Annotated in this window: 211 protein-coding genes, 8 tRNA genes and 1 riboswitch (2 of these 220 only partly in view); of the genes, 72 read left to right on the top strand and 147 right to left on the bottom strand. The window is 53.7% G+C overall.

What is annotated here, in order from left to right:
* The 15 genes from IE090_RS07690 to IE090_RS07760 all read right to left on the bottom strand — a co-directional run.
* Nucleotides 1-62, bottom strand: the 5' portion of a protein-coding gene (locus IE090_RS07690) for a substrate-binding periplasmic protein (protein ID WP_189387791.1). Its footprint begins 727 nt before the window's first position; only the first 62 of its 789 coding nucleotides appear in the window; its start codon is at nucleotides 60-62; its stop codon lies off the left edge, out of view.
* A 122-nt stretch (nucleotides 63-184) separates the two neighbouring features.
* The gene (locus IE090_RS07695; protein WP_189387792.1) at nucleotides 185-1,927 is read right to left on the bottom strand and encodes an ABC transporter transmembrane domain-containing protein; all 1,743 of its coding nucleotides are present in this window, start codon (nucleotides 1,925-1,927) and stop codon (nucleotides 185-187) included.
* Nucleotides 1,924-3,666, bottom strand: a complete 1,743-nt coding sequence (locus IE090_RS07700; protein ID WP_189387793.1) for an ABC transporter transmembrane domain-containing protein — start codon at nucleotides 3,664-3,666, stop codon at nucleotides 1,924-1,926. The genes IE090_RS07695 and IE090_RS07700 overlap by 4 nt, the downstream gene beginning before the upstream one ends.
* Nucleotides 3,667-3,855: 189 nt before the next feature.
* Entirely contained in the window at nucleotides 3,856-5,289 is a 1,434-nt protein-coding gene (locus IE090_RS07705; protein ID WP_189387794.1) for an alanine/glycine:cation symporter family protein, read from the bottom strand.
* A 413-nt stretch (nucleotides 5,290-5,702) separates the two neighbouring features.
* Nucleotides 5,703-5,954, bottom strand: coding sequence for a hypothetical protein (locus IE090_RS07710; protein ID WP_189387795.1), 252 nt, complete (start codon nucleotides 5,952-5,954; stop codon nucleotides 5,703-5,705).
* Between the two features lie 78 nt (nucleotides 5,955-6,032).
* Nucleotides 6,033-6,503 (bottom strand): DUF6586 family protein, encoded by a 471-nt coding sequence (locus tag IE090_RS07715; RefSeq protein ID WP_189387796.1) that lies wholly within the window; start codon nucleotides 6,501-6,503, stop codon nucleotides 6,033-6,035.
* 8 nt (nucleotides 6,504-6,511) lie between these two features.
* Nucleotides 6,512-7,093, bottom strand: coding sequence for a YfaZ family outer membrane protein (locus tag IE090_RS07720; RefSeq protein WP_189387797.1), 582 nt, complete (start codon nucleotides 7,091-7,093; stop codon nucleotides 6,512-6,514).
* Between the two features lie 129 nt (nucleotides 7,094-7,222).
* Entirely contained in the window at nucleotides 7,223-9,118 is a 1,896-nt protein-coding gene (gene htpG, locus IE090_RS07725; protein ID WP_189387798.1) for a molecular chaperone HtpG, read from the bottom strand.
* A 109-nt stretch (nucleotides 9,119-9,227) separates the two neighbouring features.
* Nucleotides 9,228-10,715, bottom strand: coding sequence for a thiamine phosphate synthase (locus tag IE090_RS07730; protein ID WP_189387799.1), 1,488 nt, complete (start codon nucleotides 10,713-10,715; stop codon nucleotides 9,228-9,230).
* On the bottom strand, nucleotides 10,712-11,545 hold the full coding sequence (locus tag IE090_RS07735) for a thiazole synthase (RefSeq protein ID WP_189387800.1): 834 nt from the start codon (nucleotides 11,543-11,545) through the stop codon (nucleotides 10,712-10,714). The genes IE090_RS07730 and IE090_RS07735 overlap by 4 nt, the downstream gene beginning before the upstream one ends.
* A complete protein-coding gene (thiS, locus tag IE090_RS07740) occupies nucleotides 11,517-11,720 on the bottom strand; it encodes a sulfur carrier protein ThiS (RefSeq protein ID WP_189387801.1) in 204 nt (67 codons plus the stop codon). The genes IE090_RS07735 and thiS overlap by 29 nt, the downstream gene beginning before the upstream one ends.
* A complete protein-coding gene (locus IE090_RS07745) occupies nucleotides 11,711-12,802 on the bottom strand; it encodes an NAD(P)/FAD-dependent oxidoreductase (RefSeq protein ID WP_189387802.1) in 1,092 nt (363 codons plus the stop codon). Before IE090_RS07745 ends, thiS begins: the two co-directional genes overlap by 10 nt.
* Nucleotides 12,803-12,804: 2 nt before the next feature.
* Entirely contained in the window at nucleotides 12,805-14,691 is a 1,887-nt protein-coding gene (gene thiC, locus IE090_RS07750) for a phosphomethylpyrimidine synthase ThiC (protein WP_189387803.1), read from the bottom strand.
* A 102-nt stretch (nucleotides 14,692-14,793) separates the two neighbouring features.
* Nucleotides 14,794-14,898: riboswitch (TPP riboswitch) on the bottom strand.
* 73 nt (nucleotides 14,899-14,971) lie between these two features.
* Nucleotides 14,972-15,406 (bottom strand): PaaI family thioesterase, encoded by a 435-nt coding sequence (locus IE090_RS07755; RefSeq protein ID WP_189387804.1) that lies wholly within the window; start codon nucleotides 15,404-15,406, stop codon nucleotides 14,972-14,974.
* Nucleotides 15,403-15,882 (bottom strand): PaaI family thioesterase, encoded by a 480-nt coding sequence (locus IE090_RS07760; protein ID WP_189387805.1) that lies wholly within the window; start codon nucleotides 15,880-15,882, stop codon nucleotides 15,403-15,405. Before IE090_RS07760 ends, IE090_RS07755 begins: the two co-directional genes overlap by 4 nt.
* A gap of 162 nt (nucleotides 15,883-16,044) precedes the next feature.
* Between IE090_RS07760 and IE090_RS07765 the strand changes: the two genes are divergently transcribed.
* The 6 genes from IE090_RS07765 (at nucleotide 16,045) to IE090_RS07790 (ending at nucleotide 22,569) form a co-directional block, all read left to right on the top strand.
* On the top strand, nucleotides 16,045-16,869 hold the full coding sequence (locus tag IE090_RS07765) for an acyl-CoA thioesterase (protein WP_189387806.1): 825 nt from the start codon (nucleotides 16,045-16,047) through the stop codon (nucleotides 16,867-16,869).
* Between the two features lie 139 nt (nucleotides 16,870-17,008).
* A complete protein-coding gene (locus tag IE090_RS07770; RefSeq protein WP_189387807.1) occupies nucleotides 17,009-17,383 on the top strand; it encodes a response regulator in 375 nt (124 codons plus the stop codon).
* A gap of 1 nt (nucleotide 17,384) precedes the next feature.
* Nucleotides 17,385-17,993, top strand: coding sequence for a histidine kinase (locus IE090_RS07775; protein ID WP_189387808.1), 609 nt, complete (start codon nucleotides 17,385-17,387; stop codon nucleotides 17,991-17,993).
* Nucleotides 17,994-17,996: 3 nt separating this feature from the next.
* Nucleotides 17,997-18,962, top strand: coding sequence for a GGDEF domain-containing protein (locus tag IE090_RS07780; RefSeq protein ID WP_189387809.1), 966 nt, complete (start codon nucleotides 17,997-17,999; stop codon nucleotides 18,960-18,962).
* A 21-nt stretch (nucleotides 18,963-18,983) separates the two neighbouring features.
* Nucleotides 18,984-20,045, top strand: a complete 1,062-nt coding sequence (locus IE090_RS07785) for an AraC family transcriptional regulator (RefSeq protein WP_189387810.1) — start codon at nucleotides 18,984-18,986, stop codon at nucleotides 20,043-20,045.
* Nucleotides 19,975-22,569: a hybrid sensor histidine kinase/response regulator family protein gene (locus tag IE090_RS07790; RefSeq protein ID WP_189387811.1), complete on the top strand. Its 2,595-nt coding sequence runs from the start codon at nucleotides 19,975-19,977 to the stop codon at nucleotides 22,567-22,569. The genes IE090_RS07785 and IE090_RS07790 overlap by 71 nt, the downstream gene beginning before the upstream one ends.
* A gap of 6 nt (nucleotides 22,570-22,575) precedes the next feature.
* On the opposite strand, the gene IE090_RS07795 is transcribed toward IE090_RS07790, so the two are convergent.
* A complete protein-coding gene (locus IE090_RS07795) occupies nucleotides 22,576-23,427 on the bottom strand; it encodes a prephenate dehydratase (protein ID WP_189387812.1) in 852 nt (283 codons plus the stop codon).
* Nucleotides 23,428-23,640: 213 nt separating this feature from the next.
* On the opposite strand from IE090_RS07795, the gene IE090_RS07800 reads away from it, so the two are divergent.
* Genes IE090_RS07800 through IE090_RS07810 form a run of 3 tightly spaced genes read left to right on the top strand, consistent with a single transcriptional unit; the run spans nucleotide 23,641 to nucleotide 26,610 of the window.
* On the top strand, nucleotides 23,641-24,579 hold the full coding sequence (locus IE090_RS07800; protein WP_229815570.1) for a hypothetical protein: 939 nt from the start codon (nucleotides 23,641-23,643) through the stop codon (nucleotides 24,577-24,579).
* Complete coding sequence (locus tag IE090_RS07805; RefSeq protein ID WP_189387813.1) at nucleotides 24,576-25,403, top strand: HAD-IIB family hydrolase; 828 nt, start codon at nucleotides 24,576-24,578, stop codon at nucleotides 25,401-25,403. The genes IE090_RS07800 and IE090_RS07805 overlap by 4 nt, the downstream gene beginning before the upstream one ends.
* Nucleotides 25,396-26,610, top strand: coding sequence for a glycosyltransferase family protein (locus tag IE090_RS07810; RefSeq protein ID WP_189387814.1), 1,215 nt, complete (start codon nucleotides 25,396-25,398; stop codon nucleotides 26,608-26,610). Before IE090_RS07805 ends, IE090_RS07810 begins: the two co-directional genes overlap by 8 nt.
* Before the next feature lie 53 nt (nucleotides 26,611-26,663).
* Here IE090_RS07810 and IE090_RS07815 read toward each other — a convergent pair whose 3' ends face one another.
* The 6 genes from IE090_RS07815 to zwf form a co-directional block, all read right to left on the bottom strand.
* Nucleotides 26,664-26,954: a DUF6482 family protein gene (locus tag IE090_RS07815; protein WP_189387815.1), complete on the bottom strand. Its 291-nt coding sequence runs from the start codon at nucleotides 26,952-26,954 to the stop codon at nucleotides 26,664-26,666.
* 181 nt (nucleotides 26,955-27,135) lie between these two features.
* Nucleotides 27,136-28,866 carry a sugar phosphorylase gene (locus IE090_RS07820; RefSeq protein WP_189387816.1) on the bottom strand — a complete coding sequence of 577 codons (1,731 nt, stop codon included), beginning with the start codon at nucleotides 28,864-28,866 and terminating at the stop codon, nucleotides 27,136-27,138.
* A 31-nt stretch (nucleotides 28,867-28,897) separates the two neighbouring features.
* Nucleotides 28,898-29,527, bottom strand: a complete 630-nt coding sequence (eda, locus tag IE090_RS07825) for a bifunctional 4-hydroxy-2-oxoglutarate aldolase/2-dehydro-3-deoxy-phosphogluconate aldolase (protein ID WP_229815576.1) — start codon at nucleotides 29,525-29,527, stop codon at nucleotides 28,898-28,900.
* Nucleotides 29,514-31,337 (bottom strand): phosphogluconate dehydratase, encoded by a 1,824-nt coding sequence (gene edd / locus IE090_RS07830; protein WP_189387817.1) that lies wholly within the window; start codon nucleotides 31,335-31,337, stop codon nucleotides 29,514-29,516. The genes eda and edd overlap by 14 nt, the downstream gene beginning before the upstream one ends.
* A complete protein-coding gene (pgl, locus tag IE090_RS07835; protein ID WP_189387818.1) occupies nucleotides 31,338-32,036 on the bottom strand; it encodes a 6-phosphogluconolactonase in 699 nt (232 codons plus the stop codon).
* Nucleotides 32,036-33,490, bottom strand: coding sequence for a glucose-6-phosphate dehydrogenase (gene zwf / locus IE090_RS07840; protein ID WP_189387819.1), 1,455 nt, complete (start codon nucleotides 33,488-33,490; stop codon nucleotides 32,036-32,038). Before zwf ends, pgl begins: the two co-directional genes overlap by 1 nt.
* A 207-nt stretch (nucleotides 33,491-33,697) precedes the next feature.
* On the opposite strand from zwf, the gene galU reads away from it, so the two are divergent.
* The 4 genes from galU (at nucleotide 33,698) to IE090_RS07860 (ending at nucleotide 36,152) form a co-directional block, all read left to right on the top strand.
* A complete protein-coding gene (gene galU, locus IE090_RS07845) occupies nucleotides 33,698-34,534 on the top strand; it encodes a UTP--glucose-1-phosphate uridylyltransferase GalU (protein ID WP_189387820.1) in 837 nt (278 codons plus the stop codon).
* A 1-nt stretch (nucleotide 34,535) separates the two neighbouring features.
* Complete coding sequence (locus IE090_RS07850; RefSeq protein ID WP_189387821.1) at nucleotides 34,536-35,891, top strand: phosphohexomutase domain-containing protein; 1,356 nt, start codon at nucleotides 34,536-34,538, stop codon at nucleotides 35,889-35,891.
* 99 nt (nucleotides 35,892-35,990) lie between these two features.
* Nucleotides 35,991-36,066, top strand: a tRNA-Asn gene (locus tag IE090_RS07855).
* A gap of 9 nt (nucleotides 36,067-36,075) precedes the next feature.
* Nucleotides 36,076-36,152 (top strand) — tRNA-Pro (locus IE090_RS07860).
* A gap of 135 nt (nucleotides 36,153-36,287) precedes the next feature.
* On the opposite strand, the gene bamJ is transcribed toward IE090_RS07860, so the two are convergent.
* The 9 genes from bamJ to IE090_RS07905 all read right to left on the bottom strand — a co-directional run bounded on the left by bamJ (nucleotide 36,288) and on the right by IE090_RS07905 (nucleotide 42,586).
* Nucleotides 36,288-36,998 (bottom strand): BamJ family beta-barrel-assembly machinery protein, encoded by a 711-nt coding sequence (gene bamJ, locus IE090_RS07865; RefSeq protein WP_189387822.1) that lies wholly within the window; start codon nucleotides 36,996-36,998, stop codon nucleotides 36,288-36,290.
* Between the two features lie 34 nt (nucleotides 36,999-37,032).
* Entirely contained in the window at nucleotides 37,033-37,239 is a 207-nt protein-coding gene (locus tag IE090_RS07870) for a hypothetical protein (RefSeq protein WP_189387823.1), read from the bottom strand.
* A 30-nt stretch (nucleotides 37,240-37,269) separates the two neighbouring features.
* Nucleotides 37,270-38,037 (bottom strand): TIGR04219 family outer membrane beta-barrel protein, encoded by a 768-nt coding sequence (locus IE090_RS07875; protein WP_189387824.1) that lies wholly within the window; start codon nucleotides 38,035-38,037, stop codon nucleotides 37,270-37,272.
* An 81-nt stretch (nucleotides 38,038-38,118) separates the two neighbouring features.
* Complete coding sequence (purC, locus tag IE090_RS07880; RefSeq protein ID WP_189387825.1) at nucleotides 38,119-38,829, bottom strand: phosphoribosylaminoimidazolesuccinocarboxamide synthase; 711 nt, start codon at nucleotides 38,827-38,829, stop codon at nucleotides 38,119-38,121.
* 38 nt (nucleotides 38,830-38,867) lie between these two features.
* Nucleotides 38,868-39,632 carry an MBL fold metallo-hydrolase gene (locus IE090_RS07885; RefSeq protein ID WP_189387826.1) on the bottom strand — a complete coding sequence of 255 codons (765 nt, stop codon included), beginning with the start codon at nucleotides 39,630-39,632 and terminating at the stop codon, nucleotides 38,868-38,870.
* A complete protein-coding gene (gene bamC, locus IE090_RS07890) occupies nucleotides 39,629-40,273 on the bottom strand; it encodes an NlpB/DapX family lipoprotein (protein WP_189387827.1) in 645 nt (214 codons plus the stop codon). The genes IE090_RS07885 and bamC overlap by 4 nt, the downstream gene beginning before the upstream one ends.
* 4 nt (nucleotides 40,274-40,277) lie before the next feature.
* The gene (gene dapA / locus IE090_RS07895) at nucleotides 40,278-41,153 is read right to left on the bottom strand and encodes a 4-hydroxy-tetrahydrodipicolinate synthase (protein ID WP_189387828.1); all 876 of its coding nucleotides are present in this window, start codon (nucleotides 41,151-41,153) and stop codon (nucleotides 40,278-40,280) included.
* Between the two features lie 112 nt (nucleotides 41,154-41,265).
* Entirely contained in the window at nucleotides 41,266-42,339 is a 1,074-nt protein-coding gene (locus IE090_RS07900) for an AI-2E family transporter (protein ID WP_189387829.1), read from the bottom strand.
* A gap of 4 nt (nucleotides 42,340-42,343) precedes the next feature.
* A complete protein-coding gene (locus tag IE090_RS07905) occupies nucleotides 42,344-42,586 on the bottom strand; it encodes a sulfurtransferase TusA family protein (protein WP_229815578.1) in 243 nt (80 codons plus the stop codon).
* A gap of 224 nt (nucleotides 42,587-42,810) precedes the next feature.
* Between IE090_RS07905 and IE090_RS07910 the strand changes: the two genes are divergently transcribed.
* Nucleotides 42,811-44,238: a M48 family metalloprotease gene (locus tag IE090_RS07910; RefSeq protein ID WP_189387831.1), complete on the top strand. Its 1,428-nt coding sequence runs from the start codon at nucleotides 42,811-42,813 to the stop codon at nucleotides 44,236-44,238.
* A gap of 3 nt (nucleotides 44,239-44,241) precedes the next feature.
* On the opposite strand, the gene nadA is transcribed toward IE090_RS07910, so the two are convergent.
* From nadA to ruvA, 12 genes are all read right to left on the bottom strand, one after another.
* Nucleotides 44,242-45,264: a quinolinate synthase NadA gene (gene nadA, locus IE090_RS07915; RefSeq protein WP_229815621.1), complete on the bottom strand. Its 1,023-nt coding sequence runs from the start codon at nucleotides 45,262-45,264 to the stop codon at nucleotides 44,242-44,244.
* Nucleotides 45,265-45,419: 155 nt separating this feature from the next.
* A tRNA-Lys gene (locus IE090_RS07920) sits at nucleotides 45,420-45,495 on the bottom strand.
* Nucleotides 45,496-45,567: 72 nt separating this feature from the next.
* Nucleotides 45,568-45,643 (bottom strand) — tRNA-Lys (locus IE090_RS07925).
* 291 nt (nucleotides 45,644-45,934) lie between these two features.
* Nucleotides 45,935-46,711 (bottom strand): tol-pal system protein YbgF, encoded by a 777-nt coding sequence (gene ybgF / locus IE090_RS07930; protein ID WP_189387833.1) that lies wholly within the window; start codon nucleotides 46,709-46,711, stop codon nucleotides 45,935-45,937.
* Nucleotides 46,711-47,250 (bottom strand): peptidoglycan-associated lipoprotein Pal, encoded by a 540-nt coding sequence (gene pal, locus IE090_RS07935; RefSeq protein ID WP_189387834.1) that lies wholly within the window; start codon nucleotides 47,248-47,250, stop codon nucleotides 46,711-46,713. The genes ybgF and pal overlap by 1 nt, the downstream gene beginning before the upstream one ends.
* A 30-nt stretch (nucleotides 47,251-47,280) precedes the next feature.
* Nucleotides 47,281-48,561 (bottom strand): Tol-Pal system beta propeller repeat protein TolB, encoded by a 1,281-nt coding sequence (gene tolB, locus IE090_RS07940; RefSeq protein ID WP_189387835.1) that lies wholly within the window; start codon nucleotides 48,559-48,561, stop codon nucleotides 47,281-47,283.
* Nucleotides 48,555-49,373, bottom strand: a complete 819-nt coding sequence (tolA, locus tag IE090_RS07945; RefSeq protein ID WP_189387836.1) for a cell envelope integrity protein TolA — start codon at nucleotides 49,371-49,373, stop codon at nucleotides 48,555-48,557. Before tolA ends, tolB begins: the two co-directional genes overlap by 7 nt.
* A gap of 1 nt (nucleotide 49,374) precedes the next feature.
* Nucleotides 49,375-49,821 carry a protein TolR gene (gene tolR, locus IE090_RS07950; protein ID WP_229815580.1) on the bottom strand — a complete coding sequence of 149 codons (447 nt, stop codon included), beginning with the start codon at nucleotides 49,819-49,821 and terminating at the stop codon, nucleotides 49,375-49,377.
* A complete protein-coding gene (tolQ, locus tag IE090_RS07955) occupies nucleotides 49,821-50,516 on the bottom strand; it encodes a protein TolQ (RefSeq protein WP_229815582.1) in 696 nt (231 codons plus the stop codon). The genes tolR and tolQ overlap by 1 nt, the downstream gene beginning before the upstream one ends.
* Nucleotides 50,513-50,935, bottom strand: coding sequence for a tol-pal system-associated acyl-CoA thioesterase (gene ybgC / locus IE090_RS07960; RefSeq protein ID WP_189387837.1), 423 nt, complete (start codon nucleotides 50,933-50,935; stop codon nucleotides 50,513-50,515). The genes tolQ and ybgC overlap by 4 nt, the downstream gene beginning before the upstream one ends.
* Nucleotides 50,928-51,971: a Holliday junction branch migration DNA helicase RuvB gene (ruvB, locus tag IE090_RS07965; RefSeq protein ID WP_189387838.1), complete on the bottom strand. Its 1,044-nt coding sequence runs from the start codon at nucleotides 51,969-51,971 to the stop codon at nucleotides 50,928-50,930. The genes ybgC and ruvB overlap by 8 nt, the downstream gene beginning before the upstream one ends.
* A 2-nt stretch (nucleotides 51,972-51,973) precedes the next feature.
* On the bottom strand, nucleotides 51,974-52,585 hold the full coding sequence (ruvA, locus tag IE090_RS07970; RefSeq protein ID WP_189387839.1) for a Holliday junction branch migration protein RuvA: 612 nt from the start codon (nucleotides 52,583-52,585) through the stop codon (nucleotides 51,974-51,976).
* Between the two features lie 221 nt (nucleotides 52,586-52,806).
* On the opposite strand from ruvA, the gene IE090_RS07975 reads away from it, so the two are divergent.
* From IE090_RS07975 to IE090_RS07985, 3 genes are all read left to right on the top strand, one after another.
* Nucleotides 52,807-53,823: a Fe(3+) ABC transporter substrate-binding protein gene (locus tag IE090_RS07975; protein ID WP_189387840.1), complete on the top strand. Its 1,017-nt coding sequence runs from the start codon at nucleotides 52,807-52,809 to the stop codon at nucleotides 53,821-53,823.
* Between the two features lie 89 nt (nucleotides 53,824-53,912).
* Entirely contained in the window at nucleotides 53,913-55,613 is a 1,701-nt protein-coding gene (locus tag IE090_RS07980) for an ABC transporter permease (protein ID WP_229815584.1), read from the top strand.
* Nucleotides 55,610-56,656 carry an ABC transporter ATP-binding protein gene (locus tag IE090_RS07985; RefSeq protein WP_189387841.1) on the top strand — a complete coding sequence of 349 codons (1,047 nt, stop codon included), beginning with the start codon at nucleotides 55,610-55,612 and terminating at the stop codon, nucleotides 56,654-56,656. Before IE090_RS07980 ends, IE090_RS07985 begins: the two co-directional genes overlap by 4 nt.
* Nucleotides 56,657-56,714: 58 nt before the next feature.
* Here IE090_RS07985 and IE090_RS07990 read toward each other — a convergent pair whose 3' ends face one another.
* The 3 genes from IE090_RS07990 to IE090_RS08000 all read right to left on the bottom strand — a co-directional run bounded on the left by IE090_RS07990 (nucleotide 56,715) and on the right by IE090_RS08000 (nucleotide 60,209).
* Nucleotides 56,715-58,025: a sodium ion-translocating decarboxylase subunit beta gene (locus tag IE090_RS07990; RefSeq protein WP_189387842.1), complete on the bottom strand. Its 1,311-nt coding sequence runs from the start codon at nucleotides 58,023-58,025 to the stop codon at nucleotides 56,715-56,717.
* A gap of 13 nt (nucleotides 58,026-58,038) precedes the next feature.
* Entirely contained in the window at nucleotides 58,039-59,811 is a 1,773-nt protein-coding gene (gene oadA, locus IE090_RS07995) for a sodium-extruding oxaloacetate decarboxylase subunit alpha (RefSeq protein ID WP_189387843.1), read from the bottom strand.
* A gap of 152 nt (nucleotides 59,812-59,963) precedes the next feature.
* Nucleotides 59,964-60,209 (bottom strand): OadG family protein, encoded by a 246-nt coding sequence (locus tag IE090_RS08000; RefSeq protein WP_189387844.1) that lies wholly within the window; start codon nucleotides 60,207-60,209, stop codon nucleotides 59,964-59,966.
* 339 nt (nucleotides 60,210-60,548) lie between these two features.
* Between IE090_RS08000 and IE090_RS08005 the strand changes: the two genes are divergently transcribed.
* Both IE090_RS08005 and IE090_RS08010 read left to right on the top strand, forming a co-directional pair.
* Complete coding sequence (locus IE090_RS08005) at nucleotides 60,549-61,595, top strand: tRNA dihydrouridine synthase (RefSeq protein WP_189387845.1); 1,047 nt, start codon at nucleotides 60,549-60,551, stop codon at nucleotides 61,593-61,595.
* A 133-nt stretch (nucleotides 61,596-61,728) separates the two neighbouring features.
* Nucleotides 61,729-62,442 (top strand): hypothetical protein, encoded by a 714-nt coding sequence (locus IE090_RS08010; RefSeq protein ID WP_189387846.1) that lies wholly within the window; start codon nucleotides 61,729-61,731, stop codon nucleotides 62,440-62,442.
* Here IE090_RS08010 and IE090_RS08015 read toward each other — a convergent pair.
* The 3 genes from IE090_RS08015 to IE090_RS08025 are packed head-to-tail and all read right to left on the bottom strand — an operon-like array spanning nucleotide 62,439 to nucleotide 64,968.
* Nucleotides 62,439-62,729 (bottom strand): hypothetical protein, encoded by a 291-nt coding sequence (locus IE090_RS08015; RefSeq protein ID WP_189387847.1) that lies wholly within the window; start codon nucleotides 62,727-62,729, stop codon nucleotides 62,439-62,441. The genes IE090_RS08010 and IE090_RS08015 overlap by 4 nt on opposite strands.
* Nucleotides 62,726-63,550, bottom strand: a complete 825-nt coding sequence (locus tag IE090_RS08020; RefSeq protein ID WP_189387848.1) for a DUF6502 family protein — start codon at nucleotides 63,548-63,550, stop codon at nucleotides 62,726-62,728. The genes IE090_RS08015 and IE090_RS08020 overlap by 4 nt, the downstream gene beginning before the upstream one ends.
* Nucleotides 63,551-63,606: 56 nt before the next feature.
* Entirely contained in the window at nucleotides 63,607-64,968 is a 1,362-nt protein-coding gene (locus IE090_RS08025) for a YfaP family protein (RefSeq protein ID WP_189387849.1), read from the bottom strand.
* A 200-nt stretch (nucleotides 64,969-65,168) separates the two neighbouring features.
* On the opposite strand from IE090_RS08025, the gene trhO reads away from it, so the two are divergent.
* From trhO to IE090_RS08075, 10 genes are all read left to right on the top strand, one after another.
* Nucleotides 65,169-66,176, top strand: coding sequence for an oxygen-dependent tRNA uridine(34) hydroxylase TrhO (gene trhO, locus IE090_RS08030; protein WP_189387850.1), 1,008 nt, complete (start codon nucleotides 65,169-65,171; stop codon nucleotides 66,174-66,176).
* A gap of 260 nt (nucleotides 66,177-66,436) precedes the next feature.
* Nucleotides 66,437-67,018: an electron transport complex subunit RsxA gene (gene rsxA / locus IE090_RS08035; RefSeq protein WP_189387851.1), complete on the top strand. Its 582-nt coding sequence runs from the start codon at nucleotides 66,437-66,439 to the stop codon at nucleotides 67,016-67,018.
* A complete protein-coding gene (gene rsxB / locus IE090_RS08040; RefSeq protein WP_189387852.1) occupies nucleotides 67,018-67,617 on the top strand; it encodes an electron transport complex subunit RsxB in 600 nt (199 codons plus the stop codon). The genes rsxA and rsxB overlap by 1 nt, the downstream gene beginning before the upstream one ends.
* Nucleotides 67,614-69,779, top strand: coding sequence for an electron transport complex subunit RsxC (gene rsxC, locus IE090_RS08045; RefSeq protein WP_189387853.1), 2,166 nt, complete (start codon nucleotides 67,614-67,616; stop codon nucleotides 69,777-69,779). Before rsxB ends, rsxC begins: the two co-directional genes overlap by 4 nt.
* Before the next feature lie 4 nt (nucleotides 69,780-69,783).
* Complete coding sequence (rsxD, locus tag IE090_RS08050) at nucleotides 69,784-70,827, top strand: electron transport complex subunit RsxD (RefSeq protein WP_189387854.1); 1,044 nt, start codon at nucleotides 69,784-69,786, stop codon at nucleotides 70,825-70,827.
* Nucleotide 70,828: 1 nt separating this feature from the next.
* Nucleotides 70,829-71,485 (top strand): electron transport complex subunit RsxG, encoded by a 657-nt coding sequence (gene rsxG, locus IE090_RS08055; protein WP_189387855.1) that lies wholly within the window; start codon nucleotides 70,829-70,831, stop codon nucleotides 71,483-71,485.
* Complete coding sequence (locus IE090_RS08060) at nucleotides 71,475-72,188, top strand: electron transport complex subunit E (RefSeq protein ID WP_189387856.1); 714 nt, start codon at nucleotides 71,475-71,477, stop codon at nucleotides 72,186-72,188. Before rsxG ends, IE090_RS08060 begins: the two co-directional genes overlap by 11 nt.
* A gap of 128 nt (nucleotides 72,189-72,316) precedes the next feature.
* Nucleotides 72,317-73,036, top strand: a complete 720-nt coding sequence (locus IE090_RS08065) for a pirin family protein (protein ID WP_189387857.1) — start codon at nucleotides 72,317-72,319, stop codon at nucleotides 73,034-73,036.
* Between the two features lie 101 nt (nucleotides 73,037-73,137).
* Complete coding sequence (locus IE090_RS08070) at nucleotides 73,138-73,485, top strand: hypothetical protein (RefSeq protein WP_189387858.1); 348 nt, start codon at nucleotides 73,138-73,140, stop codon at nucleotides 73,483-73,485.
* Nucleotides 73,482-74,150 carry a glutathione S-transferase gene (locus tag IE090_RS08075; protein WP_189387859.1) on the top strand — a complete coding sequence of 223 codons (669 nt, stop codon included), beginning with the start codon at nucleotides 73,482-73,484 and terminating at the stop codon, nucleotides 74,148-74,150. Before IE090_RS08070 ends, IE090_RS08075 begins: the two co-directional genes overlap by 4 nt.
* A gap of 4 nt (nucleotides 74,151-74,154) precedes the next feature.
* Here the strand turns inward: IE090_RS08075 and IE090_RS08080 are convergent, their stop codons facing one another.
* Nucleotides 74,155-75,231, bottom strand: a complete 1,077-nt coding sequence (locus IE090_RS08080; protein ID WP_189387860.1) for an AraC family transcriptional regulator ligand-binding domain-containing protein — start codon at nucleotides 75,229-75,231, stop codon at nucleotides 74,155-74,157.
* A 1-nt stretch (nucleotide 75,232) separates the two neighbouring features.
* Nucleotides 75,233-76,129: a GGDEF domain-containing protein gene (locus IE090_RS08085; RefSeq protein WP_189387861.1), complete on the bottom strand. Its 897-nt coding sequence runs from the start codon at nucleotides 76,127-76,129 to the stop codon at nucleotides 75,233-75,235.
* A gap of 295 nt (nucleotides 76,130-76,424) precedes the next feature.
* Between IE090_RS08085 and IE090_RS08090 the strand changes: the two genes are divergently transcribed.
* Both IE090_RS08090 and IE090_RS08095 read left to right on the top strand, forming a co-directional pair.
* Entirely contained in the window at nucleotides 76,425-79,217 is a 2,793-nt protein-coding gene (locus IE090_RS08090) for a TonB-dependent receptor (protein WP_189387862.1), read from the top strand.
* Nucleotides 79,218-79,260: 43 nt separating this feature from the next.
* Complete coding sequence (locus IE090_RS08095) at nucleotides 79,261-81,153, top strand: phytase (protein WP_189387863.1); 1,893 nt, start codon at nucleotides 79,261-79,263, stop codon at nucleotides 81,151-81,153.
* A 110-nt stretch (nucleotides 81,154-81,263) separates the two neighbouring features.
* On the opposite strand, the gene IE090_RS08100 is transcribed toward IE090_RS08095, so the two are convergent.
* Both IE090_RS08100 and IE090_RS08105 read right to left on the bottom strand, forming a co-directional pair.
* Entirely contained in the window at nucleotides 81,264-82,604 is a 1,341-nt protein-coding gene (locus tag IE090_RS08100) for a hypothetical protein (protein WP_189387864.1), read from the bottom strand.
* A gap of 193 nt (nucleotides 82,605-82,797) precedes the next feature.
* Nucleotides 82,798-83,613 (bottom strand): helix-turn-helix domain-containing protein, encoded by an 816-nt coding sequence (locus tag IE090_RS08105; protein ID WP_189387865.1) that lies wholly within the window; start codon nucleotides 83,611-83,613, stop codon nucleotides 82,798-82,800.
* 321 nt (nucleotides 83,614-83,934) lie between these two features.
* Between IE090_RS08105 and IE090_RS08110 the strand changes: the two genes are divergently transcribed.
* From IE090_RS08110 to IE090_RS08120, 3 genes are all read left to right on the top strand, one after another.
* Nucleotides 83,935-85,419 (top strand): alanine/glycine:cation symporter family protein, encoded by a 1,485-nt coding sequence (locus IE090_RS08110; RefSeq protein WP_189387866.1) that lies wholly within the window; start codon nucleotides 83,935-83,937, stop codon nucleotides 85,417-85,419.
* Nucleotides 85,420-85,533: 114 nt separating this feature from the next.
* Nucleotides 85,534-86,931, top strand: a complete 1,398-nt coding sequence (locus IE090_RS08115; protein WP_189387867.1) for an aspartate ammonia-lyase — start codon at nucleotides 85,534-85,536, stop codon at nucleotides 86,929-86,931.
* A 16-nt stretch (nucleotides 86,932-86,947) separates the two neighbouring features.
* Nucleotides 86,948-87,964, top strand: a complete 1,017-nt coding sequence (locus IE090_RS08120) for an asparaginase (protein ID WP_189387868.1) — start codon at nucleotides 86,948-86,950, stop codon at nucleotides 87,962-87,964.
* Nucleotides 87,965-88,005: 41 nt separating this feature from the next.
* On the opposite strand, the gene IE090_RS08125 is transcribed toward IE090_RS08120, so the two are convergent.
* From IE090_RS08125 to IE090_RS08230, 22 genes are all read right to left on the bottom strand, one after another.
* The gene (locus IE090_RS08125; RefSeq protein ID WP_189387869.1) at nucleotides 88,006-89,193 is read right to left on the bottom strand and encodes a M23 family metallopeptidase; all 1,188 of its coding nucleotides are present in this window, start codon (nucleotides 89,191-89,193) and stop codon (nucleotides 88,006-88,008) included.
* Between the two features lie 1,130 nt (nucleotides 89,194-90,323).
* The gene (locus IE090_RS08130; protein ID WP_189387870.1) at nucleotides 90,324-91,328 is read right to left on the bottom strand and encodes a transposase; all 1,005 of its coding nucleotides are present in this window, start codon (nucleotides 91,326-91,328) and stop codon (nucleotides 90,324-90,326) included.
* Nucleotides 91,329-91,481: 153 nt separating this feature from the next.
* Nucleotides 91,482-92,096, bottom strand: a complete 615-nt coding sequence (locus tag IE090_RS08135; protein ID WP_189387871.1) for a hypothetical protein — start codon at nucleotides 92,094-92,096, stop codon at nucleotides 91,482-91,484.
* Nucleotides 92,097-92,465: 369 nt separating this feature from the next.
* A tRNA-Pro gene (locus IE090_RS08140) sits at nucleotides 92,466-92,542 on the bottom strand.
* 94 nt (nucleotides 92,543-92,636) lie between these two features.
* Nucleotides 92,637-92,993 carry a MerR family transcriptional regulator gene (locus tag IE090_RS08145; protein WP_189387872.1) on the bottom strand — a complete coding sequence of 119 codons (357 nt, stop codon included), beginning with the start codon at nucleotides 92,991-92,993 and terminating at the stop codon, nucleotides 92,637-92,639.
* Complete coding sequence (gene ihfA, locus IE090_RS08150) at nucleotides 92,968-93,276, bottom strand: integration host factor subunit alpha (RefSeq protein ID WP_189387873.1); 309 nt, start codon at nucleotides 93,274-93,276, stop codon at nucleotides 92,968-92,970. Before ihfA ends, IE090_RS08145 begins: the two co-directional genes overlap by 26 nt.
* A gap of 1 nt (nucleotide 93,277) precedes the next feature.
* Nucleotides 93,278-95,653, bottom strand: a complete 2,376-nt coding sequence (gene pheT, locus IE090_RS08155; protein ID WP_189387874.1) for a phenylalanine--tRNA ligase subunit beta — start codon at nucleotides 95,651-95,653, stop codon at nucleotides 93,278-93,280.
* Between the two features lie 15 nt (nucleotides 95,654-95,668).
* Nucleotides 95,669-96,673: a phenylalanine--tRNA ligase subunit alpha gene (gene pheS, locus IE090_RS08160; protein WP_189387875.1), complete on the bottom strand. Its 1,005-nt coding sequence runs from the start codon at nucleotides 96,671-96,673 to the stop codon at nucleotides 95,669-95,671.
* A 139-nt stretch (nucleotides 96,674-96,812) separates the two neighbouring features.
* Nucleotides 96,813-97,166 (bottom strand): 50S ribosomal protein L20, encoded by a 354-nt coding sequence (gene rplT, locus IE090_RS08165; RefSeq protein WP_094060517.1) that lies wholly within the window; start codon nucleotides 97,164-97,166, stop codon nucleotides 96,813-96,815.
* 22 nt (nucleotides 97,167-97,188) lie between these two features.
* Nucleotides 97,189-97,383 (bottom strand): 50S ribosomal protein L35, encoded by a 195-nt coding sequence (rpmI, locus tag IE090_RS08170; RefSeq protein ID WP_189387876.1) that lies wholly within the window; start codon nucleotides 97,381-97,383, stop codon nucleotides 97,189-97,191.
* A 147-nt stretch (nucleotides 97,384-97,530) separates the two neighbouring features.
* Complete coding sequence (infC, locus tag IE090_RS08175) at nucleotides 97,531-98,076, bottom strand: translation initiation factor IF-3 (protein WP_189388046.1); 546 nt, start codon at nucleotides 98,074-98,076, stop codon at nucleotides 97,531-97,533.
* Complete coding sequence (gene thrS / locus IE090_RS08180; RefSeq protein ID WP_189387877.1) at nucleotides 98,073-100,004, bottom strand: threonine--tRNA ligase; 1,932 nt, start codon at nucleotides 100,002-100,004, stop codon at nucleotides 98,073-98,075. Before thrS ends, infC begins: the two co-directional genes overlap by 4 nt.
* Nucleotides 100,005-100,151: 147 nt before the next feature.
* Nucleotides 100,152-101,204 carry a protein-glutamate methylesterase/protein-glutamine glutaminase gene (locus IE090_RS08185; RefSeq protein ID WP_189387878.1) on the bottom strand — a complete coding sequence of 351 codons (1,053 nt, stop codon included), beginning with the start codon at nucleotides 101,202-101,204 and terminating at the stop codon, nucleotides 100,152-100,154.
* A gap of 1 nt (nucleotide 101,205) precedes the next feature.
* Nucleotides 101,206-101,775: a chemotaxis protein CheD gene (locus tag IE090_RS08190; RefSeq protein ID WP_189387879.1), complete on the bottom strand. Its 570-nt coding sequence runs from the start codon at nucleotides 101,773-101,775 to the stop codon at nucleotides 101,206-101,208.
* Entirely contained in the window at nucleotides 101,772-102,602 is an 831-nt protein-coding gene (locus IE090_RS08195; RefSeq protein ID WP_189387880.1) for a CheR family methyltransferase, read from the bottom strand. The genes IE090_RS08190 and IE090_RS08195 overlap by 4 nt, the downstream gene beginning before the upstream one ends.
* Nucleotides 102,599-103,111, bottom strand: coding sequence for a chemotaxis protein CheW (locus tag IE090_RS08200; protein WP_189387881.1), 513 nt, complete (start codon nucleotides 103,109-103,111; stop codon nucleotides 102,599-102,601). Before IE090_RS08200 ends, IE090_RS08195 begins: the two co-directional genes overlap by 4 nt.
* The gene (locus IE090_RS08205) at nucleotides 103,089-105,023 is read right to left on the bottom strand and encodes a methyl-accepting chemotaxis protein (protein ID WP_229815592.1); all 1,935 of its coding nucleotides are present in this window, start codon (nucleotides 105,021-105,023) and stop codon (nucleotides 103,089-103,091) included. Before IE090_RS08205 ends, IE090_RS08200 begins: the two co-directional genes overlap by 23 nt.
* Nucleotides 105,024-105,108: 85 nt before the next feature.
* Nucleotides 105,109-105,621 (bottom strand): chemotaxis protein CheW, encoded by a 513-nt coding sequence (locus IE090_RS08210; protein ID WP_189387882.1) that lies wholly within the window; start codon nucleotides 105,619-105,621, stop codon nucleotides 105,109-105,111.
* Nucleotides 105,622-105,650: 29 nt separating this feature from the next.
* Complete coding sequence (locus IE090_RS08215) at nucleotides 105,651-107,762, bottom strand: chemotaxis protein CheA (RefSeq protein WP_189387883.1); 2,112 nt, start codon at nucleotides 107,760-107,762, stop codon at nucleotides 105,651-105,653.
* Complete coding sequence (locus tag IE090_RS08220) at nucleotides 107,759-108,064, bottom strand: STAS domain-containing protein (RefSeq protein ID WP_189387884.1); 306 nt, start codon at nucleotides 108,062-108,064, stop codon at nucleotides 107,759-107,761. The genes IE090_RS08215 and IE090_RS08220 overlap by 4 nt, the downstream gene beginning before the upstream one ends.
* Nucleotides 108,065-108,071: 7 nt before the next feature.
* Nucleotides 108,072-108,440, bottom strand: a complete 369-nt coding sequence (locus IE090_RS08225; RefSeq protein ID WP_189387885.1) for a response regulator — start codon at nucleotides 108,438-108,440, stop codon at nucleotides 108,072-108,074.
* 15 nt (nucleotides 108,441-108,455) lie between these two features.
* Nucleotides 108,456-109,616: a methyl-accepting chemotaxis protein gene (locus tag IE090_RS08230; protein ID WP_189387886.1), complete on the bottom strand. Its 1,161-nt coding sequence runs from the start codon at nucleotides 109,614-109,616 to the stop codon at nucleotides 108,456-108,458.
* 663 nt (nucleotides 109,617-110,279) lie between these two features.
* Between IE090_RS08230 and IE090_RS08235 the strand changes: the two genes are divergently transcribed.
* From IE090_RS08235 to IE090_RS08245, 3 genes are read left to right on the top strand one after another with little or no spacing between them, the layout of a single operon-like run.
* Nucleotides 110,280-111,299, top strand: coding sequence for a TRAP transporter substrate-binding protein (locus tag IE090_RS08235; protein ID WP_189387887.1), 1,020 nt, complete (start codon nucleotides 110,280-110,282; stop codon nucleotides 111,297-111,299).
* A 43-nt stretch (nucleotides 111,300-111,342) separates the two neighbouring features.
* A complete protein-coding gene (locus tag IE090_RS08240; RefSeq protein WP_189387888.1) occupies nucleotides 111,343-111,903 on the top strand; it encodes a TRAP transporter small permease in 561 nt (186 codons plus the stop codon).
* 36 nt (nucleotides 111,904-111,939) lie between these two features.
* Nucleotides 111,940-113,226 carry a TRAP transporter large permease gene (locus tag IE090_RS08245; protein WP_189387889.1) on the top strand — a complete coding sequence of 429 codons (1,287 nt, stop codon included), beginning with the start codon at nucleotides 111,940-111,942 and terminating at the stop codon, nucleotides 113,224-113,226.
* Between the two features lie 16 nt (nucleotides 113,227-113,242).
* Here IE090_RS08245 and recD read toward each other — a convergent pair whose 3' ends face one another.
* The 11 genes from recD to IE090_RS08300 form a co-directional block, all read right to left on the bottom strand.
* Nucleotides 113,243-115,351, bottom strand: a complete 2,109-nt coding sequence (gene recD, locus IE090_RS08250) for an exodeoxyribonuclease V subunit alpha (protein ID WP_189387890.1) — start codon at nucleotides 115,349-115,351, stop codon at nucleotides 113,243-113,245.
* A complete protein-coding gene (recB, locus tag IE090_RS08255) occupies nucleotides 115,348-119,031 on the bottom strand; it encodes an exodeoxyribonuclease V subunit beta (RefSeq protein WP_189387891.1) in 3,684 nt (1,227 codons plus the stop codon). The genes recD and recB overlap by 4 nt, the downstream gene beginning before the upstream one ends.
* Nucleotides 119,028-122,627 carry an exodeoxyribonuclease V subunit gamma gene (gene recC / locus IE090_RS08260; RefSeq protein WP_189387892.1) on the bottom strand — a complete coding sequence of 1,200 codons (3,600 nt, stop codon included), beginning with the start codon at nucleotides 122,625-122,627 and terminating at the stop codon, nucleotides 119,028-119,030. The genes recB and recC overlap by 4 nt, the downstream gene beginning before the upstream one ends.
* Before the next feature lie 219 nt (nucleotides 122,628-122,846).
* Complete coding sequence (locus IE090_RS08265; protein ID WP_189387893.1) at nucleotides 122,847-126,083, bottom strand: type I restriction endonuclease subunit R; 3,237 nt, start codon at nucleotides 126,081-126,083, stop codon at nucleotides 122,847-122,849.
* 49 nt (nucleotides 126,084-126,132) lie between these two features.
* The gene (locus IE090_RS08270) at nucleotides 126,133-126,774 is read right to left on the bottom strand and encodes a DUF6933 domain-containing protein (RefSeq protein WP_373296413.1); all 642 of its coding nucleotides are present in this window, start codon (nucleotides 126,772-126,774) and stop codon (nucleotides 126,133-126,135) included.
* 145 nt (nucleotides 126,775-126,919) lie between these two features.
* Entirely contained in the window at nucleotides 126,920-128,893 is a 1,974-nt protein-coding gene (locus IE090_RS08275) for an RNA/DNA-binding domain-containing protein (RefSeq protein WP_189387895.1), read from the bottom strand.
* Between the two features lie 4 nt (nucleotides 128,894-128,897).
* Nucleotides 128,898-130,283 (bottom strand): restriction endonuclease subunit S, encoded by a 1,386-nt coding sequence (locus tag IE090_RS08280; protein WP_189387896.1) that lies wholly within the window; start codon nucleotides 130,281-130,283, stop codon nucleotides 128,898-128,900.
* On the bottom strand, nucleotides 130,273-131,934 hold the full coding sequence (locus tag IE090_RS08285) for a type I restriction-modification system subunit M (RefSeq protein WP_189387897.1): 1,662 nt from the start codon (nucleotides 131,932-131,934) through the stop codon (nucleotides 130,273-130,275). Before IE090_RS08285 ends, IE090_RS08280 begins: the two co-directional genes overlap by 11 nt.
* 592 nt (nucleotides 131,935-132,526) lie before the next feature.
* A tRNA-Met gene (locus tag IE090_RS08290) sits at nucleotides 132,527-132,617 on the bottom strand.
* Nucleotides 132,618-132,795: 178 nt separating this feature from the next.
* Nucleotides 132,796-132,872, bottom strand: a tRNA-Met gene (locus tag IE090_RS08295).
* 45 nt (nucleotides 132,873-132,917) lie between these two features.
* Nucleotides 132,918-132,994: transfer RNA gene (locus IE090_RS08300), tRNA-Met, on the bottom strand.
* A 298-nt stretch (nucleotides 132,995-133,292) separates the two neighbouring features.
* On the opposite strand from IE090_RS08300, the gene IE090_RS08305 reads away from it, so the two are divergent.
* Entirely contained in the window at nucleotides 133,293-134,342 is a 1,050-nt protein-coding gene (locus IE090_RS08305) for an AraC family transcriptional regulator (protein ID WP_189387898.1), read from the top strand.
* Nucleotides 134,343-134,394: 52 nt separating this feature from the next.
* On the opposite strand, the gene IE090_RS08310 is transcribed toward IE090_RS08305, so the two are convergent.
* The 6 genes from IE090_RS08310 to IE090_RS08335 form a co-directional block, all read right to left on the bottom strand.
* A complete protein-coding gene (locus tag IE090_RS08310) occupies nucleotides 134,395-134,850 on the bottom strand; it encodes a ferritin family protein (RefSeq protein ID WP_189387899.1) in 456 nt (151 codons plus the stop codon).
* Between the two features lie 48 nt (nucleotides 134,851-134,898).
* Nucleotides 134,899-135,564 carry a class I SAM-dependent methyltransferase gene (locus tag IE090_RS08315; protein ID WP_189387900.1) on the bottom strand — a complete coding sequence of 222 codons (666 nt, stop codon included), beginning with the start codon at nucleotides 135,562-135,564 and terminating at the stop codon, nucleotides 134,899-134,901.
* A complete protein-coding gene (locus tag IE090_RS08320) occupies nucleotides 135,555-136,613 on the bottom strand; it encodes a murein transglycosylase domain-containing protein (protein WP_189387901.1) in 1,059 nt (352 codons plus the stop codon). The genes IE090_RS08315 and IE090_RS08320 overlap by 10 nt, the downstream gene beginning before the upstream one ends.
* 65 nt (nucleotides 136,614-136,678) lie before the next feature.
* Entirely contained in the window at nucleotides 136,679-138,022 is a 1,344-nt protein-coding gene (locus IE090_RS08325) for a DUF1329 domain-containing protein (RefSeq protein ID WP_189387902.1), read from the bottom strand.
* A 167-nt stretch (nucleotides 138,023-138,189) separates the two neighbouring features.
* Nucleotides 138,190-138,795, bottom strand: coding sequence for a Yip1 family protein (locus IE090_RS08330; protein WP_189387903.1), 606 nt, complete (start codon nucleotides 138,793-138,795; stop codon nucleotides 138,190-138,192).
* A gap of 108 nt (nucleotides 138,796-138,903) precedes the next feature.
* Nucleotides 138,904-139,707, bottom strand: a complete 804-nt coding sequence (locus IE090_RS08335) for a TatD family hydrolase (RefSeq protein WP_189387904.1) — start codon at nucleotides 139,705-139,707, stop codon at nucleotides 138,904-138,906.
* A 101-nt stretch (nucleotides 139,708-139,808) separates the two neighbouring features.
* Here IE090_RS08335 and IE090_RS08340 point away from each other — a divergent pair, with 101 nt between their 5' ends.
* On the top strand, nucleotides 139,809-140,231 hold the full coding sequence (locus tag IE090_RS08340) for a hypothetical protein (protein WP_189387905.1): 423 nt from the start codon (nucleotides 139,809-139,811) through the stop codon (nucleotides 140,229-140,231).
* Here IE090_RS08340 and IE090_RS08345 read toward each other — a convergent pair.
* Both IE090_RS08345 and msrA read right to left on the bottom strand, forming a co-directional pair.
* The gene (locus IE090_RS08345; RefSeq protein WP_189387906.1) at nucleotides 140,206-140,943 is read right to left on the bottom strand and encodes a ParA family protein; all 738 of its coding nucleotides are present in this window, start codon (nucleotides 140,941-140,943) and stop codon (nucleotides 140,206-140,208) included. The genes IE090_RS08340 and IE090_RS08345 overlap by 26 nt on opposite strands.
* A 38-nt stretch (nucleotides 140,944-140,981) precedes the next feature.
* Nucleotides 140,982-141,605 carry a peptide-methionine (S)-S-oxide reductase MsrA gene (gene msrA, locus IE090_RS08350; protein WP_189387907.1) on the bottom strand — a complete coding sequence of 208 codons (624 nt, stop codon included), beginning with the start codon at nucleotides 141,603-141,605 and terminating at the stop codon, nucleotides 140,982-140,984.
* 35 nt (nucleotides 141,606-141,640) lie between these two features.
* Here msrA and IE090_RS08355 point away from each other — a divergent pair, with 35 nt between their 5' ends.
* Nucleotides 141,641-142,405, top strand: coding sequence for an MBL fold metallo-hydrolase (locus IE090_RS08355; RefSeq protein WP_189387908.1), 765 nt, complete (start codon nucleotides 141,641-141,643; stop codon nucleotides 142,403-142,405).
* Nucleotides 142,402-143,073 (top strand): class I SAM-dependent methyltransferase, encoded by a 672-nt coding sequence (locus IE090_RS08360; protein ID WP_189387909.1) that lies wholly within the window; start codon nucleotides 142,402-142,404, stop codon nucleotides 143,071-143,073. Before IE090_RS08355 ends, IE090_RS08360 begins: the two co-directional genes overlap by 4 nt.
* A gap of 68 nt (nucleotides 143,074-143,141) precedes the next feature.
* Here IE090_RS08360 and IE090_RS08365 read toward each other — a convergent pair whose 3' ends face one another.
* Nucleotides 143,142-144,911: an alkaline phosphatase D family protein gene (locus IE090_RS08365; RefSeq protein ID WP_189387910.1), complete on the bottom strand. Its 1,770-nt coding sequence runs from the start codon at nucleotides 144,909-144,911 to the stop codon at nucleotides 143,142-143,144.
* A gap of 241 nt (nucleotides 144,912-145,152) precedes the next feature.
* On the opposite strand from IE090_RS08365, the gene IE090_RS08370 reads away from it, so the two are divergent.
* Nucleotides 145,153-147,054 carry a ribonuclease R family protein gene (locus IE090_RS08370; RefSeq protein ID WP_189387911.1) on the top strand — a complete coding sequence of 634 codons (1,902 nt, stop codon included), beginning with the start codon at nucleotides 145,153-145,155 and terminating at the stop codon, nucleotides 147,052-147,054.
* Nucleotides 147,055-147,117: 63 nt separating this feature from the next.
* Here the strand turns inward: IE090_RS08370 and IE090_RS08375 are convergent, their stop codons facing one another.
* Nucleotides 147,118-147,573, bottom strand: a complete 456-nt coding sequence (locus IE090_RS08375) for a hypothetical protein (RefSeq protein ID WP_189387912.1) — start codon at nucleotides 147,571-147,573, stop codon at nucleotides 147,118-147,120.
* A 547-nt stretch (nucleotides 147,574-148,120) separates the two neighbouring features.
* Here IE090_RS08375 and IE090_RS08380 point away from each other — a divergent pair.
* The 3 genes from IE090_RS08380 (at nucleotide 148,121) to IE090_RS08390 (ending at nucleotide 152,053) form a co-directional block, all read left to right on the top strand.
* Nucleotides 148,121-148,357 carry a FeoA family protein gene (locus IE090_RS08380; protein ID WP_189387913.1) on the top strand — a complete coding sequence of 79 codons (237 nt, stop codon included), beginning with the start codon at nucleotides 148,121-148,123 and terminating at the stop codon, nucleotides 148,355-148,357.
* A 46-nt stretch (nucleotides 148,358-148,403) separates the two neighbouring features.
* Nucleotides 148,404-150,668 (top strand): Fe(2+) transporter permease subunit FeoB, encoded by a 2,265-nt coding sequence (gene feoB, locus IE090_RS08385; RefSeq protein ID WP_189387914.1) that lies wholly within the window; start codon nucleotides 148,404-148,406, stop codon nucleotides 150,666-150,668.
* 119 nt (nucleotides 150,669-150,787) lie between these two features.
* Nucleotides 150,788-152,053 carry an inorganic phosphate transporter gene (locus IE090_RS08390; RefSeq protein WP_189387915.1) on the top strand — a complete coding sequence of 422 codons (1,266 nt, stop codon included), beginning with the start codon at nucleotides 150,788-150,790 and terminating at the stop codon, nucleotides 152,051-152,053.
* A 43-nt stretch (nucleotides 152,054-152,096) separates the two neighbouring features.
* Here IE090_RS08390 and IE090_RS08395 read toward each other — a convergent pair whose 3' ends face one another.
* Entirely contained in the window at nucleotides 152,097-152,711 is a 615-nt protein-coding gene (locus tag IE090_RS08395; RefSeq protein WP_189387916.1) for a flavin reductase family protein, read from the bottom strand.
* 61 nt (nucleotides 152,712-152,772) lie between these two features.
* Here IE090_RS08395 and IE090_RS08400 point away from each other — a divergent pair, with 61 nt between their 5' ends.
* From IE090_RS08400 to IE090_RS08415, 4 genes are all read left to right on the top strand, one after another.
* Nucleotides 152,773-153,738: a bile acid:sodium symporter family protein gene (locus IE090_RS08400; RefSeq protein ID WP_189387917.1), complete on the top strand. Its 966-nt coding sequence runs from the start codon at nucleotides 152,773-152,775 to the stop codon at nucleotides 153,736-153,738.
* 217 nt (nucleotides 153,739-153,955) lie between these two features.
* Entirely contained in the window at nucleotides 153,956-154,165 is a 210-nt protein-coding gene (locus tag IE090_RS08405) for a cold-shock protein (RefSeq protein WP_189387918.1), read from the top strand.
* Between the two features lie 101 nt (nucleotides 154,166-154,266).
* Nucleotides 154,267-154,602: a DUF1289 domain-containing protein gene (locus tag IE090_RS08410; RefSeq protein ID WP_229815594.1), complete on the top strand. Its 336-nt coding sequence runs from the start codon at nucleotides 154,267-154,269 to the stop codon at nucleotides 154,600-154,602.
* A 77-nt stretch (nucleotides 154,603-154,679) separates the two neighbouring features.
* Nucleotides 154,680-155,507, top strand: a complete 828-nt coding sequence (locus IE090_RS08415; protein ID WP_189387919.1) for an HDOD domain-containing protein — start codon at nucleotides 154,680-154,682, stop codon at nucleotides 155,505-155,507.
* Here IE090_RS08415 and IE090_RS08420 read toward each other — a convergent pair.
* The 16 genes from IE090_RS08420 to IE090_RS08495 all read right to left on the bottom strand — a co-directional run bounded on the left by IE090_RS08420 (nucleotide 155,462) and on the right by IE090_RS08495 (nucleotide 170,053).
* Nucleotides 155,462-156,448, bottom strand: a complete 987-nt coding sequence (locus tag IE090_RS08420) for an alpha-L-glutamate ligase-like protein (protein ID WP_189387920.1) — start codon at nucleotides 156,446-156,448, stop codon at nucleotides 155,462-155,464. The two genes, IE090_RS08415 and IE090_RS08420, sit on opposite strands and share 46 nt — an antisense overlap.
* The gene (locus IE090_RS08425) at nucleotides 156,448-157,959 is read right to left on the bottom strand and encodes an inactive transglutaminase family protein (protein WP_189387921.1); all 1,512 of its coding nucleotides are present in this window, start codon (nucleotides 157,957-157,959) and stop codon (nucleotides 156,448-156,450) included. The genes IE090_RS08420 and IE090_RS08425 overlap by 1 nt, the downstream gene beginning before the upstream one ends.
* On the bottom strand, nucleotides 157,956-158,720 hold the full coding sequence (locus tag IE090_RS08430) for an ATP-dependent zinc protease family protein (RefSeq protein ID WP_189387922.1): 765 nt from the start codon (nucleotides 158,718-158,720) through the stop codon (nucleotides 157,956-157,958). The genes IE090_RS08425 and IE090_RS08430 overlap by 4 nt, the downstream gene beginning before the upstream one ends.
* A 116-nt stretch (nucleotides 158,721-158,836) precedes the next feature.
* The gene (gene bfr / locus IE090_RS08435; protein WP_189387923.1) at nucleotides 158,837-159,304 is read right to left on the bottom strand and encodes a bacterioferritin; all 468 of its coding nucleotides are present in this window, start codon (nucleotides 159,302-159,304) and stop codon (nucleotides 158,837-158,839) included.
* Nucleotides 159,305-159,306: 2 nt separating this feature from the next.
* Nucleotides 159,307-159,777, bottom strand: a complete 471-nt coding sequence (gene bfr, locus IE090_RS08440; protein WP_189387924.1) for a bacterioferritin — start codon at nucleotides 159,775-159,777, stop codon at nucleotides 159,307-159,309.
* Nucleotides 159,778-160,049: 272 nt separating this feature from the next.
* Nucleotides 160,050-160,532, bottom strand: a complete 483-nt coding sequence (locus tag IE090_RS08445) for a DUF2947 domain-containing protein (protein ID WP_189387925.1) — start codon at nucleotides 160,530-160,532, stop codon at nucleotides 160,050-160,052.
* Between the two features lie 28 nt (nucleotides 160,533-160,560).
* Entirely contained in the window at nucleotides 160,561-161,829 is a 1,269-nt protein-coding gene (locus tag IE090_RS08450; RefSeq protein WP_189387926.1) for a sensor domain-containing diguanylate cyclase, read from the bottom strand.
* Between the two features lie 37 nt (nucleotides 161,830-161,866).
* Nucleotides 161,867-163,267, bottom strand: a complete 1,401-nt coding sequence (gene thrC, locus IE090_RS08455; RefSeq protein ID WP_189388049.1) for a threonine synthase — start codon at nucleotides 163,265-163,267, stop codon at nucleotides 161,867-161,869.
* Nucleotides 163,268-163,365: 98 nt separating this feature from the next.
* Nucleotides 163,366-163,866 (bottom strand): DUF3087 family protein, encoded by a 501-nt coding sequence (locus IE090_RS08460; RefSeq protein ID WP_189387927.1) that lies wholly within the window; start codon nucleotides 163,864-163,866, stop codon nucleotides 163,366-163,368.
* Nucleotides 163,867-163,943: 77 nt separating this feature from the next.
* Nucleotides 163,944-165,230: a tetratricopeptide repeat protein gene (locus IE090_RS08465; RefSeq protein ID WP_189387928.1), complete on the bottom strand. Its 1,287-nt coding sequence runs from the start codon at nucleotides 165,228-165,230 to the stop codon at nucleotides 163,944-163,946.
* Between the two features lie 13 nt (nucleotides 165,231-165,243).
* Nucleotides 165,244-165,864, bottom strand: coding sequence for an energy transducer TonB (locus IE090_RS08470; RefSeq protein WP_189387929.1), 621 nt, complete (start codon nucleotides 165,862-165,864; stop codon nucleotides 165,244-165,246).
* 2 nt (nucleotides 165,865-165,866) lie between these two features.
* Entirely contained in the window at nucleotides 165,867-166,274 is a 408-nt protein-coding gene (locus IE090_RS08475) for an ExbD/TolR family protein (protein ID WP_189387930.1), read from the bottom strand.
* 14 nt (nucleotides 166,275-166,288) lie between these two features.
* The gene (locus IE090_RS08480) at nucleotides 166,289-166,810 is read right to left on the bottom strand and encodes a MotA/TolQ/ExbB proton channel family protein (protein WP_189387931.1); all 522 of its coding nucleotides are present in this window, start codon (nucleotides 166,808-166,810) and stop codon (nucleotides 166,289-166,291) included.
* Between the two features lie 3 nt (nucleotides 166,811-166,813).
* A complete protein-coding gene (locus IE090_RS08485; protein ID WP_189387932.1) occupies nucleotides 166,814-168,181 on the bottom strand; it encodes a MotA/TolQ/ExbB proton channel family protein in 1,368 nt (455 codons plus the stop codon).
* Complete coding sequence (locus tag IE090_RS08490; protein ID WP_189387933.1) at nucleotides 168,181-168,957, bottom strand: DUF3450 domain-containing protein; 777 nt, start codon at nucleotides 168,955-168,957, stop codon at nucleotides 168,181-168,183. The genes IE090_RS08485 and IE090_RS08490 overlap by 1 nt, the downstream gene beginning before the upstream one ends.
* 625 nt (nucleotides 168,958-169,582) lie before the next feature.
* The gene (locus IE090_RS08495) at nucleotides 169,583-170,053 is read right to left on the bottom strand and encodes a DUF2147 domain-containing protein (RefSeq protein WP_189387934.1); all 471 of its coding nucleotides are present in this window, start codon (nucleotides 170,051-170,053) and stop codon (nucleotides 169,583-169,585) included.
* Between the two features lie 256 nt (nucleotides 170,054-170,309).
* Between IE090_RS08495 and IE090_RS08500 the strand changes: the two genes are divergently transcribed.
* From IE090_RS08500 to IE090_RS08515, 4 genes are all read left to right on the top strand, one after another.
* A complete protein-coding gene (locus IE090_RS08500) occupies nucleotides 170,310-171,620 on the top strand; it encodes a DUF4397 domain-containing protein (RefSeq protein WP_189387935.1) in 1,311 nt (436 codons plus the stop codon).
* A 371-nt stretch (nucleotides 171,621-171,991) separates the two neighbouring features.
* Nucleotides 171,992-172,258 (top strand): DUF4212 domain-containing protein, encoded by a 267-nt coding sequence (locus tag IE090_RS08505; protein WP_189387936.1) that lies wholly within the window; start codon nucleotides 171,992-171,994, stop codon nucleotides 172,256-172,258.
* A gap of 14 nt (nucleotides 172,259-172,272) precedes the next feature.
* Nucleotides 172,273-174,057, top strand: a complete 1,785-nt coding sequence (locus tag IE090_RS08510) for a sodium:solute symporter family protein (RefSeq protein ID WP_189387937.1) — start codon at nucleotides 172,273-172,275, stop codon at nucleotides 174,055-174,057.
* 128 nt (nucleotides 174,058-174,185) lie between these two features.
* Complete coding sequence (locus IE090_RS08515; RefSeq protein WP_189387938.1) at nucleotides 174,186-174,941, top strand: enoyl-CoA hydratase/isomerase family protein; 756 nt, start codon at nucleotides 174,186-174,188, stop codon at nucleotides 174,939-174,941.
* A 32-nt stretch (nucleotides 174,942-174,973) separates the two neighbouring features.
* Here the strand turns inward: IE090_RS08515 and IE090_RS08520 are convergent, their stop codons facing one another.
* Entirely contained in the window at nucleotides 174,974-175,315 is a 342-nt protein-coding gene (locus IE090_RS08520; protein ID WP_189387939.1) for a TRL domain-containing protein, read from the bottom strand.
* 188 nt (nucleotides 175,316-175,503) lie between these two features.
* Here IE090_RS08520 and IE090_RS08525 point away from each other — a divergent pair, with 188 nt between their 5' ends.
* Complete coding sequence (locus tag IE090_RS08525; protein WP_189387940.1) at nucleotides 175,504-176,061, top strand: hypothetical protein; 558 nt, start codon at nucleotides 175,504-175,506, stop codon at nucleotides 176,059-176,061.
* A gap of 121 nt (nucleotides 176,062-176,182) precedes the next feature.
* The gene (locus IE090_RS08530) at nucleotides 176,183-176,950 is read left to right on the top strand and encodes a GNAT family N-acetyltransferase (RefSeq protein WP_189387941.1); all 768 of its coding nucleotides are present in this window, start codon (nucleotides 176,183-176,185) and stop codon (nucleotides 176,948-176,950) included.
* 26 nt (nucleotides 176,951-176,976) lie between these two features.
* Here IE090_RS08530 and IE090_RS08535 read toward each other — a convergent pair whose 3' ends face one another.
* From IE090_RS08535 to IE090_RS08550, 4 genes are all read right to left on the bottom strand, one after another.
* Nucleotides 176,977-178,035 carry an adenosine deaminase gene (locus IE090_RS08535; protein ID WP_189387942.1) on the bottom strand — a complete coding sequence of 353 codons (1,059 nt, stop codon included), beginning with the start codon at nucleotides 178,033-178,035 and terminating at the stop codon, nucleotides 176,977-176,979.
* Between the two features lie 386 nt (nucleotides 178,036-178,421).
* The gene (locus IE090_RS08540; RefSeq protein ID WP_189387943.1) at nucleotides 178,422-180,023 is read right to left on the bottom strand and encodes an isocitrate lyase; all 1,602 of its coding nucleotides are present in this window, start codon (nucleotides 180,021-180,023) and stop codon (nucleotides 178,422-178,424) included.
* 232 nt (nucleotides 180,024-180,255) lie between these two features.
* Entirely contained in the window at nucleotides 180,256-180,543 is a 288-nt protein-coding gene (locus IE090_RS08545) for a hypothetical protein (protein WP_189387944.1), read from the bottom strand.
* Nucleotides 180,544-180,552: 9 nt separating this feature from the next.
* Nucleotides 180,553-181,743 (bottom strand): BaiN/RdsA family NAD(P)/FAD-dependent oxidoreductase, encoded by a 1,191-nt coding sequence (locus IE090_RS08550; protein ID WP_229815597.1) that lies wholly within the window; start codon nucleotides 181,741-181,743, stop codon nucleotides 180,553-180,555.
* 122 nt (nucleotides 181,744-181,865) lie between these two features.
* Between IE090_RS08550 and IE090_RS08555 the strand changes: the two genes are divergently transcribed.
* Nucleotides 181,866-182,693, top strand: coding sequence for a lysophospholipid acyltransferase family protein (locus tag IE090_RS08555; protein WP_189387945.1), 828 nt, complete (start codon nucleotides 181,866-181,868; stop codon nucleotides 182,691-182,693).
* On the opposite strand, the gene rnhB is transcribed toward IE090_RS08555, so the two are convergent.
* From rnhB to rpsB, 15 genes are all read right to left on the bottom strand, one after another.
* Nucleotides 182,670-183,290, bottom strand: a complete 621-nt coding sequence (rnhB, locus tag IE090_RS08560; protein ID WP_189387946.1) for a ribonuclease HII — start codon at nucleotides 183,288-183,290, stop codon at nucleotides 182,670-182,672. The genes IE090_RS08555 and rnhB overlap by 24 nt on opposite strands.
* Nucleotides 183,283-184,422, bottom strand: coding sequence for a lipid-A-disaccharide synthase (lpxB, locus tag IE090_RS08565; protein WP_189387947.1), 1,140 nt, complete (start codon nucleotides 184,420-184,422; stop codon nucleotides 183,283-183,285). Before lpxB ends, rnhB begins: the two co-directional genes overlap by 8 nt.
* The gene (gene lpxA, locus IE090_RS08570; protein ID WP_189387948.1) at nucleotides 184,422-185,186 is read right to left on the bottom strand and encodes an acyl-ACP--UDP-N-acetylglucosamine O-acyltransferase; all 765 of its coding nucleotides are present in this window, start codon (nucleotides 185,184-185,186) and stop codon (nucleotides 184,422-184,424) included. Before lpxA ends, lpxB begins: the two co-directional genes overlap by 1 nt.
* Entirely contained in the window at nucleotides 185,183-185,647 is a 465-nt protein-coding gene (gene fabZ, locus IE090_RS08575) for a 3-hydroxyacyl-ACP dehydratase FabZ (protein ID WP_444542204.1), read from the bottom strand. Before fabZ ends, lpxA begins: the two co-directional genes overlap by 4 nt.
* The gene (gene lpxD, locus IE090_RS08580) at nucleotides 185,647-186,669 is read right to left on the bottom strand and encodes a UDP-3-O-(3-hydroxymyristoyl)glucosamine N-acyltransferase (RefSeq protein WP_189387949.1); all 1,023 of its coding nucleotides are present in this window, start codon (nucleotides 186,667-186,669) and stop codon (nucleotides 185,647-185,649) included. The genes fabZ and lpxD overlap by 1 nt, the downstream gene beginning before the upstream one ends.
* A 12-nt stretch (nucleotides 186,670-186,681) precedes the next feature.
* A complete protein-coding gene (locus IE090_RS08585) occupies nucleotides 186,682-187,176 on the bottom strand; it encodes an OmpH/Skp family outer membrane protein (protein ID WP_189387950.1) in 495 nt (164 codons plus the stop codon).
* 26 nt (nucleotides 187,177-187,202) lie between these two features.
* Nucleotides 187,203-189,761 (bottom strand): outer membrane protein assembly factor BamA, encoded by a 2,559-nt coding sequence (gene bamA / locus IE090_RS08590; RefSeq protein WP_189387951.1) that lies wholly within the window; start codon nucleotides 189,759-189,761, stop codon nucleotides 187,203-187,205.
* A 22-nt stretch (nucleotides 189,762-189,783) separates the two neighbouring features.
* Nucleotides 189,784-191,124, bottom strand: a complete 1,341-nt coding sequence (rseP, locus tag IE090_RS08595; protein ID WP_189387952.1) for a sigma E protease regulator RseP — start codon at nucleotides 191,122-191,124, stop codon at nucleotides 189,784-189,786.
* The gene (gene ispC, locus IE090_RS08600; protein WP_229815605.1) at nucleotides 191,124-192,305 is read right to left on the bottom strand and encodes a 1-deoxy-D-xylulose-5-phosphate reductoisomerase; all 1,182 of its coding nucleotides are present in this window, start codon (nucleotides 192,303-192,305) and stop codon (nucleotides 191,124-191,126) included. The genes rseP and ispC overlap by 1 nt, the downstream gene beginning before the upstream one ends.
* 11 nt (nucleotides 192,306-192,316) lie before the next feature.
* Complete coding sequence (locus IE090_RS08605; protein ID WP_189387954.1) at nucleotides 192,317-193,162, bottom strand: phosphatidate cytidylyltransferase; 846 nt, start codon at nucleotides 193,160-193,162, stop codon at nucleotides 192,317-192,319.
* The gene (uppS, locus tag IE090_RS08610; RefSeq protein ID WP_189387955.1) at nucleotides 193,155-193,925 is read right to left on the bottom strand and encodes a polyprenyl diphosphate synthase; all 771 of its coding nucleotides are present in this window, start codon (nucleotides 193,923-193,925) and stop codon (nucleotides 193,155-193,157) included. The genes IE090_RS08605 and uppS overlap by 8 nt, the downstream gene beginning before the upstream one ends.
* Before the next feature lie 4 nt (nucleotides 193,926-193,929).
* Nucleotides 193,930-194,487 (bottom strand): ribosome recycling factor, encoded by a 558-nt coding sequence (frr, locus tag IE090_RS08615; RefSeq protein WP_189387956.1) that lies wholly within the window; start codon nucleotides 194,485-194,487, stop codon nucleotides 193,930-193,932.
* Between the two features lie 2 nt (nucleotides 194,488-194,489).
* A complete protein-coding gene (gene pyrH / locus IE090_RS08620; RefSeq protein ID WP_229815615.1) occupies nucleotides 194,490-195,224 on the bottom strand; it encodes a UMP kinase in 735 nt (244 codons plus the stop codon).
* Nucleotides 195,225-195,319: 95 nt separating this feature from the next.
* Nucleotides 195,320-196,174: a translation elongation factor Ts gene (tsf, locus tag IE090_RS08625; protein ID WP_189387957.1), complete on the bottom strand. Its 855-nt coding sequence runs from the start codon at nucleotides 196,172-196,174 to the stop codon at nucleotides 195,320-195,322.
* Between the two features lie 76 nt (nucleotides 196,175-196,250).
* Entirely contained in the window at nucleotides 196,251-196,994 is a 744-nt protein-coding gene (gene rpsB / locus IE090_RS08630) for a 30S ribosomal protein S2 (protein WP_189387958.1), read from the bottom strand.
* Between the two features lie 267 nt (nucleotides 196,995-197,261).
* Between rpsB and map the strand changes: the two genes are divergently transcribed.
* Together map and glnD are read left to right on the top strand one after the other, a co-directional pair.
* The gene (map, locus tag IE090_RS08635; RefSeq protein WP_189387959.1) at nucleotides 197,262-198,038 is read left to right on the top strand and encodes a type I methionyl aminopeptidase; all 777 of its coding nucleotides are present in this window, start codon (nucleotides 197,262-197,264) and stop codon (nucleotides 198,036-198,038) included.
* Between the two features lie 11 nt (nucleotides 198,039-198,049).
* Nucleotides 198,050-200,743, top strand: a complete 2,694-nt coding sequence (gene glnD / locus IE090_RS08640; RefSeq protein ID WP_189387960.1) for a [protein-PII] uridylyltransferase — start codon at nucleotides 198,050-198,052, stop codon at nucleotides 200,741-200,743.
* A gap of 18 nt (nucleotides 200,744-200,761) precedes the next feature.
* Here glnD and IE090_RS08645 read toward each other — a convergent pair whose 3' ends face one another.
* Entirely contained in the window at nucleotides 200,762-202,126 is a 1,365-nt protein-coding gene (locus tag IE090_RS08645; protein WP_229815617.1) for a DEAD/DEAH box helicase, read from the bottom strand.
* A 98-nt stretch (nucleotides 202,127-202,224) separates the two neighbouring features.
* Between IE090_RS08645 and IE090_RS08650 the strand changes: the two genes are divergently transcribed.
* From IE090_RS08650 to IE090_RS08670, 5 genes are all read left to right on the top strand, one after another.
* Nucleotides 202,225-203,061 carry a M48 family metallopeptidase gene (locus IE090_RS08650; protein ID WP_189387961.1) on the top strand — a complete coding sequence of 279 codons (837 nt, stop codon included), beginning with the start codon at nucleotides 202,225-202,227 and terminating at the stop codon, nucleotides 203,059-203,061.
* A gap of 49 nt (nucleotides 203,062-203,110) precedes the next feature.
* On the top strand, nucleotides 203,111-203,917 hold the full coding sequence (locus tag IE090_RS08655) for a TatD family hydrolase (protein ID WP_189387962.1): 807 nt from the start codon (nucleotides 203,111-203,113) through the stop codon (nucleotides 203,915-203,917).
* A gap of 127 nt (nucleotides 203,918-204,044) precedes the next feature.
* A complete protein-coding gene (locus IE090_RS08660) occupies nucleotides 204,045-205,067 on the top strand; it encodes a porin (protein WP_189387963.1) in 1,023 nt (340 codons plus the stop codon).
* 226 nt (nucleotides 205,068-205,293) lie between these two features.
* Entirely contained in the window at nucleotides 205,294-205,620 is a 327-nt protein-coding gene (locus tag IE090_RS08665) for a hypothetical protein (protein WP_189387964.1), read from the top strand.
* Nucleotides 205,613-206,863, top strand: coding sequence for a cation:proton antiporter (locus IE090_RS08670; protein ID WP_189387965.1), 1,251 nt, complete (start codon nucleotides 205,613-205,615; stop codon nucleotides 206,861-206,863). The genes IE090_RS08665 and IE090_RS08670 overlap by 8 nt, the downstream gene beginning before the upstream one ends.
* On the opposite strand, the gene IE090_RS08675 is transcribed toward IE090_RS08670, so the two are convergent.
* Both IE090_RS08675 and IE090_RS08680 read right to left on the bottom strand, forming a co-directional pair.
* A complete protein-coding gene (locus IE090_RS08675; RefSeq protein ID WP_189387966.1) occupies nucleotides 206,845-207,489 on the bottom strand; it encodes a YoaK family protein in 645 nt (214 codons plus the stop codon). The two genes, IE090_RS08670 and IE090_RS08675, sit on opposite strands and share 19 nt — an antisense overlap.
* A 2-nt stretch (nucleotides 207,490-207,491) precedes the next feature.
* A complete protein-coding gene (locus IE090_RS08680) occupies nucleotides 207,492-207,986 on the bottom strand; it encodes an HPP family protein (protein WP_189387967.1) in 495 nt (164 codons plus the stop codon).
* A 93-nt stretch (nucleotides 207,987-208,079) separates the two neighbouring features.
* Between IE090_RS08680 and IE090_RS08685 the strand changes: the two genes are divergently transcribed.
* The 4 genes from IE090_RS08685 to IE090_RS08700 all read left to right on the top strand — a co-directional run bounded on the left by IE090_RS08685 (nucleotide 208,080) and on the right by IE090_RS08700 (nucleotide 211,311).
* Nucleotides 208,080-208,646, top strand: coding sequence for a TetR/AcrR family transcriptional regulator (locus IE090_RS08685; protein ID WP_189387968.1), 567 nt, complete (start codon nucleotides 208,080-208,082; stop codon nucleotides 208,644-208,646).
* A complete protein-coding gene (locus tag IE090_RS08690; RefSeq protein WP_189387969.1) occupies nucleotides 208,643-209,491 on the top strand; it encodes a hypothetical protein in 849 nt (282 codons plus the stop codon). The genes IE090_RS08685 and IE090_RS08690 overlap by 4 nt, the downstream gene beginning before the upstream one ends.
* A gap of 26 nt (nucleotides 209,492-209,517) precedes the next feature.
* Complete coding sequence (locus tag IE090_RS08695; RefSeq protein ID WP_189387970.1) at nucleotides 209,518-210,615, top strand: hypothetical protein; 1,098 nt, start codon at nucleotides 209,518-209,520, stop codon at nucleotides 210,613-210,615.
* 135 nt (nucleotides 210,616-210,750) lie between these two features.
* A complete protein-coding gene (locus IE090_RS08700; RefSeq protein ID WP_189387971.1) occupies nucleotides 210,751-211,311 on the top strand; it encodes a hypothetical protein in 561 nt (186 codons plus the stop codon).
* Here the strand turns inward: IE090_RS08700 and IE090_RS08705 are convergent.
* Nucleotides 211,308-212,228: a LysR family transcriptional regulator gene (locus IE090_RS08705; RefSeq protein ID WP_189387972.1), complete on the bottom strand. Its 921-nt coding sequence runs from the start codon at nucleotides 212,226-212,228 to the stop codon at nucleotides 211,308-211,310. The genes IE090_RS08700 and IE090_RS08705 overlap by 4 nt on opposite strands.
* Nucleotides 212,229-212,335: 107 nt before the next feature.
* On the opposite strand from IE090_RS08705, the gene IE090_RS08710 reads away from it, so the two are divergent.
* Nucleotides 212,336-212,827, top strand: coding sequence for a carboxymuconolactone decarboxylase family protein (locus IE090_RS08710; protein WP_189387973.1), 492 nt, complete (start codon nucleotides 212,336-212,338; stop codon nucleotides 212,825-212,827).
* A gap of 30 nt (nucleotides 212,828-212,857) precedes the next feature.
* On the opposite strand, the gene IE090_RS08715 is transcribed toward IE090_RS08710, so the two are convergent.
* Entirely contained in the window at nucleotides 212,858-213,529 is a 672-nt protein-coding gene (locus tag IE090_RS08715; protein WP_189387974.1) for a phosphatase PAP2 family protein, read from the bottom strand.
* Between the two features lie 158 nt (nucleotides 213,530-213,687).
* Here IE090_RS08715 and IE090_RS08720 point away from each other — a divergent pair, with 158 nt between their 5' ends.
* The gene (locus tag IE090_RS08720) at nucleotides 213,688-215,679 is read left to right on the top strand and encodes an alkyl/aryl-sulfatase (RefSeq protein ID WP_229815619.1); all 1,992 of its coding nucleotides are present in this window, start codon (nucleotides 213,688-213,690) and stop codon (nucleotides 215,677-215,679) included.
* A gap of 275 nt (nucleotides 215,680-215,954) precedes the next feature.
* On the opposite strand, the gene IE090_RS08725 is transcribed toward IE090_RS08720, so the two are convergent.
* From IE090_RS08725 to IE090_RS08740, 4 genes are all read right to left on the bottom strand, one after another.
* Nucleotides 215,955-216,983, bottom strand: coding sequence for an AraC family transcriptional regulator (locus IE090_RS08725; RefSeq protein WP_189387975.1), 1,029 nt, complete (start codon nucleotides 216,981-216,983; stop codon nucleotides 215,955-215,957).
* Nucleotides 216,970-217,860, bottom strand: coding sequence for an alpha/beta fold hydrolase (locus IE090_RS08730; RefSeq protein WP_189387976.1), 891 nt, complete (start codon nucleotides 217,858-217,860; stop codon nucleotides 216,970-216,972). The genes IE090_RS08725 and IE090_RS08730 overlap by 14 nt, the downstream gene beginning before the upstream one ends.
* 68 nt (nucleotides 217,861-217,928) lie before the next feature.
* Nucleotides 217,929-218,339 carry a YbaN family protein gene (locus tag IE090_RS08735; RefSeq protein ID WP_189387977.1) on the bottom strand — a complete coding sequence of 137 codons (411 nt, stop codon included), beginning with the start codon at nucleotides 218,337-218,339 and terminating at the stop codon, nucleotides 217,929-217,931.
* 35 nt (nucleotides 218,340-218,374) lie between these two features.
* Complete coding sequence (locus IE090_RS08740) at nucleotides 218,375-219,367, bottom strand: GlxA family transcriptional regulator (RefSeq protein WP_189387978.1); 993 nt, start codon at nucleotides 219,365-219,367, stop codon at nucleotides 218,375-218,377.
* 102 nt (nucleotides 219,368-219,469) lie between these two features.
* Between IE090_RS08740 and IE090_RS08745 the strand changes: the two genes are divergently transcribed.
* The 3 genes from IE090_RS08745 to IE090_RS08755 all read left to right on the top strand — a co-directional run bounded on the left by IE090_RS08745 (nucleotide 219,470) and on the right by IE090_RS08755 (nucleotide 225,401).
* The gene (locus tag IE090_RS08745) at nucleotides 219,470-221,242 is read left to right on the top strand and encodes an acyl-CoA dehydrogenase (protein WP_189387979.1); all 1,773 of its coding nucleotides are present in this window, start codon (nucleotides 219,470-219,472) and stop codon (nucleotides 221,240-221,242) included.
* 133 nt (nucleotides 221,243-221,375) lie between these two features.
* Nucleotides 221,376-223,205, top strand: a complete 1,830-nt coding sequence (locus tag IE090_RS08750) for a methyl-accepting chemotaxis protein (protein WP_189387980.1) — start codon at nucleotides 221,376-221,378, stop codon at nucleotides 223,203-223,205.
* 66 nt (nucleotides 223,206-223,271) lie between these two features.
* Complete coding sequence (locus IE090_RS08755) at nucleotides 223,272-225,401, top strand: methyl-accepting chemotaxis protein (RefSeq protein WP_189387981.1); 2,130 nt, start codon at nucleotides 223,272-223,274, stop codon at nucleotides 225,399-225,401.
* Here the strand turns inward: IE090_RS08755 and IE090_RS08760 are convergent.
* From IE090_RS08760 to hisS, 5 genes are all read right to left on the bottom strand, one after another.
* Nucleotides 225,398-226,219 carry an ATP-grasp domain-containing protein gene (locus IE090_RS08760; protein WP_189387982.1) on the bottom strand — a complete coding sequence of 274 codons (822 nt, stop codon included), beginning with the start codon at nucleotides 226,217-226,219 and terminating at the stop codon, nucleotides 225,398-225,400. The genes IE090_RS08755 and IE090_RS08760 overlap by 4 nt on opposite strands.
* Nucleotides 226,220-226,280: 61 nt before the next feature.
* Nucleotides 226,281-227,774 (bottom strand): ribosome biogenesis GTPase Der, encoded by a 1,494-nt coding sequence (gene der / locus IE090_RS08765; RefSeq protein WP_189387983.1) that lies wholly within the window; start codon nucleotides 227,772-227,774, stop codon nucleotides 226,281-226,283.
* Nucleotides 227,775-227,813: 39 nt separating this feature from the next.
* The gene (bamB, locus tag IE090_RS08770) at nucleotides 227,814-229,013 is read right to left on the bottom strand and encodes an outer membrane protein assembly factor BamB (protein WP_189387984.1); all 1,200 of its coding nucleotides are present in this window, start codon (nucleotides 229,011-229,013) and stop codon (nucleotides 227,814-227,816) included.
* Entirely contained in the window at nucleotides 229,013-229,675 is a 663-nt protein-coding gene (locus IE090_RS08775; RefSeq protein WP_189387985.1) for a YfgM family protein, read from the bottom strand. The genes bamB and IE090_RS08775 overlap by 1 nt, the downstream gene beginning before the upstream one ends.
* Nucleotides 229,676-229,697: 22 nt before the next feature.
* On the bottom strand, nucleotides 229,698-230,686 hold the 3' portion of the coding sequence (hisS, locus tag IE090_RS08780) for a histidine--tRNA ligase (protein WP_189387986.1). The gene runs 292 nt beyond the window's last position; the window shows 989 of its 1,281 coding nt (coding positions 293-1,281); the start codon falls outside the window, past its right edge — the gene reads right to left on this strand; its stop codon occupies nucleotides 229,698-229,700.

Here is a 230,686-nt window from a genome sequence, read left to right on the forward strand (position 1 = left end):
GAGCCATCACGCGACTGCGCCAACTGAGAGCAGAGCAATAACAGTAAGATCCAATAGCGCATAACCCACCCCGGCAACTGTGATTCAGATTCAGTATAGGTGGGAGTGTGCAAGGTAAGCCGCGGCGGACAGAAGAGTCCGCCGCCGTGCCATTCGCGTCATTCGCGCCTTTGAAAGTACCGAGCTAAGCAGAAAAAGGATCGGCGCGCTGCTGCAGCTCGTACATATGCTTATACAAGCCTTCTTGCGCCATCAGTTGCCGATGCGTGCCTTGCTGCTGTATATGCCCCTGATGCAATACCACCAAGTTATCGGCTTCCATGACGGTGCTTAGGCGGTGAGCGATGGCAATCAAGGTGACTTTGCCGCGCAGCTCCATCAGCGTTTGCTGAATCAATGCCTCGGTATGGCTGTCAATGTTGGCCGTCGCTTCATCCAAAATCAAAATATCAGGCTGACGTGCAAGGGTTCGCGCCAAACTCAACAGCTGACGCTGACCGGTGCTGAGATTACCGCCGCGCTCGGCCAAGGGCGTTTGATACCCCTCGGGCATGGCCATAATGGCCTCGTGCAAATGCGCGCGGCGCGCTGCCTGCTCAACGTCTGCGTCGGTTAAATCCAACTCCAAGCGAATGTTATCGGCAACAGTACCGGAGAAAATAAACGGATCCTGCTGCACAAAGCCGATTAACTCAGCGCGTTGCTGCTTACCCAAGGTCATTAAATCCGTATCGCCAATGCGAATATGACCATGCTGCAGCGGATAAAATCCCATCAATAACGACATCAGGGTACTTTTGCCCGAGCCAGTGTGCCCCACCAGCCCAATGAACTCGCCCGGTTGAACCTGCAGCTGAATATCCCGCAGCACATCCTGCTTGCCATCGTAACTGAAGCGCTCAATGGCAAAGTCAATGCGGCGGCTGGTCAATGGCTGACGCTCTTCTGCCAACTCAGCATAGGGCTCACGCAACAGCTCGAACACACGCGACGCCGACACCAAAGCTTGTTGCGCCATATTTAAGCGCGAGGTCATATCGACCAAGGGCTCAGTCACCTGCCCCATGTAATTAACAAAGGCATAAATCACACCGACTTCGACCGCCCCCTGAGCCGATAACTCAATGATACCAAAGCCAAACAACAAGGCTGCCAACAACAAGGTGTAAATAAAGTCGATTAAAGCGCGCAGTAAAAAGCCATCGATGGTAACGTTTTTTACCTTGGCGTCGTAATGATCCGTGCTGGTGGTTTGAAATGCACGCGCAAATGCCTGCTGCTGGTTGGTCAGCTGAATCACACTCATGCCTTGAATGCCTTCATTCAGACGGGCGTTAATATCACTCAGCAAAGAGCGCACACGCATAAAAATCGGCGTCGATAAGCGCTGATAAATCACCATAATGACAATCACCGTCGGTACTAATATGGCCCCGATCCACACCAGGCGAACGTCCAACACCGCCATAGCAATCAAAATACCGATAATGCGCACGGTGTTTTGCACAAAGGTGGAAATCACGTTCACATAAAGATCTTTGATGGCCTCAGTATCGTTGGTAATGCGGCTAATTAAGCTGCCTGTAGAGGTGCGATCGAAATACGCCATCGGCAATTTCATCACATGGGCAAACACTTGCTCGCGAATGGTTTGCACCACATTCAAGGCAATGCGATTAAAGCGCAGCGCTTGCCAATAAAACGTCGCAGCACCGATTAACTGAGCGACAATGTATACCACTGCCAAAGTAGCAATGGGCCCCACCGTCCAAATACCTGGGGTCACGTACTCGTCGATAAAAACCTTGATCAAATAAGGCCCAGCGACACTGGCGGCGGTCGCTAGTAATAGCAAGGCAAACGCCTCTAGCAATAGTGGTTTATAGGCCATGGCATAGCGCAGCAAGGCATAGAATGTTTGCTTCATCGGCCTTCCTCCACCGCCTGTTCTAATTGCTGATAGTCGTAGGTCTGGCGATACCAGCCCGCCGTCTTTAATAACTGAGGATGGGTGCCCGACTCCAGCAGTCGGCCTTTATCCAACACAATGATGTGATCTGCATTTTCCACCGCACTTAAACGGTGGCAAACAATCAAGGTGGTTTTGCCAGCACGCGCTCGAGACAAATGCGTCAGAATTTGCTGCTCAGTACGCACATCCACCGCGGATAAGGCATCGTCCAAAATGAGAATGGGAGCATCCAACAGCAGCGCCCTTGCAATGGAGATACGCTGCTTTTGCCCACCAGACAAGGTCACACCGCGCTCGCCGACTTCGGTTTGATAGCCTTTGGCAAAGCGCAGAATATCATCATGTACCTGCGCCACTTTGGCCACGGCTTCAATTTCGGCCTGCGTCGCATCCGGTTTGGCTAAGGCGATGTTTTCAGCAATGGTGGCAGAAAATAAAAACGCATTTTGCGGCACGGTGGCGATGTGAGCACGTAAATTGTGCAACGTCAGTGCTTGCACGCTATGACCACCAATACGAATGTCCACCCCTTCAGCTTCCTCACTGCGCAGCAGCAAGTTCAGCAGTGTGGTTTTACCCGCGCCAACGGGGCCAACAATGCCCAGCAGTTGACCGGCCGGTAATGCCAGATGAATGTTTTCCAGCGCCTGTGTGCCATCGGCATAGGCAAAGGCCGGCACGGATATTTCCAAACTGGGCTGTAAACGCTCAGTGACGGTACCCGTATCGGCAATTTCTGGCTGCATATTGAGCAGCTGTTCAATTCGAGCATAGGCAGCGCTGCCACGCTCAACCATATTCAACAGCCAACCAACAGCAAACATCGGCCAAATCATATAGCCCAAATACAGGGTAAACGACAGCAACTGGCCAACGGTCAGCTCACCTTGGTGAATAAACCACGCCCCACCAGCAACGCTAAGCAAAAACGAAAAACCCACGCCCAGCTGAATAACTGGATCATATTTGCTGTCGGTTTTTGCTACCGCTTGATTAGCACGATTGGCCGCGGTGGCAATCTGATTGAACTGCTGCTCCTCTACTTCTTCACGACCAAAAGCACGAGTCAGACGCAGGGCGGATATACTCTCTTGCACATCATCGTTTAAATCACTAAAGCGAGCTTGGGCATCGCGAAATGATGCGTGCAGTTCATTGCCAAAGCGCCACATAAAAAAGCCGACGATGGGCCAAGGAATCAGTGCCAATAAGGTCAACGGCCAAGAAATAAACACCGTCATCACAATCAACACAATGATGCCAGTAAAAGCACCATCAAACAGCGCCAGCACGGCTTCACCAGCGGTCATTTCCACCGCTTGAATGTCATTGGTGGAGCGCGCCATTAAATCGCCAGTTTTTAGACGCTGAAAAAAACCCGGCGCCTGGCGAGTCAAATGCTCAAATACCGACTGCCTAAGCTGATTGGCCAATTTATAACTGGCGCCAAACAAGGCAATGCGCCATACCACCCGCAGCACATACGCCACCGCGGCAGCGGCGATCATTAACCCCAAGTAGCGCCATAACAGCGCCTCGGTAAGCTGCTCGTTGCTAATCAGATCAACAATGACCCCCACCAGCCACGGCGGCACCATGGTCACTAAGCCAACGCCAATCAAGGCTGCCACGGCAATGCCATAGCGACGCCATTCTTGTCTAAAAAACCAAAAAAGCTTGAGAAAAACTGACACACCAAACTCCGTTTGCGCCATCGTCCGCGCTTAACGCACCCAATGCGATTCAATGGGCAGGTGCCTAAGCGGAATTAAAAAGGGGCAAAAGCATACTATGTCTGGCGGAGTTCGCGTAGGCGGATTGTGTCAAATTCGACTAAAGGCGGGATCAATGGCTGCAACACGCTGTTGCAGCCATAGGCTCACTTATTTCCAGGCTTCTGGATCGAGCTTATCTTTCAGTTCTGGGAACTGATGACGATCAAACTCAGGCAGCTTGCCTGCTTTGCGCTGCGACTCGTAGTCTTTCAGCAGCTTCATTGCAATCGGCATGAGCAGTAAGATGGCAATCAAGTTGATCAAGGCCATCATGCCCATCGACAGGTTGGCAAAGTTCCAGATCAAATCCAAGTCGGCCACCGCTCCGGCCATGATCATGCCCAACACCAACAGGCGGAACAGCATCAAACCCGTACGATTACCCGTGATGTATTCCAAGTTGGCTTCGCCGTAGGAGTAGTTGGCAATCAACGAAGTGAAGGCAAACAAGAAGATCGCGACGGCAATAAACACCGCGCCCCACTCACCCACACTGGCAACCAACGCCGCTTGGGTCAGCTCAATGCCTTTCAGCTCACTGCCCGGCTCCAGCATGCCAGAGACCAAAATAATGGCCGCCGTTGCCGTACAAATAACCAGCGTATCAATAAATACACCAAGCATTTGCACATAGCCTTGTGCGGCAGGGTGATTCGGCTCGGTCGTAGCGGTAGCGGCCGCGTTAGGCGCCGACCCCATGCCCGCTTCGTTTGAAAACAGACCGCGCTGAATACCATTTTTTATCGCTTCGGCCACCGCATAACCAGCCACACCACCGGCCACATTTTGCGCAGAAAATGCTTGCGAGAAAATCGCGCTAAATACAGCAGGCAGCTGATCGACGTGCATAACAACCACGACCAAAGCCACTGCTAAATACAGCAGCGCCATCACCGGCACCAGAATTTCTGCCGTGCGCGCCACGGAACGCAAACCACCGAAAATTACTGGCGCGCTAATCGCGACCAAACCAACACCCACCATCCAGGTATCAATACCAAAGGCTGTATTCAATGCGCCACTGATGGTGTTTGCTTGCGCACCGTTAAACGCCAGGCCAAAGGCAATCATCAAGCAAATGGCAAAAATGATGCCCAGCCAACGCTGCCCCAGGCCTTTTTCGATGTAATAAGCCGGGCCACCGCGGAACGTTTTATCGTGGTGTGAAACCTTGTAGGTTTGCGCCAGTGTCGATTCAACAAAACTGGTGGCCATGCCTAAAATGGCGGTCATCCACATCCAAAAAATGGCACCTGGACCGCCGATGTACAGCGCCATCGCCACGCCGGCCATGTTGCCGGTACCGACACGCGCCGCCAAACTGGTGGTGAGTGCCTGGAACGAGGTAATGCCACCATTGGCACCACCACGGCTGTTGCGCACCAAATGAAACATATGGCCAAAAGCCCGCACCTGCACGCCGCGGCTGACCAAGGTAAAGATGGCGCCAGCGCCCAACAGTAAGAAAATCAGAACATAAGACCACAGCAGGTCGTTACCTGCATTTAAAAAGGCCTCGAAATAGCCTAACAGTGTTTCCATCGCTCGCTTCACTTCTCGGTTATGTGAATGTTTTTTACCAGCAGCTGAGCTGCCGGGAAGCGTCCGTTTCAAAAAAACCAAACACACTCACAATGCAATGGGTTTGGTTTTTCTGAAGACCGCCACACAGACATTGCAAGCGAAATTTTTATCTCGCCGGTCATGTCCGAGTGGCAGGAAGGCGCGGATAATACCCAAAGGGATGGGTCGCGAATACCCGTAAATTCAGTGATTTAGGCGACTTTTTATCAGACTAACGTGGCACGCAATGTGTTTTTTCGGGCCACACCTACGTAGTTTTCATCAGCAGAAAATAGCAACCCGTTTTTTTACGCACGTAGGCGTTGCAGTTTTTCTGAGGCAAAAAAAAGCCCCGTCAAAGACGAGGCTTCAAGAAATCAACCGCACATCGATTAATGCAAATGGGTAGCCTGAGCATGCACCTCAAAATCATCACGCTCCACTTCCATACCCGACAACTCGCCGACCTTGCGCACGCCCGCTTCAATCATGGCGCGCGCCACATCCACATGATGCGCTTGCAAACTGGCTTTGGCATCATCGGAAAAATGAATACTGACCAGCGCATCGCCATCTTGCTCATCGGCACGACGCAGCGCAATGTCACCATTAGTAAGTTCGACTATCTCAAAAAAGCGTGCCATATCCGCCTCTCTACGTTGGGCGCGCGAGTTTATCACAGTCGCACCGCCTGACGCCAAGCACGCCACAACTGACAGCCGTCAAGACTCCTGACGATTTTCGCGCTGACGCTCAATCAGCTCAGCAAGCTGCTGATACCACTGCCAAACTTGGGAATCAGCCTGCGTCGATGACGTAGGCTGTAAAGCAATTATTTGAACTCCTGCTGGCTGCACTTGTGCAGGCTCGCGGCTGCGCAAGCTGTCGTCGGCTGCCGTGAGCAAGGCTGCCAGCCAGCTAAAGCTATCTTGCTCTAGCTTCGCCAGCTCCTGCATTTCACCGGTTTTTAATGATACGTTCGCCACTAGCTGTGCCAGTGAATCAACGCGCTGATGAAATTGCACCAGCTCTGCCAACTCATGCAGATAACACAGATAAGCATCACGCAAATGATAAATCGCCGACTGTTCCAACGCTTCGGTCAGCGCCTTCGGCTGTGTTTCTGCCAGCTGCTCCAACAACAAGCGTACTTGATAGAGCTTGTGATTGGTCTGGCCGATCCAGTTCGACATAGCGCCTCCTAAAAATCGAACTTAAAGCCAAAGTGAAACCCTTCGCCCAGCTCCAGTCGATCATCGACGTCTTCGATGCGAATGCCCGTGTAGCGATAGCCAACATAGGCACGCGCGGTGGGAATGATGGCGTACTGCAAGCGCACGTCCGAATCGATCATGTTTTCCGTTTCCGAAAACGACACCACCGGCGGCGCGTAATAGCCATAGGCAGCCACACTCACATCAGGCTGCGCGGGAAAGCGATAACGGAAAAAGCCACCCACGCCCAGCGCCGCACCATCGTCATCATGGCCGTCATATAAATAGGCATTCATGCCCAAGCCAATGTAGAGGTTGCTGCTGTTTTGTCGCGCATCCACGGCGTGCAACCCTAAGGTCAACATATTGCCGTCATCGGCATCGTGCTGAAATGCTGCACCAATATGTAAGCCAGAGCCCATTTGCGTCGCATCGTAGGCTAAACGCGCGGTGTGATCGGACAAACTGAGATCAAGGGAACCACCGGCCTGAGCTGCCAGCGGGCTTAAGAGCAGCAACAGCGCAGCCAAACGGCTTGAACGGGCAGGAAGAATCGAACGAAGAGTCATGAAAGGCAGGCTCCGGTTACTAATGCAATTGGCCGCATCATAACCAGAGCCCAGCGACTTTGCCATGCAAAGCCGGGGCAACGGGCACGCCTTTGTGTCAGGAAATGCCCGTCACCTATGAGGTGAAGCTTACTTCATCAGCTCCAGCAACAAAGCGTTCAGCTTGGCCACGTAGTCCGCTGGCTGTTTCAGCTGGCTGCCTTCGGCCAACTGCGCTTGCGCGTGAATGATGCGCGCCAAATCAGCGAAGCGGTCTTCGTCTTGCTCGGCGTCCAAACGCTCGATCAGCGGATGCGTTGGGTTAATTTCCAGCGCCGTTTCTGGCTCAGGTACATCCTGGCCTGCGGCTTCCAACATACGACGCAAGTGACCACCCATGTCGTATTGGCCGACCACCATGCAAGCTGGCGAGTCCGTTAAACGCGAGCTAACGCGCACGTTTTTAACCTCGCTTTCCAGCGCTTTTTGCACACGCTCGACCAAGTCTTTATGGGTTTCTTCCAGCGCTTTTTGCTGCTCTTTTTCGCCTTCATCCGCCAGTTCGTCTAAATCCAGCTCGCCTTTGGTCACATCCTGGAAGGTTTTGCCATCGTATTCATTCAGATGGCTGACCATCCACTCATCGACGCGATCGGTGAGCAACAACACTTCAATGCCTTTGGTTTTGAAGTATTCCAAGTGCGGGCTGTTAATCAGAGCTTCGTAGCTATCGCCGGTGATAAAGTAGATTTTCTTTTGCCCTTCACGCATGCGAGCAATGTAGTCATCCAGCGACACCACTTGCTTGCCGGCGTCACCTTTGGTGCTGGCAAAGCGGAACAAGGCGGCAATCTTTTCTTTGTTGGCAAAGTCTTCTGCTGGGCCTTCTTTTAATACTTCGCCAAACTGATCCCAGAACTGCTGATATTTTTCAGCGTCGTTTTTCGCCATTTTGCCGAGCGTATCCAACACCCGCTTCACCAGCGCACTGCGCATGCTTTCAACCTGGCGATCTTGCTGCAGAATTTCGCGCGAAACGTTGAGCGACAAGTCGTTGGAATCCAGCACACCTTTGACAAAGCGCAAGTACAACGGCAGGAACTGCTCGGCATCGTCCATAATAAAGACGCGCTGCACGTACAGCTTCAGGCCGCGATTGGCTTCGCGGTTCCACAAATCAAACGGCGCTTTTGAAGGAATATACAGCAAGCTGGTGTAGTCCAATTTGCCCTCTACCCGGTTGTGCATCCAGGTTAATGGCTCGTTCCAGTCATGAGAAACGTGCTTGTAAAACTCCACATAGTCTTCATCGCTCAAGTCAGACTTGCTGCGCGTCCACATGGCTTGCGCCTGGTTAACGGCTTCCGGCAGTTTTTTCTTCTCGCCTTCTTCGTCTTCGCTGTCGACTTCTTGCGGCAAATACACAGGCACCGCAATGTGATCAGAGTATTTTTTAATCAAACTGCGCAAGCGAAAGCTATCGGCGAATTCTTTTTCTTCGTCTTTGAGCTTCAGAGTAATGCGTGTACCGCGACGCTCTTTTTCGATGTCTTCCAGGGTAAACTCACCTTCACCCTGCGACTGCCAGCGCACTGCGGCTTTGTCACCGGCGCGACGGGTTTCGACCGTGACCTCATCCGCAACGATAAAGGCCGAATAAAAACCCACACCAAACTGACCGATCAGCTGTGAATCTTTTTGCTGATCACCGCTTAACTGGCTTAAAAACTCCGCCGTGCCCGACTTGGCAATGGTGCCCAAGTGGTTGACCACATCGTCACGGTTCATGCCGATGCCGTTGTCTTCGATCACCACAGTGCCGGCTTCGCTGTCAAAGTCGATGTGCACCGCCAAGTCGCTGTCGTTTTCGTACAGCGCATCGTTTTTTAACGCTTCAAAACGCAGCTTGTCGCAGGCATCGGAGGCATTGGAAATCAACTCGCGCAAGAAAATCTCCTTATTGGAGTACAGCGAGTGGATCATCAAATGCAGCAGTTGTTTGACTTCTGTTTTAAACCCCAGTGTTTCTTTGCTAGCCGCAGTCATGGGCGTCACTCTCCTCAATAAACTGACTTCACGAGTACTGACTCATAAACCAAAGTGCGGCGACCAACCACGGCCGCCCAATGCTTCTGCCAACAACAATGGGGCCGGGCTAGTGGTTTTCAAGGGCTTGTTTTATTTGCTGATGACGCGCCGCCAGCGCTTCATCTGGCATCAAGGCGGTGACAATGGCACAGGAGTCGATGCCGTGGCGCACCACCGCACCCATGTTGGCCTCGGTAATGCCACCAATGCAGGTCAGCGGCAAGTGCGGCCGCAGCGCTTGCCACCAGTTTGCCAGGCGCTGATAGCCCAGCGGCGGGTATTTCAGCTGCTTAGATAACGGCGGATGCACTGGGCCAAAGGCAATGTAGCTGGGGCGCAGTTGCCAGGCGCGCAGCACCTCCCAATCGGTGTGCGTGCTGATGCCTAGGCGCAAGCCTGCATTGGCAATGGCGGTTAAATCGGCCGTGGCCAAGTCTTCTTGGCCAAGGTGCACACCGTAGGCGCCCAGTTCAATGGCCATGCGCCAATCGTCGTTTATGTACAAGGGCACACCGGCCGCCTTGCATAAATCAATGGCGGTTTGCATGTCCAAGCGATAGTGGCTGCTGCGTTCTTTTACGCGCCACTGCAAGGTATCAACGCCCAACGCCAATAACTGTTGCAGCCAATCCAACTGATCGACCAAGGCGTACAAACCGAGCCTTTGTGCACGCGCAAACGAAGTGCCCGGCTGACGGCCCGCCAGCACCTGCGGCCATTGATCCGCAGGCTGCTGGTGCCAATCGCTGCGCTTATGAATAAACGGTTGGTGGTAACCACTGGCGCGCGCACTGGCCTCTGTCATCACACGGCTCATGTGATGGGCCGCCAACAGCAAGGCATCGTACAAACGCTCGCCCGCGGCCAATGCCGCTGCGATCAGCGCGCTGAAGTGACAACCACTGCCGTGCACGGCCCGCTCAATGCGCGGCTGCTGTAGAGTAAAGTGTGGCGCCGCTGCTGTTTCAGGCGGCTGCGCCTCCGGCCGCACATACACCCGGGTTTCGACCTCAGGGCTCTGGTCATCGCCGCCGGTCACCACCACGCACTGACACCCCAAGGCCAACACCCCCTCAGCCAACTGTGTTTCATCGCCCTGCAAACCAAGCCAAGCGGCCAGGGTCTGCAGTTCGCGCGTATTGGGGGTGATTACCTGGCAACGCGCCAACCATTGGCGCAGCTCATGAGCATCAGCGGCGGCAACTTCCAGCCCGCCGCGACTGGCCGCCAGCACCGGGTCCCAGACGATGGGCGCCGTTAAAGACTCAAGGCGTCGATTCAGCCAACCTAGCCCCTGGCGCAAGTCTGCCAGCCACCCCACCCGCACGGCGTCTGGCTCACCGTCGGTCAGCACCCCTTGCCATTGGGCATCAAGAATGTCCTGATCGACCACCTGAACCGCCAACGCGCCGTCACTGCTTTGCGCCGTGATGGCGCTGACCACGGCGGCACAATCGAGGTCAAACAAGGGCGCAATGCGGGTGTCGGCGTGCAAACCAGCGCCACCGCTGCTGTCGCTGGCGGCGATGCTCAACAAGCGTTTTCTATGCGTCATGCGTTGTGCTCCTGATGCCAAAACGGCAGCCCCACCGTGGCGGTCGAAGGCGCAGCTTGCTGCTGCGCTACCATTAGACCCGCCTGCCAGGCTTGGCGGCCACCGTTAACCGCCTGGGCAAAGGCCGCCGCCATGGCAACGGGGTCTTGCGCTTTTGCCACGGCGGTATTTAACAGCACGGCATCAAAGCCCATTTCCATCGCCGCCATCGCTTGGGACGGCTTACCCAAGCCGGCATCAATCACCAGCACAGCCTCGGGTAAGCGCTCGCGCAATTGCTGCAATTGCTGTTTATTCTGCAAGCCACGCCCAGTGCCGATGGGCGCTCCCCAAGGCATCACGGCGGCACAGCCGAGCTGATGTAGCTCGCGGCACAGCACTAAATCGTCGGTACTGTAGGGCAATACCACAAAGCCATCGTTAACTAAGCGCTCCGCCGCATTTAACAACTGCAGCGGATGTGGCTGCAGATTGTAATCATCACCGATCACCTCCAGCTTGATCCAAGCGGTGCCGAACAGCTCGCGCGCCATGTGCGCCAGCATCACGGCTTCATCGGCACTGTGGCAGCCAGCGGTGTTGGGCAGTAACTGGCAACCGGTGGCGGTTAAATGCTGCTGCAAAAACGCCCAATGATCGTTGTCCGCCAGCTGCTGCGCAGTTTGGCGGCGCAAAGACACCGTCACCATGCCAGGCGTTGCCGCCTGAATCGCATCGGCCATGATCTGTGGTGAAGGGTACAGCGAGCTGCCCAACCACAAACGGCTCGACAACCTCGTTCCGGCAATGTTTAAGCTGTCGTTATCCACCGGTAATCGCTCCCAACACATCGACTTGATCCCCGTCACTGAGCTTGGTTGCCGGCGTTTGCGACCAAGGCACAATGGTCTGATTGAGCGCCACCACGCAGCGCCCTTGCTGAGTCTGATAGCCCAGAGCCTCTAGCAATTGCGCCAGCGTCTGCACCTCCAGCTGCTGTGACTCCCCGTTCACCGTTAACTGCATAATGCCTCCTGTGAGATCTTAAGCGGCCAACCCAGACGCTCGGCCATTTCCTCGACCAACGCCGGCGCCTGCAAATAGCCGTGGCGAAACAGGCCGTTGACCCGCACCACCCGCCCCTGCTGTTCATAGCGGGCAATATGGTCGGCGAAGGCCGGGCGCACATTGCTCTCCAGTGACAAGATGCGTGCTTCGGCCAGCTTAGGGCTGAGGCTATAAACGGCGCTTAATAGCTCCAGCGCCGAGCGCACACTGACGGGGCTGGTATCGTCGGCTTCAATTTCCGTCGCCCCGAGCAAATAGCGAAAGTTGTTATTGGGGCTGGGTTTAGGTACCAGATACAGGCTGTAGCGAGGATGCAATAAGCGCACGGGCCGGCGCAGATGCACGTCCGCACTTTCCAGCCAACACACTTCACCGCGCACACCGCGTGGCCGCTCGCCAACAACATCGCGCGCGCCGCTGCCACGGCAATCAAGAATGTGCTCAGCGTCGATCACTGAACTCTGCCCTGCTTGGCAAACGTCATAGCGCTCGCCGCTGCAGCGCACGTCGCTATTAAAATGAAATACCGCACCAAAATGCTCAGCCGCTTGCTGCAACAATGGCAGCAAGGTGCGGTTATCTAGGTGCTGCTCCTCTGGCAACCAGCAAGCTTCGCTAAAGCCGGCCAGCTCAGGCTCCAGTTGCGCCAGCTGCTGACGATTCAGCCACTGTGCCTGGGGTGCCGTGATGCGATGATGCGCCAATGTGGTACGCAGCTGCGCCAGCAGTGCCTGATCCGCCGGGTGCGCTACTAGTAAGCTGCCTTCGCGCCCCAGCGCCACCGCCACGCCGGTGTCCTGCTGCAGCTGCGCCAGCAATACTGGCCACATCTGCAGCGACTGAACGCCGCGCAAGAACACCGCCTCCGCGGCTACGGCACGCTCACTGTAGGGCGCCACCATGGCAGCGGCGGTATGGGCGGCACTGGCAGGAAGGTGCCCTGCACTGCGCTCATACACCACCACCTCATGGCCGCTGCGCGCCCAACGCCAGGCCAGTAGCCGCCCCATAAGGCCGGCACCCAAAATGGCCACGTTCATGCTCAGCTCTCCGTGCTTTCTGCCGGCTGATACAACTCACTGCCGTGCTGGCGAAACTCTTCGGCCATCGTTTGCATGCCCTGCTCGGCTTCGCTGGCGGCGGCTGCGTCGCGCACTTCCTGCGAGATTTTCATCGAACAGAATTTAGGCCCGCACATGGAGCAAAAATGCGCTTGCTTGTGGCCTTCTTTGGGCAAGGTTTCATCGTGATAAGCACGGGCGGTATCCGGATCGAGGGCGAGGTTGAACTGATCTTCCCAGCGAAACTCAAAGCGCGCTTTTGACACCGCATCGTCGTGCCATTGTGCGCCAGGAATGCCCTTCGCCAGATCCGCCGCATGGGCGGCAATCTTGTAAGTGATCAAGCCTTCTTTAACGTCGTCTTTATTTGGCAGCCCTAGGTGTTCTTTGGGCGTGACATAGCACAGCATGGCGCAGCCATACCAACCCATCATGGCTGCGCCAATGCCGGAGGTGATGTGATCGTAACCAGGGGAAATGTCTGTGGTCAGCGGCCCTAAGGTATAAAACGGCGCTTCATGGCAGTGCTTCAGCTGCTCGTCCATGTTTTCTTTAATCAGGTGCATGGGCACGTGCCCTGGCCCTTCAATAAAGGTTTGCACATCGTGCTGCCAAGCAATTTTGGTCAGCTCACCTAAGGTGCGCAGCTCTGCCATTTGAGCCTCATCGTTGGCATCGGCAACCGAGCCAGGACGCAAGCCATCACCGAGGGAAAAGCAGATATCGTAGGCTTTCATAATCTCGCAAATTTCCTCAAAGTGGGTGTAGAGGAAACTTTCCTGATGATGCGCCAAGCACCATTTGGCCATAATCGAACCGCCACGACTAACAATACCGGTGACCCGTTTGGCGGTCATGGGGATAAAATGCAAGCGCACACCAGCATGAATGGTGAAATAATCCACCCCCTGCTCGGCTTGCTCGATCAAGGTGTCGCGGTACAACTCCCAAGTTAAGTCTTCGGCAATGCCACCGCATTTTTCCAGCGCTTGATACAAAGGCACGGTGCCAATGGGGACCGGCGAGTTGCGAATAATCCACTCGCGCGTTTCATGAATATTATCGCCGGTGGATAAATCCATTACTGTGTCAGCGCCCCAACGCGTCGCCCACACCATTTTCTCCACTTCTTCTTCAATCGACGAGGTCACAGCGGAGTTGCCAATGTTGGCGTTGACCTTAGTGCGAAAGTTGCGCCCTATGATCATCGGCTCACTTTCTGGGTGATTGATATTATTAGGAATCACCGCCCGACCACGGGCAATTTCGTCGCGCACAAATTCAGGCGTAACAAAGGCAGGAATCGAGGCACCAAAACTTTGGCCTGGGTGCTGAGTACGGGCATAGCGCGCCAACTGCTCTTGCTCCAGCCCCAGGTTTTCTCGAATGGCCACATACTCCATTTCCGGAGTCACTATGCCCTGGCGAGCATAATGCAGCTGCGACACATTGGCGCCGGCTTTGGCTTTGCGCGGGCGGCGCTTGTGCTGAAATTTAAGTGCTTCCAACGCAATGTTGCGATCGCGCGTTTGCGCGTAGTTCGAACTAAAGCCCGCCAACTCTTCGGTATCATCACGCTGTTCAATCCAGCTTTGACGCAGCGGTGCTAAGCCAGTGCGCACGTCGACGTTTATATTGGGGTCGGTGTAGGGGCCAGACGTGTCGTACACCAGTACTGGCTCGTTATCTTCCAGCGCGCCACTGGCTGTGCGCGTTGGCGACAGCTCGACGCGGCGCATGCCCACTTGCAAGTCATGGCGCTGGCCAGCAGCGTACACTTTTTGAGAGGCCGGAAATGGCTGAGTAGAGAGTGCATCGACGCTAATGGTGTCGTGCAGTGAGGCGTTATTTGCAGATTTTTTTGTCATTGCCATGCTCTTTCGGTTGCGAAAAACAAAAGGCAGGCAGCGTGGGAAAAACAGCAGAAAAGCAGGGTAAAAATATGCACGAACTGCGTGCAAAGAGCCACTGCGGCTGGTCTTTCTGTTCCCTACGCTGGCACTAACCAGATCAGGTTCAACGGGATCCGCTATTGCGATCTCAGCCCCTCATTCAGGGCACCCCGACAGAATCGACATCAGATTAACGTAATAAAAAATCTCTGGCTAGTGCTATTTACGGCCACTGCTCATCAAGCGATTTAACACGTTAGCGAGTGAGCAAAAAATGCGCCCGTGCCGTGGCAATGGGCGTTGTACGCTCAGCTTGCCAAGCATTAATGGCCACGTTCGCCACCCGGCTGCCTTGGCGCCACACCTGACACTCGGCAAAGGTGTCCTGATGACGTCCGGCGCGCAAATAATCGAGGGAAAAATCGATCATTTTCGGCATCGCTAGGGTTTCCATGGTCATCAATAAATGCAGCGATGCCGACAACTCCATAAAACCACCGATCACGCCGCCATGAATGGCGGGCAAAATCGGGTTGCCGATGTTGTCGTCGTTTTTCGGCAACTGAAATAATACGTCTTTGCCAAAGCGCTGAAACTGCAAGCCAATTAAACCTGCATAGGGAATTGCGGCCACCAACGGCTTAAAATCACCGTCAAGACGCGCCTGTTTTAACATCGCTTCAAAACTCATGCGTCATCTCCGTGCTCAATGCGCGCGCGAAACTCAGGCGGCGTCATGTTCTCGCCAATGCGCATAAACGTGGCGGCACAGCGGGCAATGACCTCACGTTCATCCCCATGTCTTTGCACCACCTCGCATTCGGTAAACACCACACTGGAAGCAACGCGCGTTACGCGGGCTTCGGCCAGCAGATCAATGTCGGGAGTCGCGGCTTTCATGTAATCCATGCGCAAATCCAACGTTGGACACAGCTCAAAACCGGGCAAGGTGGCAAACACAGCAGTACCGCAAGCGGTATCCATTAAGGTGGTCAAGCTGCCACCGTGCACCACGCCGGTGGCAGGGTTGCCTACGATTTGCTCACGATAAGGCAGGCGCATCACCAATAACTGTTCGTCCGCTTGCTCCACGCTAAGCCCCAATACCTGACAGTGGCGTAACGTCGCCACAAAGCGCTGGGCTCGGGTTAACAATGACAGAGACATAAACTCTCCGAAAAATAGGGCGTTATACCGTAAAAATAGACAGATGCAACGGTCTGTCTGGACTGGGTGCGATGGCTGCAACAGTCCATTGCCAACGAAGCGCCGGCCGTCGACGTATGATGGCACGGTGTTGAACAATGTGACTCATTGATAGGAGATTCCATGACCACTTTGCATCCGCCCCAGCCACTGTCTTTTTATCTAGCACAGGCCAGTGAGTGCGACGAGCTCAGCATTGATGCCAGCTGGGGCCAAGGCCGAACCACCTTTGGCGGTATGTCGGCAGCGCTGTTGCTACAGCGCGTCTTATCAGAGGCCAGCGAAGCCGGCCCACTGCGCGCCTTGGCGGTACAGTTTTGCGGCCCCTTGCAGTGCAATCAGACCTGTCGCGTTGATGTGCGCGACTTACGCCAGGGTCGCAGCGTCAGCCACTGGGAAGCCGAGCTGTACCAAGATGGCGAAGTCACCACTCGTTTAAATGCCTGTTTTGGCCAAGAACGTCCTTCAGACATCAATGTCAGGGCACCCGCGCTGGAGTGCGGCGAACCCGGTGCCGGGCAAGCCATGCCCTACATCCAAGGTCTGACGCCTGAGTTTGTGCAACACATCGACTTCACTTACGTCGACGGCGGTTTTCCGTTCAGCAACAGCCCTCACAACCATTTACGCGGCTGGATGCGGCTAAAAGACAGCCCATCGGCGTTAACCACGCCACAACTGGTGGCGCTGATCGATGCCTGGCCACCGGCTCTGCTGCAAAAGCTAAAGCAACCTGCGCCGTGCGCCAGCGTCAGCTGGAACCTAGAGATCATTCAGCCTTTAGAAACCCTACCCACCATTGCCGGTGATGAATGGCTGTATTACGACGTCGACATTCGACAGGCTCACCATGGCTATGGCCATACCGAAGCGCGCATTGCTCGCAGTGACGGCACCTTGCTCGCCCTCAGCCGCCAGCTGGTGGCCGTCTACGATGTGCGAGACTAAAGCTAGAACCCAACTAGCTCCGAAAACCAACAACGCCTAAGTGGCCAACCGGCCACTTTTCTTCTGCCTGCGGGTTGCCGAATCGAGCCTCAACATCTACACCTGTAACAGGCAATTTGTAGTGTGACCTGTTCTAGTTATGGCTACCAACGTATTGATTTGTGACGATTCCAGCTTTGCGCGCAAGCAAATGAAACGCGCCTTGCCCGAAGGCTGGGATGTAGAAGTGCACTTCGCCGGCGACGGTGTTGAAGGCGTAGAAGCCATTCGTGCAGGCAAAGGCGAAGTGGTGTTCCTCGACCTGACCATGCCCAACCTCGATGGCTACGGCGTGTTAGAAGCCATTCGCCGTGAGGACTTACCCGCCATGGTCATTGTCGTCTCTGGTGACATCCAACCCGATGCCCAAGAACGGGTACGCAAGCTAGGCGCCATGGCCTTTATCAAAAAACCCATCGATCAGGAAAAAGCCCGCGCCGTCCTGACGGAATACGGCATTTTGACCGGAGCCTAGTATGACTGATATCAACATCACGGAAGACCAGCGTGATTGCTATCAGGAGCTGAGCAATGTTGCCATGGGCCAGGCCGCCGACCGCCTCGCTCGGCTGCTGGACGCCTACGTTGTTCTGCCGATTCCGAAGGTCAATATGATCGAATCGAGCGAACTGGACATGGCCATTCAAGACGCTGAAAAAGACACAGCGGTGTCGGCGGTTTGTCAGGGGTTTATCGGCTCAGGCATTGCTGGCGAAGCATTATTACTGTTCAAAGACACCAGTTTTCAAGATCTCGCCGCGTTAATGAATTACCAAGGGCCGCTGAATCGCTACGGCGAGTTAGAGCTTTTGATGGACGTAAGCTCCGTCTTAATTGGTGCCTGCGTGCACGGCATTGGTGAACAGTTAGAAATTCACTTCAATCAAGGCCACCCAGTGGTATTGGGCCAACACTGCATGGCAGAAGACATTTTACGCAGCGGTAACCATCAGTGGACCAAAACCCTAGCCATCGAAATTCATTACACCCTTGAACACGTTAATATCGACTGCGACTTGCTATTACTGTTCACCGAAGACTCGGTGGTAAAACTGAATAAAGTCATTGATTACCTGCTGGATTAATCCATGAAAGATCCGAATATAGAGTTTGGCGACATCCACTGGTTAATGGACATTCTGCAAAACATTGATGTCGGCTTGGTGGTGCTTGATCGTGACTATCGCATCCAGTTGTGGAATGGCTTTATGGAAAGTCACAGTGGTATCAGCCCGCAAAATGCCAAAGAGCAGGTGTTGTTTGATTTGTTCGATGAAATCCCACGCGACTGGTTTATGCAAAAAGCCGAGCCCGTATTTCAATTAAAAACTCGCACCTTTACCATTTGGGAACAACGTCCCTACCTGTTTAAGTTTAAAAATTATCGCCCCATTACCGGCCGCGCCGCCATTATGTATCAGAACACCAGCATGATTCCGCTGGAGTCGATCGACCGCAGCGTCGATCACATCTGCCTGATCATTTATGATGTCACCGATATCGCCGTTAACCGCAACGATGTCATCAGTGCCAACCAATCCTTGCGAGAACTGCATCAGTACGACCACCTCACCGAGCTTTACAACCGCCCACATTGGGAACCGAAATTTGCCGATGAGTTTCGTCGTAGCCAGCGTAACGGTCGCGCTTCGGCGTTGGTGCTCATTGATGTCGATGATTTTCGCTTGGTCAATGCCAATTACGGCCACCAAGCAGGCGATGAAGTATTACGCACCCTGGCTGGTGCCTTGCGGCAAACCCTGCGGCAAACGGATCATGCCTGTCGCTTTACCGGCGAAACCTTCGCCGTTATGCTGGTCGATACCGATGCACAGCAAGCTGTGCACTTCGCCGAACGCATCCGCAAAGATGTCGAAACCATGTCTATTATTGCTCCCGGCCATGAATTATCCGTTACCGTCAGTATTGGTGTTGCCGCTAGTCAGCCTGCCTTTGACTCACCGGCACAATGGCAGCAAGCGGCTTCCAAAGCGCTTAATCATGCCAAAGAAGGCGGGCGTAACCGTACCACCCTCTACCAACACCACAGCTAACTTAAGCAGCGGGTCCTGGCGGTGATTCCACGCGAGTTTGTGGATGCGCCGTTGCGCGCCTTAGAACGTCGCGGTGTTGATATCAAGCGTTTGTGGCGTGAAGCAGGGTTGCCCGAAGCCTTGCTCTACGATCACCAGCACAGCCTCAACAGCCAGCAATATACGCGTTTAATGGGTACCTTATGGCGCGGCGCCGATGATGAATTTATGGGGTTGGCCGAAGCGCGCAGCCGCTTTGGTACGTTCAGCATGATGTGCAAAGCCATCATCAGTTGCTCAACGCTGGAGCATGCTCTGCATCGAGCACAACGGTTTTATGCGCTGTTTGATGGCGCTCCCACCCTTCGATTAGAAAAAGGGCGACGACTGAGCAAACTGATCATTGAGCATGATCTCAGCTACGACCCTGACCACTTTCTAAGTGAATCCCTGTTGGCCATTTGGCATCGCTTTCCAAGTTGGTTGGTCGATCAAGGCATTCCTTTGCTCAACGTGGGCTGCAGCTACCCACCGCCACCCCATGCCGCACTGTACCAGTCGTTGTTTGCAACGCCAGTCAGCTTTAATCAAGCCAATACCTTTTTACAGATTCCCAGCCGAGTCTTGGCGCTGCCCATTGCGCAAACACCGACATCATTGCAGGCATTTTTACACCACTCACCGGCCGATATTCTTGCTCGCCCTAATCCTCATCAAAGTACCACGGGCAAATTACGGCGCCTATTCCGCCAGCATCCCGTCGATGCACTTCCCAGCCTGACCGAAGTTGCCCGAACGCTACGAGTGTCCGGTGCTACACTGCGAAGACGCTTGCACGATGAGCAAACGTCTTATCAGCAGTTGAAGGATGAACGCCGACTGGAAGAAGCCTGTGTCATGTTACGCCACCCAGACATCAGCATTCATACCATCGCCGAGTGCTTGGGTTACACCGAGGCCAGCACCTTTCATCGGGCATTTCGTAAATGGCAGGGGATGACGCCGGGTGATTATCGGCAACAAACACTGGATCATGCTGCTGACCTGGCTGCTGCTGTTGCCCTCCCTCGGCATCGCCCAGCCACAAGTGAGCATCAGCCGTGAGCTATCCGGCCAAAGCCTAATGCCCTATGCCGGCTATTGGCAGGCAAGCACCGACACGGAGTCACTTGCTGTTCCGCTCGATGTGCCTTGGCAGCCGCTCAAAGCGACTACCGCCAACTTTGGCACACATCATGGTGCGCTCTGGTTTCGCATAAACATACGCGCCGAGCAGCCCCTTTCTGACTGGCAACTGGTTATAGACAACCCCATTTTGGACCAAGTGGACGTGTATCTGGTAAGGCAGGAGCAACTACTAGGGCATTGGCAACTGGGCGATAAACAGGTGTTTGCAAAGCGTCCGGTAGCTAGCCATTGGTTTCAACTGCCCATGCGAGTATCGCGTCCCGGTGCCTACCAAATCTTCATACGGGTGAAAACCCAAGGCTCACTGCAGCTGTCGGCAGCACTGTGGCATGAAAATGACTTGCAGGAGGAGCAGGCTAACACCTACCTGCTGACCGGTGCTTATGCGGGGTTTATCGTCGCCATCTTGCTCTACAACTGGTTTATTTACATTGCTAATCGCGAACGCTACACCCTGTATTACATCGGCTTTATCGCCAGCTATTTGCTGTTTTACCTGGCCATAGAGGGGTTTGGCTTTCAGTTTTTATGGCCAGAGTCAGTTTGGTGGCAGCAGCGCGCCACTTTAGTAGGCATGGCGGCTGGGGCCTTGTTCAGTTGTTTGTTCGCCAACCATTTTCTTGGTTTAAAACGCCATTATCGCCGCAGCCTTTACCGGTTGAACCAACTCGCCAAATACGGCTCTTGGCTGGCATTAATCGCTACCCTAGTTCTGCCGTTTGCACTGGCATTGCAACTGACCATGGTCGCAGTGGTAATAATCGCCCTGAGCGCCGCGGTGAATGGCATACGCGCCAGCCTCGACAAACGTCGCTCCGCGATCATGTACTCTGCGGGCTGGCTGCTGCTGTTTTTTGGCGTCATCGTCCATATTATTGCGCGCCAGGGCTGGCTACCTATGTATCCTTGGGTCGCCAACACTTCGCATCTTGGCTTCATACTGCTGGTTATCGTACATGGCGTTGCCATCGCCATGCGCTTTCACCAACAGCGACGGGAATATTTGGCCACTCAGCAGCGTCTATTGCAAAGCCAGCGAGAAGCCTTAAGGACACGCTTCCAAGCCCAAGAGGCTGAGATAAAACGCCAGCAAAGCGAAGCCGAGCAGCAAGCACAAAGCCAATTTCTGGCCATGATGTCGCATGAAATACGAACGCCACTGAACGGCGTTCTCGGCATGACAGAGCTGCTTCAGGACACTCCACTCAACGCTGAGCAGCAGCGGCTGACCGACACCATCAGCCGCTCCGGCAGCTCCTTGATGACCACGCTGAATGATGTTTTGGATATTTCGAAAATCCGCTCCGGCAAATTGGAGATCAATAAAGACAGCACCAACCTAGATGCGTTGATCAGCGACTGTTTGATGCTCTACCAACACAGTGCGGCTGAAAAAGGGCTAACGCTGACGGGCCGCTTTGAGCTCCCCCTGTGGCAATACTGCCATACCGACTCCTCGCGCCTTCGCCAAATCATCAGCAACCTGGTGAGCAATGCCGTTAAGTTTACCCACCAAGGCCATATAGAGGTGCGCGTTTCATACCCCCATGGCGGTTTGCAAATCGACGTCGAAGACAGCGGCATAGGCATTGATCCTAGCTATCAGAGTCAACTGTTCGATCACTTCAGCCAGGCTGATCGCTCCACCTCACGTCACTATGGCGGCAGCGGCCTAGGGCTCAGCATTTGCCAACAACTGGCGCAGCTGCTGGGTGGCAACATCACGGTCCGCAGTCAACCCAATCAAGGCTCTTGCTTTACTCTTCAGCTGGCCAACGTTGAAGCGACGGATGCGTTCGATGGCTCAGGCCTAGCAGGCACAGCAGTCGCTCTTGAGCTGCCGCACCAGCACCCCCTCAAGGCACTGTGCGAGCACGCCATCAGCTGCGGCTCGCTCACCCCATCAGAACAAGCCGAGCTGCGCATTGCTGGCGCAGATGCCGGGCTGCGTATCTTTGCACAGCAATCGATCGCCCTCACGCCACCGATCACCACCTTGCAATTATTGCGTGCTTGTCAGCAAGCCCAACAAACCGCCCCCTCTACCATCATCGCACCAGCGTCACCGCAACCGCAGCAGCAACAGTGCATCTGGGTGGCCGAGGACAACGCCGTAAACCAAACCGTCGTCGCCGGCATGTTGCGTCATTTAGGCTACCCCTATCGACTGTTCGACAACGGCCAGAAGCTACTCGATGCCCTCACCGAAGTGTCAAAACCAGCACTGATTTTGATGGATTGTGAAATGCCAGAGCTGGATGGCTTCGATGCAACCCTGGCAATACGCCAGCATCACCCCACCTTGCCCATCATTGCGCTCAGCGCACACGCCTTGCCCGAGTTCCGCCAGCGCGCTTACCAAAGCGGTATGAATGACTTTGTGACTAAGCCAATTAAGCGCCAGCAGCTTGCCGACGCTTTGGCTCAATGGCTTAAGTAACCAACATCAAACGAAATCAGCGCGATGGCGATAATGATGTGCCGGATAAGTGCCCAATAGGCGCAACTCACGGGCGAAGTAACGCAACTCTTCTAACGCATGTTGCATGGCGGGCTGCTGCGGGTGACCGTACATATCGACATGAAAGTGACTGGCCTCCATGGTGCCACCGTCCATATAGCTTTCGAGCTTAATCAAATTCACGCCGTTAGTGGCAAAACCACCCAGCGCCTTGTATAAGGCGGCCGGTATATTGCGCACCGTAAACAGTAAACTGGTGATGTAATGCTCATCCGCTTGGTATTGCTGATGCTCCTGCTCGCGCGCAAACACTAAAAAACGCGTGGTATTGCCACTGACGTCCTGAAAGTTCTGCCTCAGCACCGCCAAATCATAAAGCTCTGCGGCAAGGCTGGAAGCGATGGCACCTTGACCCGCTTGTGGTTGCTCGCTCAATTGCCTTGCCGCCACTGCGGTATCGACGGCAGCACGGGGGCGTATGCCCAAGTTGCGCAAGCGCTGCTGACATTGCGCCAGAGCCTGAGGATGTGACGCCACTTCTTTAATATCAGCCAACTCAGTGCCTTTGGGCGCCAGCAAGCAGTGGTTCACCGGCTCAAAGTGCTCGCCAATGATCGACAATGAGGTATTAGGTAACAGGCGATAGATTTCCTCCACTCGACCGGCGGTGGAGTTCTCTAGCGGAATCATGGCGCGGTCAGCTTTGCCCTCTTCTACCATCACCAGAGCACTGTGAAAGTCATCGCAGGCCAACGCTTCTGCATTCGGAAACACTTGTAAGCAAGCCAAATGCGAGTAGGCCCCTCGAGTCCCCTGATAGGCCACGGTATTGACCATATTTCTCTCCTAACGCCTTTAATGCACCTTAATGGCGCATCGAGCTCTAAAAACAGCACCGATACGGTGAGTCCACACCGGTATACGGGCCACTATGGTGCAGTCGCGCAAGAACTTAAGCCGCTCACGCTGCATCCAAGCGCATTCTACAACAGCTGGCACAATGCCTGCTTTGTCTGTTGTTACCATCACAATATCAACTCAGGGTACCCTATGACGCCATTCAGCTGGCCGCCTGCAAACCAAGCCACTGTGGATGCGCTGCAACAGCATAACCAAGTGCTGCAGGTACCTGACCAATGGCGGCAACAGCTGACCAAGGTTTGGTTACCGCTGGCTAGCTGGTTGGCAGATTGGGTCGTCAGTGTTAGTGGGCCTCCCGTCATCGGTATTCATGGTGGCCAGGGGTCGGGTAAATCGACCCTTAGTCACGCCTTGGCAGATTGGTATCAGGCCAGCTTTGGCTGGAACGTGGTTGTTATCTCCATCGACGATTTGTATCTCAGCCACGCTGACCGGCAGCAGCTCGCGACAGAAGTTCACCCTTTATTGCAAACGCGAGGCGTGCCCGGAACTCACGATCACCAGCGAGGGCAACAGCTATTGCAGCAGTTACGCGCCCTGAAATCAGGTCAAACACTAAGCTGCCCCGCCTTCGACAAGGCCAGCGATGATCGCCTGCCTGTGTCAGCCTGGCATCAAGTCACTGGGCCTGTTGATGCGGTTCTATTTGAGGGCTGGTGCGTCGGTTGCCCACCACAGTCGCCTGATCAGCTCACTGTGCCAGTCAACACTCTAGAGCAACAGGAAGACCCAGACGGTCAGTGGCGGCATTGGGTCAACCAACAACTCGCAGACCACTACCAGAGCTGGTTCGCCCAACTCGATCACTTGATCATGCTGAAAGTGCCGGACATGGGCGCCGTGCAGCGCTGGCGCAGTCAGCAGGAGCGAGAAAACTTACGGCAAGCACAAAAAGATCGCCCCGACCGCTCACTGAATGAGCCAGCCTTGCTACGCTTTATACAGCATTACCAACGGCTGACCGAACATGCGTTACACACCATTCCAGCTGTAGCAGATTGGGTGCTGGAATTGGATGCGCAACACCAAGTCAGTCGAGTGCAGTTTCACCACAAGGAGACGCTATGACCCATTCTTGGATCGTCATGACTGACCTTGACGGCACCCTGCTAGACCACCAAACCTACAGCTTTGATGCCGCCATAACCGCGCTTAAAGCGCTGCAGCGCGCGCACATTCCCTGCTTACTTAATACCAGTAAGACCTTTGCAGAAACCATACAAGTGCGCGCTGACATCGGTCTCAATACCGGTTTTGCCTGTGAAAACGGCGCTGCCTTATTCATACCCAAAGCCGGTGGCAGCGGCTTTAGCAGCACCGACTACAACGCCGAAATACTCGGTTGTCATTACCCTAAACTGCTTAAAGTGTTGCACCAGCTGCGCCAGCAAGGCTTTTTATTCCGTGGTTTTAACGACATGACGGCCCTAGAAGTCAGTGCCCTGACGGGCCTTGATAGCGAGTCCGCCAGCCTAGCCAAGCAACGTCATGGCAGCGAGCCCATCGTTTGGCAAGACGCTGAAGACAAACTACCTGCTTTTCGCCAAGCCTTGGCCCAGCAACAATTACGGCTGGTTCGCGGCGGTCGCTTTTGGCACGTTTTAGGCGCTAACGATAAAGCCGATGCGCTGCACTTTTTCACCAATTATTACCAGCAGCTGTGGCAGCAGCCGGTTAAGGTGCTGGCACTGGGTGACGGTGACAATGACGCCTCAATGCTGGCAGCGGCAGACCTTGCCGTAGTGGTTCCAAACCCAGAGCAAACCTTGCTGCTAACGGATGACCATGTTCGCTACGCCATCACGCCGGGTCCCAAGGGCTGGAGCTTAGCGGTATTGGAATGGTTGCAAACTATTGAACCAAGCCTAAATCAAGGAGAGCAGCGTGGCTGACTTTTATCAAAACGGCATTATCACCAACCTGCACAACTTGGTTGATCGGCCAACCGAAGAACTGGAGCGTGAACTGACCAGTTTTGCCCGCTTGCGGCCGATGTCGTTAGTACTGCCGTCTTTATATTCAGAGCTGCAGGGGCCGGCTCTGAGCCACATCATTTCTGAAATTGCTCAAGTCCCTTACCTTAACGAAATCGTTATTGGCTTAGACCGAGCCAATGAGCAACAGCATCATCATGCTCACGAATTTTTTGCCGACCTTCCTCAACACCATCGTATTTTATGGAACGACGGTCCACGCTTGCGCAAAATTGACGACTTACTGGAGCAAAAAGGCTTGGCCCCTAAAGAAATGGGCAAAGGGCGTAACGTCTGGTATTGCTATGGCTATGTGCTGGCGTCAGGCCGCGCCGAGGCCGTTGCACTGCACGATTGCGACATTCTGACCTACGACCGCAGCTTGCTGGCACGATTGATTTATCCGGTAGCGAACCCCAGTTTTAATTATGAGTTTGCCAAAGGCTACTACGCCCGCATTGCCGATCAAAAAATGAATGGCCGCGTCAGTCGCTTACTGGTCACACCGCTACTGCGAGCGCTGAAGAAAACCTTTGGCGCACTGGATTTTCTGGAATATTTGGACAGTTTTCGCTACCCGTTATCGGGCGAGTTTTCGATGCGTGCCGATGTGTTAAATGACATTCGCATTCCCAGTGACTGGGGACTAGAAATTGGCGTTTTATCTGAAATGAAGCGCAACTACTCCACCAACCGCTTATGTCAGGTGGACATTGCCGACTGCTACGACCACAAACACCAGCCGCTGTCTGCGGATGATCAAGCACGCGGCCTGTCAAAAATGAGCACGGATATTTGCAAAGCCATTTTCCGCAAACTGGCAACTCAAGGCGAAGTACTCACTACCGAAGCCTTTCGCACCATTAAAGCCACCTATTACCGTATCGCCCTCGACTTTATCGAAACCTACTACAACGATGCCCGTATGAATGGTTTAGTATTGGATCGTCACAGCGAAGAAAAAGCGGTGGAACTATTCGCTGAAAACATCATGCACGCCGGTGAGAGTTTTTTAGCCAACCCGATGGAAACGCCCTTTATTCCCAGCTGGAACCGCGTTATCAGCGCCATTCCAGATATTCTTGACCGCCTTTATGAAGCGGTAGAAATCGACAACGCTCGCTGATACAAACACAAAAAAGGGGCCGTAGCCCCTTTGCAACAATATCCACCATCAAATCAGTGAAAGCGCACGGGTAGCCAATCGCAGTGTGGTTCAGAGTCGATGGTATTGATCATTTCGTCACAGGGCATAGGCTGCAGCATGTATCCTTGCTTTACGCCAACACTGGCGAGGGTTTCTGAACACTCCGCTAAGCTGCGAAACCGCATTGGCCGGTCTCTTTCCATCAATAGCGACTCCTGCCCGTCATGAACGACCTGGACCAGATACAGGTCACCCTCGTTGGTTAAAACATGCACTTCTGGCTTCCCCTGATGGGCCTGCTTTTTTAATTCATTCAGTGTCATGGCTTTGCTCCTTAGTCAACGCTCGTGAACTTGAACCCTGCACTGGCATGCAAACAACCTACTGCATTTCACGATCGCATGCGCGAGGTCGAATCTAACTAGCGTTAGACAAAAGTGCATGATTCACGACACCGACTTTAGCAGCCATTGCAACATCAACCATTGAATAGCTTGAAACGTTCTATGAGCCGGCTATTGATAACCAGACCACCTGATAAGGCGCCAACTCCAATTGCTCCTGCAGCGGTTCAGCCTCGGGTTGTATCAAATCACGACATCCTCGCGGTAAGAAGCCCAGCACCGCCAGCGGTAGCTTTAACATGCGTTCGGTAACATTGGCGATGGAAAATAAGGTCTGTTCACTGTGGCTGCGCTGTAAGATAAACACATCGGAGTTAATGCGAATCACTTTCTGACGGGCGTTAGGGTGAAACGCTGGCTGACGGCGGCGCACAGCGATTAATCGGCGCAGCTCGTTAAACACTTCTGCTTGAGGTGTGACCGGATTATTAAGTAAGCAACTTAGCTCATCCAACTGCCATAGCTTGCGGTTAATTGAGCGGGTACGCCCAGTTTGCTCAACATGCTCCAAATCGTTGGGCGTGGCCGTCAGGCTATGAATGTAAACCGCCGGTATGCCCTGCATGGCCAGCATAATGCTTTGCGCACACAAAAAACGCTGCACCTGATGGTGATCCACTCCGCGACGCGTCCCCATACAGGCATCAAACAACGAAATATTGATTTCATAGGGGCTTTCGCTGCCATCGGAATTGGCTTTGGTGCTGACAAAACCGCCAAAGCGGTGCATGCAATCGATTAAATCCTGCACCTCACGCTCGGGCAAAATACCCTCCACCGGGCGCACGCCTATGCCATCATGACTGGCGGTGAAATTGAGATAGGTACAGCCCTCAGGCAAGGGCGGAATATCCGCCGCCCACTGGCTTAGAAAATCCGCATTACCGCGATTCAAGGCATGCAAAACCAACGGCGGCAAACCAAATTGATACACCATATGCGCTTCATCGGACTGACCAAAATAGCTCAGATTTTCTGCCACCGGCACATTGGTTTCGGTAATCAGCACCACGTCTGGTGCGCATACATCGACAATGTCGCGCAACAGTTTGACCACTTGGTGGGTCTGCGGTAAGTGCAAACAGCAAGTACCCAACTGCTTCCATAAAAAGGCGATGGCATCTAGGCGAATAAAGCGGGCACCCTGCTCGATGTAAAATAAAAAGATCTGTATAAATTCCAACAACACCTTCGGGTTGGCGAAATTTAAATCAATTTGATCTTCACTGAACGTCGCCCAAACATGCCGTCGCCCACGATGGGTATACACTGGGGTCAATAGCGGCGTATTGCGTGGCCGCGTCACTGCCGATACATCCTGCTGCGGGTCGACTTCTATAAAATATTCGGTAAAGGGCTCGCGGTTACTGATAAAGTCGATAAACCACAGGTTTTCACGCGAGCAATGATTGATCACTAGGTCGAACATCAAGTCGAAATCCTGATGTAGGACGTGAATGTCCGGCCATTCGCCCCAGTCTGGATTCACTTGGCGATAGTCGATCACGGAAAAACCGTCATCCGAACTGTAGGGAAAAAACGGCAGAATATGCACCGCGCTGACGGTATCCCGTAAGTGCTGACGTAAAAACTGTGCCAATGTTTGCAGCGGTACTTCATTCTCATGTTGCAGGCTATTGCCATACGTAATGAGAATCACGTCACTTTCATCCCAGCGTTGCGAGCGCGGTCGCTTAACTCGACGCTGCTCTGCAAAGGTATGCATCAAGCGCACGATTTGTGCGGCTAACTCGCTGCAATCGGTATCGCTGTAAATCTTTTCAAGGCGCGCTTGAATGCGCGCCACGGCTGGCGCTGAGAGTTCTGGCATGGCGTGTCCTTTTTTATGACCAGCTCACCGCTCAACAAGCGATGGCAAGAGACGTCAGCGCTTGCCAGTTTTGTGCCGACACCGCTGTTTTGGGCGTCAGCCAACTGCCGCCCACCGCAAAAACATTGCTCAACGCCAAATAATCTCGGTAGTTATCAGCGCCAATGCCACCGGTGGGACAAAACACCACATCACCAAAAGGCCCGGCCAGTGCTTTTAACATGGCACTGCCACCCGCAGCGCTGGCGGGAAAGAACTTCTGATAGCGAAAGCCGGCTTCGCGTGCGCGCATGACTTCTGAGGGCGTCGCTACCCCCGGCAAATACGGCCCACCCCAGTTTTGCGCACAGGCCAGCAAATCGCTGCTGCATCCTGGGCTGACAGCAAACTCGGCGCCCTGCTTTAGTGCATCTTCCAGCTGATATGCACTGGTGACGGTGCCAACGCCGACAATGGCATCCGGCACTGCCTGCTTGATTTCAGCGATGGCTTGCAGGCCCGCACCCGTGCGCAGCGTCACCTCCAGCAAGCGCACCCCGCCAGCGACCAGCGCCTGCGCCAGGGGAACGGCATCATCCAGCTGATCGATGACAATGACGGGCACAATGGGCTTAGCCCGCTCCATCCAGAGATCCCACATACTGCGTTCATGATTCATCATATTCCTCCCAGGCAATGCTAATAGCGCCTTCATTGGCAGCGGTGGTGCGCGCACGAAACAGAGCAAACAGTTCACGTCCGGCGCCCTGCTGGCGGATCAATGGCGCTGCTGGAAGCTCTCGTTGCTCGAAATCCGCCGCCAGCACGGTAAGCTCGCCATGATGTGCATCCAACCGAATGACATCACCGTCACGAATACGCGCAATCGCACCACCATTGATGCCTTCGGGCGCCAAATGAATCGCCGCCGGCACCTTGCCGGAAGCGCCTGACAAGCGCCCGTCTGTCACCAAAGCCACTTTGTGACCCGCCTGCTGTAAATTGCTCAGCGCCGGGGTTAATTGGTGCAGCTCGGGCATGCCATTGGCCCTTGGCCCTTGATAGCGCACCACCACGACCACATCCTGATTCAACTCACCGGCCTGATAGGCCGCCAGCACCTGAGCTTGATCGTCAAAGACACGCGCCGGCGCTTCGATGTGCCAGCGATCTTCTGGCACGGCGGAGATTTTTATAATGGACTCGCCCAAATTGCCGCGCAGCCATTTCATGCCGCCTTCGCGCATAAACGGCGCATGTACCGGCGCTTGCACGGTTAAATCCAGACTCTCGCTGACCGCCGGGCGCCAAGCGAGCTGACCATCTTGCATAAATGGCTCACGAAAATAGGGTTCAAGCCCGCTGCCCAATATGGTGTTCACATCCGTGTGCAACAGACCCGCTTCTGCCAGCTCACGCATCAATAACGGCATACCGCCGCTGGCCTGAAACGCGTTGATGTCGGCATCGCCATTGGGGTAAATGCGCGTCAGCAAAGGCACGACATTGGATAAATCGGCAAGGTCCTGCCAAGTGAGTTGCACCCCCGCCATTCGCGCAATGGCCAACAAGTGAATGCTGTGATTGGTCGAGCCACCAGTGGCCAATAATCCGACCATGGCATTGACCAAGCTGCGCTCATCGATGATTTGGCTGATCGGTAAGTAGTCACCGCCCAGGGCGGTATGCTCAGTCACACACTGCGCAGCCGCCTTGGTTAAATGCGGCCGCAACGGATCTGTCGGGTTAATAAACGATGAACCTGGCAATTGCAGGCCCATGATTTCTACCAGCATTTGGTTGGAGTTGGCGGTGCCATAAAAGGTGCAGGTACCGGGTGAATGGTAGGAGCGCATTTCACTGTCCAACAAGGCCTGTTCATCCACCTCTCCGGCGGCGTATTGCTGCCTGACTTTGGCTTTTTCCGCATTACTGATGCCCGTTGGCATTGGTCCGGCGGGCACAAACACCGCCGGTAAATGACCAAAGCGCAAAGCCGCCATCAGCAAACCCGGCACGATTTTGTCGCAAATGCCCAGCAGCAGCACGCCATCAAACACCTGATGCGACAGCGCCACCGCCGTACTTAAAGCGATGGTATCGCGACTGAACAAGGACAGCTCCATGCCCACCTGGCCTTGCGTCACGCCATCACACATGGCTGGCACCCCGCCTGCCATTTGGCCAACATGGCCGCAAGCAGCTAACGCCTGTTTCAGCTGTTGGGGGTAATCGACGTAAGGGGCATGGGCGGACAATACATCGTTGTAGGCACTGACGATGGCGATGTTGGCGGCCTGATGACTGGCTTTTAATATCAATTTGTCATCGTCGCTGGCGGCGGCATAGTCATGGGCCAGATTGGTGCAACTGAGCTGATGACGCAGCGGCCCTTGCTGCGCCGCTGCTTGCATGTGTTGCAAATAACGTTGGCGACTTTTTTGACTGCGCTGGCGAATGCGTTCGGTTACTTGCTCGACCACACTGTGCATTTAGCTGCTCCGATAAAGACTGAGGGGAACTTGGGATTGATATAGCAAAGCACGCACAGGCATGGCTTCGATGTCCTGCTGCTGACCTGGCTCGCACGCCTGCTCAAAAGTGTGATTCTTATCGTCACCTTCAAAGTGCAAATACAGATGCTGACAACGTGCCAGCAAAGACCAAGTCAGGCTCATGCGAGCAGGCTTTTGATCCATCACGGGGCAACACCAAGCGCCGCCCTGCTCATCGAGCAAGCTCGGCAAGGCCGGTGAGCCTGGAAACCAGGACGCGGTATGGCCATCCGCCCCCATGCCGAGCACGGCCAAATCCAGCTGATCAACCAGCTCGTGCAAGCGGTTTTCACAGGCCATAAAGCCATCTTCAGGATCGTTAGCGCCGTTGTACAAAGGCAGAAAAAAGGCATCGCTGGCCGGCCCTTGCAATAGATGCTGCTGAATCAGGCGAGCATTGCTGTCGCTGTGCTGTGCATCGACCCAACGCTCATCGACTTGCGTCAGCGTGACTTTATTCCACGCCAACGACTGTTGCGCCAGCTGTTGAAAAAACAGCACGGGAGTTTGACCGCCACTGACGGCCAAACTGGCATGGCCGCGCTCATCAATGCATTGTTGTAAGCGCCGAGCCACACCGCGTGCTAGCTGGCGCGCCAGATCTTCGGGGTTATCAAAGCGATTATCTGTGATCATCAGCTGCTCTCATCCCACAAGCGTCCATCTTTGGCCAACAGCAAGGTGGCTGCTGCCGGCCCCCAACTGCCCGAGGTGTAAGGCTCGGGGCGTTGTTCTAACTCATCCCAGCCGCGCAGAATCGGATCGATCCAATGCCAGGCTTCCATCAACTCATCGTGGCGCAAAAACAACGTGGCGTTGCCGCTGAGCACATCAAACAATAAGCGCTCATAGGCTTCTGGCACTCGCGTTTGCTTTAAATTGGCCGGGTTAAGGCTGAGGTTCATCGGCCGTACATTCATCCCCGGGCCCACTTTTTTCTCGCACAACATCAACCGAATGCCTTCATCGGGCTGCAGCCTAAAGACCAATTTATTAGCCATGGTATTTTTGTGTTGCAGAGGGAAAATCGAGTGCGGGATTTCTTTAAAATGCACCACAATTTCGCACGCACGCTCGGCCAGTCGCTTACCGGTGCGCAAATAAAAAGGCACGCCCGCCCAGCGCCAGTTATCGATGTGCACCTTGGCGGCAACGAAGGTTTCGGTATGACTTTTCGCATCGATGCCCGGCTCTTCACGATAACCGGGCACGGGTTTCCCTTCCGACACACCAGCGTCGTATTGGCCACGCACCACGTGCTCACTGATGGAGCTGCCCAAGACCGGCCGCAACGCTCTCAGCACTTTTACCTTTTCGTCACGAATGGCGTCGGGCTCCAGCCGTGCCGGCGGTTCCATGGCCGTGATGCACAATAGTTGCAGCAAATGATTTTGAAACATATCGCGAGTGGCGCCGACGTGATCATAAAACCCCGCCCGGCTTTCTACCCCCAGCGATTCCGTAATGCTGATCTGAATATGATCGATGTATTTATGATTCCACTGGTGCTCAAACAGTGAGTTAGCAAAGCGCAACACCATCAGGTTTTGCACCGTTTCTTTGCCCAAATAATGATCGATACGATAAATCTGCGACTCTTCGAAGTAGGACTCAACCGCTTGGTTGATCTGCTGCGCTGATGCCAAATCGTGGCCAATGGGCTTTTCCAGCACCACTTTGCTGTCGGGGTCGATCAGGTCGGCCTGATGCAAGCCTTCACAAATGGGGGTGAATAAATCTGAGCCCGTCGCCAAGTAAAACACCCGGTTATTGCCGCCGCTTAGCTCAGCTGCCATAGCCCGATAGCCATCCAAGTCGGCGGCATCCATGGTGTGCAGGTGCACCCGCTGGCAAAACGCCTGCCAGCGCTCAGCTTCAAAAACAGTGCTAGACAGATGTGGCTGGACTTGCTGGCGCAGCCACTGGGCTAAGGCATCAGCGTCCATTTGCTGGCGCGACACCAACACGATGTGACCCGCAGGCAAGCGTTGATCCAGATCGAGCATATACAGAGCTGGCAGTAGCTTGCGGCGGGCCAGGTCGCCCAAACCGCCGAACAACACCAGATCAAACGGCGATGATATCTGCATGACCTCTCCTTTAGTTGCCCAACTCTCCTGCAGGCTTGATGACGTAATACGTTTGCAAACCTGCAGCATCAGTGCCAAATCACCCTGAGTGGCACCATCCTTGCTCCCACCAACAACATTACACGAGGTTACAGCCTGACGCACAGTGTCGATAAATCTGACATAATCTCGGCCCGGTTTTTCCCATTTATACAAGGACTGAACTGTATGATTCATAAGTGCCTGTTTCCGGTGGCCGGCTATGGCACCCGCTTTTTGCCCGCAACCAAAGCCATGCCGAAGGAAATGCTGCCCATTGTTAACAAACCGCTGGTGCAATACGGTGTGGAAGAAGCACATGAGGCGGGCTTGCACACCATCGGCTTTGTCACCGGCCGCGGCAAACGCGCCATTGCTGACCACTTTGACATCAGCTACGAGCTGGAGCATCAGATTGCCGGTTCAGGCAAAGAAGAGTTGCTGTCATCGATCCGTACTTTGATTGACGAAAACGATTTTTCGTTTACCCGCCAAAATCATATGATGGGCCTTGGCCATGCGGTACTCTCTGGCCGCAATTTAATGGGGGATGAACCCTTCGCCATGGTATTGGCTGATGACCTGTGCGTCCCTGAGCCAGGTGATGAGGGTGTACTGGCGCAAATGGTAAAACTCTTCCAACAGTTTCGTTGCTCAATTGTTGCCATTCAGGAAGTGCCCGAAGACGAAGTGCATAAATACGGTGTGATCGCCGGTGAGCCCATGAAAGAAGGCCTGTACCGCGTCACCGACATGGTGGAAAAACCCAAAAAAGAAGATGCACCCAGCAATTTGGCCATCATCGGCCGGTACATCTTAACGCCAGATATTTTTGACAAAATCGAAGCCACGGAGCCGGGTAAAAACGGCGAAGTACAAATTACCGACGCCCTATTAAAGCAAGCCAACGAAGGCTGCGTATTGGCCTATAAATTCCGTGGCAAACGCTTCGACTGCGGCAGCATCGACGGCTTTGTCGAAGCCACTAACCATGTTTACCAAAACGTATTTAAGCAAGGGGAGTAACATGGGCGAATATCTCGCGGCATTCAAAGCCTACGACGTGCGTGGTCGCATACCAGATGAACTGAACGAAGACATCGCCTATGCGATTGGCCGGGCTTATGCCGATTTCCTGCAGCCCAAGCAGGTCGTGGTGGGCTATGACATTCGCCTCACCAGCCAAACCCTGAGCCAAGCATTAGCGAAAGGGTTACAAGAAGGCGGTGCCGACGTGATTGATATCGGTCAGTGCGGCACCGAAGAGGTCTACTTCGCCACCTCGCACTTGCAAGTAGACGGCGGTATTTGTGTGACCGCCAGTCACAACCCGAAAGACTACAACGGCATGAAGTTCGTGCGCGAGCAGTCGAAACCCATCAGTGGCGACACTGGCCTTAAAGACATCGAACGCATCGCCAGTGAACGCAGCTGGCGCGACAGCACACGCGTGGGCAGCTACCAACAGCAGGACACTCGCCCTGCTTACATCAACCACTTGTTAGGCTACGTCGATCGCAATCAATTGAAGCCCCTTAAAATTGTCTGCAACGCGGGCAATGGTGGTGCCGGAGCCGTGATTGACGCCATCGAATCGCAGCTGCCGTTCGAGTGGATCAAGGTGCATCATGACGCCGATGGCGACTTCCCCAACGGGGTTCCAAACCCATTGCTCGAAGAAAACCGCGCCCCCACCATCAACGCCATTCAAGCCCACGAGGCCGATCTCGGCATTGCTTGGGACGGCGACTTTGACCGCTGCTTTTTCTTTGACAGTGAAGGCCATTTTATTGAGGGCTATTACATCGTTGGCTTGCTGGCTGAAGCCTTCCTCAATAAGCACCCAGGTGCCAACGTGGTGCACGACCCTAGATTGGTCTGGAACACAGTCGAACTGGTGGAATCCATGGGCGGCCAAGCCATTCAAAGCAAAACTGGCCATGCCTTTATCAAAGAGCGTATGCGCAAAGAAGACGCGGTGTATGGCGGTGAAATGAGCGCCCACCATTACTTCCGTGACTTCGCTTATTGTGACAGCGGCATGATTCCCTGGTTGTTGGTCGCTGAGCTGATTTCTATCAGTGGCAAGAGCTTGGCACAGTTGGTGGCTGAACGTGCCGCACGCTTCCCCTGCAGCGGTGAAATCAACTCACGCCTGCAAGATGCGCGAGCAACGCTGAGCAAGGTGGAGCAGCATTTTGCCGGCCAGGCCCTCAGTGTTGACCACACAGATGGCTTAAGCATGAGCTTTAGCGACTGGCGCTTTAACCTGCGAGCATCGAACACCGAGCCGGTGGTGCGCCTAAACGTTGAAAGCCGTGGCGACGAGGCGTTGATGCAAGAAAAAACCCAGTATTTACTGGCCTTGATGCAAGACAGCTAGCGCAGAGGCGTAGCTGTTTGTTTTCTCTCACTTTTTTTAAAAAAAGTGTTGACGCAAAGACAACTGGGGCGTAACATACGCCCCGTTGTTGAGAGACATTCCCCGATAGCTCAGTCGGTAGAGCAGTAGACTGTTAATCTATTGGTCGCTGGTTCAAGTCCAGCTCGGGGAGCCACTCAACCTTCGGGGTATAGCGCAGTCTGGTAGCGCGCCTGGTTTGGGACCAGGATGTCGGGAGTTCGAATCTCTCTACCCCGACCACTTCTTTTAAGACCTCCTCCTTTATTTAAATTTATTTTATTCTCTGCTTGCGATAGCGCTGTTTTTTCTATTTTTGCGCCATAAAAAAGCGCCCGTTGCAAGCAACGAACGCCTAGAGTCTCACACTGCTTGTGCTTAGCCTTGCTCTTCGTCTGCCACGATTTCCAGCAGCTCCACTTCAAACACCAGCGCTGAGTTAGCCGGAATTTGCGGGCTTGGGCTACGCGCGCCGTAAGCCAGATCGGCCGGCACATAGAACTTCCACTTGTCACCTGGCGACATTAGCTGCAGACCTTCTGTCCAGCCTTTGATGACCATATTAAGCGGGAACTGAGCAGGCTCGCCGCGATCAACCGAGCTGTCAAACACAGTGCCGTCGGTCAGCGTGCCATGGTAATGTACTTTTACCGTGTCGGTTGCTGCTGGCATGGCACCGTCGCCACCGTCGGTCAGAATTTCATATTGCAAGCCAGACTCCAGCACCACGACTTCGTCACGCTTGGCATTTTCAGCTAAAAATTCTTCGCTTTTCTTCGCCATTTCATCATTAAGCGCTTCTTGCTTACGCACATGCTCTTCGCGCATCTTAGCGAAGGCCGCTTCGATGGTTTCTTCATCAATGCGCGCTTCCGTTTCGCTCATGGCGTCACGCAAACCGGCCACCAAAGCGTCGGTGTTCAATTCCAGTTTTTCACCGGCCAACTGACGACCAAACTGCAAGCCAACACCGTAGCTGGCCTGATCAACGTGATTTTCCAGTTTTACTTCTGCCGCCTTCTCTTGACCACAGCCGGCCAGCAATGCAGCGCCCAGCAAGACAGCCGGTGCAGTTTTCTTAAACATCATGGTATTTCCTTGCTTGTTATAAATTAAAGGGGGTTCAGCACGCGTAATTACCTGCTGCGGCTCGCCGTTCACACTCGCGCCGAATATTTTTGCACACTTGAATTTCGGCAGTGGATGGATTTGCCATCATTTTGCAGCGGTAATCTCGCTGGCGCAGCTCTTTATCAGCAATATCAGCAAACTGACCATTACCGCACCCCACCAGACCCAAGACCACGAATAACAGCAAATATTTCATCACACGCCCAATCCATGTCGCAAAAAACAGCGGTTAAAAACCCACCGCAAAGGAGGCACCCACATACACACCCGAGACGTTTACATCGGCTTCAATATCCACATCATCTGGGTCGGTTTGCAGCGCCAAGCGGCGATAACCAGCCTCTAAACCAACATCCACCACAGGGACGGGCAAATCATAGCCCAGACCATAACTGATATCGGTCAACTGGTTATCACCTAAGCCAACATAACGCATATCAGCACCGGCATACAGGCCGAATGGCGTGTTGACTTTTACAGCCCCATAAGCCAATGGCAAGGTCAGATCTAAATCCACCTCTTCACTGACACTGTTGCCCTCATAACTGCCTTTCACCACAGCACTGCCGTCGAACTGTCGGGCAGTAGCACCCAAATAAATATCGACATAAGGCAACGGCAGCGGCAAGCCCCAATACAGAGTTAAATCCTGATGGCCCAGATCAAAATCCGTTTGTGTATCGCCTGTATACGACTGACCTGCAAACTCAGTATTTAAGCGACCATCACCGGAGATCTCCAGCGCCGTCCGTTTAAGTTCAACGTGAGGCAACACAGGCACTGGGTGTTCGAAAAACAACGTGATTTGATTACCGGTATTGTCTTCTAAATCCAGGCCTTCGCTTTCAACCGAAACATCGCGATCCAAATCACCTTTGGCGCCAGCATTCCAAACGCTGGCCTTGGCACCGACAGTAAACAGCAAATCGGCCTGTGTTGGCGCCGCGACAGACAAAGCCAATGCCGCCGCTGAAATCCAGGATAATGTACGTTGCATGTTGCCTTCCTGTTCCTTAATTACGGAAAACACCTTCTCACACAAAAACGCCGGCAAGTGCCGGCGTCATGGATAGGCGATTTAGAATGTTACGCCAATTCGGCGACCGACTTCCATATAGGATTCGACGACACCGCCCAACCCTTGGCGGAAACGGTCTTTATCCAGTTTTTCGCGGGTATCCGCATCCCACAAACGGCAGCCATCGGGAGAGAATTCATCGCCCAATACCACTTCACCACGGAATAAACCAAACTCCAATTTGTAATCAACCAGCAGCATGCCGCCTTGCTCGAACAAGTCTTTTAACACACTGTTCACTTGAAAGGTTAATTCCTTCATGCGCTCTATATGTGCCTCTTCCGCCCAACCAAACGAGCGCGCGTGAAACTCGTTGACCATCGGGTCGCCAAGCTCGTCATTTTTCAAAAACAACTCAAACGTCGGTGGCATTAACTCGATGCCTTCTTCGACCCCCAAGCGGCGGCACAGGCTGCCTGCAGCAACATTACGCACCACGCATTCTAATGGAATCATGTCTAGGCGCTTTACCAAAGACTCGGTGTCCGACAACAAGCGCTCAAAATGCGTAGGAATGCCGGCATCAGCCAATGCCTGCATGACAAAAGCATTGAACTTGTTGTTTACCAGCCCTTTTTGATCCAGCTGCTCGACCTTTTTACCGTCAAAGGCTGACGTATCGTTGCGAAATTCCAGCACCATCAAATCGCTGTCGTCAGTGGTATACACCGACTTAGCTTTGCCAGAGTACAACAGTTCACGCTTTTCCATGGGGTTCTCCAAAGATAACTTTTGTTCGTAGGCCCAGCTCAGTTCAATTGCTGCCAAGGAGACACTTCGTCCTGGCGCAATAACTGTACGTCTTCGGGCTGACAAGCCATGGCCGGCGCTAACGCCTGACGCACCAATTGCTCGTCGTTGTTTTTTTCACTGATATGACCCGCAGTCACTGACTGCAGCCCCGACCAGCGCACGCGCTGCAGCAACTCAGCACATTGTTGATTGCTTAAGTGACCGAACTGCCCAGCGACGCGTGCTCGCAACGCCGGCGGATACGGCCCGCGCTGCAACATCTGCGGATCATGATTGGCCTCTACCTGCAGACCGTGACAGCGGCGATACCGATGCACCACATGCGGGGTCAAACTTCCTAGGTCAGACAATACGCCAAGACAATGATCACGCCGGCCACGCACGACAAATTGCAGCGGCTCTTGCGCATCGTGCGGCACCACCACTGGCATCACCTGCATACCAGCGATCGTCACGCTCTCATCACCGCGAATACAACGCCACAAGGCATGCTGCTGCCACTGCATTTTACGGGCCGTGCCGTGGGAGCTGTAAAACGGAATGTCCAACGCCTCGCACAGCGACTGCACCCCCTTGGCGTGATCGCTGTGCTCATGAGTCACCAGCACACCTTGCAACTGCTCAACTGGCAGCTCAGCTTGCTGCAAACGCTGCAAAATATTTTTACGGCTAAAACCGCAATCGATAAGCAATGCGTGCTGCTGTTCTACCACCAGCGTGGCATTGCCTCGACTGCCACTGCCTAACGAGCAATACCTCACGATTCCAGCTGACGCAGTATCTCAGTCAGCACAGACTCGGTCAGATCGGCCTCAGCCAAAGCGTCGCTTTCCGTTAACAAGGAAAGATAAACGCCACTGTGCGCACGGTTCATTTTTAGCCAGTACACCTGCGGCTCTGGCTCGTCTGGGCCAAACAGCGATGCCCAAAAGCCCTGCTCTTGCGCATCAGCCGGCGGTACGATTTCCAGAAAATAAGTGCCGGTACTGCGGTTTAAGTCGAGCAGCTTTAAGTCGCTCGCGGCCAGCGCCTCGGTCACTTCTGCCCAAGATTGGGCGTAACCGATATCAAGCCGCAAAATCAGCGTGCCAGCCCCGTCGCGATCCAAGCGCGGATTCACATCCGCTGCCTGATATTGTGCCAAGCTGGCGCTGTCGTTGGTTGACTCTTCCAGCAAAGGAGCCGGCCTTGGCACCTCAAAGCTGGTGGGTCTTTCGGGCTTAACTGGCAATGCGGGAATCGAATAGGCCGGTTGGGTCGCTAAGGGCGCCATACCCTCCGGCACTTGAGTATCAGCAATGGGCTCGGCAGTTAAATAGCCCTCACTGCGGTCATTCACAACGCTGCCCAGCAAGCTGCAACCACCGAGTAAAAAAACGGGAAGAATAAGCGCTAATCGCATGATATTAGAGCAACCCTAGGTTGGCCAACGCCAGTTCTAACTTGGGCTGATAACGTTCGTCCAGCTCCACTAACGGCAAACGAATGCCAGAAGGCATTTTGCCCATGCGCGCCAATGCCCACTTCACCGGCACCGGATTGGCTTCCACAAACAAGGCTCGATGCAGCGGCATCAGGCGGTCGTTCAGCTCTTTCGCCTCATCGGCCTTGCCATCCAGTGCCAGCATACAGAGCTGGTGCATCATTTTAGGGGCGACGTTGGCCGTTACTGAGATATTGCCCTGACCGCCCAACAGAATCAGCTCGTAAGCGTTGGCATCTTCACCGGAGTAAATCGCCATGCGATCGCCCACACGCTCAATCAGCTCGCGCGCGCGCTGCAAATCACCGGTTGCGTCTTTAATGCCAACGATTTGCTCAACATCCGCCAGCGCCGCCACGGTATCAACCGCCACATCACTGGCGGTGCGGCCAGGTACGTTGTACAAAATTTGTGGGATATCTGCCGCCGCCGCGATGGCTTCGTGATGGCGGATAATGCCGCGCTGCGGTGGGCGGTTGTAATAGGGTGACACCAGCAAACAGGCATCGGCCCCGGCGCGTTTGGCTTCTTGTGTCAGTTCAATGGCTTCACTGGTGGAGTTAGAACCAGTACCGGCGATCACCGGACGACGGCCCGCGACCTTTTTAACAACGCGCTCCACCACATCACAGTGCTCTTGGGTGTGCAGAGTGGTGGATTCACCCGTGGTACCCACGGCCACAATGGCATCGGTCCCCTGGCTAACGTGAAATTCCACCAACTGGTCGAGGCTCTCCCAATCCACCTGGCCATCCGGGTGCATCGGGGTAACCAGCGCAACAATACTGCCGGTAATCATTTAACTGCTACTCCTGAAAAGACGGTCGTGGCGGAAAAGGCCGACATTGCCACGACAGAATAAAGGCGCAAGTCTACTGGTGCGGCGAAACGCTGACAAGAGACGCCAACGGCTACTCCTTGCCTTCAGACAAGTCCTGATGCTGCTCTGGCCAAGCCTGAACCACAGCATTAAAAAGCGTGGCCAACGGAATAGCGAAAAACACCCCCCAAAAGCCCCATAAACCGCCAAACACCAACACCGCCAAGATAATGGCCACCGGATGCAGGTTTACCACCTCAGAAAACAGCAGCGGCACGAGCACATTGCCATCTAGAGCTTGAATAATGCCGTAAATCACCATCAGCCACAGAAAATCGTTACCCAACCCAAACTGGATGTAGCCAACCAAGGCGATCGGTACCGTCACCACCGCAGCCCCAATGTAAGGTACCAGCACCGAAAAGCCGACAGCAATGGCCAACAGCGCGGCATAATTGAGCCCCAACCAAACAAAGGCGGCATAGGTCACCGCCCCCACGATGACAATTTCTACCGCTTTGCCGCGCACGTAATTGGCAATTTGCTCATCCATTTCATGCCAAACGCGATCCAGAAGCGAACGCCGATTAGGCAAAAAAGAGGTAAACCAGCGTACGATTTGCTCAGAGTCTTTTAATAAAAAGAACACCAAAATGGGCACCAACACGCAGTAAATCAACACCGCCATCACGCCCGTGATACCAGAGATAGAGAAGCTCACCGCCAACTGCCCCAACTGTGCCAGTTCATCACCGATCTGCTTACTCCATTGGCGAACCTGCTCTTCCGTTACCAACTCAGGGAAGCGCTCAGGCAAGTGCAGCAGCAACGTTTGCCCCTCTTTGGCCATACGCGGCAACTCATAAAAAAACTGCGACGTTTGCTGCCACACTGCTGGCAGTAAGAAAAATAAAATCCCAACCAGCGAGCCAACAAACAGCGAAAATACCAGCACCGTTGCCAGCAAATGACTCATGCCCCAACGCTTACACACTTTCATGGTGCCTTGTAGTAAGTAGGCAATCACCAAAGCAGTTAAAAACGGTGCCAACACCTGCCCAAAAGACACCACGACGACCAGCAAGGCGGCGATCAGTAGCAGCAGCAGCAGCGCTTCTTCATTGGAAAAATAACGATCTATCCAGCTCCGTACGACATTGAACATGACGCTACGCTCCCTTGCGAATCCAGTAGTGGTAAACACCATCGCGCTGCTCCGCCGCCAGCAGGGTATGTGCCGTCAAATCAGCAAAGGTGTGTAAGTCCTGCCAAGAACCTGAATCGGTCGCAGACACCCAGAGCACTTGCCCTTCGGCCAATGACTTCAACGCCAACTTGGCCTTTAACAAGGGCATGGGACAGGCCAAACCATCGGCCTGCAAACGCTGATCGTAAGGTAGCTCGTTCGACACGGATAACACCTTCTGCGAAACTGATTAATTGGGTCGGCCAGCCGTAGAAGGCCAACCGAGCGCTTATTATACGGATGCCGACCGCTCAGGCTATCGACAGTCACCGCCAGCCCAGCTCCAGCACCTGGCAGGGATATTTAACCGGCCACTGCGGTCAGATTGCCGCGGCATTGCCTTAACGCGGCACTGACCATGAATGAATAAACACACCACAGGATATCATTTTGTTGCGCCACACTTTTCTGACCGGGCTGATCTGGCTGACTGCAACCACCGGCGTCGCTCAGACTGCCAGCAATGAACTGCCTGAACTGGGTGACGGCACTTCGGGCATTGTGTCGCTGCAACAGGAGCACCAAATGGGGCGGACTTGGTTACGTCAACTGCGACGCGAAGCCCCCTTGATCGAATCGCCACTGGCCAAGCAATACATCGAAAACTTGGTCTACCAACTGGTGCCCTTCAGCGAAGTACGCCAAACCGACTTAGAGTTCGTCGTGGTTGACCAGCCACAGCTTAACGCCTTTGCCGTGCCCGGTGGCATCATTGGCATCAACTATGGATTACTCCTGCACACCCGCGACGAAGACGAACTGGCCGCGGTTTTAGCGCACGAGCTGGCACACCTCAGCCAGCGCCACTTCGCCCGGCGCATCGAGCAATCGCAAAAGCAGCAACCCATCGCCATTGCCACGTTACTCGCCAGTATTTTGCTGATTGCCAGCAACAACCCAGATGCAGGCTTTGCTGGTTTAATGTCGACCCAAGCCGCCAGCATTCAAGAACAGTTGGCCTACAGCCGAGAGTGGGAGCGCGAGGCCGATCGCTTAGGGATGCGCACCTTAGCAGCCGCCGGCCTGGATCCACACGCCATGCCCAGCATGTTTGAGCAAATGCAGCGCGCCAGCCGATTCAGTCAAAGGCCACCGGAGTTTTTATTAACCCACCCGGTAACCCAGTTCCGTATTGCCGACGCCGCCGGCCGTGCCGACAACTACCCCAAAAGACCGCGCACCACTCGCTTCGATTTTTTGCTGCTGAAAGCTGACGCAGAATGGCGCTATTACCGCGGCAACGACAAGATCAGCGCTCTGCGCAGTGAGCTTGAGCAAAGCAAAGGCCAAGACTGGCATGCCGCCCTAACGGTAAAGCTGGCACACACTCAACACCAACAAGGCCACAGCGACGCCGCACTGAGCACACTGCAAACCCTGCCCCAAAGCCGTCGCCAGCATGCAGCGGTGCTGGCCTTAGAAGCCGAGTTAATCGACGTTGAAACAGCGCTACCCAAACTGCGACAAGCACTCACCATAGAGCCCGATAGCCGAGTCCTGCTCACCGCTTTAGCGCAGCAGCAAATGCGTGCCGGCCAACACGCACAAGCGCTGCAGAGCTGGCGCCAGCAAACCGAGCGCTGGCCCAGCGACCCAGAGGTTTGGCGCGGCCTGCAGCAAGCGGCAGGGAATGCCGGCGAGAAGATTACCGCCCACTATGCCGGTGCTGAAAGGTTATTTTTACGCGGGGATCAAGCGCGTGCTTTGCGACAAATGGAACTGGCCATCAGCGCCGCACGCAAGGAGGGGGATTTCCAGCGCCAGGCAGCGCTGGAAAGTCGCATGAAGCGCATGGCTGCAGCGGCCACACGCTTATAATCACTAACGGGCCTTGAAGGTCAGCATACGGCCCAGACTGACTTCTGCCTGCTGGCGAATCTCTTCGTCCACTAGGATTTCTGGGCGGCCATCGCGCAAGGCATCGCGAATGTTCTGCAAGGCATTCATGCCCATCCACGGGCAATGAGCACAGCTGCGACAAGTCGCGCCATTGCCCGCCGTTGGCGCCTCGATCAAAGTCTTATCGGGGGCTGCTTGCTGCATTTTGTAGAAAATGGCCTTGTCCGTCGCCACGATCAAGGTATCGGTCTCTAAACGCTCGGCTGCGGCAATCAACTGGCTGGTCGAGCCGACCACATCGGCCATTTCCACCACCGCCTGCGGACTCTCTGGGTGCACCAAAATAGCGGCATGGGGATGCACTTTTTTCAGATCTTCCAGCGCCTTCGCTTTAAATTCGTCATGAACAATGCATTCACTGTCCCACAGAATCATGTCTGCGCCGGTTTCTCGCTGGATGTAATTGCCCAAATGGCGATCGGGTGCCCAAATCAGCTGTTTGCCTTCGGCTTTTAAATAGCGCACTACGTCCAATGCGATGCTCGATGTCACTACCCAATCGGCTCGCGCTTTGACCGCTGCCGAGGTGTTGGCATAGACCACCACTTCGCGCTCAGGGTGCTGATCGCAAAAGGCCGAGAACTCATCAATCGGGCAACCTAAGTCCAGTGAGCACGTCGCCTCTAATGTGGGCATCAAAATACGCTTTTCTGGGCTCAGAATTTTGGCCGTCTCGCCCATAAAGCGCACACCGGCCACCAGCAGCGTGCTGGCTTTGTGATCGCGCCCAAAACGCGCCATCTCCAGCGAGTCAGACACACAACCGCCACTGCGCTCAGCCAGTGCCTGGATCTCCGGCGCGGTGTAATAGTGCGCCACGATGGCGGCATCTTGCGCCACCAATAAGTCACAGATTTCTTGCTCTAATGCCTGCTGCTCTTCAGCACTCAAAGCTGGGGCCGGGCTAGACCAAAAATCACGAATGATTTCGCGCGAACGATCCATTTCAGAAATGGTGGATGACATAAACTACAACGCCTCTCACATCAGCTGGCGGCATTCTAACACAGCCCCACGTGGAGCGAGGCCAGCATAAAACCCTGAACGTCAGGCACAAAAAAAGGGGAGAAAGTTTCCTTTCTCCCCTTTTTGGGAATAAGTGGTGGGTCGTGCTGGATTCGAACCAGCGACCAATTGGTTAAAAGCCAACTGCTCTACCAACTGAGCTAACGACCCTTAGTTGCTGTGCATTTTAACTTTCGTTTCTAAAAAGTCAAGCTTTTTCAACAACTTACCTCTGGTAGTTGGTGGTGGGTCGTGCTGGATTCGAACCAGCGACCAATTGGTTAAAAGCCAACTGCTCTACCAACTGAGCTAACGACCCCCAGAGGAGGTGCGTATAATACTGATAATTTTCTGGTGCACAACCCCTTTGATGAAAAAAGTTTAAATTTTTTATGCACTTACAGCTGCAGCACGGTTTAACCAGCACAAACTGCCGCGTGCTTGCGGGAAGAGAAACAGAGAAACAGAGAAACAGAGAAACAGAGAAACAGAGAAACAGAGAAACAGAGAAACAGAGAAACAGAGAAACAGAGAAACAGAGAAACAGAGAAACAGAGAAACAGAGAAACAGAGAACACTAATGCCAGCGCTTGCCGCTGGCATACATAACTTACAGCGTTTGCAGGTAAGAGCGTGCCAGCTGCACCGTGGCTTCCGCTTTGCCTGAATACGTACGAATGACCTTTTCCAACCACTGACGTGCTTCGTCCGTACGGCCAAGCTTGTGCAGGGTTACGGCATACTTATAGCTCGCATCCGCCGCCTTGCTGTGCTCAGGAAACTGATCAATGACGACTTTAAAGCGCTCCAGCGCCTTGGACTGCTGCCCTTCTACCAACGCCACCTCGCCGGACCAATACCAGGCATTGGCAATCAACTCATCTTGCGGGTACAGGCGAATAAAATCAGCAAAGGCTTGCTGCGCCTGCTCAAACTCTTTATTACGCACCAGCATCATGGCTTTTTTGTAGCTCTGCTCGGCACTTAACTGCGGCGCTTTGGAGCCATCGACCTCGGGGGGAGCAACGGTGGTGTTTGTGACCGATGCCGGCGTCTGCTGCATCAGCAAGGAGACACGGCGGTCCAAATCCAGATAGCGCTGCTGACCAGATTGCTGCAGCGAACTGATTTGTCGCTCTTGCGTTTCTACCTGACTGCGCAAATAGGCAATTTCTTGCTGCATCTGCTCCACTTGCATGATCAGCTCAGTCAGCAAATCCGCCTGATTGCCAGCCACCGGTGCACTTTGAGGCACCGGCGCAGGCTGAGACGATGCCGGCTTAGCGACCGGCGCCGTCGGTATCTGCTCACCAACGGAAACCCATTCATCTGCCAACACAGGGGCACTGGCAACCAAAGTGGACAGCAGCAGATACTTCATCGTCATTAGCGTTGATATTTCACTTCAACGCGACGGTTTTTAGCGTAGCTAGCTTCATTGCTACCCATCACCGCTGGACGCTCTTCACCAAAGCTAACCACTTCCAACTGGTTGGCAGCGGCGCCATTGGCCATCAGGAAACGACGCACTGTCATAGCACGACGCTCACCCAGAGCCAGGTTGTACTCGACGGTACCGCGCTCATCGGCATGGCCTTCCAGTACAACGCGAGTTGCCGGGTTGTTTTTCAGATACGCCGCGTGCGCCATCAAAGAAGGCTTGCCGTCGGCTTTTAACGTGCTCTGATCGAAGTCGAAGTAGAATACAGTTTGCTCGCGCAGTGCAGCGGCTTCTGCTTCAGCTTCCATGTCTTTGCCGCTTACTGTGTTGTTATCAACCGCAGTGGTGCCGTCTGTCTGACTCTCTGTTGCTACAGGATCTGAGCTGCCGCTGCCTTCGCTTACTTCGCCCGTGCTGGAGCAAGCTGAAATCAGAAGGGCGCCCAGGGTCAGTCCTAACGCCTTGTAAAGTGCAGTTTTTTGCATAACCGTCTTCCCAGTTAAGGTTAGTGTGTTTTATTTAAAAATGGGTGACCAAGCAGGTTCCCTGACGTCGCCGAACTTCGACGGTAGGCGAAATTTCACCTCACCATCGACCGATACCGCCGCAAGAATACTGCGATCCGCTTCACTTGCGGCATAAACTACCATACTTCCGTTAGGCGCAACACTAGGCGATTCGTCCAGCTCAGTCTCTGATGTCAGAATATGAACTAGGCCACTTTCTACGTCCTGCGCAGCAATGTGAAACCGGCCATTTGACTGATGAACATACACCATTTTACGCCCATCTGCCGTGATTCGTGCCCGCGCATTGTAGTTGCCTTCAAAGGTGACTCGCTCAACCTCTTTGTCGACTGTGTCGATTTTATATATTTGCGGCCCCCCCGCACGGCTGGAAGTAAAGAGAATATCGCGACCGTTAGGCATCCACTGTGGCTCGGTATCAATGCTGTAATGACGCGTTAGGCGGGTTAAATTCCGACTTTCTAAATCGAGTACATACACATCTGGGTTGCCGAGCTGCGAGCGCACAAACGCCAGTTTTTTACCATCCGGTGAAAACGCCGGCGCACTGTTCGAGCCTTTAAATGCCGCGACTTTTTCACGACGACCACTGCTTAAATGCTGAAAATAAATTTCACTGCGGCCATTTTCGAAGGATACATAGGCAACGGTTTGACCATCAGGCGACCAAGCAGGTGAGATAATCGGATGCTTGGAGCTGTAAATCACTTGCTCGCGCGCGCCGTCGGCGTCGGCATAATTTAAGTTAAAGCGAGTACGCTCGCGGTTGGTGGTGACATATACCAACTTGGTGGAGAACACACCCGGCACACCGGTGAGCCGCTCGAATATAAAGTCACTGATGTAATGTGCCATGTCACGTAATTGGCCCGGCTGGCCGCGCACCTGATGACGTAGCAGCTCAATGCGCGAATGCACATCCAACACCTGAAACTCCGCCATGTACTCAGCGCCATTCGGCCAAATGCGGCCGATCACCACATAGTCCTGCTGCAGGGCGCTCCAGTCAGCGTAATTGACCTGCTCCAGGGTATGCGGCTGTGAAATCATGCCCACGGCCGGCAAGGTACGAAAATAGCCACTGTGCTCTAAATCACTGGTAATGATGGCCGACACATCCTCAGGCAAACGCCCCTCGCCCTGCCAGGCAAAAGGCACCACGGCAATCGGCATCGCCGACTGCTTGCCTTGAGTAATCTCGATCACCAAATCGGCTCGTACCACGCTGCTGATCAGCAACAAAGCGAGGCAAAACACACGTACTACCACATTGCATTCTCCGGTCGAAAGTTCATGGTCAGCGTCCGAAATTGACGCTCAAATAGCTGTATATCGTCGGGCACTGGCAAAGGTGAGGCGCGACGCACCGCCTGCTCAACGGAACGATCCAACGCCTGATTACCACTGCTGCGCACCACTTGTACCTGCACCACCTCGCCCGTGGGCACTAGGATTAGACGCACACTCACCTGCTGGCTTTTCTCTACCGCCGGCGGGTAGCGCCACAGCGATTCAATGCGCGAGCGAATCATATCAATATGGGTTGCCGCCGTGCGCGCAGCCGCCTCCGCCGCGGCTTCTGCGTCCAACTGGCGCTGCAGCTCCTGCTCACGCTGACGCTGCTCTAACAGGGCCTGTTCTTCTGCCAACTGCTGTTCGCGACGTTGCTGTTCGGCTTTGCGCTGCTTTTCTAGCTCACGCTGACGCTGCTGCTGAGCTTCGCGCTCACGCTTAGCCGCCAGTGCCTGCTCACGTTGTTGCGCGGCCTTTTTTTCACGCTCGCGCTGGGCTTTAAGCTCCGCTTGACGCTTTTGCTCTGCCAGTCGCTGGCGCTTCTGTTGCGCTGCTTTGGCGGCTTGCTGGCGCTGGCGCTCAGCACGCTGTTTTGCTGCCTGCGCTTGTTCGCGGCGCTGTTTTACCGCTTTGTTTTCTTCTTGAATGACATTGGCCACCATGTGGCGCGGTACCGGCTCAGGCTTGCGCACTTCACCGTGATCCCACTGTATAACGAACACCAGCGCCACCAACGCATGCAGACCAAGCGCCAAGAACACAGGCAAGCCATAACCATCAGGGCGCATATCAGTTCGCCTGCGGGTCCGGTGCTTCGGTCACCAAACCAATGTTATTGATCTCAACCGCTTGCAAGGCCCCCATGAGTGCCACCACACGGCCGTAGGGCACACGATCATCGCCGCGTACCATGACTCTCGTGTCCGGCGTTTGCGCCACCACCTTGCCGGCGTAATCCTGCACCTTGGCCAGCGACATGGCTTGCGGCTCGTCCTCTTCACGCTCGATGTAATACTGGCCTTGCTGATCGACCGCAATGATCAAGGTGTTGTCATCTGGGTCAATCTCCGTCGGTTTAGCATCGACATCGGGCAGGTCTACCGGCACGGTTTGCACCAGCATGGGCGCTGTCACCATAAAGATAATCAGCAATACCAACATGACGTCGATGTAGGGCACGACGTTGATCTCAGACACTGGCCGGCGCTTGGCGGCATAGGCTGACATCGGTTCCATTAGATGCCCTTCCCGCTGTGCTGTGCTTTTTGGGCCTGGCGGTACAGCAAGGAAGAAAACTCATCCGCAAAGGTAAACATGGCCGTCGACAGGCGATCGACACGATTGGCGTAGCGGTTATAAAAGATCACCGCGGGAATGGCGGCCAACAAGCCCATGGCGGTGGCAATCAAGGCCTCGGCAATGCCGGGCGCAACGGTGGCGATGGTGGCTTGCTTCACCGCTGCCAGCCCCTGGAACGCGTGCATGATGCCCCACACGGTACCAAACAAGCCGATATAGGGGCTGGTCGAGCCGACGGTCGCCAAAAACGGCAAGTGGTTTTCTAAGCGATCGGTTTCACGGGTAATGGTAATGCGCATGGCACGCTGCACGCCGGCCATCAGTGCGTCTGGGTCGGTGGTGTGATGCTGGCGTAACTTACTGAACTCTTTCAGGCCCGCCATAAACACGTTTTCGGTCGGCGAATGCTGTGGCTGCTGCTGGCACTCACGATACAACTCATTAAGGTCAATGCCAGACCAGAAGCGATCTTCAAACTTATTCATCGTGCTGCGTGCATTGCGCAGCAAGCGACTGCGCTGAAAGATAATCACCCAGCTGACCACCGAGGCCGCCAACAGCATTAACATCACCAACTGCACCACAATACTGGCCTGAGCAATCAGGTGCATGATCGACATGGATTCGTTCACATCGTCTCCTTAGAGGTCAAAAACTGGCTGGCCTGATCTGCCAAAGCCATACGAATGGGGTTAGGAAAGCTGCGTGGACGACCGGCAGCATTAACGCAAGCAATGCGCACTTGGCCACGACACAACACCTCACCTGCCAGCATTACTTGCTGATGGATGACCATGCTGGCACGCCCACAGCGCTCTAGCGCCACACTGACGCTCAGTTCATCGTCCAAGCGCGCACTGCGCTGATAATCGAGCTGCAGCGACTGCACCACAAACAAGCAATCTTGCTGGCGCAATGATTCTTGCTCAAAGCCCAGCTGGCGCAGCCACTCGGTGCGCGCTCGCTCCATAAACTTTAAATAGTTGGCGTAATAGACAATGCCGCCTGCATCCGTGTCTTCGATGTAGACCCGCAGTGGCCACTCAAACATCGCCGCCACTTCCCAAGCCGTCTGGATTTAACCGCGCCGGCACATCCAGGCCAAAATGCAAATAAGCCAATCGCGTCGCTACGCGCCCTCTGGGCGTGCGGGCAATGTAGCCCTGCTGCATCAAATAGGGTTCTAACACGTCTTCGATGGTGTCGCGCTCTTCACCAATCGAGGCGGCCAAGGAATCCACCCCCACTGGGCCACCGTCGTACTTTTCCATCAAGGTCAGCAATAAACGCCGGTCCATATGATCAAAGCCCTGGGCATCGACGTTGAGCATGTCCAGCGCCGCATCGGCGCAGGCTTTATTCACCTGACCGTCGGCTTTGACCTGGGCGTAATCGCGCACGCGGCGCAGCAAGCGGTTGGCGATACGCGGCGTGCCGCGAGAACGGCGCGCAATTTCCGCCGCGCCGTCGTCGTCCACGTCGACCTCCATCAGGCGACCAGAACGTCGAACGATGTGCGCCAAATCCGGTATCGAATAAAACTCCAGCCGCTGCACAATGCCGAAGCGATCACGCAAGGGGGACGTTAATAAGCCAGCGCGAGTGGTAGCGCCGACCAAGGTAAAGGGGGGCAAATCGATTTTAATCGAGCGCGCCGCCGGTCCCTCGCCCACCATAATGTCGAGCTGATAATCCTCCATCGCCGGGTAAAGCACTTCCTCTACCGCCGGGTTTAAACGATGGATTTCATCGATAAACAGCACATCGCCTTCTTCCAAACTGGTGAGCATGGCGGCCAAATCGCCGGCTTTTTCCAGCACCGGTCCAGACGTCGATTTAAGCGACACATTCATTTCAGCGGCGATGATATTGGCCAGCGTGGTTTTGCCCAAGCCAGGTGGACCAAACACCAGAGTGTGATCCAGCGCTTCGGCGCGCGATTTGGCAGCGCCAATAAAGATTTCCATTTGCTCACGCACCACCGGCTGGCCGACGTACTCTTGTAACGAGGTCGGTCGAATGGCGCGATCGTGACGCTCTTCCATCGGCATCGGTTGAGCGGTGACAAAGCGGTCGTTTTCAATCATGGCTAACGTCCGCTCAAGGTATTGCGCAGCGCCTGACGAATTAAGTCTTCAGCACTGAGACCATCGGCAGCCACTTTATTCAGCATTTTGGCAGCATCCTGCGGCTTATAGCCCAGCGCGACCAAGGCGGTTTCTGCCTCGGCCAACACTTGATCCTGAGCCACTTGCTCGGCATGGTCTGCCGCGGCCCACAGCGGCGCTGGCGCCTGCCACTCTTTTAAGCGATCGCGCATTTCGACAATTAAGCGCTCTGCGGTTTTTTTGCCCACACCCGGCAATTTGGTGAGCGCTGCCACATCTTCTTGATGCACGCACTGGGCGAAAGCATTGACGTCCATGCCCGACAAAATGGCCAATGCCAGTTTAGGGCCGACGCCGCTTACTTTGATGAGGGTGCGAAATAAGGTGCGCTGCTCACGGTCGCTGAAGCCAAACAGCTGCTGCGCGTCTTCACGCACCGCCAAGTGCGTATGCAGCACGGCAGGCTCGCCCACTTTGCCCAGCGCCACAAAAGTCGACAGCGGCGCTTGAATTTCATAGCCCACGCCATGCACATCCAGCAGCAGCTCTGGCGCTTGTTTTTCGATGATAATTCCTTGAAGGCGGCCAATCATGGCGAATGCAGTTCCGACGGTGATTACACAAGCGGCTAAGACTAACAGCATGGCGGTGGCGGCTCAATTGAGCGCCGACAATCCTGCGCAGTGCTTATACACTCCATGACGAAAACCGCGGCGCAGGCGCCGTGCTGGCGCTTGATGACTGACCAGTGTTGCGGTAAAGTTGCGCCGCTTTATCGAGAACCATTCTCAATTTCAATTTGGAGCCCGTTGCTATGAAGTGGACTGCGTTACCCGTGCTGGCCATCAGCACTGTTTTGTCCTGGTCTGCCAACGCTGCCGATCAGGAGCTGAATCTGTACTCTGCCCGCAAAGCAGAGCTGATCGAGCCGTTGCTGGAAAAATTCACCGCCCAAAGCGGCATTAAGGTTAACTTGGTGACGGGCAAAGATGACGCACTATTGCAGCGACTGAAATCAGAAGGCGAGCTAAGCCCGGCTGACATGCTGATCACCGCCGATGCCGCTCGCCTGCAACGCGCCAAAGAAGCGGGCCTGTTTCAAGCCATTGACAGCGACACCCTAAAACAACGCATCCCAACGTATCTGCGCGACGATGAACAGCAGTGGTTTGGTCTGTCGCAGCGCGCACGCGTGATCTTCTACAACCCCGAAACAGTCAAGCCAGAGCAGCTGTCAACTTACGAAGCACTGGCCGACGACGCTTGGAAAGGCCGAGTTTGCATTCGCTCATCCAGCAATGTCTACAACCAGTCGCTGGTAGCAGCGATGATTGACGACCTGGGCGCCGAGCGCACACAACAGTGGGCCAATGACTTTGTCGACTCCTTTGCCCGCCCACCGGCCGGTGGCGATACCGATCAGATTCGTGCGCTGGCAGCGGGTCAGTGTGATGTAGCGGTCGCTAATACCTATTACTATGGCCGTATGCTGAAGTCAGACGGTGAAGACAAACAGCTGGCAGAAAAAGTCGCGCTGTTCTGGCCCAACCAAGAAGGCCGCGGCACCCACGTTAACGTTTCTGGCGCGGGCGTTACTACCTCGGCCAAGAACAAGGAAGCCGCCATCAAACTGCTGGAGTTTATGGTGTCTGACGCTGCGCAAAAATGGTACGCCGAGGTCAACAATGAGTTCCCAGTGGTAAAAGGTGTTGAGCTGGACCCAGTCGTCGCCGCCTGGGGCGAGTTCAAAGCCGATGACGTGCCACTGAGCACCTTGGGTGAAAACAACCGTCAGGCGGTCAAACTGATGGACCGTGCCGGCTGGCGCTAAAGCGGTTACACTGTCGCCGCAAGATTCACACAACCGGCCTCAGGGCCGGTTTGTGCTTTCAGCCACTGGCAGTCAAAGACCTAACAAACTTGAACAACGCTGACTCCTCATCCATCGCTAGCACGCCATTGCTACCAGCCCGTCCTCGCCGCCAGGGCGATGTCGGCGTGGCTCTGATTACCGGCCTGGTCGCCCTTATATTGGCGGTGCCCGTTTTATCGGTGCTGTGGCATGCCTTGTTTGCCAACAGCAATAGCTGGCAACATTTATACGACACCGTATTGTTCGAATACGTTTGGCAATCCTTCTGGCTGTGTTTTTGGGTTGCCGGCGGTGTTTTGCTGCTGGGCATCAGTTGCGCCTGGCTGACCACCCGCTTTGCCTTTCCCGCCAGCCGCTTTCTCAGCTGGGCACTGTTATTGCCGCTGGCCTTTCCGGCCTACATCATCGCCTACGCCTATACCGACTTGCTGGACTTTGCAGGACCTGTGCAAACCGGTTTGCGTGAGCTTACTGGCTGGGGCTATCGCGATTATTGGTTTCCGCCCATTCGCAGCCTGGGCGGCGCCGCCCTGATGCTCACGCTGGTGCTCTACCCTTACGTTTTTATGCTCAGTCGCGCCTCGTTTATGACGCAATCCGGCCTTACTGCCGATGCCGCGCGCTCACTCGGTGCCTCGCGTTGGCGGGTGTTCTGGCGCATAGATTTGCCGCTGGCGCGGCCAGCCATCGTCGCTGGCACCAGCTTGGCGCTGATGGAAACCCTGGCCGATTATGGCACCGTGAGTTACTTCGGCGTCAGCAGCTTTAGTGCCGGTATCTTTCGTACTTGGCATGGCCTGGGCGACATGAACGGCGCCATGCAACTCGCTGCCCTGCTGCTCAGTGTGGTCATTGTTTTGCTGACACTGGAGCGCTATTCGCGCCGGCGCCAGCGCGTTGCGCAACTCGGCGGTCGCCCGGCGGCAACACCACCGCAACTGCAAGGCCTGCGCGCCTGGCTCGCCACGCTGTGGTGTGCCCTGCCGTTGCTGCTGGGCTTTATCGTACCTGTATTGATGATTCTCTCTTGGCTGTGGCAGCGTCCACCTAGCTTAGATGCAGATTTTCTAGAGCTGATGCGCAACAGCCTGCTGCTGGCCATCAGTGCCGCACTGCTGACGCTCAGCTTGGCCATTTTGCTGGCCTGGCTGCGGCGTTTTTATCCGCGCCCTTGGGTCAAGCCTGCCGTAGCCAGCGCAGGCCTTGGCTATGCCGTGCCCGGTACTGTGATCGCGATTGGCATCTTGGTGCCGCTAGCCGCCCTTGACCGTCAACTCAACGCTTGGCTACTGGCCACATTTGATTGGCGCCCCGGGCTGATTTTCTCCGGCACTGTGTTTGCCCTGCTGTTTGCCTATGCCGTGCGCTTTATGGCGGTGGCACTCAACAGCGTGCAAGCCGGTATGGGGCAAATCTCGCCAAGCCTAGATCAATCAGCACGCAGCCTAGGGCATGGCCGCTGGTCGGTGATGCATCGCATTCACCTGCCCATGCTGCGCACCAGCTTGCTGACGGCCTTGCTGCTGGTGTTTGTTGATGTGTTAAAAGAGCTGCCGGCGACGCTGATTTTGCGACCGTTCAACTTTGATACCTTGGCCGTTAAAGCCCACGAACTGGCTGCAGATGAACGCCTGTTAGACGCAGGCCCAGTCGCCTTGACCATTGTTCTGGTAGGGCTATTGCCGGTCATATTGCTAAGCCGCAACCTCAAACAACCACCACAGGAGCCTAGCCAGCCACCGTCATGAGCACCCTCACCCTTGAGCAAGTTAGCCTTGGCTACGGCCAGCGCACTGTTGTTAATCAGGTATCACTGCAGCTGCAGCCAGGTGAGATTGGCTGCCTGCTGGGCCCATCCGGTTGTGGCAAGTCCACGTTATTACGCGCCATTTGCGGCTTTGAGCCACTGCAACAAGGGCGTATTTACCTCGATGGCGCACTGGTTTCTAGCCCAGAAAAACGCATGCCACCCGAGCAGCGTCCGGTTGTGATGGTGTTTCAGGAGCTGGCCCTGTTCCCACACATGAGCATTGCCGACAATTTGGCGTTTGGCTTACAGCACCTGAGCACGGGCGAGCGTCAGCAGCGCGTTGAACAGCTGTTAGATTTAATTGCCCTCCCTGGCTTAGGGGGGCGTTATCCGCATGAGCTATCTGGCGGCCAGCAACAACGCGTGGCGGTCGCACGCGCCATTGCCCCCAAGCCACAACTGCTGCTGCTGGACGAGCCCTTTTCTAGCCTGGATGCCGAATTACGTGAAGATTTGGCCGAGCAAGTGCGGGATATTCTAAACGCCGAAGGCATCAGCGCCTTAATGGTGACCCATGATCAGCTGGAAGCCTTTGCCATTGCCGATCGCGTGGCGGTGATGAACGACGGCGTGCTACAACAATTCGACTGCGCTTTTAAGCTCTATCACGAGCCTGCCACCCGTTTTGTCGCCAGCTTTATCGGCCAAAGCACGTTATTACCAGCAACCGTGATGGATGAGCGCCATGTTGACTGCTCCCTGGGCAGCCTGGTGTCCGATCAGAATTTGCCGTTCAAGCAAGGCCAGCAAGTCGATTTAATGTTGCGACCAGACGACGTTTTGCATAATGACGATTCACTGCAACGGGCGACCATTGTGCGCAAGCGCTTTCGCGGCTCACACTTCCTCTACACCGTTGAGCTGGCCGATGGCCAACGGGTCTACTGTCATGCGTCCTCGCACCACAACCACGCGCTAGGCGAGACCATTGGCATCGAACCGCATATTGATCATTTGGTGTTGTTTGCCCACACGGGTTAACAAACCTACAAATACAAAAAAGCCGCCCGTAGGCGGCTTCATATACAGCAAGCGTCGACTAGCTAAAGAAGCTGATCATCACACCGGCAGCCACTGCTGAACCAATCACACCGGCCACGTTCGGGCCCATGGCATGCATCAGCAGGAAGTTCTGCGAATTGGCCTCTAGACCGACCTTATTCGATACCCGCGCAGCCATCGGCACGGCCGATACACCTGCAGAGCCAATCAGAGGGTTGATTGGTTCTTTGCTGAGCTTGTTCATGACCTTGGCCATGATCACACCCGCCGCAGTACCGACACAGAACGCCACCAGACCCAACACAATGATCGCCAAGGTACTGCCATTTAAGAAGGCATCTGAGCTCATTTTGTAGCCCACCGACAGCCCCAAGAAAATGGTCACGATGTTGATCAAAGCATTTTGTGCCGTGTCGCTCAAACGCTCGACCACACCGGATTCTTTCATCAGGTTGCCAAAGCAGAACATGCCCAGCAGCGGCGCCGCGGAAGGCAGCAACAGGGCCACCAGCACCAATACCGCAATCGGAAAGACGATCTTCTCGCCTTTGCTCACAGTACGCAGCTGATGCATGGCGATTTTACGCTCCTGCTCAGAGGTCAGCGCTTTCATGATGGGCGGCTGAATCAGTGGTACCAACGCCATGTAGGAATACGCCGCCACCGCAATCGCACCCAGCAGCTCAGGCGCCAACTTAGAGGCAATAAAGATCGACGTTGGGCCATCGGCACCGCCAATGATGCCAATCGCTGCCGCCTGCTGGACGGTAAAGTCCATCAAACCGGCGTCCGTTAGCAGCACCGCACCCGCCACGGTACCAAAAATACCGAACTGCGCCGCAGCACCTAATAGCAAGGTTTTTGGGTTCGCCAACAAAGGACCAAAGTCGGTCATGGCACCGACGCCCATAAAGATCAGCAAGGGTGCCACACCACTGGCAATGGTCATGCTGTAAAAGACATACAACATGCCACTGTCAAAGCCGGTAGCCGCGCCCAGCGCGACTGCCTTTTTATACAGCATGCCTTGCACTTCATAAGCTTCGCGGTAAGCCGCCAGCACTTCTTGCATGCCGGCATTGGCGGCCAAGCCAAACAGCTCACTGAACTGCGCCAACACACCGGCATCACCTGAGCGAATCGCAGCTTCGGCAGCAGACCAGCCCATGCCGGCACCCGGGATGTTCACCATCAAAGTACCGACGGCAATCGGCAGCAGCAACAAGGGCTCAAAGCCCTTTTTGATGGCCAGGTACAACATACCAAACGCCACCAGCATCATCATGGCCTGACCGGGCTCGATATGAGCGATGCCCGTGTCATTCCAGAGGTTGATTAAGCTTTGCATGCATCAGCCTCCTTTAAGCCAGCGTGTACAGCGTATCGCCGACTTTAACAGCAGTGCCTTCCGCTGCCGAAACACTGCCGATGGTGCCTGCACGTGGCGCCCGCACTTCGGTTTCCATTTTCATGGCTTCCAAAATCAGTACCACATCGCCTTCAGCAACTTGCTGACCTGGCTGTACCAACACCTTCCAGACGTTGCCGGCCAGAGGTGCCGGTACAGGGTCACCGCCACCCACGGCTGCCGGAGCCGCCGCCGCAGAGGCCGAGCCGCCGCCTAGGTTCATCGGCGCACCGTTAACCGGGGCCAACTCTTTTACATCGCCGCCGTCATCGACTTTAACGACATACTCGTTGCCATCAACGGTAACGGTGAAGGTGTCTTCGTCGGCGCCTTTCGGTGCTGGTTCAAAGGCATCCGGGTTACCACGATTTTCCAAGAATTTGGGCGCGATCTGCGGGAACAGCGCAAAGGTTAAGGCATCGTCAATTTTATCTGCCGCCAGCTTGAAGCCTTTGTCCGCGGCCAGTTTTTCAACATCGGCGACGAGTTTATCCAACTCATTTTCCAAAAGATCGGCCGGGCGACAGGTAATGGCTTCTTTGCCATCCAATACGCGCTGCTGCAGCTCTTGGTTGTAAGGTGCCGGCGCAGCGCCGTACTCGCCTTTTAAAATGCCCTGAGTTTCTTTTGAAATCGACTTGTAGCGCTCGCCCGTCAATACGTTCAATACCGCTTGGGTGCCGACGATTTGCGACGTTGGCGTGACCAGAGGGATGTAGCCCAGATCTTCACGCACACGCGGAATTTCTTGCAGCACTTCGTCGAACTTATCGGAAGCGCCCTGCTCTCGCAGCTGGTTTTCCATGTTGGTCAGCATGCCGCCCGGCACCTGTGCCACCAAAATACGGCTGTCGGTGCCGCGCAATGCGCCTTCGAACTTGGCGTATTTTTTTCGCACGTCACGGAAATACGCAGCGATTTCTTCCAGCAGCAATAAATCGATGCCGGTATCGCGCTCAGTGCCTGCCAGCGACGCAACAATGGATTCTGTCGCGGTGTGGCCGTAGGTCATGGACATCGATGAAATGGCGGTATCCACACGATCAATGCCAGCCTCAATGGCTTTTAAATTGGTCATGTCCGACAAACCGGAGGTGGCGTGCGCGTGCAACTGCACTTCTAAATCGGTTTGTGCTTTTAACTTGCTGACCAGCTCAAAGGCGTCGTAAGGGGTTAATACGCCGGCCATGTCTTTAATGGCAATGGAATCGGCACCCATGTCTTCGATTTGCTTGGCCAGTGTGACCCAAGAATCCATGGTGTGAACCGGTGAGGTGGTGTAAGACAGCGTGCCCTGCGCATGCTTACCCTGTTTTTTCACCGCTTTCAGCGCGGTTTCTAAATTGCGCGGATCGTTCATGGCGTCAAATACGCGGAACACATCCACGCCATTGGTGGCAGCGCGCTCAACGAATTTTTCCACCACATCATCACCGTAGTGACGATAGCCCAGCAAATTTTGGCCACGCAACAGCATTTGTTGCTGAGTATTAGGCATGGCCTTTTTAAATTCTCGAATGCGATCCCAGGGGTCTTCGCCCAAGTAGCGGATACAGGAGTCAAACGTGGCGCCGCCCCAAGATTCAATGGACCAGTAGCCCACTTGATCCAACTTTGCAGCAATGGGGAGCATGTCGTCGAGGCGCATGCGCGTGGCCAGGATGGACTGGTGCGCGTCGCGCAGCACGACGTCGGTAATACCTAGAGGTTTTTTAGAATCGGTCATGGGTGATGGCCTTTTCTCTTCCGTTTAATTATTGGTAGGGGCGATGCGTTTCTGAAGCGGCTCGATGGTAACGATACAGTTGGCCGCAGGCGGATGCCTTGATCAAAGACGACTGCAGAAACAAGCCCTGACGTTTGTTATCCCACTCGCGGCTACTTTTGGCGTGCGCGATGCTCTTTAACCGCTGCTGATAATACTTTCAGCAATTGCGGGTCCACACCCGGTGCTGAAGCAGCAGGTGCCGGAGCAGCCACCACCTCGGGTTCTGGTGCGAGTTTGTTGACCAGTTTGGACATGAAGGTGGTCACGAACACCAGCATCGTCAAAAAGACGAACACCACGCCCATGCCAAACACCATCAGTTCCAGACCTTGCGACACGAGACTAGGCTCAGTCATGCAGGCACTCCTTTTTTGGCTGTATCTGGGCTCACCGCCACGACGTTATCGCTGCACAGATTTGGCCCATGCGCGCACTGTCAGCAGGCAGTAAGCGCGGTTAGATTACTTAAAAGCCACAACCTAAGCAATAAGACCAGCTCTGTTGATTAGTCGGGTTTATCAGAGCAAACCACTGATTAAAAACAACATCCATCGGCGCTAGGCGTTGTCAGCACTGAGGTGCATCATATCGCTTTGCGACCAAGGCTAGCGTAAATACACGTACGAGCTTCCCTCAAGCTGGTACAAAAAACGGCCCGTCGCTATACTTCGCGCCCCTTGTTCTGGCCGACTTCTATGCCTTGTCACGACACCTTCACAGGCACCTTGCCCTTCGATCGACAGCACTCTTCGCCCTACATTGCGCTGGCACCGATGGAAGGATTAATGGATTTCAACTTACGCGCCTTACTGACGGCCCAAGGTGGCATCGATCACTGCGTGACCGAGTTCATTCGCATTACCGATCAACGGCTGCCCGAGCGCGTATTTAAGCGCTTTTGCCCTGAGCTATTAACGGGCGGCAAAACCGCCAGCGGCACGCCTGTTCACGTACAATTATTGGGCTCCGACCCAGAGATGATGGCCGCCAATGCCCACAAAGCAGCCTCACTGGGCGCGCCCGCCATCGACCTAAACTTTGGTTGCCCAGCCAAAACCGTCAACAAAAGCCAAGGTGGCGCTGTTTTACTGCAATGGCCAGAGCGCATTCATGCCATTACCCGCGCGGTGAGACAAGCGGTGCCTGCGCACATTCCCGTCAGTGCCAAAATGCGCTTAGGTTTTACCGATAAAGCCCTGGCATTAGAAAATGCCGACGCTTTGGCCAGCGCCGGCATTCAATGGCTGACCGTGCATGCACGCACCAAAACAGAAGGCTACAAGCCGCCGGCCCATTGGCAATGGATTGATAAAATTCGCCAACACATCACGGTGCCGGTTTTGGCCAACGGCGAAGTTTGGAACGAAGAAGACGCTCGCCAATGCTTAACGCAAAGCGGCTGTAGTTTGCTGATGATTGGTCGCGGCTTAGTCGCAACACCTGACCTTGGCCAGCGCATAAAAGACGCCAATTATCAGGGCCAGAGTTGGCAGCACCGTTTGCAGTTGTTACTGCTATTGGCAGAGCGACTCGAAGATTTAAACGACAAAGCACTCACAGATCGCCTGAAGCAGTGGCTGCATTATTTTTCGATGCAATCCGATGCCATCGCCACCGTCTTTCAAAGCGTTAAACGTGAAAAAGGCAAAGCTGAATTTTTTGCTGCATTGGAAAACGCCATTAGCGCAACCGCCCAGCGCAACGATTTACAAAGCTACAACTACCAACACAGTGGTTTTTAGCCGCGACTTGCATAGCACTCTGCGCACTGATGAGTACCTCCTCTTTGCAGGGTATAAATTGCAAACATAAACCGTTATAACTTGCTGCCATCCGTTATCGGCACCTTAACCACAATGGAACTGTCAAGCAGATATGTTACCCATTACACCAAACGCCGAGCGTAGGCCGCGTCATATTTACTGGCAGGTACGCAAGGTAAAATGGCTGTTGATTGCCATGGCTTTTTGCTGCTCCCCCTCTTTAGCGGCAACCCTGAGCATTGGCGCACACACAGGCCAAAGTGGCGATGTCAGCGATGACCAATGGCGACAAGTGAGCTTGGCGGCACAGCAGCACTGGCACCACTGGCAACTCAAGATCAGCACAGGTTGGCTACAGCGCCACGGAGCCGACCAGCAACCTTCTGGCCAGGCCGATACCTGGCTGACTGCACGCTATTGGCATAAAGCCACTTGGATGGGACAGCACTGGCAAAGCCAAATGCGCTACAAAGTGGCCACCGCCGATGACAGCAAAGCCCTTGGCAGTGGTGCCAATGAGCAAGAGCTGCGCCTTCGCGCCATGAAACCCATGGGAGATATGTGGCTGTGGTATCAAGCGGGCTATCGCTGGCGCCAATCCAGCCAACGCTATGCTATGCAAGATGGCGCACTGTGGGGCGCTGGTTTATATAAAGCGCCGATCAGTCTCAGCTATGGCGGCCGCCAAGCCAGCCAGTCGGGTAGCGACAGCCGCCACCATCTGACGTTGGCGTGGCAATTCAAGCAATCGCAGTGGCGCTGGACCCCCTATGCCCGCATTGGCAACGCCGATAGCGCTGCCGTCGGGATGACGCTTAGTTTTTAATTACGCTCGTCGCTGGGTACGTCGGGCACTGCTGGCAGATCAACATCGACACCGTCGCCACTCTCATTCATACCGGCGTCTATGTCGGGCATCTCCAGAATGTCCAAATGCTCGGGCATCTCTGGTAGTTCAGGAATGTCTGGTTCTTCCAGCAACTCAGTATGCTCGGGTAGCGGTTGTTTAAGCCCGGTTCCGCCGATGCCTTCTCCCTCTCGGTCGCTGGTTTCTGCCCAGCATGGCTGCACGGATAGCCATGCCAGCACCACTCCTATCAGCCATGATTTCATGATGGCTCGCTCCTGGATTTATTCGCCTCTGCTACCCCGTCGGCAAAAAATACGCCGGCATTAAGGCGCTGATCACCCGGTTGCTCTTGCTTCAGGCGCAGGGCTTCTTGATTGATATGTTTGAGTAACTCGCCCGCCTGCTGGCGGTAGAGCTGGTGTAACTCGTCAACCGCTTGCGCCGACAAACCGGCATAACACACACTGCGCTCAATACGCGGCTGCGCTGCTGTCAAATTGTCACTGGCGACCTGTAAATGGTCTGCCACATTGCGGCCAAGATAAAACAACAGCTCCGGTTCGCCACTGCGAGGGACAAAGGCTTCTTGCTGCAAACACAGCAAACCGTCATCGTCTTGCTTGACGACACCCAAAGCCAGCCATTCATCCAACACCGCACGTGGCCGAATGTCACCGTGCACCACCTGCTGCACCAACTGCTCAAAGCTCGGTGCATGGCCTTCGCTACGCAGCGGCAGACGCACTGGACGGCCCTTGCTTTGATAGCCGGGCGCACTGAGCCAATAAGCGACCATTTGTCCGCCCATCGAGACGGAGACCGGCGCGCCTTCCAAGCTTGCATCCTGCTCTCTGAACTTACGCACATCTTTGCGATGCACCCCCGTCAACAGGCTGATGCGACTGTCGGTTTGGGCTTTATCAGGCAGGGTAAACTCTTGCTCAGCCACCTCGACGTAAGTCTGTTTCAGCAGTGGCAGCAAAGCTTGATAGGTTACTTGATAACGCAGCAGTAAGCGCACCAGCGGTCTTAGAATGCGCCGAATGGCATTAACTGCGTGCGAGTGAGAAACAAGTTGGCTCATACCGACAGTATGAGCCTTGTGGGAAAATTTTCCACCTCCCTTACGGGAGACTTGTATTACTGCAGGAAGCTACATTGATCAGGAATGCTGCTTTGCTCCAAGCTCTCGTACTGGTAGGTGAAGTCTACGTCGGTACCTTCAGAGCTTTCGATGGTAGCGTTCACAAAGGCGTTACTGACCTGCAGCTGACCGTCAACCACACGGAAACCGGTAGGGAAGTAACCATTCGTTCGCACATTAAAGCGGCTACAGCTGCTGACTTCGATCAAACGCAAACGGTCCTCTGCAATATCGAATAGCGTCGCACCGCCCTCGCCTGCAGACCAAACTCCTTGCCATTGATCCAACCTGATGGGCTCTGCCAACAGTGGGTTCATATCGGAGGATGAAATGGTAACGACATCTTGGTCTGGATTATCACTGACATTGGCACGTGCTTCGAAGGAACCAGAATAGGTCGTAACATTACTACCCACCGCAACCACCACGTCATAATCGGCATCGGCAGAGCCGCTAAAGTAGTCTACGACGATTTTGTATTCACCCTCTGGCACCCGGAAGGCGTAAGTAATATTTTCTGGGCCATAACCCTGAATATTGTCATAGTCTAGCCACCCTAGTGATTCTTCAGAAATTTGATCGCCAAAGTAGATTTTCTCGCCACTGGGCTCAATAACCCACAGATCCAGATCGACCTCGCTATTCCAAGTCAGAGAGACTTGCACAGGACTGGTTGCTACCGCTTCCACGACTAAATCCAGAAGCTGCAAGCCAAGCCAGTTGTCCGGATTGCTAATATCAATATCATCAAGACCCACCACCTCGGCTACCGTATCGTTTACCAGCAAAGGGTAAATACGAATGGCCAAGTCCGGAATGCTGGATGGCAGCTGAAACTCTGTGGTCGACCAGCCTGCCACTTGCACCTGAGTTTCTGCCGCAGCCGCAGCAATTTGCACCCGCTGCGTGGTTGGCAACTGTTTATGCGAGCTGGCAAACGGCGCCACTTTAGTGGTGACAACCGGAGACTTCAGCGCTTGCGCCGTCGTTTGCTGTCCTGCTGCCACAAAATACTGCGAGCTGTTGCCAAACTTGATTAGATAACCACCCACTTTCTTGCCGGAAGGAACAGAGTCTTCAGGCACAGACAGTGAAATTCTGTTGCGTGAGTTAGCAGTCACAATCGCTCGCTCACTGCCCGTCACAGACAGGGTTGGCAGATCAGTAGGAATCGACGCATCCGCGACATTGACTGACTGAGCGTCTGGCATGGTGACGGCTTGATCCAGGTTAGCGGTCGTCAAAACCTCAACCTGAGGGGCATCATTATCATCACTGCCGGAATCAGAGTCTGAGCCGCAAGCGACCAGTAGAGCAGAGCTGATGGCAGCCGCCAGCAGCGTTTTGTATGCATGCATAGAGTCACTCTCCATGTTGTGAGTTAAAAATCCCAAAGCGACTAAACATTACTGTCCTCGCGCGCGCCTAGCAAGGCACAAGTGTCATTACAACAGTGTGTTTTGTGCCGCAGACATGATTTTTGTTAGAATCCGCCGCCGCGTTTTTGCGCCTTAAACTCAGCACCGGATTTACGCTCCGGCCAGCACAGGAAAATCACATGTCTAACACCACTCAAGCGCCGTTTGTCGTTTGCGCTATGTACAAGTTTGTCACCCTGGAAAACTTCGAAGCGCTGCGCCAGCCGTTGCTGGATGTCATGCTCGCCAACGAGGTCAAGGGCACCTTGCTGTTGGCGCAAGAAGGCATCAACGGCACCGTCGCCGGCAGCCGCGCGGGCATCGACGCGCTATTGAATCATTTGCGCCAAGATGAGCGCTTAAAGGACATCGATTACAAAGAGTCCTTTGATGATGAACAGCCCTTTTACCGCACCAAGGTTAAGCTGAAAAAAGAAATCGTGACCATGGGTGTCGAAGGCATTGACCCTAAGCGCGTGGTGGGCACCTACGTTAAACCGCAAGATTGGAACGCTCTGATCTCCGACCCAGATGTGGTGCTGATCGATACGCGCAACGATTACGAAGTGGGCATCGGCACCTTTAAAGGCGCCATCGATCCGAACACCAAAACGTTTCGCGAGTTTCCGCAGTACGTGCAAGAGAATCTCGACCCTAGCCAGCACAAAAAAGTCGCGATGTTTTGCACCGGTGGCATTCGCTGCGAAAAATCCACCGCGTATTTAAAAGAGCAAGGGTTTGATGAGGTCTACCACCTGGAAGGCGGCATTTTAAAATACCTTGAAGAAGTGCCAGCGGATGAATCCCTGTGGCAGGGCGAATGCTTTGTATTCGACAACCGCGTCACAGTGAACCACCAACTGGAAAAAGGCGAATACGATCAATGCCACGCCTGCCGCCGTCCGATCACCGAGAAAGACAAACAGTCTGAGCACTATGTGCCCGGCGTCAGCTGTCACCATTGCATCGATGAGTACAGCGAAGAGCAGCGCGAGCGCTTTCGCCAGCGCGAACTGCAAATGCAGCTGGCTCGCCAGCGTGGCGAAGAACATTTGGGCACCGACTTAAGCAAGGTCATTGAAAAACGTCGCCAAGAAAAACTGGCACAGAAACAAGCCCAGCGTCAGCTCAGCGACGGCGGCGAATAAACCGCCCTGCGGGCGCTTACGCAGCGCCCATTCATTCCTTGCTGGTTATGTTGATCTTAATCAGCATGAAATAAGCCGGTAGCGCTACACTGTGGCGGGTGCTGGCCATGTGCATGGATAGATGCAGCCACCACAGACATTATTCCAAAAAGGCATTAAAAGCTTGCCTAGCCATGTTGTCTGACATAATCAAACTTTGGGATAATGCGCATCCTTTTTTCTGGCCGTCGAGGTCATAGCGTTTCGGGGCAGCTCAGACCATGACAGAGTATTTGCTCATACTCATCAGCACCATTTTGGTAAACAATTTTGTATTGGTTCAGTTTCTGGGCCTGTGCCCCTTTATGGGCGTTTCCAACAAGCTGGAAACCGCCATCGGCATGGGTGCCGCCACCACCTTTGTGCTGACGCTGGCGTCCGTCTGCAGCTACCTGGTGCACAACTATTTGTTGATTCCGCTGGAGCTGGAATACCTCAAAACCATCAGTTTCATCATGGTGATCGCCGTGGTGGTCGGCTTTACCGAAATGGCCATTCGCAAATCCAGCCCCTTGCTGTATCGAGTGCTGGGGATTTTCTTGCCGCTGATCACCACCAACTGTGCGGTATTGGGCGTGGCGCTGTTAAACACCAAGCGCGAACACGGTTTTGTCGAGTCTATTTTGTATGGCTTTGGCGCTGCCGTCGGCTTTTCGCTGGTGATGGTGTTGTTTGCCGCCATGCGTGAGCGCATCGCCGTGGCCGATGTACCCAAGCCATTTCAAGGCTCAGCGGTGGCCATGATTACCGCCGGGCTGATGTCTCTAGCCTTTATGGGCTTTACCGGATTGGTCAGCATCTGATGTCGACGTTAACTACCATTCTCATTGCTGTTGCCGTACTGGTGGTGTTAGCCACTGTGTTTGGTGCCGTGCTCGGCTTTGCCTCCGTGCGCTTTAAGGTCGAGGGCAACCCCATCGTCGAGCAAATCAACGACATATTGCCGCAAACCCAATGCGGCCAATGTGGCTACCCGGGCTGCAAACCCTACGCAGAAGCCATCGCCGACGGCGATAAAATCAACAAATGTCCACCTGGCGGTGAAAGCACCATTCAATCGCTGGCGGATTTGCTCGGCGTTGAGCCCGAACCCTTGGATGCCGAGCATGGCGCGGAAAAAGACGTGCCCACCGTCGCTTACATTCGCGAAGACGAGTGCATTGGCTGCACCAAGTGCATTCAGGCCTGCCCCGTCGATGCCATTTTGGGCGCCGCCAAGCAAATGCACACCGTCATTGCGGAAGAATGCACCGGCTGCGACTTATGCGTTGAACCCTGCCCAGTGGACTGCATCGATATGATCCCCGTCGGCCAAGACATCAGCAGCTGGTACTGGCAAGCGCCCACCAGCGGTGTTGAGCTCATAGCCAGCGACCGTCGCTCTGTTGGAGGTCCGGCATGACCCACAAGATTCATCTTTACGACTTTCATGGCGGCATTCACCCGCCTGAAAACAAGCATCAGTCGACGCAACGCAGCATTCGCAACGCCGGTTTGCCGGCGCAGCTGATTTTGCCGCTGCATCAACACATAGGTGCCGCGGCGCTCGCCGAGGTGCAGGTGGGTGAGCGGGTGTTAAAAGGCCAGCGCCTTGCCCATGCCGATGGCAAAATCAGCGTGCCCCTGCACGCGCCGACGTCCGGCACCATCAGTGCCATTGAAGAACGCCCAGTGCCCCATGCGTCGGGCTTAACTGAGCTGTGCATCGTATTGACGCCCGACGGCGAGGATCAATGGGGCGAGCACCCCAGCCTGCTGCAGCAGCTCAAGGTCAGCGACTTCAGTGATATCGAGCCTAAGCAACTGGTGGACTTTATTAGCGACATGGGCATCGCCGGCATGGGCGGCGCTGGCTTCCCCACCGCTGCCAAGCTGCAAACACGGCAATACCCGATTCACACCCTGATTTTGAACGGCGCTGAATGCGAACCTTACATTACCGCCGACGATATGCTGATGCGCGAGCGCGCCTCCGAAGTGGTCATGGGCGCACAAATCCTGCAGCACATACTCGGCAGTCAGCGCTGCTTAATTGGCATTGAGGACAACAAACCCGAGGCCATTGAGGCATTAAAAACCGCCTTAGCAGAGCATAACCAGCAGCACCTCATGGATCTGGTGGTGGTGCCAACCAAATACCCGTCCGGCGGTGAAAAACAGCTGATCCAACTGCTGACCGGGGAAGAAGTGCCGGCCGGCGGCATACCTGCACAAATCGGCGTGGTGTGCCAAAACGTCGGCACGGCCAGCGCCATTTATCGCGCGGTTTACCAAGGTGAGCCACTGATCAGCCGCATCACCACGGTCACCGGCGACGCCTGCGCCGAACCTGGCAACTGGGACACCTTGATCGGCACGCCCGTCAGCCACTTGCTGCAACTCAGCGGCTATCAGCCACAGGCGCGCGAGCGGGTCATCATGGGCGGGCCCATGATGGGCTTTGCCCTACCGCACACCGATCTGCCGGTGGTCAAAACCAGCAACTGCTTATTGGCGCCGACCGAGCAAGAGCTGCCACCGAATGACATTGCCATGGCCTGCATTCGCTGTGGCATGTGCGCCGAGGCATGCCCAGCCGAGCTGCTGCCACAGCAACTGTATTGGTTCAGTAAGGCCGAGGAGTTCAACAAGGCCGAACAGCACAACTTGTTCGACTGCATCGAATGCGGCGCCTGCTCCTACGTATGCCCCAGCCATATTCCACTGGTGCAGTACTATCGCTTTGCCAAAGGCGCCATTCGTGAAGAACGCGCGGCCCAGGCCAAGTCCGAGCGTGCCAAAGAGCGCTTTGAAAGTCGCTTGGCCCGCCAGGAGCGCGAGCAAGCCGAAAAAGAAGCCAAGCGCAAAGCGCGCGCGGAAGCGGCGGCCAAAGCCAAGCAAGCCGCCGCCGAACAGCCGCCCGCAGCAGCAGCTGACACTCCCTCAGAGCTGGATAAGCTAAACAAAAAACTCGATGCCGCCAAAGCCGCCGTGGCCAAAACTCAAGAAAAGCTCGACGCCGCGCGCGCCGATGACAGCCAAGCGGAAAAAGTGCCCGCCTTGGAGGCCGCGCTAGAGAAAACCCAGGCAAAAATCAAAGACATCGCCAAAGACATCGCCGCCGCGAAAAAGGCCGCGGCCTCAACCACCGGCGCGGCGGACAAAGGCGACCCTAATAGCCCAGAGCGTCTACAGCGCAAATGGGAAACCGCACAAACCCGTCTAGCCACCGCCCAGCAGCGCTTGGCCGATGCTCAGGAGCAAGGTTTAGACACAGTGGCCGCCTTGCAAGCCGGGGTAGATAAGCAGCAACAGCGTGTGATCGAGGCCAAGGCCGCCTATGAGGCATCACTCAAAGGCACATCGCCCGCGGCTGCCACCGAGGCTGCAGCAACGGTCGATCAAGACGCACTAAAGAAGAAAATCCTCGCCCAACAAGACCGCTTAGCCAAAGCCCAGGAGCGTTTGCAAATGGCCGAGGCCGATGGCCTAGACACAGTGCCAGCCCTCAGCAAAGCGGTGAGCAAACAGCAGGATAAACTGACCCAATTGCAGCAACAGCTGCAGCAAGCCGAAGGAGCCTGATGCCGTGTTGACCTTGTCATCTCCCCATACTCACGGCAGTAACAGCACCTCTAAGGTGATGCTGACGGTCATTTTGGCCACCCTGCCTGGCCTTTTAGTCACCACCCTGCTGTTTGGTTATGGCACTTTTATTAACGTGCTGCTGGCAGTGGCGACGGCCATGGCGACCGAAGCGCTGGTATTAAAACTGCGTCAGCGACCGTTGGGCTTTTTCCTCAAGGACAATACCGCCGCCCTGACCGGCGTATTGCTGGGTCTGGCTTTGCCGCCCTTAGCGCCTTGGTGGATTACCGTGCTCGCAACCAGCTTTGCCATTGTATTTGCCAAGCAATTGTATGGCGGCATCGGCAACAACCCGTTTAATCCAGCCATGGTGGGCTATGCCTTGGTGTTGGTGTCGTTTCCATTGCACATGACCACCACCTGGGCGGTGCCGATGGCCGTCGATAATAGCGCCGTGCCTGGCTTGCTGGACTCCGTCGCCGTGATTTTTGCCGGTGCCAGCCCAGATGCCTTTAGCGGGGCCACGCCGTTGGATGCCTACAAACACATGATCGACAGCCAGACCTCCAGCGAAGTGTTAAAAAACCCGATCTTTAGCGGCTGGCTGAACGGTGGCTGGGAATGGGTCAACCTGGCGTATTTGGCCGGTGGCCTAGTGCTGCTGTGGCGCAAAATCATTAGCTGGCACATTCCCGTGGCCATGCTGGTTGGCTTATCCCTGTGTTCGCTGCTGTTTGGCTGGGATGAAGACATGTATGCACCGCTGTCATTGCAGCTGCTCAGTGGTGCCACCATGCTGGGCGCTTTCTTTATTGCCACCGACCCGGTCTCTGCCGCCACCACACCGCGCGGCAAGCTGATTTATGGCGCTGGCATTGGCATCTTGTTGTATGTCATTCGCGCCCATGGCGCTTATCCGGATGCCGTCGCCTTTGCTGTGCTGCTGATGAATTTTGCCGCGCCCTTTATTGATGCCTACACCCAGCCGCGCACTTACGGCCATAAAGCAGCGCGCCGCGGTCTGATTGCCAAGAGTGAGAAATAACATGCCAGAGCTGTTGTCTGCCATTCGCCGCAATGCCGTGGGCTTGGCGCTGTTCGCCATGGTCACCGCGGGCGCCATTGCCGTCACTCAGGTACTGACCCAAGAGCGCATTGCCCGCAATATTCTGGCCGCCGAGGCCAAGGCGCTGAATCAAATCGTGCCGGTGGGCAGTTACGACAACGATTTGCTGACCGACACCATTACCTTGGACGAGCGCTTTAACCTGAGCCTGCTGGGGCCCATTGGCGACCACGCGTTAGCCCACGTGGCTCGCACGGATGGCCAGGTCACCACGGTGATCCTGCCGGTGACGGCGCCGGACGGCTACACCACCGCCATTCGCCTACTGGTGGGTATTCATGCCAATGGCGATATCGCCGGTGTACGCACCGTTGAACACCGCGAAACACCGGGCTTGGGCGATAAAATCGACCATCGCAAATCCGACTGGATTTTCAGTTTCCAGGGCACGTCGCTGAGCGATGACATTACTTGGGCGGTCAAAAAAGACGGCGGCGATTTTGATCAGTTTACTGGCGCCACCATTACCCCCAGAGCCGTGGTAGCGGCGGTGCAAGGCGCACTGCAGTTTTTTCAACAACACCAGGCCAGCCTGCTTAACCCAGGCCCAGCCAGTGGAGGTTCAGATGGCAACTAAAACCCTGCGGCAAATCAGCCTCGACGGCCTGTGGTTCAACAACCCAGCCTTGGTGCAGTTGCTCGGCTTGTGTCCCTTGCTGGCCGTTACCGGCTCAGTGGTAAACGCCTTAGGCTTGGGCCTGGCAACCATGCTGGTGCTGGTGGGCTCAAACATCTCAGTGTCCTTGATTCGCAATCATGTGTCCGATGCCGTGCGCCTGCCGGCCTTTGTGATGATCATCGCCTCGTTTGTGACCGTTACCGAGTTGGTAATGCAGGCCTTTACCTACGAGCTGTACGAGGTGCTGGGCATTTTTATCCCGCTGATCGTCACCAACTGCGCCATTTTGGGCCGCGCCGATGCCTTTGCCTGCAAAAACCCAATTCTTCCTTCAGCCATCGACGGCTTTATGATGGCGTTGGGCTTTACCCTGGTATTGATCGTGTTAGGCGCCATGCGCGAAGTGCTGGGCCAAGGCGTGATTTTCTCCGATATGCAGCTGCTGTTTGGCCCTCAGGCGGCCGGCTGGAAAGTTGAGTTGGTAAAAGACTACCCAGACTTCCTGTTTGCCATCTTGCCGCCTGGTGCCTTTGTCGCCATGGGCTTAATCATTGCCATTAAAAACATCATCGATGAGCGCTTAAAAGCCCGTGCCGAGGCGCAAAAGGCGCCAGTAGAAGCAGGCAGCAAACGCGTGCGCGTGACCGGCAAAATCACCTGACCCAGCCGACATCCAGCGCCAAACATTCTACTCTTTCGAATCTTTGGCGCGGTTTTTTGCGATTTTCCTTCAAGTATTTCGACTCTACTATCGATGTTATAGAGGTCACTTCACCTGGAGGAAACACCATGCTCTATATCCGTCGCCAACAAGACCGCGGCCACGCCAACTTTGGCTGGCTCGACAGCCGCCACAGTTTTTCCTTCGGTCAATACTATGACCCTGCCCATATGGGCATCAGCAACTTGCGCGTGATCAACGACGATACCGTCGCGGGCGGTGCCGGCTTTGACACCCATGGCCATCGCGATATGGAAATCATTTCCTACATTCTTGAAGGCACCATTGAGCACCGCGACAGCCTCGGCCATCAATATTTGATTCCCGCAGGCGACGTGCAAGTCATGACCGCCGGCACAGGCGTGATGCACAGCGAGTTCAACCACCATCACAACCAGCCACTGAAGTTTTTACAGATCTGGCTGTTGCCCGATCACGCTGGCCGCGAACCTGGCTACCGCCAAGCCACCATTGCGCAGCAAGGGCCGCTCACCGCACTGGCCACCCCAGAGGGCCATGGCGGCTCACTGACGTTGCACGCGGATGCCAGCCTCTATCGCCTGCAGCTGGCCGCTGGTGAGCAGTACACTCTGCAAGCGCATCACTCCAAGCGCAGCGGCTATTTGCATTTGGTGGCAGGCAGCCTGAATCTGGATAGCGGCGATGTCACCACCGAGCTGCACGCCGGCGACGGCGTTGGTAGCCTAGATGGCCAGCCGCTAAGCGTTAGCGCAGGCACAGCCGGCGTTCATGCGCTGTGGTTTGATTTGGCGCCGAGCCTCCATTGACCGCGATGGCGGCAATGACACAGTTTTTTGCAAGCGGGACACTTCTCCCGCTTTCCTCGCTCATGCATACTGCCTCCTGACTTGAGCCAGATGGACCGACTATGGACAGTGCTCGCTACGCCACCCTGTGGCGTTTTTTATTGGTGTTTCAATCCGGTGCCGTCACCGTTGTTGCCCTGCTGCTACTGGTGCTACTGGGTATCATGGAGTACTACAGCAATCACGACGTCGAGGTGCTGATCTGGTTGCTGGCGTATTCGCCGCTTATTCTGCTACTCACCATCGCCTGGCCCATTTGGCAATTATCCCTGTTCAGTCGTGGCCGCTATGGCCACCCCGCCATTCTGTTATGGCTGCTACTGCAGCTAGTGTTTGTGCCCCTCGGCACTCTGGCCGCCATTGTGCAAATGGTGTGCTTATTCCATCTGACCTCGAAGGAGTCGACATGATCGTCCTGCACCATCTGGAACACTCACGCTCGCAGCGCATTATTTGGTTATTGGAAGAACTGGGCGTGGAATACGACATACAGCGCTATGAGCGAGATAAAGAAACCTACCTAGCCCCTGCCAGCCTGAAAAAAATACATCCGCTGGGTAAATCACCTGTGATTACCGATGGCGATAAAACCATCGCCGAATCTGGTTTAATTGTTGAGTATTTAATTCGCCGCTATGGCCGCGAACGCTTAATGCCCAGCGAAGACAGCGATGACTACTGGGATTACCTTTACTGGATGCATTACGCCGAAGGCAGCCTAATGCCATTAATGGTGATGTCGTTAATATTTACCCGCATTGAAACCGCACCCGTGCCATTTTTTGTTAAACCCATTGCCAAAGGCATCGTCAATAAAGTGCGCGCTGGTTTTATTCGCCCCAATATCGATACCCATATGCAGCATATTGAAAACCATTTAAACGGCCGCCAATGGTTTGTCGGCGAGCAGTTAAGCGGCGCCGATATTCAGATGATTTTCCCGCTGGAAGCAGCGCTAAATCGCGGCGTCGATGGCAGCCGTTACCCCAATATTCAGCGCTTTGTGAACCAAGTGCACGGTTTGGACCATTATAAAACCGCGCTGCAAAAAGGCGGGCCTTATGCCTATGCATAAAGAGTTAGAGCAAGCCTAAAAACAAACGCTTACTGGCGCTGGGAGTAATGCCACACCAGCGCTTGTAAGCACGACGAAAATTAGTGACATCGCTAAACCCTAAATGCTGCGCGACCCGCTCGTTGCTCCAGCCGCACACATGAAAGCGATACTGGCATTGCTCCAGCCGCACCCGATCTTGTAACTGCTGAAAGCTGCTTCGGTGTTTTTTGAGCTTGCGCTTGCAAGTGGCTGGGCTGAGCTCTAAATAACACGCCAACTGCTCCAGAGATTGCACCTCACGCTGGCGCAAGGCGTTCATCACCAGGGCCACAAACCCCGTGGCGGGCTGCACCTGCTGCAAGCACTGGCGCTCGGCGATGGCCAGCGCAGTAGGTGATAATTGCTCCGCCCAAGGGCGCTGTAAAAATTCACGCTCGATGAGCAGCACATTGGCGCCTAAATCAAAAAACAAAGCATCGCCTAAATTAACCTGATACTGCTCGCGATAAGCCGGTTCCGCGTGGGCAAACCCGACCCGCCACGGCCACTGCTCGCCACTGCGCCAGCGGCAATACGCCAGCAGCCCAGTCATATAGGCTTCAGCCACAAAGGGCGCGTATTCGCCCAAGCCGTAATTGTCTTGCCAACTGATCATGCAATAGCGCTGATCGGCCCAGACCATGGGCGTTAACAGCGGCGCCAATACCGCTCGATAGCGCGCCATGCACTGCAAGCTTTGCTGTAGCGACACAGAGCCCTGCAGCAATTGACTGAAAGCATCGTAGTGGCCGGGCCACAGGGCGTGCCCCCAACGAAAACTTAAATCGTCACTGCCATAACAGGCGCCAGCATTGGCCACCAACTGCAGCCACTGTTTCACCGACAGCCGCGCCTTGGCCTGCAACACATCGTCATAAAACAACCCAGTACCACGCAAATATTGATGGCTGCTTAAGCCTCGAGCGTTGAGCAAATCCATCAGCAAAGCAGGTTGATAATGGGCCGCAAACAGCGGCTCATCTTGCTCACTCCAGCCCGAGGTGAGCGCCTTCGACGGCGACGGCCAAGCATCGCCCAAGGGCCAAGCCAACGGCGTCATATTAAGCCGCCTTAGGGCGTTGCTGATCCAGCTGCAGTGCTCGATTGGCGGCATCTAACAACTGTTCGGCCGTGCGTTCGCCGTCACACATCACCAAACCAATGCGCAAGCTCTGAAACTGACTGACGCCATCATCGGTTTTAAAAGCGAAATGTGCCACCGCCTGACGCAGCTCCTGCGCTAAACGGCGAGCCTCTAGCTGCTCGGTATGGGGCAGCAAAATGGCAAAGCGGTCACCGGCGTAGCGGCACAATAAATCCCGCTGGCGCAAGTTCAGCAATAGCACTTCCGTCACTTCACGCAGCAAACGGTCGCCGCAGCGGTGGCCAAAGCGGCGATTAAATAGGGAAAAGTCGTTGATATCGACCATCAGCAACATGAGCGGCGGCTGCTCTGACAGGGTGCGGATTTGCTGCTTGAGGTATTCGGCGCGGCCAATGTGGGTTAACGGGTCGAGCCAACGATGTTCACGAAACACCTGCTCGCGCCCCCTAAGCTGGCGATTAATGGCTAGCTGTTCGCGATGCCAATGAAACAGACCATAGGTTAACAAAGCGATGCCCAGCGGCATGGCCACGGATTCCAACCCCTGCTCCCACCATTGCCCCGCCGGCAAGCGCAAAAACTCATCCAGGGTATCTTGCCACATGGCCAAGCACATAAAGCCCAATCCAAGGGTGAGCCAGTCTGTCACCCGCCCACGTGGACGGCTGCCTAAAATCAGCAACATCCACAACCCTAGGGCAATGGCACTGCCGCCCTCGCCGATCACATCCAGCCAGTCAATGGCATGCCAGCCCTTGGCCTCGCCCAGCCATAAGTTAGCCATCAAGGCGCCCCATAGCAGCACAAAAATCAACGCCAACTTATGGCGGTGGTAAGACAAGGTATCGAGCATAAACAGTCCCTAGCGGAGCAATCAGCCTGACTGGATAACAGCTACAGATGACAAACTTATGACAAGCTGCTAGGGGTCATTTAGGCTCATGGCCGATAAGCCATACCGGCAGGTTTGCCAGACTTCCTGCTCTTTTGCTGCCGAAACAGCGCCTAATAATGGGTTAATACAGCTCAATGCTGGTTGTTTTTTATTCGCTTACCCCGCCTAGCACGGCCTCAACACAAGCGCCGTCATGGAACTGACACATTTCATTTTTAGCGTCGTCGGCCATGGCCAACCCGAGGACCGGATCATGACATTCAACAAAACCCCATTGGCGGCACTATTCACCATGCTGGCCACCAGCCCCACCTGGGCCGATGGCGTGCTGGAGGGTCGCATCATCGACGCCAACAGTGACAGCCGCTATCAAGGCGCCGTGGTGCGCATCGACGAACTGCAGCGCGAAACCCTGGCCCAGCAAGGCGGACGCTTTCGCCTGCCAAGTTTAAAAGCCGGTGAATATACCCTCACCGTCACCCTGGGGGCGCAAACTCTGGAGCGTCGTCGCATCGTCATCAGTGATCAAAAAACCACCCGCAGCGATATCGTCATCAGCGATGAGCATGCTTTGGAGGAGGTATTGGTGATCGGTCAGGCAGCACAAATGCAACGTGCGTTAGACCGCCAGCGCTTTGCCGACACCTTAATCAATGCCGTCAACGCCGACGCCATTGGCCAGCTGCCCGACGCCAACGCCGCCGAAGCCTTGCAGCGCGTGCCAGGCTTGTCGATTGAACGCGACCAAGGCGAAGGCCGTTTTGTGCGCGTGCGCGGCATCAGCCCCGACCTTAACGCCGTTAGCGTCAACGGCACCCAACTGCCCGCTGCCGAAGCAGGTCGACGTGCCGTCGCTCTGGATGTATTGCCCGCCGATTTAATCAGCTCATTGGTGGTCACCAAAGCATTAACCCCAGATATGGATGCCAACGCCATTGGCGGCAGCATCGAGGTTGAAAGCTTGTCGGCGCTCGATCGCGACGGCTTGTTTTACACCCTGCGTGCCGAGGCCGGCTACGACCAGCTCACCGAGCAAACCAGCCCCGCCTACGCCGCCACCGCAGGCAACACCTTTGCACTCGCTGGCCAGCAACGCTTAGGCCTGGCGGCAGCGTTTTCTTATGACCAGCACCAATTCGGCTCAGATAACGTCGAAACCGGCGCAGCCTGGGCGTTTGATGACGACGGCGGCGCTTTGAGCGAACTGGAGCAGCGCGACTATGAAATCGAACGCGAGCGCATCGGCGCAGCCATCAACCTCGATTACGAGTTCAACCTTAACCACCGCTGGTATCTGCGCACGCTGTACAGCGAGTTTCGCGACAACGAGCAGCGCCTGGCCAACGTGGTCGAGTTTGGTGAGCTAATCGACAGCGAAGATGAGCCTGGCGAGCAGGAGTTTGATGGCGCTGCGCGCCGCGCCGGTGAGCGCGGCCTGGCCGAAGTGGGCCGCGAGCTAAAAGACCGCGAAGAAACCCAAACCGTCATGGCGGCCACCTTAGGCGGTGAGCACTTGGTCGACGCTTGGACATTCGAATACGCCTTAGGCTACAGCCAAGCCAAAGAAGAAGAACCCAACGCCATTGGCGGCGCTGTGTTTAAACAAGACGAAGTCGACAACGTCGGCTTTAGCAATACACGCAAACCGCGCATTTTGGCTGGCGGCCGCTACTTTGACGCCAGCGCCTACGAGCTGGCTGACATCGAATACACCGACGGCCTTAGCGAAGATAAACACACCAGCGTGGGCATCGATATTAGCCGCGATTTATTCATCGCCCACTATCCAGCCATGATCAAATTTGGCGCCAAAAGCAGCCAGCGCGAAAAACAGCAACGCGTTGACGAATACGTGTTTGAAGACTTTGACGACCACGCTCTGGGTGACGGCATGGGCGAGTTAACCCTAGATCAGTTCGCGACCCGCGCACCGGATTACAGCCTTGGCCGTTTCGGCCCAGGCATTCGCCCAGCGGCCGTGCGTGAAGTGATTTCGCAGCTGGATAAAAATGACTTTTACGATGCCGAAGCATCGCGCATCGCCAGCTACGACATCGACGAACGCATCAACGCCGCCTACGTGATGGGCCGAGTCGAAATAGATCAATGGTTGTTGCTGGCCGGTCTGCGCCATGAGGCCACCGAGCACGACTTCAGCGGCACGGCGTTAAATGCCGACGGCGACTTTGTGGCAATAAGCGATGACAACCGCTACGGCCATACCCTGCCGTCGCTGCATGCGCGCTATCAACTGAGCGACAACACGCAACTGCGCGCGGCTTGGAGCAACGCCGTAGTGCGCCCTACCTTTGAGCAAATGTCGCCCAGTTTTGTCGACGACGGTGAAGAAGCCGAGCTGGGCAACACGCAACTCAAGGCCATGCGCGCCCGCAACCTCGACCTCAGCTTGGAGCACTATGTCGGCAGTGCCGGTATCATGTCGGCGGCGCTGTTTTATAAAGACATTCAGCACTTTATTTTTGCCACCGACCTGGCCGGCTCCTCCGAGCGCTGGCAAGGCTATGACGAAGTGGCCACCTATCGTAACGGCGACGATGCGAGCATTACTGGGCTGGAACTGGCCTTCTCGCAACAGCTCAGCCAACTGCCAGCGCCCTTTGATGGCCTGTTAATCGCCGCCAACCTCACCTTGAGTGACTCAAGCGCCACGGTGCTCAGCTATGACAACGGCACTGAGCGCGAGCGCACCATCGACCTGCCCAATCAATCTGACCTAAGCGGAAATGTTGTAATCGGCTATGAAAAAAATGGCCTGATGCTGCGCCTAGCCAGCAATTACAAATCGGAATATTTGCTGGAGGTGGAAGATCTGACCTCACGCGATGGCGATGTTTACCAAGCAGCCCATGCCCAGTTGGACTTCAGCTCAGCGTATCAACTCAACCCGCAATGGAAGCTGAGTTTTGATATCAGCAACCTAGGCGACGAGCCCTATTACGCGTATCAACGCGAGCAACGCTACAACGCCCAATACGAAGCCTACGGTCCAACGTACCGCCTGGGTGTGAGCTACAGCCACTTTTAAAATTAACCAACAGGATGGGCCGCCTTAGGCGGCCAAACAGACTATGACACACAGCAAATCGATTTCTTTTAGCCTGATCATCACCGCACTCCTGAGCGGCTGCGCGCACCAACACACGGCGAGGGTGGCAGACAACAGTAAAGTTCAGGGCGAGTTCGCTAGCCCAGTGGCATCCGGCTGGCTGGGCATTGGCAACGAGCACGCCATGAGTGTAGCTGGCCAACCCGTGGTCGAGGTGTATGGCGAATACCTGGATCAGCGCCAACAGCAAGGCCGCACAACGCTTTTAACGCTGGATAACCAGCACCGCTTGGTGCTGCTTCAGCAACAGACCCAAGCTCAAGCCTGGCACATCAGTACGTCAGAGCCGCTGGATACGGCACTGGAAGGCTTATGCCTCTACCAACCTCAGCCACAACAACCGTTGCAGGCGTTTTTATTGACCGAAGACAGCCTGGCACAGCAAGTGATTTTGCAGCCTAAGGGCACCCAGCTAGAGATCACCGAACTGCGGCACCTACCGCTGCCCCCCGCCAGCGAATATTGCCAAGTCGATGACCAGAACCATCAGCTTTATCTCACCGAAGAAGGCATCGGCCTGTGGCGAGTAAGCGCCCGCGCCGAAAGCGAGCTGCGCCGCGAGCCCGTGGCCTTGGTCAAACCCTATGGCACCATTGAGAACGTTGGGCCACTCAGTCTGGCCAATCATCACTTATGGATGGCCGCTAAAGGAGGGCAACAGCTGTATGGCATCGATTTGCGCTCTCAGCAGATCACGCCCTGGCCCCTGAGCCCAGAATTTGCCTTGGACGGTCTGGCGATACGCGCAAAAGCCGAGCACGTCAGCGCGCTGGTGTTGGATGAAAACAGCGGCCAATGGCTTGAGTTATCCTTGCCCATCGCCGCAAATGCGCAAGCGGCCCCAGCAGCTACAAAAACCAGGAAAAACACAGCCGAGTTGCTGCCAACGGCAGAAACCACACCCGTGGCCAGCATGGGCGATGCCGCCGACGATCCAGCCATTTGGGTACACCCTTCCCAAGGCGAAAAAAGCCGCATTTTAGGCACCAATAAGCAACAGGCTTTACTGGTGTACGATTTAAACGGCCAGCAGTTACAGCAGCTAAACGTTGGGCGCGTGAACAATGTCGACGTGCGCCAAGGGTTTTCTTATCGTGGCCAACGCATGGACATCGCCGCCGCCAGCCAGCGTGACCGCGCCGCCATTGCGTTATTTGCCATCGACCCATTAACGGGTGAGCTCAGCGTGGCCGAAGAAATCACCACCACACTGGATGATGTCTATGGTTTATGCCTGTATCGTGGCAAAAAAGGCGCTCTTTACGCCTTTATTAACGACGAAGATGGCCGCTATGAGCAATGGCACATTCGCGACGGTCAAAACGGCTGGCAAGGGCAAAAAGTGCGTGAATTTGCCCTCGCCTCGCAACCCGAAGGCTGCAGCGCCGACGATGCCCGGCACACACTATTTTTAGGCGAAGAAAACAGCGCACTGTATGTAATGAACGCCGAGCCCGACGCCACTGCCCAGCTCAAAACAATTGGCCAAGTGAATGACGGTTGGCTTACCGCAGACATAGAAGGCATGGAAATATACGACAACGGCGAGCACGTCTACTTGCTGGTATCGAGCCAAGGCGATGACAGCTATGTGCTCTACAACGCCCTGCCACCGTATCAGCCACTGACGCGCTTTCGCATTGGCATCAACCTAGAAAAACACATTGACGGCGCCTCCGAAACCGATGGCTTAACCGTCACCAGCGCCAACTTAGGCAAGGGTTACGAGCAAGGGCTGATCGTAGTGCAAGACGGCCGCAACTTACTGCCCAAGCAAACCCAGAACTTTAAACTGGTGCCGTGGGCGGCGTTGCAAAAGCTGCTTCAAGAATCATTTAACCCCAATTCTGAATAATGATGCCCAGCTGTGCAGAACTTTTCAGAGGTGTCTCAGAGGTTATGAAGGCCTACCACCCCAACTACTAATTAGCTATTACTGCCCCAGCATGGCTGGGGCGCACTGGCTTAAACATCCGCCAATGCCACGATCTGCACATCGATGTGGCGCTGCTTGTCGCCACTGACAACACCGCTGTGCATAACGCCGCCATTCTCCTTGATGATATTCACCAGGCGCTGCTGCATCGTGGCCAGAAAGTCGCGTTCTTGTTGATAAAGTTCATCATTAACAATCAGGCGAATGTCACCCGCAAATTGGCGATCAACGTCTGGGTCACAATAGTCATCACCGTATTTATTGGCGACGTCTAATACAATCACATCGGCAAGACGAAAAAAATCGTGTTTATTGTCACTGTCAATGTAAACATCGTAAGAAGACTTTCCACCTTGCTCGACCCGCTCTACGCGAAAGTTATCTTCTTCCGACAGTAGTGAGGCCAGCGTCAAGGTGTCATCAGGGTGCCAGAAAGTGGCATGCTTCGAGCCAATAATACGCTGTTTAACACGTTCCAAACTGAGCACATTTAGCTCTGGTGATACCCGTTGAAATAGAGGGTCATAATTTTCGAGCAGGGTAATCCGGTGCTGCTCTTGCAGCGCATAGTCGTATACCACCAGTGCGCCCACCTCGCGGTCGGCCACATACAGGAATAGATGATCGTTACCGAGCAAATGATTGCCGGTATGCATATCGCCCCCACCGGCCATGGCTTTTTGCCCCAGCACTTGGCCATCGGCGGTAAAACTGATCACCTCACTGGGGGTTTGTATGACGGTACGGCGATCAAATTCTAATAAGGTGAGCGGCAGCTCGGCCAATGGGTGCTGCCAGGCCAGTTGGCCACCGTGGTAGTCGTAGCACTGTAATAGTTTATTTTCACATAAATAAAAGTGGTGCTGTCTAAGCGGCGGATAAACATCATCAAAGTCTTTTGGACGATCAAAAGAAACTCTCCAAACCATTTCTCCATGCTGAATACCAACTATCGCGCTCTCGTCTCTCAACTCACCAATAAAAACGTCGTTCACATGCCTATACAGATACATCTTCTCAGCAATGGAAAATTCTTCTTCACCATCAACAAAAATGTTCGTCTCCTGGCCATTATCCTTACAGCGATAAGTTTGTGCCCCTGAGTCATAAAAAGCAGCATCAAGGGCTTTGTATTTATCCAGAGTGCTTGCTTGTTGGCCAACCAAAAGCTTCCCATCGGCTGATATATTGAGTAGCCCTTCTTCACTGGCAACCCATTGCAGTTGATGAATACCACCAGCATACACCAACACTGGTCCCGCCGGAGTAATACGCAGCAAGCAGCCTTCAAAGGGAAACTCCCCCAAAGCATAGGTTTCATCATCAAATATGTAAAAGGACGAAGATGGAAGTATTAATGACCGGCTCATATAGCCTCCACGCAAGGGGGCTGCGTCAGACATTGAGGCTGATTCGTTTTTATTAACGTGATACGGCGCATATCCCTACTCCGATGATTAATGGGCGATAAACTATGCCATAACGATTCCATTGCTACGAGAACCGCTCTACGAGAGCCGCCCCAGGATCAGAGATCAGAGCACAACGAGCGATATGTGCGGATCAAGGCCTAGCGCGAAAATGCCACTCATACATGCCCACATCGTTATGAATAGAGTGGCGCACTGAGTCGTCAATGGCGTCGGAGTCCTGGTTGTATAAGCCGCATAAGCTCAGCGCATTGAGCACATCGACCTCTAGCCCTAGGTATTCGTACACCACCCGAGCGCAGCATGGCATGCGCTCGCCACTGCCCGACACCCCCAGCTTTAAGCCAGTCAGGCGTGAAATGCGGTTTTTAAAGGAAGGAAATAAAATCGTTTGGGTGATTTCATGGCCGGTAAGGGATTCGTAATCCGCCATAAAAATGCGGTCGGTTAAATAATGCACCGTGCCTAAATATTTACCGTGAAAGACTTTGTCGCTGGGCGACTCTTGCAAGCGTTCGGTGCGCTGATACACCACTTGCTCGCCCTGCTTTTCGATGCACACCAGGGTGCGCAATATTTTGCCCGGGCACGCCATCGACTGGTAATACTCGAAATAATACCCCAAGTAGCGATCCAAATTATGGTTGGCGCTCCACTGCGCCAGCTGTTGCAGATGCGGCCACAGTGGGTGGTCGGGCGCATCCGCTTCCAGCCGTTTGGGGCGCACTTTAACCAAACGCTCAAATTGGCTGTAGGGCAGCAGTATTTCGTGCTTTTCGACCCCGAAAAAGTCACACAACTTCATCAGCATGTTGGCCGAAGGCCGACTGCGGCCACTGAGGTAGCGGTTAAATTGCGAACGGTTAATGTCCAGCCGCCGGCAAACATCGGCGATGGATTTGTAATAACTGCACAAGAGTTTCAGATTACTGGGAAAATCATCCTGCATGTGTGTTTTGCCTCTTGCGCACGAATCACTGGCCTGGGCCACTCACTGCGGCCATTGGCGGCATGTTAGCCGATGGCCATCACCAATCACAGGCCCAAGTAGATACTAGTTGACGCTCAGGTAGCATCAACTAGCACCAAAATACAACAGAATGCCAAGTGTTACCCAGCGAGATTTTTTGATTGCATTACAGCCTGTGGGGATTTGCGCTGCCAGCGTGAAGCGCCGCCGATGCGCTGCTGTTCACTCCACCCAAGTGAATAGCCGTGCACACCAATGCAATAACAATAAAAACGGCACATCGTGCCACGGGAGGAAAACATGCTCGATCTGCTCAACGATTTGCTGTGGGGCAAGCTGCTGATTGCCGTGTTACTGATTCTGGGAGTCTGGTTTACCCTGGCGTCCCGCTTTGTTCAATTCCGCTATTTTGCCTCGATGTTCCGCATCCTGGGCTCTAGCCAAGCGTTTAAACGTGACCCCAATGGCCATTTAAGCTCGTTCCAGGCGTTAGTGCTGTCCGTGGCTGGCCGCGTTGGTGGCGGTAACATTGCCGGTGTGGCCGTGGCGATTGCTTTGGGCGGCCCGGGCGCCGTGTTCTGGATGTGGGTAGTGGGCCTGATGGGCATGGCGACCAGCTACTTTGAATGTACTCTGGCGCAAACCTACAAAAAAGCCGAGCCCGATGGCACTTACCGTGGCGGCCCAGCGTATTACATCTCCCGAGGTCTGGGCGAAAAATGGAAGTGGTTGGCAGCGGTGTATTCTGTGCTCTTGCTGGTGACCTTTGGCTTCGGCTTTACCGCACTGCAATCCTACGCCGTCGCTACCTCGGTTGAAGATGCCTTTGGCGTGCCTGCTTATTACACCGGTATTGCTTTGGCTTTGATCGTCGGCCTGATTATTTTTGGCGGCGTTAAGCGCATTGCCAAAATCTCTGAAGTGCTGGTGCCTGTTATGGCGCTGGGCTATATCGGCATTACTGTGATCGTACTCGGTTTAAATATTGGCGAAATTCCTGCTGCCCTAGGGCTGATCGTTAAAAGTGCCTTTGGCTTAGAGCCTGCCATCGGTGGTGGTATTGGCGCCGCCATTTTAATGGGCGTTAAACGCGGCTTGTTTTCTAACGAGGCTGGCCTTGGCAGTGCGCCAAACGTGGCCGCCGTTGCTTATGTGCCACACCCGGCCAACCAAGGCATTGTGCAGTCGTTTTCAGTGTTTATTGACACCATTATTCTGTGCTCTTGCACGGCGCTGATTATTTTGCTGAGCGGCGCCTACGATCCAGCATCAGCCGGCACCCAAGGCGGCGTGGCGCTAACGCAAATGGCATTGGCGGATCACGTTGGCGAATGGGGGCGTATGTTTGTCAGCGTGGCTTTGCTGTTATTTGGCTTTAGCACCATTTTGTACAACTACTACCTCGGTGAAAACAGCCTCAACTACTTCAGCGAAGAAAATCAGAGCCTGTTTAATGCTTTCCGCGTGGCCATTATCTGCCTGTGCTGTGGCGGCGCCATTATGAATCTGGGTACGGTGTTTGCCTTCGCTGACGTCACCATGGGCTTGCTCGCGCTGGCTAACTTGGTAGCTTTGGCATTGCTGTTTAAAACCGGCCTGCGCGTGATGAAAGATTACGATCAGCAGCGCGCCAATGGTATTAAGGTGCCGGTATTTGATGCAGAGAAATTTGCCGACTTAAATATTGACCAAGCTACTTGGAAAATCGAAAACAGCGATTTGCCCCCTAAGACGGGTCAAGAGGCGCAAAACAACCAGGCCACAACAACGGCCAATGCCAATTAAAAATAGGTTTATACGCAGTTAGCTGTGTTGATTGTCAGACCCCAGGAGGCATAGCCTCCTCTTTGCCGGCTCGATTTCATCCCCGAGCCGGCCTTTTTTATTTTTGGAGACACTGTGAGCACTCGCATCGAATACGATTTATTGGGTGAGCTGGCCGTTCCTGCCGATGCCTGGTACGGTATTCAAACCCAACGCGCCGTTAACAACTTTGCCATTACGGGCGTTCCTATCAGCCATTTTCCGCAGCTGGTAAAAGCCCTGGCGCAGGTAAAGCAAGCCGCCGCCCAGGCCAACCGCGATCTGGGCATTTTGGCACCCCACAAGGCCGAGGCCATTGTCGCCGCCTGTGAAGACATCGCCGATGGCGCACTGAACGATCAATTTGTGGTTGATTTGATCCAAGGCGGCGCCGGCACCTCGACCAACATGAATGCCAATGAGGTGATCGCCAACCTAGCATTGCAAAAGCTGGGGCACGGTAAGGGCGAGTATCAGCATTTGCATCCTAACGATGACGTTAATTGCTCTCAGTCGACCAACGATGCCTACCCTACGGCGGCCTGCTTAGCCATTCAATTTGCCGCCGAACCCCTGGTTGAGTCTATTCGCAGCCTGGTTAACGCACTGCAGCAAAAAGGCAACGAATTTGCTGACGTCGTCAAAATGGGTCGTACTCAGTTGCAAGATGCGGTGCCGATGACCTTAGGCCAAGAGTTTGAAGCCTTTGCCGTTAACCTGTCGGAAGACATCGACCGTTTGCACGAAGCCTGTTTATTGTTGTGTGAAGTGAATCTAGGTGGCACCGCCATCGGCACCGGCATTAACACCCACGCCGATTATTCTGAGTTGGCAATTCGCTATTTGGCAGAGCTGTCGGGCAAGCCCATGGTACCCGCCGCCAACCTGATTGAAGCCACATCAGACATGGGCGCGTTTGTTTTGTTCTCCGGCGTACTGCGCCGCTTTGCCATTAAACTGGGCAAAATGTCGAACGATTTGCGCTTATTATCGAGTGGCCCGCGCACCGGTTTTGGCGAAATTAAATTGCCACCGGTACAGCCTGGCTCATCGATTATGCCCGGCAAGGTTAACCCTGTGATTCCTGAAGCCGTTAACCAAACTGCCTACCAGGTCATGGCCAACGACTTGGCGGTAACTCTCGCGGCTGAAGCTGGGCAATTGCAGTTAAATGCCATGGAGCCGCTGATTATTTATAACCTGCTTAATTCCATGCGCATGCTGGGCGAAGCCTGCCACATGCTGGAGCAGCGTTGCATTATCGGCATTGAAGCCAACCGCGAACGCTGCGCCGAGCTGGTCGACATCAGCATTGGCAGCATTACCGCCTTGGTTCCCCATATTGGCTATGCCAACGCGTCACGCATTGCCAAACAGGCGTTGCACAGTGGCGGTACCGTCAGAGAGCTGATTTTGGCCGAAGGATTGCTAAGCGAAGCCGAGCTAGAACAATTGCTTAGCCCACAGTCGATGCTGGGACATCGCAGATCTTAACAACAAGGAGCACAGCATGACGAAGCAACACATCCTGGTCATTTATTGCGGCGGCACCATCGGCATGACGGCATCGGCACAGGGCTTTGTGCCCGCCAGTAATTTCGCCGATGCGCTTAAGCAGCACCTGCCCAACGATCATAGCTTGCCTCGTTATACCTTGTTGGAGCTGGAAGAGTTGATCGACAGCAGCAATATTCGCTGCGACCATTGGCTTTTATTAGCCCAGCTACTTAAGGATAACTGGTGCGATTACGATGGCTTTGTCTTGCTGCACGGCACCGATACCATGGCTTACACTGCTTCCATGTTGTCGTTTTTACTCGCTGGGCAAGACAAGCCTGTGGTTATTACCGGCGCTCAAATCCCCTTATCGCAGCCCGGCAGTGACGGCTTAGATAACTTTCTAAATAGCTTGGTGGTGGCCAGCCAGCCGCAATTAACTGAAGTTTGCATTTGCTTTAATCAGCGTATTTTGCGCGGCAATGCCAGCACCAAAGTCAGCAGCTCCGCCATGGATGCCTTCAATAGTCCCAACCAAGCGGATTTAGGCCGTGTTCACAGCCACGGCAACCAGGTCGATATTGAGTTAGATTTACCCAGGTTGCGCCAAGCGTCAAACATTAGCATGGAATTACCCGATTTACGCCCGGAGCGCGTTGCCGTGCTGCGTTTATTTCCTGGTATGACAGGCCATATGCTGCTGACGCTGGCCGCTAATGCTGATGGCTTGATCGTGCAAAGCTATGGCGCTGGCAACTTCCCAGATGCCAACCAGAGCGTGATGGAAGCGCTGCGCATGCTGCAGCAGCAAAACCTGGTGGTGGTGAATATCAGCCAGTGTGGTCATGGCGGTGTTAAGCAAAGCACCTACGCCAGCGGCGCGGTATTAAATCCGCTGGGCGTCGTCGACGGTGGCACCATGACGCTAGAAGCAGCCTTTTGCAAATTGCATTATTTGCTGGCCACAGAAACCAGCGTGGAAAAAGTACGGTTAAGAATGACAGACAATGTACGTGGTGAAATAGGTTAATAGGGGCGGCTATGCGCCCCTGAACGATTACAACGAGCCTACTATTGCGCAGGCCCAGGGTTATACAACCAATCCCAGGCACAATAACTGCGCTGCTCACCTTGATGATACAGCCAATAGCGATTGCAATTATTGTCATAGTTGTAATTGCCCACATTCACCACATACGGCCCTAAGTTAACGCCTTGCAGCGATTGATAGCGACCGTTGTACAACAACGAAAAGTGCAAATGCGGCCCAGTCGAGCTGCCGCCCTGACATAACGCCGTACTGCGATCATTGGCGTAAGTGCCAATACGGGTATTAATATCGACCCAGTCGCCGCTACTAACTTCAATATCTTCCATATGATAATAATTGGTCTGCCAACCAGAGGGATGCGTAATACGCATATTACAGCGCGAATAAACGGTCACTCTGCCAGAGTGTGCAGCCGTCACGCTGTAAGTTCGCCCGCCCCAGCGCGGCCAATCATAGGACACATCCACCGACGATAACGGATAGCCTGAGCCGGTATTCGAATGGGCGCCGTTCGCCTTCCAGTAATAGCCCTGACGCCAAGGCCATTGCATTAAATCACGCGGTGGTGTCGACGCCTGGCGCAACGTCATTGGCGCTGGAGCCTCGGCTACAAAGGCTTTCGGGAACAACGCCTGATAGCTATCCAACACAGCCCTAAGCTGCTCGCTGGCCGGCAAGCCTGCCGCTTTAAACGCCTGCCACAACGCCCAAGTACTGGCATTGTAGGGAGAGCTCAATACCCGCTGACTGTCCTGTTCAAAGGCATAAAAATAGTGCGACAGCGTTAGCATCTGCTCGCCTAACTGCTGCGCCAATGGCTGCTCATTGCGCTCCCCCCAAAGCGGCTTGAGCTCTGAGCTGGGCGAGCTCAGCTGCTGGCCGTTTGCTTCCAACAAGGCCAGCAGCAACTGTGGATTTAAACTCGCCACCCCGGCCCAGTGCGACAAGTTTTCGGCATGCGGCAGCCACTGTGGTGCCCGCTGCTGCAGAGCAGACTGCCATGAAAAAGGCTCCCTTGTGGGTACATCGACAAACTGCTGCTCAGACAGTTGGGATATTAATGCAGAACGCTCAACCATTGGGATCGAATTAACCGGGGCATTCGCCTCAAAGGTGTGCAAATCCAAAGCACTGACCTGTGCCGCTAAAATAAATTGACCTAAACCTAAGCCAATTATGAAAGATTTTTTCTGTAGAAGTGTGCTCATTCCGTGCTCCTAGAGCAAAGGGTTCGCCTTCACTCTAGGTAGACGTAACATGCCTGCTAAAACGCCCTCGCCGCTTTAAGAACTAAGTATGGCAATCGTTGTGTCGATATCTGCTCTACGCCAACTCCCCCAGACAGACTCTCAGCGGCTATCGCATACTGTGCAATATGATCTGAGCTTTTCTTCTTATTATGTAATCGCCTAGGCAATATCGGCCAATACATAGCGATGCTAGCTAGAAGGTGTCTGTCCCATCGCTCCCCGTGGATTTACATTGAATTCACCTACCAGGCCTTACCCTGCTGCTCTATCACTCACACCACGAGATCACGATATGAGCAAGCCCACCTTTAGCAACAGCAAACGTGCCATTGCCAACCTACTTTCAATCTTCCTGCAGGGCGAATTCAACTAGCGAATTCAACTAGGAAGATTCAACTAGGACATCCATCCCAAGGGTCAGCATCACATAGGTTCAACCTAAACAGGCTCGAGTTTAAGACGGCCTCCTCCTGCCAACAGCGAGCATGAGAACCTTCCGAACAGAACTGCTTTTCAAAGCACTTTTGATGAGCTTTTCAACGAGAGGCGGTAATTGGGGCGCTGAGTAGCTTCAGATTTCTCTGATTATGTTGAACAGTTACAAGATGCTATTACGCGGATTGATCGAGTAGTCAACTAGGACATCCATCCCAAGGGTCAGTATCACATAGGTTCAACCTAAACAGGCTCGAGTTTTAGACGGCCTCTTTCTGCCAACAGCGAGCATGAGAACCTTCCGAACAGAACTGCTTTTCAAAGCACTTTTGATGAGCTTTTCAATGAGAGGCGGTAATTGGGCGCTGAGTAGCTTCAGATTTCTCTGATTATGTTGAACAGTTACAAGATGCTATTACGCGGATTGATGAGAGTCAACTAGGACATCCATCCCAAGGGTCAGTATCACATAGGTTCAACCTAAACAGGCTCGAGTTTTAGACGGCCTCTTCTTGCCAACAGCGAACATGAGAACCTTCCGAACAGGACTGCTTTTCAAAGCACTTTTGATGAGTTTTTCAACGAGAGGCGGTAATTGGGGCGCTGAGTAGCTTCAGATTTCTCTGACTATGTTGAACAGTTACAAGATGCTATTACGCGGATCGATCGAGCAATGAACGGCAGCGACTGAGTCCAGGCGGACGCTGATAATTCAGTGTTTCACAGGCTTGGCGTAATTTTTCTTCACCGCCGGCAAAGGTTTTAAAACAGTCTTCAAAATGCTGGGTCATTTCTAACCATTGCTGCTCATCAATGCCTAAGCGATCGAGAATGGCCGCCGTATTTTTAGCAATGGCGCCGCGTTTATCGTGACGAATAATGCGGCCAGTCCAGTCGACCAGTTCGAGGTAATCCATCAGCTTCATTTGAATGCCCAGCGGTATATTTTGCCGAGGGTTGCCAACGAAGGGTAATAATTCCTTGGGTTGTTGCTTAGGATGGTTGGGCTGCTTGCTCGTTTTTGCTTTTTCTATGCGCCGCTTCACCGAGGTGTGCGCGGATGCTTCGGGCGTGGCTGCCATATTTGCCCGCACCGGGTTAAGGTCGACATAGGCCATGCACGCAGCCAGTGCTGCTTCATCCAGTAATGCCTGGGATTTAAACCGGCCCTCCCAGAAACGGCCAGTGCACTGATCTTCCTGATTGGTCTCTCGCGCAATGGCCTCATTCAGCACCCGCATAAACCAGCTGATGCTAGATAACCGTGAGCGCCACTCTTCCACATACATTTGCAGTCGCTTTTGCTCAGCAACGCCCAGCTCGTCACCGTTTATAAAGCGCTGAGACAGCATATTGCCACTAAATAGCGTGTGCCAGCGCTCAATGACTTCCGTGTCGCTCCAGTGATGGGCGCGCTCAGCATCAATAAATAAAACAACGTGGTAATGGTTGCTCATAATGGCATAGGCCGCCACTTCAACGGCAAATACATGCGGCAAAGCCAGTAACTTGTTTTCCAGCCAACCACGGCGATGTTCGTAGCACTGGCCGGTGTTGTGATCTGTGCCACACAAAAACGCCCGCCGCACACAGCGTGATACGCAATGATAATAGGGTGTCGCCTCCAAAGAGACTTGCTGTTTTCTGGGCTTGGGCATAATGGCACTCCGACTCTAGAGCAACTAATACGAGCCTAGCCGCTGTGGAGCCGATTACCATTGGAGTGTCAGGTTAGAATGGATGTCCCGACTGTTTCCGACTGTTTCCTGCAGCAGCTGACATCAGCCTAGCCGCTGCGGAGCAGGCTACCACTAACATGACAGCTTAGGGTGGATGTCCTGACTGTTCTCTGGGTGGATGTCCTGACTGTTCTTGACTGTTCTCTTGGATGTCCTGACTCTTTTCTCATCTAAGAGTGCCTGGGATTTAAAACGACCTTCCCAGAAGCGGCCAGTGCACTGGTCTTCCTGATTGGCTTCTCGCGCAATGGCCTCGTTCAGCACCCGCATAAACCAGCTGATGCTAGATAACCGTGAGCGCCACTCTTCCACATACATTTGCAGTCGCTTTTGCTCAGCAACGCCCAGCTCGTCACCGTTTATAAAGCGCTGAGACAGCATATTGCCACTAAATAGCGTGTGCCAGCGCTCAATGACTTCCGTGTCGCTCCAGTGGTAGGCGCGCTCAGCATCAATAAATAAAACAACGTGGTAATGGTTGCTCATAATGGCATAGGCCGCCACTTCAACGGCAAATACATGCGGCAAAGCCAGTAACTTGTCTTCCAGCCAACCACGGCGATGCTCGTAGCATTGGCCAGTCATATGATCCGTACCACACAGAAAAGCCCGCCGCACACAGCGTGATACGCAATGATAATAGGGTGTCGCCTCCAAAGAGACTTGCTGTTTTCTGGGCTTGGGCATAATGGCACTCCGGCTCTGCAGCAGCTGAAATCAGCCTAGCTGCTGCGGAGCCGATTGCCATTGAAGTGTCAAGTTAGAATGGATGTCCCGACTGTTTCCCGACTGTTCTGGCTTAAGATGGATGTCCTGACTGTTTGTCGTTCTTCATTGAAGTGTCAGGTTAGGGTGGGTGTCCTGACTGTTCGCCGACTGTCCCGTCATCGCAGTAAAAAGATGGCCGTGTACGACAGAAAGCCAGAAGTTATTAAAGCAACACGATGAAGACTGTACAGAATTACATACTGTATATTCGTCGGCTTATTCGCTAAGGCTTGTTTTGCTGATAGATGGCTTAGGAAGGAATTCTAGGTCATTGAAAAAAGGGAAATTTGGTCGGGATGAGAGGATTTGAACCTCCGACCACCTGCACCCCATACAGGTGCGCTACCAGGCTGCGCTACATCCCGACTCAGCTCGGCACTTTGTCCAAGCGCTGGCTAGTATACCTAAGTGACTGAAAAGTTAAAGTTTTTTGTTACACCGGTGATAATGTAGAAATCATCAGTCTGGCTGGAGCAGCACCGCCAACTCTTTCAGCTCATTGATCATATTTTTGATCAAGGCTTGATCCATGGCCACGGCTTGCGAGTCGCCCTCTTCTAGGCGCTGACGTGCACCACCAATGGTGTAGCCTTCTTGATAGAGTAAATTACGAATTTCACGCACCAAAATGACGTCTTGGCGCTGATAATAACGACGATTGCCGCGGCGTTTAACCGGGCTTAATTGCGGAAATTCCTGCTCCCAATACCTTAAAACATGGGGTTTTACAGCACACAGCTCGCTGACTTCACCAATGGTAAAATAGCGCTTGGCTGGGATGAGAGGGAGTTCATTGTTGTGAGTCGGTTCCAGCATAGGCTTCGACTCGAACTTTAAGTTTTTGACCTGGTTTAAAGGTCACTACCCGGCGCGCAGAAATAGGAATTTCTTCGCCAGTTTTGGGGTTGCGGCCTGGTCTTTGACGCTTATCACGTAGGTCGAAGTTGCCGAAACCCGACAACTTCACCTGTTCATTACGGCTAAGACTGTCGCGGATCTCATCAAAGAAGAGATCCACCATGTCTTTCGCTTCGCGTTTGTTAAGACCAAGATCCTCGAACAGTTTTTCTGCCAGTTCTGCTTTGGTCAGAGCCGTCATGCTAGCCCCTCAGCGTTGCTCCTACACTCTCTTTGAGGTGAGCGAGTACGGCATCAACCGAATCGTTCACTTCTTCGTCAGTTAGAGTGCGTGAAGGATGCTGCCAGGTCAAGCCTAAGGCCAGACTTTTTCTATCAGGATCAATGCCTTTGCCCACATAGACGTCAAACAATGTGAGGTTGGTCAAATATTCTCCCGCTACCGAGCGAATCGCACTGAAGACATCGTCCACCGCCACCGCTTGCGACACAACCAGGGCCAAATCACGACGCATTTCAGGGAACTTAGACAGCTCTCCAAAGGCCGGTACGCGACGTTGCTGTACGGCATCGAGGTCAATTTCAACCAGATATACCGCGTGCTTCAGATCGAGGGCCTTTTGCGCTTGTGGATGCAGGGCGCCAATCCAGCCGACGGATTTGCCATCTTTTTCGATGCGAGCACACTGACCCGGGTGCAAAGCATCATGCTCAGCGGCAACAAAGCGGTAATCTGCCAGCAAGCCACTGCGCTGCAGTACGCTTTCCAGATCGCCCTTGATGTCGAAAAAGTCGACATTGTCAGCGTTGTTGCTCCAACCTTGAGGTTGGCGATTGCCCGCTACCACCATGGCCAAGGTCGGAATTTGCTGCAAGCCATCGTTGCCTGGCTCAAAGCGCAAGCCGGTTTCGAACAAACGTATGCGCGGCTGCTGACGCTTCATATTGTGCTCAACCGCACCCAGCAAGCCCGCCCATAAAGTCGTGCGCATCACCGCCATATCGTTAGAAATAGGGTTCAGCAACGCCAACGGCTCAATACTTGGCGCCAATACCTTTTGCACTTTGGTATCAACAAAGCTGTAAGTAATTGCTTCTTGATAACCGCGCGAAATCAGCTGGCGGCGAATGTCGGCCATCGGCATTTTGGCTTCCGGCGCTTGTGCCAACGGCGTAGCCGCTTGCGGTACACGCACAGGCAAACGGTTGTAACCGTAAATACGCGCTAACTCTTCGATCAGGTCAGCTTCAATGGCCATGTCAAAGCGATAGCTCGGTGCCACGGCTTGCCAGCCCTGTTCGGTGGCGGTGACCTGCATGCCCAAACGCTCAAGAATATCTTGCACGTCGCTATCGGCCATACTGAGGCCAAGAATCTTTTCGATACGTGAACGACGCAGCTCGATGGTGGCGGCTTTTGGCAGATCCGCCTCGCTTACCACTTCCTCTATCGGGCCAGGCTGACCGCCGCATATATCTAATACCAGTTGAGTCGCCCGCTCCATGGCGGTACGTGCCAGCTCGGAGTCTACACCGCGCTCAAAACGATGCGATGAATCGGTGTGCAAACCGTGAGCGCGCGCTTTACCGGCAATGGTAATCGGGTTAAAAAACGCCGCTTCCAGCAGCAGGTCTTGCGTGGCTTCCGTTACGCCCGATTGCTCACCGCCCATAACACCAGCCATGGCGAGCGCCTTGCTGTGATCGGCAATGACCAGGGTATCGCTGCTAAGGGTGATTTCTTGGCCATCCAGCAGAGTCAGTTTTTCCTGATCCGCCGCCATGCGCACGCGAATACCGCCGTCTAACTGATTCAGGTCGAAGGCATGCATCGGCTGACCCAGCTCGAGCAGCACATAGTTGGTGATGTCGACGACGGGGTCGATGGAGCGAATGCCACCACGACGCAGCTTTTCTACCATCCACAAAGGCGTTTCAGCGCTCACGTTAACGCCGCGCACAATACGACCCACATAGCGCGGGCAGCCAGCGCTGGCTTGCACGTCGATGTTAGGCTTGTCGTCGATCACCGGCGCCACGGGCTCAATAGCTGGACCTTGCACGGCAACGCGGTTTAACACACCGACTTCACGAGCCAAACCGGCAATGCTTAAGCAATCGCCACGGTTAGGGGTTAGATCGACATCAATGATTTGATCGTCCAAGTCCATATAGGCACGGAAATCTTCGCCTACCGGTGCGTCGGCTGGTAGTTCCATCAAGCCATCACTGGCTTCTGACAGACCCAGTTCAGCTTCAGCGCAGAGCATGCCGAACGATTCAACACCACGTAGCTTGGCTTTTTTAATTTTAAAGTTGCCTGGCAGTACCGCGCCCAGCTTGGCAAACGGAATTTTCAGACCAACACGCACATTGGGCGCGCCACAAACAATCTGGAAGGTTTCTTGGCCGTCGCTGACCTGACATAAGCTAAGCTTATCAGCGTCGGGGTGCTGTTCACGGGTAAGCACCTCACCGACCACCACGCCGCTAAATTCGCCCGCCACCGGCTCGACATCGTCAACCTCTAGACCGGCCATGGTTACTTGATCCACCAGTTCTTGGGTGGAAATGTCAGGCTGCACCCACTCGCGCAACCACTGTTCGCTGAATTTCATGTGTGAAGCCTCGTATTAACGGAATTGCTGCAGGAAACGTAAGTCGTTTTCAAAAAACAGACGCAAATCATTAACGCCATAGCGCAACATCGCCATGCGCTCGACGCCCATACCAAAAGCAAAACCGCTGTATACATCGGGATCGATGCCAACGTGTTTAAACACATTTGGATGCACCATGCCGCAACCGCCAATTTCGAGCCAACCGTGTTTAGTGCCTTCCGGCGTTTCCACAATCCACTCGATATCAATTTCGGCGGATGGCTCAGTAAATGGGAAATACGATGGACGCAAACGCACTTTAACGTCACGTTCAAAAAAGGCGCTCATAAACTGCTCCAGCGTGCCTTTTAAATCGGCAAAGCTGATGTCTTTATCGACCAGCAAACCTTCCACCTGATGGAACATGGGCGAATGGGTTTGGTCGTAATCGCAGCGGTAAACACGCCCAGGGCAAATAATGCGAATCGGCGGCTGTTGTACCTCCATGGTGCGAATTTGTACCGGCGAGGTGTGCGTGCGCAGCAGACTGCCTGCATCAAAATAAAAGGTATCGTGCATCGCACGAGCAGGATGGTGCGATGGAATATTCAGCGCCTCAAAATTGTGGAAGTCGTCTTCCACTTCAGGGCCTTCGGCAACCTGATAACCAGCGCCAGCAAAAAAGCTTTCAATACGCTCAAGTGTGCGCGTGACCGGGTGCAAACCGCCTTCTTGCATAGCACGACCAGGCAGGGTCACGTCGATTGTTTCAGCAGCCAGCCTGGCATTCATGGCAGCACTTTCCAGCGCTTCACGACGTGCGTTAATCGCGTCCTGCACTTGGGTCTTGGCGGCATTAATCACAGCCCCGACCTTAGGACGATCTTCGGGCGCGACCGAGCCGAGATTTTTCATCAGACCGGTAATTTCGCCTTTTTTGCCAAGAAACTGGACCCGAACCTGATCCAGTGCGGCGACGTCGCCTGACTGCTCAACCGCAGCGAGGGCTTGTTGTGTCAGGGCCTCAAGGTTTTCCATCGTTGTGTTCCATCGTTAACTTCGATTTCGACAAAAAAATAGGGGAATGCCTCAGGTTGTTCACCTTCGCCACTCCCCTATTCCGTCAGCAACCACCTGAATGGCTGCTGTTTCGGGACCGGATTAACCGGTTAACCGCTTACAGGCTGGACTTGGCTTTTTCAACCAAAGCCGCAAACGCTGCTTTTTCGTTCACTGCCAGATCAGCCAGAACTTTACGGTCAATTTCAACAGCGGCTTTTTTCAGGCCGTTGATAAACTTGCTGTAAGACAGGCCATTCTGACGGGCACCCGCATTGATACGAGCGATCCACAGCTGACGGAACTGACGCTTACGCTGACGACGGTCACGGTAGGCGTATTGACCAGCTTTAATAACCGCTTGCTTAGCTACACGGAATACACGGCTACGAGCGCCATAGTAACCTTTAGCTTGCTTCAGAATTTTTTTGTGACGACGACGAGCGATCACACCACGTTTTACACGAGCCATTAGTTATCTCCTGAACAATAAATTAAAGGTTAGGCAGCATGCGTGCTACCAGTGCCTTATCAGAGCCATGAACCTGCAACATAGGACGCAGGTGACGCTTACGCTTAGTGCTCTTTTTGGTCAGGATGTGGCTACGGTGAGCCTGACGGTGCTTGAAACCGTTCGCAGTCTTTTTGAAGCGCTTAGCTGCGCCACTCTTAGTTTTGATCTTAGGCATTGTATGAACTCCACAGTTGTGACGCGTACAGAAACTAAGACCTGTACAACGTCTGCCATAACAGAGAAGGCGTTGCCTTCCCAGCAACCGGTAGAAAGCACAAACCCCGGGGCTAACCGGGGCTTGGGCATTCATTTGAAGACCGGATTACTTCTTCTTGCTTGGAGCAATGACCATCACCATTTGACGGCCTTCCATCTTCGGGCGCTGCTCCACCGTGCCAAGCTCTTCTAAATCAGCCTCAACACGTTTCATCAATTCCATACCAATGTTCTGGTGCGCCATTTCGCGGCCGCGAAAACGCAGAGATACCTTGGCTTTGTTACCTTCTTCCAAGAAGCGAGTCAGGTTACGCAGTTTGATCTGGTAGTCACCTTCTTCTGTTCCTGGACGGAACTTGATCTCTTTGATCTGAACCTGGTGCTGGCGCTTTTTGGCTTCGGCTTTCTGCTTCTTCTCTTCGTAGAGCTTCTTGCCGTAGTCCATCACCTTACAAACGATGGGATCACCGTCTGAAATTTGTACCAGATCCAGCTCTGCCTCAGCTGCCGCCTCAAGAGCCTCATCGATGCTGACGACACCTACTTGGTTACCGTCTGCGCCGATCAAACGTACTTCTGTTGCACGAATATTGTCATTGATGGCGGCGCGGGGCTCGCGCGCACCTTTTTTGTTGTCGCGTCTGATGATCAGTTCTCCATTCCAAACCGTCCGCGCTGCGCGATGGCATGTTCTAGCTTCGCCATGAAGTCATCGACGCCCATGACGCCAAGATCTTCTCCGCTACGGGTACGCACGGCTACGGTGTTTGCTTCGACTTCTTTATCCCCGACCACTAGAAGGAAGGGAACCTTGTGTAAAGTGTGCTCGCGGATTTTAAAGCCGATCTTCTCGTTTCTCAAGTCCGCATCGGCACGAAAACCAAGAGAATTGAGTCGATCCGCCAAATCGGCGCAATATTGTGCCTGATTATCTGTGATATTCAGGACGGACACTTGCTTCGGTGCCAACCATGGCGGCATCGCACCCGCATAGTGCTCAATCAATATACCAACAAAGCGCTCGAACGACCCCAAAATAGCACGATGCAACATGACAGGATGCTTGCGCTCGCCATCTTCCGCCACGTACTGGGCACCGAGGCGCTCAGGCAGCATGAAATCCAGCTGCAAGGTGCCGCACTGCCAAACGCGATTCAAACAATCACGCAGCGAGAATTCGATTTTGGGGCCATAGAAGGCGCCTTCACCCGGCTGCAGCTCCCAGTTCAGGCCAGCATCATTAAGCGCATCTTCCAAGGCGGCTTCGGCTTTGTCCCACAGATGCTCTTCGCCAATACGACCTTCTGGGCGCGTCGACAGCTTCATTTCAACATCGTCAAAGCCAAAGTCTTTGTAGACGTCCAGCGTCAGCTTAATAAAGTCGGATGCTTCTTTGCGCATCTGATCTTCGGTCACGAAGATATGCGCGTCATCCTGGGTAAAGCCACGCACACGCATGATGCCATGCAAAGCACCCGATGGCTCGTTACGGTGACAGCAACCAAACTCGGCTAAGCGCAAAGGCAGATCACGATAGCTCTTAAGACCCTGGTTAAATACCTGAATGTGCGCCGGGCAGTTCATCGGCTTTACCGCGTAGGTGCGCTTCTCTGACTCGGTCACAAACATGTGATCGGCATAGTGTTCCCAGTGACCGGACTTCTCCCACAGGGTGCGATCCACCACCTGAGGTGTTTTGATTTCTTTATAGCCAGCGCCGTTTTGGACTTTACGCATGTACTGCTCAAGCACTTGGTAAATGGTCCAACCATTCGGGTGCCAGAACACCATGCCGGGTGCTTCTTCTTGCAAGTGGAACAAGTCCAGCTGCTTGGCCAGCTTACGGTGATCGCGCTTTTCTGCCTCTTCCAGACGAGTCAGGTAGGCTTTCTGGTCTTTCTTGTCATTCCAAGCCGTGCCGTAAATACGCTGCAGCTGTTGGTTATTGGCATCACCACGCCAGTAAGCACCCGAAACGCGCATCAATTTAAACACGCGCATAACGCGAGTGTTCGGCACGTGCGGCCCGCGACACATATCGACGTATTCTTCGTGATGATACAGACCGACTTCGGTTTCACCCTGGCTAATCAGGTTGTCGATCAATTCGACTTTGTAGCCTTCGTCGCGATCAACAAAAATACGGCGCGCTTCTTTAATCGGCGTCATTTTCTTGATGACGTCGTAATCTTTTTTGATCAGCTCTTTAACACGCTTCTCAATCACCGCCACATCTTCTGGGGTAAAAGGACGCTCAAAATCAATGTCGTAATAAAAGCCGTCGTCGATCACTGGGCCAATGGCCATTTTAGCGGACGGGAATAATTGCTTAACAGCATGGCCGACCAAGTGCGCAAAGGAGTGGCGAATCACTTCCAGACCTTCCTGGTCGCGGCCGGTAATCAATGTGACGTCAGCGTCGTGACTAATCAGCTCACATGCATCCACTAATTGACCATTAATACGACCGCACACCGTTGCTTTAGCCAAACCAGGGCCAATGTCTTCTGCTACTTGCAGCAAGGTAACGGGTTGGTCGAATTCGCGTTTGGAACCGTCGGGAAGAGTAATAACAGGCATAATCATGTCCTTGTCAGTGGTGGCCCCTACGACAGGCCACGTGAGTGTAAAAGCCGCTCACTCTACCGACAGAGCTCAAGCGTGTAAACCAGAGCTATTGCCACAAAGGAATACCGTGCCTGTCTTTACACAGCGCTTATAAGTGACTCATACATATGATTGTGGGCGGCAGATGGCAGCGGCGATGTCTTGCAGTGGCAACTGATGCATAACCGCCCCCATGCGCATCGCTTCTTTGGGCATGCCATACACCACGCAACTGGCTTCGTCTTGCCCCAGTGTCAAAGCGCCAGCTTGATACATCTCCAGCAAGCCGCGAGCGCCGTCATCGCCCATGCCGGTCATGATTACTCCCAGCGCGTTTTTACCCGCCGCGTGGGCCACCGAGCGAAATAACACATCCACCGAGGGACGATGACGCGAGACCAGAGGCCCGTCTTTCACCTCAACCCGGTACTGTGCGCCGCTGCGCACTAAGGTCATGTGTAAACCACCTGGGGCAATTAATACCTGACCAGGAACCACTCGATCGCCGGCTTCAGCTTCTTTCACCCTCACCTTACACAAACCGTCGAGACGTTCAGCGAATGCGCGCGTGAACTGCGCTGGCATATGTTGCACCACGACGATGCCTGGGCAGCCCATCGGCAAGGCGGTTAATACATGCTCTAGCGCTTGCGTCCCGCCTGTCGATGTGCCGAGTGCAATCACTCGGTCGGTAGTTTCGTGCAGCGGTGCAGGTACTGGGGTATGCGGCGTATGCTGAGCAGGCGCAGTTGCTTTAACCGCAACCCTAGGTCTGGCTGCGGCAGCGCCTTTTATGGCGTCCATCAATTGCGTTCGGGATTCTTGCAAAAAGCCTTTCAGCCCAGTTTTGGGCTTGGTAATAATATCTACCGCACCGGCTGACATGGCTTGCATGGTGGTGGTGGCACCACGTTCGGTTAAGGTTGAACAAATCACCACTGGCGTCGGATGTTCTGCCATCAGTTTGCGCATAAAAGTAATGCCATCCATACGTGGCATTTCGATATCCAACACAATCACATCTGGCCATTGGCTCGCCATTTTTTTCTGCGCAAAAATCGGATCGGCAGCGCTGCCGATCACACGGATACCGGCGCAACTGTTCAGAACTTCCGTCAACACCTGACGCACCACCGCCGAATCATCAACAATAAAAACATCAATATTGTTCACATCAATCATCCCAGAATACAACGGCACCGGCGGGCTCTTGCTCTTGCTGCTGTTGCTGTTGTTTGAGCCAATGGCTTTCTACCTCTGCCAAAGAGCGGGTTTGCTGGCGACCATCAATGAGTTGAACGTAGACCCCCATATCCTGACCATCAAACAGCACATTGCGGCCGTACTCGCCACCCACATCACGAGCAACAATGGGAATGCTCTCCTGCTGTAAAAAATGCAGGGCAAATTCTGAGTTCGCCTGACCGATATTAAAATGACCAGAGCCAATTTTCCCTAGCACATTGGCCCCTCCAAATACTTTGGCTTTTAGCCTGCGACGCTCAGCGCCGCGCTTTAACATAGCGTTGATTAATAACTCCATCGCATGAATGCCGTAACGCCCACTGATAGGAGAATTTTGCCGATACTTATCACTGGCGAGTAAAAAGTGATTCATGCCAAACACATGAGAGGTATCGTCATACAAACAGACAGCCACGCAAGAGCCCAACAAGGTTTTCAATACAACCGAGTGCTGGTCACTGACCCGATATTCACCAGGGCTCACCTGTAGCGTGGTCATACACTCGCCATTTGTTCATTAGGCAAATACCGATAAACCGAGGGCTGCACAGTATGCAAATGCTCACTGACACCGAACAAGGATTCAGAATGACCCGTAACAATTAGCCCGCCTTTGCTGATTAAGGGCAACATCCGTGTAATCACTTGCGCTTTGGTATCCGCATCGAAATAAATCAACACATTACGGATAAACACAATATCGAACGGCCCGATACCAGCCAGCGGCTTGGTTAGATTCATCAAGCGGCAATCGATGGCGCTGCGAATGGCAGGGATAAACGTAAAAAACCCGCTGTACTCACCACTGCCGCGCAGACAAAAGTGTTTACGATAATACTCAGGTATTTTCTCCAGCATGGACTCAGGGTATATAGCGCGCCGAGCTTTTTCCACCATACGCGAACTGATGTCTGTTCCTACCAAAGACCAGTTATCACTGCCTAAAATATCTTGGGCTAGCATACCAATCGTAAAGGCTTCTTCACCGGACGACAGCGCCGCACACCAGATGCGCCAATGCTTGCGCGGCTGACTTCTAAGTTCCTGCGCCAATACTTTAAAATGCTCAGCCTCGCGAAAAAAGTAGGTTTCATTGGTAGACATCAAATCAAGCATGTATTGCAGTTCTTGCTTGTCCCCCTGCTTTAGGTAGCGTAAATATGCATCAAAAGAGTCCAGCTCTAGATGCAACAAGCGCTTACGTAGGCGTGTCACCATCATGGTTTTTTTATGTTCGCTCAGCTGAATACCCGCCGTTTGATACAGTAAGCGTGCGATACCGGCAAATGCAGCATCAGAAATCTGATCCAGCGCAGGCGGTGTCACGAGGCCTCCCGCTGCGCTAGCTCTTCTGCATCCAATAAGCGCCCTAGACTCAGCAAAACAATAAAGTCATCACCGATGCGAGCCATACGCTCAATAAACTCTTGCCGAATACCAACACCGAAGTCTGGGGCCTCTTGAATTTCATTGTCATTAATCTCAACAATTTCACTAACGCCGTCCGCCAACATACCAAACAGCTCTCTTTCTTGTTGGTCATACTGCTCTACCACTAAAATGACGCTACGCCGTCCGACCATCGTTGGTGTATTTTTCAACCTCTGATTCAAATCAATTACCGGAGCCACATTACCCCGCAAATTGATAACACCACGTACAGCATTGGCCGCCATCGGCACCCGGGTCATACTACTGACCTCTATAATCTCTTTCACCTCAAGAATACTAATGGCATAGCGCTTACCGTGAACTATAAACGTCAGGTACTGGTTATTCAGCGCCTGAGGTACCTGTTCTGGCAGTTCATCATTAATAACGTTTGAATTCGCCATAATCTGGTTGCTCGTTTTTGCTTGGCTGGCTTCCGTTGACGACTGACTTGCTTTTTTCTAACTGGGCGGGGCCTGAACCACTTCCCGAGAGCGAGAAGAAGGCAACGGCTTGTTGCAATGCCTCAGCTTGGCCTGACAACTCTTCTGCAGTTGCTGCTAATTCTTCAGAGGACGAGGCATTTTGTTGGGTCGCCTTATCCAACTGCGACATAGCACTATTGATCTGGTCTATGCCAGAGGCTTGCTCTTCTGAGGAAGCAGTAATTTCTTGTACTAAGTCGGCCGTTTTCTGAATACTTGGTACTATGGCCTCTAGCAACTGTCCTGCTTCTTCCGCAATAGATACGCTGCTGGTAGCCAGCTCATTGATTTCCTGCGCCGTAATTCGACTGTTTTCTGCCAGCTTACGCACTTCAGCCGCTACTACAGTAAAGCCTTTGCCATGCTCACCGGCACGGGCAGCCTCAATCGCTGCATTCAGTGATAACAAATTGGTTTTGTAGGCTATGTCCTCGATCAAGCCGATTTTATCGGCGATGTCTTTCATTGCTGCAACGGTTCTGGTGACAGCCTGCCCACCTTTTTCCGCTTCAGCTGCGGCTTTAGTTGCCATCTGATCAGTCACACGAGCATTTTCTGCATTTTGGCGCACAGATGCATGCAGCTGCTCGACCGAGGCACTGGTCTCCTCGACGCTGGACGCTTGCTCCGTTGCCCCTTGTGAAATCGTCTGCGCTGAAGCATTCAGTTCATTGGCGGCACTGGCCAAACCGTCGGCACCACTACGCACCTGTTGGATGACGCCAGTTAGACGCTCAACCATATTAATCATATGGCTATACACACCCGTTGCATTATCTCGATTATTAAACTCGACTTGTAAATTACCATCCGCTACTTGCGAAGTAATATGCGCCATTTCGGATGGCTCGCCGCCCAATGGCTTTTTGATAATTCGGATCAGCACCCAAGATAAGAAAACAGCCAGCAACACTGAAGCAACCGAGACCCAAACCACCATATTAATAGTGCCAGCATTGCCCGACTCAACCTTGGCACCGAGAGTCTTTTGATCTTCTATCACTGACAGTTTCACATCTTCGGTTGCCTGGGCCACAATAGGCCCGATGCGGTTCATTTCTTTGACCATCTCCGCTTTATCAATAGTTATTTGGCGTAACTGCTTCATTCCAGCCGTATAGCTCTGTAAAGACCGAGAAAAGTTATTGAGCTCGGCTTTGATGACGCTTGTAGTTGGCGAGCTTTGATAGTTCGTCAGGGCCTGTGTCAACTCGCCATCAAGGACGCCTATGGCCTGGTCCATTTGGCTGATGTTTTCACTGGCCAAAAACATATTCCCATACAGCCTGGCATCATAAAGAGATGAGCGAACCTGGCTGGCGAGATTGATTTCCTGATAGTTTTGGGTCTGATAAGCAAGGTCATAGATATTATCGGCAATTTCAACCAGCTGCCCACCCAAAGGTCGCAAGGTCGATTGCAACAGAGCGCTCTCTGCAAGCTCCTGACTGACAACCCCTTCAAAAGACTTCTGATAATTACCAACCTCACTGTGTACCAGTTTTATATTTTCTACGCGGCTTGGATGCTTGATTTCCGCGACGGCAACGTCCAGCACCTCATTCATTATGGCAAAGCGCTCTTCAAAGCCGTTCTTTGCTTCTTGCGTTGGGTTCATCAAGTATTGCATAGCATGGATACGTGCTAGCACCATATTGGCCTGCACTCGCCCAGCTGTATTGGAATCGATAGCAAGATTGCGATAATCACGAAACCCTGAAACTGCCGCACTCAGCCCTAAATAGGCCACAATAGAAACGACCAATAGCAATGCCACCACCACTGAGTAGCTAAGGCTAATCTGCATCGTCAGGTTTAACTTCTTGAACATCTTTGTTTCTCCCTGTATGAACCGACTACTCAACGGCGCTCATGCTCTTAACCTTGACCTGCAAGAGCAGTGATTTATGTGTCAATTAAATACTGGCAGATGAACCAACATCTGCCACCGAACTCAGTTGCTGGCTACTCAGCACCTCATCCATTGTTAGAATTTCGCCGGCATCAATTAATACCAACAAGCCTTGGTCAGTATGAGCCAGTGCACTGACGCAATCGCGATCAGTATTGACATCATGCACATGAGGAGCGGTACGGATATCATCAACATCCACCTCAACGATTTCACGTACTTCGGTCACCCATAGACCGATCGTTGCTTCGGCGTCATCCAAAGCCACTTTAGCCAATACTACACAACTACGTCGCACCCCCTGCTCTTGCACTGGCGCACCTACTTTCATCGGCAAATCAACAATAGGTATGACATCATCATCCACTTCTATAACACCACGAATATAGGAAGCAGCCCCTGGGATTCGCGTCATTTCATCCGGCTCGATGATTTGTTTAACCGCGTCTACGGACAACCCAAACAATTCTCGGCCACAATAAAATGTGAGGTACTGAAAACGATGTGTTGCTACCATAGGAACTCCGCCGTTTCTGCCCAATATGATTAGTGCATGGTCATTTGTGCATGAGCAGAGTTAACTAACCCTTGCACGTCCAGTATTAGTGCGACTTCCCCGCTGCCCAAAACGGTTGAACCACTAATACCATTAAAATTACGGAATATTGTCCCCAAAGGCTTAATGACGGTTTGCAACTCACCATAGAGGGAATCCACAACAAAACCTGCTCGCTCATTACCTATTCGTACAACGACCAAGCTTTCACGATCATGGCGCGACTCACCTGGTACTCGAAGGAAGCTGGCCAGGCGAATATAGGGCAAGACCTCACCGCGTAGGTTAATATATTGACGGTCCTCTTCCACATGCCAGTCATCGCTCGACATTTCGACACACTCTTCCACCATAGCTAACGGAATAACGTAACGCTCGTTATTGGCTCCAACCATAAAGCCGTCAATAATGGCGAGAGTGAGTGGCAAACGAATGGTAATTTTAGTGCCACTACCGGACTCAGTTGCCAAGTCAATACTGCCACGCAGCTCCTCAATGTTACGCCGCACAACATCCATACCCACGCCGCGACCTGATAAATTACTGGCCTGATCTTTGGTTGATAAACCCGGAGCAAAAATCAATTGGCTCAGCTCTTTATGATTTAACTCTTGATCTTCGCGTACCAGACCATTTTGGATGGCTTTGGCATGCAGCTTATCGAGATCCAGACCCGCACCATCATCTTCGATCTCAATGACAACATGACCAGAATCATGATAGGCATTCAGTAGCAAAATACCCGTCTCAGGTTTGCCATTAGCCAAACGCTGCGATGGCACTTCAATACCATGATCTAGCGAGTTACGTACCAGATGAGTTAAAGGGTCTGTGATCTTTTCAACCACGGTTTTGTCTAACTCTGTATCACCACCACTGATTTGTAGCTCGATTTTTTTACCCAAATCTTTACTAACATCGCGCACCACTCGACGAAAACGAGAAAAGGTATCGCCGATTTGCACCATTCGTAGCTGCAGCGCCGTATCACGAATGTCTTCAACTAGCTGCTCGGCTGCAGTTACTGAGTCATTGAGTTGGGTTAATCCATCTTGCTCTACTCGCAATCGTATGGCAGCGTTGGAGATCACCATCTCGCCTACCAAATTGATTAAACGCCCAAGTTTTTCTGAGTCCACACGAATTAAACGACTCTCCGCTGACAGCTTGGCTTTATTTTCGGTTTGCTTATTCAACGCTGCTGATACTGTGGCAGGACTGGCGGCCTTTTCCTTGATCAGTATTTCACCCAGCTTTTCCTCGTTTTGCTGTTGTTTTCCCAGCGCACTTTCGACCTCATGCCGAGTTAAAGCCCCAACATTAACCAGCATTTCTCCTAGGCGATCGAGGTGATCTGAGTTCATCTGGGAAAGTTTTTCAATAAATTCACGCTCAACATTGGCAGGCGGCAGTATACAAATTTCACAATCGTCTTCAGCAAACTCAAATACGCTAAATAAGGACTGCTTACTCACATTGCCTTCAAAAAGGATATCAAAGCCCAAGAAGCAAGACTCAGGATCATAATCACTGCTGGCAGGTATCAGATGCTGCAAGGTTAGTACATCAACTATGCGGCCTTTTTCCTCTAGGTAACGAATAAACGACACGGCATCAATGCCATTGCGAAAAGCATCCTGGCGAAAGCGCAAGCTAATGAGCCATTGACGCTCCGCCTCGGGCAAAGGCGTTTCTTCTTCATTATCTGTGTGTGGCTGAGTCCAGCTTTCAACGGACGTCATCTGACCGAGGATTTCATCACCCTGGCGTATCAACTCCGTCGATGCCACCCCAGCAACCGTTGCCTGAGTTAGCTCTAGCAAATGGTCCTTACACTGCAGTAATAGGCTGCTCAAGTCTTCATCTAGCGCCCGCTGATGATGGCGGACAGCATCCAATACAGTTTCAACTGGGTGGGTGAAACCAACAATTTCGGCATAACCGAAAATACCTGCGGCACCTTTAATGGTGTGTATTGATCGAAAGATACTATTGATGAGCTCATCATCCTGACCCTGCTCCTCTATTGCTAGCAAGGCTTCTTCCATCTGCTCGAGTAACTCCAGCGACTCCTGCAGAAAGGTATCCGTTAACTCTGTCATGCTGCTTCTCCCACCTGTGTTTCGAACCAGCAGATATCGTCTAAGCGAAGTAACGCAACAATGTTCTTTAATACTTCAGGTGGCTGTACTAGGGCGCAACGAATGTCTTGCTCGTGACACTCTCTAGCGATCAGTAACAGTAGCTGTACACCGGCACCGTCGACTTCCTGTAAAGCGCTGGCATCCAGTATTAGCTCGCGACACCCAGAAGACAGGGGCAAACACTGATCTCGCTGTTCTGCAGCCGTGTAGATAGTTAGCTCACTGTCTAGCTTAATGTACTTTTTACCATCCTCTTCCATGGGCACCTCACGGCAAGATCAGTTTGGATACAGCATCCAGCATTTGCGGGGGCTGGAACGGCTTTACTACCCACGCTTTAGCTCCAGCAGCCTTGCCTTCTGCCATCTTATCTTTACCCGCCTCTGTCGTGAGCATGATCACGGGGGTGAACTTATATCTAGGATGCTTTTTAAGCTCTTTAACAAACGAAATACCATCCATATTGGGCATGTTGACATCACTAATCACCAAGTGGATTTTATCGCCGGTCAACTTACCCAGTGCGTCTTTACCATCAGATGCCTCGATCACGTTATAACCCGCACCATTGAGCGCGATGCGCACAACTTGTCGGATTGAAGCAGAGTCATCCACAACCATAATGGTTTTTGACATATCGCCCTTCCAAGATCAGAAAAAATTAACAGAGCCACCGGCAGCGGTTTCTTCCAACTGCTGATCGCTATGGTGATGATGCTGCTCAACTGTGGTGTACTGAGTTTTCATGCGTTCCAGAATCGCCGCACTGTGAATGGCACGGACTTCGCCTTGCTGCCGATATTGGGTCAAAACGCCCGCAACCTCCTGCTCCAGCTCTGTCATACTCAAAGTGACCTGATCCAGTATTTGGCTAACACGATCCTGAAACTGCAGCTCTACAATGACCTGCTCGATTTCTTCACGTACCTGCTCATTCAATGTCATTAGCGCCTGGCCTTGGTTCATTAGCTGCTGCGCTCGCGCTTCAAGACTGGCCACCAGATCATTGATGAAGGTTTCGCTTTCGCGCAGAGTTTCATCTTCTCGCTCTTGGGTTTCTCGGGCACTTTCAGTGATTTCCGACATGCTTTTTTTCAAAATGGAAATTTTTCCAGCTATCTGATCACCTGCCTCGCCAGACTGCTGCGACAAACTCCGCACCTCAGTCGCCACCACTGCAAAACCACGTCCGTTGTCGCCAGCACGAGCCGCCTCGATAGCAGCATTCAATGCCAACATATTGGTTTGATCAGCGATGCTGGCCACCGAGGCCGCCATTTGATCCAAGTCGTTGGCAAACCCCTCTAACAAAGAGATTTTTTCGAACAAGTCATCCGAGGTATCTTCGTAGCTGCGCAAGCGATCGAATAATTGCTTGAGTTGTTGTTTATCACGCTCTAGCGACGCCGAGCTGTGGCCTTGCTCAGCGTAATTGTTCTGCGACTCATGAATTAGGTTGACGAGTTGGCTAAAGCGAGCTGATAGCGCCTCGACTGATTCATTGCCCAGATCACGACATCCATCTATGTGCCGACGCCACACAGGCGTCACATCCACCCATAAATCACCGAGTTGATGGGCCAGCTCAGCACCCGCCTGCTGTTGCTGCTGTTGTTGCTGCTCCTCTTGCTGATGCAGCTGTTGCTGCACTTGCTGCTGGCGCTGCTGGGACCAGCTCCACAGTGCTGCAGAGACGGCAACAGCAAAGACTAGGGACCAAGCCAACGAAGTGGAGAGGAGACTGGTCGCCACAAATGCCAAGACAAGGATAGCGAGCGGGAACAGCCACATGTAACGGTATAACTGCGACATGACATCAATGTCTCTTAGGAAGTCGATACAGCCAGAAGAACACCATCAATCCGGCTCCTTTTTCTCCTGTGAGACTAGACAGCCGATGGAAAAGTCGACTAAATCCGCCAACCACAAATCAGAAGAAAGTATCAGTGCTTTACCGTGCTGACATACTTCTGTGTTACTGATGTTACGAGTACCTTATTGATCGTATCCATCCTAGTATCGAACCGCCCCATCCAGTGCATCTAAGCTGATGATGCTATCAGCGTTTAACGCGCGCCGGTTAAATCATCCATCCGTGAGTGAATCGGAAGTTTGCATGCTTTGGGATCGAAGCACGCTGTACATAAAGAAGCTCACTGCGAATAAAATAGACCCCCGTGACATAAATGCAGCCAAACACGCCAAACTTAATGGTCCCACCTTGTCAAATCGACTGGCTGTGATGTCGCCAACGCCAGTGAAATCGGCACCTATGTTCATAACACTGCTTTTTTAGTGGCCTGACCAGCGGTTGCACCTACGTCAGGCTTTTGTCATGCTGATACAGCTCATACTACGTCCTGATTTATTGGGATGCTTTTTTTCGGGGGAAAAATCAAGCCATCGGCTTGATGGTTTCCACAAAGCTAGGCACTGCCAACCTTGGCAGTAGCGTCAATGATTACGGAGGACACGATGTCCATTTCTGCACGACTGAAACAGCTGGCGGTGGTTGCCAGCCTAACCACTGCACTCGGCCTGACTTCCACTGCATTTGCCGACACTTGGCGTTACGCCCACGAAGAGTATGAAGGCGATGTACAGGATGTTTACGCGCACAAGTTCAAGGAATATATAGAAGAAAACTCCGACCATACGCTAAAAATCTACCGCTTTGGCGAGCTAGGTGAATCAGACGACATCATGGAGCAAACTCAAGCCGGTATCTTACAGTTTGTTAACCAGTCACCCGGTTTCACTGGGTCATTAATCCCCGAAGCTCAAATCTTTTTTATTCCCTACCTGATGCCGACCGAAATGAAGCCGGTGGTTGAGTTTTTCCGCACCAGCAAGGCTATAAATGAAGACTTCCCTAAGCTGTATGCTGAAAAAGGGCTAGAGCTGCTAAAAATGTACCCAGAGGGTGAAATGGTGGTCACTGCCGATGAGCCCGTTACCACACCGGCTGGCTTTAATGGCAAAAAAATTCGCGTCATGACCAACCCATTACTGTCGTCAACCTATGAGGCCTTTGGTGCGACGCCCGTACCACTGCCTTGGGGTGAAGTGTACGGCGCGCTGCAAACCAACATGATTCAAGGCCAAGAAAACCCGATTTTCTGGATCGAGTCAGGCGGCTTGTATGAAGTATCCCCCAACCTGATTTTCACGGGTCACGGCTGGTTCACAACGGCATCCATGGCCAACAAAGAGTTTTTTGATGGCCTCTCTGCTGACGAGCAACAAATGATTCGTGATGCCGCAGAGTATGCCTTTAACGAGACCATTGAGCACATCGATGGTTTGGCCGAGGCATCGCTAGAAAAGATTAAAGCGGCCAGTGATGACGTTACCGTCACCCGCCTGAGCGACAAGCAAATTCAAGCATTCCGCGATCGCGCTCCTCAGGTTGAGAAGACCTTTTATGAAATGACTGGCGAGAGCGGCAAGCAGCTGCTGCAACAGTTTAAAGCGGACTTAAAGGCCTCTCAGTAATGTGAGCAGGGTGGGCTCTGATGCCCACCTAGCCCTTGCTATTATGAACGATCAGTCTCACTATCAATCCGATCTGCCGGGGCCACTCGGTTGGATCGATACTCTGATCAGCAAGTTCGAAGCCTTTGCCTTGGCAGCAGGCGTCTTGCTGATGGCCCTGAATACATGCGTTAACGTTGTGGCACGCTTTGTATTCGGTGAGGGCCTGTTTTTTTCCGGTGAAATCAATCGCATCCTGATCATCTTGATCACGTTTGCAGGCATGGGCTATGCCGCTCGCCATGGCCGTCATATTCGCATGTCAGCACTGTACGATTTATTACCCAAGCTTGGCCGCAAAATTGTAATGACCGCCATCGTGATTTTGACCGCTGGTGTTATGTATTTTCTCGCGTATTTATCGTTTGAATATGTGATGAGCACTTATGAACGCGGTCGAATTTTACCGGCACTGGGCTTTCCCATTTGGTGGATCTATATTTGGGTGCCCATGGGGTTTGCCGTGACCGGCGTGCAATACACCATGACGGCGATTAAAAACCTCACCGCCGATGATGTTTACCTTTCCACCGGAGTCACCGATGGCTACAGCAACGACTCCTGATCTTTTGCCTACCTTACTTAGCTGGACCTGAATTTTATGGCCACTATTTTAATGCTTATCATGATTGTGTTGCTGCTGGTCGGCTTCCCAATGATGATTCCGCTGATTGCCGCATCTTTAACCGGCTTTTATTTGATGTTCGACGGCATTGGCCAAATGGATACTTTTATCCAGCAGGTGTTGGGCGGTATTCGTCCAGCATCACTCATTGCCGTTCCCATGTTTATTTTGGCCGCCGATATCATGACTCGCGGTCAATCTGCCAACCGTTTGATCCATATGGTGATGACCTACATAGGCCACATTCGCGGCGGCTTAGCCATCAGCACGGCCACCTCCTGCACATTGTTTGGTGCGGTTTCTGGCTCAACTCAGGCCACCGTCGTTGCCGTTGGCTCCGCCCTGCGCCCCAAGTTGCTGCGCGCTGGCTATTCTGATCCGTTTTCATTGGCCTTGATTATTAACGCCAGCGACATTGCCTTTTTGATCCCCCCCAGCATTGGCATGATTATTTATGGCGTCATCTCTGAGACCTCCATTGCCGAGCTGTTTATCGCAGGCATAGGTCCTGGCCTGATGATTTTGTTGATGTTTTCGATTTATTGCTTGATCTACGCCACGGTCAACAATGTTCCCACCGAAGAAAAAGCCAGCTGGAAGGAACGCTTACAAGCGACCCAAGAAGCGCTGTGGCCGTTAATGTTCCCGGTGATTATTGTCGGTGGTATTTATGGCGGTGTGTTCAGCCCCACCGAAGCCGCTGCCGTGTGCGTGCTTTATGCGGCCATTTTAGAGTTTGTGGTCTTCCGCTCCCTGAAGTTAAAAGACTTCAGTGCCATCGCTAAATCCACCGGTTTAATCACCGCCGTGGTGTTTATTCTGGTCGGTGTGGGCAATGGGTTCTCCTGGATTATTTCGTTTGCGCAGGTACCGCAAACCATCTTAGATGCCGTCGGCATAGATCAAATGGGCCCCATGGGCGTGTTGGCAGCGATTTCGATTTCTTTCTTTATCGCCTGCATGTTTGTCGACCCGATTGTGGTGATCTTGGTATTGACGCCGATTTTTGCGCCCGCCATTGCTGCTACCAACCTAGATCCGGTACACGTTGGCATTATCATTACCCTGCAGGTCGCCATTGGCTCTGCCACCCCGCCGTTTGGCTGCGATATCTTTACCGCCATCGCCATTTTCAAACGCCCTTATTGGGAAGTCATTCGCGGTACATTGCCGTTTATTTTAATGCTGCTAACGGCCGCCACCTTGCTGATTATCTTCCCTGACATTGCCTTATTCTTACGCGACCTTGCGTTCGCGGAATAATCCCCACTGACGCTATTCAGCTTTGCTGAATGGCGTCACGCAAGCCAGAGGCACGCTGAACCCGCTGAGCAATGGCTTGCTTCACCACCGCATCGTTGGCGGTCACCAAACTGAACCAATGTTTGGCCCGGGTAATGCCGGTGTAGATCAGCTCTTTGCTCAATACCGGACTGATGCGATCCGGCAAAACCAAACAGGTATGATCAAATTCAGAACCCTGAGATTTATGCACCGTCATGGCAAATACGGTTTCCAGTTGCTGTAAGCGACTGGGTGAAATCCAACGCACACCTCCCTGGCCATCCGCAAACACGACACGCAAAGCTAAGGATGCTTGCGTATCACCGCCGCTTTTAACTGGCACCCTCATGGCAATGCCGACATCGCCATTCATTAACCCCAGGTTGTAATCATTGGCGGTGATCAGCACCGGACGACCAGAGTACCAACCGTCACTGCGCTCAATCAGGCCACGTCGCTGCAGCTGCTCGGCGATGGTTTGATTCAAGCCCTCCACTCCCCAAGGGCCTTGGCGCAGGGCACACAGCACTTGGAACCGAGCAAAAGCATTTAAAACATCGAGCCCTAACGCCTTCCAAGCAGTAGTCGAGTCGTTGGCGCTTAAACCATGCTGCTGCAGCAAGGTTAAATAGTACTGATAGCCAACCGGCGTATTGGTAGCCGTGGCGTCAAAGCGCTCAGGGCTACCCACCAGCGCATGCTGAGCTAACTGGTGCTGCGCGGCTTCCAACTCAGGCACTAGGGTTAGCCAGGTCACGTCGGCATAACCTTGGCGACAGCGCTGCAAAATGGCGTCATCAACTTCGCCAGCATTGACCATTTGGGCAAGCTCGCGAATACCACTGTCGCTGCGAAAGCGGTAGCTCACCCGCAACATGGCCACGGCTTGATCTAACGCTGTACCTTGATCATCCACTAATGTTTGATCTATCGACTGAGCCGTAACGGCTTGCAGCCAATCCACTGTATCAGAGCGATAGTGAGCACCCACCGCACGCTGGCACAGCTCACCCAATACGGCGCCAGCATCCACCGATGCCAACTGATCTTTATCACCCAACAAAATCAGCTGGGCATGGGGCGGCAACGCCGCCATCACCGCCGCCATTAAATCGACATCGACCATGGAGGCTTCATCAATGACCAATATGTCCAACGGCAGCGGGTTGTCTTGATGATGACGGAACTGACGGGTGTCCGGTCGGCTGCCTAACAGTCGATGCAATGTTGTTACCTGAGTTGGAATCACGTCCGCATCGATGCCTAGGGTTTCCTTTACTTGCAAACCACTGACCGCGCCGGCAATGGACTCATTTAAACGCGCTGCGGCTTTGCCCGTCGGTGCTGCTAGGCGAATGCGATAGCTTTGTTGCTGACCGGCGGCCAGCTTTTGCAGCGCCGCCAGCAGCTTGACCACTGTGGTGGTTTTGCCGGTCCCTGGCCCGCCTGTGATGACCGCAAAGCGGCTGCGGGCCGCCAGCGCACAGGCCAGCTTCTGATAATCGGTAGCGCCGTCTTGGCTGTCGGGAAACAACTGCGCCAACGCCTCAGCCAACGCTTGCGATTGCGGACTGGTGGCACTTTCCAGCTCGGGTCGCGGAGCCAAACGCAGGCGAATGGCACGGGCAATGTGCTGCTCATAACGCCATAAACGGCGTAAATACAAACGCCGCTGCTGCAGCACTAAAGGCGCGACCGCACTGCCATCCGACACCAGCGGTGAGGCTTGCAACGCCTCTAAGCAATGCGACAAGGATACCTTGGCCAACAACTCCGCCGGGCAGAGCAAAGACTCCACCTCAGCTGCGCCCTCTTGCGGGGGCAAATCCAGCGCCGCTTGACTGTGTTGCAACAACTCCGCCAAATCCATGCAAACATGGCCCCGACCAACCTGATGGGAAACCAAGGCCGCCAGCAGCATGACCACAGGCTCAGCCGCCAGCCCCTGCTCTTGCGCCAACTCGGCGATCAAACGCGCAAAGCCGACGTCCAACGGCCTCAGCCAACCAACTTGCTGCCATTGCTGCAGCACAGCCAACAGGGTGTGCGCATCTGCTAGCTCATCGACTGGGCGGGAATCCAATAAATCTAACTGCTCGCTCACGAAAGCTTCTCCCCAGTCGTAGCCTGTGTAACGGCTGTTTCATCTCCCATAAACAACGCATCCAGCTGTTCAATGACTTGACGCGCGGGTTTGTCTGCAAAGACGCCCGCGGTCGGTGCCTGAACACCACGCAAAAATAAATACACAGCGCCACCGATATGACGGTCATAGTCATAATCTGGCAGGCGCGCCTGCAATAACCGATGCAAGGCCAATAAATACAGCATGTATTGCAGGTCGTAGCGTTTGGTTAAAATCATTTCGCCCATGGCTTGTGCGCTGTAGGCGTTGTCGTCTTCACCCAAATAGTTGGATTTGTAATCCAGCACATAAAAACGCCCGTCGTGCTCGAACACCAAATCAATAAAGCCCTTTAGCATGCCGTTTAACTGACCTGGGCGAATGCGAGGCCTGTCCGCCTGATTCAATGTGTGCTGTACCACCCAGTCGTCTAGGGCGCTCAGCGCCACTTGCTCACTGGCGAACCAAAACTCCATTTCCGCTTGATAATGCTGCAACTCGGCTAAGCTCACCGCACCTTGTGGCAACGGCAACGGCGTTTGCAACACCGCCGGCAGCCAACGCTCTAACATGGGCTGCCAAGCTTGCCAGCCGCGACTGGCGCAACGGCGCTGCAACTGTGCCGCCAGCAGCTCAGGCTGCTTTACAACGTGCTCAAACCCCTGACCTGCACACCACTCGAGAATGTCGTGTAAAAACGTACCGGCGCTGGCGCCACGCACAAACGCATGACCAAGCCCCTTTGGTGCAGGTGAAGTGGATTCCAACGAATGATCGCCATCGTCCAGCAATAAGTTTTGACTGTGAGGGTCTTCCAACTCGGGGCGAAATATCCGCCCAGTGCCCGCCATGGCGGTGTATTCCAGCGCGGAGTAGCTGGCAATCCACCAGTCTTCTCGCGCCGAGCGTCGTGAGGTTAGTGCTGGCCCCAGTGCCTCACTGTGTTGTGGTCGATAAACGTGATCACCAGGAGAAGGTAAATCTTCCACTCGTATGTGTGGCGCACCTTCCAACGGCGCATCCTGTAGCGCCTCCAACCCCTCACCAAGGCGTTGCGGCTGGCCCAGCAAATAGCCAAGGGCGCTGTGTTGCCAGTCTTTCACTTCCGCAGCACCGACCCATGTGGCGTAGCGCGCCCGCGTGAGCGCAACGTACAGTTTGCGAATGTCTTCGCCCAAACGTTCCTGATCTGCACGTTCGATGTCGTCGTCAGTTGGTTGCAGGCGCAGCTGCAATTGCCGCTGCTGATCGTGATATTGCACAAAACTCGCCTTATCGCGCAGCGGCCGCGCCTGGCAAGCAAACGGCAAAAACACCAAGGGGTATTCCAACCCTTTGGATTTATGCACCGTAACCACCTTCACCAGACTGGCATCGCTTTCCAAGCGCAATATGCGGTGCTCGTCTTCACTGTCGGCCTGCTGCAGCAGTTGCCGGTAGTGGTGCAGCAGCGCATGCTCGCCGTCGAGTTGCTGGCTGTCTTGCTGCAGCAGCTCGGCCAAATGCAGAATATCGGTCAAGCGTCGTTCGCCGTCGTCGCTGGCCAGCAACTTGGCTGCCACGTCGTAATCCATGAGCAGACTGCGCAGCATGGGCAACACGCCATGACGCTGCCATTGCCGCTGATAGCCAATAAAGCGCTCTATGGTTGCTTCTAACACTTGTTCATCGGTCAACAAGGCATCCAACTGCTGCAAGCTCAGCCCTAAGGTTGGCGTCGCTAACGCTGCACGCAATGCTGACAACCGCTGGGGCTCGGCACAGGCCGACAGCCAACTGAGCAGATCCAATGCTTCAACCGTGGTCAGCACCGAGTCACGATCGGATAAATACACACTTTTCACGCCGTAAGTCTGCAACGCCTGACGCACGCTGTGTGCTTCACTGCGGTTATTGACCAAGATGGCAATGTCCTGTGGCTGCAGCGGTTGTAACGCTTGGCCGCTGTCAGCATCGGCCTGAAACCCCGCCTTGTGCTGCTGGCCTAAGATCAGCAAGCGGGCGACTTCGCTGGCGCAACTCAGCGCCAACGCCTGCTGTACCTCGCCTTTGTTTAACGCTTTGTCGCTGTCACTGAGCTGCTGCCACACCGTCAGACTGGGCTGCGTGTGGCCGTCAATGCGCCAACTGCGCGCACTGCCGTGAGCCAATACCGGTTGAAATGGCAGCTCAGAGCTGGCGCCTTGGCCAAATAAAAACGCGCCGTGCTCGCACTGTTCATCTGCTTGCTGAAACAACTGGTTGGTGGCGTCCACCATGGCACTGGCAGAGCGGTAATTGGTCGCCAGAGTGTAGGTGCTGCCCGCGGCACTTTGGCGGGCTTTTAAGTAGGTGAAAATATCGGCGCCGCGAAAGCCATAAATCGCCTGCTTGGGGTCACCAATCATCAGCAAGCCAGTGCCTTCTTGCTGGCCATATACCTTGGCAAAAATCCGATACTGCACTGGATCGGTGTCTTGGAACTCATCGATTAAGGCGACCGGGAACTGGCGTCGAATAGTGGCGGCTAGCTGCTCACCTCGCGGCCCTTGCAGAGCATCATCCAGACGGGTGAGCAAGTCATCAAAGCCCATGGCAGCGCGCTGTTGTTTTTCCTGCTCTAGCCGTTGTTTAAGCCAAGCGCAGGCGTGGCTCAACAGCGCCGGGCGCGCATCGGGCATATTGTTGGCAAACGCCAACAGCTCATCGATGGCATTAAAAGCCGGGTGCTCGGGCAGCTCGCCTTTGACCTTTATCGCTAGGCCGTCGGGGGTTTGATGACCAAAGCCGGCGCGCTCCAATTTCGGCGGCAGCATCTCCTCACCTTGGGCCCAGGCGACCAAGTCTTCCCACACATTGAGCATGGCGTTTTTACTGCCGCCGTGCAGACGCTTTTGTTGGTGTAGATCGGCTAGCAGGTCGCTCACCTCGCCTTGCCATTGCTGCCAAGGGTACGCTTTTAAAGCATCGACTTGGGCCTGCAACGCCTGTGCTTGCTGCTGCAAGATGGCGCTGAGCGAGTCCGCCTCTGGCGCAGGCAAAGGCTTGGCCAGCAGCGATTTCACGCTGACCTGCAATGCCTCTGGATGTTGCCAGTATTGCAGCCATACCCGCATGGCCGAAGGCGCGAGCGGGTAAACAAAGGTGCGCCAATAATCTTGTACCGCTTGCTCGAGCAAATCGCTGAGGTCGGTTTCTAGGCGCAAATGAAACAAGCTGCCACTGTCGAAGGCGTGCTCACTGAGCATGCGATGACACCAACCGTGAATGGTCGATACCGCTGCTTCGTCCATCCACTCCGCCGCCAACAATAGCTTTTGCTGACAGCCCGGCCAGCTGGCCGGATCAGGGTAGTATTGATCGCGTAATTGATAGAGCAACTCGGTGGCCGGTGTTGGCTCCGGGGCCGCTTCACTGAACACCGCAGCGGCCTGGGTTAAACGGCTGCGAATGCGGTCGCGCAGCTCTTTGGTGGCAGCATCGGTAAAGGTCACCACCAGCAAGTTAGGCGGCAGCAAGCCATCGGCCAAGGCACTGTTGGATGGCTGGCCATGGCCCAGCACCAAACGCACGTACAGAAGCGCAATGGTAAAGGTCTTGCCTGTACCAGCACTGGCTTCGATCAAGGTTTGGCCATGCAGGGGCAGCGTCAGCGGATTAAGTGGTTGCGGTGTGCTCATGCGTCATTCTCCTGACCGCTTAACGGCATGGTCAACGGCGTAACGGGCCCGGGTTGCAGCCCTTGTTCCAGCTGCCACAGCGGCAAATACAAAGTTTCTGCCAGTTCAGCAAACTCAGCTTCCGGCAAGGCCTGCGGGTAGCTGGCGCGCAAGTAGCCCAGATCTCGCTGTAACGCCATGTCATAAACGGCCTGGGCCTGCTCTAACGCACGTTCGGAGTTGCGTTGGTATTTGCCCTTTTTGTGGTAGCTGTTGATCCAGGCAAACGCCGCATCACTGTGAACCGGCAAGGGGCGACTCAAACCCATGGCAAAGCCATCTAACAGCTGGCGCAAATAGCTGTTCACCCATTTGAGCGGTAGCGGTGGCAGTTGAATGTTGCGGTCCTCTTCCTTGCCAATAATGCAGCTGGTGACTTCCCCCTGCAGCTGACACAGCAAATGCACCAGCCAATCATGCAGCAGGTTGCCGTAGCGCACTTTGGCATTGCTGCCAGTACCGCTTAACAGGCTGCCGCGCGCAATCACCACACGACAGCGCTGCCCTTGGTCGTTGTAGCGAACCCCGGTGATCACATCCGCCAGCTCGACCTCAGTGCCAGCACTGGGCGGCCAAGTCACCGTGCGCGACTCCTCCAGATGGGGGTACTGCTCGCATAACTGGCGATAGCGACCAAAGATGTTCGGCATGCGCGCCGCCAGCTGCTCACGCAATTGCGGCTCGGTGCTGCCCATACCCAACTGGCCACGGCCCGCCATGCGCTGCAAGCAATGCTCTAGACGCTGCTCAAAGTCGGCTCCGTCTGCGGCTTTGACAATGACTTGCTCAATCAACTGCTGATCCAGCTGCCAGCGCTGCAAGCCATTTAAGGCAAAAGTTTCGACGTCACTTTCATCAACCTCCACGCCAGCAAACCTTACCTGCAAGCGATGCTGAAAAAAGCTCTCGATCGGGCGTTTTAGAAAATTAGCCAGCTCTCCCAAACTCAGCGGCTCCTGGCGCTCAAGCTTGGGCAGTGCCGGCGCGGCTTCGGTGCTGGCTTGATAGCCGTGCGCGGCTCGCCACTCGTGTTGGTAAGTAAACAGCCGCCGCTGTGCCAACACCGTCGCCGCTGGGTTGGGCTGAGCACTCAGGTCGGCATTGGCAACAGGGAAATAATCACGGCTAAAAGGCTGCAGCGGGTGCTGCTGAATCAGCTGCTGGCTGAGCAACTCAGCGCCCTGTTCAGACTGCCCGTCAGGCTGCCAGTGGCTGTCTAGGTGATCTAACAGCTGCGCCAACAAGACCGATGGCGGGCGCTCAGAGTCATCACGAATGCTGCGCCCGACCCAGCTGATATACAGCTGCTCGCGGGCCGAAAGCATGGCTTCTAAAAACAAATAGCGGTCGTCTTCGCGGCGTGAGCGGTCACCGGGGCGGTAATCCTGCGCCATCAGGTCAAAGTCTACCGGTGGGCGCGAACGCGGATAATCGCCGTCATTCATGCCCAGTAAGCACACCCGCCGAAATGGAATGGCACGCATCGGCATTAACGTCGCAAAGTTCACTTTACCGGCCAGAAAGCGCTGATTGAGACCGCCTTCATCCAGGCCATCGAGCAGCACATCTTTGACCACGTCCAAGGGCAGCGCTTGCTCACTCAAAGCGGCACTGTCGCAGTCCTGTAGCCATTGCTCTAACTGCTGTAAGAAACGCCCAACCAGACGCTGGTCTTCTAGCTCAACGGCCAGGAAAAAATCCTGTACCAGCTGCGCCAAGCACTGATGCCATTGCGGCGGCGTAAGCTGCTGCTGCAACTGCTGCCAAGCGTGCTGCAACGCCTGTACAAAGGCGTCCAACCGCCCTGCCAAGCTGGCCTGCAGCCCAGCCACTTCGCTGTAGGGCTCAATGCCTGCCCAGCTGTCGTCGTCACCCAAGCCATAACCCAGCAGCATACTGCGCAAGCCAGAATGCCAGGTGTTGCGCGCCAGCCCGGCCGGCAGTTCTAGCTGCTGGCGCTGATCGGCGCTTAACCCCCAGCGAATCTGAGCACCGGCCACCCAGCGGCGCAGCAGCGGCAGCTCATCTTCTTCAATATCAAAACGCTGCCGCAAGGCGGGTACTTCCAACAGGCTAATCATGTCGCTGGCAGCAAAGCGATGGCGTGGCAGCGATAATAGCGCTTCCAGCGCAATCAATAGAGGTTGATGGTGGCGCTGGCCCTGGTCAGAAATGGTGAACGGAATATGGCGCATGGAGCCTGGCGCATGCTGGCCAAACACGGCTTCAATAGCAGCCGCGTAGGCGTTGATGTCGGGCACCATGACAATCACATCGCGCGGCCGCAGCGTGGCATCGGCATTAAACGCCGCCAGCAGTTGATCGTGCAGAATTTCCACTTCACGCTGCGCACTGTGGGCGCTGTGCAGCACCAAGGATTGATCCTGCTCGCCATGCCAGCGGCGCTGCTGGGCACGAATTTCTGCCAGCGGCGTCAGCTCTAAAATGTCGTTTTGCAGTTGATGCAACAGCTGCGGTACATCTTCCTTACCATGGGGGCGAAAAATATCAATTTTGTGCTCCGGTATGGGCAGCGTGCTCTGGTAGCTTTCAGGCTCATCAAATTCATCCAACAGGCGAATGTAATCGCGCCCTTGCTTGCCCCAAGCCGCCAGCAATGGGTTGGCATGCTGGTGCAAAGCATCGTCTTCTCCTAGCGCCCCTAATACCGGATGCGTCAGGCCACGTTTGCGCTCCGCTTTTAATAGCTCTCGATCGCTGATGATGTCTGCCCAAAAATACTGACACGGGTTGTGAACACACAGCACAATTTGGCTGAAGCGGCTGAGCACCGACAGCGCCTCCAGCGCCTGGCGCGGCAGCGACGACACACCAAACACCACAATGCGGCGCGGCAACCGGCTGGCATCGGCGGGCTGTTGCATAACACGGCCCTGCTGCATAAAGCGCGTGTGAATGTGCGCTCGACTGGTGCGACCAGCACGGCCAACGTCCTCGACCAAAGCGCGCCACAGCAGCGACTGCCAGCGCTGATCCTCCGGCAATTTGCGCTCTTCGCCACGCGCACTGATTAGCACGTCACGCGCCTGCTCCCAGGCCGCTAACCAATCGGCACGAAACACTTGATACTGGTCGAATAAATCGGCAATTTTTTCCGCTAGTTGAAAAGTGCGCAGCTGTGGCTCCGGCCCATCCACAAAGCGCGCCAAAGGCTTAAAGGCATCGTCCTGATCGAGCAAAGATGGCAATAAACGAAATAAACGCCACACCAGCCTGGGCTTATCAAACGGCGATTGCTCAGGCACCTCACCTACGGGCAACACCGCGCGATAAGCCTGCCAAATAAAGCGCGCCGGAAACAAAAACTCCATGCCCGCCGCAATGCCCAAACCGCCTCGCGCGCTCTCCTCAGTGTTTTCCGCCAGCGCCAGCTTTAGCCATTGGGCGATGCCGTTACTCTGCACCAGAAACGTCTCATTGTGCAGCGGCGGCATCGGGCTTTGACGGCACAAATGCACCACCGCCTGACGCAAATCCTCCAAATGATTGGCGTGAATAACATGAAAACCGGGCGTGATATGAGAATGATCAAACATAGGTGCAAAATGTGTTGCCGCAAAACGTAAAGAGTACCGCAAATTACCCTAGTGCTGGCGAATAAAGAGTGATTTACGGCATCTCTGAATAACTCGGTGCCCGCTCTGGGTCGCCACAGGGCTAAGTCGATTTACCGCTCTGGCCAGCTACAGCAAAAATCAGCGCTACAGAGCTGGCGCTCCCCGTAAGGCGAGGGTGGCAGAGTTACTCAGAGCCCCCTACGCCCTGAAGCGCTTAAAGTTCTCTGCCTGTTCAAAAATCTCTTTGTACACTTCATCTTTATCCACCGGTGGATAGCCGTGCTTAGCCAGCAGCAGAATCAGCCCCACTTTCAGTTCTGCCTTGATGTCTTCGCGCTGGTCCCAATCGGTAAATCTGGCTTTGTCGTCCACCAGTTCTTTGACGGCCTGTGCCAGTGTTAATAGCTTGTCTTCCGGGTAGGTGAAATCGTATTTGTGGGCAAGTTTAAGCAAAATGTCATAGAAGGCTTTTTCTTCTAGATCGATGCCGAGATCAGCAAATGACGCCTTCTCTTTTTTCAGCGCTTGCAGCAGGTCGACCAATTCTTCAGAGAAGTCCTCAAGCACATCACTGACCAGTACGCTGTCTTCATTACGCTCGTTGTAGTTTTCTACCAGCTTGCAGAATTTTTCACTGAAGTTCATGCCCTGAGTTTTATTGACCTTTTTAAAGTCTTCAATCGCCCGGGCGAGTAACTGCTGCAGTAATTTTATGCGGGTATTCGGCAGTTTAATTTTTTCGATACGGGCTAAGTAGTCATCATCGAAGATATCGACTTCACCTTCGTTCCCTTCGCCCATTTTAAAGATTTCTTCCACGCCGTCGGCTTTTAGCGCTTCGGCGATCATTTCACGCACGCGAGCATTCATCTGCGCGGTATCCGGCGCATTACCTTTGGTGAGCTTAAACACGATAGAGCGTACCGCAAGGTAGAAGTGAATGCGGTCGCGGTCGTCCTGAGTAATGGCTTCAGAGCCACTGCAAATATCAAAAGCCGCCTTCAAGCGTTTTACCAGCGCCATAAAGCGCTTTTCGAGCTTTTCCGTTAGCTGTACATATTCTGCCGCCCGGTTCAGGCAGTGCAGCTGCTCCAATGGACTGCCGCTGAAGTAAGGTGTGGTATCAAAACCGTGAAAAAGCTTATTCAGTAGGTCAATGTGGTCTTTCACCACAATCACCGACTGGGCGATTTCTTCAAAGTTTTGCTGATCGGCTTTGTTGTAGTGTGCCAGCGCCAGATTCATCTGCTTTTTGATGCCGATGTAGTCGACAACAAGGCCCTTTTCTTTGCCTTCGAATTTGCGGTTTACCCGCGAAATGGTCTGAATCAGGTTATGACGCTGAATCGGCTTGTCGATGTAGATGGTATCGAGAAACGGCACATCAAAGCCGGTCAGCCACATATCCACCACAATGGCGATTTTAAAATTGGATTTGGCCTTCTTAAACTGGAGGTCGAGTTTTTTACGGTATTCCTGTGTGCCCAACATCTCATAGAGTTCTGCTGGGTCATCTTTGCCGCGGGTCATGATCATCTTGATCCGCTCCATCGGCGTGATGGCCTTCTGTTCTTCTTCCGTTAACTCACTGCCCTCTTCGGCCGCCAACACTTCATTCCACTGCGGGCGTAACGCAACAACCTCCTGCCAGAAGCGGTAAGCAATCTCGCGGCTGCTGCACACAAACATGGCTTTACCTTTTAAGGTCGCACCTTCGGCCACACGCTGTTCGTAGTGATGCACAAAGTCGATCGCCAGCGCTTTTATACGATCTGGATCACCGAGAATCGCGCTCATATTAGCGCTGGCTTTTTTGCTTTCTTCAATCTGGTAGTCGCTGGCGCCTTGATCGGCACAGTCGCTGTAATAGTCTTCGATATCTTGCAGCTTGTCATTATCCAGCACGACCTTAGCGGCACGGCCTTCATACACAATACGCACCGTGATTTCGTCTTTGACCGACTCGGTCATGGTGTAGCTGTCGACGACTTCACCAAACACATCCAGCGTGGCGTCAATCGGTGTACCGGTAAAGCCCACAAAGGTGGCGTTGGGCAATGAGTCGTGCAGATACTTGGCAAAGCCAAACGTGCGTTTTACGCCCTTCTCGGTGATGCGTACCTTCTGCTCAAGGTTGATCTGGCTGCGGTGCGCTTCATCAGAAATACAGATCACGTTGCTGCGCTCGGTCAGCAACTCGGTATCTTCGGTAAACTTATGAATCGTAGTGAGGAACACTCCGCCACTGTTGCGGCCTTTTAACAGCTCACGCAAATGCGTGCGGCTTTCAACACTGATCACATGCTGATCGCCGATATAAACCTTAGCGCCGGTAAACTGGCCCGAGAGCTGATCATCCAAATCGGTACGATCGGTAATCAACACAATGGTGGGGCTTTCAAAATCGACGCTTTTCATCAGCAGCCGAGTCAAAAACAGCATGGTGTAGCTTTTGCCACAGCCCGTTGCGCCAAAGTAGGTGCCGCCTTTACCGTCACCCTCGGGTTTACGGTGGCGCAAAATATTCTGGTACAGCTTATTGGCGGCATAAAACTGCGGATAACGACAAACGATTTTTTCCTGTCGTTTTGAGGTATCGGGGAAGAAAATAAAATGGCGGATCACCTCACGCAGGCGGGTGTGATCAAACAACCCCTCAATCATGGTATGCAGCGAGTTAATGCCCTCCTGCTCGATGGTTTCGTCGCCCCTAACTTTGCGCCAAGTGTAATAAAACTCATACGGCGCAAACAATGAGCCCATGCGCGAGTTCACACCATCGCTGATGACACATAGCGCGTTGTACTTCATCAGCTCCGGAATATCACGGGCATAGCGGGTGGTCAGCTGAACGTAGGCATCGTGAATCGTCGCCTCGGGGCGAATGGCGCTCTTAAACTCAAACACCACCAGCGGCAAGCCGTTGATATACAGAATGGCATCGGGAATGCGCTTTTCTTTACCTTCAATTTCAAGCTGGTTTACCAGCTTATAGATATTGATGGTGCCGTAAGCAGCGCTATTGTTAGCCACCTGATGCTCAGGGGCACTGGCAGCAATCGACTCGACTTCGCCCTCTTCAGGGGGGCGCTGCTCCGGCAAGCCGGCATAGTCGATGAGTTGAACATAGAGGTCTTTTTTGCTGCGATCTTCGCGCTTCAGCAAAAAGCCATCGGCCACCAGCTTATGAATGCTACGGTTCGAGTCGTACAGGTCAGCAGCAGACATGCGGTCAAGACGGTTAATCACAGAAAGGATTTCCGCCTCGGTAATGCCGTCGGCCTGATAGCGTTTGTTTAAGTAAGCGCGCAAATCCTCTTTAATCAGCACCTCATGCGGGGCGCGGTCGATCGCGCTGCCCAAAACATGCGGGTAACCCTGCCCTGCGAGTAACTCGATAAATGCCTGTTCCAGTCTGGACTCGGTAAAGCTCATTCCCTGCCTCTGTTGCTACGTTGCTGTTACTTCTTTACTGATACTTACTTCATTTTCTAAAGCGGTCTAACGTTACCACATTGTCTGCTTTGGGCTCGGATAGGGAACCTGACAGTGGCCGCTGGCCATCTGTCTGGCCGGCATGCGGGGCGACCTCTGCGCTCAAGCAATCGAGCAACTCAAGAAACGCATCCCTCGGCCAGACGTCATCCTGTTGCCCTTTTACATGACAGGGGCGCTCGGCCAACGACGCACTCAGAGCATACCCCGCCATCTCTGCCACGCTCCGCGAATCAACATAAAGCATGTGGTCAATGTCTTGGCCAAGCTGGTTCAGCGTGCCCAGCACTGAGCGATCGGTACCGCCGACAAACGCCAACGGCTGCAGCCATGCGGCGGCGGTATCCAGTTGCTCGGGTGTGGCACCGCATTTCAGCAAGGTATTCATCAGCGCATCGCCAAAAAACCAGGTTATTTTGGCGAAATCTGGTTTGGTTAACGCCGGAATAAATACCGACAAGCGCGTCTGATCGTGCACAAACAGCAGACAGTTGCGGCGCTGAATGGTCAGCAAATTAGCGTGCCAACTGCCCAGCTTACTTTGCGGAGCTGTCAAAATGTCCTCTGGCCCAAGTTTCGTCTGGGCAGGCAGTTTGGCGAGTAGTTTTTGGGTGGCGTGTATCTGGATCATGTTTTTATCTACTCCGCTAACTCACCAAATTGAGTTGTCGCAATATTTGCGACAACTGTCCGGATATTCCGGACAACTGAATCAACAACCAGCAAGCCTTCGTCATAGCGAACTTGCGAGTAATCCTTACAAGTTACTGTATTGGCTACTCATCGTTTACGGTATAAGCCTGATGAGGGTTTGTTGGTGTATGAGGAAACGCAAGAACCAGCTTTCCATCTTTAATAAGCGGTCTGAGTGAATTCTTACGCAAAGGATCAGGTTTCCGACCTACCAATTCACACAATACTGGCAGGGTCAGGAAGTACTCCTTACATAACGCCAGAATAATTTCCGCCATGGAATCGGTAGCCAGTCGCCGACTTTCTCTGGCATCCACCGCCATTGCCAGTAACTTATCTCTAAGATCCGGAGTCAGCAGATCGATGTTATCAATCAGAGGTCTGCTCAAGCCATCCACAAGTAAGCACCCTTCACTGTCTCGGGTCTTATGTCCGGAGCTTTCGGCCATATGTCCGGAGCTTGCAGCAGAAGGTCCGGAGTTAGCTCTGCTAGCTCCGGACATTTGACTCCCTTCAGGAACCACACGCTCTCCAAAGACCTGCTCCGGAGTCGGCCTGTTTTGCCCCGGCAAATGATATACAGTCCCTCGTCCACGGCCATGAGTAACAAGAAACTCACGCTTACTCAGAGCCTGAAAGGCCATCGTCAGATCGTGAGCGTGCTCTGTCGTTATCTCTGCCATACGACGGTGAGTAACCATCTGCTCAGTCAAGGCCGTTGCCAGAATCAGGCGCTCAAGATGCGATAACTCATCAAAGTCATCGCCAAACATCGTATGTAGATTTTCAACCACCCCAGCTGGTAGCAGATCCAGCATACGCAACTCTAACAACGTCTGCTCAGATGGAAGTTCTTTCTCGTACAAGAAGGGTGCTCGCCAGTGCTGGCTATCCCACCCTCGGTATATTTTCGGAACACCGGAGCCCGCCTGCTCACCCAAGCCAACATAACGAAACATCTGATGAATCAGCCGATTACGGCAATCACTATCACCGCCTTGAACCGCAAGCTCCTGAGGTACACGCATCAGGCCGGGGTTACGAAAACCGAACATATCAGGACGCTTAACCACCAATATCGAGGCACGGCCGGTGTAATCGGCGTGCACAAGCGTGTTGATCAGAGCTTCACGCAATGCCTGATGTACCGGCGAATTGTCCTGACGAATTGCGCCATCCAATGCAAACGGAACTTTCAGGTCATTGGTCAGTTTTTTGATTATCCGACGGTAGAAGTCAAACAGATTACCCGACCAACTGCCATCTAACGTTAAGCGATCTATCCAGCGCGCTTCAGTTGTTGCCTCAGGACGCTCTTGATAATCGAGCATGTAATTTGGGAAGCACTCCTGAATCGACGGCAACTGCCCAAACATCAGTAAGCCAGCTCGAGTAAGTCCTTCTCGACCAGTTTCACGGTCTATCCGCCAAGCGCCGATATTACGCAGAAAATCGCGAGTATTAGCCTCATTCCACGGGTGGTCAGGTTGTAAAGCAGCATACAACTGCCTGTAAGCTTTAAATGTGTCGGCATCAAGGTCGTCCAGTCCGTAGTGAAACAAAATTTCAATATCGCGACTGTCTTCAACCTGCTCAGCCATCATGCGGCGAACGCTTTCTGCATCACAAACGTAGTCGCCACTATGATTACGTTTGAAAGTACCCGTAACAGGATTCCCACCAACATACACGGGGCGCAGTCTGCGCGGAGCCGCCAGAACATGGACACGTATGATTTGCTTGCCATCTATGTCGATCACCTGAACGTCAGACTCACGCAGCAGGTTCACACTGGCTTTTTGCGGGTTATTAACCAGATTCCAGAGATTATCCAGAACTCTGTCGACCTGTGCGATACCACCAACAACAAAGCCTGTGGCTTTTTCCTCCAACCCCAGCAACACATCGCCGCCACCGCTGTTGGCAAACGCACTGTAACTGCCCCAGAAGTCCTTAGGTAACTCACCCTTGCCATCTTTACCCGCAGCCAACTTGCACTCTATTTCAGCGGTTTCGCGCAGAGCGGTAATATCATTGAGATTGGTGATTTCAATCATAGGTTTACAACACCTCAGCCAGTTGTTGCTCGGCGTCCGAGATGGTGATCTGGCCGGATAGGAGTTTGGGGAGCAGGGAGTCGCGGAGGTTACTTAAGCAGACTGAAGAGTCTCTGTTTAACGCAATCGCCGAGAACCAAGCCTTTGACTGTTCATGCCATTGATCAAATATAGGGGTGCCAGCATCCAACACAGGAATACCAGCCAACTCTGTCAAACTGAAATTAGCTTGAACAGCTTGTACAATTCGAGAATTAACGAGACCCTGAATCTGTTCCGATCTCAAAAGCATCGTAATGTACGCCCCCATACTTTGCTTTTCTGGCCTAACAAATGCTACTGCCTGATTTGTGTTTGAGTTATGTAAATGCGAAGGGACAATTGCGACTCGTCCAATCGTTCCAGCAATTGAAAAAAGCACGTCGTTCACTTTAAGTATCGATCTCTTCAAAGCCCCAGCATGAACGCTGTCCGGTATCATCTCTAGACTATCGAGTTTAATATCTCCGAAGTCATCGAGGTCTTTAACCTTAATAAATGGAATTGAATTATCCCCGGTGGCCTGCTCTAAAACAGCTTTAGAGGGAGTTGTACCTTTTGAGATTTTTTCGGCAAAGTCGCCAAGTTTTTTCACCTCCCACCCTTCCGGCACCCAGCCCATTTCTTCGGTAAAAACAAAACGATCCGGGAAGAGTTGTTGTATCTCGGCTGGCAGGCGGCCGTTTAGCAGGGCCTGTTCTGAGCCGGAGGCGCCTTTGGCCCCTGTGGTTTTGTTGGTCTGCTGGTGCAGCGCTTCGCGTCTGGCCGCGGCTCTTTTTTGCAAGGCGTCCGGAATTTCGTTTCCGGCGGCCAGGGCGTTGTCGATCACTGGATCAAAATCCACAAACCAGCTTTTAAATAATGCCTGCGCCATGGATTCGAGGGTGGTATTAATCTGGCGGTTTAGGGCGATTTTTTTCTCGTATGCTTCCAGCAATTGACCAATAGATTTTTGTTCATCCTTATTATCTGTAGCCCAAACTTCGTATGGATAAACAGCATTTCTATTTAAAGACTTTTGAGCACTACCAGAATCGAATTTATCGAAGTCAATTAACGACAAAAGGTAGTAAATGTATCGAGGATCGTTACCCTTAAAGTCTGTGATATATAAAGCCGTATTTAAAGGCCAGTAATCAACTTCACAGAAGCTAACTACGCCCATCGAATTTCCACTCCGCCCCACGACTACCCCTGGGCCTTCACATTTCGCCTGCGAATGATAGCCAGTAAGACCAGATGAACCCATGATTGGAACATCACCGTCTTCACGATCTTGAGATGGAAGATCATGTCCCCGTTGCAGGGTTATCAGATCTCCGAGAGGAATATTCTTCCACTCACTCCCCATAACCCAGCCCCTTTAGGTTCTGTTTAATCACGGCATCCAGTTCCTGCGCGTCACGCATCTGCTGAAACAGGGTTTGGGTGAGTTGCTGCATTTTTTCTTCAAACAGTTCGCCGTCGTCTTCGATTTCAGCCGCGCCGACGTAGCGGCCCGGCGTTAATACATAATCGTTGGCTTTGATGTCATCGAGGGTGGCACTTTTACAAAAACCAGCAACGTCTGCATAACCTTGCTCCCCATCGTCTGCAACAACAGGCTCACCCCGCCACGCATGGTAGGTGTTGGCGATGGTGGCGATATCATCAAAGGTCAGTTCTTTATGAATACGGCTGATCATGCTGCCCATATTGCGGGCGTCGATAAACAGGGTTTCGCCTTCTCGGTTGCGGTGTTGTTTGCGCCCGTCGCTAAAGGTCTGGGCTTTTTTGTTTTTGGTTAAGAACCACAGGCACACAGGGATCTGGGTGGTGTAGAACAGCTGCCCCGGCAGGGCGATCATGCAGTCGACCAGGTCGTTTTCAATGATCTGTTTGCGTATCTCACCTTCGCCTTTGGTGTTGGTGCTCATGGAGCCGTTGGCCAGTACAAAGCCCGCGACGCCGTTGTCGCTGAGCTTGCTGATCATGTGCAGTATCCAGCCGTAGTTGGCGTTGCCGGTGGGTGGGGTCTCAAAACCGGCCCAGCGTGGGTCGTCGGTGAGTTCATCTGGGCCGCGCCATGCTTTTAAGTTAAACGGTGGGTTGGCGATGATGAAGTCGGCTTTTAAGTCTGGGTGCTGGTCTTTAAAAAAGGTGTCGGCGGGCACGTCGCCGAGATTGGCGCTGATGCCGCGAATCGCGAGGTTCATCTTGGCCAGCTTGTAGGTGGTACTGGTTTGTTCCTGGCCGTAGATGGAGATGTCTTTTTTGTTGCCCTGATGGTTTTCAACAAATTTGACCGACTGCACGAACATACCGCCGGAGCCACAACAGGGGTCGTAGATTTTGCCGTGATAGGGTTCGATCATTTCCGCCAGCAGGTTGACCACGCACTTGGGCGTGTAGAACTCGCCACCGCCTTTGCCTTCGGTGGCGGCAAAGTTGCCGAGAAAGTATTCGTACACGCGCCCGACGATGTCCTCTTCTGCCGCGGCCTTTGCCGACCTACCGCTCTTTTCACCTGCGCTGCCAGCGGCTACCTGTTCACTGACGATGGTATCGATATTGTTGATGGCGTCGATCAAGGCCGCGAGTTTGTTGGCCTCCAGCCCTAAGCGTGAGAAGTAGTTATCTGGCAGTGCGCCGCGCAGGGCTTTGTTGTTCTTTTCGATGGTGTGCAGGGCGGTGTCTATTTTAACGGCGATGTCGTCCTGCTTAGCGTGTTTGGCGATGAAATCCCAACGCGCATCTTCTGGCAGGTAGAAGGTGTTGGCCATGGTGTAAAATTCGACCATATCGACGTAATCGCCCTGCCCTTCGTCGATCATCTGCTGCTTGCGCTGCTCGAACTTGTCGCTGATAAATTTTAGGAAGATCAGCGACAGCACCACGTGCTTGTATTCGGACGACTCCACCGAGCCGCGCAGTTTGTCGGCGGTGGCCCACAGGGTTTGCTCAAAGCTTTTTTCTTGTTTGCTTGCGGCGGTTTTTTTCTTGTCAGCAGGCTTACGTGCCATGGGTGTTTCCTTCGTTGTCGTGGGGCAGTGCCCACGCCTTCAATGTTGTGTCGCGCTCAGGCCGATACATAATACTCAGCCCTAGCAGAGCCGGGTGGCCGATCGCCGGCGCCAGTATAGCGGCGAACTGCCACAGCCCTAGCTGCCGATTACATAGCCAGCATGGCGCTGAAATATTGACAGCATTGTAATCAAAAACCACCGCCAGAGCTAAGGGCTACGGTAGCGATAAACGGCACACTCGAATGCGCACAATCGGTGCAGGCAGCTACTGGTTCAACAGTGCTGACGGGTAAGTTGCAGGCACACAACGCATAGCTGGTTGCTTTGGAAATTGGTTGCTGGGGCCGGATTCGAACGGGGGCGCCCAGTTGGGCAGGCCATCCTGCGACGACCGTGGGTCGGCGAAAACAAAAAAGGCCCGCTAGATAAGTAGCGAGCCTTTAGAATTCGTAAAAATGGTTGCGGGGGCCGGATTGGAACGGGGGCGCCCAGTTGGGCAGGCCATCCTGCGACGACCGTAGGTCGGCGAAAACAAAAAAGGCCCGCTAGATAAGTAGCGAGCCTTTAGGATTCTTTATATCTGCAAAAATGGTTGCGGGGGCCGGATTCGAACGGGGGCGCCCAGCTCGACGACCTTCGGGTTATGAGCCCGACGAGCTACCAGGCTGCTCCACCCCGCGTCATTTTTTACCTCAGACAACACAACAACTCGAGCAGTAAGATGTTGGTTGCGGGGGCCGGATTGGAACGGGGGCGCCCAGTTGGGCAGGCCATCCTGCGACGACCGTAGGTCGGCGAAAACAAAAAAGGCCCGCTAGATGAGTAGCGAGCCTTTAGGATTCTTTATATCTGCAAAAATGGTTGCGGGGGCCGGATTCGAACCGACGACCTTCGGGTTATGAGCCCGACGAGCTACCAGGCTGCTCCACCCCGCGTCATTTTTTACCTCAGACAACACAACAACTCGAGCAGTAAGATGTTGGTTGCGGGGGCCGGATTCGAACCGACGACCTTCGGGTTATGAGCCCGACGAGCTACCAGGCTGCTCCACCCCGCGTCTGAGGCTGCGCATATTAGGTGATACCCCTTGGGGTGTCAACCCTAATTAATTGTTTCTTTTAGATTTTTATCTCGAACGCTCGTTAGCCAACCAAGTTTCGCTAAAAAAGTCTGACCTTCGGGTAGCACAGCCACTCAAGGTGGTGATAGGTTATGGTCATAGGGTGAATTGAGCCGATGTTGCACACTGCCAGTGGCAAACGTCAGCTCAGGTTGGTCATAGCCAGCCATTTGTTCACTGCGTTCGCATTTGGCGGCGCTGAAAATAACAACAACAAACAACTAGAAGCAGCACTATGAGTCCACATCCAACGTCCTCCATGACGACGGCGGTGCTCAGGCCATTATTTGATGCGCTAGAGAGCCGCGGGCTGTCCGGTAGTGAGCTACTCCGTAGCATTGAATTAAATGCTGACCTGATTCTCACGCCAGGGCAACGCATTCCCATTCACCAGTTTGATCGCCTATTAGAGCATTTGTGCAAGTGGCTAGATGATCCCGCCATTGGCATGCAGATTGGGCGCCAGCTCGACATTCGTAACTTTGAGCTGTTGGGCTTTTTGCTCAGCAACTGCCAAACAGCACGCGAGGCGTTAACGATCTTGCGACGCTATTACTCGCTCATCAGCGACTCGCGGGCGCCGGATATATTTACTGGCCATGAGCTCATTAAGGTCGTGTTTTATGTGTCACCGGGCACCAGCAACGGCAATGCCGCACGGGCCGAGCTCATTGCCAGTGGCATCCATGCGCTAGGACGGGCGTTAGGTGGAAAATATTACCGCCTTAACGGCGTCGGCTTTACCGCCAATGAGCCTGGCCACGGTCAGCGCCTACATGACTTTTTTGGCCTACCCGTCCAGTTTGAGCAGTCACAGAACTGGATCAGTTTTAGCAGCAAGCATATTGACAGCCCACTTTATTATGGTAATCCGGCGTTGTTTAATGAGCTGCGAGAGCAAGCAGAACAGGCATTGGAGCGCTTCACGAGCTACCAGAGTTTTAGCCGGCGAGTTCTCTACATATTGCATCACTGGCCAGAAAACCTTCCTATGACCAAAGACGCTGTGGCCGACTTGCTCAGTACCAGTAGCCGCACGCTAACCCGCCGCTTACAGGAGGAGGATTGCCAGTTCTCAACCTTGGTAAAAGACGTGCGGCTGAAAAAAGCCCGTCAAGCGTTGGCCACCACCAGTACCGATGTGCAGCAGTTGGCGATGGAGTTGGGCTTTTCTGATCGCCGAGGCTTCGAACGTGCCTTTAAGCAGTGGACGGGAGAAACCCCCGCCGCTTACCGGCGACGTCAGCACAGCCAGCCCAGCGAGCGCATTCTGGAGGCCAGTTAGCGCCCATAAAAAAAGCAGAGCCGAGGCTCTGCTTTTTTTATGGCTGTTTTCGCTACCAGTCATTGACTGATAACGCTGCCCGCACGGTTCGTACTTTCTCATTTTCTAACAGCTGCACCAAGCCATCAAACAACTGCCTTGATGCATCACTGGTTGCTTCGCTGGCCATGTAGCGATACAAGTTGATTAAGTAATCGTCAATGCGCAGGGCAATGGCCGACAGCTCGTCCACGCTCATGTCTGGGTGACACTCACGGCATTCATGTAAAGCCTCGCTGATGGAGCCAGGCTCAAACTGGTGCCACTCCTCCAGTACGCGTTGGGCCGTGTTGCTGCAAATGCGTGCCATGGCCTCTGCTAGGCCGTCTTCATGTTGCGATAACAGCTTGAGCATCATGTCGACGCGATCGCGTTGGGTTTGATCGCGTAATTGTTGGTACAAGTTGCTGGCGTGCTCATGCAGTTTGCGGCTGTACTCCAGCACATCCTTTACGGTGGCGTAGCTCATTTGCCTGTTCCTCTACCGGTTTAGCTTCAGTTTAGCCGCTGTAAGCCGTCAGTCATTGACTTGACACCGATAGATGCATATTTCCAACTGTTGATCGAAATCGCCCAGCACGGGCAAGGTGGACACAATCTCTTGCTGCAAGCGTTGCAGTTCGGGGAGCTGCGAATAACGACCAACAATCTGTTCGCTTTCAGCCAATAGCCAGCTAGGCACTCGCTGCAACCACCGGCGCAAATCAACATTGCTGCTGATGTCGTACAGCACATCAGCGGCCAGCACCATATCGATGTTTGGTGCCTGCTGCAGCGAAGACAAAGGCATGACCTCGACTTGGTTGAGTTGCGCATTTACCTCAGCAGCAACCAAAGCTTGAGGGTCTGAATCCAGCACGTAGACACGAGCGCCAGCCTTGGCGGCAGCAATACCCGCCAGGCCCGAGCCACAACCAAAGTCGAGCACCGTTTTGCCGTGCAGCGACTGCTGCCGTAAATAACGCGCTAGGGCTTGGCCACCGGCCCACGCGAACGCCCAATAAGGCAAGTTTTGCCACCAAGCTTGAATCGCTTGGCTGTCCAGCTGCATTTGCGGATCCGCCAGCGTCAACAAGGCCAGCTGCACATCAGTGGCGGGAATAGGCGTCAGTTTGAGCTCAGCACCAGGCAGCCACAGCTGCTGTTGCAATGCCTGCCAGGCGTTAGATTGAGTTATTTCCATGCCGAATATTTTTGCTGTTTGGCGGTTACTTTCTTTAAATAGCGCCGAGTTTCGCCACTGCGATGACTGCTGACAATGGTGTTGTACACCTGCTGTGCTGACATGGCATTGATGCGCGCAATGGCACGCTTGCGGTCACGGCTGAAGGTACGAAACAGATTTCCGGCACCGCCGTTGTAGGCAGCGATCATACAATACTGGCGCTTTCGCCAACCGCGAATATCTTTGAGATAAACATCGCGCAGCACCGACAAATACGCAGTCCCGACATCAATGTTATTTGCTGGATCAAATAAAAAGTTGCGACTGGGGGTATCGTCACGACCATAGACGCGCTGGAACACATCACGCCCGGCGGTTTTGCGCATCACCTGCATCAGGCCGTAGGCACGCACCGGTGACACTGCCAGCGGGTTAAAGCTGCTTTCGGTTTCCATAATGGCCAAAATTAATGCCGGTGATACTTGATATTTGTCTGCCGCCGCCTGCACCAAGGGCCAATACTGACGCGCACCGGCGTTAAGGTAGTTATTGACCATGGCGATATCTACCCAGTAGCGACCGCCCGACTGTTGCAACGAGCGGCTGAGCAACTGCTCAGCAAAGCGATTGGCGCGCCAGCGATACAGAATATCTTGGCCATCAAAGTCTTTAACCCGCCCAGCCAGAAATGGCTTGCCGGTTAAGCCCATATCGGCGGCGGTGTAGAGGTCCACTTGATTGGGGTCGGCAGGCGTTAGCAAGGTCGCCACAATGGCGTGTTGCAGTGCAGCCACCGGCTGCTCGCCGCCGCGTTGCTCGACACGAATACGGCCGCCAGCAAAGTCGATGGTAACGCGGGTGTGATAGTTATCTAGGTATTTGACCAGCCGATAGCGATCGGAGGTGGCAAAATCGTCACCCCAGACCTGATCGGCTTGTTCAGAAAAAAACAGATATTCGAGAATGACGGCCTGAACGTCGGCGTCGAGTTGCTCAAAGTTTTCTGGCAGCTTGGCTGCGTACAACAATGGACTGATCAGCAACCAACCCAAACAAAGCCAACGCACTGTGCAATTCTCCTATGGCTAGCGCCGGCAGTATGCACGGCGCAGAGCCCCTAAGCCAGAGGCGTTCAGCGCTTAGCCTCGCGGCGCACAGCACTGGTAGAGAAATCGCGCGGGCTCAAGCGCTCGCTGAAATCTAGCGTCGAGGGGCGCTCGTTATCCAACCCTTCGGCGTAGTAGCGACCGCTTTGTAAATCGTAGGTCACTTCCAAGGTCGGATATACCATAGGTACATCGTAGAAGTTGATGGTATGTGCTTCGGTGACTTGCCACAGCTGCCCTTCTTGATCGTATTCTTCGGCGTACAAAATCGACCAAGAGTCTTCATCAACATAGTAGCGACGCTTGGCATAGCGGTGGCGATAGCCAATGCGCAAATCAGCCTCCACCACCCACACTCGGTGCGCTTCATAGCGCAGCAACTGTGGATTGATATGGTCATCGCCGACGATGTCATCCAATGAAAGATCGTTTTGATGCACTCGATAGGCGTTATAGGGCACATACAACTCCTGTTTGCCGACCAAGGTCCAGTCGTAGTAGTCCGGCGCACCGTTAAACATATCGACTTGGTCGATGGTACGAATCGAGTTGGTGTTGACATCCGCAGTGTCGTAGGCCAAATCAGGCGTGCGGCGTAAGCGACGCTGCCCGGGTACATAGATCCAAGATTTACGCGGTGAGCGAATTTGATCCAAGGTTTCATGCACCAAGGTAATGCGACCCGCCATTTGACCCGGCGCTAGGGTTTTGCGCTTGAGGAAGAAAATTTTGTTATCCAACTCCTCCGGCTTTAACCCTACTTCGCTGTAACGCACGTAGTACTGATAATCGCGCAATACATCCATGCGCGCGCCGCCTTCGGTAATGGAGGTCGCCACGGCTTCAAACCGCATCGCATGACCACGAAAACGCAAAGTATGGTTCCACAACACCTCTTGCCCCGACTGCGGCAGCGGGAACGGCGATGTCATCAACGCGTTACGTACGCCCGAGCCGAACTCCAGCAACTCAGCGCGAGTGGCGTTGTGCTTAATGGCGTCATAAACGTAATCTGGGTAAGACGCACTGCGGCGGGTGGGATAAACATTCAAATAAAAATTAGGGAAGCGTTGCAATAACGCGATTTGGCCAGCGGATAAGCGATCCTGATGCTCTTGCCAATTATCGCCTGTGATACGGAACTTAGGCTTATCATCCGCGAATGGGTCAGCATGAAAGGAACCTGGCTCATGGTTTTCATCTTTCGCCAAACCGCCACGCCAAGCCGGTATATCATCGCCGTTACCCATCATTTCAGCCCCTACTGGGGTCAGCTCTTTACCAAGACGCTGGGCATCTGCTGGACTGACATCCGCCATCGCCGTACTGGTTATCAAACCAGCCGCTAATACTTTCCACCATGCACGCATTTATTATTATCGCTCGTGTGATCAAAAAGGCGCATAAGACTATAGGCTGACGAAAATTTGATCAACCAACTATTACAAATAGATACACAGTGTATTTCTGTTTACTCATTAGTTACGAGCGTACAAAAAAATACCGCGCAGTGCGCGGTACTCCAACTGAGCCGTTGCTAACCAATAAAAGATGGCGCAATCCCCATGCCCCAAAGAATCACAGTAATGGCCATGCAACCCACCAAGGCACACAACCCTACGGTAACGATCGAGCTGGCGAAAATAAAACCGCGCTCTTCCGGTATATCCATAAAGATCGGTATACCACTGTAGAGCAAATAAATGCTGTAGCTGGCTGCCGCTAATACTACTAACACGTCCAACCACAAGATGGGTACCAAGCCAATAAAGCCCGATAAGAACATGGGGGTGGAGGTATAAATGGTAAAAATCAGACAGCGTTCAAAGCTGGCGCTGACGCCAAACGTTCGCTCCATCCAGAAAGTGCAATATGAAACGAAGGCGACACCCACCAGCAAGGCAAAGTAAAAAGCGACTGCCATGGGAATGGCACTGCTCATGGTCAGTTTGACCACGTCGCCACCTGCAATGCTCCACCCCATTTGGGTTGTCCCAATTAGCAGGGATACAGGCGGGATCAGCGCCAGAAACAGCAGGTTGCGTACGAATACCTGAGTGATGGACCCAGGCCGTTCACGTTTGATTTGATCCCACTCCTCCCGCGGGTGGTATAGCAGGCCGAACATGTGATTGGCGAACATAGGCAGTCTCCTTATTATGTATAAGCCTTCAGACAGCGTATGTAGGTTAGCGGCGTAGCACCAAGTAACGATGCTCTGTTGTAACAACCTTGTATAAGAACAGTACCGCTAATTTAATCCAGATATATCAAACGGGTTTTGCGCAAATACGGTGCCGAAAGTCTCCGTCGTTTGCAGCGCAATCTGAGCCAATGGCAACGACACTAGGTGCGCTAGCAACTGGCCATATAAAGGAATCATCGCCGGAGAATTGGCTGGCAACTGATCGCGATGTATAAACGCTGGTGCCATATCCGGTGCGTCCGTCTCCAGCAACCACGCCGATAACGGTAAGGCTTTTACCGTACGTCGCAAACGCTGTGCGCGTACGTGCGTAAACGCCCCCCCTAAGCCCAAATGCAGACCACAATCCAAGTAAGCCTTGGCTTGTTGCTCACTGCCGGTAAACGCATGTACCACACCACCATAACTGAACTGGCGCTGGCGCAAACGCTGGGCGACTTGGTCATGGGCTTTGCGTACGTGCAGAATAATCGGCAATTTCAGCTGCTGCGCCAGTGCCAGTTGCTGATCAAACAACTGCCATTGCAGGTGACGCTCATGGTCAGAGCGAGCCACAACATAATCCAACCCAAACTCTCCGATCGCAACGCAGCCGGGGCGAATCAAACCGGCAAGCTGCTCAACCTCGCCAGCCCTGTGCTGCGCCATAAAATACGGATGCAAGCCAACACTCCAGAGCCACGGCTGATGCCGACAGAAATCTGCCAAGCGCTGGCTTTGGGCCAGCGTGATGCCAGGAATCAGTAATGCCTGTATGCCTTGTTGCTGGCACCACTGCCAGTGCTGCTGGCGCACCGAAGAAAAGACATCAAAGTCATAATGACAGTGACTATCAATCCATTTATGCATAAAAACTCCGATCGTCGGGCTGATTCGGGTCAACCACTTGTCAGCGGCGCCGCCCCCATTAATACTGGCGTCCGTCGCTACTGGCCAGGAGAGCACAGACCATGGACCTCACTTTGGATGAGTTGCGCGAATTGATCGTCAGGCCGACGCTACAGCAGCTGGGGTGTCACAGTTGCGCTAGCGAAAACCTGCTGGTGGCTCTGGCGTATCGCCATCAGCGCTATGGCGACCATGCTAAACATCCGGGCATTTATCCCATTGATGCCGCGCTGCATGTGCGCCTATGGGACAAATATTTGGCTTTTCATCCGGAGCTGGCCAGTCGCATACGCGGCCTGGCATCCCAACGCGAGTTTCTCAATAACCCACACCCTGAGCTCACCCTCAACTTGCGCTACGCCACTGCTGTGGCTTGGGCCGCGTATTTGGCCTTTCCCGCGGCCACAGCTAGGCGCTCGAGCCAACAAACTGTGCTTAAAAAGTCTTCATCACAGAGTGCTAGCGCAGATTCAGCCGTGGTTTGACGTGCTGCCAGAGCGTGCGGTAGCTGCGCGATAAGGGCACATGCGGCAAAGCCGTGACAATGGGCTGGCGCAACTCGAGCATTTTCTCGGCGCTGGCCGATTGCGTGATAAAGGTAGGCAGTAACTCACGGAACTGCGATGCCTCCTCTCTAGCCCAGCGCACTTGAGCTTGCTTGCGTTTATCCAGCATGGTGACAAAGGGCAGCCATTGCTTGGATTTCACCCATTCCAGCTGCTGCCTCAGCTGCTGATAAGCATGCAAGGATATGCCGGATGGCTGTACGGGTATTAACAAGCGATCTACTGCGCGCAACACACCTTCCATTTGCGGCGTGAGCGCGGGCGGACAATCAATAAACACCAGCCCGAATTGTTCCGATAGCAGGCTCAATGCATCGGTCATGGCCTGTCGGGCAGCCGTTTTACCAGCTAGGCTTTGCTGGAATTTTCGCAACGACAAATCGGCGGCGATCAAATGCAGGTGTGGCCAGCGAGTCTCTTGAATCAAAGACCCAAGGGGCTGCTCACCTCGCCAATATTTATTCTGCTTACCCTGTGCTTGCTCTCCCAACACCCAAGTCGCCCCGCCTTGCGGGTCCAAATCCCATAGCAGCGTTGGAATACCATCAGCGGCGGCCAGTGCCGCCAAGTTGACCGCACTGGTGGTTTTGCCCACCCCGCCTTTTAACTGAAATACGGCTACCGCGCGCATTGCCTCGTCCTAAGTCATTGTCCTGACAAGCATAACCGTCAGTAGCTGACATTACAGCCCGACAGGCCGCAATAGCCGCCCGGGTTTTTGGCTAAATACTGCTGGTGATCCGCTTCGGCAAAATAAAACTCATTTAACTCGCGAATCTCCGTGGTGATGCCACCTTGGCCGGCTTCGGTTAAGCGCTGCTGGTAGTGATCGCGGCTGGCCAGCGCCTGCGCCAGATCATTGGCATCGGCAGCGTATAACGCGGAGCGATATTGAGTGCCCACATCATTACCCTGACGCATGCCCTGAGTCGGATCATGGCTTTCCCAAAACGCGGTCAATAGCGCTTCCAAACTCACCACCTCTGGCCGGTACCAAATACGCACGACCTCGGTATGGCCAGTCTGCCCACTGCAGACTTCCTGATAGGTAGGGTTGGGGGTTGTGCCTCCGGCGTAACCGACGGCCGTCACTTCAACGCCGTCCATGGTCCAGAAGCGTCGCTCGGCACCCCAGAAACAGCCCATGCCCACGATCAATTGCCGCGTGCCGGCTGGCATCTGAGTCAGCGATTGGCCATTGACAAAATGCTGCTCGGGAACCGCCATCGGCTCTTCGCGGCCAGGCAGGGCTTCATCAGCGGTAGGGATGGACATCAGTTTAGGACGCCACATAATGCACCTCTTTAAGTTGGTAGATGGTGCGCATTATGACAGATTCACAGCGTGTGGATTCCAGCAGTGGGCTGAACTTATTTTTTCATGGTTGCGGCAGTGGCGGACACCTAAGCCTTGGCAGCGCTGCGGCCACCGTAGAACAGCAAGGCACACCACTGCTGTTGATTGACTGTGGCCCTGGCACTCTGGCGTCGTTTCAGCAGCGCTATCAATGCTTGCCGCCAGCGCTTTTTATTAGCCACGCCCATATGGATCATATTGCCGACTTGGAAATATTAACCGTGCGCGCACGCTTAGCAGGCGTTGCGCCCATTCCGTTATTTGTGCCCTTGTCGATCATAACTACCTTGCATCAACGCTTGGCTACCTATCCGGGCACCATGGCCGAGGGCGATCATAACTTTTGGCAGGCGTTCCAGCTGCTGCCCGTGACCGACGGCTTTATCTGGCAGCAGCGCCAATGGCAAATCCACGCCACTCGTCACCATGCACCGGGTTCTAGCTACGCCTTACACTTAGCCGGCACGCTGTTTTACAGCGGCGACACTCGGCCCATTCCAGAAGTCATGGCGCATTGTTTAAAGGGTGGCGAGCGCCTGTTTCATGACTGTGGGCTGCACGCCAACCCATCTCACACGGGCTTGGAGGATTTAGCGCGTGAGTACCCCGAGACGCTGCGCCAACAACTGGTGCTGTATCACTACGCCAATGAACAAGACGGCGAGCAACTGCGCCAGGCCGGCTATCAAGTGGCCCGCCCCGGCGATTGCTTTGCTTTGGGAGCCAGCCAAGCATGAGCCAAGCTGGCGAACTCAACCGTTTTTTGCAGCCAATGCTCGATGATGCCCGTGTCAGCGCCCAAACCCTACCCGATTGCCAGGGCCTTAAGCTGTGGCTACTCGACCCCGAGCCGCTCAAACGCCCCTTTACTGACGACGAGGTCGAGCGCATTCAGACGTTTCCTGCCTATTGGGGATTTTGCTGGGCCAGTGGTTTGGTATTGGCGCGTCAACTGCTGCAACAGCCACATTGGGTGCTGGGCAAACGGGTATTAGATTTTGGTGCCGGCTCTGGCGTGGTCGGCATGGCGGCGCTGATGGCCGGCGCCAAAGAGGTAATTTTCTGTGACATCGACCCACAAGCCTTGATTGCTTGCCAAGCCAATGTGCACCTCAACCAATGGCATCAGCCTAACTGGCGCTTGCATGGAAACTTACTCGACAACACGCCTGACGATATCGACTTATTGATTGCCGCCGACGTGCTGTATGACCGCGCAAATTTGCCACTGCTTAAACTGTTTCGCCAACACGCCAGCCAAGTTTTGGTGGCCGACTCACGCATCAAAGACTTCGACTTTCCGCCCTATGCACCTTTGGGTGTAAAGCCTGCGTGCACCTTGCCCGACTTGGATGAATCGCAAGAGTTTCGCAGCGTTCGGCTGTATCAGGCCAGCGGCGCATAAAAAAGCCGAGCGAGTGCTCGGCTTTTTACATTGGCCAGCGAGCCATAAAGATTCAGAGGTTCGCTAGATTATGCCTCCTGCAAACGGCGCTGACCTTTGCCTGGTTTCACCTTCAGCGACTTAGCCGTGGTCGCTGTGTAGTCTTTACTGGCGATGGTGTCGATAAAGACCCAGTCACACTTGGCTTGTTGGTGAGTGAACTCCACCCGCATAAAGCCGCGTGATTTAGCATTGAGGAACTTCAAGTCATCAACCAAGGTGGTGACCGCTTGCTCAAAACCAGCTTGCAGCTGGGCGTTATCGCCAAAACCAACGTAGGTTTCAAAACCGGGTGAGGTTACCGATGAGGTAGCAAACTCAACCCCCACAGCGCCCTGATCACGCTGCACATTGCCGCTGTCGTCGGCCACATACAACTCGCTGGCCCAGGCATTGTGGGTATCCCCCGCCAGCACCACCAAGTTTTTATCCAACAACTGGGCGCGGCGTAAAATTTCCTCACGCGCTGGGAAGTAACCGTCCCAAGCATCGAGGTTGTATGGCGCAACGGCAGTCACCCGAGGGTTGCTTGGGTCGGTGGCTTTAATGGTGGCCAACTCCGCCAATAGCTGTGCCACTTCGGCCTGCTTGGCGCTGGCATCGACCCCCGCTTCCAGCATCGCCTGAATTTCACCCAGACCTGACAGCAACTCAATGGGAATCATAATGCGGCCCATCAATACCTGCTGACCCAGCACCTGCCAAGTGGCGCTTGAGTCAATCATATTGCCAACAATGTGCTGTTGTTGCTCAGCCCCCAACAAGGTGCGGCTGGTGTCTGCCAATGCCGCGCTGAAGCCATTGATGTCGATATTGCCCTGACCGTCAATAAAGTCGCCGTAAGACAGCGGTTTATCGCGTGCGAGCATGCGTGTATCAGCCATGTGCAGGCTCAATAGGTTGCCAAAATCAAAGCTGCGGTAAATTTTGCCGCGATCCGCCCCGGTGCGAATCGGCAGCCACTCATGGTAGGCCTGCTGGGCTACGCTGCGGCGGGCAAAAAAGTCGCCCTCACCATCATTGTGGTTTTGAGCACCGTTTTTGTAGGCATCATTAGCCAGTTCGTGGTCATCCCAAACGCAAATAAATGGCTTGCTGGCGTGGACGGCTTGCAGGTCAACATCGCTGCGGTATTGGGCGTAGCGCGCGCGGTACTGCTCTAGCGTCAGGATTTCGCTGACCGGCTCAGGCTGGCGGCCTTGGGCATCTGGGCTGGGATATTCATTCGAGCCGTATTCATAAATGTAATCGCCCAAGTGCAGCACCACATCGACATCACTCTCTGCCATGGCGCGATAAGCGTTAAAGAAACCAGCGGGATAGTTGGCACATGAGCACACCGCCAAGGTCACGCTGTCAACACTGCCGGCGGGCAGGGTTTGAGTGCGCCCAACCGGCGAGGCCGCATTGTCTTTGCCAGCAAACTGGTAATAGTAAGTGGTGCCAGGTTGCAGACCAGTCACGTCCACTTTAACGGTAAAGTCGCGCTCGGCATCTGTGTATTCTTTGCCCGAAGCGACCACGTCGGTCATGGCCTCATCGCGCGCCACCACCCAAGCCACTTCGGCTTCGGTACCGTCTGCGTTGTCCGGCGTTACGCGGGTCCAGATAATCACTGCATCCGCCAGCGGATCACCGGACGCCACCCCGTGGCCAAATACAAATACTGTTAAATCGCGATCGTCGTCATCATCGTCACCAAAGCAGCCGGTCAAAGCTGCCGGTACGGTGGCCGCACCTGCGCCTAAGGCAACGGATTTGAGAAAGCTACGGCGGCTCACGCCAGTCGGTTGCGTCATGAAATACCCCTTTATTGTGATAAAAATCGGTGACCATGGGTCAAAGCTGCGCTATGCAAGCACAGAGATGTTACCGTTATTATTTCTGCTGTCGAAATAATTGTGTCGTTTTGTTAACCCGCACCACCGTCATGGCCGCCCTGCCCAGCGCTGGCCCCGATGCAGCAGATCCAGTACACTTGCGCCTCATTTTTTCCTCACGGTTCCCCAGCGGATGCTTGATCAAAACGCCCTTTCCCAATTGAAGTCCCTGAAACAAGAAATACACGATAGCACGCCTCGCTTTCAGGGCCGCGTACGCGCCACCAGCGGGCGTTTTGGCTTTGTAAACACCGACGATGGCCAGCAGTTTTTTCTCTCTCCCGACGAGATGGATAAAGTCCTGCCGGGCGATGTTATTGAATTTCGCGTCGAAACCACCAGCGAAGGCAAGCAACAGGGCGTGATTGAAAAACTCATCAGCACGGAGTTGGATGACTTCTTTGGCCGTTACCTTGTACGTGGCAAGGGCCATTTTGTGGAACCCGACCACGGCAGCATGAATCGCTGGATATTTGTACCGCCCGCCAAACGCCAAGGCTGTGCAGATGGCGACTTAGTCTATGCCCGCATGAGCCAGCACCCCTTTCCCAAGGGTCGTGCCCAAGCGGTGATTGAACAGCGCATCGGTGCTGCTAATGAAAAAGGCATTGAACACAGCTATATGCTGCAAAAATTCGGTCTTAGTGCCGAGTTCAGCGAAGCGGTCAACGCCGAAGTGCAGGCCCTGAGCGAACAAGGGCTAACTGAGCTGCTGGCGCAACGCGAGGATTTCACTCACCTACCGTTTGTCACCATCGATTCTGCAGGCACCCGTGACCTAGACGATGCGCTGTATGCTGAAGCCCACAGCCAAGGCTGGACGCTGTGGGTCGCAGTGGCTGACCCAGCCGCCGTCATAGCTCCCGGCAGCGCCATTGACCAAGCAGCCCAAGCGCGCGGCACATCGGTTTATTTCCCACAGCAAATGCTGCCCATGCTGCCAACGGAGCTGTCAGAGCAGTTGTGCTCACTGAACGAAGACGAAGAGCGCGCGGCGCTGGTCATCGAGCTGCGCTTGGCCGACAGCGGCCAAATTGACAGCACCCATTTATTCCGAGGTCGCATTCGCAGCCGAGGCAAACTGACCTACAACCAAGTCGCGCAATTGATTGCCGGCGAAGAAGCCGACATCAGCGCCGAACTGCATGGCCATTTATTGCACCTCAGCTCCTGCGCACAGGCATTAAGCCAATATCGCCAGCAACACTGCTTGGTGATGGAAGAGCGCCCAGATTACAAACTGCTGTTTGATGAAGAAGGCCAGATTCGAGACATTGTGCAAGTAGAGCGCAATGAAGCGCACCGCTTAGTAGAAGAATGCATGCTCGCAGCCAACCGTGCTGTAGCCGATTGGCTGGCCAGCCAGCAGCAAGGGATATACATCAGCCACGCCGGTATTCGTACCGAGCGCTTAGGCGAAGTGACGAGCTTATTAAAAGAACACTTAGCGCTGCCGCAAAAGCCACAACTGCAAGAGTTGGATCAATACATCGAGCACTTGCAAACCGCCGCCAAGCATGAAGGTGAACTGCCGCTACGCACTATTATTAGTCGCCAGCTTGAACGCAGCCTGATCAGCACCGAAGACGCGCCGCACTTCGGCTTGGGTTTCCAGCGTTACACCACGGCAACGTCACCCCTGCGCAAGTACAACGACCTGCTGGTTCACCGCCTGATTGCCGCCTTGCTCCAGCAGCAGGAAGCCACGTTACCAGAAGCCGAGGTGCTGCAGCACATCCAACAACAGCAAATGCTGGCTCGCTCAGCGGCCAACCAAACCGAACACTGGTTAAAGTTGCGCTGGTTAGCTCAACAACCAGAAGATGCCACGTTTGAAGCAACGTTGGTGCACATGAATGCCTCAAACTTTACCGTGCGTCTTAACGATACCGGCGTTGAAGGCATGATCGACCGTCGCAAGCAACGCAAAGAATGGACGTTCGACACTAAGACTCTGAGCCATTACAAAGACGATCAGCGCTTTATTCTCGGCCAAACGGTTCGTGTGCGCGTCCATCAACTGGATGCCGACCGACGTCAATTGCAGTTTGCGTTGGCGTAAAACATCGGCATAAAAAAAGAGGAGCTTTGCTCCTCTTTTTTTATTGCTTACATCCGATACGGTTTAATCAACCTTCCAAGTTTTCACTGTGGCAAAACCGTATTCGTCAATCCATTGATCCAGCAACTTAGGGTTACGCTTAATTTTCTCAACTTTCTCTTGTGTCGCTGGATTTTTGTACGTACCCACCGCTAATTTAGGCTTTGGCAATGTACTTGGTTTGCTGTTGCCTTTTTTATTCGCAACTTTTTCAAAGTGCTTTTGCAAGTTGGTGTAAATCGATGACGGTGCTTCCTGACTCGCCATGCTGATGATCCATTTTTCAATTTCAGCAGCACGGGCAACAAACAGTTCATGTTCGGACAAGCCGTTTTGGTTGCACAACCGCCTGACGATAGTATCGAACTCCTTAATACCCTCGAGCTTCTTTTCCTGCTCTATCTTCAGTGCTTCCAGTTCTTCAATCTTTTGCTTATGCAGCTGAATTTTCTTATCGATATCTTCGGAGAATACGCTCACTGTTTACCTCAAGTAGTACTATTCATGAAATGATCTAAACGACATACCGATATTGCCCATTACTCAGCCACACTGCCTAATTAAGTGACTGATTACTGCAATACCCATATGCCAAGCCACGGGCTGATGCTTATTTGACCGTGTACTTATCGTTTAAACGAATGGTTAGCAGGCGCTAACCAAGGCCGTCAAAGTATCGGGCAAAGATGAACATTATTCAATGCATACTGACGAATCTACACCCGTTTAAGCATATCAAACTTGTGAACAATCCGTTGCCGGCTTCTAAACACCACGACGGCTTCTTATTACAACGCCATTGTGCCTCCTCTAGCCAGCAAAGTGCCGACCACTTCTTGGTGCTATGTATGGCCCACCAACCCGTTAGCCCCAGCCCTTGTCTATGCAGGAAGAGTATTTGCAGGATAAGCACCAACGTTCCCTATTGACTGGTTATTGATTTGGAACAAGCCATCCACAACCTGACACTTGCTGACAGAATTGGTAAAGATTATTATTCCCATTCTTTCCGGCAGAGCCTGATCGTATGACTACCTTGGCACACCTCAATATCGGCGAACGCGCTCGCATCAGTGATATTCAAGCTGGCACCTCAGCTTTTCAACGCAAATTATTGGCGCTGGGGTTAGTTCCAGGCGCTGAGATTGCCCTGTGCCGTACAGCCCCGTTGGGCGATCCACTGCAATTTCAACTCAATGGCGGTTCGATCAGTCTGCGCCAACAGGAAGCTAGGTTAATCCAAGTACGCCTGCTGGACGCTTAAACCGCTCCGCTTTACCCACGACCGCTCACAACATATCGAGGTATATATGCCAGAGGCAGTCATTGGCCTAATCGGCAATCCCAACTGTGGCAAATCCACATTATTTAATACCCTGACTGGCGCCCGACAAGTAGTCGGCAACTGGCCAGGGGTGACGGTTGAGCGCAAAAGTGGCCAGCTTCAGGGCCAACAGCAAAAGTGCACCTTGATTGATTTGCCCGGCACTTATTCTCTGGACAGCAGCGATGACGAAACACCCGCCGACGAGCACATTGCACGGCAGTTTCTTCTTAATGGCGAAGCCGATCTCATCATTAATATTGTCGATGCCAATAATTTGCAGCGGCATTTGTATTTAACAGCGCAACTGCTCGATATGCAGGTACCACTGATATGTGTGGTTAATATGGTGGATGTGGCTGCCCGCCACGGCAAACGCATTGATTGCGATGCTTTGGCAAAGCAGCTGGGCGTCCCTGTTATCCCGATGGTGGCAGCAAGCGGTAAAGGCACCGAAGCGCTGCGACAACACATTGATCAGCAGCTTGGCCAGCCCTGTCCGACGCGCCCGGTAACATTTGACGATCCTCAGTTAGAGGCAGCCATTATGCAGCTGTGCCAACCATCATCTGGCATCAGTGCGTCGCGGTTTCACGCAGTCCAATGGCTCCATCAACCTGAGCAGGCACCCGCTGCGGTTACTCACTGTGCCCAACAGTTGCAGCAATCATTGCAACAGCAGCAGTCCATCGACGCTCGTATCGCCAGCCAGCGCTATACCCGGCTAGCGGATATCGTGGCCAATGTCAGCCACAGTGAAATGCACGCCGCCAGTTTGACAGAAAAAATTGATCACTGGGTGCTAAATCGCTGGCTCGGCATCCCGATTTTTTTCTTGGTCATGTATTTCATGTTTACCTTCGCCATTAATATTGGTGGGGCGTTTATCGATTTCTTTGATATTGCTGCAGCGACGATCTTTGTTGATGGCAGCCGCTGGTTGCTGGATAGCCTCTCGTCCCCTGCATGGCTGACCACGATATTGGCCGATGGCATTGGCGGCGGCATTCAATTAGTCGCGACTTTTGTACCCGTCATTGCCGGCCTGTATTTGGTGCTGTCCTTTATTGAAGATTCTGGCTACATGGCTAGGGCTGCGTTTGTGATGGACCGGCTAATGCGCAGCGTTGGTTTGCCTGGGAAATCTTTTGTGCCGCTCATCGTTGGTTTTGGCTGTAACGTGCCGGCCGTTATGGCGGCTCGCTCATTGGATACCCACAAAGATCGGCTATTAACCATTGCCATGGCGCCCTTTATGTCATGCGGCGCGCGTTTATCGGTTTACGCCATGTTTGCGGCGGTGTTCTTTCATCAACATGGCGCCAGCGTGGTGTTTGCGCTGTATGTGCTCGGCATTGCTATGGCCATTTTGACTGGCCTGGCGCTGAAGAAAACCTTGTTCCGCAGCGACCTAACTCCGTTTGTGATGGAAATGCCGGCCTATCACGTGCCCACGTTAAAAGGTGTGCTTTGGAAAACTTGGCAAAAGCTAAAGGCATTTTGCACCCGCGCTGGCAAAACCATCGTCATGGTAGTGGTACTGCTTAGCTTTATTAACTCGATCGGCACTGACGGCTCATTTGGCAACCAAAACCGCGACGATTCTGCTTTATCTGCTCTGGCACGCGTAGTCACACCGGTTTTTGCACCAATGGGCGTCGCTAAAGATAACTGGCAGGCCACGGTCGGCATTGTGACTGGGCTGTTCGCTAAAGAAACCGTTGTAGGCACCTTGGATGCCTTGTATTCACCTGCCAACTCCGAGCACCACCAGTTCGATTTAGTCGCCGGCCTACAAGAGGCGGTCGCTACCATTCCGGAAAACCTCAGCGCCGCTCTGGACGGTTGGCTCGATCCGTTGGGTTTATCCATTGTTGGCGCCGACCAACAAGCAGAGCAAGGTGTGCAAGCCGATACCTTTAATAGCATGGCCACAGCCTTCGGCAGCTCGGCAGCAGCATTTGCTTATTTGGTCTTCGTTTTACTCTATACGCCGTGCGTTGCCACATTGGGTGCCATGGTGCGCGAAGCCGGCATGCGCTGGATGTTATTCGTCGCTGGCTGGAGCACGGCGCTGGCCTACTGCAGCGCCGTCATTTGCTACCAACTGTCACAGTTGAGCCTGCATCCGCTCACTGCGTTTGGCTGGGTTTTGGGCTGTAGCTGTCTATTGGCGTTGGGGCTGTGGCAGATGCGCCGCTACGGTGTTCGTCGTGACCAGCAACTGATTCCACTAACGCCTGTTTCATAAGGAATAATCGCGTCGTGGCTGCCGCCAGTTGTGGCAGCCACAAACCTGCTATCAGGCGGCTATGAACTCACGGTTCGCTGAGTTAGAATGCGCGCGCTTCAAATCCGAGGACACAGACGATGGAATTAATCGCTGACCAGGGCACATTATTTGTCATCCTGGCCTGCATTTTTGGCGCTTTCATGGCTTGGGGTATTGGTGCGAATGACGTCGCCAATGCCATGGGTACATCCGTAGGCTCCAAAGCAATCACCATTAAGCAAGCAGTGTTAATTGCGATTGTATTTGAATTTGCCGGTGCATTTTTAGCCGGTGGTGAGGTAACGGCAACGATTCGCAAAGGCATTATTGATGCCGACGTGGTCAGTGCCAATCCTGACTTATTAGTATTTGGCATGCTGTCGTCATTATTGGCGGCTGGCACTTGGCTGATGATCGCCTCAATCCGTGGCTGGCCCGTGTCCACCACCCACTCTATTGTCGGTGCCATTGTTGGGTTCGCTGCCGTGGGCATCTCTATGGAAGCGGTCAAATGGGGCAAGGTCGGCAACATTGCCGCCAGTTGGGTGGTATCGCCCCTGGTAGCCGGTAGTATTGCGTTTGTATTGTACAAATCGGTTCAACACTGGATTCACGACAGTGACAACCCATTTGCACAATCCAAGCGCCTGGTGCCGTTTTATATCTTCCTAGTGGGCTTTGTGATCGCCATGGTGACCTTGACCAAGGGGCTCAAGCACCTTGGACTTGATATCACCTTTACTCAAGCATTGGGTTATTCCTTTGTATTGGGTCTGATTATCATGGCTATTGGTGCATTTTTTGTACGCCGGGTACATGCCGATCCAGAAGTGTCGGAGGCAGCACATTTTGCCAACGTCGAGAAAGTCTTCGCTATTTTGATGGTGTTTACCGCTTGCGCCATGGCCTTTGCCCACGGCTCCAACGATGTAGCCAATGCTATTGGCCCAGTCGCCGCCATTTATACTGTGGTTTCTAATGGCGGAGAAGTCGTCGCCAAGTCGGTTGTGCCGGTGTGGATCTTATTGGTGGGTGCGGTCGGCATTGTGATTGGCTTAATGACCTTTGGCCATCGCGTTATCGCCACCGTAGGCACTGGTATTACCGAGCTAACGCCCAGTCGTGGTTTTGCTGCTACGCTGGCGTCGGCCACCACAGTGGTCGTTGCCTCGGGCACGGGCTTGCCGGTATCAACGACTCAGGTATTGGTCGGTGCAGTGCTGGGGGTCGGCTTAGCCATGGGGGCAGGCGCCTTGAATCACCGCAAGATCGGCTCGATTTTCATCTCTTGGCTGGTGACGCTGCCTGCTGGCGCCTTACTGGCGATTATATTCTTCTCCATTTTTAAATGGATCTGGCTGTAACTGCTGGGCGCCAGTTAGACTGGCGCCTATTTTCAGAAGCCTATTAAGGCCTAGGTTTAGCCATCAGCTCTCCCAGCGCGGCATAGCCACTGCCTCCCAAACGAGCCAGCGGGTCTAGCTGTGCTGCATCCACGTAGTGGCGCCCATCTTTTTCCGTCACTAACTCATCACGACAAAACACCCGCTCTATCTGCAAAAAAACAATGTTCTGCTGCGCCGCTCCTAGGCTCAGTTGCTGTTGCCAATGACATAAAAACGCCACCGGCGCAGTGGCAACACGCGGCAAGTCGGCACCCGGCCAATCCACCAATGGTAAATCGGCTAGCTCAGGTTGCTGCAACTCGCTTTCTCCTGCGGGTAAGCTGGCGGCGCTTTGGTTGAGTGGCAGCAGTTGTGAGCGACTGGCAATGTGAACAACGGCTTTGCCATGACGCAAATTGGCACAGCTGTCTTTCACGCTGCCGTCAGCCTTGTGACCAATCGACACCATTAATGTCGGCGGCTCGGAACAGACGGGGGCAAAAAAAGAAAACGGTGCCAAGTTCAGCTCACCATTACTATGACGAGTCAAAATCCAAGCTATCGGGCGCGGAATCACGGTTTGAGTTAACCAGTGATAACGCTGATTAGGACTGAGTGAAGCAAAATCGATTTCCATAACTCCTCGCTTGAGATCAATGCAGGTAGACGGTATAACGCGGCAACCGTCAGGAGGCCCTATGTTATCAGTCAGCCGTTTGTTCCCGTTACTTGCCATTGCCGTCAGCGTACTGGCTTGGTACGAACCTGCCCCCTTGCTCAGCTGGGGCGACGCCATTGTGCCGCTACTCATGCTGGTGATGTTCTGTATGGGGCTGACGCTGCGCTGGCAGGATTTTCGCCGCGTATGGAACAAACCCAAGCCGTTAGCGCTGGGGGTGGTGTTGCAGTTTAGCGTCATGCCCCTATTGGCCTGGGTGCTAGCCAACCTGCTACAACTACCGAACGAGCTCGCAATTGGCTTGATGTTGGTCGGTGCCTGCGCCGGTGGCACCGCTTCCAATGTGATTACTTATCTAGCCGGTGGCGACGTCGCCCTGTCAGTCAGCATGACCTTGCTCTCCACCCTCTGGGGCGTGGTATTAACGCCCTATTTGGTGTGGTTTTACGCCGGTGCCCACGTAGAAGTCGCTCCACTGGCAATGCTGGCCACATTGGCGCAGATCGTACTTTTGCCCATTCTTGTAGGATTGCTGGTCAGCCGTTTTTTGCCGCAACTGCGCCAGGTCCTACAGCGCTATTTAGCCGACTTGGCCAGCGCCGTTATCCTCTTCATTATTGCCATTATCGTCGCCCTCAATGCCGAAGAAGTCGCGACCCTTGCGTTACCTGTCATCGCCGCAGTGGCACTGCATAATATTTTGGGTTTGGCGATCGGCTACGGCGTCGCGCGCTGGAGCGGACAAACCAAAGTCGAGGCGCGTACCATTGCCATTGAAGTTGGCATGCAAAACTCCGGCTTGGGCGTAGCACTGGCTATGAAGTACTACAGCCCGCTGGCCGCCCTGCCTGGGGCTTTATTTAGTATTTGGCACAACCTGAGCGGATCGGCGCTAGCTAGCTACTGGCAATGGCGCACCCGTCATCAAATTGCAACACAGCTGAGCGACTCTCAGTCAACGGCAACGCCAAAAACTTACGAATGAAAGCAAAAGCTGCTTGGTATGCTCAGGGAAGTGGGCTACTATGACTCTGCCGGTTAACTCCGGTGGTATTGACGAGTGCTCCATATTTGAACGATATGCATGATACTGGTCGATAGAAAGGCATGGCTGCAGCTACTAGGCACTCATTCGAACCAGTAACAACAGCGTATGCTCAAGTAATACCCGCCAATAATGGCACAACTGTTAGGAAAAACGCATGGCAGATTTAGTTCAAGGCACCGTCAAATGGTTCAACGATGAAAAAGGCTTCGGCTTCATCGCTCAAGATTCCGGTAAAGACGTATTCGTTCACTTCAGTGCAATCAACGGTAACGGCCGTAAAACACTGGTAGAAGGCCAGACCGTAACCATGGAAGTGGTTCAAGGTCAAAAAGGTCCTCAAGCGGAAAACGTGACTCCAGTCTGATTTTCCTAACCCAGCGGCATCCGCCGCTGGGTTTCTTGCTTTTCCCTCCTTCGTAATGCTTAGATAAATAGCCCAATCACCTCCACAGGCGATGTACTTCGATGCTGGATCAGGGCGAGTTATTTCCTATTCCCAACCCCTGCCGGGGCGTTTGCCAAGTCAATAATCGCGGCTACTGCAAAGGTTGCTTACGCAGTCGCCAAGAGCGTTTTCACTGGCATGAATTCACGCCCTTTCAGCAACAGCTGATCATTAACCTCTGCGATAAAAGACGGCGCAAGATACTGCAAGCTCAAAAAGCTGCGAAAGAAATCAACGAAGAAGGCCCATCGCCCCAACCAGATCTGTTTGCCAACCAGCCAGCAGCTCACCCTCACACACCTGACAACCACATAGACGGACGTGCCACCAGCGGTGAGCAAGGTCAATTGTTCTGAGCACTCATGGATTAGTCGCCAGATACGCAAACCCGCCCTATGCTGATAAAACAACGCCCAAGTCATAAGGAAAATCCATGAGCTTGTCAGATCTGTTTAATAGTGACACTGCCTTGCCCCATATTCCCAAGGTGGTGCAGGACATCATCACTAGCTTTGATGACGATGACGTCAGCATTGACGCCTTAGGAAAGAAAGTGGCCCTCGATCAAGCCCTAACAGCAAAGGTGTTACGCTTGGCCAACTCCGCCCACTACGGCATTGGACGTGAAGTCAGTAGTGCCGAAGATGCGGTGACCTTTTTAGGTTTTAGCACCTTACGCACCATGGTATTGGCATCAGGCATGACTTCGGCCTTCAAGCCCACACCACGATTCGATCAAGCTGCGTTCTGGCGCGATGCCTTCTCGGTTGCCGCGCTGTCTCGCTGGTTGGCCAAGTTCACACCCGATGGCGATGGCGACACCGCTTTTACTTGCGGCATGCTGCATAGCATTGGCCAACTGCTGATCCATCAACAAATGCCAGACGCCGCAGACAGCATTGAGCAGTCAGTAAAATTGGGTGGAACGCGTCATTTGCTAGAACAGGTTCAGCTGGGCTTTACCTCGGCGGAAGCCGGAGCTGAGCTGGCGCGGCGCTGGAAGTTCCCCAAAGCGATTCAGGAAGCACTGGCTGGACAAAATAATCCAGATTTAGAGCTACCCTTCAGCAATACCGCCGGCATTGTTTATCTGGCGCGCTATTTACGCAAAGCCCAGCTTGAACACTGGCCGGAGGATGAGTTGATCGATCAATTCCCCAGCCACACCGCTCATCAGCTGGGCCTTAACGAGCAAGCACTGTTTGATCAACTGGATCAAATAACAGAGCTGTCTTCTGGGCTAGAGGCTTTACTGGAGTGAGCAAACGTCTCCTGTGCCATCTCTACCCGCCGAGCCGGCGACCAACGCAGCGCTTCCTGCCGGCGTCGCTCGGCAGCACGTAAACGCGGTAACAAGCCCGTTTGGTTTGCCACCTGAATGGCCAAACCTGGGCGAGCATTCAGCTCTAACAACAGTGGCCCGCGCTGCTCATCGATCACCAAATCAACCCCCAAATAGCCTAACCCCGTCATGTCATAACAGGTTGCCGCAAAGGTCAGTAAATCCGACCAACCTGGAACTTGAAGTGCTTCCAGCGCTTTGCCGGTATCTGGGTGCAGAATAACCGGCTGACCATGCTGTACGGCACTGATGGCCTGCCCGGAGGCCATATCCAAGCCCACGCCAATGGCCCCTTGATGCAAATTGGCTTTGCCGTCAGATTCACGCGTTGGAAGGCGCGTCATCGCCATCACCGGAAAGCCACAGCAAACAATCACTCGAATATCAGGCAAGCCTTCATAGCCGTAGGCTTGCACCACAGAATCGGCAATCACGCGCTGTTCAATAATGGCGCTATCCGGACTGCCGCCGAGGCTGTGCAAGCCAGATAAGGTATTGGACACGTGGCGGCGTAGATCCGTCAGCGTCATGCGTGCACCGCTGGCTTTGATAAAAACATCACCCTCAACCCGATCCACCACCACAATGCCTTTGCCACCACTGCCCTTTACCGGTTTGATGACAAAACCTTCGCCTTGAGGCAAATACTGATGCAACTGGTAAACATCGTGCTGGGTTGTGACGGTATGCAGCAACTTGGGCGTGGGAATATCAAAGCGCTCAGCCAGTTGCTTGGTGCGCAGCTTATTATCCACCAGCGGATACAGGGCGCGGTCGTTGTAGCGACCAATGTACTCGCGATTGCGACGATTCATTCCCAGAATGCCGCGCTGACGAATCGCTTGCCAACGACGCAACATCAGTTGGCAAACTCACGAAAACGGCGCAATTCCAACAAGCGATAACCGCTGTAGGAGCCAATCATCAACACCAATGCCAACACCACAAACTGCAGACCGAGGAAGTTAAAGGTCAAATGTTGAATCCAAACATGGCTCATGGCCAGATACGCCAATACCGCCGTCAGCAAACTACCGCCGCCTTGCACCACCACTTCACGCGCGCCTTCTTCCTCCCATAGGATCGACATGCGCTCAATGGTCCAAGACAAGATAATCATGGGGAACAGCGTAATCTTCAGCCCCTCGGTCAAACCCAACTTATACGCCAGTACACTGAAGACACCGACAATGGCAATCACTGACAATATTACCGCCGTAATTCGTGCCACCAGCAACAAGTTAAGGTTGGATAAATAGCTGCGCACCAGCAACCCTGCTCCAACGACCAAAATAAAGCCAATCAAGCCCGTCACCAACGACGTTTGCATAAAGGCCAAAGCAATCAACACCGGCATAAAGGTGCCAGACGTGCGCAGCCCCACCAATATGCGCAAGATGCAAACGATCAGGGCACCAATGGGCAGCAGCAATATGGTCTTAAATACCGCCTGTTCTTCAATCGGCAGGGCGTGAATCGAGAAATTAAACAAATCGTATTGACCCGATAATTGCTCAGATAAGGCACCGTAAGCCGCATCTTGCTGGCGAATCATAGAAAAGCGAATGTTCGAGTGACGCGCTCCCATCACATCCAATACCGGCTGACCACCTGGATTCCAGATCAAGAGCTGCTCAGGTTCCAGGCTTTTGGGCGCGCGCCCAGGCACGGCGAAAATCTCATTGTGCTCACCCTGCCAGACTTGAATCAAAGGCATTAAGGTCTGGTTTCGGCGGCCGTCTTCCAGCTGCAAACCGTAGACCACGGCCGCTGGAATGCCGGCTTGCTGCAGCATATCGGCAATCAGCAAGGCCATGTCCGAGCCGTATTTTTCCTTCAGTAACACCACATGTTGCAGCGGCTGCGGCGCCGCCAGCAGCTTGAGCAGCTCGCGACTGAAACTGAAGTTATCTGCCGACGTGCTGTGCGCACGCTGCAGCAAGTCGTCAATGGCATTGGCATAAGGCGCGGGCCACTGTCTCTGACGCAATACGGGAGCGGGCATGGTCACTGCAGCTTGACCTGGGCTCACTAGAATTTCACTGCGATAGAACAGGGTTTGCGGCCCCTGCGCTTCTCGCACCGTCCACACAGCACGGGCATGAGGCTGCTCAACAAAGTTGAGGCCGTAACCGGGTGATGCGCCGGTTTCCTGCAACGGCACCAGCGCTTGCTGCGGCGTCGGTCTGGCCATTTCAACCCGCACCGGCTGACCATCGGCAACAAAGTCGATGCGCGCTTCGACCAACCACAGGGTTTGGCTTTCACCCGGCAATAACGGCACATCGTATTGCAGGTGGCGATGAAGAATCAGACCAACGCCAATGACCAGCATAAACACAATCAGCCACACAGGCCCGCGCGCCGTCATTCGCTGTTTTCTCCCTCTACAGGGCCGGCTTTGTTCACCGGCGGTTTGGGATGAATAAATTCTTGGGCGACATCAATTAGGGCCACATCGCGCAAAAATTCGCGTCCAAGTAATAGCGGGTAATCCATGTCGCGCCGATCGGTCAGGGTGAACTCAGTATCTTGGCGCAATGATTTACCCAACGAAACCGTCAGATTGACCACGGCGCGGCGCTCAAGTTCATCGCTCGACGCTTGGCGAATGCGTACATAGCGCACCACAGGCGCTTCCAACTCCACCGCGCCGCCGATTTCATCATGGGTCACGGTAAAGCGAATCCAGCGCTCTTCATTGCGCTCGAAGGGAGTCATTTGGGTGGCACTGAGCGATGACGTGGTAGCGCCACTGTCGATGCGGCCAGGCAAATACTGAGCCAGAGCCGGCAAATACAGCCATTCAACGGCACCAACGATGACCTTGTCGCCTTGCTCCGCTTGTTCGGGCTCAACCGCCAGACAAGGTTGCGGGGTCGCCGCCGGTGCAGACTCAGGCACGGATACTGTTTGCAACTGCTGCAATTGCTCACTGAGACGGCTCAGCTGCTGCTGCCAATCGCCGCAGGCCTGCTGCCATTGCTGGGATAGCTGTTCGGTTTGCTGTTGCTGCTGCTGCGCCAAGCTGTCCGCTACAGTGGCTGACGTCAGCGATCGGTGTTCAGCTGATGGCCAGTAAGCACAGCCGCTGAGCAGTACCGGCCAGCACCACCAGGCTTTGTGAATCATGCTCTACTCCACGCAAAAAACTGCGCGCATTTAACCACAAGTCAGAGCGAAGAGAGAGGGCAGAAAGCGACGCCCGTGCACAACACGAGCGCCTCTTCAGAAACGGAAGACGGGCATCACATCTGTGATTGCAGATAGTTGGCAAGACCGATTTTATCGATCAACCCCAGCTGTTGTTCTAACCAGTGAGTGTGGTCATTTTCGGTGTCATCTAGCAACACCTGCAACATATCGCGGGTTTGGAAGTCTCGCACCTGTTCACACAAGGCCATGACCTCACGCAAGTCGACGATGACCTTGTACTCTAGGTCCAAATCGCTTTGCAGCATGGAGGGTACGTCTTTACCGATGTTGAGCGGCACACGAGTGACCATGTCAGGGGTGCCACCCAGGAACAAAATACGCTCGATCAGCTTTGACGCATGCTCTTTTTCATCTTCAAACTCATGGTCAATCCGCGCGTGCAGCTTGGTCAGCCCCCAATCTTCATACATGCGGGAGTGAATAAAGTACTGGTCCATGGCACTGAGCTCTCCGGCCAGCAGCTCGTTTAACTTTGCAATAACTTGTGGATCGCCTTTCATGCTCACTCCTCCATCATGGCTTGCTGATAATTCTGGATACCGATGTCACCAATCAGCTGCAGCTGAGTTTCAAGCCAGTCCAGATACTCTTCTTCATATTCAAGGATATCGCGCAACAGCTCACGGCTAACAAAATCTTTGACGCTTTCACAGTAAGCAATGGCGTCACGCATGACCGTCAGCTGCTCGGTAATTTGCTCGTGATCACAGCGCAGCATTTCTTCTGTGCCCTCGCCCACTCGCAAACGGTTGAGCTTTTGCAGATTCGGCAGCCCTTCTAAAAACAAGATGCGCTCGATTAGAGCGTCGGCTTGCTTCATATCTTTTATCGATTTTTTGTATTCTTTCTCATTCAGCTCCTGCAAGCCCCAGTTCTTAAACATGCGGGCATGCAGAAAATATTGATTAATCGAGGTTAACTCGATACTTAATATCTGATTAAGGTGTTCAATAACCTTGCTGTCGCCTTGCATAAGCTCACTCCATGCATATTTCGGCAGAGTGTAAGCCGCAAACACCCAGACCGCCAATAAATAAAAGGTATCAGCTATCCGCCATAACTTTTAAACATGATTAAAATAACAATGAATCGTATTTAAAGAGTGCCGGTGAAATCCATTGCTCGTCTGTTCAACTTTTTAGTGATAGTCCGGCCTGCTTATCACTGCCGCTCATGAAGACCTAGCTTGGCGACTTAAATATCTATAAGACGCCATACAAAAGCCTTGCAAACCCGACACTGTCGTTATTTTAGCGGTCGCTCGCCTAGCTGGTATTGGCCGTCGCTAAAGAACTGCGCAACTTGCGCGCGACGCTTACCCAGCAGCAGCGGACCATCGTCAAAGAATAAAAAGTTTTTCCAATAACGCTTGAATAAGACCCATTCCGTTTCAACCACATGGTGAACGTCGTAACAGAAATAAATAACGGTATTGTCCTGCCAGTCACAGTGCTGCAATAGCTCCTCTGGCATATCGCCATTCTGACTTTCCCAGCGCTGCTGCCAATCCAGTTTTTGACTTTGCCAAATGCCATTTCGTGCCGGCCAGTCATCACTGAGAAAATGGCTGGCATGACTGGCCTCGGCACTTACTTGCTGGCGCCACAGCTGCTCTGCACTGTGTGCATTCAACGGACGAATACGAGCAAGGTCGGCCTCATCCACCGGTAACTCGCGGTGACGAAAGATCCAACCCTGGCGATAATCCTGCCATTCCAGATACTGCATAGCACTCCTAATCAGTGAACCTTGTTTTTTATTCAGCCACAACAATGCGATTGCGGCCGGCGGCTTTCGCGCGATAAAGCGCTTGGTCGGCATGATGTACCAGTTCGGCGATGTTGCCACCACCTGGCTGCACCGACGTCAAGCCGATACTCAGAGTAACCGCCTCAGCGCTGTGTGACCAATGCTCATCCGCCAGCTGCTGGCACAACTGCTGGCACAAATGGTGTCCATCCATCAAATGGGTATGCGGCATTAACAGCAAAAACTCTTCGCCCCCCCAGCGCATCAAAATGTCCGTGCGTCGCAGTCGCGACGTGAGCAATTCTGCCACCCGCTGCAACACTTGGTCACCTTGTTGGTGGCCATATTGATCATTAATGCGCTTAAAGTGGTCGATATCCAACAGCGCCACCGACAGCGGCGTATGGTAGCGACCGGCTAACTGCAATTGCTGTTCAAACTGATCGTAGCCGGCGCGGCGGTTGAGCAAGCCAGTGAGATCGTCATGCGATGCCAATGCCAGTAAACGCTGCTCTAACTGCTTTTGCTCGCTGATATCCAATACCATACCCACCATTCGCAACGCTCTGCCCTCATCATCCGTCAAGCACACGCGACCACGGTCACGCACCCATAAATACTGACCGTTGCGAGTGGCGATGCGATACTCCGCCTGATAAGCACTGCATTGACCATGAATATGCGCCCGAATCGCCTCCATGACGTGGGGATGATCATGCGGGTGAAGGCTGTTTTCCCAGCTACTCAGCTGCGGTTTCATCTCATACGGACCATAGCCCAGCATACGTTTTAGCTGCGGACTAAAAAAAACGTCGTTGGTGGCGATGTTCCAATCCCACATGCCATCGGTGGCTTCATTTAACGCAAAGTTCAACAGTGGCTCGCGGCTGCGCAGCTGTTGCTCGACAGCATCACGGCGCTGCAAATCTCGCACCTGCGATAGCAAATACTCTTGGCCACCCCAGGTTACCAAATGGGACAACACTTCCACTGAGAACTCGCTGCCATCAGCGCGTACATGTCGACCACAAAAAATGTAGTCCGGCACTTCTCGAATCGCCGCGACGATGGCGTGCCAATGCTCAAGATCGACCACATCGCGCTGCAGACTAAATACCGTTTGCTGCGACAGTTGAGCTTGGCTCAGCCCCAGTTGCTGACAGCCGCTGCGATTGGACAGCAGTATGCGACCACTCGCAGGGTCAATGAGGTAAACGGCATCACGCAATTGATCGTATGCGTAAAAGGCCTGCAGGACGACATCAGGTAAAGACATGGCAATAGCGCCACTGCCAAAGGCAGTGGCGTGCGTGTTAGGCAAACACGGTATCGGCAATAAACTGCTGCACGTTATCCAACTCAGCTGGCAGCACAGTCACGCGTTCTTCACGGCTCATTAAATCTGCCAAGTGATGCGGCAATTCAGGCGTAGGGAAACCCGCTTGTTGGATGGCCTGCTCGAATTTCACCGGATGCGCAGTGCCTAAGGTGATCATTGGAATACCGGTATTACGACGCGTCTGGCGCGCAGCTTCCACACCGATGGCGGTATGAGGGTCGAGCAAATAACCCGTTTCGTTATAGACCGCCTGAATGGTGCTGACGGTGGTCGCTTCGTCGACGGCGTGGCTATCAAATACCTGACGCGCACGGGCTAAACGATCGGCATCTAACTCAACGCTGTGCTCGCGCTGGTTCATTTGCTCCATCAAGGCGCTCATTTCTTCGCCATTATGATCGTACAGATCAAACAGCAAGCGCTCGAAGTTACTCGACACCGCAATGTCCATGGACGGAGTAATGGTGTGATGCAACGGCTTCACTTCATACAGGTTGCTGCTCATCAAACGATGCAGAACATCGTTGCTGTTGGTGGCAATGACCAACTGCTCAATGGGCAAGCCCATCTTGCGTGCCATGTAACCGGCAAAAATATCGCCAAAGTTCCCCGTCGGCACAGAGAACGCCATTGAACGCAGCGGCCCGCCTAGGTTGAGGCTGGCATAAAAGTAATACACGATCTGAGCCATGATGCGGGCCCAGTTGATGCTATTAACGGCCACCAACTTGCGCTCACCGCGCAAGAATTGCTGATCACGGAAACTGGCTTTGACCATATCTTGGGCTTGGTCAAAGTTACCCTCGATGGCGATATTGTGAATGTTATCACCCTGTACCGTCGTCATTTGACGGCGCTGGACATCGGATACTTTGCCATGCGGGTGAAGAATAAAGATATCGACATTTTTGCAGGCCTTGGTGCCTTCAATGGCGGCCGAGCCGGTGTCGCCTGAGGTCGCCCCCATAATGACCACTTTTTCATTGCGACGCTCAAGCACGTAGTCGAGCAAGCGACCTAACAGCTGCAGGGCAAAATCTTTAAATGCCAAGGTGGGGCCATGAAACAGCTCCAGCACGTATTCGTTGTGGTCCAACTGCTGCAGCGGCGCAATGGCTTTGTGGCCAAACACGGAGTAAGCCTGCTCAATCATGTCGCGCAGGGCATCAGGATCGACCGAGCCTTCCACAAATGGGTAAATGACTTTATGGGCCAGCTCGGTGTATGGCAGATCACGCCATGATTCTATTTCTTCCAAGCTGAAGTGCGGGACATCCTTGGGAACATACAAGCCACCGTCGGCCGCCAGACCGGTCAGCAACACTTCTTCAAAGCTGAGTTCGGGGGCACTTCCGCGGGTCGATACGTACTTCATCATGACGCTATTGCTCTGCCAGAAATTCGGAATCCAGCATTTTACATAACTTGACTAGGGTGTACATCCGCACAGCGCGCTAGCAGCTATCTGTGCGGTTATAAGCGCTGCAAACGTTCACGCTGGTAATCGTCGAGGCTAACGCTTAACCCCAGCCTTTCAATTTGAGCATCCAACTCACGTATTTGCGCCGTTAGCTCCTCAAGGGTCAGGGTATTGTTTTCCAGCTGATAAACATATAAAGAACCGTGCAAACTGTAATAGCGCACGATGATCGCATCGACATTATCCTCTGCCAGTGCTGCTTCTAACTTACGACTGGCCCGATAAATACGGTTTAACTCACCTTTTAACGCCAAAACGTAACGCACATCGGCCATCCAAGGTTGCTGGCGCAACAGATAAACCACCAATGACAGCACGGCAACGGCAGAAATAACCGCAGCCAGGTTTAACCACAAGCCATCATTGCTGGGCCACAACCCATGATACAACTCTGATAAACCCAACCCGACAACAAACAAACTGGCCATCAGCCCCCATTGCAAGCGTGACACCTGCCGCTGGTAGCGATCTTTATCGATGGATTTAAACGCCATTTCTTACTCTCTTATCTAAAAAAACGGCCCGAGCCTGAAAGACCCGAGCCGCTTTATCAGCCAATACGGCGACGTGCCTAACGCACCTCGGCCATATAAGCGCGACGCTGCTTTTCACTTTTAATGTAAGACAGCCATTGATTAGCAACCTTATCATCAGGATCACTGGCCTTGACTGCCGCAAAGACCTTCTCTGCACCGTCTAGGTTGTCCATATTAAACATCACCAGACCTTTCAAGATACGAGCACTGTGAGCGTTCTTCAGCTCATCGTCCTTTAATGCCTGATTGACGTTGCTCAGCGCTTGCTTCCATTCTTGGCGCTCAGTATGGATTTGGGCCAGCTTAAAGTAGTCATCGCCTTCGCCCGATGCCTTGGCTGCTTTTGCCATCACGACAATCGCTTTGTCGTACTCTTTGGCCAGCATCCAAGCATCGCCCAGCAGTGACAAGTTACGCGCAGTGGCTTCGATTTTTTCCTCTTTGAGGCCTTTCTCGATCACACGCGCAGCCTTGTAGGGCACCTCCTGCGACAGCAGCGCCTGAGCCAGGTTTACCAGCTCATTTTCTTTTTGCAGCAAGCCTTTGTCGTAAGCCGTCTCCAGCGTCGACAACTCTTTCATCGGCTTGCCCAGCTCGCTGTACACCGCCGCCAGCTGCACCCAATACTGCCCTTTAGGGTATAAAGTCGCTAAGTCCTGCAGACAGCGCGCCAAGTTTGGATAGTCGCGGTTCTGGTAATAAATCGCGCGTTCCAGCATCAGCCAGTTCTCGCGTGGTTTTTTACCGTCTGCCTTAACATCCGCGATGGCGAACTTGATATCTGGCAAGGCCTTTTTGTACTGATCCAGCTGAAAGTAGATCTGTGCGCGCAGCACATGAGCTTCAGCACTTGGCTTGTCAACCAAGCCAAACCAGCGATTCAATGGCCCCAGAGCTTTCTTGTAGTCTTCCTGCACCAAGTGCAACTTGGCCAAGCTATACAAGGTATTTTGCTCCAGACTTTCTGGAATCTCATCAATCGCGACCAGTTTTTCGTAGGCGCCAATGGCATCGACGTAGTTTTCCTGGTTGAAGTAGACGTAGGCAAACATGTTGTACGTCATGGCCTTCTCATAGGAGTTACGACGCATATCAGACAGGTCCTGAAGTTCTTCCAGGGCTTCCTGATACTTTTGCTCATCGGCCAACTCGCGGGCTGTATCCAAGCGCTTAAACACCTGCTCACGCATGGTTTGCACACGCTTCACTCGCTTCTCACTGCGAGACGAATCGCCCTCAGCGGCCACGGCGGTGGTTGGCACCACCGCCAGCAGCGAGCAAGACAACATGCCAGCAGCGATGACAGTCACTAAGTGTTTCATGGCTTACCTCCTGTCATTTTTCCAGTTCAAAGCGAATGATGTTACGTACCCCAGGCACTTCGATAGGCTGACCATCGACCACCTTGGGTTTGTATTTGAACTTGGATGCGGCGCGCAGTGCTGATCGGTTAAAGATGCCTGGCGGCTCTGCTTCGACCACGATTGGGTCTTTCACCGTACCCAACTTGGTCACCGTAAACTCGACCACCACATACCCTTCAATACCACGCTGAGCAGCGCGACGCGGGTAGTTAGGCGCGACTTTTACAATCGGCAGGTACTCACCATCACTGGTGTTCACGCCGCCAAGTCCGGCATCCACATTTAAGTCGGCACCGATATCAAAGCCACCCACATCAAAGCCATCGGCAGATGCCTTAGCGACATCCGGCTTCGGCATATCTGGTTTAGGCGGCTCCTGTGGTGGCGTCGGCGGCTTCTGCGGCTTGCGCTCTTTGGTTTGCACCTCGTCATCGGGCTTTTGCATAACAAAGCTTTCGATGCGACCGAAGTCTTGCTCGTTTAATACCGAGCCCCCGCTACTGATGAGGCTCTGCATTACCCAGAAGACAGCGAAGGTTGCAACCGCAGCAATGGCCAGAGAGGCGCCAAAGCGTACAAAGGCAGATTGCATGATTACCTCTCTGTTGCCAGGGATACGTCGTACACACCCGCGGCCCGTGCTGCATCCATCACAGCCACCAGCACTCGGGTTTTGGCTTCTTCATCCGCTTGCACGACCACCGTTCCCTGAGGGTTTTCAGCGTGCAAACGCTCAATGTTGGCCCGCACCTGGCTCTCATCGACACGGCGCTTATCGATCCAGATTTCGTTGAGGTCGTTGATGGCGATCAGGATGTTCGCGCGCGGCTTAGACTGCGCGGTATTGGCATCCGGACGATTTACCTCAATACCAGACTCTTTAACAAACGAGGCCGTCACGATAAAGAAGATCAGCATGATGAATACCACGTCCAACATCGGCGTGATATCAATTTGGCCTTCCTCTTCGGACGCCGTCAGGTTAGAAAAACCACGTCTCATAATTATTTACTCACTCAGTGATCAAATGTTAATTGATCTTCCAGATGAATCTTTTCACGGCTGATGTAACGGTCCAGCAATGACTGGGCAAATACCCCGGTCAACGCACCTACCATCCCTGCCATGGTCGGTATGGTGGCCTTGGAAATACCGGAAGCCATGGCTTTCGGGCTACCGTTACCAATAAAGGCCATCACATCAAACACTTCGATCATGCCGGTGACGGTGCCCAGCAAGCCGAACAGCGGAGCCATACCAATTAACATTTTGATCGTGGTCATGTTGGCGCTCAGGTCATACTCCAGCTTGCTGATCAGGTCCTGACGGACCTGATGCGCATGCCAGGAGCGACGCTCAGAGCGGGCCTCCCACTCTTGAACCGACGTGCGCACAGAGCGCTTGTGGACAAAAGTGAAGTAAGCCACGCGCTCCAGCACCAACAGCCACAGCACAAAGATCAAACCTAAAATACCGTACAGAACGTCTCCGCCACGCTCCATAAATAGGTAAACCGGTTCGTACAGTTCAACGAACATAACTTATGCCGCTTTTGATTGTTGCTCGGCCTGGCGTGCCAGGATGCCGGTCGCGCGCTCTTCCAGAATCATCATCAGTTCACGCGAGCGGTTGTACGCCAAGGTGTGTAAGAACACACATGGAATGGCTGCGACCAGACCCAGAACTGTGGTTACCAGAGCTTGCGAAATACCACCTGCCATCAACTTAGGATCGCCGGTACCGAACAGAGACATGGTTTCAAATACGTCGATCATACCGGTCACTGTACCCAGAAGACCCAGCAGCGGTGCCACGACAGAGATGATTTTGATCCAGCCAATGGCGCGCGTCAGGCGAGGCACTTCAGCGGCAATGGCTTCACCCAAGTGCAGCTCCAGCGTTTCGGTGTCCGCACCTTTGTTAGCATTGAAGACCGCCATCACACGACCCAGAGAATTGTTCTCGTTGGCTTGGTCAGACTTCATTTGCTTATAGACTTTGCTGCGCTCGATTTGCAGACCAATCATGCGCCAGATCGCCAGCAAAATACCGATCACGGCCAGACCGATGATGATGTAACCCACCACACCGCCTTGGTCGACACGGTCACCCAGCTCAGGAGATTGACCCATAATCTTCAGCAGCTGACCACGTGATGGATCGATCCAGAAACCGGTCAAGTCAGCACCACCAGCAGTTTGCAGCTCGCCCGCAGGGCCGGTGTAACGACCACCAGGCTGCTTATCTAACTCAACCAAACGGCCAGTTTGCAGATCCCAGTTCAAATATTTGCCGTCAGACACCACGTTGAAACCACCGACACGCGTCACGGTTTTTTCAACCGTATCGCCGCTTGGCAGAACAACTGGAGCTTGGTACTGAGCGATGTGACCAGAATAAGTGGCTTCACGCTGCATTTCGTACCACAGGCGCTCTAACTGCTCGATGGATGGCAACTTAGAAGAAGAACCCGCCGTAGCAATCAAGTCCGTCAAGAACTCATCACGACCTGGCAATTGCGAGCTCACCACCGAACCTTCGAATACCGCTTTGGTGTCGCCAGACACTTGCTGCAGCACACCAAACAGCTCTTTCAACGAACCCATGCGCTCGGTTAAGCGCTCTTGTGCTTCGGCGATTTTGCCTTCGTTGTCAGCAAACTGCTGCTCTTTCTGGGCACTCAGTTGCTCTAACCGCGTGCGTTGTGCCTTGGCATCGGCAACCATCTTCTGTTGCTCTGCTTTCGAGCTGTTGAAGCGTTGCAAACGCTGACGAAACTCTTGGTTGTCTCGCGCTTGGCCTTCTTTCACCAGATTTAACAGGTCGTCGACGCTCAGCGATTCTTCGGCCTGCACAAAAGGCGTCGAAATGGCCAACGCCGCTGCGACCATTAATGCTTTCAATTTCATTAGTTGGCCTCCTGTGGCGCTGCTACCGGCACCTTGATGAGATCAGGTGCTGCCTGTTCGCGGGCGATACGAATACCTGCCATTACACGGCTTTTATAAGACGCATCTAGGTCTTGCCACTCGCGCAGGTTGTTATTCCACACACCCAACTCTTTGCCGTCCAGCGACTGATAAATCAGTGCCACACGACCCACACGCAAGAAGTCTACTTCACGTGTTTCGTTGTTCAGCTCTAAGGTGCCGCGATAAGACTCAATGGTACGACCGTAATCGACCTCAGCTTGGTAGGCTTCCAGCACTTTGCGGTATTGCTCCGCCATGGTGACATCAGAGCGACCCATCAAAGACTTCAAGCCTTCAACGCGCTCACGGCGCTCATCCGCAAGGAAGGGCACGTCGGCTTCGACAAAGCGCTCAATGGCGCCAATCATTTTCAACATCAGCGGCGTAATCTGGCGCTGAACCAGGTTTACTTGGCGAATGCTGGATTCGATTTCATCCAGTTCTTGTTGTTGGCTATTGAGCTGTTTATCCAGTTGCTGAATGTAAACATTCAGACCATCGATCTCTTTTACCAGACCGCGATATTCACGCTCAGCTGAGCGAATCTGGTCATCTACGGCATCAATTCGCTGCTGTGATTGCTGAGCCTTGTTGACTCGCTTGGCGCCATCTTCCAGTGCTTTATCGACTGTGTTGGCTTGCGCACCGAAGGCTACTCCGGCGCTGATCACTGCAGCTGCCAGAATATTACGAGTTCGCAGTTGCATCGGCATAGTTGTTACCCGTGTCAATCTTCTTTTGCCTGTTACCAGGCCCCCAAATAAACCCGCGCAGGGTAAGGTAGTTATGTTACAAGTCTGTTACTTGACAGAAACGCTGCAGTTTTATGACAGGAACGCTGGTTGTTTGTCAAATAATGGCAGCAGATCTACCTACCTTTAAGCAGCGCGCATCTTACTGTTTTTCATAAGAAATCGCTCCTTTTTCTTGTCTTTGTCTTAAATGACCGACACCAGAAGTGCCAAACTGATAACAAACTTCTAAATAACACCCAAAAAACGAATTTAATTTGGAAAAATCGACAGCACCAACAGATGATTTACACGCTTGTCTGTTGCGACATAAGGGGACCACTCACCACATTGGCCCTTTCAGATTTCACGCACGGGCTAAGCCGCAAGCGAACCAAGGGGTTAATGTGCGTTTTGCCGAACCCATACATAACCGTGACCGCATTAGCCACCAGGTTGTAAGTAGTTTCACAGGGTACGATGCGCCAGGCCCGAAGGCAGGAAGAGAAAACAACAGGCAACAATGCAGCGGGCGCGCTTGAGCGCGCCCTCATGATAGGAAATACGCCGCCGCACTGCGGTTAGCGGCCGCTAACCTGAACAAGTTTCAATGATTGATGGCCACGCCATCCGCCTCATAGCGCAGCCATTGCTGACTACGGCCCAGCCAAGACACACCGATGTAACCGCGCACCTCGAGAGATTGGCCGTCCTCAGCCACATCCAGCTTCGACTTATAAATGCTGCCAGATTTAGGATCGAGGATTTGGCCGCTGCGCCACTCCCCCTCACCCTCTTGCTCTAGCCCCCACATAAAGGTCAAGCCTTCAATCGGCTGGTCCTTAAAATCATCTGGGCACTCTTCACAGGTTTTGCCCTTATCGTCGGGGCGCAATAATTCGACGATGGTACCTTCTAATAGACCTTCTTTATTAACGCGGATTTCCACCACGCTGGCTTGCGAGCCATCTTCGTCATCAATGGTAACCCAGCGGCCTTCGGCTGGGTCTGCACATAAAGAAACGGATACAAAGCACGCCGACACGGCTGCAAGGTGAGAAAAAAACGAACGAAACATGGTGAGTCCCCAGAATTTATGAGTGTTGTTATTGTCATTTTGCCCAGTACAGGCTGAATCGATTATATAAAGCTGCCTTCGCCTGTCCAGCCACAGACCAGCAAAACCTGTGCATACCGGTGGCACTGCCAAATAGGACAATTCCTACAAAAGTTAGCAGTCTCGCATAACTTTCTGAACTTCCTGTACAACAATATATCTACCCAAATCCTGTACACAACAATACAACCCAGTACAGGGCAACTGGAGGTTATAGATGATGAAAGTATCTCAACTGATCGCCGTATCTGCGGTATCACTGGGCCTAGTCGCCTGTGGCAGTGATGACAACAACGATAAAGACTACGCCTACCTTCGCGTTCTTCATGCGTCAGCCGATGCGCCGGCAGTCGACGTGCTGGTCGATGGCAAAGCCGTGCTAGAAAACGTGAGCTTTCAACAAGGCTCTGGCTATTTGAAGGTCGAGGCTGGGGGCCGTGATGTTGCTCTACGCGTCGCAGGCACCGATACCATTGCCCTGCAGGCCAGCCTGACACTAGAAGAAGATGGCCGTTACTCGGTGATTGCCCAAAACCAAGTGGCCAACTTGGAACTGGAAGTGCTGGATGACACCGCTCGCTATAACAACGACAGCACGGATGTCACCGTGGTGCACGCCGCCCCCACTGCTGGCAATGTCGATGTCTACGTCACGGCTAACGGTGCCGATTTGGGCCAAGCGACCTTGAGCGACGTGCCATTTGATGCCAATGCATCCTTAGCCGATGTCGCCATGGGTGACTACCAAGTACGCCTAACGGGCGCAGGCAGCGACACCGTCGTGTATGACTCAGGCAGCCTTGCCATCGCTGGCGACATTACCGCCGTTGCCGTCGCCAGCAGCAAAGGCGCCTCACCCGTCACCTTATTAGCCTGGAGCGATAGCGTCACACCCGTGTTGGATAACAGCGCAGAAGTGCGCGTCGTGCACGCCGTGGATGCCGCCGACGTTGATGTATACGCAGGCGGCAACAAGCTGTTGGACGACTTCTCCTTTATGGATACCAGCGGAGGCTATGTCAAAGTGATGGCAGGTGAGTTGGATGTGGCAATCACAGGCGCTGACAGCACTTTGCAAGATGCCTTTAGTAATCTATCCGCCACCTTGACCCTAGCGCGCGGCGAGTCTTATACCGTCATTGCCGCAGGCGACACCGGCGCATTGGCACAAGCGCAACTGATCACCTTGATGGACAAACGCAATAATGCCTCCAGCACCGACGGCGATGTGCGCTTAGTGCACGCTTCATCCGCCGCTGCGGCTGACCCCGTCGACATTTTTGTTTATGGCCAAGGCAGCACTCAACCGGCACAGCCTAACTTTGCCGATGTCACCTTTGGCCAAGATACTGGCTACGTCGCCTTACCGGCCGGTACTTATACCGTCGACATCGCAGCCGATGGCACCACCACACCAGCCATACCAGGTACCGATGCCATTGCCATCGAAGCTGGTAGCGTTAGCACCGCCATTGCCGTTGGCAACGGCTCGGGTTTATCCGCCATTTTGTTAAATGACCAGCGCTAAACGCCAAGGGCCTCCTAAGGAGGCCCGTTTTAATGACTACTCACTCTTATAAAGCTACCTAACAGCAATCAGACTCACCCCCTGCCAGCTCACTCTCATCGGCTAACCCAACAACCGATGCGTCGTTCCATATCAGAGAAAACCGACCCATCCCATCTCGTTTGAGAAAGCACAACGCCGCTGGGCAATCTACTACCAAGGTCGTCCTGTTCCTATAAGTAACACTCCCAGAAATATCTAAGTTATTGTTTTATAAGGATAAATTTAAATTTAAGAAGTGATCACTGCAAGTTAATACCAAGGTCTATCTTCTTAACCCGCCGACACTCCCCTAGCTTGAAATGGCATCTAATAAAAATCAGGAGGGGGCTATGGCTTTCAAATCCGATGACGATCGAAATGCCTACTGGCGCAAAAACATTAACCTCATGCTCACATTACTGGTGGTCTGGGCCTTAGTGTCATACGGTTTCGGCATCTTGCTGCGCCCGATGCTCGACGCAATTCCCGTTGGTGGTGTTGGGCTCGGGTTCTGGTTTGCGCAAAACGGATCCATTTACGTGTTTCTTTTCCTGGTGTTTTTCTACGCCAAAAAAATGCGCCAGCTCGACCGCGAGTTTGGCGTTGATGACGACTGAGTGAGGATAACACCATGGATTTGCAGACCTTAACCTACATCGTTGTAGGCGCGACCTTCGCGCTCTACATGGGCATTGCCGTTTGGGCGCGGGCCGGTACCACAGGCGAATACTATGCTGCTGGCCGTGGCGTGCACCCGGTCGCCAACGGCATGGCCACGGCGGCTGACTGGATGTCGGCGGCTTCGTTTATTGGCATGGCTGGTTTAATCGCCTTTAAAGGCTACGACGCCTCCATCTTTTTAATGGGCTGGACTGGCGGCTATGTGCTGCTGGCTTTGTGTTTGGCGCCTTACTTGCGCAAGTTCGGCAAGTTTACCGTGCCGGATTTTATCGGCGATCGCTATTATTCACGCTCCGCTCGCATCGTTGCTGTGATTTGCCTGATCGTCGCCTCTCTTACCTACGTGATCGGCCAGATGAAAGGCATCGGCGTGGCGTTTTCGCGCTTCCTCGATGTGGATTACGCGACGGGATTGTACGCCGGCATGGGCATTGTGTTCTTCTACGCCGTGCTCGGTGGCATGAAGGGCGTTACCTACACCCAGATCGCGCAATACTGTGTGTTAATTTTCGCCTACACCGTGCCAGCTGTGTTTATCTCCCTCAATCTGACCGGCAATCCACTGCCACAGTTAGGCTTTTTGAGCGATACCGCCGATGGCACGCCGCTATTGGTGAAACTGGATCAAACCCTGGTCGATTTAGGCTTTGCTGAGTACACCGCGCAAAAAGGCGGCACCTTCAACATGCTGATGTATACCCTGTCATTGATGATGGGCACCGCTGGCTTGCCGCACGTGATTATTCGCTTTTTCACCGTACCTAAAGTATCGGATGCGCGTACTTCTGCCGGTTGGGCACTGTTGTTTATTGCCATTCTCTACACCACTGCACCGGCCGTGGGCTCAATGGCGCGCTTAAACCTGACCAACACCATTCAAGACCCAGCCTTCGACATCGGTGACCCACAAGGCAACCTGGTGTACGACGAGCGTCCCGACTGGTTCCGCAATTGGGAAACCACAGGGCTGTTAGAATTTGAAGATAAAAACGGCGACGGTCGCATCCAATACTACAACGACCAAAACCCAGAGTTTGCTGCCATGGCTGAAAAAGAATTCGGCTGGAAAGGCAACGAAATGGTGAAAGTCGACCGTGACATCATGGTGTTGGCGAACCCAGAAATTGCCAAGTTACCTAACTGGGTGATTGCTCTGGTAGCTGCTGGCGGTTTGGCAGCGGCGCTATCCACGGCAGCCGGTCTGTTGATTGCTATTTCTTCGGCGATTTCCCACGACTTGCTGAAAAGCACCTTTATGCCGCACATCAGTGAAAAGCAGGAGTTGATGTCAGCACGGATCGCCATGGCCGGTGCCATTTTGGTGGCCGGCTACCTAGGGCTGAATCCGCCCGGCTTTGCTGCCCAGGTAGTGGCCTTGGCCTTTGGTCTTGCTGCGTCGTCGATCTTCCCGGTATTGATGATGGGCATCTTCAGCTCACGCATTAATAATATCGGCGCCGTCAGCGGCATGTTGGTCGGCCTCACCTCGACTCTGGTGTACATCTTCACCTATAAAGGCTGGTTCTTTGTGCAAGGTACCAACATGCTGCCCAACACACCGGACAGCTGGTTCTTAGGCGTAGCACCCGAGGCCTTTGGTGCCATCGGTGCACTGCTGAACTTCGTGACCGCCTTTATCGTCACCAAAATGACCGCACCAGTACCGGAAGAGATCCGCCACATGGTGGAAGACATTCGCTTCCCCAAAGGCGCCGGTGCAGCTCAGGATCATTAATCCATTCCACAAAACCTTAACCCGGCTTCGGCCGGGTTTTTTATGCCGCAGCTACTCAGATGTTTGCTTCGATCATTGCCGTCTAAGCAAGGCTCTGCAATGATCCGGCCTTTATTTGAGGGTTTAACATGTACCAAGACATTGAATTCAACGTTGAGCAACGCATCGCCACCATTACGTTTAATCGCCCCGAAGTGTTTAACGCCATTCGCGTGCAAACCTACCAAGAGGTGATCTCAGCATTAAAAGACTGTGAGCAGCGCGACGATGTCAGCGTGATCATCATCACCGGCGCTGCGGGTAAATTTTGCGCCGGCAATGACCTGACGGATTTACTGCCAGAGGGTGATCTGGCCGGAGTACAGCAAGGCGTCGCGGGGATTTTTGATACCTTAGCGGCCATGCAAAAGCCCTTAATTCTGGCGCAAGAAGGGGTCGCCGTGGGCATTGGCGCTAACTTGCTACTGCACGCTGATTTGGCTTTTGCCGGTCGCAGCATTCGCTACAGCCTGCCCTTTAGTAAAATTGGCGTCGCAGCAGAAGGCGGCTCATCCGTGCTGTTAAAAGAAATGATCGGCCCTAAAGCCGCTGCAGATTTGTTGCTCACTGGGCGTTTTTTCAACGCCGAAGAAGCCGAGCGCTGGGGCTTTATTAATAAAGCCGTCGATGACGGCAGCGCCTTAGAGCACGCACAAAAGGCGGCAACCGAGCTGCTTAAAAACTCACAAGATGCCATTCGTGCAATCAAGCAACTGGGACGCCGAGAAGACCACCGCCAGCGAGTCAATAGCGCCGTTAAAGCTGAGATGGAGGCTTTTTCACAGTTGTTGCAAACGCCAGAAACACAGATGCGTATTCAACAAGTTCTAAAAGGAAAGGGCTAAAGTAGGAGCCGTCTAGGCTCCTACCTGCAAGATTATTCGCCGTACACGATGGTGGTCGTTTGTGCGAACAGTCCCAGCAAAACAGTCGTGTTGCGATAATCTACATGGTGTACCTTGGTGATATTGGCATTTTTCATTGCCTCAGTCACAGAAGAGTCACCAAAGCTCAACAGGCCAAACACGGCTGTGGTAGATGCTTCACCAACTTTTGCCGGCTGTGCATCTTTGTGTGTTGGCACCGCCAAGGCAGCTGCGGTCGAGGTGGTGTTCGACATCAATGCGCCACTCAGGGTTGGGCCACCTGGGTAGACATTCGTTGCACAGCCAGACAGCAGCACGACCAGCGCAACCGCGCAGATTTTAATCAATTTCATTTATTTCTTTCCTTTTCCATTGGATACCAGAGCCCGAGGACGACATATCATGCAAAACCGGCAACCGACGCACCACCTTCCCCGAAGCGGCGCGCATTATACCGGGACGGCTCAGTGAAGTAACCCGGTTCAGCTAGGGTTCAGTTCACATTTCTATGCTGCCACTTTTTAACTTGTGAGAACTCTCGATGAAAATTTGGCTTTTGCCAGTATTACTGTTGACTTTCTCTGCCCAGGCGCAGCCTTCACACATAATCCACGCTGGGCTGATTCGTGCAACCGGTGATGCCGAACATGATTTTTTCGGTATCAGCAATCACTCAGACCTCGATGTTTACGGCTTCAGCTTGGCACATAGCTTTTATTTCAACCGCACGGATAATCAGCTACAGACGACGCTAAGCCGGCGCAACCTCGTATTCAACGACAGCCAAGAACATGGTCACTTGTGGGGGCTCGATATCGACTGGAAAGTGACGCTCGGGCACTACCGGCTAAAGCCTTATGTGAGTGCTGGCATGGGCTATCAGCAACACAGCGCACACCAAGAAAAAGATTTTTTTGACGATGACCTCTCCGGTATCAACATTAATGTAGGCGCCGGAATGATATTGGATAAAGACAACTGGCGCTTCGACCTCGGCTATCAACGCAAAGCCGTCTGGAGCAACGCCAATCTCGCTTTATTTTTTGATAGCGAAACCCGCTTGGATGAACTCAGCTTCTCCATCGGGCGCCTGTTCTAACCCTTTCATATGGGCACCGAATTATTAAGCGCGCCGCGGAGCAAATTCGCTGCCCTAAATCAAGACATCAACCCCCTCCTAGGCTTAGGCTGAGCCAAAAACATAAGAAAGGAGCAGCGCCATGGTGGATGTCATCGCCCTTGATCGCAGCAATATTGAAGACGAGCATATTTGCTGCGCTTTTAGTGATAAAAAATGCGCCCAGGGCTACCAAGCCAAAAAAGACTGGCTAACTCAGCAGTTTGAGCAGGGTTATCACTTTGATCGCTTAGATGCCAGAGCCAAGGTCTTTCTGGAATATGGCCCGGCCGAGCAGGCATGGTGGCCAGTCGAAGCCCCACACGCCCTGGCCCTGAACTGTTTTTGGGTCTCTGGCCGCTACAAGCAGCAGGGTTATGCCAAGGCGCTGCTGGAGCGTGCCAAAGCCGCAGCCAAGGCCGAGGGGCGTGATGCGCTGGTCACAGTGGCGGGCCAAAAGAAATTTCACTTTATGAGTGACGGCCGCTGGCTAAAGCGCCAAGGTTTTGTGGTCGTCGATCAAACCGATGATGGCTTTGAGTTGCTGCAACTTGCCCTGAATGATCGTGCTGGCGAGTCACGCTTCGCTGACTGCGTCCAGCAAAAACAGGGGTTAGCACAGCAAGGATTGGTGGTGTATTACAGCCATCGCTGTCCCTTCACCGATTTCCATGTTAATCAGGAGCTGCCCGCCACGGCGGCCAAACGTGGCTTACCACTCACCATCGTGCACCTAAATAGCCTAGAAAAAGCGCGTTCGGCGCCCACGCCAGCCACTATTTTTAGCCTGTTTTATCAAGGGAAATTTATTACCACAGATTTAAGTGCGTGTATGGACAGCCGTTTTGATAAGGTCACCAAAATTACCTGACGATGGGCGCTGCAGCGCCCATTCGCTTATGCTTGCGCCAAATAGTCGATCATTTGTTGACGCCAGGCAGCAATTTGCGCATCGGAGGCAAAGCTAGAGGTAAGACTGTGATCCGCCAGCCAGGCCGCTTGGCGGCGCGTCATGGTTAAATGCTCGGCCAAGGCCAAATAGTTTTGCATCACGTCGCCGCCAAAAAAGGCCGGATCATCTGAATTCACCGTGACCCGCACACCCTGCTCCAGCAAGGTTAGAATCGGGTGTTCACTCATGTGCTGATACACCTTCAACCGTGTGTTCGACAGCGGACAAACGGTGAGCGGCATCTGTGTTTTGATCAGGTTCTTTATCAACTCAGGGTCGTCGGTACAGCGCACACCGTGGTCAACCCGCTCAACTTTGAGCCCATCCATAGCATCCCAAATGTATTGCGCTGGCCCCTCTTCGCCGGCGTGGGCCACGGCTTTAAGCCCCAGTTCGCGCGCTTGGGCAAAAGCTTGCTCGAATTTTAGTGGTGGATGGCCGACCTCGGAGGAATCCAGCCCCACGGCGACCAAGTCGTTGACATAGGGCTTGGCCGCGTCCAGCGTCGCCAGTGCTGCTTCTTCACTGAGGTGGCGCAAAAAGCACAAGATCAGGCCACTGCTAATGCCTAGCTGCTGCTCACCATCGCGCAAGGCGCGCAAGATACCGGTAAACACCACGTCAATGTCGATACCGCGATCGGTGTGAGTTTGCGGGTCAAAAAACGGCTCAGTATGCACCACACCCTGGCGCTGACATTGCAGCAAGTACGACCAGGTCAGATCGTAAAAATCCTGCTCGGTACGCAGCACATCCGCACAGCGATAATAAATATCCAAAAAAGACTGCAAGTTATGAAAATCATAAGCCTCGCGCACGGCATCAACGCTGGCAAAGGGCAATTCGATGCCGTTGCGCTGCGCCAAGGCAAACATCAGCTCAGGCTCCAGCGCCCCTTCTAAATGCAGGTGCAGTTCGGCTTTTGGCAAACCACGTAAAAAAGCCTCATCGGCGATGGCATCTGGGTTTTTTAGGTGTTGATCAATCCACGCAGGCGCGTTCATAGGGTTCTCCTCAATTTGCCGCCACCTTAGTGGAGCAGCACAAAGATGCCAAGCCCCGCAGTGACTGGCTTAAGGCACGATGGGCTTGGGCGGCTTAGAATAAGGATAAATGCGTTTCCACAGCGTCGCATCCTATTACCAAAAGCATCCGCTGCTATCGCACATACCGCGCCGCGGGTGGCTTGTCGGGCGAGTCATATCGGCGAGATACAGCTAGAGTAAAAGCAAAAATGTCCAAATCCATCGTCTGGAATTAATCACTGCTACCTGCACGAGCGCTTTTAATAAGCCTGCAGCAGTCATTACCTGAGTGAAAACCAAGTAGCTGATACAAAAAAGGCGACCCGAAGGTCGCCTTTTTAAACAGCTCTTTAAACCATTACAACTTAGATGTTGTTGAACTGGTTAGAGGTGTTTTTCGCACCACCGGCTTTCAGTGCACGATCGCCTGCGTAGTATTCTTTGTGATCGTCCCCTAGGTCAGAGCCCGCCATGTTTTGGTGCTTAACGCAGGCAATGCCTTGACGGATTTCTTTACGCTGAACGCCTTCAACGTAACCCAGCATGCCTTGCTCACCGAAGTACTCTTTGGCCAAGTTATCAACCGACAGAGCGGTCGTGTGATAAGTCGGCAGAGTGATCAGGTGGTGGAACACGTTCGCTTCGCGAGAGCAATCCGCTTGGAAAGTCTTAACGCGTGCATCGGCTTCTGCTGCCAGCTCAGAATCGTCGTAATCAGCTGACATCAGACGGTCACGATCGTAGCCAGAAACGTCTTTGCCTTGCTCAACCCAAGAATCGAACACTTGCTGACGGAAGTTCAGCGTCCAGTTGAACGATGGAGAGTTGTTGTACACCAGCTTGGCATCTGGGTGTACTTTACGTACTTCGTCCATCATCTCTTTGATTTCGTGTACGGTCGGAACCGCAGTTTCGATCCACAACAGGTCTGCACCAGCATTGATCGCTTCGATGCAGTCGAATACGCAACGCTCATGGCCAGTGCCCGGGCGGAACTGATACAGGCCAGATGCCAGACGCTTAGGACGTACCAGCTTGCCATCACGGTTCAGCAGCACATCGCCATTTTTAACGTCTTCAACGTTTACTTCTTCAACGTCCAAGAAGGAGTTGTAAACGTCGCCTTGGTCGCCTTGCTCGTTAACCACTGCGATTTCTTTGGTCAGGCCAGCACCTTCGGAGTCGGTACGAGCAACGATGATACCATCGTCAACACCCAACTCCAGGAAGGCGTAGCGCAGAGCGCGCAGCTTAGCGTGGAAGTCTTCGTGTGGCACGGTCACTTTACCGTCTTGGTGGCCACATTGTTTCTCGTCCGCTACTTGGTTTTCGATCTGCAGCGCACAAGCACCGGCTTCGATCATTTGCTTCGCCATCAGGTAAGTCGCTTCCGCGTTACCGAAACCGGCGTCGATGTCAGCGATGATAGGTACGATGTGCGTTTCGTAGTTATCAATCTGATCTTGAATTTCTTTCTCTTTAGCTGCATCGCCCGCTTCGCGCGCTTTGTCCAGCTCACGGAACAAGCCACCCAGTTCACGTGCATCGGCTTGACGCAAGAAGGTGTACAGCTCTTTTACCAAGGATGCAACGGCAGTTTTTTCATGCATAGACTGGTCAGGCAGAGGACCAAACTCGCTGCGCAGAGCCGCAACCATCCAGCCAGACAGGTACAAATAACGACGCTTAGTCGTGCCAAAGTGCTTTTTGATAGAGATCAGCTTTTGCTGACCAACAAAACCATGCCAGCAACCCAGAGACTGAGTGTACAGCGACTTGTCTTTGTCGAACGCTGCCATGTCTTCGCGCATGATTTTGGCGGTGTAACGAGCGATGTCCAAGCCAGTTTTGAACTGGTTTTGCACACGCATACGCGCAACATACTCAGGGTTGATCTGATCCCAAGGGCTGCCTGCTGCTTCTTTCAGAGCCGCTGCCGCTTTGATTTCTTGTTGATAAACTGACATGAGCCAATCCTTCAGTGATGTGTAGATGACGGCGATCTCCTCTACCCCACAGTTGGAGGAGCTCGCTGGCTGAAGGGCATATTAGAGAGTTGCCCCCCATAATTACAATCAATACGGTCAATGTCTGGTATTTTACGTATGAATGTAGACAGGGCGTGGCAAGGGTTTATACGAGCCAAATCCGGGGAATTGCGCCCACATTAGCCGCATTCGATACCGATAGCAGGTCTATTTAGCGCTGCTGCCACCAGCGCATTACCTGACGCCACACGGGCTGCAAGCGCTGCTCACGGCTCAAAAAATGCTCCGCTTGAAAAAAGGCGTTGACCAAATGGCCGGGGCTGGGGGCATAGCCATAGCGCAGGCGCCAGTAGCGCTCGGCTTCGAACTGCAATTGCTGATAAAGGCGGTCGTAATCGGTGTTGCCGTCGTAGCTCATCGCCTGCGGCGGCAAAGGGTGCTGTCGCAGGGCATCAACAAACCATTGCACCAAGGCTTCGGGGGGTTGATTGATGGCCATATCATCCTCCTACAAATGCTGAGCACAGGCATAAGCGCTAGACCAAGCCCACTGAAAGTTAAAACCACCCAGATGGCCCGTCACATCCACCACCTCGCCAATAAAATACAAACCAGGCTGGCGTTTGCTCTCTAGGGTTTTAGACGATAGCTCATCTGTATCCACCCCACCCAGGGCCACCTCTGCGGTGCGATACCCTTCTGTACCCGATGGTTTGACCTGCCATTGGTGCAGTTGTTGCGCCAGCGCGTCCATTTGCTCGCCATTTAAACTGGCCAGGCTGGTCGTGGCGTCGCACACAGATTGCAGTGCCAGCCATTGCTCGGCAAAGCGCTGGGTGGTTTTTTCCGCCAACCACTGGCGCACGCTTAAACGCGGCCTTTCGTGCTGCAACTGGCGCAGCTCTTGAGCGCTGTCGCTGCCCGGTAGCAGATTCACGCGCACGGCATCACCTGGCTGCCAATAGGAGGAAATCTGCAACATCGCTGGGCCACTCAGGCCACGGTGAGTAAACAGCATGTCTTCATCAAAATAGCCGTCGTTGCATTCGACATTGACCGCCAACGATGTGCCCGATAGCGCCTGACACAGAGACCGCAGCTGATCTGTGATGGTGAAGGGCACGAGTCCTGCGCGGTGTGGGTACACGCGCAAGCCAAACTGCTGCGCCAGTTGATAGCCAAAGCCCGTGGCGCCCAGCGTTGGGATCGACGGCCCGCCGGTGGCCACCACCAGCTTCGAAGCACGATAGCTGTGCTCACCGCCTTGCACTTGATAATGCTCGCCATCGTGCTGCACCTCGGTCACCGGTACCTCTAAGCGCACCACGGCACCATGCTGCTGACACTGATCGAGCAGCATGGCCACAATGTGCTTGGCTTTATCGTCGCAAAACAGCTGCCCCAGCTTTTTCTCGTGATAGGCAATGCCGTACTGCTCCACCAAGGCGATGAAGTCCCATTGGCTGTACTGGCTCAGGGCCGATTTGCAAAAGTGCGGGTTATGACTGAGGTAGCAACTGGGCTCGATGTAGTAGTTGGTGAAATTACAGCGACCGCCACCGGACATCAGGATTTTTTTGCCCGGTTTATTGGCATGCTCCAGCACCTGCACGGAAAGCCCACGGCTCGCCGCTTGGGCAGCACAAAACAAGCCGGCAGCGCCAGCACCTAACACAATGACATCGGATTCATACAGCATGGAAGACTATTCGTTGGTGGAAAAAACAGCGGCTGCTATTATGCCCGCTCGCTAGGGCCTAGGGCCATCGGGTTTTACCCCATGCAGCGCTCTGGCAGGTTGAACAATGGGGAATGACCATCATGGAGCTATTTGATCGTGCCGGCCTGATGCAGGCGACGGGGCTGACACCACGCAAACTGGCGTTATTGCTACGGCTATTAAAAGGGCCGACGCTGGATAACATCTACCGTCAGTTGGATGCCAAAGAAGGCATCGATATGATCGAAGAAGCTCTGAAGCATCTGGGCATAGAGCTGGCCTACGATGCCGACGCTCTGGCCGCAGCCCTGCCGCAAGATGGCCCCTTTATTACCGTGTCTAACCATCCATTTGGTTTTCTCGACGGTATTATTTTGCTGTTAATCGTCGGCCGCCAGCGGCCACAGTTTCGCGCTGTGGCGAATTTTTTGCTGAGCTATTTTGCCCCCATCTCGGATTTATTCATCACCGTGAATCCGTTCGAAAAAGGCGGTCCGCGCGGAATGAATGGCATGCGCAAATCCCTCACTCAATTAGAGCAAGGCCTAGGGCTGGGCGTATTTCCCGCCGGCGAGGTATCGACCTGGTATAAGGGTCAGCAAGGCATTGAAGACAGGGAATGGTCATTGTCGACCATGCGCATGATTATGAAAGCACAGGTGCCTGTGATTCCGGTCTACTTTCACGGCCACAATAGCCGCAGTTTTCATGTATTGGGGAAAATTCACCCGGCGCTGCGCACTCTGCGCATTCCGGCGGAATTTTTGAAAAAACGCAACAGTGTGATTCAGCTCGGCATTGGCGAGCGCTTGGAGTGGTCGCAGCTAGAGCAGTACCAAAGCCCCGCCGCACTGCGCGATTTTTTACGCCAGCAAACCTATGCCCAAGCGCACACCTTACCGGAGTTAAGCCAGCGCCTCAGCCGCTAACGCCTTTTTAACCGGGGCGTAACTGCGCCGGTGAATGGCGCAGGGGCCTAAGCGCATTAAAGCTTCCAGATGCGCTTTGGTGCCATAGCCCTTGTGTTTGGCAAAACCGTAACCTGGGTATTGCTCATCCAGCAGCAACATTTCACGATCGCGCTGCACCTTAGCCAAAATAGAGGCGGCGGCGATGCTTGCCACTAAGGCATCGCCTTTAACGATGGCGGTGGCGTCCATGTCGAGTTCGGGCAAGCGATTGCCATCAATTAACGCATGCTCACAGCGCAGCTGCAGCCCCGCCACGGCACGACTCATGGCGAGCATGCGGGCTTGCAATATATTTAAGCGATCAATTTCTTCGACCGTGGCGCGGGCGATGCAAAAATCCAAAGCCTGGCTACATATTGGCTCAAACAATTGCTCGCGTTTTTTTTCGCTGATTTTTTTCGAGTCGGTTAGACCGACCGGAATATTGGCCGGATCAAGAATGACAGCAGCCGCGACAACATCGCCACATAAAGGCCCTGCTCCGGCTTCATCAACTCCACAATACAGTAGGCCAGCGTCAATCAGCTGGGCCTCGGCCGCAATCAAATCAGTCATGATGTTCCAGCAATTCCGCCACAGCATCGGCTGCTTGCTGATCGGCATCGCGACGCAATTGGCGGTGAATAAACATAAAGGTTTCGTGCAATTGCGACAGTGCATCACTGTCTTGCAAACGCACCAATAACGCATCGGCCAAATTGGCTGGCGTGGCTTGCAATTGGATCAGCTCTGGTACCACTTCGCGCCCGGCCAATAAATTGGGCAGCGAAATATACGGCTGTGTGACCAAGCGCTTTAAAATATGGTAGGTCAAAGGGGCAACGATGTAGCTCACCACCATCGGCTTTTTCAGCAGCATAGCCTCTAACGTGGCGGTGCCAGACGCCAGCAGCACGACGTCTGCTGCGGTCATGCAGGTATGCGACTGCCCCAGCACCACCGTCACCGGCAGCGGAATGGCAAACTCCGCCAATAGCTGCTCAATTTGATTGCGACGCTCAACGCTGGCAGCCGGAATAATAAAGTGCAAATCATTGCGCACCCGCAGCATGCGCTGCGCGGTTTCTAAAAATAAGTTGCCCAAGCGCTCGACTTCGCTGCTGCGACTGCCCGGCATCAAACACACCAGTGCTTTATCTTGCGGCAAATCCAGTGCCGTACGTGCCGGCACCGGGTTGGTATCCAGTGCAATTTTATCGGCCAAATGATGGCCAACAAAGCGCACCGGCACCTGATGGCGCTCATAGAACTGCGCTTCAAACGGAAACAGCGTCAGCATTAAATCGCAGGCTTTGGCTATTTTTTCAACGCGTTTTTCGCGCCAGGCCCAAACCGAGGGGCTGACGTAGTGCACGGTTTTAATGCCGTGCTGACGCAGCTTTTGCTCTAGAGTGAGGTTAAAATCCGGTGCATCAATGCCAATAAAGACATCCGGTGGATCTTGGCGCCAGCGCTTAATTAAATTGCGGCGTACCGCCAGCAGCTCAAATAAACGCCCCAACACTTCAACCAGCCCCATCACTGACAGGCGCTCCATCGGCACGAAGCTGGTCATGCCTTGCGCCTGCATTAAAGGGCCGCCAATGCCTTCAAAAGTGGCGTTAGGGTAGCGTTGTTTGAGGGCTTGAATCAGGCCAGCGCCGAGCATATCGCCCGACGTTTCACCGGCCACCAGGGCAATGCGCATTAACGAATAATTCCTCGCTTGGCCGCCTCGAGTGTTTGCAGCAATAACTGCACTGCAGCGTCGTCATCGCGCTGCAAAGCCTCGATGGCTTCAGCCAGCGTTAAGCCCTGGCGATACAAGGTTTTATAAGCTTGGCGCACGCGCTGAATGCTGTCTTTAGCAAAGCCGCGTCGACGCAGGCCTTCAACATTAATGCCGTGAGGCTTGGCTGGATACCCCTGCGCCATGACATAGGCAGGAATGTCTTTTAACACCACGGTGCCCGCCCCACACATGGAGTGCGAGCCAATCAAACAGTGCTGATGCACTTGCGTAGCACCGCCTAAAATCACCCAGTCACCAATATGAACATGGCCAGCCAGGTTAGTGTCGTTGGCAAAAATACCATGATCACCAATCACCACATCGTGGGCAACGTGCACATTGACCATGAATAAATTATCGCTGCCGACTTGGGTGTGGCCGTTATCTTGAACCGTGCCACGGTGAAAGGTGCAGGCTTCACGAATGACGTTATTGTCGCCAATGCTCAGCGTGGTGCGTTCACCGGCATATTTTTTGTCTTGGCAGTCTTCGCCGATGGAGGCGAACTGAAATATGCGATTATTACGACCAATTTGGGTAGGCCCCTTGATGACCACATGCGGGCCCACCACCGTACCGGCGCCAATTTCGACGTCGGCACCAATAATACTGAAGGGGCCGACTTCGACATCGTCGGCTAATGACGCTGCGGGATCGACAATGGCACTCGGATGAATCATGTCAGCTCCAGTTCACGCTCGGCGCAGGTGACATCCGCTTGACAAGCAATGGCACCATCCACCAGTGCGCGACAAGCAAACTTCCAAATACCGCGACGACCGCCCATAAAACGAGCTTCCAGTACCACTTGATCGCCTGGCACAATCGGTCGCTTAAAGCGCACGTTATCTGCCCCGGCAAAATAATACAGAGTGGACGGCGTGCGCTGATCACCCAGCATGCTTAGCCCCAATAAACCAGCGGCTTGCGCCATGGCTTCTAACGTTAATACACCCGGCATAATTGGGTGGCCGGGAAAATGACCATTAAAGAATTCTTCATTAATGGTTACGTTTTTCAGGGCGCGAATCACCGCCCCTTCTTCATCATCCAGATTTATGGATTGCACCCGATCGACCAGCAAAAACGGATAACGATGGGGTAAAAATTCCTGAATTTGCTGTACGGTTTCCAGGGACATCAAGCTTCACCTTCTTGGCGTTTCTCTAACTGTTGCAGCCGCTTGGCCATTGAATCCAGTTGTCGGAAGCGCGTCGCACTGCGACGCCACTCTTTCAGTGGCATCTGAGCCGTACCAGAAGCATAAACGCCTGGTTTATCGATCGACTTGCTGATCAAAGCCATGGCCGCAACATGAGTGCCATCGGCGATGCTTAGGTGGCCAGACAGACCCACACCGCCAGCCAGAGTGCAGCCCGCACCCACCTGGGTACTGCCGGCAATGCCCGCACACGCCGCGATGGCAGTGCCTTCGCCGATGCTGACGTTGTGAGCAACCTGGATCAGATTATCGAGGATGGCGCCATCAGCAATCACGGTGTCTTCAAGGGCACCACGATCAACACAGGTATTGGCACCAATTTCAACATCGTTGCCAATGCGCACACCACCGAGCTGAGCAATCTTATGCCAGCGGCCGGCGTCTGGCGCAAAGCCAAAGCCATCCGCCCCCAGCACGGCACCAGAATGAACGGTGCAGCGATCACCCAAGGCTACATCATGGTAAAGCGTGACATTGGCCGCCAGACGACAGTTTTGCCCCAAGGTGCAGTGATCGCCGATCACAGTCCCCGGGCCAATTTCACTGCCAGCACCAATGTAGACATGCTCACCGATCACCACATTGGCTGCCACACGGACATCGTCAGCTAATTGTGCCGTGCCCGCGACCACCGCCGTAGGGTGCACCCCGGCGGCAACATGTGGTCGGTTATCAAACAGCTGGGTCGCCCGAGCAAACGCCAAATACGGGTTGTCTGCCAACAAGGCAACGCCCGCAACGTCCTCGGCTTGTTCCGGCGCAACGATCACCGCCGCCGCCTGGGTGTTAGCCAGATGCCGACGATAGCTGTCATTGGCCAGGAAACTCACATCACTCGGCCCTGCCGCTGTCAGTGTGTTTACACCTTGAATGATGATATCGCCGCCTTGGGTAAGGCGGGCACCGATTTGCTCCGCCAGGTCAGCCAACGTCAGTTGCATACCGCCCTCGGCTCAATTTTCAGCGTTCAGTCGTTCCAACAATGGTTTGGTCAGGTCGACATCCGGTGTGGCATACACAACGGCGCCAGCCTGAAGCACGACATCATACTCGCCCTCTTTGATAATTGCTTTAAGCAACTTCTCAACATTGGGCAATTGTGTTTGGAAAAATTCGCGCTTCCAACGCTGCTCCAGCTTTTGCAGTTTCTGGCCAAAGAACTGAAATTCAGAACGCTTTTCTTCGAACTCTTTTGCCAGCTTACGAGCCTCGTCTTCACTCATAAAGTCGGCATTTTTCTCACGCTTTTCCTGCAATGCGCGCAAATCCGACTCCAGTGCCTTTAGCTTGCTGATATCGCCGCTGTTTTCTTGCTCAAAGGCCTTGATAGAATTTTTGGCCGCATCCGATAAAAACACCGCACGCTCCATGTCTACCACGGCAACCTTGCTCGCTGCCACGGCAGTATTCATCATCAGCCCCAGGGCTACCATTAACATCCAACGCATGCATTTGCTCCTTGGTTATTGTGTAGTTAGAACACTTGGCCGAGCGAGAACTCGAAGCCTTCAGTGCGATCGCCGTCTTGATCGCTCAGCGGGATCGAATAGGTAAAGGTCAAAGGACCAATGGCAGTAATCCAGGTAACACCGGCACCCACACTGGTGCGAATCTCACTCAGCTCAATGCCATTGCGACAGTACGGGTGGCTGTTCAGCGATGGCAAATCATCGTCGCTCGGGTTATAGCACTCATCGGTAAAGGTATTACCGGCATCGAAGAAGAACACACTGCGCAGAGAGCTGCGATCTTCGACAAACGGGAACGGGAATATCAACTCGATACTGGCTTCGGTATTAATGTTACCGCCCAAAGCACGCTCGGTTTCTAAATAACGCGGCGCAGTGACGATACTGCCGTTCTCATCCACCTCGTACACTGGCTTATAGCGGTTAGGGTTGCGCACAGCAATGGCTTCGCCATCGCTGCCTTCTTTGTAAACAATATTTGAGGTGTTGGCGTCGATTTGTGGCCTTCCCCACTCATCCAACTCAAACAAAATATCGTCATTGGCATCGGTTTGCGCCAGCTCAACAATGTTGTACTCCGGCAAACCTTTTGGCCCTAAGCTGTTGCTGGTGTAACCACGCACCGAGCCAATGCCGCCGGCGCGGAAGTTTTTAAAGAATGGCAACCGTTTTTGCTCACCAAAGCCATCGCCATAGCCTAGCTCTGTACGCAAACGCAATGACCATTCACCCCCCAGCGGGAAGTAATAATTGGCAGAGTAAGAGAGCTTGTAATAAGTCAGGTCACTGCCAGGAATAGAAATATCCGCGCTGACTTTATGCTCGGTACCCGCCGTCGGAAATAGACCTCGGTTCAACGCGTTATAGCGCCAGTTCAAGCCCAATTTGTACTCAAGAAAATGCTCGCCTTCTTCTTCAATAAACTCGACGATTTCGGCAGGCACTGTCGTGCCACGGAACATATCAGTACTGGTTAAACCACCAGAAAAGCTCAAGCGCTGACGATTAGAAATTGGGTAGCCAAACGTCACATTACCGCCACGAGTGTTGGTCTGATAATCACTGACGGTGCTCAAACGCTCGTAGTCGGTTTCGCGATAAAACAGATTGTAACCGCGGCTCACACCATCGATGGTGTAATAGGGGTTGAAGTAGGAGAAGTTGTACGACTGCACCGTATTATTCTTCTGCACACCCAGCGACATACGATTACCGCTGCCCATGAAGTTGTTTTGCGACACGCTGGCGCCCAAAATAACGCCGCTGCCACCGGCATAACCAACGTTAAAGTTAAGACTACCGCTGAGCTGCTCTTCGACGTTGTAATTCACATCAATCATGTCGTCGGTGCCGGGCACAGACGGTGTGTCCACGGTCACGGTTTTAAAAAAGCCCAGCTGGTTTAAACGCGCCTTACCGGCTTCAATTTTATCCGTCGAAGCCCAGCCGCCTTCCATTTGTAGCATTTCACGGCGCAGCACTTCATCTAAAGTGCTTTCGTTACCGCTAAAATTAACGCGGCGTACATAAGTGCGACGACCCGGCTCAACAAAGAAGGTCAAATCGACCAGACGCTGTTCGTCATCAATTTCAGGAATGCCATCGACTTTGGCAAAAGTATAACCATCATTGCCCAAGCGCTTGGTCATCCAATCGCTGCTGGCGGTGACGCGACGACGGCTAAACGTGTCGCCTTCATCCAGCAATACCAGCTGGCGCAGTTCTTCCTCTTCCACCACTAGGTTGCCAGCAAATGCGACGTTGCGAATGTCGTATTTTTCGCCTTCGCTGACGTTGAGGGTGATATAGACACTGTCTTTTTGCGGCGACAGCGACACCTGGGTCGATTCGATATTAAAGCGAATGTAACCGCGGTCCAGATAATAAGAGCGCAGGCTTTCCATATCGGCGGCGAGTTTCTCGCGCGCGTATTTATCATCGCTGGAGTACCAAGACCAGAAATTCGAGGTCTGCAACTCGAACTGCTTTAGCAGCTCGTCATCACTGAACACCTCGTTGCCGACAATATTGATGTGCGCAATGCTGGCGACATTGCCTTCTTCCACTTCGATGTTCAGGCCAACCCGGTTACGCGGCAAAGCCACCACGTCGGTATTGATGCGGGCATCGTAGCGACCTTGAGCGACGTACTGACGCTCAAGCTCCAGCGCAATGCGCTCCAGCGTCGAGCGCTTAAATACCAGCCCTTCTGCCAAACCAGATTGCTTCAAGCCGTCCATTAGCATATCGGTCTGAATGGCTTTGTTGCCGGTAATATCAATAGTGCTTATGGTCGGCAGCTCAACTAAACGAATAATCAACACATCGCCATCGCGATAGAGCTGAATGTCGTTAAATAAGCCTGAACTAAACAACTGCTTGGACGCTGTGACCAAGCGTTGTTCATCCACTTGATCGCCAACGTTAATCGGTAATTGCTCGAATACAGTGCCTGCCGAAACTCGCTGCAGACCCTCCAGACGAATGTCTTCTACTTGAAAAGATGCAGCGGCGGTAACCGATGACCATACCCCTAACAACAGCGCAAACAACACACAACGCATTAGTTTATCCAGTCTCTCGCGGCTACATCAGCCGGCTGATATCGTTATAAAAGGCCACCATCATCAGGCTGAGCAGCAAAAACATGCCGAACTGCAGTGCCACAATTTGCACTCGCTCCGACAGCGGTTTACCGCGCACAGCCTCAATGGCGTAAAACAGAATGTGCCCGCCATCCAACATGGGCACAGGCAAAAGATTTAAAACGCCCAGTGACACACTCAACAGTGCCAGGAAATCGACAAAGGTTTCCAATCCACCCGACGCTGAAGAGCCGGCTACTTTAGCAATGGTGATAGGCCCGCTCAAGTTCTTAACGGATAAGTCGCCGGCTAACATTTTCCACAGCGACTCCAAGGTAAAGCCGACTAGGTTCCAAGTTTTTTCCAAGCCCTTCAGCAAGGCACTCAATGGGTCGTAATGACTGTCACGCAACCAAGACTCTGGCAGCTGTGGAATTTCTACCTGCACACCGGCAAAGCCAATGCGCTCACCGTCTTGCTCGCGCACAGTGGGCGTCATTTGCACCAACACGGTTTCACCAGCGCGCTCGACTTGCAGCGCCAGCATGGTGTCTGGGTTGGCACGTACCACCTCGACCCAAGTCAGCCAGTTATCGATCGCTTGCTCATTGACAGCAACAACTTTATCGCCCACTTGCAAGCCCGCAGCCTCTGCGGCGCCACCCGACACCAGCTCGCCCACCACCGCCGGCACCGCATAGCGACGCGGCACTATGCCTAAGCCAGACAGCGGCTCTGGGCTGTCACTGCCAGATAACCAAGCATTCAACTGCAGCGTGTGCTGACGTAAAGCACCGCTGTCGCTACGTACCGCAATGACTAAATCCGTGCTTTCACCCAAATAAGACAGCAGCGTCCACTGCACTTCTTGCCAAGTTTCTGTGTCGGTGCTGGCCACTTGCACAATTTCGTCGCCTGGCTGCAGCCCAGCTTGCGCAGCAATAGAATCTGGCTGAACCTGGCCAATAACGGGCACCACGCCGGTGGTTCCACCCACAAACAGTGCCCAATAAGCCACAATGGCAAAAACAAAGTTGGCAATCGGGCCCGCGCTGGCAATGGCAATGCGCTGCCACACTGGCTTGCGATTAAAGGCACGGTCTAGCAAGTGCTCTGGCACAGGCGCCTCGCGCTCGTCCAACATTTTGACGTAGCCCCCCAAGGGAATGGGCGCAATCGCATATTCGGTGCCGTGTTTGTCTTTCCACGACCATAACGGTTTGCCAAAACCGACGGAAAAGCGCAGCACTTCAACGCCACAACGGCGTGCTACCCAAAAGTGGCCATATTCATGAATCACCACCAGCAGGCTGATGGCGACAATAAAGTACAACAGGGTCATCAGAAGGCATCCTCCTGTCTGCAAGCATGCGCCAGCCAGTCACGCGTAAAGTGGCGAGCCCAGTCATCGGCTTGCAGAATATCGTCTAGGGAATCTGCGGCCTGCCAGGTATGTGCTTGCATGGCCGCGCGAATCGCTGTTGGAATGGCAGTAAAAGAAATTTGTTCCGCTAAAAATGCTTCCACCGCAATTTCATTGGCAGCATTTAATACTGCCGGCAGTGTGCCACCAGCAGCAAAGGCGTCGGCGGCCAACTGCAAACACGGAAAGGTGGTGGCGTCAGGCGCTTCAAAATTCAATTGCGCCAGAGCGAACAAATCTAACTCTGCCACCCCGGCATCAATGCGCTCTGGCCAAGCCATGCCGTAGGCAATCGGGGTACGCATATCCGGCTGACCTAACTGGGCAATCACGGAGCCATCGCAATACTGCACCATGGAATGGATCACGCTTTGCGGATGCACCACCACTTGCACTTGCTCGGGCTGACAGTGAAATAAAAAACAGGCTTCAATTAGCTCTAGGCCTTTGTTCATTAAGGTGGCAGAGTCGACGGAGATTTTTTGCCCCATTGACCAATTGGGGTGCGCCACCGCCTCGGCGGGTGTGACTTGTTGCAATTGCTCTGCACTGTAACCGCGAAACGGGCCACCGGAGGCTGTCAACAGAATTTTGTTGATCCCGTGCTGGGTAAAATCGCCCTGATATTGGCCCGGCAAAGATTGGAAAATCGCATTGTGCTCGCTGTCGATGGGCAGCAATTGCGCCCCGCCTTCTTCAACAGCACGCATAAACAGCGGACCAGCCATCACCAGGCTTTCTTTATTGGCCAGCAATACCCGCTTGCCCGCTTCCGCTGCCGCCAGCGTGGGCAGCAAACCCGCCGCCCCCACAATGGCTGCCATAACTTGGTCGACGTCATCCGCCTTGGCCACATCGACCAACGCATCAGCGCCGGCCAACACTTCGGTGGTCACGGCAGTCGCTGCCAAACGTTGGCGCAACTCGGCAGCGGCGTCAGCGTCTGTCATCACAGCATAGCGCGGCTGAAACTCCAGCACTTGGTGATAGAGTTTTTCGACGCTGCGACAGGCCGTCAACGCGAACACCTGATAGCGCTGCGGGTGGCGGCGAATCACATCTAAAGTGCTGACACCAATAGAGCCCGTTGCTCCGAGCACGGTGACCTGCTTCACGCGCTCAGCCCCCAGTTCAATACCACCATGCAGAACGCAAACACAGGCACCGCCGCTGCCATGCTGTCGATACGATCTAACACACCGCCATGACCTGGCAGCATAGACGAGCTGTCTTTGATGCCGCGATGCCGCTTCATCATGCTTTCTACCAGATCACCCAGCACGGAAATCACCATGGTCACCACGGTGATGACCAACAGCTTCCAGCTACTGGTCAACGTCATGGGTTCGACCCAGTAGTGAATGTAAGTACCAAACCCAGCGGCAATGGCCAAGGTAGTCGCAAAGCCGCCCCAGAAGCCCGCCCAAGATTTGCCTGGGCTGACCTCCGGTGCCAGCTTGGTGTTGCCCCAACGCTTACCGGAAAAATAGGCACCGGTATCGGCGCCCCAAACAATCAACATAACGTAAAAAATCAACAGCGAGCTGTGCGGTTGCTCCTTGAGGTGCATGAAGCCAACCCACATCGGGATCAATACGCACAGTCCCAGCATGGCGCGCATGGGCCGCGCCTGCCACACTCGCGTACCACCGGGATAGCGATGCACCAAAGCAAAAGCTAAGGCCCACCAGAGGGTGCCCAAGGCTAAATAAACAATGAGCCATTCAGGGAAAACGCGCAGCAAACGAGCACTGATGTACAGGCAAACAAACACCACCAAGGCGTACAGCACTCGGCTCCAAGTTCGCTGATAGCCGGCGATATTGGCCCATTCCCAAGCGCCCAGTGTGGCAATCGCGGCAATAAAAAAGGCGAAAGGTTTAAGCGGCAAAAGAAATATGCCGCCAATCATAATCGGCGCCAATACTAGGGCCGTTAACACGCGTTGCTTAAACACTAGGCTCCGCTTCCTCTAACTGCTCGTCAGTGCGGCCAAAGCGGCGCGTGCGCTCAGCAAAGGCAACCAACGCTTTTTGATATTCTTGTTGCTTAAAGTCGGGCCAGTAGGCATCGCAAAAGTAAAACTCGGTGTAGGCCATTTGCCACAGCATAAAGTTACTGATGCGCTTTTCTCCACCGGTGCGAATCATCAGATCTGGAGCTGGCAAATCATGCAGCCAGGTATGCTGATGCAGCGCCTGTTCGTCGATTTGCTCCGGCGTCAGCGTGCCCTGCTGTACTTGTCGAGCCAGCTGCTGGGCAGCTTGGGCAATGTCCCATTGACCACCATAATTGGCGGCGATAACCAAAGTCATCAGGTCATTGTTAGCCGTCAAAGCCTCCGCCTCACGCACCAACTGCTGGATGCGCTCGCTAAAGCCCGACAAGTCACCCATTACTCGTAAGCGAATGTTGTTGTGATGCAGTTTTTTCACCTCACGCTCAAGGGCGACGACAAATAACTGCATCAAAGCGCTGACTTCGTTGGCCGGACGACGCCAGTTCTCGCTACTAAAAGCGAACAGGGTCAGCACCTCCACCCCTTGGCGTGCTGAGGTTTCCACCACCGCACGTACAGCGTCAACGCCGGCCTTATGACCAGCAACACCGGGAAGAAAGCGTTTTTTTGCCCAGCGGTTGTTGCCATCCATAATGATGGCAACATGCTTGGGCAGCTGCCCTTTGTTGGCCGCTAGGCGGTCATCAATACTGGTAGACACGGAATTAAACCTTCATCAGGTCCTTTTCTTTGTCGGCCAGCAAGTCATCGATTTGGGCGATGAACTTATCGGTGATCTTCTGGATTTGCTCCTCACCACCGCGCTGCTCGTCCTCCGAGATCTCCTTCTCCTTTTGCAGCTCTTTCAAGGTTGCGTTGGCATCACGGCGAATATTACGCACAGACACACGCCCCTTTTCCGCCTCTGCGCGCGCTTGCTTGATGTACTCTTTGCGCGTTTCTTCAGTCAAAGCTGGCATAGGTACACGAATCTTGTCGCCCGTGGTGGCTGGATTTAGGCCCAGATCTGACTTCATGATGGCTTTTTCAATTTCAGGCACCATGGGCTTTTCCCACGGTGTAATGGCCAGTGTACGAGCATCTTCCACTATGATGTTGGCCACTTGCGACAGCGGCGTGTCGACACCGTAATAGCTGACGGAAACACCGTCGAGGATGGCAGGGGTAGCACGGCCGGTACGAACCCGTTTAAAGGCCTCAACTACGGCTGCCACACTTTTGCTCATGCGTTCTTCTGCATCTTTTTTGATGTCGTTGATCATCGTTACTTATCCTCACTGACAATCAGAGTGCCGTCACTGCCGCCGGTCATCAGACGGGCCAGCACTCCCGGCTCGTTCATATCATAAACACGCAATGGCATAGCGTGGTCGCGAGCTAAGCAGATCGCGGTTAAATCCATTACGCCAAGCTGTTTCTCCAGGACTTCCTGGTACGTCAAACAGTCGTACTTTTCTGCGTCCGGGACTTTCTTCGGGTCGGCAGTATACACACCATCGACGTTGGTTGCCTTCAGAACCAGATCGGCATTGATTTCGATGCCACGTAAACAGGCTGCCGAGTCGGTGGTAAAGAAGGGGTTGCCAGTACCGGCAGAGAAAATAACCACATCACCGCTGTCGAGGGCGCGAATCGCACTGCGGCGATCATAGTGGTCAACGATACCGCTCATAGGGATGGCCGACATCACACGCGTTGGCATATTGGCACGCTCTAGGGCGTCGCGCATGGCCAAAGCGTTCATCACCGTCGCCAACATACCCATATGGTCGCCCGCTACGCGATCTAAACCAGCTTCACTCAGTGCCTTGCCGCGAAACAGGTTGCCACCACCAATCACCAGACCCACCTGCACACCGATGCCACGCAACTGGCCAATTTCCAGCGCCATACGGTCGAGCACCTTAGGATCGATGCCGAAATCGAGCTCACCCATCAGGGCTTCACCACTCAGTTTTAACAGGACTCGTTTGTATTTTGCGCTTTTCATTTCTGCCATGGGCCAGGTCTCCGGTGATCTTTATATACAAATATGCCGGGCGAACCCGGCATAAAAATAGGGGCACTCAGCAGTGCCAGCACCCCGAACAGCCATTAGCCTTTCAGCTGTGCTGCCACTTCTGCGGCAAAGTCCGCTTCTTCAACTTCAATGCCTTCGCCCACTTCGATACGTACGAAGGAAACGATTTCCGCACCGGCTTCTTTCGCCAGCTGAGCAACGGTTTGCTCTGGGTTTTTAACGAATGGCTGCTCAACCAAGCTGTTCTCTTTCAAGAACTTCTTCAGACGGCCACCCATCATTTTTTCAACGATCTCATCTGGCTTGCCAGCCATGTCTGGCTGCGCCTTGATGATTTCTTTTTCTTTTTCCAGCTCTTCTGCTGGCATATCTTCTGGCGCCAGAACACGTGGGTTAACCGCAGTCACGTGCATAGCAATGTCTTTGGCCAACTCAGCGTCGCCGCCTTTCAGGGCAACGATGGCTGCGATTTTGCCAGTCGCGTGCAGGTAAGCACCGACAGTTTCGCCTTCCACCACAAACGCACGACGAACCGTGATGTTTTCACCGATTTTTTGTACCAGTGCCATACGGTCTTCTTCCAGCTCACCTTCGGTCAGCTTGGCCACGTCGGCTTCTTTGGTCTCTGCCAGCTTGGCGGCCACTTTGTCAGCGAAATCGCCAAAGTTGGAGTCACCCGCTGCGAAGTCGGTTTCTGAGTTCACTTCTACCGCAACGACAACGCCGTCGTTAGCAACGATGCGAACTTTACCTTCGGCCGCAGTACGACCCGCTTTTTTCGCTGCCTTCAGGCCTGAGTTCTTACGCAGGTCTTCAATAGCCTTGTCGATATCGCCTTCTGCTGCTGCCAGTGCCTTTTTGCACTCCAGCATGCCCAGGCCCGTGCGCTCACGCAGCTCTTTTACTTGTGCGGCTGAAACATTCGCCATGTGTCAATCCTCTATCTGTGTCTAAATATCTAAAAAAAGGGGGCAAGCCCCCTTTATTCATTCAGAGTGGGGAGCCTTATTCAGCCGCCGCTTGCTCTGCGTCGTCAGCAACTTCTACAAACTCATCGGCAGAACCGGTCGCTTGCTTGCCTTCCAGCACAGCGTCGGCAACAGCAGTGGCGTAGATCTGGATCGCACGGATCGCATCGTCGTTACCCGGGATCACGTAATCAACGCCATCTGGGTTAGAGTTGGTATCAACGATACCTACCACTGGAATACCCAGCTTGTTGGCTTCTTGAACCGCAATGCGCTCGTGATCAACGTCGATAACGAAGATCAGATCTGGCAGGCCGCCCATTTCTTTAATACCGCCAATAGAGCGCTCCAACTTCTCCATTTCGCGAGTACGCATCAGCGCTTCTTTTTTGGTCAGCTGCTCGAAGGTACCATCAGATTGTTGCGCTTCGAGGTCACGCAAACGCTTGATCGATTGGCGAATGGTTTTGTAGTTGGTCAGCATACCGCCCAACCAGCGGTGAGCAACGTAAGACGCGCCTGAACGCTCTGCTTGCTCTTTGATGATCTTGCCAGCAGCACGCTTGGTGCCCACCATCAAGATCTTGTTGTTACGTGACGCGTTGTTTTCGATCACTTTCAAAGCATCATTCAGCGCAGGAACCGTGTGCTCCAGGTTGATGATGTGAATCTTGTTGCGAGCACCAAAGATGTACTTGCCCATTTTTGGGTTCCAGTAACGGGTTTGGTGACCGAAGTGAACACCCGCTTTCAGCAGGTCGCGCATGCTAACTTGTGCCATGTTATTTACCTTTAATCATCATGGGTTAGGCCTCCACACTTCACGTTACCGACCACTCAAAGAATGGCACCCCGGCTTCGCTTGCTGAAGTGTGTGTGTGTTCCCCAGCCATATTAGAGACGGGGGTGTGCTTTTCGCGGGCGCTTTATATCACTTTTCTGCCCGCCAAGCCAGACTGATAGGCAGGAAATACCGCCCTGTTCACGCTGTCGATCAGTCACTGTACAATGAGGGCTATCTAACTGAATCAAACAAGTGATGGTCTGAATGTCTGTAAGCATCAAGAGCGCTGAAGAAATCGAGAAAATGCGCGTTGCCGGCCGCTTGGCGGCGGAAGTTTTGGAAATGATCGGCGATTACGTCAAGCCTGGCGTCAGCACCGGTGAGCTGGATCGTATTTGCCATGACTATATAGTCAACCAGCAACAGGCCATTCCCGCACCGCTCAACTATCGCGGCTTCCCTAAATCGATCTGCACCTCCGTCAACCATGTGGTATGCCATGGCATTCCTAGCGACGACAAAGTGCTGAAAAAAGGCGACGTGATCAATATCGACGTCACTGTCATTAAAGATGGCTACCATGGCGACACCAGCAAGATGTTTTATGTCGGTGAGCCTACACCTGCGATCAAGCGCTTGGTCGACATTACCCAAGAGTGTCTCTACATCGGCATCGACATGGTAAAACCCGGTGTTCGCCTAGGTGACATTGGCCATGCGATACAGCAATATGCCGAGAGCAACCATTACTCAGTGGTACGCGAATATTGCGGCCATGGCATTGGCAAAGAGTTCCACGAAGAGCCACAGGTGATGCATTATGGTCACCCTGGCACCGGCTTTGAGCTGCAAGCCGGCATGACCTTTACCATTGAGCCCATGATCAACCAAGGCAAGCGCTTTACCAAGTTGATGAAGGATGAATGGACGGTCATTACCAAAGATCGCAAACCGTCAGCCCAGTGGGAGCACACACTATTAGTGACTGAAACCGGCGTCGAAGTGCTTACCCGTCGTCAAGAAGAGAGCCGTTTCGCCTGAGCACCCCCCCAATGGACACAGTCAGCCTGACCTTACCGCAAGTGGATGTCACCGACCTGCAGCAACGGCTGCAACAGGCTGCCTCCCCCATTCCCGTGGTTCGCCCCCTGCTGCAACAACTGCAGGACGAGTGCCACGCCTACTTTCGCGCCACCCTAGACGCCGTCACCCTGGTTCACCATCGGTCGGTGTTAATGGATGCTATTTTACAAACGCTGTGGCGCCACTTACAGCTAGACGTTGATCACCTGGCATTGATTGCGGTGGGCGGCTATGGCCGCGGCGAGCTGCATCCGCACTCGGACATCGATTTATTATTGTTGGCGCGCGATGAAGCCGCCATCAATGGCAACAGCGAAGCGTTACAAGCTTTTATTACCCTGCTGTGGGATTTGAAACTGGACATCGGCCACAGTGTTCGCACCCTAGATGAATGCCTGACCGAAGCACAAAAAGACTTATCGACCATCACCAACATGATGGAAAGTCGGCCACTGGCGGGCGATGCCAGTCTGCACCAATCGCTGCAAGCGGCGACAGCACCGCAACAACTGTGGAGCGCGCAGGATTTCTTTAACGCTAAGTGGGATGAAATTCAGCAACGCCATAAAAAACACAAAAGCACGGAATACAATTTAGAGCCCAACGTTAAAAACTCCCCGGGCACCTTGCGCGATATTCAAACCATTACTTGGGTTACCATGCGCCACTTTGGCGAGGGCACGCTGCAAGCATTAGAAGACAACGGCTTCTTAACCAAGTTTGAGCACCAGCGCCTGGCCGGCAGCCAAGCCTTTTTATGGCAAGTGCGCTACGCCTTGCACATGTTCGCCGACCGCGAAGAAGACCGCCTACTGTTCGATTTGCAACGCGATGTGGCCGAGCTACTCGGCTTTGAAGACGATGGCAACCAGCTCGGTGTCGAGCAATTTATGCGCCGTTTTTATCGCAACCAGCTGGCCACCATGGAGCTGTGCGACCTGTTGCTGCTGCATTTTAACGATGACTTTATGCAAAGCGGCCAGCTCACCGACGTCGTCCCATTGAATGAACACTTTGTGCTGTGCAATGGCTACTTGCAGCTTACCGACCCTGAACTGTTCCAACGTGAGCCGGTTTGGCTATTAAAAGTCTTTTTATTAATGGCGCGCACCGCCAATGCCAAAGGCATACACACCACCACCATTCGTGCCCTACGCGATCACCGCCATCTGATTGATGACGACTATCGGCAAAACCCAGAAAACAACGCCGTATTCATGGAGTTAATGCGCAACCGCGAGCGCGTTGTACGCGAATTATCGCGCATGCTGCGCTACGGCATTTTAGGCGCGTATATCCCTGAGTTCGGCAAAATCATCGGCATGATGGAACACGATTTGTTTCATGTGTACACGGTGGACGATCACAGCTTGCGCATGGCGCGCTTGCTGCGGCATTTTCGCTTCAGCGATGTGCGCGAGCGCTTTCCGTTGGCGTCGCGTCTGATTCATCGGGTGATGAGAAAAGAAGTACTGTATTTAACCGCACTATTGCACGACACAGGTAAAAGCATGGAGGGCGACCACGCCGTCAATGGTGAAGACATTGCCGCGCGCTTTTGCCGTCAACACAATTTGCGCCCCACCGACAGCAATATGGTGACCTGGCTGGTCAGCAACCATTTATTGATGGGCACGGCCTCACAGCGACTGGATTTAACCAACCCTGAAGATATTCACCAGTTCGCATTGGAAGTCGGTGATCAGCAACACCTCGATATGCTGTATTTAATTACCGTTGCCGACATCGTCAGTACCAACCCAGAGCTGTGGACACCTTGGCGCGCCGAGCAAATGCGAGAGCTGTACCGCAACACCAAAAACGCCTTGCGCCGCGGCCTTGGCAATCCGCGTAATATTGATGATGTGGTAAATGAAATTCAGCAGGAAGCCAAAGCACGGTTAATGCAGCAAGGTCTAACGGCTGAGCGCATTGATCTACTGTGGTCAAACCCAGGCAATGATTATTTTCTGCGTGAGGGCGTCGACAACATTATTTGGCAAACCCTGCTGCTGGATCAGCATAATTTCAGTGACAAACCTCTGATCGCTGTGCGCCCAACCTCGGAGCGCGAGTTCGAGGGTGCAACGCAGATATTTATTCTGGCCAAAGATCAGCCCAATTTGTTTGCCGTCACCACCGCGACCCTCGATCAGTTAAACCTGAACATTCAAGATGCGCGCATCATGACCTCGGAGCAGGAGCGCAACGCCGTCGACACCTACATTGTGCTGGATGAAAATAACCAGCCCATCACCGACTTGAAGCGCATCGAGAAAATTCGCTCGGTATTGGAAGACGCCATCAGCCAGCCGGATGAATACAGCACCATTATTCAGCGGCGCACGCCGCGGGCACTGAAGCAATTCCCGGTGGATACTCAGGTAACCATGAGCAACGACCCAAGCATGCAACGCACGGTGTTGGAAGTTGTCGCGGCTGACCGACCAGGGCTTTTGGCACGCATGGGCGCCATCTTTGCGGAGTTCGGCGCTGAGGTCCAGGGCGCCAAAATTATGACCGAAGGTGAGCGGGTGTACGATATCTTTTTTATCGTTGATTGTGACGGCGAGCCATTTTCCGATGCCTTGCGCTGTGAAGCACTGCGCAAGGCCGTTATCGAAGGACTGGATCAGCAAGTCGAAGCACAAAGCGCGGTGTAAACCGCGCTAAACGGCAGACTATTTTTTACGTTTAATCGGCGCAAAACCATCGGCGTCCATCAAATTGCCAGCCGGTTTATTACTGTGCGCCTTATTATTTGGCTTTTTCGCCGTACCTGTCCCGGTTTTTTTCGAAGCGCCTTTTGCCAGTTTTTTGCCTGTGGCTTTCACCGGCTTTTTGCCTGCGCTTTTCGCCGCTGGCTTTTTCTTTTTACCCGCCACCTTGCCAGAACTTTTGACTTTTTTCGGCCCTTGGTAGCGAGCCTTTAAGCCTTCAATGGTGCGCGACTGCATTTGCTGCTGCATATAGCGTTCAATGCGGGCTTTTAAATCCCACTCATGCGCCGCCACCAAGGCAATGGCCAGGCCGTGACGACCCGCGCGCCCAGTACGACCGATGCGGTGCACGTATTCATCGCCCTTGCGGGCCAAGTCGTAGTTGATGACCAGATCCATGCCTTCCACATCAAGACCGCGCGCGGCGACATCCGTCGCCACCAGAATATGGCGTTTACCCTGGCGCACCAGCTGCAGCACATAGTTGCGTTCGTCCTGGGTCATTTCACCGTGCAGCGCCGCCACACCTTCACGGTGCTGGCGCAAAAAATCCGCCACACGTTCGACTTCATCACGGCGATTTAAAAAGACGATGGCTTTGTCATAGGTTTCGTTGGCCAACAGCCACACCAGCAAGCGGTCTTTATGCGCGTTATCGTCCGCTAAAATGCGCTGCTGACGAATAAAGTCATGGGCTTCACGCACACCGTGGGTGGTGATTTCTTCGGCGTCCACCAGCCAACTGCCGGCAATGCGTTGCACACCTTCATGATGCAAGGTGGCTGACAGCAAATAGGTGCGGCGCTCAGCCCGACAGCGCTGCAGAATAAGGTCCATATCCTCGGCGAAGCCCATGTCCAGCATGCGGTCGGCTTCGTCCAATACCAAAAATTCTAAGTCGCTCAGGTCCACCGTATCGCGCTTCAGGTGGTCAACCAGACGCCCGGTTGTGGCCACCAGTATTTCTGGGTTCTTGCGCAACATGGCAGCTTGGTATTTAAACTCCTCGCCGCCGGTCAGCACACCAACATCGAGGGAGTTCATATCGGTAAAGGCTTTGCAGTCTTTATAAACCTGGCGCGCCAGCTCACGAGTAGGCACCAAAATCAGTGCGCGGGTGGCGGTATTGGGCGCATCCTTGGTCAGCAACTGCTGCAATACGGGCAGTAAATAGGCTAGGGTTTTGCCGCTGCCGGTTTCGGCACACACCTGCAAATCACGATCAGCCTGTGGCAATACCGCCTGCTGAACGTCGGTGGGTGTATTGATGCCTTGTTTTTCCAGCGCCGCCATAATGCGCGGATGAAATGCGATGCCTGCAAACACAGTTGGGTTCCCATGGTTTATGATGGCAGCAGTATAACAGAGGTGGGCGGCAGAACGGCTAAGCAGTGCTGCCCGCCCTATCACCACAGGATCATGTCATGACGATGTTGAAAAAACTTTGGCCTGTGCTGGCCACGATTGTCGCCTGTTGGCTGCTAAGCGCCTGCGCCACCAGCCCGACCGGGCGCTCACAACTGATGCTGGTATCGCCGCAATCGGCCATTGTCGAATCGGAAAAGGCGTACATCAGCACCGTCAATCAACTGCAAGAAAAGCAACAGCTGGTCACAGACCCAAAGCGCTTGCAGCGCATTCGCACCATCACCGGCCGCTTGGTCAGCGAGGCGGTGAAAAAGTACCCGAGCAGTAAAAACTGGCAGTGGAGCGTGGCCGTTATCGATGATCCCAAAACGCTTAACGCCTGGTGCATGGCCGGTGGCCGCATGGCGATTTACACCGGCATTATCGATCAGTTGCAACTGAGCGATGACGAAATTGCGCAAATCATGGGCCATGAAATCGCCCATGCCTTGGCCAACCACAGCGCTGAGCGCATGTCGCGCGCCATGGTGATGCAAGCGGGCTTACTCGCCGCAGGCGCCGCCACCGAGCAAGATCAACTCACCCTGGCCGGTGCCGCGTTGGCCGCCAAACTGGCGCTGGAGCTCCCCAACAGCCGCACCGCCGAAACCGAGGCGGACCGCATCGGCATCGAGCTGGCCACCTTGGCCGGCTACGACCCCCAAGCTGCGGTCAGCTTGTGGCAAAAAATGGGCAAGGCCAGCGGTGGCGGTGGGCCGGAGTTTTTATCCACTCACCCAGCCCCCGGCAATCGCGCCAAAACCTTGGGGCGTCTAGCGCAGCAAATGCGTGCGCTGAATCCAACCCAGCGCAAGTCGCCGGTACACCCAGTCAACATGGTAAGCCAGCGCTAAGGCGCTGGTCTTTGATATACTGGCGCGCTTTGCAGCCAACAGGTGAATCATGAGTAAAAAGAAGCGCCGCGACATCCCCCTGTATCAGCAGCCCATCATCGAGACCCACTTTCACCTCGATTATTTAAAAGACGCCAGCGCCGATGAAATTTTGGCCCAGGCACGGGCCATTGGCGTCGAGCGTTTTATGACCATCAGCGTCGAGCCCGACAACATGCCCACGGCTTTGGCGTTGGCCGAAGCCCATGCAGATGTGTATTGCACCCTTGGTGTTCACCCCCACGAGGCAGCCAAGTTTAACGACGAATGTGACGCCTACATTCGCACCCACGCCATTCACGATAAAGTCGTGGCCGTCGGTGAAATTGGTCTGGATTATTATTACGATAACTGTGATCGCCAGGTGCAACGCGATCATTTTTGCCGCCAATTGCAACTCGCCATCGACTGCGAACTACCAGTAGTGATTCACACCCGCGACGCCGATGAAGACACCATCGCCATTTTGAACGAATACGCCCCGCACATGGCGCGCAAAGGCGTGATTCACAGCTTTACCTCAGGCTTGCCACTGGCCCAGCGCGCCGTCGAGCTGGGCTTTTGCCTGGGCATCAATGGCATCGTGACCTTTAACAAAGCCGATAACGTGCGTGAAGTGGTGGCCGCCACCCCGGTAGAAAAGTTACTGCTGGAAACCGATGCGCCTTTTTTAACGCCGGTGCCGTTTCGCGGTATTGAAAATGCGCCCAAGTACCTGCCCTTTGTGGCGGAGAAAATCGCTGAGGTCAAAGGCATAGAGACCACCGCCCTGCTAGCGCAGGCCTACGACAATTCACTGCGTACGTTTTTTCGTTGAGTTAGCGGCGCTATGCCGCTACCAATGTATACGCACACAGTCTTATTGACGAATCTAACACCCTTCTACATATTATTGTATCTGTCAATAGTGGCAATTCCGCCCCAACTCGAAAGTAAGGAATCCAATGAAAGCACTTCCCTGGCTGCTCGCACTGGGCAGCTCTGTTGCCATGGCACAACCGGCGGTCGATACCCAAGTTTACGGATCATTGCGCCTAGGCTTTGACGTTATCGACGCTGGCACGGATGACGATGGCGGCAATGGCCGTGATTTTCTAAGCCGTGTAGGCGCCAAGGCGCAACTGCCGTTGCAGCCCGATCTGACTGCTGTCGCCCAGGTCGAATACGGCACCCGCGCCGAAAACGGGGTCGATTTCAAACAAAATGATGGCCCCGGCCTGCGCCTGGCTAACATTGGTTTAAAGGGTCGCTTCGGCGAAGTGCGCATCGGCTCCCAAACACTGGTTTGGCATCGCTTTGTTCGCGGCGCCCATTTCTCCGATGCCAACGACACCCTGCGTCAAGGTAGCATCCGTGATGACGATTTAGTGCAGTACTACTTCACCCATGGCAACGTCAGTATTGGTGCGAGCGTGCAGGCTGAAGGCCAAGACGGCGATACCATCGACCAATACCAACTGGGTGGCGAGTACAAACAACCAAAATGGAAATTACAGCTCGCTCTGGCCAAAGACGAGCGTGGTGACAACACCGGCAAACTGTGGGGTGCACGCCTGTGGCTGATGCCTGCCAGCGGGCTCGCATTCGCGGCCTATCAACACCGTGCCGATGCCGACTTTGATCATTACGCCGGCAGTACAACCGGCAATGTGCGTTTGCGCGATGCCGCCATTGAGGGCGATGTAAAAGGCGTCCCGAGTTGTTTAGGAGAGCAGCGCAGCAGCCAGGGCCTGTACGCTTCGTACCGCTTTGGTAATCATCAGCTGCATGGCCGCTACGCTGAAGACAAGTGTGAGGACAGCGGCGACGTGCGTTCGCATAAAGTTGAGTACGTTGCCCATCTGCACCCGCAAGCACGAGCGTGGTTGGCCTATGAACAATTAGCCAACGATGAAGGCCGTGAGCCACTTAGCAGCAGCGGCGATGCCATGTCGGCTGCCCAGCTAGGGCTGCGCTTCGATTTTTAGGTATAAAAAAAAGCGCTCTGCCAAGCAGAGCGCTAAGAAAGGAAGCTATAAGAAATCACAGCGAGTCTGATCTTTAGCTGCGGGTATTTTACGCCCAACACCTCGCAAGTAAAAGATATATTTATCAACAAAGTGTAAATCCTGCCGCAGAATCTCCAGCGTAAAGGCACTGGGAGAGCACACCACCATCTCCTATAATGATGGGTTTGAGCCACGGCAAAGCGCTATGCCCAAACCTCCCACTAAGCAACAACTGCGCGAGCAGCTGCAGCAGCAGATGCAGCACTATTTGCAACAAGGCGGTGAGATTCATAGCTTTGAGCGCGGCGCCAGCGGATTGCAAGATGGCCGCTACAGCGAGCGCTCTTTGGGCTTTGAAAAACCAGCAGCCGAGCGCACCTCTGTCGACGACGTTTTGCGCGCCATCGACCAACGCCGCCAGCAGCGCAAGCAACCCCGCAAAAGCCCCACACGTCGCTCATCAAAACCCAAACGTCGGGTCATTTATGATGATTTTGGCGAGCCACTGAGGGTCGTCTGGGACGATGACTGAAACCATCATCATGATTCTGGCAGCGGCGCTCTTTGGCTATGGCCTGTTGGCACGTCGCATCGAAAAACAAGACATCACCGCCCCCATGCTGTTTGTCTTGTTGGGCATGGTCGTCGGGCCGCTGGTATTTGGCTGGATACAGCCCTCATTAGACAGCACCGGCCTGCAGCATATTGCCGAGCTGACGCTAGCACTGGTGTTATTTACCGATGCCAGCCAGATAGAACGGCGCCAGCTCTGGCGCTATGAGGCCTACCCCATTCGCTTGCTCGCCGTGGGCCTGCCACTCAGCGTACTGGTCGGCACGGTGACGGCGGCGATCTGGTTCGGCCTAGACTGGTACACCGCCGCGGTATTGGCGGTGATTCTTACGCCCACCGACGCCGCGCTGGCACAAAGCATCATGGACAAGCGCCAGTTCGATGAAAAGCTGCGCCAAACCATCGCCGTAGAAAGCGGCTTAAACGACGGCATTGCATTGCCGATTTTGTTGCTGTTTTTGTCACTGTTGGCAGCCGGTAGCAGCCAGGATGCTTGGCATTGGGCCGACTTTATTGGTACCCAACTGATTTTGGGGGCTTTATTGGGCATCGGTGCAGGGCGCCTGGGCGGCAAACTCATTGATTACGCCATCTTGCATCATTGGATGCCGCCTCTGTATCAGCGCTTGTCCTCTGTTGCCTTGGGCATATTGGCCTTTGTCGGCACCGAGGCATTGGGGGGCAATGGCTTTGTTGCCGTATTCCTCGCCGGTTTATTTTTGCAGGCCGAACGCCAGCGCGTGATGAACCGCCTAAAAGAGTTTGGCGAGGCCGAAGGCCACTTGCTGTCGTTGGTGATCTTCTTTTTGTTTGGCGCCATTTTTGTGCCCACCGCCTGGCCGCTACTCACTTGGCCCATGCTGGTTTATGCGCTCTTGAGCCTGACGCTGGTGCGCATGCTACCCGTGGCCATCAGCTTGATCGGCACTCCCTTGAGCGCCGGCGGCCGCGCTTTTCTCGCCTGGTTTGGTCCGCGCGGCATTGCCAGCATTCTCTATTTACTGCTCAGCCTTGAGCAGCTGGGCTATGCCGATCAAATAGAGCACTACGACACCCTATTTGGCACCAGTGTATTAACGATATTGCTGAGTGTATTTTTACACGGTTTATCGGGTGGTCTGTGGGCCAATGTCAGCGCCCACCACCAGCGCCAAAGCAGCATGACCCGAGCCAGCCAACAGCATCATCGCCGCCACCCTTGATAGATCAAGGCCGTCACTGTCACCAAAATAATGGCAGTCCACAAGGCGTCTATTTGCCAAAGCGCATACAACTGACTGCCCACCGCCGCCCCGCTGACAAAGCCTACTAGCAAAATTGTATGCAATAGCAGCTGACGACGGTTCACCGCTCTCCCAGCTAACCGATTACCCAACCACGAGCCAATGTCCGATACGATGCCCGTCAAGTGCGTTGTGCGAATCACCGAACCGCTGTACGTGGCCACCATGGCGTTTTGCAGCCCGCAAGCCGCGGAGGCTAACCACTCACCTGCGGACCATTGTTGGCGTAAACACCACCAGGCAGCCGCCAGTAGTGTGGCCTCGATCAACAGCGCCACACCATAGCGGCGACCAGCCGTGAGCGATTCATTACCCACCACAACACCGCTGATAACGGCTCCGAGTAAAAAGCTGAATACAATCCACAAGGGCGGCAGCCAACCGCCGCCCGTCGACCAAGCGCTGGCCGCCACCGTGATGGTACCCGTCACATGGGAGACCGCTTGATGGGCAAAACTCAATAACGCCAAACTGTTAACAAAACCGGCGTTAAGCGCTAATAAAGCGCCGCCCAGCATAATCCAGCGCGGTAAGCGGTAAATCATCGTTACCTCCCAGAAACGGGATAGGCTTGCCCATGCGCTCGATGCCAAACCCAAGCGCACAAAACAATAAACAAGGCGCCCACTGCGACGGGGGTGAATAAAAAGTGCCAGCCCGGCATCGTCATCAATACCAGCAGTGGGTTTGCCCCCGCCGGCGGATGCACACAACGCAACATCATCATCAGCGATACCCCCAGCCCAGTTGCCACCGCCATCAACAAGGGATGCTGCGGCGACAGCTCTAGCCACTGCGCTGCCTGCAATGCCGCCAACCCCAAGGCGGTGGTTAAGACATGCCCTAAAACAACATTGCGCGGCTGCGCCAATGGACTGGAAGGCAGCGCAAATACAATCACCAAGGTGGCTCCAAAGGGAGCCATCAACACCGGCAACATGGACTGCTCACCGATCCAAGCCAATGCCGCCACACACACGGCGGCCCCAAGGCCAGCCCATACAAACGCTGGCAACGAAGGCCAACGCAACGACCACCACATAACTTGCTCCAAGGTAGACTGAACGGTCTACTAAGGTAGACAAGTCTGTCTACCTGTGTCAAGTTAGCGTTTTTAGTCAGCACTCACATCACCATGGAAAAACGTCAACAACTGGTGGAAGCCGCGTTAACTTTGTTTTATCAACACAGCGTGCATGGCACGGGCATCAATGATGTTTTGGCGCTGGCAGGCGTCGCCCGCAAAACCCTGTACCATCATTTTGACAGCAAAGAAGCGCTGCTACTGGCAGCTCTAGAGCTGCGCGATCAGCGCTGGTGCGACTGGCTACAGCAGCGACTGACATCAGCGTCGTCTTTAAATGACTTAATTAAACAGCTGTTTAATGCCCTGGATGACTGGTTTAACGAACGTGAGCTGGCACCGTTTTACGGCTGCTTTTTTCAGCAATGCGCGAGCGAATACAGCCAAAGCGACAGCGATGTTTGGCAGTATTGCCACCAACACCAGCAACGAGTACTCACATTGCTGCAGCAACATCTGCAACGAGTCCGCTCAGAGCCAGAGCAAGCTCAAGGGCAAGAGAAAGAGCAGGCCATCGGCCTAAAGCTATTGCTCGATGGCGCCATCGCCCAAGCACAAACAGGCAATTGCAATGCTGCCCTTGATGCCAAAAAACTCGCCCTGACAGCGCTCGTATGATGCTAGTGCTGAGCAAAATACTGATCACCTTTGCCAGCGTTTGCTTGCTGGCCAGTGTGGCCGAGCGCTTAGGGCCACGCTACGCCGGACTGCTGGCTGGCTTTCCCCTCGGCACTGCCATCGTGCTGTATTTTTTTGCCCTGCAACAAGGCGATGAATTTGCTGGCAGCAGCGCGGTGTTTACCCTGGCGGGTTTGTCTGGCGCTTTGGCGTTTGCTTGGGGGTATTGGCAAGTCACACGCAGGCGCCCCCAACTCAGTTTCTTGCCTGTTGCTGCGTTTGTGGCACTGCTGTGTTTTGTTGGAGCGATCTGGCTGCTGCAACATTTGCCAGCCAACCGCATTGCCTCACTCGCCGTCACCCTGATCGCCATCCTGGTGTTTCACCGATTACAACGTGGCATAGAGCCATGCCATAAAATTGACCCAGCTGCACAACCAAAACACGGTCATTCTTTCCTGAGTCGTTCTTTTCTAAACCCAGTCGTTCTAAATCATCCCATTGCCAGCTTGGTTTTTCGTGCGGCGCTGGCCACCCTGAGCGTTGTGCTGATTACGGCGATGGGTAACTGGTTGGCACCTTCGCAAGCGGGATTATTGGCGGCTTTCCCGGTGAGTTTCTTCCCACTGATGTTACTGCTGCACATTCGCTACGGTGCACAGGTATTGGCGGCCAGCATTCGCCACTATCCAACCGGCATGGGTGCACTGCTGAGCTATTGCTTAACCGTCAGCTACAGCTATCCGTATCTAGGGCGCGATATAGGTACCTTGGTCGCGTTAGTCATGGCTTGCATTTACCTGTTGCTTAATCATTATTTCAGCCAAGCCCAAAGCCGCCGATAACTTGCCAACAGGCAAAGGACTTGGCCATGGCATCGACCATCAAGCTCGGCGCGGCATTGAGCCAACAGCTACACGACCACACAGTGAGTCGCCTGCCGGCAGAGCAGAAAGAGGCGCCAGCCAAGGGGGCTGCTGGCTTCAGCATTGAGCTGACCCTAACCTCGGGGCAGCGCATTCAAGTGCAATTTGCCCAACGCTTAAACGGCAGCTTGAAACACTTTTCCATCGCCAGCAGCAGCGAGCTCAGCAGCAGCAGCGAGCAGCAAATGCGCCAACTGGTTCGAGAGCTGGGCTACAGCGTCAGCGCCTTATTTGCTGGCAGCGAGCACTCAGACCTGTTTGCGGCCCTACGCCATAGCGACGTTAAAACAGTCGACCTGCAAGCTTGGCACAACCAGGGTAACAGCCAACAACAGTTAAATTTACAGCAGCAACGCCACAGCGATGGCGCCTTGGATATGGACGGTCATTGGCAACAACGGCAAGACAATCAATACAGCGAGCATGACTTTGATGTTTTTCGCCGCGGCTTCGATCAAGCCGCGCTACTGGGGCACAACGACTTGGCTTGGCTGCAACAGCAAATACAAACCTCCAGCGACGGTTTAGCGCCACAAGTCAGCAGCTTCTTTGAGTCGGCGATGAACGCCTTGTTACAGCGCGCCGAACAAGGGCAGCAATGGTTACAGCGTTTGGGCAGCGATGCGGCCAGCGCCCAGCAGTTTATTGCACAAACCGTGGAGCAACTGGCGCAGCCCTATTCCCCCGCCGCCAGCAATGCCTTGCCTGATTTTCGCGCAGAGTTTTTTAGCCGCAGCCAGCAGCAAGGCCAACCCCCTGACGAACAGCTGGCGCTAAAACTGACGCAAACCAGTTTTAAAGGACAGCAAGATGAGCATGGCGTCGCCTTTGCCAATCAAATCCGGCGATTGGATATGTGGCGTTTATTGGATGGCCAACAGCAGCACATTCAAACCCGCTGGCAACAACGTGAAGAAGTGAGGCACAGGTACGACAACGGTGTATTAACCGAGACGCAGTACCGGCTGGATTCACAGTGGCAGCAACAGCGCCCGGGGCAGCTGCCCAAGCGCCAGCAAGTTCATTTGATCGCAAAGGGTTAACCCCCCGTTGCTATGCACCATAACGCTGACTGCAACTCACGGTTTTTGAGATGTGAAGGCGCCGGCCTGTTGATATACTCGCGTGCTTGCGCCCGAGCAAATCGGGCATGATGGCTATTTATACAAGAGGTTTGCGTGAGCACAGAATCCACCCCCAGTCAGTTTCAGGATACTCAGCAACTGCTTAGCGAGGACGGTTTTCGCGTCAGCAACATCTGGTATCACGGCACCGCATCCGGTCTGTTGGAGTCGATTCAGCAACAGGGTTTAAAAGGCGCCGGCGACGCCGAGCTGATGTCACGCCAGCAGCATTTGCTAAAAACCATTGGTCACAGCAGCATCGGCAGTGACGACCCCGTGTTTTTAACCCAGAGCAAAGAGCTGGCGTATTTCTGGGCACAACAAAAGACCCACAGCCGCAACTTGGCCTTTCAACAAAACGAAGCGCCCGTCGTCATTGCAGTGACTCTGGCGGATGAGGAGCAATCCAGCGTTCGTCCAGATGCCGGTGGTGCGGCCTTGGTACTAGAGCCAGGCAATGCCTACATAACCTTTCTCAAAGCGCTGTATGAAGCGCACGGCCACACTTTGGAAGATGCCAACCCGCTGGCCATGCCACGCGATTATTTCCTCAATAAGTTAGGTCTGGCATACCGCCAAGCCCCCATTGCTGCTGACGCCTTAACCGTGCTTTAACTGGAGCACGGCGGCGCTATGTTCTGGCTGCAGTAGGTTTGCTTTAAAAAATCGATAAACGCGCGCACCACCGGATTGGGATAAGTGCGCGCAACGTAAACGGCATACACCCGACCGCCATCGCCACCTTGCAGCCCAGCCTGCCAATCGGTTAAGCAGGGCTCTAACTTAGCCTGCTCGATGGCCGGCTGCAGCAGCCAGCGCGGTAGCTGAACCACGCCGGCACCGGCTTCTGCCGCGGCCAATAAGGGAATGCCTCCGCGTGAACTGAGCGTGCCTTGCGGAGCAACACGGACTTGCTCTCCCTGGCGACGAAAGTGCCAGTAGCTGCGCTGTCTGCCGCGGCTCAACAGCAAGCAGTTGTGCTGCAGTAACTCCTCCGGCAGCGTCGGTTTGCCATGGCGCTGCCAGTAGCTCGGCGCCGCTGCCACCCAGGTTTCATTGCTCATCAAACTCAAGGCTTTAAGCCCTGAGTCTGCCGGGCGGCCGATGCGAATGGCCACGTCGACGTCTTCTTCTAACAGGTCGATCAGACGATTTTCATGGGCAATGTCGAGCTGCACCTGCGGAAACTGCTGCATAAAGTTCGTCAATTTAGGCGCCAACTGCACCGTGCCAAAGGCTTCAAATACTGAAATACGAAGCGGCCCAGCAACTCGCTCAGGGTCATCTTGCACGCAATATTTCAACTCGTCGGCCTGTGCGACCCACGCCAGCGCGCCTTGATAAAAGCGTTGGCCACTGGCGGTGAGCTTAAGCTGTCGGGTCGAGCGTTGCAGCAAACTGGTGCCCAGCTCACCCTCTAGCCCATCAATGGCGCGCGCAACAGACGAAGGTGCCATGTTCAGCACCTGCGCGGCCTTAGAAAAACTGCCCTGCTCCACCACCTTCAAAAACACACGCGCCGCCGCCAACATGCTCACCACCTTTGCATTTAGTGCAAAACTAAAACAGAAAACCTATGCATTCTATGCAAATCAGTCAAACCCTAAACTGGCCACTCATCATTCATGAGGAACAACAGATGAGCCGAATTGCTTTTCACCAAATCCTCAAAGACATGTTGGCCGGTTTAATGCGCACTGAAGACACGCTGAGCCAGTTAGAGTGGATCGACACCCGCACGCTGGAGCTGGTGCGATATTACATTTCTGCGTTAAATGGCTGTGCTTACTGCTTGGACATGCACTACAAGGAAGCCTTGCATCATGGCGAGCAACCCGAGCGTCTGCATGCCATCGAACATTGGGCCTCCTTGCCGTTTTATTCCGAGCAAGAGCAAGGCTTGCTGCGCTGGGCCAACGTTTGTGTAACTAAGCAGGCAGAGGACAGTGAAAAGCAGGCGGCCTTTCGCCAACTGCGTGAGCATTATGATGAAGCGCAAATCGCCTGGCTGACCTTGGTGATCAGCCAATTGGCACAATGGAACTTACTGGTCAAAGCGTTTGGTTTTAGTGCCGGGCACTATCAACCAGCACATCATCAACCAGCACATCATCAACCAGGGCAACAATAAAGCACCTAAAAAACGCCCGAGCCGAATGGCTCAGGCGTTTTTATCCGGCCGAATACGGCTGTGCCCTAACAGCCACCAGGAAATACCGCGGCAGGTAAAATACACCAAAAAACCAGCAAAAATTGTATCACTTAAAAAATGCCCGCCCTGCATGATGCGCACTGCACTCATTATCACACCCAGCGCAATGCCCCAGTACAGCCAGCTGCGACGACGAAATATCCATGCCAACGCCATAAAATAAAACGCCATGGCTGAGTGACCACTGACAAAGGATTTGCCGCTACTTTTTTGGTTAATCACAAACGCAGGAGTAAACGCATCTGAGCCGCCAAACTGCTCCACCGCACGCGGCCGCTCACGCTGAAAGCCCTCTTTGAAAACACTGTGCACCAGAAGGCCTGGCCCAATCAGCAACACCAGCAATAAAAACAACCAGGGTTTGCGATGCTTAGGGCTCACACCACCGCGCACAAACGACAGACCAATGACGATCAGCATGATGGGAATTATAAAATGTGGCAGGTAACGAAATACCCAATAAATTGCTTCGTTAATGGGATGATTTGCTAGCGGCCAACCCGGCAATGACGGATCGTAAAACCACTGGCTAACGATCAAGTCCAGTTGTGGCCAAGCCACAAACACCACCGCCAACGCTGCACATACTAGGATCGCCCCATGTTGTCGCCAAGCTTTCACGCCACTACTCCGTGCAAAAGTGGCCAGCATACCCGATTTCTGCCGCCAGCCTAATGGTCAGTTCGGCCCACTGACTGACCTTTACGAACCTGCGCCGATCTTCACGCCACGTTACCCTGCCAGTAACAGACTCGCTACTAATCTAGCTGGAGAACCTTATGCGTCGATCTTTTATGCTTGGCAGTGTCCTTTTTGCGCTCACCGCCTGCCAACCCTCGGCATCGAATAACACACAAATGCAAAGCCTACCCGCTGATAGCGCGGGTTTCACTGCAGCAACAGAAGCGACACGGCAACATCAGCAAGACGTCAGTGCTGTATTGAATCTACAGCAGCAAGATGACTGGCAACAGGCACGACGTGGTCAACTGGCCAGCGCCGATGATTTCAGCGTCCACTTGCCTTCCGGTGAGAGAATCTGGGATCGAGCGGCGTACCAGTTTATAAGCGGCGAGGCACCTGATTCAGTTAACCCAAGCCTGTGGCGCCAAGCTGGCTTGAATAACCTCTCTGGGCTGTTTGAAGTGGTACCTGGTATTTACCAGCTACGAGGGATGGACCTAGCCAACATGACGCTGATTGAGGGAGAGCAAGGCTGGATTGTGATCGACCCACTGACTTCAGCCGAAACTGCAAAAGCAGCGTTTGAGCTAGCGCTGCAGCATTTACCTCAGCGCCCCATCAGTGCCGTGCTGTTCACTCACAGCCATATTGACCACTTTGGTGGTATTAACGGTTTACTTCCGCAATTTGCGCTAAGTAACGACATTCCGATTATTGCGCCAGACGGATTTATGCATGAGGCCACCAGCGAAAACATCGTCGCCGGTAGCGCAATGAGCCGTCGCGCTAGTTTTATGTATGGCAAGCAACTGCCACGCACAACTCGCGGCCATATAGGTTCAGGGCTGGGTAAATCACCGGCGTTTGGCCATCTCGGCATCATTGAGCCTAGCCACAACATTGATGACGACACAGAGGCCATGATTATCGATGGTGTAACGTTTGAGTTTCAATACACACCGGACTCTGAGGCTCCGGCAGAAATGACCTTTTATTTGCCCGAATTTAACGCATTTTGCGGTGCCGAGCTGGTCTCACGTACCCAACACAATCTCTACACTTTGCGCGGCGCTAAGGTTCGCGATGCACTTAAGTGGAGCGGCTACATTGAGCAAGCACGCCAACGTTTTTCACAAGCACAAGTATATTTCGGCAGCCATCACTGGCCAATTTGGGGCAATGATGCCATACAGCAGTTTTTGATCGGCCAGCGTGACACTTATAAGTTTATTCACGACCAGTCTGTACGTTTAATGAATAACGGTGCGACGGCGGATGAAATTGCACAGCAAATACGGTTACCAGAGAGTCTGGCAAACCAGTTTTCTAATCGTGGCTATTATGGCACTGTCAAACACAATGCCAAAGCGGTGTATCAATTTTATATGGGTTGGTACAACGGTAACCCAGCCCACCTAGATCCACTTCCAAGAGTCGAGGCCGCTTCTCGCTACGTCGCCTTAGCCGGTGGCGCTGAGGCACTACTGCAACACGCGCGGGCAGCATTTGAACAAGGCGACTATCGCTGGGCCGCTGAGCTGTTGAATCATTTAGTATTTGCGCAGCCAAGCCATAGCGAGGCCAAACGGTGGCTGGCACGCAGTTACGACCAGTTAGGTTATCAGGCAGAAAGTGGCCCTTGGCGCGACGTGTATCTCACGGGTGCGTACGAACTACGCCATGGTGCAGCGCAAACAAATCTCGATTTAAGGCAAATGAAGTCGGTCTTTTTACACACGCCAGTCAGTCATTTCTTTACTTCTATGGCAACGCGCCTTAAAGCCGAGAACGCACACGATACCGACCTCTCCATCGCAATACACTTCAGCGACTTGCAGCAAAGTTACCGCCTCTGGATTGAAAACTCGGTCATGCATCATCAGCCCATCACCACAGCAGCTGATGTTGACGCAGAGCTGACGCTGACTCATGCATTATTTATCGATTTATTGATTGGAAATGCCGGTATTAAAGACCTACTGTTATCCGATGATATCGACAGTGATGGCAGCCACTGGGATTTAATCACCTTTTTTTCACTGTTTGAAAAACCCAACCAGCACTTTGCCATCGTAACGCCGGAATAACTAACACAGGATATGTCAGCATAACGTACAATAAGCATTATCAGCCAGTTAAGGCGCCTTTGGATAATTCGGTGTAAATCGCCAGAGCCCTAAGAAGCACGAAACCGGTTTACCGCTCTCGTGCCTGCTTAAAAAGACCCCGATATTTCCCGCGCACAGCGTCTTTTACTGGTGCTTTTCATTCATTCTAAAAAATACCCACTGCTGACTCAGGACACAAACTAGTTACAACAAACATCAGCTACACAGAAGAACTGAAATGCCCTAGCGCCCCTCTAGGGCATTTCTGACCGGCGACAGTGTGCACGGTATTGACTGGGCCGTTCGCCTTGCCAGCGCAAAAAAGAGCGGGAGAAATTACTACTGTCACTAAAACCTAATTGCAACGCAATACTGGTTAAATCTTCATCACTTTCTCGTAGGCGCTGGCACGCCAGTGCATGACGCACCTGCTGCAAGCAGAGTCTGAAACTAGTGTTTTCTTGCGCCAAAAAACGCCTCAGGCTACGCTCACTGATATTCAGTTGCTGGGCTATCTGAGCTTGGGTTGGCTCACCCCTCGGCAATACTGCACCTATGGCGAGCTGCACCTTGGCGCCGTACCCTGCTTGCTGGTGCTGCTGCAAATATTGTTGCACTCGCCGTTCATGGGCCGCCAGTAACCCAGTGTCGCCGATTAATTGCTGCTGCAACACGTTACGCCGAAACCACAAAATACACTGCGACTGAGAAAACTCCACCGGCACCTGATACATCTGCTGCCAATAGTGCGGCTGATCTGGCCGCGCGCGGTGCAGTTCCACCTGGGTCAGCAACTCATTCGCTGGAAGGCCAGAAATGAGTTTGGCCAAACGCACCAGAGTCGCCATAAAAGCATCCAATGCCAGTGGCGATAGCGGCAGGCTAGCCAGTGGCGTAATGCGAATACCCAGACTATCGGGCCGGTGAACCAAGGCAACATGGGCGCTGTTTGACACCATGTCATGGTACTGCACCACTTTTTCCAGCACTTGCTGCAAAGACGAGCAAGCCATGACCAGCATGCCCACCGCGTGCAAATGCATGGGCTGTACGTGACGCGATACAGATAAGCCAAATGCTCCATCCGCTGTCGCTTGCTCAGCCAACTGCCATAGCTGCGTCATACGTGCAATCTCAATTCGCTTATCCGGCTGGCTTAGTAACCTGCTTTCGCATAAGCCGACTTGCTGCAAAAGAGGTTGTGGCGCGATCTGGCGATGGCGTAATGCTTGGCACAGCGCCAATGGCCAAGCTGCCAGAGTGGAAGGTTCAAAGGCCTGCATCGGTCATCACCTTTACAATCACTTGCGGTGCCTCCAGTTGTGGGTAATGCCCAACGTCCGCCAGCTCGGTGATGTCATCACGCTCTAATACTTGGCGATAGCGGGCCACCATATGCGCACCTGAAATGGGATCGGCACTGCCATTTATCAGATGCAAGCGATGCGGCCAGTCTTTTAAGGCGCCGACCCAACGCTGGCGCTGCTGGCGCCTCTCTTTCATGTAGCCCATTAAACGCGGCAACACTCGTGGGCCATGGCGATAACTTAAAAAGCGCCAGCTGGCACTCAAATCATCGCCCGACAGTGGCTGCTGGCAAATACGCTGCAAACCGCGGGCAAGTTTTTTCTCTGTTATTCCTCGGGCAAACCAGCTCCCCAGTGGGCTGGCCAATAGGCGTTGCGACCATAACGGACGATGAGCTTCTGGAAACAGCCCACCGTTCAGCAAGGTGACGGACTGAAAGCACTGCTGTGACTGCTCCAGTTGGCGCGCCATCAACTCTTGAGTCACGGTGTCACCGTAATCGTGGGCCAAGATATGGCACTGCTCGATACCGAGGTGGCGCACTAACGCTTCCTGAATATCGGCCTGGACAGCGATGCAATAAGGAAATGCCGCCGGTTTATCGCTGCAGCCAAAGCCCAACATATCCGCGGCCAATAAATCGTAGTGTTGTGCTAAACCATCCCATACGTCATGCCAATCCCAACTGCTGGTTGGAAAGCCATGAATGAGCAGCAGCACGGGCTTATTTTTACCCAGTTGACTAATCGCCGTGGAGGCACGGTAGAAGATCCGGAGGTCATAGCTGCGACCGTCCACGTCAGGCCGGAACACCAGCCAGTGGCCGTCGGCCTGCCAGTCAGAAGGAGTCATGCAAGATCCTATTGTTATTATGGCAACCCCAATAGCGTGATTGAGGTTTCTTTATTTTAAGGTCAGCTTTATTTTAAGGTCAGCGTCGGCAAACGCAGAATGTAAATGCTGACGCCCAACCCTGTCAGCGGCAGCAGTATTTGCAACATAGGCCTGGGCACCAATACAAAGGCCGTCAGCAGCATCACGCTCCACATCAACGCCAGAGAATATACTTTGGCTCGCATTGGCATGCCTTTGCCGTCCAAGTAATAGATGACGTAATTACCCAAGCGTGGATGATGAATTAACCATTGATAAAAACGCGAAGAGCTGCGCACAAAGCAAGCGGCGGCCAGCAACAAAAATGGCGTGGTAGGCAATACGGGCAAAAATATACCGACCACGCCCAGCACCACCGACAACCAACCACAGGCAAACACCAAGTGGCGCAGCAATGGGTGACGAATTCTTTTTTGCTCAGCTAGAGGCACAGACATGGAACAACCCAAACCACAGATGTGCCTAGCATAGCTCAATACCGCCGGGCAAATCGACGCCGATATTCAGTCGGCGTCAGACCCGTCTTCTTACGAAACAAGCGCCGAAACGAGCTGGCATCTTCGTAACCAACGTCGGTCATGACCACGTCGACTGTACGCCCTGTTTCTTCCAATAACTTTTGCGCCGCTTCAATACGAATCGACTGCACATAGGTATTGGGCGGCATATCCAGCGCGGCATTAAAACGCCGAATCAGCGTGCGCTTAGAGACGCTAAAGCGCTCTGCTAACTCTTCGACTGTGAATGGCTCAGCGTAATGCTGCTCTAGCCAACCTTGTGCCTGACTGACCAGATCGTCTTTATGCGGCTTGGCCAAGCGCATCAGTGAGTAGGAAAGCTGACTGTCGCGGCGGTAATCAATCACAAACGCCTTGGCCGTTTGAATCGCCGCCTCAAAACCGACATGACGTTCAATGATGTGCAACCCCAGATCAAACCAAGCCAGCCCACCGCCGGCGCAATAAATGTGTTCGTCGCGGGTAATCAGTTGATCCGCTTGCAGCGACACCTTGGGGTACAAGCGTTCAAAGGTATCTTTAAAACCCCAATGTGTGGTGGCGCAGCGGCCATTTAAAATGCCGGCTTCGGCCAACAGAAAATTACCGGTGCAATTACCGGCAATGGTCCAGCCTTGTTGATCGGCATGGCGCAACAGCTCCAGTACTGGCTCGGCATCCGTTAACACTTCCTCAATGGGTCCGCCGACGGTGGGAACAATGACGGCATCCACTTGCGCTTCTGACGCCATGACCTCAGCAAAACTCATATGACTGGCCAATTGCAGCCCATTAATGCAACGCACAGGCTCACCATTAGGAGAGGCAATTCGCACGTTAAACAAACGTTGCGCTGGCGTGCCCTCAATGCGATTCCAGGTGACACCTGCGAGGCCAAATAAATCCGCCACCCCGGTAATGGCAGAAGCCAAAGCACGGTCAAAGCCAACAACAACTAGGTTAATCATGGTTTTACTTGTCACTAATAGCCTCAAGAGTGGCCATATTGCCAATTACGAGGCGGCATGACAAGCCTCATAGTGGCTAAAAGTGCCACCCGGAGATTCGCCATGTCCACCCTGATTAACCACACAGATCTTGAGTTTTTACTCTATGACCTGTTCGATGCCAATAGCCTGACGCGACTCCCTCAGTATCAGGATCACGACCAGACCACCTTTGATGCCGTACTCGCAACGGCAGAGCAGATTGCGACCCAGTACTTTCTGCCTCATAACGCCAAAGCCGATGCGCAGGAACCTCAGTTTGATGGCCAGCAGGTCACAACGGTGCCTGAGGTCAAACAGGCTTGGCGCCACTTTAGCGAGGCCGGTTTGCTCTGTGCTCGCCACCACTATTCAGACGGCGGCATGCAACTGCCCGCGTTGATCCACAGCGCCTGCAGTGCCTTTTTTATGGCGGCTAACCCTGCCACAGCAGGCTACCCCTTTCTTACCAGCGCCGCTGCCAACGTGATCCATACCTTCGGCAATGCAGAGCAAAAAGCGCGCTATTTATCGCATATGTTTCAAGGACGCTTCGCCGGTACCATGGCCCTGACGGAGCCAGACGTCGGTTCGTCGTTGGGCGATTTATCAACCCGAGCCACGCCGCACAGTGATGGCAGCTACCGCATTCATGGCCAGAAAATGTACATCTCTGGCGGCGATCAAGACATTACCGATAACATCATTCACCTAGTGCTGGCCCGCATAGAGGGCGCACCCGTCGGCGTGAAGGGCATTTCGCTGTTTATCGTGCCCAAATTTCGTGTGCATGAGGATGGCAGCCTGGGCCAACCCAATGACGTGCAGCTGGCTGGGCTGCTGCACAAAATGGGCTACCGTGGCACCACCTCAACCGTGCTCAACTTCGGCGAACAAGGAGACTGCCAAGGTTGGCTATTGGGGGAGCCCCATAAAGGCTTGAGCTATATGTTCAAGATGATGAATGAGGCACGCATCGGGGTTGGCTTAGGTGCCGCCATGATAGGCTATCGCGGCTATCTAGAATCTCTCAACTATGCCCGCCAACGGCCGCAAGGGCGCTTGCCAACCGAGCGCGATGCCAACAGCCCAGCCGTCAACATCATTCAACACACCGATGTGAAACGCATGCTGTTGGCGCAAAAGTCGTATGTCGAAGGCTCGCTGGCGCTGTGCTTGCTGGCTGCGCGCTTGGTCGACGAAAGCGAAGCCGGTGGTGATTCAGACAGCGCGCTATTGCTGGATCTGCTCACACCTGTGGTGAAATCCTACCCCTCCTATTACGGCCCACGAGCCAATGATCTCGCCATTCAGGTATTGGGTGGCAGTGGCTACATTCGCGAATACCCGGTTGAACAGTGCTATCGCGATAATCGCCTGAATCCCATTCATGAAGGTACCCACGGCATTCAATCGCTGGATTTACTGGGGCGCAAACTGTGGCAGCAACAAGGCAAGGGCCAACAACTGCTGCTGGCACGCATTCGCGACACGCTGGCGCGTGCCAGTGAGCACCCAGAGTTGAAGCCCTTGTGTCAGCAATACGAGCAACACCTAGATACTCTGGTACGTACCACCATGACACTCGGCAACACTCTGCAACAAGGCGAGCTGGAACTGGGATTGGCCAACTCTGCCCTGTACTTGGACATGATGGGCCGATGTGTAATCGGCTGGCTATGGCTAGACATGGCGCACACCGCGCTGCAAAGCAGCCGCCCCCGTGACTTTGTTAATGGCAAGCTGCAAACAGCGCAGTATTTTATTCGCTGGGAGCTGGGCGAAATCGAGCATCAGGCTAAATTACTGATCGAACTAGATCGCACTTGCTTGGACATGCAAGCGGCGTGGTTTTAGCTATCAATCAAGGCCATTGCCACGCCCATTACAACCCTCAAACCCGTGTTTGAGGGGCAATTTTCCTAGGCTGTCACAAACCTGTCATTTCAACTAAATTGGTTAGGGTCTAACACGGAAGTTCGAGGCGACCATGACGAGCCCCCTAGCATTCATCACTCAGCGCTTATCCATTGTTCAGCAGCATTTATTGCTCATCGCTCTGGTTGTTATTGGCTTTGGTGCCAGCGGAGCTGCGACTTGGCATCTGGCCAACACCACCGCCCACTTGAATCAACAGCAACAAGGGCTGCAACAGTTGCAACTGCAGTTGCTGCAATTGCGCCGCCATGAAAAGGACTTTTTACAGCGGTTAGAAGTCGATTACATCAATGACTTCCGCCAGCAAGCGCGGTCCTTTCAGCAGCAGCTGGAGCAGCACTTAAGTCTGTCGGTGCAACAGCTAGCGCAAAGCTATGTTCAAAGTTTTATGCAGCTAGCACAGTTGCAGCAACGCATCGGCTTAACGCCCACCAGCGGACTCTATGGCGATTTACGCCAAGCCATTCATGCAGTGGAGCAGCAAATTGACCAGCAACCAGCAACGCAAGCCGCCATGCTGATGCTGCGTCGCCATGAAAAAGACTTTATGTTGCGCCGCGAGCTTAAGTATCAACAGCGCTTCGAGCGCGATTTACCCGCCTTGCAACAAGCGCTGGATGGCCAGACCAACCTGTTGCAGCGCGTGCAACAATATCAACAACGCTTTACCGCACTGGTTGAGGCTGAGGTAGAAAAAGGCTTGGATCAAAATCAAGGCCTGCAACAACAATTGCGCGACCAAGCAGCCCAATTGGAGCAACAGTTTGCGCAACAACTGCAACAGCTATCAGCCAAATTGGAACAGCAACGCACGACACTGCTCAGTGCCACCCTAGTAACCATGCTGATATCCGCCGGTCTGGCACTGGCATTGGTTGCTTGGCTGTCACTTGCCATTAGCCGCAGTATTCGTCACATGACTCGGCGTGCGGTGCATACCGTTAATGATGACGACATCAGTCAACTTGCGCAGCAAACGGGCAATGAAATCACCGTTTTACAAGCTGCATTCGACCGGTTGTACGCTAAGTTGACCCAAGCCTTCGAGCGCTTCGAACAGTCCGCCGAGCAAATCAGTGTCGCCGCTCACACCATTCGCCAAGCCACCCAAAGCGTCGTTCAAAGCACGGATAGCGAACACGAACAGCTGGAAAAATCCGCCACCGCGGTACATGAGTTGAGCGCTTCCATTCAGGAAGTCGCCAACCTTGCCAACCGTACCTCCGGCTATGTTCGTGGCGTGAATGAGCGCCTAAACACCACCACAGAAAAGTCCAGCCAAGCACAAGAAGCCATTGAAGTGCTGCAAAATGAGCTCGACCACGCCGTACAAGCCATCACCGAACTCAAAGACGCCAACCGTGGCACTGAAAAGGTGCTTGATGCCATTGAGCAAATTGCCGAACAAACCAACCTGCTGGCGTTAAACGCCGCCATCGAAGCGGCCCGTGCGGGTGAACATGGTCGTGGCTTTGCCGTGGTCGCAGATGAAGTGCGGGCATTATCACGGCGCACGGCTGAAAGCACCGAACAAGTCCGCACCACACTGCGGCGCTTTGAAACCGTCATCAATAATGTTGTTGCCGCGGTACACAGCTCTAATCAACGTGGCGAAGAAGGTAAAAGCCAGTCTTTTCATGCGCTGCAGCTCATTCGTGAAATGACGCAAAGCATGGCGGAGGTTGCCATGATGAATCTACAAGTGGCCACCGCGGTTGAGCAGCAAAGTGTGGCTGCCAGTGAGGTCGATCAATACGTTTGTGACATAGTCAAAGCCGCCGATGACGTAAAAGACCAAACCAGCGATAGCATGGTCGCCAGTGAGCAGTTAGCTGAGGCCGTCGACAGCATTGCCGCCGCTGTCGACTCCGTACGTTTATAGCGGCCGCTGTGGCACTCTGACAGGATTGACCTATGCTCTGGTAGCAGCCTAATCCGGAGCATGTGCATGAAAGCATGGCCGCTAAAAACTAAATTATTCGCCATCACCCTCGGTATTATTTTGGTGCTGACCTTCGCCATGGGGGCACAGACCTTCAGCGGTATTACCGAGATCAGTGCACGCTTATCTGGCCATGCTGGGGACAACCTTGAACGTGCCGTAGTGCAGCAATTGCAAAGCAGCGCCAAAGGCTATGGGGCCGAAGTGAGCGGCTACATTAACTCGGCTTACCGGGTGCCACTTACCGTGGCCAGCATTCTCAAAAACAGCATCGAAGCTGGGCCAGCCAATCGCTTAAGCCGCGACCAGGTCAATCTGTTGCTGCAAGCGACATTGGCACAACACCCGGATATCAGCTCTATGTATGGTCAGTTTGAAGCCAACGGCTACGACGGCGAGGACCGCTTTTGGCAAGGCAGTGATGACATTCACACCGTCGAAAGCAACGGTGCCTTGGAAATCTATTGGATTCGCAACCAGCAAGGCCAGCTAGAGCAACAACGTGTCGAAGACTCAGAAGAAAAATACGTCACCACGCGCAATGAGTTCGGCATTCGTGAAGCCGAGTGGTATTTGTGTGGCAAAGACAGCGGCAAGCCCTGTTTAATGGAGCCCTACCTTTACGAAATCAGCTCAGGCTACACCGAGCTGATGACCAGCCTGACAGTGCCCGTCATGGCCAATGGCAGTTTTCGTGGCATTGTCGGCGTCGATGTCAACTTGCCCTTGTTCCAACGCATTACCGAAGAACTGAGCAAAGCTTTGTACGACGGCGCAGCCAAGGTCACCCTGCTGAGCCACATTGGTTTGATCGCCGCCTCCAGCCACTATCAAGAACACCTCACCCGGCCATTAAAAGAAGCCATGCCAACCTTGGGCGAGCAGCTCCACCAGCTGCACCAACAAGGTGGGCAACTGGATACCGATGATCGCTTTTTTGTCGCTGCATCGCTGCCCATTAAAGCCTCTGGTAATACCTGGTCACTGCTGATCGAACTGCCTAAGGATATTGCCTTGGCTGAGCTCAGTGAGTTGCAGCATTTGATCGAGGAAGAGCGTGCCAGCGTGGTGTCAACGCAACTGTTGTCGGCGATCATCTTGGCCGCCATCGCCATCGTACTGATGACCGCCGTTATACGCTCCATCGTGCAACCTTTGCGACGCCTTAACCAACAGGTCAATCAGTTAGCATCGGCCGACGGCGACCTAACACAAAGTCTGGAATTGGATACCCATGCCGAGCTGATCGAGCTCAGCCAAGGCTTTAACCGTTTCATCATCAAGCTGCGTGAAATGGTCAACTCGTTAAAAGACGTTAGCTCAGAGGTGCGCCAACAATCGCAGCAAAACCTCAGCATTTCCGAACGCACCCGGCAAAGCACAGATCAGCAGCAAACGGAGATCAACAACGTCGTCACCGCCACGCAGGAAATGTCTGCCACCGCACACGAAGTATCACGAATCGCATCCGACGTCTCCGGTCGCTCGCAAGACATTCACCGCTCGGTGACCGACTCACAACAGCACCTGTCGTCTGCTTTAAATACCGTACTGGAAATGACCAAAGGCATGAGCAGTGCCAGCGACTCCATCACCAAGGTGGCCAGTCATTCAGAGGACATTAACCGCATCTTGGAGGTCATTCGCAGCATTGCCGAACAAACCAACTTGCTGGCTTTAAACGCCGCCATTGAGGCGGCTCGCGCTGGAGAGCAAGGCCGCGGCTTCGCGGTGGTGGCGGATGAAGTGCGCACCCTGGCTTCGCGCACACAGGAATCCACGGCAGAAATCGACGGCATGATTGAAACCCTGCAAAAAGAAGTGCACTCGGCGGTGAGCATTATTAAGCAAGGCAGCGAACAGTCAGCGGTCAACCGGGAAGCCACGCAACATGCGCACGAATCCTTGCATCAAGTGGTGGCAGCCATCGGTGAAATCGCCGATCACATCGGCCAGGTAGCCACCGCAGCCGAGGAGCAAAGTTCGGTGAGCGAAGAAATCACCCGCAATTTAACCGTGATTGGCGATGCCGCGAACATTCTTGCAGAGCTGGCGTTGGAGGCCAACCACAGCAGTGGCCAAGTGACGCAACAGCTCGACATCCTTGACCAGCGCTTGGGCGGGTTACGTACTTAAACCGCACTCGGCCAAGGCCCCAGCGGCCCGGTTGGATCGTCGGGTTCTGGCTTGCCCCACTGGCTATATAAATAGCGGCAAATGGCATCGTCTACTTGCCGCTGCAGGTCAGGGTAGCCCTGATTGCCGAACAGGCGATTAAACTCCAACACAAATGGATACTGCCCCACCATGGCGATATCAAAACCGCCATGATCAATATTTAAACCTTGCGCTAGCTGCTTCACCAGGTTAACGGCCGCATCGGGCAAAACCCCGGAACGCGCTTCTCCACCACGCGCCAAATTGGTATGAAAACCATTGTCTGACTGCATGCGCCAAAAGCCCCCGACAACCTCTTGCCCAACCCAAACGATGCGCAAATCACGATCAATGGGCAAATACTCTTGCACATACAACAGCGGCGAGCGCTGGCAATACTGCTGCCAGTCTTGTTCGCTTTGAATAAGAAAAACCCCTTCACCCATGCTGCTGCGAGGGATTTTGGCCACAAACGGCAACGCCATCTGCGCCCACAAGCGCTGTGCTTCAGCGTCGGTATTGGCGGCAATTAACGTATACGGCGTATGCTGTGGCGCCAGCAGTTGGAAACAGCGCGTCTGTTCGACTTTGTCGTGGCCAATACGGTAACTGGCAGGCGAAGGGAAAATGCGTTGCTTCAGCCCATACTCAAGGCCATTGAGCTGCCAAAACTGCGGAAAAAGCAAACCGTCGGCATCGAGCAGCACGTCCAAGTGCTCGTTCATTTTTTCCGGTTTGATGTAGCGGATGTTTGGCAGGCCCAGCGTGCGCAACGCATCAAAAGACACCAGTTGCATGGACAAATCTCAGATAAGAAGAGCGGATTTTAATCAAAAACCCGCTCCACACCAGCTTTTTTTAACTGGATTTGCGTCGCTGTCGCTTGGCTTTATCTTTTTTCGCTTGGCGAATGCTACTGGTCTTTTCAACCGCTTGAGCACGGCGCTTGCTGCGGTGTTTGACTTCACCACCACGATCAGAAAACGGGTTCTCGCCCTGGCGGAACTCAAAGCGAATGGGCGTGCCTTGAATGTCCAGTACTCGGCGGAAGGTGTTGGCAAGATAGCGCTTGTAGTCTTCTGGCAGGTCGTTGGCCATGTTGCCGTGCACCACAATGCGAGGCGGATTAGAGCCACCTTGGTGAGCGTAACGCAGCTTAGGCCTACGACCGCGAATCAAAGGCGGTTGATGGCTGGCAATGGCGTCTTCCAAAATGCGGGTCAGCATATTGGTCTGCCACTTCGCCATGGCAGATTCGTAAGCCTTATCAACGGACTCGTATAAATGACCCACGCCGGTGCCATGCAAGGCTGAAATAAAGTGCTGCTCAGCAAAAGTTAAAAAATCGAAGCGACGATCCAGCTCGTCTTTCACACGCTGCTTATCGTAGCTGTCCATGCCGTCCCATTTATTGATGGCCAGCACCAGCGCACGACCGGAGTTGAGTACAAAACTCAGCATATGCAGGTCTTGCTCAACGATGCCCGTGCGTGCATCCAGCACCAAAATACAAACGTGGCAATCCTGAATGGCTTGCAGGGTTTTAATGATGGAAAACTTCTCGGCCGCTTCCGAGATGTTTTTACGGCGACGCACCCCGGCGGTATCGATCAGGGTGTAGTCCTGCCCAAAGCGCTCGTAAGGAATATAAATGCTGTCACGCGTGGTACCGGCATGGTCATAAACCACCACCCGGTCTTCACCCAACATACGATTCACCAGCGTCGATTTGCCAACGTTCGGCCGCCCCACCACGGCGATTTTAATGCCGCGTACATCCAGCTCTTCGTGGGTGATTTCTTCTTCTGCAGGCTCGTCAGGTAAATAGCCGGTTTCAGGCTCTTCTTCGCTGAACTCTTCGCCCAACAGCTCATCCATTACATAGTCCACTAGGGTAGATACCCCGCGGTTATGAGCGGCGGCGATGGCCAATGGCTCACCCATGCCCAGCTCGTAAAACTCGCCGAGCACCACGTCTGGATTTTTGCCGTCGATTTTGTTGGCAATCAAATAGGCCGACTTGCCGTTGCGCCGCAAATGATCAGCAATCATGCGGTCTCCGGCGGTAATACCGGCACCGACATCGACCATAAAAAAGACGATGTCGGCTTCTTCAATGGCCTGAAAGCTTTGCTGCGCCATGACTTCATCGATGCCCTCTTCCTCGCCACTGATACCGCCGGTATCAATCACAATAAAAGGACGGCGACCCACTTTGCCCTCACCGTATTTACGGTCACGGGTGAGGCCAGCGATTTCGGCCACCAAGGCATCACGGCTTTTGGTTAGGCGATTAAACAGTGTGGATTTACCAACGTTGGGACGACCAACCAGGGCAATGACGGGTAGCATGAACAGGTACCTTAGAGCGGATGATGCAGCACGCTGACCTTATTGGTCAGCGTGTACGGTTAAGAGTAGCAGTTCACCAGAGTTACTGGTGACGAGCAGACCCCGGTCGGTGGCGACCATGGGGGCAGAAATACCAAAGTCACGACCGCGTAGGTTGTGCCAGTTGGTCATTTCCGGCGAGTTGGGAACATTTTGATGCAAAGGTTTCGGACGTAAGCGCTCACGCGCTAAAAGCTCACCGTCGACTTGGCTCAGCAAGTAGAAGTAGCCTTCACCGTCAGCCACCGCCAAATAGCGATCATAAGCAACAATCTGCCCCAATGCTTTGCCTTGCAATGCGGTCTGCTGCCATTGGCTGGCGCCATTGATCAAGTCGTAAGCTTGCACCGTGCCATCGGCCAGACTCAAATACAAACTGCCCAACGCCAGTTCTGGGTGACCATAACTGGAGCCGTCTTCTTTCCAACGCACATCGCCTCGTGGCGACAGTGCGGCAACGCTGCCATGGTAGCTGGCGGCATAAATAACGCCGTTATCCCAAACCGGCGTGCCGTCGATGTCTACCAGACGTTCTAACTCGGAGCGGCCATCAGGAATGGCGAGCCGCACATCCCAGCGGGGAATGCCTAAGCGCTTATCAAGTGCCACCACCTTGCCACTGGCAAAGCCGGTCACCACCAACTGCTCCAACACCAAAGGAGAGCTGGTACCACGCACCGACAGTACCGGCATGGCGTGCTCATAGGTCCAACGCTGCTCGCCACTGTTGCGGTCAAATGCGGTTAAGCGCCCATCAATGGTGTGCACATAGACACGCTCAGCATCGACGCCAGCAGCGGACACCGACTCAGACGCCAGCGCCGCGCTCCACTGCAACTCACCGTCGGTGCTCAAGCGGTGCAAGCGACCGTCTTGGGTAGCAACAAACAGATCATCGCCATCGACCCGAATCCCACCCGTGATGGGCTGTTCCAGTGCCAGACTCCAGAGCGCACTGCCGTCTTCCAGCGACAATGCCGATACTTCCCCGGCCGCCGAAGCCACATACAAGGTGTCGCCTGCCAACGCTGGGCGCAGATGGTTTAGACGCGATGCAGCGCCTGGGCCTAAGTTATGACGCCATTCAATGTCTACCGACGGCGGTTGCTTAACCGCCGAGGTGGCGAAGGGCTGCTCTGCCACGGTAGAGCAACCAGCCAACATGGCCAGCAGCGACAGTGTGCCGACAAAACGCCGCATTACACCTCTCCGGTCGATGCCAGGTGATCGATTTTGCGCTGCAGCAGCTGCGTGCCAGCGCCGTTATCTTGCGCCGCTTGCAGTGCTTTTTCATAGGCAGCCAGTGCGTCTTCGGCTTTGCCCTGACGCCAGAAAATGTCGCCTCGGGTTTCTTCGAACTGCACCTGATAGGCAGGGTCTGGGACGTCTGCCAGCTGACTCAGAGCATCGTCAAAACGCTCCAACTCAGTCAAAACCAAGGCCAAACGCGCTTGGGCGGTAAATTTCACTGGGCCTGGCTCAGCCGCGTCTACCACTTGCTGCAGCGATGAGGCTGCGCTGTCGTAATCGCCAGCATCCGCCGCCAGGCGTGCAATAAAGAGACGTCCAAAATCAGCGTAAGCCGTACCGTCGTAGTCGTTGACCAAGCGCTCAGCCAGCTGCTGCATGTCTGCCTTGCTGCTGTCGTCTTGTTGCGCCTGTGGCAAGGCAGCCTGTTCGACCAGCTGCGAATAAACCTGTGAGGCCGCTTCTGCCGTCGCACGCTGATTATCTTGGTAGGTGTTCCAGCCAAACCAGCCACCGGCGACGATCACAACCGACACCAGCAAGCTTTTGCCGTTTTCCGCCCACCAGTTTTTCAGCGCTTCAACCTGTTCTTCTTCTGTGCGCATGTCACTCATGACAGCTTCCCCAATTCGTCAATCAATTAATGTGTTGTGCCAGCCAAGCGGCGGCATCTTGCTGAGCGATTTGTACCTGCTCCAGCTCGCCGCGCAAATCTTTGATGGTCACTTGCTGCTGAGCGACTTCACTTTCGCCCAACAACAGCGCAAATCGAGCACCGCTTTTATCGGCTTTCTTCATTTGCGACTTAAAGCTGCCACCGCCACAGTGGGTTTGGATACGCAGCCATTCTTGCTCGTTGCGCAAGCGGTCGGACAGTAACAGAGCCGCTTGGTCGGTGTCATCGCCTACCGCACAAACATACGCATCCAGTGTTTGATACACCGCTTGTGGCACACATTCCAAGCTTTCGAGCAGCAAGATCAAGCGCTCAACGCCCATGGCAAAACCAACGGCTGGCGTGGCCTTGCCACCTAATTGCTCGACCAAACCGTCGTAACGGCCACCGGCACAGACAGTGCCCTGGGCACCCAGCTTGTCGGTCACCCATTCAAATACGGTCTTGCAGTAGTAATCGAGGCCACGTACCAAACGAGGATTGACCTCATAAGCAATGCCAGCAGCGTCCAAAATGCTGCGCAGTTTGTCAAAGTGCTCACGACTGTCATCGTCGAGATAATCGAACAGACTTGGCGCACCGGCCAGCATTGCTTGCATATCTGGGTTTTTACTGTCCAAAACACGCAGTGGGTTGCTGTCCAAGCGGCGCAGACTGTCTTCGTCCAACAGCGCTTTGTGCTCGGTCAAATAAGCGACCAGTGCCTCGCGGTAGGCAGCGCGGGCTTCACTACTGCCCAAGGTATTGAGCTGCAAGGTCACGCTGTCTGCCAAACCAAGCTGCTGCCACAAACGTGCGGTCAGCAAAATCAACTCGGCGTCGATGTCCGCACTGGCGATGCCGTAAGTTTCGACGCCAATTTGGTAAAACTGGCGATAGCGACCTTTTTGCGGACGCTCATGGCGAAACATAGGGCCTGTGTACCACAAACGCTGGGTCTGGTTGTACA

Source organism: Bacterioplanes sanyensis (genome assembly GCF_014652515.1).
In the GTDB taxonomy this organism is placed as follows: Bacteria; Pseudomonadota; Gammaproteobacteria; order Pseudomonadales; family Oceanobacteraceae; genus Bacterioplanes; species Bacterioplanes sanyensis.

Bases quoted from the DNA above. Each gene is read 5' to 3' on its own strand.
- IE090_RS07695 (WP_189387792.1), bottom strand. From the start codon at position 1,927: ATGAAGCAAACATTCTATGCCTTGCTGCGCTATGCCATGGCCTATAAA.
- IE090_RS07705 (WP_189387794.1), bottom strand. From the start codon at position 5,289: ATGGAAACACTGTTAGGCTATTTCGAGGCCTTTTTAAATGCAGGTAAC.
- IE090_RS07710 (WP_189387795.1), bottom strand. From the start codon at position 5,954: ATGGCACGCTTTTTTGAGATAGTCGAACTTACTAATGGTGACATTGCG.
- IE090_RS07715 (WP_189387796.1), bottom strand. From the start codon at position 6,503: ATGTCGAACTGGATCGGCCAGACCAATCACAAGCTCTATCAAGTACGC.
- IE090_RS07720 (WP_189387797.1), bottom strand. From the start codon at position 7,093: ATGACTCTTCGTTCGATTCTTCCTGCCCGTTCAAGCCGTTTGGCTGCG.
- htpG (WP_189387798.1), bottom strand. From the start codon at position 9,118: ATGACTGCGGCTAGCAAAGAAACACTGGGGTTTAAAACAGAAGTCAAA.
- IE090_RS07730 (WP_189387799.1), bottom strand. From the start codon at position 10,715: ATGACGCATAGAAAACGCTTGTTGAGCATCGCCGCCAGCGACAGCAGC.
- IE090_RS07735 (WP_189387800.1), bottom strand. From the start codon at position 11,545: ATGTGTTGGGAGCGATTACCGGTGGATAACGACAGCTTAAACATTGCC.
- thiS (WP_189387801.1), bottom strand. From the start codon at position 11,720: ATGCAGTTAACGGTGAACGGGGAGTCACAGCAGCTGGAGGTGCAGACG.
- IE090_RS07745 (WP_189387802.1), bottom strand. From the start codon at position 12,802: ATGAACGTGGCCATTTTGGGTGCCGGCCTTATGGGGCGGCTACTGGCC.
- thiC (WP_189387803.1), bottom strand. From the start codon at position 14,691: ATGACAAAAAAATCTGCAAATAACGCCTCACTGCACGACACCATTAGC.
- IE090_RS07755 (WP_189387804.1), bottom strand. From the start codon at position 15,406: ATGAGTTTTGAAGCGATGTTAAAACAGGCGCGTCTTGACGGTGATTTT.
- IE090_RS07760 (WP_189387805.1), bottom strand. From the start codon at position 15,882: ATGTCTCTGTCATTGTTAACCCGAGCCCAGCGCTTTGTGGCGACGTTA.
- IE090_RS07765 (WP_189387806.1), top strand. From the start codon at position 16,045: ATGACCACTTTGCATCCGCCCCAGCCACTGTCTTTTTATCTAGCACAG.
- IE090_RS07770 (WP_189387807.1), top strand. From the start codon at position 17,009: ATGGCTACCAACGTATTGATTTGTGACGATTCCAGCTTTGCGCGCAAG.
- IE090_RS07775 (WP_189387808.1), top strand. From the start codon at position 17,385: ATGACTGATATCAACATCACGGAAGACCAGCGTGATTGCTATCAGGAG.
- IE090_RS07780 (WP_189387809.1), top strand. From the start codon at position 17,997: ATGAAAGATCCGAATATAGAGTTTGGCGACATCCACTGGTTAATGGAC.
- IE090_RS07790 (WP_189387811.1), top strand. From the start codon at position 19,975: ATGCTGCTGACCTGGCTGCTGCTGTTGCCCTCCCTCGGCATCGCCCAG.
- IE090_RS07795 (WP_189387812.1), bottom strand. From the start codon at position 23,427: ATGGTCAATACCGTGGCCTATCAGGGGACTCGAGGGGCCTACTCGCAT.
- IE090_RS07800 (WP_229815570.1), top strand. From the start codon at position 23,641: ATGACGCCATTCAGCTGGCCGCCTGCAAACCAAGCCACTGTGGATGCG.
- IE090_RS07805 (WP_189387813.1), top strand. From the start codon at position 24,576: ATGACCCATTCTTGGATCGTCATGACTGACCTTGACGGCACCCTGCTA.
- IE090_RS07815 (WP_189387815.1), bottom strand. From the start codon at position 26,954: ATGACACTGAATGAATTAAAAAAGCAGGCCCATCAGGGGAAGCCAGAA.
- IE090_RS07820 (WP_189387816.1), bottom strand. From the start codon at position 28,866: ATGCCAGAACTCTCAGCGCCAGCCGTGGCGCGCATTCAAGCGCGCCTT.
- eda (WP_229815576.1), bottom strand. From the start codon at position 29,527: ATGATGAATCATGAACGCAGTATGTGGGATCTCTGGATGGAGCGGGCT.
- edd (WP_189387817.1), bottom strand. From the start codon at position 31,337: ATGCACAGTGTGGTCGAGCAAGTAACCGAACGCATTCGCCAGCGCAGT.
- pgl (WP_189387818.1), bottom strand. From the start codon at position 32,036: ATGATCACAGATAATCGCTTTGATAACCCCGAAGATCTGGCGCGCCAG.
- zwf (WP_189387819.1), bottom strand. From the start codon at position 33,490: ATGCAGATATCATCGCCGTTTGATCTGGTGTTGTTCGGCGGTTTGGGC.
- galU (WP_189387820.1), top strand. From the start codon at position 33,698: ATGATTCATAAGTGCCTGTTTCCGGTGGCCGGCTATGGCACCCGCTTT.
- IE090_RS07850 (WP_189387821.1), top strand. From the start codon at position 34,536: ATGGGCGAATATCTCGCGGCATTCAAAGCCTACGACGTGCGTGGTCGC.
- bamJ (WP_189387822.1), bottom strand. From the start codon at position 36,998: ATGATGTTTAAGAAAACTGCACCGGCTGTCTTGCTGGGCGCTGCATTG.
- IE090_RS07875 (WP_189387824.1), bottom strand. From the start codon at position 38,037: ATGCAACGTACATTATCCTGGATTTCAGCGGCGGCATTGGCTTTGTCT.
- purC (WP_189387825.1), bottom strand. From the start codon at position 38,829: ATGGAAAAGCGTGAACTGTTGTACTCTGGCAAAGCTAAGTCGGTGTAT.
- bamC (WP_189387827.1), bottom strand. From the start codon at position 40,273: ATGCGATTAGCGCTTATTCTTCCCGTTTTTTTACTCGGTGGTTGCAGC.
- dapA (WP_189387828.1), bottom strand. From the start codon at position 41,153: ATGATTACCGGCAGTATTGTTGCGCTGGTTACCCCGATGCACCCGGAT.
- IE090_RS07900 (WP_189387829.1), bottom strand. From the start codon at position 42,339: ATGTTCAATGTCGTACGGAGCTGGATAGATCGTTATTTTTCCAATGAA.
- nadA (WP_229815621.1), bottom strand. From the start codon at position 45,264: ATGGATCGTTCGCGCGAAATCATTCGTGATTTTTGGTCTAGCCCGGCC.
- ybgF (WP_189387833.1), bottom strand. From the start codon at position 46,711: ATGACGATGAAGTATCTGCTGCTGTCCACTTTGGTTGCCAGTGCCCCT.
- pal (WP_189387834.1), bottom strand. From the start codon at position 47,250: ATGCAAAAAACTGCACTTTACAAGGCGTTAGGACTGACCCTGGGCGCC.
- tolA (WP_189387836.1), bottom strand. From the start codon at position 49,373: ATGCGCCCTGATGGTTATGGCTTGCCTGTGTTCTTGGCGCTTGGTCTG.
- tolR (WP_229815580.1), bottom strand. From the start codon at position 49,821: ATGGAACCGATGTCAGCCTATGCCGCCAAGCGCCGGCCAGTGTCTGAG.
- ybgC (WP_189387837.1), bottom strand. From the start codon at position 50,935: ATGTTTGAGTGGCCACTGCGGGTCTACATCGAAGACACGGATGCAGGC.
- ruvB (WP_189387838.1), bottom strand. From the start codon at position 51,971: ATGATTGAAAACGACCGCTTTGTCACCGCTCAACCGATGCCGATGGAA.
- ruvA (WP_189387839.1), bottom strand. From the start codon at position 52,585: ATGATTGGCCGCCTTCAAGGAATTATCATCGAAAAACAAGCGCCAGAG.
- IE090_RS07975 (WP_189387840.1), top strand. From the start codon at position 52,807: ATGAAGTGGACTGCGTTACCCGTGCTGGCCATCAGCACTGTTTTGTCC.
- IE090_RS07985 (WP_189387841.1), top strand. From the start codon at position 55,610: ATGAGCACCCTCACCCTTGAGCAAGTTAGCCTTGGCTACGGCCAGCGC.
- IE090_RS07990 (WP_189387842.1), bottom strand. From the start codon at position 58,025: ATGCAAAGCTTAATCAACCTCTGGAATGACACGGGCATCGCTCATATC.
- oadA (WP_189387843.1), bottom strand. From the start codon at position 59,811: ATGACCGATTCTAAAAAACCTCTAGGTATTACCGACGTCGTGCTGCGC.
- IE090_RS08000 (WP_189387844.1), bottom strand. From the start codon at position 60,209: ATGACTGAGCCTAGTCTCGTGTCGCAAGGTCTGGAACTGATGGTGTTT.
- IE090_RS08005 (WP_189387845.1), top strand. From the start codon at position 60,549: ATGCCTTGTCACGACACCTTCACAGGCACCTTGCCCTTCGATCGACAG.
- IE090_RS08010 (WP_189387846.1), top strand. From the start codon at position 61,729: ATGTTACCCATTACACCAAACGCCGAGCGTAGGCCGCGTCATATTTAC.
- IE090_RS08015 (WP_189387847.1), bottom strand. From the start codon at position 62,729: ATGAAATCATGGCTGATAGGAGTGGTGCTGGCATGGCTATCCGTGCAG.
- IE090_RS08020 (WP_189387848.1), bottom strand. From the start codon at position 63,550: ATGAGCCAACTTGTTTCTCACTCGCACGCAGTTAATGCCATTCGGCGC.
- IE090_RS08025 (WP_189387849.1), bottom strand. From the start codon at position 64,968: ATGCATGCATACAAAACGCTGCTGGCGGCTGCCATCAGCTCTGCTCTA.
- trhO (WP_189387850.1), top strand. From the start codon at position 65,169: ATGTCTAACACCACTCAAGCGCCGTTTGTCGTTTGCGCTATGTACAAG.
- rsxA (WP_189387851.1), top strand. From the start codon at position 66,437: ATGACAGAGTATTTGCTCATACTCATCAGCACCATTTTGGTAAACAAT.
- rsxB (WP_189387852.1), top strand. From the start codon at position 67,018: ATGTCGACGTTAACTACCATTCTCATTGCTGTTGCCGTACTGGTGGTG.
- rsxC (WP_189387853.1), top strand. From the start codon at position 67,614: ATGACCCACAAGATTCATCTTTACGACTTTCATGGCGGCATTCACCCG.
- rsxG (WP_189387855.1), top strand. From the start codon at position 70,829: ATGCCAGAGCTGTTGTCTGCCATTCGCCGCAATGCCGTGGGCTTGGCG.
- IE090_RS08060 (WP_189387856.1), top strand. From the start codon at position 71,475: ATGGCAACTAAAACCCTGCGGCAAATCAGCCTCGACGGCCTGTGGTTC.
- IE090_RS08065 (WP_189387857.1), top strand. From the start codon at position 72,317: ATGCTCTATATCCGTCGCCAACAAGACCGCGGCCACGCCAACTTTGGC.
- IE090_RS08070 (WP_189387858.1), top strand. From the start codon at position 73,138: ATGGACAGTGCTCGCTACGCCACCCTGTGGCGTTTTTTATTGGTGTTT.
- IE090_RS08075 (WP_189387859.1), top strand. From the start codon at position 73,482: ATGATCGTCCTGCACCATCTGGAACACTCACGCTCGCAGCGCATTATT.
- IE090_RS08080 (WP_189387860.1), bottom strand. From the start codon at position 75,231: ATGACGCCGTTGGCTTGGCCCTTGGGCGATGCTTGGCCGTCGCCGTCG.
- IE090_RS08085 (WP_189387861.1), bottom strand. From the start codon at position 76,129: ATGCTCGATACCTTGTCTTACCACCGCCATAAGTTGGCGTTGATTTTT.
- IE090_RS08090 (WP_189387862.1), top strand. From the start codon at position 76,425: ATGACATTCAACAAAACCCCATTGGCGGCACTATTCACCATGCTGGCC.
- IE090_RS08095 (WP_189387863.1), top strand. From the start codon at position 79,261: ATGACACACAGCAAATCGATTTCTTTTAGCCTGATCATCACCGCACTC.
- IE090_RS08100 (WP_189387864.1), bottom strand. From the start codon at position 82,604: ATGAGCCGGTCATTAATACTTCCATCTTCGTCCTTTTACATATTTGAT.
- IE090_RS08105 (WP_189387865.1), bottom strand. From the start codon at position 83,613: ATGCAGGATGATTTTCCCAGTAATCTGAAACTCTTGTGCAGTTATTAC.
- IE090_RS08110 (WP_189387866.1), top strand. From the start codon at position 83,935: ATGCTCGATCTGCTCAACGATTTGCTGTGGGGCAAGCTGCTGATTGCC.
- IE090_RS08120 (WP_189387868.1), top strand. From the start codon at position 86,948: ATGACGAAGCAACACATCCTGGTCATTTATTGCGGCGGCACCATCGGC.
- IE090_RS08125 (WP_189387869.1), bottom strand. From the start codon at position 89,193: ATGAGCACACTTCTACAGAAAAAATCTTTCATAATTGGCTTAGGTTTA.
- IE090_RS08130 (WP_189387870.1), bottom strand. From the start codon at position 91,328: ATGCCCAAGCCCAGAAAACAGCAAGTCTCTTTGGAGGCGACACCCTAT.
- IE090_RS08135 (WP_189387871.1), bottom strand. From the start codon at position 92,096: ATGCCCAAGCCCAGAAAACAGCAAGTCTCTTTGGAGGCGACACCCTAT.
- IE090_RS08145 (WP_189387872.1), bottom strand. From the start codon at position 92,993: ATGCTGGAACCGACTCACAACAATGAACTCCCTCTCATCCCAGCCAAG.
- ihfA (WP_189387873.1), bottom strand. From the start codon at position 93,276: ATGACGGCTCTGACCAAAGCAGAACTGGCAGAAAAACTGTTCGAGGAT.
- pheT (WP_189387874.1), bottom strand. From the start codon at position 95,653: ATGAAATTCAGCGAACAGTGGTTGCGCGAGTGGGTGCAGCCTGACATT.
- pheS (WP_189387875.1), bottom strand. From the start codon at position 96,673: ATGGAAAACCTTGAGGCCCTGACACAACAAGCCCTCGCTGCGGTTGAG.
- rplT (WP_094060517.1), bottom strand. From the start codon at position 97,166: ATGGCTCGTGTAAAACGTGGTGTGATCGCTCGTCGTCGTCACAAAAAA.
- rpmI (WP_189387876.1), bottom strand. From the start codon at position 97,383: ATGCCTAAGATCAAAACTAAGAGTGGCGCAGCTAAGCGCTTCAAAAAG.
- thrS (WP_189387877.1), bottom strand. From the start codon at position 100,004: ATGCCTGTTATTACTCTTCCCGACGGTTCCAAACGCGAATTCGACCAA.
- IE090_RS08190 (WP_189387879.1), bottom strand. From the start codon at position 101,775: ATGACCACGCTACAGGTGAGCCCTGGTGAATATCGGGTCAGTGACCAG.
- IE090_RS08200 (WP_189387881.1), bottom strand. From the start codon at position 103,111: ATGGCGAATTCAAACGTTATTAATGATGAACTGCCAGAACAGGTACCT.
- IE090_RS08205 (WP_229815592.1), bottom strand. From the start codon at position 105,023: ATGTTCAAGAAGTTAAACCTGACGATGCAGATTAGCCTTAGCTACTCA.
- IE090_RS08210 (WP_189387882.1), bottom strand. From the start codon at position 105,621: ATGGTAGCAACACATCGTTTTCAGTACCTCACATTTTATTGTGGCCGA.
- IE090_RS08215 (WP_189387883.1), bottom strand. From the start codon at position 107,762: ATGACAGAGTTAACGGATACCTTTCTGCAGGAGTCGCTGGAGTTACTC.
- IE090_RS08220 (WP_189387884.1), bottom strand. From the start codon at position 108,064: ATGGAAGAGGATGGTAAAAAGTACATTAAGCTAGACAGTGAGCTAACT.
- IE090_RS08225 (WP_189387885.1), bottom strand. From the start codon at position 108,440: ATGTCAAAAACCATTATGGTTGTGGATGACTCTGCTTCAATCCGACAA.
- IE090_RS08230 (WP_189387886.1), bottom strand. From the start codon at position 109,616: ATGTCGCAGTTATACCGTTACATGTGGCTGTTCCCGCTCGCTATCCTT.
- IE090_RS08235 (WP_189387887.1), top strand. From the start codon at position 110,280: ATGTCCATTTCTGCACGACTGAAACAGCTGGCGGTGGTTGCCAGCCTA.
- IE090_RS08240 (WP_189387888.1), top strand. From the start codon at position 111,343: ATGAACGATCAGTCTCACTATCAATCCGATCTGCCGGGGCCACTCGGT.
- IE090_RS08245 (WP_189387889.1), top strand. From the start codon at position 111,940: ATGGCCACTATTTTAATGCTTATCATGATTGTGTTGCTGCTGGTCGGC.
- recB (WP_189387891.1), bottom strand. From the start codon at position 119,031: ATGAGCACACCGCAACCACTTAATCCGCTGACGCTGCCCCTGCATGGC.
- recC (WP_189387892.1), bottom strand. From the start codon at position 122,627: ATGTTTGATCATTCTCATATCACGCCCGGTTTTCATGTTATTCACGCC.
- IE090_RS08265 (WP_189387893.1), bottom strand. From the start codon at position 126,083: ATGAGCTTTACCGAGTCCAGACTGGAACAGGCATTTATCGAGTTACTC.
- IE090_RS08270 (WP_373296413.1), bottom strand. From the start codon at position 126,774: ATGATCCAGATACACGCCACCCAAAAACTACTCGCCAAACTGCCTGCC.
- IE090_RS08275 (WP_189387895.1), bottom strand. From the start codon at position 128,893: ATGATTGAAATCACCAATCTCAATGATATTACCGCTCTGCGCGAAACC.
- IE090_RS08280 (WP_189387896.1), bottom strand. From the start codon at position 130,283: ATGGGGAGTGAGTGGAAGAATATTCCTCTCGGAGATCTGATAACCCTG.
- IE090_RS08285 (WP_189387897.1), bottom strand. From the start codon at position 131,934: ATGGCACGTAAGCCTGCTGACAAGAAAAAAACCGCCGCAAGCAAACAA.
- IE090_RS08305 (WP_189387898.1), top strand. From the start codon at position 133,293: ATGAGTCCACATCCAACGTCCTCCATGACGACGGCGGTGCTCAGGCCA.
- IE090_RS08310 (WP_189387899.1), bottom strand. From the start codon at position 134,850: ATGAGCTACGCCACCGTAAAGGATGTGCTGGAGTACAGCCGCAAACTG.
- IE090_RS08315 (WP_189387900.1), bottom strand. From the start codon at position 135,564: ATGGAAATAACTCAATCTAACGCCTGGCAGGCATTGCAACAGCAGCTG.
- IE090_RS08325 (WP_189387902.1), bottom strand. From the start codon at position 138,022: ATGCGTGCATGGTGGAAAGTATTAGCGGCTGGTTTGATAACCAGTACG.
- IE090_RS08330 (WP_189387903.1), bottom strand. From the start codon at position 138,795: ATGTTCGCCAATCACATGTTCGGCCTGCTATACCACCCGCGGGAGGAG.
- IE090_RS08335 (WP_189387904.1), bottom strand. From the start codon at position 139,707: ATGCATAAATGGATTGATAGTCACTGTCATTATGACTTTGATGTCTTT.
- IE090_RS08340 (WP_189387905.1), top strand. From the start codon at position 139,809: ATGGACCTCACTTTGGATGAGTTGCGCGAATTGATCGTCAGGCCGACG.
- IE090_RS08345 (WP_189387906.1), bottom strand. From the start codon at position 140,943: ATGCGCGCGGTAGCCGTATTTCAGTTAAAAGGCGGGGTGGGCAAAACC.
- msrA (WP_189387907.1), bottom strand. From the start codon at position 141,605: ATGTGGCGTCCTAAACTGATGTCCATCCCTACCGCTGATGAAGCCCTG.
- IE090_RS08355 (WP_189387908.1), top strand. From the start codon at position 141,641: ATGACAGATTCACAGCGTGTGGATTCCAGCAGTGGGCTGAACTTATTT.
- IE090_RS08360 (WP_189387909.1), top strand. From the start codon at position 142,402: ATGAGCCAAGCTGGCGAACTCAACCGTTTTTTGCAGCCAATGCTCGAT.
- IE090_RS08365 (WP_189387910.1), bottom strand. From the start codon at position 144,911: ATGACGCAACCGACTGGCGTGAGCCGCCGTAGCTTTCTCAAATCCGTT.
- IE090_RS08380 (WP_189387913.1), top strand. From the start codon at position 148,121: ATGACTACCTTGGCACACCTCAATATCGGCGAACGCGCTCGCATCAGT.
- feoB (WP_189387914.1), top strand. From the start codon at position 148,404: ATGCCAGAGGCAGTCATTGGCCTAATCGGCAATCCCAACTGTGGCAAA.
- IE090_RS08390 (WP_189387915.1), top strand. From the start codon at position 150,788: ATGGAATTAATCGCTGACCAGGGCACATTATTTGTCATCCTGGCCTGC.
- IE090_RS08395 (WP_189387916.1), bottom strand. From the start codon at position 152,711: ATGGAAATCGATTTTGCTTCACTCAGTCCTAATCAGCGTTATCACTGG.
- IE090_RS08400 (WP_189387917.1), top strand. From the start codon at position 152,773: ATGTTATCAGTCAGCCGTTTGTTCCCGTTACTTGCCATTGCCGTCAGC.
- IE090_RS08405 (WP_189387918.1), top strand. From the start codon at position 153,956: ATGGCAGATTTAGTTCAAGGCACCGTCAAATGGTTCAACGATGAAAAA.
- IE090_RS08410 (WP_229815594.1), top strand. From the start codon at position 154,267: ATGCTGGATCAGGGCGAGTTATTTCCTATTCCCAACCCCTGCCGGGGC.
- IE090_RS08415 (WP_189387919.1), top strand. From the start codon at position 154,680: ATGAGCTTGTCAGATCTGTTTAATAGTGACACTGCCTTGCCCCATATT.
- IE090_RS08420 (WP_189387920.1), bottom strand. From the start codon at position 156,448: ATGTTGCGTCGTTGGCAAGCGATTCGTCAGCGCGGCATTCTGGGAATG.
- IE090_RS08425 (WP_189387921.1), bottom strand. From the start codon at position 157,959: ATGACGGCGCGCGGGCCTGTGTGGCTGATTGTGTTTATGCTGGTCATT.
- IE090_RS08430 (WP_189387922.1), bottom strand. From the start codon at position 158,720: ATGATTCACAAAGCCTGGTGGTGCTGGCCGGTACTGCTCAGCGGCTGT.
- bfr (WP_189387923.1), bottom strand. From the start codon at position 159,304: ATGAAAGGCGATCCACAAGTTATTGCAAAGTTAAACGAGCTGCTGGCC.
- bfr (WP_189387924.1), bottom strand. From the start codon at position 159,777: ATGCAAGGCGACAGCAAGGTTATTGAACACCTTAATCAGATATTAAGT.
- IE090_RS08445 (WP_189387925.1), bottom strand. From the start codon at position 160,532: ATGCAGTATCTGGAATGGCAGGATTATCGCCAGGGTTGGATCTTTCGT.
- IE090_RS08450 (WP_189387926.1), bottom strand. From the start codon at position 161,829: ATGTCTTTACCTGATGTCGTCCTGCAGGCCTTTTACGCATACGATCAA.
- thrC (WP_189388049.1), bottom strand. From the start codon at position 163,267: ATGAAGTACGTATCGACCCGCGGAAGTGCCCCCGAACTCAGCTTTGAA.
- IE090_RS08460 (WP_189387927.1), bottom strand. From the start codon at position 163,866: ATGGCGTTTAAATCCATCGATAAAGATCGCTACCAGCGGCAGGTGTCA.
- IE090_RS08465 (WP_189387928.1), bottom strand. From the start codon at position 165,230: ATGAAACACTTAGTGACTGTCATCGCTGCTGGCATGTTGTCTTGCTCG.
- IE090_RS08470 (WP_189387929.1), bottom strand. From the start codon at position 165,864: ATGCAATCTGCCTTTGTACGCTTTGGCGCCTCTCTGGCCATTGCTGCG.
- IE090_RS08475 (WP_189387930.1), bottom strand. From the start codon at position 166,274: ATGAGACGTGGTTTTTCTAACCTGACGGCGTCCGAAGAGGAAGGCCAA.
- IE090_RS08480 (WP_189387931.1), bottom strand. From the start codon at position 166,810: ATGTTCGTTGAACTGTACGAACCGGTTTACCTATTTATGGAGCGTGGC.
- IE090_RS08485 (WP_189387932.1), bottom strand. From the start codon at position 168,181: ATGAAATTGAAAGCATTAATGGTCGCAGCGGCGTTGGCCATTTCGACG.
- IE090_RS08490 (WP_189387933.1), bottom strand. From the start codon at position 168,957: ATGCCGATGCAACTGCGAACTCGTAATATTCTGGCAGCTGCAGTGATC.
- IE090_RS08495 (WP_189387934.1), bottom strand. From the start codon at position 170,053: ATGTTTCGTTCGTTTTTTTCTCACCTTGCAGCCGTGTCGGCGTGCTTT.
- IE090_RS08500 (WP_189387935.1), top strand. From the start codon at position 170,310: ATGATGAAAGTATCTCAACTGATCGCCGTATCTGCGGTATCACTGGGC.
- IE090_RS08505 (WP_189387936.1), top strand. From the start codon at position 171,992: ATGGCTTTCAAATCCGATGACGATCGAAATGCCTACTGGCGCAAAAAC.
- IE090_RS08510 (WP_189387937.1), top strand. From the start codon at position 172,273: ATGGATTTGCAGACCTTAACCTACATCGTTGTAGGCGCGACCTTCGCG.
- IE090_RS08515 (WP_189387938.1), top strand. From the start codon at position 174,186: ATGTACCAAGACATTGAATTCAACGTTGAGCAACGCATCGCCACCATT.
- IE090_RS08520 (WP_189387939.1), bottom strand. From the start codon at position 175,315: ATGAAATTGATTAAAATCTGCGCGGTTGCGCTGGTCGTGCTGCTGTCT.
- IE090_RS08525 (WP_189387940.1), top strand. From the start codon at position 175,504: ATGAAAATTTGGCTTTTGCCAGTATTACTGTTGACTTTCTCTGCCCAG.
- IE090_RS08530 (WP_189387941.1), top strand. From the start codon at position 176,183: ATGGTGGATGTCATCGCCCTTGATCGCAGCAATATTGAAGACGAGCAT.
- IE090_RS08535 (WP_189387942.1), bottom strand. From the start codon at position 178,035: ATGAACGCGCCTGCGTGGATTGATCAACACCTAAAAAACCCAGATGCC.
- IE090_RS08540 (WP_189387943.1), bottom strand. From the start codon at position 180,023: ATGTCAGTTTATCAACAAGAAATCAAAGCGGCAGCGGCTCTGAAAGAA.
- IE090_RS08545 (WP_189387944.1), bottom strand. From the start codon at position 180,543: ATGGCCATCAATCAACCCCCCGAAGCCTTGGTGCAATGGTTTGTTGAT.
- IE090_RS08550 (WP_229815597.1), bottom strand. From the start codon at position 181,743: ATGCTGTATGAATCCGATGTCATTGTGTTAGGTGCTGGCGCTGCCGGC.
- IE090_RS08555 (WP_189387945.1), top strand. From the start codon at position 181,866: ATGGAGCTATTTGATCGTGCCGGCCTGATGCAGGCGACGGGGCTGACA.
- rnhB (WP_189387946.1), bottom strand. From the start codon at position 183,290: ATGACTGATTTGATTGCGGCCGAGGCCCAGCTGATTGACGCTGGCCTA.
- lpxB (WP_189387947.1), bottom strand. From the start codon at position 184,422: ATGCGCATTGCCCTGGTGGCCGGTGAAACGTCGGGCGATATGCTCGGC.
- lpxA (WP_189387948.1), bottom strand. From the start codon at position 185,186: ATGATTCATCCGAGTGCCATTGTCGATCCCGCAGCGTCATTAGCCGAC.
- fabZ (WP_444542204.1), bottom strand. From the start codon at position 185,647: ATGTCCCTGGAAACCGTACAGCAAATTCAGGAATTTTTACCCCATCGT.
- lpxD (WP_189387949.1), bottom strand. From the start codon at position 186,669: ATGCAACTGACGTTGGCTGACCTGGCGGAGCAAATCGGTGCCCGCCTT.
- IE090_RS08585 (WP_189387950.1), bottom strand. From the start codon at position 187,176: ATGCGTTGGATGTTAATGGTAGCCCTGGGGCTGATGATGAATACTGCC.
- bamA (WP_189387951.1), bottom strand. From the start codon at position 189,761: ATGCGTTGTGTGTTGTTTGCGCTGTTGTTAGGGGTATGGTCATCGGTT.
- rseP (WP_189387952.1), bottom strand. From the start codon at position 191,124: ATGACCCTGTTGTACTTTATTGTCGCCATCAGCCTGCTGGTGGTGATT.
- frr (WP_189387956.1), bottom strand. From the start codon at position 194,487: ATGATCAACGACATCAAAAAAGATGCAGAAGAACGCATGAGCAAAAGT.
- pyrH (WP_229815615.1), bottom strand. From the start codon at position 195,224: ATGGCAGAAATGAAAAGCGCAAAATACAAACGAGTCCTGTTAAAACTG.
- tsf (WP_189387957.1), bottom strand. From the start codon at position 196,174: ATGGCGAATGTTTCAGCCGCACAAGTAAAAGAGCTGCGTGAGCGCACG.
- rpsB (WP_189387958.1), bottom strand. From the start codon at position 196,994: ATGGCACAAGTTAGCATGCGCGACCTGCTGAAAGCGGGTGTTCACTTC.
- map (WP_189387959.1), top strand. From the start codon at position 197,262: ATGTCTGTAAGCATCAAGAGCGCTGAAGAAATCGAGAAAATGCGCGTT.
- glnD (WP_189387960.1), top strand. From the start codon at position 198,050: ATGGACACAGTCAGCCTGACCTTACCGCAAGTGGATGTCACCGACCTG.
- IE090_RS08650 (WP_189387961.1), top strand. From the start codon at position 202,225: ATGACGATGTTGAAAAAACTTTGGCCTGTGCTGGCCACGATTGTCGCC.
- IE090_RS08655 (WP_189387962.1), top strand. From the start codon at position 203,111: ATGAGTAAAAAGAAGCGCCGCGACATCCCCCTGTATCAGCAGCCCATC.
- IE090_RS08660 (WP_189387963.1), top strand. From the start codon at position 204,045: ATGAAAGCACTTCCCTGGCTGCTCGCACTGGGCAGCTCTGTTGCCATG.
- IE090_RS08665 (WP_189387964.1), top strand. From the start codon at position 205,294: ATGCCCAAACCTCCCACTAAGCAACAACTGCGCGAGCAGCTGCAGCAG.
- IE090_RS08670 (WP_189387965.1), top strand. From the start codon at position 205,613: ATGACTGAAACCATCATCATGATTCTGGCAGCGGCGCTCTTTGGCTAT.
- IE090_RS08675 (WP_189387966.1), bottom strand. From the start codon at position 207,489: ATGATTTACCGCTTACCGCGCTGGATTATGCTGGGCGGCGCTTTATTA.
- IE090_RS08680 (WP_189387967.1), bottom strand. From the start codon at position 207,986: ATGTGGTGGTCGTTGCGTTGGCCTTCGTTGCCAGCGTTTGTATGGGCT.
- IE090_RS08685 (WP_189387968.1), top strand. From the start codon at position 208,080: ATGGAAAAACGTCAACAACTGGTGGAAGCCGCGTTAACTTTGTTTTAT.
- IE090_RS08690 (WP_189387969.1), top strand. From the start codon at position 208,643: ATGATGCTAGTGCTGAGCAAAATACTGATCACCTTTGCCAGCGTTTGC.
- IE090_RS08695 (WP_189387970.1), top strand. From the start codon at position 209,518: ATGGCATCGACCATCAAGCTCGGCGCGGCATTGAGCCAACAGCTACAC.
- IE090_RS08705 (WP_189387972.1), bottom strand. From the start codon at position 212,228: ATGTTGGCGGCGGCGCGTGTGTTTTTGAAGGTGGTGGAGCAGGGCAGT.
- IE090_RS08710 (WP_189387973.1), top strand. From the start codon at position 212,336: ATGAGCCGAATTGCTTTTCACCAAATCCTCAAAGACATGTTGGCCGGT.
- IE090_RS08720 (WP_229815619.1), top strand. From the start codon at position 213,688: ATGCGTCGATCTTTTATGCTTGGCAGTGTCCTTTTTGCGCTCACCGCC.
- IE090_RS08725 (WP_189387975.1), bottom strand. From the start codon at position 216,983: ATGCAGGCCTTTGAACCTTCCACTCTGGCAGCTTGGCCATTGGCGCTG.
- IE090_RS08730 (WP_189387976.1), bottom strand. From the start codon at position 217,860: ATGACTCCTTCTGACTGGCAGGCCGACGGCCACTGGCTGGTGTTCCGG.
- IE090_RS08735 (WP_189387977.1), bottom strand. From the start codon at position 218,339: ATGTCTGTGCCTCTAGCTGAGCAAAAAAGAATTCGTCACCCATTGCTG.
- IE090_RS08740 (WP_189387978.1), bottom strand. From the start codon at position 219,367: ATGATTAACCTAGTTGTTGTTGGCTTTGACCGTGCTTTGGCTTCTGCC.
- IE090_RS08745 (WP_189387979.1), top strand. From the start codon at position 219,470: ATGTCCACCCTGATTAACCACACAGATCTTGAGTTTTTACTCTATGAC.
- IE090_RS08750 (WP_189387980.1), top strand. From the start codon at position 221,376: ATGACGAGCCCCCTAGCATTCATCACTCAGCGCTTATCCATTGTTCAG.
- IE090_RS08755 (WP_189387981.1), top strand. From the start codon at position 223,272: ATGAAAGCATGGCCGCTAAAAACTAAATTATTCGCCATCACCCTCGGT.
- IE090_RS08760 (WP_189387982.1), bottom strand. From the start codon at position 226,219: ATGCAACTGGTGTCTTTTGATGCGTTGCGCACGCTGGGCCTGCCAAAC.
- der (WP_189387983.1), bottom strand. From the start codon at position 227,774: ATGCTACCCGTCATTGCCCTGGTTGGTCGTCCCAACGTTGGTAAATCC.
- bamB (WP_189387984.1), bottom strand. From the start codon at position 229,013: ATGCGGCGTTTTGTCGGCACACTGTCGCTGCTGGCCATGTTGGCTGGT.
- IE090_RS08775 (WP_189387985.1), bottom strand. From the start codon at position 229,675: ATGAGTGACATGCGCACAGAAGAAGAACAGGTTGAAGCGCTGAAAAAC.